The following is a 230686-nucleotide window of genomic DNA, read 5'->3' as shown; positions in this document are numbered from 1 at the left end:
AAAAACTTTAAAAAAGATTCAATTTTTGCTATTGGACTAAAAGAAATATTTAATAAATTCACAAGTGGTTATAAACCTAGCGATCATATTACAAAGTTATTTGAAGCGATATGTAATTGCAATGGTTTTAATCCGACTGAGATAAGTAGCTCATCAGAGGAATTAGTGCGTAAGGCAAAATCATTTACAAAAGAAGATCTAAATTCATTTTTATCACAACATAATAATGATAATAAAGGCTATGACTATTATAGTCGCATCAATGCTATTGGTATCTACAAATTAGTGAGTGAAATTCCATCATTAAAGGATGTAAAAGAAGAAGATATTAATAAAGAAGTAAATAATGTTTCCGAATTGCTCGGATACCAATATTCAAGAGTTGAGAAAGATATAAGTATGTATAAGTCAAATATCGAGAAGATGAAACAAGCGTTAGAAATTATCGCATTAAACGTAACTTCAAAATAAAGTCAGAATCATTTCTTTCTTCTTTTATCTTTCCAATCAACATAACTAATATACATCACTCCTATGGTGATAAATGACAGTAGTACAATTGAAAAAAAGGATAAAAAACTATAGAGGTTAAAGTCTATAGGCATAGTTTTGATTAGATATCAATAGAACCATCACCATTTCTACCCCAAACAACCATTGCAATTGAAAAAGTGAAAATAGCAGCTAAGGAAGCCCAACCTAAAGTGAAGATCATGACTAGAAATATTTTTTAAATTATAACTTATTAAAAAGGATTAATTAGTGGAATCATAGAGAAATTAAAAGCAATCATTAAATCAGAAATAAAAAACAACAACACATATCAGAATAATGGGAAGACTTGTTCAAAATCACAGCACTCATATAGAAGGCCTTATCAAATGGTTGAAAAAAATTTCAGCATTCGATGAGATTAAGACAGTTACCCCTGCCTCACTATCAAAGACGAATGGAAGAGGAGAGAATCTAGGCCTAAAGGTTACTGTCAAAACAAAAGAAGGTTATAAGCTCCTAGCAAGAAAAGGTAAACTTGTACAAGAGGTTTTTCTGGTTACAAGCTTGGATGAGAGTGAAATTATAGAAATAATTGAAAAAACTAATCCAAAGTCTTATCGGAAAAAGAAAGGTTGTTAAACGAGTTTTGCTGGTAGTATACGTTTTTATTTTGTTTAGTTACAGATTCAGAAAGTTCTCTTATTATATCTTCTTTAATCATGTTCATTGCGGAATCAATATCGTAGAGGTTATCAGCCATAAAAATAGAAATTATTTATTTAAAATAATTCATAAAAACAAAGAAGCACTATTAATTAATAAAGAAATCGGATTTATATAAAGCGACAAGAAAAATAGTTATAAATATTAAAAAATAAAATATTTCAGGGGCTGAAATACAAATCAAAACAATAAAAATCAATAGTGAAATTAATCTCTTTTTTTAGATTTATCTATCCAAGAGAAATCAAAGGATATAAAAGCTCAATAAACTAAAGCTCATATTCATTTTTGAATTTATCTAAATTCGTCAAATATAATTGATAGAGATTAGTAGTTTCATCATTGAAACCAACTTCCTTATACATTTGATCAAGAGACATATAGGCACTCATTACAGGTAAAAATGCAGTTTTATATTCCTCCTGTATGTCATCCTCATCAATATCGTGAATTATAGCTGTAATTAATTCAATTTGTTTCTTGGCTAATATAATGTTTTTTTCTAATTCAGGGTTAAGTTTACGTCTTTTTTTTGCCATCGAATACAATTCAACCACAAAAATAATACACCATTTTTAATAGAAAAATCAATCAGCAGAGTGAGGGAATTTGAAAACCAGAAGAATAAGAGTAAATACTCATAAATGAATTAGAAGAGTGTTCCATTTTTATAAAAATGAGATATATTTTACTTGGTACAATATTGATGTGATAATAGCCCAAAACTTTGTTATTAAAGGGCTAACAAATCTAACTATCACTATGAAAAGTAATTCAGATAAAAATCAAACAGAACTTCCATGGTGGGTTGAACTGTTATTTGTTCAAATCGGGTTACCAGATAAATGGCTTTCTAAGTATCTTAAAAAGAAAAAAGAAACAGTGCAGTTTATTAATGAAAATAAAAAATATATAGCCTATTCAACCATCCTAATTGCAGGAATACTATACTTATACCCCATTGTAAGATATACATCATCAAGTGCCTCATGCATAGATAAAACTACAAAGTATATAAAATCAAATAGTATAAATAAATCCCAAGAAGAAATGGACATCAATTCACTGGCAGTTGGATATTGTCATGGGGGTTCCTTACCGGAATAATCAACTATTCTTTATTTATATTTTTACCGTCCATATCATATGTTGGAGATTTCTCAGGAGACTTTCCTTCAAGTAAAGGAATAAATACAGAAACTAGCCTTCCCATAACAGGGACCCAAAATCTTGTGTAAGCATTTTTAAGTAATTTATTCATTTCCTTTGATAGAATTACTTTAATATTATTCACTTATATTCATTAATAAAAAGTGATTGTCAAACTTTTTAACAGGGATAAATAATTGCTTAAATTCTATTTTGTTAAAGGAAGAGCTATTAGAAACAATTACATACTTGTATTTACTAATAGCATCAAAATCATCTACGACCTTTGAGGAAGGTAGGTAATATGACAACAAAGTCTGCGTCTTACTTTCAACCCTAAATAAATAAATGGTATTGGAGTTTACAATTGAAGAAACAACATTATCATTCAAGAATTGTTTTATATTATAGTTGGGATTACCAAGTACACCAAAATTAAACAATAAGGATAAACAAATGTATTGAGGTATAATTATATTATAAAAGAAATTTTTTAAGTTAAATCTAAGATAAAAAATATCAAAAATAAATCTAAAGGATGTAAAATAAGATAACAAAAGGACCAAAATAAGAATATATACTATTGAGTGGTTCCCATGCAAATTATTAATTATGAAGTCTTTATAATTAATAATAGCAAATAAAAATACAATTGAAATGAATAAAATGATTATAAACAATAAATAACTAATAATATTTTTTGAATTGGAGTATCTAAATTCATATGATGATAAGTAAGAAGCAAATAGTATAGATAAAGATGGCAAAAGAAAAAGGTAATAGTGAGGATAAGTCGTAGACATACATAGCAACAAAGTTAAAGATATTAAGGGAAAGATATAAACTAGCAATGGATAATTGATCTTAATCTTACATCTAGTAAAAAAATTAAGAATAATAATAAGTATTCCAACCGGGAAAGTTAAATAGAAAAAATTCAATGGGGCTAATATTACATTGTTAAAACCAACATCGCCTATTGCCTGGTTCCTTGCAAAATCAAAAAGGATTGAAATTCCATTAATCCCAAACTTTTTAAATGAAAAATAAAAATTAATACACGTTGGTATAGAGCCAATAAATATTCCAGTACAAAAGAACATTTTAAAAATATATTCTTTTCTGAACAAATTAGAAAAAACAAAAGGAGAGAGTCCTAAAAGAGGAATAAAGGCCATATAACTTCTAATAAAAAAAGATATAGAAATAAACATTCCAGATAAAAATACATAAAAATAGCGGCTACTATTATCTGAAGAATCTAGAGATTTAAGAAAAAATAAAATACATAAAAGAATACACAATACAAATGGAATATCTGGACTAGCATATCTTGAATATTGAATCCATAATGGCATTGATGAAAGTGAGAATAAACTAATTAATGCAGATTTTTTATTTGAAACTTTTAATGCGATTAAGTATGAGATTATTAAGCAAAGGAAAGAAGAAAGAATACTTGGAAGCCTTACAGAAAGTTCACTATTTCCAAACAATCTGATAGATAATGCTATAAACCAATAACTACCTAATGTCTTATGGTGAGGTTCTGAAAATGGAGGGGAAAACCAATTCTCAGAGTACTCAATTATTCTTGCTCTTCTAGCGTAAAGTCCCTCATCATGAGCGACCAGACTTTGGCTAGAGAAGTCGATAATGAAATAAAGTGATGTAAAAAAAAGAACAAAAAGAAAAGGTAGAATAATTCTTTTATGTTTTGAGAAAAAATTTATAAATCCTACTTTAATCTTCTTATAGTTGATAACATTAGATGAAAGAATTTGCATAGTCAAATATGATTAGTAATTGAAAAGTTAAATTTTAATGAACTACACTTAAATCAAATTATATCCTTACTAAATTGATTTAGGAATATCATCACGTGTAAATTAATGACATCATGTATAATAATAGATATTTAAGACTTATAAAAGATGGCAACTGCTAAGGAAAAGAAGGAAGAAGTAAAAGCATCTCTAAAAATTTTAAGAGCTGAACTTAGAAAAATGCATTTAGGAGTAACAGAAGAGTTAGCACTTCCAGAGCCAGCTGAAGTCAAGAAATTAATGACTCAAATGGAGGAGCTATTGGTAGTAATTGAACCAAAGTCATCTAGAAAAGCAAAGAAGTAAAGGTCAACCCATTTGTCTTGTTAGAAATTTAAGTATACTAATAGTTAGTTATATATAATTATGTGGTTAGTGTCTAAGCTTCAAGATTTTTTCAACGACTTAAAAAGATATGGGGTTGAAATTAATATCGTAATAGCCAAAGGATGTTCAGAAATAGTATAAAAAAGAGTCGTAAATGTAAAAAAATCGATAAGAATTCTAATATCAATTCTTAAATCATATATTGAAAGTGTAATCAGCAGGATTGATAACCAATTGTATTTTATATAAATAAATAATCTAGATATAGAAATCAGGTCCATTTTCAAGAAATCACTCAATCATATTATTACTAGTTATTGATAACAATGAAGGTGCTAAAGCTATACTCGACCAAGAACCAGCTATCACACCGATTAGCAAAGCGAATGCAAACCAATACAATGTTGATCCGCCCCAAATCAATATACATATCAATGGGAGTAGTGTTGTAAGACTTGTATATAATGTCCTTGTTAAAGTTGCGCCAACAGCTTTATCAATTTGATATTTAAAACTTAATTCATTCTCTAGTAAACCTTTTTCTCTGATCCTATCAAAAACAACAACTGTGTTGTTTACTGAATAGCCTGCAATTGTTAAAAGAGAAACAGCAAATAAAGAGTCAACCTCTACATCAAACAAATATCCCAGCCATGCAAATACACCACAAACAATAATTATGTCATGCAAAAGAGCAAATAAAGCTAAGAATGAGTATCTTCTATCATATCTAAAATTAATATATAAAGCTATTCCAAGGAAGGCAAAGAATAAAGAAATCAAACTACTTTTAAGTAATTGCTTACCAAGACTTGGACCAATAATCTCAACTGAAATATTTTCATTTTTAAATGGTCCAAAAAATTTATTAACCTCGGAAACTACAGAATCAGATTGAGCAGCAGATAAAAATGGCAGTCTAATAGAAATTAGTTTTGAATTGTCGAGCAATTGTATTTGTGATCTAGTTAAATTAGGCGAAGTATTTGAACTAAAGTTTTTATCCTGATTTTTTAAAGCGATGATATTATTAGATATATCATTAGTATTTAAGAAAGTACAATCATCAGTACAACTCCTCTCTAAAGTTATTTGAGTTCCCCCGGTATAATCTAAACCAAGATTTAAAGGGGCTTTAATCGAATTACTTTTAAGCGAAATAAGCATTCCTATTATTGAAATTAAACATAAAGAGAATGAAACAAGCCAAACAATTTTTCTATTTTTATAGAGTTGAAAATTAAAATTAGTCTTCATGATTTAATAGAATTGAATTAATAACTATTGAAGGTTGATAGATGGTGATGGAATCTGATTAGGATTAATAAAGTTTGAAGTTTTTCTAAGACCTTGATAACTCATTAGGAACTTCAATATTGCTTTTGTACATGTTAAGGCAGTAAATAAGCTCAATACAACACCAATACCCAGTGTGGCTGCAAAACCTTTCACAAATCCAGTGCCCAAATAGAATAAAGTAATGCAGCTTATTAAAGTAGTTAAATGACCATCAATTATTGATGAAAATGCGTTTTTAAAACTTGCATCTATTGAACGAATCAGGGTATTTCCATTGCGTAATTCTTCTTTTAATCTTTCAAAAATAAGAACATTGGCATCAACAGCCATCCCTATGCTTAATATAAAACCTGCTATACCTGGAAGGGTGAGAGTTACTGGTAGCAGTGCATAAATAGAAAGAGTGAAAAGCGAATAAAAAGACAATGCTAGTACAGCAACAAATCCAGCTAGTTTATAGATGAAGATCATAAAAACACCTACAAAAAGCAAACCAGTTAGAGCTGCGAAAAGACTTAGACGAATATTTTGAGTCCCTAAAGAAGGGCCTATTGTTCTAATTTGGACAATATCAATAGGTAGAGGCAAAGCACCTCCCCTTAATTGAACTTCTAAGTTTCTAGCATCATCAGCAGTAAAATTTCCGCTTATTGTGGCTGCCCCGCCAGTTATCCCAGCAGTTTCAAATTGCTTCCCTACACTTGCCTCGCTATAGGAAATCCCATCAATAACAATACCTAGCAATCTAGATGTGCCAGCTATTGATTTTGAGAGATCTGCAAATAATTCTCCTCCCTCATTGTTGAAGCTCAAAGTAACTTCCCAATTGTTAGTGATTTGATCTTGTCGTCTTCCGGCATTTGTCAAATATTGGCCTGTTAATAATGTTGGTTCAAACAAACCTGCTATATCAGTATTTATTTTATTCTTTAGAAGATTAAATTGATCAATATCTAATATCTGGTCTGATTGAATATTATATTTTTCGAATAATTTGTTAATTTCATTGTTGATATTGATCTCCTTTCTTAATTGAGCTGAATTATTATCTTCTAATAATTTAATAATAGATTCAACGCTATTTCTTTGAGTTTGTAAATCTCTTAATTGAACCTCTGTACCATTTCTCTGGATTCGGAATTCTAATAGAGCAGTTTCTCCTAATACTTTTGCCGCTCCAGAGGGATCCTGCTCTCCAGGGAGTTCTAGTAACAATTGATTTGTTCCTATTGTTTGAAGTTGAGAATCAGAAACTCCTAAACCGTTTACCCTTCTATCAAGAACAGCTTTAACGCCTTCGATGTCATCAGGGGTTATTTTAGGTATATCATCGGTAGTTTGTACCTCTAAGGTTAATTGGCTACCCCCACGTAGATCCAACCCTAATTGAAAAGGTATATTAGTGCAAATAAAAATACTTAATACTGCAAAAAGGATTACAACAAGAAACCAATAATTTTTCCTACCCATTATTAATCTACTCCACCCTTATTAATAATTTTCTCAGCAGTATCTACAATTTGATGGGGTTGAATAATAGTTAAATTTTCTAAGTTTCCATTATATGGAGTAGGAATGTCCTGGCTGCTTAAACGCACAGGTGGGGAATCTAAATCATCGAAACAATTCTCTGTTATTAAAGACATCAATTCAGCTGCAATTCCACCTGTTTTCATACATTCTTCAACAATAATTACTCTATGTGTTTTTTTGATAGATTTTGATATTGTTTCCATATCAAAAGGCTTAAGACTTATTAAATCAATCAATTCAACATTAATTCCTTTACCTTCAAGAAGTTCAACCGCTTTTAAACAGTGGTGACGCATTCTTGAATAAGTAAGAATCGTAATATCATTTCCTTGCTTTACAAGATCTGCTTGATCTAGGGCACAGACATAATCACCCTCAGGCAGCTCTTCTGTGAGGTTATATAAAAGAACATGTTCAAAGAAAAGAACAGGATTATTGTCCCTAATAGCAGCTTTCATTAGACCTTTAGCATTCTTAGGAGTACTACAAGCCACGATTTTTATACCAGGAACAGCATGAAAGTAGGCCTCAAGTCTTTGACTATGTTCAGCTCCTAATTGTCTTCCAACACCACCAGGGCCTCTAACAACAGTTGGAATAGTAAAATTACCACCACTCGTGTATCTCAGCATTCCCATATTGTTGGAAATTTGATTAAAAGCAAGCAATAAAAAACCCATATTCATACCTTCCACAATTGGTCTTAAACCTGTCATGGCTGCACCAACAGCCATACCTGTAAAACTATTCTCAGCAATTGGTGTATCTAAGACTCTGAACTCTCCATATTTTTCATATAAATCTTTCGTAACTTTATAAGAACCGCCATATTGTCCAACATCCTCGCCCATTATGCAGACCAGGGGATCTCTGGCCATTTCTTCATCAATTGCTTCACGAAGAGCATTAAATAAAAGAGTCCCTTTCACAGCATTAACAGATCGTCCGGATTACCGGTTTGTTATTCCAAACTATCTCAAACAGTGCCTAATTACCCACCTGCTGCAAAAGTCGATAACAGCAATATGGAAAGCAGCATCCCAGGAGAGAGTAATAAAACCAGAAGTCCTAAATCATGAAGAGTCATAGAAAGATCTAAATATGACAATTTAATAGTTAAATACTAGTCCGTTTATTCTTTATTGCCTTCTATCAAACTACGAATAAATACTAAAAACAAACCCATACCAATAAAACCAAACGTAAATGTGGCAAGAAAGCTGATTCCAATAATTAGTGTTTTAAAGCCGGAAGCAATACTCTGTGCAACTGGTGAAGAATAATTAGGACTATGAATAGAAAAATATAAAACTATTTTTTTACTAATAAAAAGGCTTAAAAAACTAAAAGATAAACTTGTAATCGAACCTGAAAGGAAGCTTAATGGCCCTTTCTTTTGTTCAGGACTATCTGTATATAAAGGAGTTGACGAGTTACTAGCTACTTCATCTGATTCTTTTTTAAACCCATTTCTAGGTGAATTCATTTCTTAATAGAACTCCATTAGACATCATTGAGCATGCCCAAGCTGATAAACCAGCTCTTTCAAATTCTTTAACATGCTCATTTAGTACTTTATTTGCTTCGTTAAAATTTTGGAACAAAGCAAAACAACTTGGTCCAGAACCACTCATCGAAACGAGATGTGAACCAGGCAAACCAGACAATATTTTCAATGACTTTTCAACCTCTTTTGACATAGGGCGAACGGTTTTTTGTAAATCATTTTTTATCTCTTTACGATTATGCAATAGCGATTGATCAGACCAATCGCTTGATCTGATAATATTTCTCTTCATTTCGAAATCCCTCTCATCTACAAGATATTTATGACCATACTTTTCTTTATATTTTTTATATGCAACTGGTGTAGAAACTTGTATTGAAGGATCTTTAACTAAAATAAGACCCAAATCAAAGCGATCAAATTTTAATCTTTCTAAAATCTCGCCTCGACCAAAACATAACTGCCTACCTCCTAATACGCAAAAAGGTATATCTGATCCTATTTCTTTTGATAAGTTCTCTAATTCCTCAATCTCAAGATTTAAATTCCAGAGTTTATTTAATCCAACCAATGTTGCTGCGGCATCAGTAGATCCACCTGCCAATCCTGCTCCTATAGGAATATTTTTTTCAAGTTCAATATCAACACCTAATTGTGTATTTCCTACCTTATTTCTCAACAGATTTGCAGCTTTTATTATTAGATTATCCTCACCATTACTAATATCTTTATTATTAGATTTAAGAGTGATTTTATTATCTGCACTTTTTATCATTTTCAATTGATCACTTAAATTAATACTTTGCATGACCATTGCTAATTCATGAAATCCATCGCTCCTAATACCTAAAACTTCTAAATGTAGATTAATTTTTGCATGTGCTTCTGCGATAAGGAAATCTTCATTTGCTATGTAAGGGTCCATTTTCAATAACACAAGTTTCTTTTAAAGCTTTTGCCAAGGCAAACCAATTGGAAGGAGAAATTTCCTGTGGTCTTTGATCAAGACTAATACCTCTATAGGCAAAAAATTCCTTCATACGATCTTTGGAAGTAACAAAACTTCCAATCGTGTTCCGCAATTTTTTTCTTCTACCCGCAAAAGCATGTTTCAAAAGTCTCTCTAATAAATTCCCTATTTCATAAAAGTCTGGATCAATAGATACAAAAGGCTTAATCATAACCACTTTGGAATCCACCTTGGGTGCAGGTTGAAAACATTTAGAAGGAACATCACATACGTCCTGACATTTTGCTAATAGCTGAATCCTTACACTTAAAGCACTAAAATTACTAGTTCCAGGTTTTGCCACAAGTCTTTGTGCAACTTCTTTTTGCATAAGTAAAACCAAAGATTCAAAACTATTTTCAGGTGCTTTTTTTAATTCACCAATCAATCTTTTTAACAATGGACCTGTGATGTTGTAAGGGATATTAGCTACAACTTTGTTAATAGTAAGTCCATTTTCAGCCTCCAATGAAGCAGATAGAACATCGCCCTCTCTCAAACTAAATTTATTTTGATGACTAAAACGCTTTTTCAAACCAACAACTAAATCTCTATCTAGCTCAATTGCTTGGACTAATCTTGCTGGGGATTCAATTAGTTTTTCAGTCAAAGCACCTTTACCTGGACCAACTTCTAACACGCAATCTTCAGAATTCAATTCGGCAGCCTTAATTATTTGGTCCAAGACACCCTGATCTTTCAACCAATGTTGCCCAAAGCGTTTTCGAGGAATATGCCTATAAGCATTCACGGTCTTATCACCCATACGCACAATCTCCTAACCACATTAGAAACGATCACATATTTCACTCAAATAAAAATAAATTATTTAAAATATACTCATTAGAAGATCTTCAATCAATATACATTTTCTAAAATGACTTTTGATAGCCATAGCCTTGAACGCTTAAAAGAGCTAGGAAGAAAACTTCCTAAGGAGATATCAAAACCTCAATCAAATGAACTAAAAAATCAAAAAGAGGCAAAAAAACAAAATTTACACCCAATTGAAATTGAAACCAACCCTGAACAATTTTTTCGAGAGTTGATGGAAATCAGTCCAGATGGAAACATACCACCTCATTTATTAGAGAGACTAAAAAAACTTGAGTCAAATAATGTGAAAAATTCTTCTATTGCAGATCCAGATGTTAATGAAAATTCTAAAGATCTTTCGATTGAAGATTCACTAAACCTATATACCCAATTTCAACAATTTCTACTAGAAGATGATATAGATTAGCAATATCTTTTTTATGCTTAATATTTCACACTACAAAATCATTGCTATAGGAAAAATAAAAAAAAAGTGGATTAAAGAAGGTATAGAAATCTACTTAAAAAGATTACCTGGTTTAAAAATTATAGAAATAAAAGACAACAAAAAAACGAAAGAGGAACATGCGATCAAAGAAATAATTAGCAAAAATGAAGTTCTTGTAACCCTTAACGAAAATGGTCAATCTTTCACATCAAAGCAGCTAGCAACAAAACTTATAAACTTTCACAATAAAAATATTATTTTTGTTATTGGAGGTGCTTCGGGTCTGCCCCATTCCCTCAATACTTCCGCTTCTTTGCAATTAAGTCTTTCACCTTTAACTTTTCCGCATGAAATAGCACGTCTTTTACTAATAGAACAACTCTACCGAGCAAAAACCATTACCCAAGGAGGTCCTTACCACAAGGAATAAACGCACGAACAAGACAAGATAGTTCATTTGTACTATAATAGATTGACTGGTCTGGATCTATGGATTCAAATAGCTCTTACTCTTCCTTGAATGAAGGCTCTTCAAAACTATTAATTCCATTAGCAACAGAAACTATTTCTGCAGGTTTCCCTTCTCCTGCGGAAGACTACATAGAGCGCGGAATCGATTTAAATAAATACTTAATCAAAAATCCAATAAGTACATTCTTTCTACGTGTAAGCGGTAATTCAATGAATAACGCAGGAATTTATAATAATGATTTATTAATAATAGATCGCAGTATAAACCCAAAGCCTGGAAATATTGTAGTTGCTATCTTGGATGGAGAATTTACTTTAAAAAGACTTATAAAAAAGCAAGATGCTTATTATCTAAGAGCAGATAAAGAAAATTATCCAGCAATAAACTTATACGAATATATAGATATACAGATATGGGGAGTAGCAATTTATTCAATACATGTACTACAAAAATTAAAACTCTAATTATGTCCAAAGCAATACTTCAAATTGATGGGAATAATTTTTATGCCTCGTGTGAACAAATGATCGATCCTTCGATAAAAGGAAAAGCCGTAGTTATACTTTCTAATAATGATGGATGCATAATAGCTCGCAGTTCAGAGGCTAGAAAAATGGGAATTCCTATGGGAAAACCTTATTTTAAGTTAAAGAATAAGCTAACTCAATTAAATATAAAAGTGAGAAGTTCAAATTACGAGCTTTACGGTGATATAAGCAATCGATTAATGCTACTACTAAGAAAAAAATGTGAAGAACTGGAAATATACTCTATAGATGAAGCATTTGGAACTATAAAACGGCCAAAAGGAAAATGCTTATATCAATGGGGAAAAGATTTAAGAGCTTTAGTATATCAAGACATAGGAATTCCAATATCTATCGGGATTGGGGAGACAAAAGTTCTATCAAAGATTTCTAATCATCTAGCAAAGAAAATACAAAAAAATTCAGGTATATTTGATATAGGTATTATTCAAAATAAAGATCATTATCTTAACCAAATTAAAGTAGATAAAGTTTGGGGTATAGGCAAAAGAATGTCGATTTGGCTAAAAAACAAAGGGATAACTAATGCACGAGAACTTAGAGATATGTCAAGCGAGCAAATCAAAGTAAAGTATGGTGTAGTTGGTCTACGTATTCAAAATGAATTAAAAGGAAACCTGTGTATCCCTATAAAAGAGACCTCATCAGATCGAAAAGAAATCTGCGTAAGCAGGAGTTTTTCATATCCCATAGATAGCTTGGAAGATTTGAGCCAAGCAATCATTAAATATGTTTTAATAGCAAGTGCTAAGTTGCGAAAATACAATCAATTATCTTCAGCTATTACAGTTTTTACGAATACAAATACTCATTCAAAAGAATTTTTTAAAAATGAAGCAACAGAAAAAATAATTATTCCAACATCTAACTCAAAAATTATGATTGAAAAAAGTCTGTCGCTAACGAAAGAAATTTTTAAACCTTATAAAAAATTTATAAGGGCTGGTGTAATATTACATAAACTTCAAAGCAATAAATATAAACAAAACCTAATATTTGATAAACAGAATATTCAAGAAGAATTATATCTAGAGAGACTAGATAATCTCATAGATAATATTAATTCAAAAAATGGTATAGATACAATAAATTGGGGATCTTCAATGGTGGAGAAAGAATGGACACCGCGAAGAAAAAAACTATCTAGTATAAAGACAACAAATATAGAAAACATACCAACTATATATGCTAATTAAAAATTGGTATAATATTTAACAATAATGCTACATATTAGAATTTAAAAACAGTTGGATGTTAAATTTAAATGAATAATGAAAATAAAAATTAAAAAGATAATGGAGTTCATAGAATATTTAGATAAAACAGAAGTAGAAATAATAAAGATGGTTGAAAAGGCAGGATATAAAACAAGTGAAAATAAAAAACTATGTTTGATAAGTGAAAACTATGTGGGCTTTTTTAATAGAGTAGAAAAGGAAATTATCATATGTACAAGTAACGCAAAGAAGAGAGAAGGATATAACCTTAAAAGGAAGAAGAATAAGGACATTTTTTATAGAACAGCCTTGCATATAAAAAAAGCTTTAAGGCATGAAGCTGTTCATGTAGCTCAAGAATGCAACGATGGAAACTTATTAAAAATAGATAGAAGGTTTTTAATGAATCCATCAAAGATCAATGCTTTGAATGGGTCTATAAGTATATCCGGCGAGGAAGAAAAAGAAAGACAAGCATATATATTAGAAGATAAACCAAGATTAATAAAAAAAGGATTGAGAAAATATTGTCTATGATTATAAAGTAATTTTAATTGTCTCTAAGTAATTGAATAGCGTTTAATTTACTACTAAAAATCAAGACCATTCCTTGCTCCAAGCATGAGAGACCAATATAAGTCTTAACAGCTTGGCAATTCACCAGTGCAGTTCCACATGTTTCAAGAATAAGTAAGGGAAGAGTTAAATTAGTTCCCTGCATTCTTTGAAGATCGAGAGATTGTCTTACAGCTAAATTTGCTTTGATAAATCCTATTTTATTGATAAAGTCTGGCCATAGTTCATTAGATAAAGAACATTGATCCAAATTAAAAGTTGATGTATTTTTCATTAATTAAGTAAAAATATAAAAATTATTTATAACATCTCTGTTGATCTAAATTTAAAATATGTTTTCTCTCAGCATAGTAAAGTTGCTGAAAATTTATAGCATCATTATTTAAGTCTTCAAACATATTAAAAACTCTCTGTTCCATATCAGATGAATCATTAGGTTCCGATTTTTCTTGAACGATAAGAGATGCTATACAGTTCTCAAGAGTTTGTAACCTTTGAGTACTCCATGCATCAATTAGATGCCTACAACGTTTTAGTGATTTTTGCTTTTCAAGAGCAGCGAGAGCACCACGAATGAGAGCCTCGGGGTCACTAAGTGTTGCCAAACGAAGTTCATTAGCCTCTAGCAAAGGAGTAAGTTTAGAAAGATGTTCACTATCATTAGCGAGAAAGTTATCTAACAAGCTTTTAATTAAATCAATATCAGCTAAAATATTATTTGAATCATTGCAACGATTAATCTGCTCGACCACTTCAGAACCAAATTTATCTTCCTCAATGTTACTTATAGTAGACCATATTGCACGATGATGATTAATTGCAAAGTCATCTAAGTCCCTTAGACGAAGTTCATAACGAATAAAAGATCTATAAGTAGGACAGTGTATATAAGTAAAAAGTATATCTGCCTCACTTCTTTCTCTAAGACCAATCTCTTGAGGCTTATCTATTTTCTTAGAACGTCCATGCCATCTTTGACCATTAATTTGATTACGTAAATCTTCCTCTAGTTGCAGGGAAAATCTACCTTGACCTCCACTAAGACGCTGAGCAACCTTCTGTAGATAGTGGGTTCTTATCGCCGTTTGAGGTAACTTTCCAAGAAGACTTACTAAGTTGGTAACAGCTGCCTGAAATTGATCAGATTTACTTAAATCTAAATCCTTCAAAGATTGATCAATTTGCCAATCCATCCAAAGAGGTGATTTTGCCGCCAATGCTTCATATTCGGAAGAAGAATTATCCTTAAGGAACTCATCTGGATCTTTACCTGAAGGTAATTGAAGGACTCTTAAATCTATCTGACCTTGAATAGCAAGGTTTTCTACCTCACTAATAGCTCTAGTAGACGCTCGAATTCCAGCATTATCTGAGTCGAAATTTAAAAGGATCTTTTTACTATCTGTAGTACGAGAGAGAAGAGTTATTTGACTACGACTTAATGCTGTTCCCAAAGAGGCAACAACATTTGTAATACCAGAATCGTGTAGTGCCATCACATCAAAATATCCTTCTACTACAACCGCATAATCTTTTTTCCTAATAGAAAGGGTTGATTTATCTAAACCAAAAAGATTTTTACCCTTTTCAAAAATTTCAGTTTCAGGTGAATTCAAATACTTAGGTTCTGAACCATCAAGACTCCTTCCTCCGAAACCAATAACTCTTTTTTGCCTGTCGTGAATAGGAACAATTATACGATTGCGAAATCTGTCATAAAAACCGTTACCACCCTTTCGAGGAACAATTAATCCAGCCGATTCAAGGATTTCAACACTAACTTTTTCTATATCTACAAAATATTTGAGTAATGAGTCCCAATTATCTGGTGCAAATCCAAGCTCAAAATTAATTAAAGTACCATCACTTAAATGACGTTTATTCTTAAGATAATTAAGTGCATTTTCTCCACATGGAGAATTTAATTGATTTCTAAACCAACCAGTAGCGATTTTTAAGACCCGATAAAGGGTATCTCTACGAGAGAGCTGTTGCTTGAGTCTTTCTTGTTGAGGTCCTTCAACAGTATCAATTGGTACTTGATATTTCTTTGCAAGTTCAAGAACAACGTCACTAAAACTTTGTCTCTGAAACTCCATTAAAAATTTAATGGCATTTCCACCAGCTCCACATGAAAAACAATAATAAAATTGCTTGCCAGGAATTACTGACATTGAAGGTTTACTATCATCATGAAAAGGGCATATCCCAACATATTCTTTACCTTTTTTCTTTAAGACGACGTGTTCGCCAACTACATCAACAATATCTACACGCTCTTTGACAGACTCAATAGTCCTAGGATGTAGTCGTGCAGAAGCCATGTGATAATTTTAATTGATATTTAAATATTTAGTTAAGAGATTCAAAAATTGAGAGAAAAACTAATTACAGATGAATTTAATCTAGAAAAAAATTCAAAAGGGATCAGATTTTTACTAGTAAGCGGTTTGGCATTTAGCCTTATGAGTGTTTGTGTTAAAGCGATTGGGGGGAGAATACCTATTTCAGAACTTGTTTTAGCTAGGGCTACTATAAGTATAATAATAACAAGATTTTTCTTATATAAAAAGAAAATTAACCCTTGGGGATATCAGAAAAGATTATTAATCATAAGAGGATTGCTAGGAACCTTTGCACTATTTTGTATCTTCAAAGCCCTAACAATATTAGCCATAGCCACAGCGACAGTAATACAGTACATTTACCCAACTTTTACAGTTCTTTGTGCACATATAATTTTAAAGGAATTTATTTTAAGGAAAATAATATATTCAATCAGCATTGGTTGGATAGGAATTTTTTTAGTTAGCCAACCAGAGTTTATAACCAGCAGTAATATTCAAGAAACAATATTAGCAATAATCATAGCTATATTGGGCGCATTGATGACATCATTAGCTTATATATGTGTAAGAAAACTTTCTTCAAAAGAGCACCCTCTGGTTATTATATATTACTTTCCCTTGGTTTCTATCCCTTTATCTATTCCTTTTATTATTAATGATTTTGTATTACCAACAGGATCAGATTGGTTCTGGATATTAGGTATTGGGATTTTTACACAGATTGGTCAACTCTGCATTACGGAGGGTTTAAGACTTCTTCCAGCTAGCCAAGCAACTTCACTAAACTATTCCCAGGTTGTATTTGCAAGTATATGGGGAGTATTGATATTTCAAGAAACAATAACAAGTTCAATTTACTTAGGTGGTTTTTGCGTACTTATTTCCACTATTATTAGTATAAGTGCATCCAAAAGTCACAAGCAAAAATATGAATTGTAAATCTTTAATCTTTTCAATACTTATTATTTGCGCTGGATCACCATCGATTCTTGCAGATGAGTATCAGCGAGGTTATTCATCAAGTAGAACATGCACCAGAAATGAATATAGAGAAGAATATATTCCAGGGACAAGAAATGATCCTGGGTATGTCAAAAAATGGGAAGAAACGGTAGAAGTTCCTTGCCCAGGTCATGGATCAACAAACAAAAAAAATGAATTTGATAATAATGATTGCTCAGAAGGCAAAATTGCAGGGGGTATTTTAGGTGCTGGCTTCGCTACGGCAATATCAAGAGGTAAAGATCGTTGGTGGGCAATTCCTGCTGGTCTGGTAGGAGGTTCAATGGTTGGATGTGAGATTGATGGTGGTTAATTTCATTTGATATTCTCAGAAAATCAATCAAAATAAATAATGATTAGCTGGTTAAAAGGTGAAATAATTCATACCTGGAAAATATCCTTAAAGAAAGGAGTTGTTATAAATGTTGGTGGTGTTGGTTATGAAGTACAACTATTACCAACACAAATAGGTAAAGCAGAAGCTTCTAATAAGATTGAGTTATGGATTCACCAAATAGATAGAGAAGATGGCACAAGTTTATATGGTTTTATAGAGGTTAATCAAAGAGATTTATTTCGAGAAATAATTTCTGTAAATGGAATAGGCCCACAAATTGGTATGGCATTGTTAGAGGACTTTAAGGTTAATCAGTTTGTTAATGCAATAGAAAATAAAGAATCTAGTTTACTAACAAAAACTCAAGGTATAGGCAAGAGAATAGCAGAGAGATTAATCGTTGAGCTAAGAAATAAACTTCAAAAATTTATAGATAATAATGAAATAAATTATGAAAAAACAGAAATAGAGCCTAATAAATTTTCAAAATATATTGATGAAATATATTTAACGCTAAATTCGCTTGGATATGAAAAGAAGGAAATAGAAGATTCAATTAAAATAATAACAACAAACGAAAAAGAAAATTCTTTATTATTGAATTCCTTATCTGCACAAGAAAAAGCAGCGCTAATGGATAAACATCTCAAAGAGATTCTTATGAAATTGAGTGAAAATAGTACTTGATAGAAGGCTAGGGATTAAATTAGAATTGAAGAATAAGAAAAGCTAAACAAATGTCACTTGGCACAGAAGAGAAACAAAAGCTAATCAACACACATCAAGTACATCCAACTGATACGGGTTCAGTAGAAGTTCAAGTTGCGATGCTTACTACAAGGATCTCCAAGTTAAGCAAACACCTTCAGGGAAACATCCATGATTTTTCCTCTAGACAAGGATTGCTCAAAATGATTGGACAACGAAAAAGACTTTTAAGTTATGTACGCACTAAAAGTGAAAAAAGATATACAGAGCTCATAGAAAAATTAGCTATTAGAGGATAATGACTGGTAATAGATTGCTAGAAGCTAATGAAAGGTGCAAAAAAAAACAAAAAGGACCAACCTAATGAAATAACAATAGGATTTTCAAGCAATAACTCTGCCCCAAAAATAGTTTCAAAGAAATCTTCAAACAGAAGTAGCAAAAAATCAGGAATACCAAGCTATGTTGCAAATCGAATGGCAAGAAGAATAGCGTTTACGACTGGAATTCCAACTCTAAGTGGAATGGGAGTATTCATTGGGAGTTATTTTTTAATAAGCAAAGGTATTGCTGATATATCTCCAACAGTCACTCTAGTCAGTTCTGCGCTTTGTTTCCTTGTCGGCTTATTAGGATTAAGTTATGGAATACTCTCCGCGAGTTGGGATTTTAATACTGGAAGTTTTTTTGGTTTTGAAAACATAAAGCCAAATATCAATAGGATGAAAGATGCATTCAAAACAAGTCAAAAAGATATTTCTAGCTAAGAAAAATATTTAAATTACAAGACTTTTACTTGATCTTGCAATAAATGAATTCTTAGACAGTGAATCCAAAGCCAAGTCAGCGTCCTTTACGCAAAATTGATCGCCCAACCGAATATACCTAGTATTATTGTGGTCCTTGAGACATGCTACTACAGGGATTCGTACACCTAATTCATTTCTGGCAGGTCTGTTTTTAGAAAGGCATTCTCTTAATTTATGCTGAATATTGATATCTGTAGCTTGATCAGGACGAAGATCAATCAATAGAAATCGTAAATCATCAATTTCACGACAATCATCAATAAGCAATTGCACAGTTTCATCTCTCCTATCTACGCTGCCCCAGATCAATAATCTAGTTTCAACCATCAAATGATCAGACAGTCTTTCATAACTTTTTGGGAAGACAACTGCTTCACAAGACCCAGTTAAATCCTCTAATTGAATAATCGCCATCCTGTCACCCTTTCTAGTTGTGACTTCTCTCATCTCTGGAATCATTGCAATAACACTGACCTTTGACTTATCTTTCTGGTCTTCTAAAGAACAAAGGCTAATAGGAGCAATCAATTTTGCAGGTTCTGAAAGTTGCTTCAAAGGATGGTCCGATAGATAAAAGCCAACATGCTCTTTTTCTAATTTAAGTTTGTCTGAAGGAGGATAATCTTTGATTTGCTTCGCCTTTGGAGCGGAGGAAAATTCATCAATTGATGATTCATTATTTATAGAAGAAGAAAGATCAAAAAGATTCCCTTGGCCGCTATTTCTATCTTTTGCCCTAGAAGAAGCCCATTCAATAGTTAAATCCAAATCAGCCATAAGCTGAGCTCGATTTGCATTTTCTTCAAGACAATCAAGAGCTCCACAATGTATCAAAGCCTCCAGCCCTCTTCGGTTAACAGCACTAAGTGAAATCCGATCACAGAATTGAGCTAAAGAAGTAAATTCCCCATCTTCGTCTCTAGAAGTAATAATTTTTCTAATTGCTCCATCACCTAAGTTTTTGACCGCTGAAAAACCAAAAAGAATTGAATTATCTTTTGGAGTAAAATCAACACCAGAGGTATTTATATTTGGTGGCATTACGTTTATACCCATTGAATTACAGTTAGAAATATATCTTTGAATCTTGTCAGTCGAGCCAGCATTTACTGTGAGCAATGCCGCCATATAAGCGACAGGATAATGTGCTTTTAAATAAGCAGTCTGATAAGTAACCGCGCCATAAGCAGTCGAGTGACTTTTGTTAAAGCAATACTCAGCAAATAAAACCATTTGATCAAATAACTGTTCAGCAATGCTGGCTGATACGCTATTCTTAACAGCTCCATCTACAAATAGCGTTCTATGGCGCTGCATTTCTGAAACTTTTTTCTTACCCATTGCCCTTCTTAATAAATCTGCTTGACCAAGGGAATATCCCGCTAAATCCTGCGCAATCTTCATGATCTGCTCTTGATAAACCATAATTCCATAAGTCTCACTTAAAATAGGCTCAAGTGCCTGATGTTGAAAATCAATACTCTCCTTACCATGTTTTCTATTTATAAATTTAGGAATTAATCCAGCATCAAGAGGACCAGGACGATAAAGGGCAAGAATTGAAGAAATATCCTCTAGAGATGAGGGCTTTAGATCTTTGACTATTTGCCTCATTCCACTTGATTCAAGTTGGAAAATTCCCTCTAAATCACCTCTAGAAAGTAATTCAAATGTTTTTTCATCTGTAAAAGGCAAAGAATCAGGATCTAATCTCTTACCAAGAGATTTTTCAACTAAATTTATCGTCTTTTCGATCATTGTAAGATTCCTAAGTCCTAAAAAGTCCATCTTCAAAAGGCCAAGAGATTCAATATCTTCCATAAAATATTGGGTGATTATTTGACCATCATTGTTTCTTTGAAGAGGAACTAAATTATCAAGGGACTTAGCCGCTATAACAACACCCGCCGCGTGCACACCAAAAGTCTTATTTGTTCCTTCTATCCTCATAGCCATATCAACCCATTTCTTTACTTTTAAATCGTTGTTGTATTTTTCATAAAAGTCCTTATTAGGCGATTCCTTTGAAATCATAGATGATAATTTTGCTGGCTTACCCCTTACAACTGGAATTAATTTTGCCAGACGATCTGCATCTCCATATGGAATATCAAGTACGCGAGCAACATCTTTCAAAACAGCCTTAGATGTCATTCTGTTAAATGTAATTATCTGTGCAACTTTGTCTTCGCCATACTTTTTAGTAACATAATCTATAACTTCACCACGTCTTTCAATACAAAAGTCAGTATCAATATCAGGCATTGACTTCCTCTCAGGATTAAGAAATCGTTCAAATAATAATCCATTTTCAACTGGGTCAATATTAGTTATATGAAGAGAAAAAGCGACTAAGGAACCAGCGGCAGAACCTCTACCAGGACCTACAGGAATATTTTGTTCTCTTGCAAATCTTATGTAATCCCATACTACAAGAAAATATGTGGGAAAACCCATTTGTTCTATTACATTTAACTCATAATCAAGCCTTTCTTTATAAGCACTTGGAAATTTTTCAAATTGAGAAATATCTAATATCTCTTTCAAGCCATTGATAGTTATCTCTTTAAGATAATCAATTGGTTTATATCCATTAGGTATAGGAAAATTTGGCATCTTATAAGTACCTAATATCTTATATTGATCAACCTTGTTTGATAGTTTTACAGTATTTTCAATTGCATTATTTATTACATTGTTCTCTAAATGGTCAGTAAATAAACTTCTCATTTCCTCCTCTGATTTTATATATTCAGTCCCTGTATATCTCAACCTTTTGTGATCACTAATTAACTTGCCAGTCAATACACAAATCAATGCATCATGAGCTTCAATATCATTCTTTGATACATAATGTGCATCATTTGTAGCTATAATTTGAATATCAAGTTCTTCAGATATTTTGACTATTTCACTATTAACAATTCGATCCTCAATTGATCCATGGTCTTGAATTTCTAGATAAAAGTCATCTCCCAAAATCTCCTTATACCAAGAGGCTACTTCTCTAGCAACATCATTTCTTCCCTTCAATATAGCTTGTGGGATTTCACCTCCTAGGCATGCAGTTGAACAAATTAATCCCTCACTGTATTTTTGAAATAAAGATTTATCAATACATGGTCTTGAAAATATGCCTCTTCCCCTAACACCGTTTAAATGACTAAGTGTTGTTAGTTTTACGAGATTTTCATAGCCAATTTGGTTTTTCGCAATAACAACAAGGTGGTATCTTTTCTCTTTTTTGGGCTGAGGGTTATCAATTGAACCATTAATAACGTACATCTCATTGCCAATAATTGGCTTTATATTTGCTGCCTTACATAACTTCAATAATTCAATCGCGCCATACATAACACCATGATCAGTCAGGGCTAGAGCTGGCATCCCTAATTCCTTAGCCCTTTGAACCATTAAGGGGAGCTGACTAGCTCCATCGAGAAGGCTGTAATCACTATGATTATGAATTGGAACGAAACCCATTAATATTCTACGATGCCACACTGGATATAGTGTAGCGACAATTCTAGGCTCCACATAAAGTGGTTTATCCTTTATAACGTGAAATCTGTTTTAGGCCTATTTTTGCGAACATCAGCAGCTCTCTCAAAATGACTAGCCACTTGTAAAATCTTACCTTCTTCAAAAACATTACCTATTAGCTGTAACCCTATTGGCAATCCAGATTTATCAAAACCACATGGCAAACTGATAGCTGGTAATCCAGCTAAATTTGCTGGAATAGTTAACAAATCAGATAAGTACATAGACATAGGGTTGTCAATATTCTCTCCAGAACCGAAAGCAGTAGTAGGAGCTGTTGGAGCCAACAAAACATCAACTTTTTTGAAAGCATCATCAAAGTCTCTACGTATCAAAGTTCTAACTTGCTGGGCCTTCTTGTAGTAAGCATCGACATAACCCGCGGACAGGGCATAGGTTCCTATAAGAATTCTTCGTTTAACCTCACTTCCAAAACCAAGAGCCCGACTTTTGGAGGTCATTTCTATAAGAGTTTGTTCATCTTCAGAGCGAAATCCATATTTGACACCGTCGTATCTAGCTAAATTTGCTGAGGCTTCAGATGGAGCAATAACGTAATAAGTAGCAATTCCATCATTAAAGCGAGGGCAAGAAACATTGATAATCTCGGCCCCTAATTTTTCAAGCAACGAGGCAGATCCAAGAACAGACTCTTTAACATCAAGGGCTAAACCTTCATGTTCGAAGCAGTTATCAATTAAACCTATTTTCATCCCCTTGATTGACTTGGAAAGGATATCTAAATAATTGGGGACAGGAATATCCACAGTAGTTGAATCAAAATCATCTTTACCTGATATGACTTGCAAGATTTCAGCTGCATCAGAAACATTATTAGCAAATGGACCAACTTGATCTAAAGAGCTAGCAAAAGCTATTAATCCCCAACGACTTACACGACCATAAGTTGGTTTCATTCCAACAACGCCACAAAACGAAGCTGGTTGTCTTATTGAACCACCAGTATCAGAGCCTAGAGATCCGCAACATAATTCGGCAGCAACAGAGGCTGCGCTACCACCTGAACTTCCTCCAGGAACTTTGGATATGTTCCATGGATTTAAAGTTGGGCCAAATGCTGAGGTTTCAGTAGAACTCCCCATCGCAAATTCATCCATATTTGTCTTGCCAATCATTATTGCTCCAGCGTTCAAAAGCTTTTTGGTGACTGTTGACTCATATGGTGGAACAAAGTTACCCAAGATCTTGCTAGCGCAAGTTGTCCTAATTCCTTTTGTGCAAAGGTTATCTTTGATAGCCAATGGTATTCCTATCAATGAAGGAAGACTTTGGCCAGAAGCAATTTGTTTATCTATATTTTCGGCATTGGATAATGCCTGATCAGCGTTAACAGTTAAAAAAGAATTTAGAGTTGGATCTAATTCCTTTATTCGATTGATCTTTTCTTGAACTAGCTCTTTACAAGAGACTTCACCACTTTTCAATTTCTGGCGTAAGTCTGCAAAAGTCATCAATAAATTATAAAAAAATAATTATAAGCTTATGACGTAAGAGGCTCGTTACGACGGCACCTGATTAAACTATGGTTTATTTTCTGAGGTGACTCTTCAGAAAGATCCTCTACAAATCCATTTAATCTGACTTTCAAGCTACGACGAGTGAGAAATGGGCCAAACCAATATGTAACCTCAGGTTGAATTGTTTCAACCTTGGCCCACCAGGCCAAGCCAAAACTATTACCTAAGCTTCGAAGAGCCCTAAGGGGACCCATAAGTAAACTGCATTTAATTTATTATACTTTCTTAACCAAGTATTCATCAAATAAAAAAGAAAATTATGTTCACTTGATGATGAAACATATACTTGAAGGAACAAAATGTTGATTATAAAAGCCTGTGAGTGATGTAATTAGCAATCTAATTTTATTATGATGTTTTGAAAATCATAATAAAACTATAAAAGATATACGCTTCTTTATAAGATTAAATTTAAAGAGGTTAGTTATTATTTTCAGTTGAAATCTGAGGTTTCATTAATCTTGGAGATGGGTCTTGTCCAGAGATTGAGCGCATCCATTTAGATCTAGCTACTTCATATAAAAAAATCGAAGTAGCGACTGATGCATTAAGGCTTGTAGTGACACCCTTAAGAGGAATTCTGACTAACTGATCGCACAACCTTCTAGTTATCAGAGAAATCCCTTTATCTTCGGAACCCACAACTACGACTAAAGGACCTTGGAATTTAATTTCCGACAAAGTCGAAGGTCCTTCCTCAGCAAGACCAACAACGGTATACCCCTCATCCTTCAATTTCTCCAAAGACCTATTTAAATTAACAACTCTTGCTACAGGCAAATGTTCCAGAGCTCCAGCAGCAACTTTTGCTACGGATCCTGTTAAACCTGCACTGCGTCTTTGTGGAAGAATTAACCCTTGAGCACCTAGTGCTTCAGCAGATCGGATTATTGCTCCAAGATTCTGAGGATCAGTTAAACCATCTAAAGCTAGAAGCAATGATGACTCTCCAAAAGCTTTACAAGCATCAATTAAATTCTTCAAATCATGAGTCTTTGATGCGGCAATTTGTAAAACTATTCCTTGATGAACTGCTCCATTAGTGAGCTGGCCAAGCCTAGACCAAGAAACTTCTTCGACCAAGACCCCAGAAGATTTTGAATCTTTGAGAAGTTGAAAAAACTTTGGTGTACTTCTTAATTCAGAGGTACACCAAATCCTATGAATTGCCCTACCTCCTATAAGAGCTGCCTCAGTTGAATGACGACCCCAAATCAAATCATCACTTAAAGTTTTGGTAAAACTTTCCGAATATGAAAGAGGTTCATTAATTTCTGATTTTCTTAAATTGTTAGTTTCCTGAGGATTTTGATTTCTGTATGAAGGTCTAACTGATTTTCGTTCAAAGCGATTTGATCCTCTGTAATTGTCAGTTTGCTGTGAGTTTTGATTTCGATATGAAGAGTTAGCGGATTTCCTTGCAAATCGATTAGATCCTCTGTAGTTGTCTATTTCCTGTGAGTTTTCATTTCTGTATGAAGTGTTAGTCGATTTTCTTTCGAATCGATTTGATCCTCTGTAGTTTGAATTTGACTGGTTACTATTTCTTGATCGTCCGGAAGATTCTTTATCTAATGAATATTGATTTACTTGATCAGATGAATGACGATTGATTTTATTGTTGGTTCTTCTTCGATCATTAAAATTTGAATTTTTAGATTCATTATCTTGACGAAAAAAATTACTACTTCCTTTCTTAGATGAAGAGTTTTTTGAATTACTTGTGTCTTTATTGAAGCGATAACTCATTTTATAAGAACTATTTTCTAGTTAATGGGTCGATCAAGAAGATCGAATAAATCAGCAAGCCGATTGGGATTTTTCAAAAACAACCATCCAACAATAGTCTCAAATCCGGTAGCAATTGCATATGTGGCTGCATCTACATTTTTAGGACCTCTTCCAGATCTGTTTCTTCCTCTTCTAAGCAAATCCTTTTCAGTATCATTAAGAAAAGGTTCGATTTTTGTGATTGCTTTTGCTTGACTGGATGCGTTTACCTCCTTAACAACAGCATTATGCAGATCCTTGGAGCGCATTGGACTACTGCAATATCGCAACCTATGATGCATTTCCCATACAGCATCACCCAGCCAAGCTAATTGTAACGGCCCCAAGCCATCCGGAGAAATGGTTGATTTGTGAGAGCGAATCCAATCAGTCAAGCTGATAATTTACCAATTGCAGTATTCAGATCTGGCACTAGATGAAGAAATTCCTCTAATCGAACAAGTTTAATTGTTTGGATAACTCTAGGATTTCCTACAACATTAAATGTTCTTTTTGACTGAGTGCATTTTTTAGCTGCTTGAACCATTGCTCCTAAACCACACGAGTCAATGAAATCGATATTAGTTAAATCAATTACAACCGACAGTTGATTAGAAGCTAGAACTTCATTGATATATGTAGTGAATTGTTTCTCTGAATAAGCATCTAGTTGACCAGTGAAATTAATCACTAGACAACCATTTTGCTGGTTAAAACCACCTCTAAGAGAAACAGTAAGACGTTGTAATTCAGTTATGGAATTAGTCCTCTATGACTTCATGATGGAAGTGTAGTGATAGAAACCAAATTAATCCACGATTCTACGTCGTTCTTCTATTAAGGTTACGAAATGATTAAAATGATGATCAGCATCATGAGGCCCAGGACTAGCCTCGGGGTGATATTGAACACCAAAGAAAGGCCTATCAATTACAGAAATAGCGGCTACTGTTTGGTCATTTAAATTGAGTCTGGTGATTTGTATTTTCTCAGAATCTAAAGATTCTGAATTCAATGCAAAACCATGATTTTGACTTGTAATTTCAACTTTTCCATTCAATCCACATGGATGATTTAGTCCTCTGTGTCCATATGAAAGCTTAAAAGTTTTTCCACCAAGCGCTAAGCCAAGAATCTGATGACCTAAACAGATCCCAAAAATAGGTAGTTTGTTGTATTCAATTAAATCCTTAGCAAGGTTAATCCCACTATCAACTGCGGATGGATCACCAGGTCCATTAGAAAGAAAAACTCCTTCAGGGGATAAAGCTAAAACATCTGATATTGAAGTATTTGCAGGCAAGACGGTTACTTCACAACCATGGGCAACTAAACGATCCAATATAGATTGCTTTATACCAAAATCTATAGCAACAACGTTGTATGGGATTCTTTGAATATTTTTAATCCTCTTATCAAATGAAACCGGACAAGTTGAATTAACTTTAAAAGAGCTTTTCGTTGTTACTTGTTCAACAAGATTCAGACCATTCATTGAAGGAGATTTTTTTACAAGTGAAAATAATTCTTTTATGGAATAGTTTGAATCCGAAGAAATAATTCCATTCAAAGTACCAGATTCTCTTAAATGTCTAACAAGTGCTCTTGTATCTATTCCATGAATTCCAACAACATTTTCATCCTTTAACCATTTTTCAAAGGAAACTTCGTGTCTCCAGTTACTGGAAGTTTTTGATATTTGACGAGCTATCACACCTTTAACTGAAGGATGTGATGATTCATTATCCTCAGAATTGACTCCAGTATTTCCAATCTCTGGATAGCTAAAAGTAATAATCTGGCCATAGTAACTAGGATCCGTTATGACCTCCTGATAGCCTGTCATACCAGTATTAAATACGACTTCTCCAGAAATAGTCCCCTTGGCACCAAAAGATACTCCTTCAAAACAGGTCCCATCCTCTAATAACAATATTGCAGAACTATCAGTATCAAAAAACATAAGAAATACGATTTATCAGATTAAAAGAATTAAGAAGCTAAAAATTCTCTTAACTGCTTGAACAGGAGCCATGATTTATCTGTATTCAAACAATCTAATGATCGTTTGACACCTAAAAATAAATCATCCTCAGCTCCTGATACCCATAAAACAAGAGCCGTATTTAATGCTACGACTTCTTTATGATATTTATTTCCTTCTCCTTTAAGTAAAGACATTAGAATTTGAGAATTAGTTTTCAAATCATCACCTTTCAAACTTTCATTAGAGATTTCAGTAAGTCCAAGATCAATAGGGTTAAAAATTTCAGATCTAATAACATCCTTCTCCAAGAACCGAAATTGGTTAGAGCCAGCTAATGAAGCCTCATCTAGGCCACCTGCACCATGAACAACTACAGCTCTTTTAAGCCCCATTCCTTTTAAAGCTAGTGATATGGGATCAAGCAAATCAGCTTTGGCTACTCCTAATACTTGAGACTTTGGTCTAAGTGGGTTAACCAATGGTCCCAGCAAATTAAAAATGGTTCTAATTCCTAAGTTTTTTCTTAGAGGAGCAAGGTTTACCAGTGAAGGATGCCAAGAAGGAGCAAAAAGAAATGTAATTCCCAAATTCTTTAAAGCCTCAACAATTTTTTCGGAAGAAACATTTAAAGGTAATCCTAAATTTTCTAGCACGTCAGCTGATCCAACCTTGCCACTTGCACTTCGATTTCCATGTTTAGCGATTTTTACTCCTAAAGCAGCTGAGACAAAGGCAACTGCTGTAGAAATATTGAACGTGTTAGCTCCATCTCCACCAGTTCCACAAGTATCAACTAAATCAAAGGATGGTAGATCTGATGGTGTTATAGAAGCCTCTTGAAGGATTTTTGCCATTGCCGAAAGTTCATCACCAGAAACCCCCTTTGCTCTAAATGCCGCTAAGATCGCACCGGTTTGAACTGGTTCAATTTTATTTTCTAGCCATGAATTCATTAAATAATTAGATTGCTCCTCAGTTAAATCATTTGCTGAAAGTAGTGATTCAAGAATTACTGAAAAAGATATAGGATTTAATGGGTTCATTTATCAGAAAGTGCATGAATGCTTTGCATTCCAAGCAGAATATTTTTCATAACTTAATCATTAATATATCAACTATATAAGTTGTTTAAATAAAAAAATAATTTCCTAACATTAAGCTTGAGAGGAATCTGACGTATCAAATCCAGAACCAACGTTGTCAGGACTTGAATGACTTGCAGGACGAAATCCCTCTGACCAAAGTTTTCTTGTTATCGCCTCTAATTTGTCACGATTAATGTCCCATTTTTTTAATAATTTTTCCATGTCAGAATTAAGATCTTCAGCACCTTTAAAATCTTGATAACGAATTAGTAATCTAGCTAGTTCAACAAAATTGTTAGAAGTTGGAGAATCTATGGTGACTAAACGATCAAGATTTTCACGATCTGTTAAATACAGCGGATGATTTTGAGCCTCGTTCATAAATTAGTTAAATTGGATTTTGCTCACGTCCACGGGCTTATATTGCCTAGGTTAATGAGCATATTAATAAAAGAATGGCTGCATTAAGACTAGATCTAATAAAAAACTATTTGAGACCACACAAGAAGGAGCTGATACTAGGTGCTATCTGTCTGATTTTTGTAAACATTCTAAGTGTTGCTATTCCAATGGAAGTCAGAAATATCGTCGATGATCTAAAGGAAGGATTTACATTTTCATATGTCTTGAATAAGTCGACATGGTTAATACTCTTGGCAACAATCATGGGGGGAGCAAGGTTGATATCTCGGCAACTCGTATTTGGAGTTGGAAGACAAGTAGAAGTTTCATTAAGACAAAAATTATTTGATCGAATGCTGGAACAAGATCCAGGATGGGTTCAAACCATAGGTACAGGGGAGGTTATAACTAGAGCTACTAGTGATTTGGAAAACATAAGAAGATTGCTTGGATTTACGATACTAAGTCTGACAAACACATTTTTGGCATACACCTTCACGTTGCCAGCGATGTTGTCAATCGATCCACTCTTAACTGTCCTTGCTATTTCTGTATATCCAGTGTTACTGGGCACCGTTGGATTATTCGGTGGAAGAATGGTCAAACAAAGAAAGAGGCAACAAAAAGCATTATCAGAATTGAGTGAATTAATCCAGGAAGATCTATCTGGCATTAGCGCAATTAAAATTTATGGTCAAGAGAAAGCTGAACAAGAAGCTTTCGAGAAATTAAATATTAGATATAGAGATGCTGCTATTAATCTTGCAAGAACTGCGAGTACATTATTCCCATTACTTCAAGGGTTATCATCCATCTCTTTGCTTTTACTAATAGCAATTGGGAGTGGGCAATTAAATAGTGGAACTCTTACTGTTGGGGGCTTAGTAGCTTTAATTCTTTATGTGGAGAGACTTGTTTTTCCAACAGCCTTATTAGGATTTACGTTAAATACTTTTCAATTAGGTCAAGTAAGCTTAGAAAGAGTTGAAGAGATACTAAATCATGAACCTACAATCAAAGATAAAATTAATACGGTCGATATATCTAAGCCAATTCTAGGTAAATTAGAAGCAAAAAATTTATCAATAAAGTATGAAGATTCTACAAGGAAAATACTCGATGAAATTTCTTTTAGAATAAATCCTGGAGAAATAGTTGCCTTAGTGGGGCCTGTGGGTTGCGGTAAAACAACATTGGCAAGAGCTTTAGGAAGAATGATAAAAATTGATGAAGGAACATTATTTTTAGACGACAATGATGTGATGGACTTAAAGCTAAAACAGTTAAGAAGCAATATCGCTTTAGTGCCACAAGAAGGATATCTTTTTACAGAAACACTTTCAGAAAATATTAAATACGGAAATCCAGAGGCATCCATAGAAAAGGTACAAGAATCAGCATATGAAGCGCGAATGACAGATGATATAAAAGGTTTTCCAGATGGTCTAAAAACACTTGTCGGTGAAAGAGGTATAACTCTCAGTGGGGGACAAAGACAACGAACAGCGCTAAGTAGAGCATTATTAGTAGATTCAAAAATTATTGTTCTTGATGATGCCCTAGCAAGTGTGGACAATAAAACAGCCTCAGCAATATTTCAAACAATAAAAAATCAGTATAATAAGACGGTATTAATGATTAGTCATCAACTATCAGCCGCTGCTGCGTGTGATCGAATATTAGTAATGAATGATGGAAAAATTGTGCAAGAGGGAACACATCAATTTTTAATTAAGAAAGACGGTTTGTATAAAAGCATGTGGGAGAGAGAAAAAGCAAAGGAACAACTACAATCAAATGATTAATCATTGCTTATTAAAATTTTTTAATCAATTAGATATAAGCTTGAAAAACAATTATGTTCAATAAGATAATTATTTACTCATGAGCGCCTTAACAAAATATAAACTTGATTGCGACCTTGTATTTGGAGATATTTACATTCAGATCCTTGCATGGATGGGTGTAATCTTTGTAAGTCTTGCGGCAGGTCTTGCACTAATGGGCTCATCAAGACCAATATTTGCTCTTTTAGGTGTGGGATTAATACTTGTATTAAGCCTACCTTTCTTATTATTTGCATTTGTTACTACACTGATAAATCATATAAGAATAGAAACTATAAATTAAAGTTATGATTAAAAAGATAATTGAATATTTAAAGATTATTATTGATAAGCTCTATTCTGATAGAAGTACAGTAAAACATAAGAAGAAATTGCTACATACAATATTAAAAAATGATCTAACAGCAACACTAAAAGACAATGAGCAAGAAATACTTTTTGGATGCGGCTGCTTTTGGGGAGCAGAGAAAGGTTTCTGGAGGCTTCCAGGTGTTATATCAACTGCCGTGGGATATGCCGGGGGTGAAAAGGAAAACCCAAGCTATAAAGAAGTATGTTCTGGTCTAACAGGTCACACCGAAGTCGTAAGAGTTGTTTGGAATAATAATGAAATCGATCTAAGCGACTTACTAAAATTATTTTGGGAATGCCATGACCCAACACAAGGCAATCGTCAGGGTAACGATAGTGGAAGCCAATATAGATCTTCTATTTATACGACAAACCAACACCAACTAAGTAAAGCAATAGAAAGCAAAAATAGCTATCAAAAAGAACTAAAAAATAATGGCTTTGGGGAAATTACTACAGAAATCAAGAATGATATTAAGTTCTATTTTGCAGAAGATTACCATCAACAATACTTAGCTAAGCCTGGTAGCAGACCATATTGCTCTGCGATGCCAACAAAGGTAATATTTAAAGGCTTTAATGGAGCAAACTTTAAACTAAATGAAAAGATTTGGACTTACTATAATTGGGAAATAAGTCATTGTATTCTTAGAGGTGAGAATACACCTATTGAATCGAATTTGCAATGAATGATCAATTACCAGATAGAACTGTTTTGCTAATTATATTAGCTACATTGTTGTTAGTATTTTTTTTAGTGTTTAGTTTTAAATCTGAAAAAATTGAACAACAAAAAACAATTCAATGGATGGATAGTTCATTAGATACAGAATTGTCTTATCCAAGCTAATGAAGAATAAATTTTAACTTGAATTATATTTTTAAAACATATGAAAAATAATAAAATAGACAAAAATTTAGAAAAAGTCCGGATAAACATATACAATGTTCTTGCAATTTTAATAGTAATTATTCCAGAATACTTTGCAGAGTTAATATATTCAATTGAAGTATCCCAACATAAAACTATTTTACCAAATGAGGGAGATGCATGGGAAAACGATACTGAATTAAAACTCTCTAAGATGAATATCTACGAATTAAGATTAATGGCTAAAAGACTATCTATTCATGGATATTCTAATGAAAATAAAAATACACTCATTAGACGAATAAATAGAAAGTCTAAGAATAGAATTAAATGGAAATCATTAAAAATTGGAAATATCAGCAAGACCTTATGATAACTTGAAAAAACGGGACGTAGCGCAGCTTGGTAGCGCACCACTTTGGGGTAGTGGGGGTCGTGGGTTCAAATCCCGCCGTTCCGATAGAATCAAATGCATTACTAATCAGAGTCATTGACTAAAGATTGGATTAATTTCGTTGTACTAATTAAAACAGCTAAAAAAACGAATAGAGTTAAAAAAATAATTAACGCAAAGAGATATGGTGATATATCAATCTCCCCAAAAGAAACAACGAATAACTTAGGTAAAAACTTCATCAAAATCAAATCAGCATCATAAAGCAATACTAAACCAAAGAATATAGAAAACTTATATTTATAAAGCTGACAATATAAAAGCACCAAAAGCTAAACGATAATAAACAAAAACAAAAGTATTATTTTTAGCTAAGAACTTAAGAAAAAAGTCAATAGCAAACAATGAAGAAAAGAAGGATGAAATAATCCCAATAATTGTAGGTAAAATATCTATTACTGATAATGTATTAAATAATGTACACAATTCAACAAGTCCTGAAATAGAAATAGCTGGGATACCAATTAGAAAAGAAAGTCTTGCTGCGGTTTTTCTTTCAATTCCCGAAAACAATGCTGAGGTCAAAGTAATACCTGATCGAGAAACCCCAGGAAATAAAGCCAGAGATTGAGCAAAACCCAAGAAGATAACATCTATTAAATTAATGTCAGTAAATAGCTTTTTTCTATTACCATAAAATTCTGAAAGAGCTAACAATATTGCCATAAGAATAGAAGTAATAGCTATAAAATACAAACCTCTAAAATTCGAATCGGAGTAATTAGGCCAAAATAATTTAATAATAAAACCAAAAATACATATTGGGACATTGGAGATAAATATATAAGTAGCAAGTCTTGTATCTTCATCTTTGAAAAATTTATGATGAATAAAAGCCGACAAAAAGGAATTAATAATCAAACTAATTTGTTTTCGAAAATAATAAATAATTGCAGCTGCGCTTCCTAATTGTATAGAAGCGGAAAAGGAAGCACCAGGATCATTCCATCCCAAAAAATAAGGAACAACTTTTAAATGAGCTGTACTACTAATTGGAAAAAACTCAGTAAAACCTTGAATGATGCCTAAGAAAAATGATTTAAGGTAAATAAATACATATGGACTAATTTCTTCAGGCATATTTTGAAAAAAATAAAAAGCAAGCTCGCTAATTTTCTTGAATTTTCAACTATTATATATATGATTACAAAAATAAATCATGGGTAAAAAATTTATATTCTCATTAATTCTTGTTCTGACGTCCTTAGCAGGATTACAAGTAAAGGTTAAAGCAGATTACTGGCTAGTAATTGGCAGCTATAGACAAGGTCCTGGAGGGAAACCACAAGTAAGTGGCATCACAAGTCCATCATTATTCGCAATACCCTTTGGTTCCGAGAGGATGTGTATGGAAGCTGGAAAAAAAATTGAGAATGATATCTACAAACCTGTCTGGCAATTTGATAGCAGATGGACATGCATAAAAAATTCCAGTAATTAAAAGAGACTTGTAATGTTAGTTAAAGTTAAAGGTTGAACGGAAGAATAATCATCTCTGTACATCATGAGCGCATCCATCTCCTTCATAGTCATCGCTATTATAATATCCATTCTTAGTTCCAAAAAAAACTGCAGAGATAACAAAAGGTACCGCTACATAAATTAAAAAATTGGATAAATTCAAATTACTTTAATTAATCAAGATTTACATAATCTAACAAGAAAATCTATGTTTTGAAATTAAGAATCTATATAAATCATAAATCTATCAAAGAGAAAAGTACATATTAGCTAAACCTACTAATTATAGGATCTACAGCAAAATCTATAATTAGATAAGTTAGTGCAAACCAAGAAAGAACGAATAATATAAATAGAGTAGGGCCCTTGAGGAAAGGTTGAAAATAATTATCAGATCCATCACCCTCCAGAAGAGACCTACATTCTTTTACCTGTGAATTCGCAAGTCTATAATAATCTGAACCAGGCAATCTGTTATCAACATATGTTTTCCTAATATTTTTAATAAGAGGTTCAGGTTTTTCAGTAATTAAAAAAGCAACCAATTCACCAGGTCTTAAATCAATTCTTGTTCTTTCAAGGTTGTTAGTAAGACCAATATTGAATAAATCACCGTTTTGAATCAAATAGACATATGAAGCCATTTTATAGGCATGTGTAAAGTTTATATTTAATGATCATAGAGTGTAAATAGAGTAAAAGATAAAAGTTTAACAAAAGATAAATAGATAAGTCAAAATAGTAAAATAAAGAATATATATTAATTATAAGACTTTAATTATATTAGAAATTGTATTTAGATGTCTTTAGTTTTTCAATGCGACGATACTCATTGATTTGTACTGTCGTGTCTGAATTAATAAAAGATAAAGATTGTTGTGGAATAGCGGTTTGAACCATACGTATAAAATCTGATAAATGTTTACCTTTCAACCCTGAACCTTTTAATTTAATCATTTCATTTTCTTGTTGAGATTTCCACAGAATTGTATTATCAAAATTTGAAGATTTAAGATGCCAAAGTTTATGTAGTTTACTCCAAATCTTACGATAATCTAACAGTGATTCTTGAATCAAAATACGATAATCTTTTTCAGGCTGAGTCAATGACAAATTAAATTTATAGTCGTCTAAATCATTCATTTCAAATAAATTTGAAACTGGATCGCAGCCTACGAACCACCCTTCTAAAATTAAAACTTTAGGTTTCAATTCACACCAACCTGATCTATCTCCTTTTCCATCTCTTAAAGACTTATCAAAAGTAGGACTGGATAAGACACCCGTTTTCAAAAAAGTATCTAGTGATTGATGCAATAAACCTAAAGAATGACTACCAGGAAAACCTCTAGGAACATTCCATGGGTTACCTTTCATAGCTATATCCATTTCTTGGCCAGGCAAGTAAAAATCATCCAAAGATATAACTTTTATATCTAAAGATAGTTCCCTCGCTACACTATCTATCCAAAATCCTAAAGTAGATTTACCAGAGCCAGGAAGTCCAGAAAAGCCAATTATTATGGGATTATTAACAGAATTAATATAATTTTCTAAAAGGGAAAAAAATGGAAATGTTAAAGACCATTTCCAATCTAATTTAGTATTTTGTTTCCAATATTTATCAATAATAGTTTGAGTATTAACATCTGACCACTTATGAAAAAAATGCGAAGGCTCAATCGATAAACTCTCGAGGAATGAAAGATAAGTATCAACAGGGAAAAGGAGATTATCCCTTATATATTTAGGGAAAATATCATTAAAATCAGAATTAATACCTTTATCTATCATAAACACTTAAAGCTACTAATAACTTCTTGAACACTATTTGACCAACCCTCCGCATGAGGAGAATTAGCCAATATGAAAGAACCATTATCAATACCATTCTGTAAATACTTATTAGGACCATTTTTACCTGGAATAACAATAGAGATATCAGCATATTCAAGTAAAGGCAAATCATTTTGTGAATCACCAAGTGCTATAATCTTTACATTCTGGTTCTGTAAATAACCCTTTAATTGTTCAACAGCTTGACCTTTATGACTTTCTTTTGAAAGCAAATGACTCATGCGGTTTCCCTTGAAAACATGAACATTGTAAGAATCACAAATAATCTTTACTTTCTCAAAAATATCATCAGGAGGATTTAAGAATGGAACACTCCACTGCCTATCTAAAGCTCTGTTAATACCCTGTTCAGATAAACCAGTAAGTTCATATATTTGATTTTTACTTAAATCATTTAAAGGAATTAAATTGTATTTAACTTCTTTTGATATATTTTTTATTATAAATCTCAATTCCTTATAACTTTTACCTAAGATCAATTCCCACTCAGTAGTATTCTTTAAATAATTACCATAAATAGCTGCTCCATTCTCGACAATAAAAGGATCTGATAATCCATGTTCATTTCTAAAATATCTAACCTCAGAAGCTGTTTTACTTGTACAAGGTATGACAGGTATAGACATTTCTGACAACATATTTAACGTTTTCTTTGCTGGAGAAATATCGTAGTTCTCATCCATTAATGTTCCATCAAGATCTGTAACTATCCAATATTTAGAATTGTTCCTCATAAGACTAAGCAGCAATGGATAACCACATTACTTGATAAGGATTAAGTTTAAATGTATCAGTCTTAATATGAGTACCTGTAATATTATCAAGTAAACTTTTATTTGATAATAATTCAGATAGACCAAGTTCATTTAATAGAGAAATCTCTAAATCTTTATCAGACATATTACAAAAAACATAAACACTTTCATCATGCAAACCTCTTTGAATAATTACACAATTATCAATATTAGTAGAGATACATTTCATACTAGCCTCAGGATGAAAGGCCTTAAGCTTTGATCTAACTTTAACTATGTGAGTAAGATATGATATGTTTTTACTAGCAGGAGAATCAAAGTTCTTAAGTACCTCAAGTAATGAATTAGCTTCGAATTTCTCTCGATTTAAATCTCTTCTTTGCCCTGTTTTTCTAAATGAATCAAGATCATTAGGAGAAGCTAATATAGATGGAAGATAAAAAGCTGGAACTCCTTTTAAAGACAAAGTGAATAACTGACTGAGTAAAAAACGTTCAAATTGTAATAGCGAAATATCAGATCCATTGTTAGACATAGCACTCCACCAACTAATGTTTAATTCATATGGTTGATCTTGCCCATTTGAGAGACGACGATGACTAACTAATCCCCCTCGCTTTTCTGATTCGACCAAGAGATTATGGACTCTCTGATCGTCCATAATTCCTTCTAGTGCTCTCAAGCCAATACCATCGTGGGAAGAAGTAAAATTCAACAGAGATGTATACTCTGGCAAATCATTCCAATTGGATAACCAATTATTCAACAAATCTGTTTTAGAAGTATAAATAGCCTCTAATAATAAAGGAGGTAAAGTAAAGTTATAAGCAAGATTTGCCTCATTCCCTTCAATCAAATAAGAAAGATTCTCCTTCTCCGGTACATTAGTCTCGGTAATTAATACAGCCGAAGGTTTAATAATCTTCAAGCATTTATTTAAAAGTTTAACTATTAAGTGTACTGGGTCTAAATGTAAACAAGTCGTATATGGTTCTTTCCAAATAAATGCAATTGCGTCAAGTCGAATCCATTCAGCTCCATTATTTACATACCTAACCAATAATTTCAAAAACTCTAAAAAGATATGTGGATTCCTCCAATCAACGTCAATCTGATCTGGCCCAAAAGTTGTCCAAACATTCCTAAATCCTTGATCAGTATTTATATTAGTGAAGAGTGATGAATTTCTAGGTCTTATAACTTTCTCCCAAACATGAATCTCAGAAGGAGCAACAATGTACGCCATACCAGGCTCCTGTGATTTTATAAATTGATGAACCCATGGATGAGAAGAAGAGACATGATTTAAAACAAGATCTGCCATTATTTTGTGCTTACTTGATAAATCCTTTAAATCATTCCAATTCCCAAAGGTATCTTCAATCTTTTTATGATTAGAGACAGCGAATCCTCCATCACTTGTGGAAGGGAGAAATGGTAAAACGTGTATGACTGAAGAAAGACCACTTAATCTATTTTTTACGAATTCAGTTAATGTTTTTAAAGTTGATTCATCTTTCCTATAAATTGAATCTGGGTAAGTAATCAAAACAACACTTGAAGAATCCCAAATTGATTCGATCTCTAATTCATTGCTGTCGTGCCTAACACAAAATGGCTCGAGAATCTGCAACAATTGTGACCACACTGAATTGATTTCTTGTTCAGAGTGATCAGGATAAATTTCTCTGAGAGACAACCTCAGTTTATCTAATTCACTATCCAACTCAGACACTCTTTAAAGGAAAACAATCATCTCTACCTCATCGTAGCTCCCACCTTGAATCTGTAAAACTTTTTTCTTGAATGGACTTTCAGCAGGGTTTAATCACAACTATTCATGAGTACGGATTAGCAAAGGATCCAGTATCTCAATTAAATAAAGACCTATTAAAAAGGCCAACATCAATCCTTATTCCATGCCTATTCGATGAGTTCAGTAGGCCGGCATTAAAACTAATAAGAACCACTTTAAAAGAATTAAAGAATTTAAATCAATTAGTCATAGCATTATCTGCAAGTAATCGAGACGAAGTAGAGAAAGCAAGGCATTTCTTTAAAGAAATGCCATATCCAGTTCACGTTCAATGGACTAATAGTCCAGCTGTGATTGAATTGCTAAAAGACCAAGAGAAAAATGGTCTAGATCTATTAGGTGTTCCAGGAAAAGGTTGGGCAGTATGGCAAGGAGTTGGTGTGGCAACAAAAAGCTCAGAAGTTGTAGCGCTTTTTGATGCTGATATCAAAACATTCAACTCTAATTATCCAGCACGAATGTTGGGACCTTTACTGGAAAAATCAAATGGGATTTCTTATGTAAAAGCTTTTTACAGTCGTTTATCTCTTGAGACAAATGCACTTCAAGGCAGAGCTACAAGATTATTTGTAGGTCCACTTCTATCAAGTTTGGAACAATTGATGGGGAATGCCCCATTCCTCAAATATTTACAGTCTTTTAGATATCCACTGGCTGGAGAATTTGCTTTTACTACAGACCTAGCAATGAATTTAAGAATCCCATGTGACTGGGGCTTAGAGATAGGGCTTCTCTCAGAGGTTTATAAAAATGTAAGGATTTCAAGAATCGCCCAAGTAGATCTTGGGATTTTCGATCACAAGCACAAAGAAATAGGTTCCAAGGCTAATGAAGGCCTCCAAAAAATGTCTACAGAAATACTTTCCAGTGTTTTAAGAGGGTTGATGGAACATGAAGCAAGAACACTTACAAGTTCACAATTAGCAAACTTGGAAGTTTTATATCGAAGAGCAGGAGAAGACAGAGTTAAACAATTTAGTTTAGACTCCTCAGTTAATCAATTGCCCTACAGTCGACATAAAGAAGAACTAGCAGTTCATACTTTTGGAAAACTGTTAAGACCCGCAATAAATAAGTTCCTTGAATCACCTGTAAAGCAGCAATTGCCCTGCTGGGCAAGGGTTTTAGACTGTGAAAGTAAATTACAAGATGATTTAGAAAAGGCTGGATGCCTATAAAAGACTGATAACAAATTAATACTCATAAAAAGGCTTTAATTAGTAATGAAACTCCTACAGAAAAAGAAACTAATTCAAAAACAACTTTAATAAATTTGGACCCTTTAATTATTGAAAAATAAGCTCCAAAATATCCACCTAAAAGAGAACCTAAAATCAAGACAGGGATATAGCTCCAAATAATATTTCCCGACAATCCTAAAGAAAGTGCGCCAATACCATTCCAAAAAATTCCAACAAAAATCAAGGTATAAGCAACAGCCAAAGTAAAAGATAAATCAAATATTGTTATCATCCAAATCGTCACAAATAGTCCAGTACCAGAAGAAAGATAACCATTGAGGAAACCAATTATAAAAAGGCCTAATGAGCCAATTATTAACCTTAACTTATTAATTCGAATTATTTGATTTGAATTGCCAAGTTTTTTCTGCTTAATTGAGAAGAAGCTAAGAAACAAAGTCAAAAAACCTAATAAGGTAGTAGAAAAATTATTAGGTAAAATGGATGAAGTATAGGCCCCTAATAAGACACCAGGTATCCCCGAGATTAAAATAAGAAAAGCGTATTTTATTTGTAAGCTATTTTTCCGTAAGTGTGGGACTGAAGCCCCAAAACCTAGAGCAACACTAGCAACTTTATGCGTCGCCAATGCTTTTGAGAAAGGTAAGCCAAAAAACAAGAGAGCTGGAAGTTGTATCAAGCCTGCGCCTCCTCCAGATAACGCAGAAATGAAATTAGATAAAAATGATATAAAACCCAAAAAGATTTGAGCAACAATATCATTATTAAACATATAAATCTAAATGATAAATTTTATACAAAAATCATCTGTTATCTAATGATCTAAATATTCTTAATTATTTCTCTTCTTATTAGATCAATACAATTTGGATGCTCATGAATGTATCTATTAAATTCCATTGCAAGTAATCTCGCCTCATATGCATCACATGCATAAAAGCAATTCTCAAGACGTTGATTATCAAAGTTCCTATAATGAACTGTGTAAGGTCTTAAGCTTGAAAGTGGGATTTTAAATTGAGTTTGATTCATTTTCAATTTATATTCCTATTTCTGTTATGCATCCATTTGAATTTTTTTTCTACAGATGTCTTGTAACCAATATAAATTAAAATTTATTTAGAATTTGATTTTGAATTGAAATACGGTTTATAAAAGATTAAATAAATTAATAGAGATTATTTACATGCTCAAATTATCTGAAATAGATCTAGGATCAGCCCTTTTATCAACTTTTATCTTGTTTGGATTCATAGCCACGGCTTTTGTCGTTGTAAAACTAACAATAATTGGAATTAACTATGTAAAGGTTAATTATTTAAAAGAAGAAGGAGAAGAAAAGGTCAAAAAGAAAAACGAAGACGAAACCAAAGGTTTTCAAAGTCAGTGAATAAAGGAAAAACTGAAAATAGTCGTCCATATGCATGATTTTTTTGCCGATAGGTAGTTAATTCAACGATTCATAAAATATGTTATTTTAATGAGATCTAAAGTTGTTCATAATGGAATTAAATCAACTAATACCAATTGGTGCAAAGATAAAAGTAGATAAGTCAAAAATTGAAAATCTACTCCCCAACAAGTTATTGGATGATTTACCTCAAACGATAAATGGAGAGATCATAGATTATAAAATGACAGATGGTATGGGTATCGGATATGTATTAATGACTGAAAATAATCTAAAAATATGGATTTTCACCACTGAATTAAATGAACAAACAAAAAGAGAGTATAAAATAGATGATATAAATAAAGGCAGTAAACAAAAAAACAATAATCTTATACTAGGAAAATATAAAGTCAATTACGATATAAATGGAAACAGAAATATCAAAAAGATAATAAATCCAGTCAACGTAATTAACTGGTTAATATTTTCCTTAAAAGATGTTTTCTAAGCTATTAAACAACTTGTCTTTTCATTATAATAAATAACATTTTTCCAATATTAATTGTTTCTGAAAGTTCCCAATTTTCAACTCCCTTCTTGTTAAGAAATTTACTTAGTTGAAGTGCAGGATGCTCCGAATTTTCACTTACTAGATATTGCTCGGGGAATTGATCTTTAAGAAAATCTGGACTCATAGAGCCCTTAAGTCTCTCGCTTGCCGCCTCCACGTTACTTGCTTCTTCACTTTTAGCTGACGAATCATCTACGTTGAGATGGACTACATGATACTCCCACTTCATAAATATGGTTAAAATAATTATTATACATAATTCAACTATAAAGAATTTTGATATATTCAGATTTCAAAAAAGTTAAAAGAGAGGAATTCATACTAAAAAAATATTAATATAGATAAAACCTATTAAAAATCATCGTGGAAGGATTTAATCCAGCTATAAATTATGGTCCAAATGATGCTGGAGTATCAGCAGTAACACTAATTTTAGGAATTGTTGCTCTTATTGCTATTTCATGGCTATTTCAAAAAGTATATGAACAAGTTGCTAATTTTTTTGAAACTAATAATAAAAATAGTTCATAGATATAAATATATTAAATACATTTATATCTTTAGAATAAAAATATTTGAATCAAATTATTTTTGAATAAACTAATAATTCTATATAGTTGTGAATTATTGCGAACTAAAATAACAAAACTATATTAGATGTAGTATTTTGATAAAAATCTATTAATCGTTACTTATGTTAGCTTCATTGATGGTTCATGATTGGGCAACGCCATTAAATTTATCGGCTCCTATAGCTGGCATACTTACCATAGGTGGGTTTATGGGCTACTACAGTTTATCTAGGAAGTTTTAAACTTAATACTTTAAGAGTAAAGAAATCATATACATGAATAAATTAAACTGGGTTGAATTTGATGAATGCACATATTCAATATATAAAAAATGCAAAAACAAAAGATTTGAAGGTGTTTATGGATTCCCTAGGGGTGGTCTATGTCTTGCCGTTGCATTAAGTCATTTACTTGGACTGCCTTTATTAGACCAGCCCAGAAAGAATTCTCTAATAGTTGATGATATTTACGATACTGGACATACACTAGAGAAAATAAAAAATATAAAAGGTTCAGAGACTCATGTATGGATTAGCAAAAAACAACCTACATGGTGGAATTCATATAAATATATTAAAGACAATGAATGGATTGTTTTCCCTTGGGAAAGTTTAAATTCAGCCGATAAAGATAGAGATTTATATTACAAATCTAGATCTTAATCCATTGTCACCACATTAAATCATTATTAACTTTACCTTGTCTAAATGAGAAATAAGCTGGCCTGTAACTCATCAATTCTTCTAATTTAATTGCAAATTTATAAGTATCACCTTTTAATCCTATATTAATATAATTATTATTTGTTTTTATTTTTTTCCTAAGATTCAATAGTCCTATATATTTTTTCCATAGAATTTGATTGTTATAATTATATGCCCATAGATCAAAAATATCCTCAATAATGTTAATGGGAATCTCGGAAGAATAACCTGTATTATAACTATCCAATTTATATTGATCAAACCTCGAATCAAAAGAAAGAATATCTAATGTTGTATTAATTGCTTCCTTAACATCAATTGCTCCTTGGAGACCAAATAATTCCTTCCTATAGCACTCAAGCAATTTACCACCAGGAGAATTAAAAATATCCGCCTCCTCTGTAAAGTTAACCACCCAAAAACCAACCCCTTCACTTACACCTGATGCCAAATATAGATTAACAGATTTAGTCATTAATTAAATTCTATAGAAGCTAGGCAATAAATAGACTTTGAAATGCCAATTTAATAAAAATATATCTATTTATAAAATAATAAACTTTATGTACTTAAATTGAAAAAATTAATTTTATTGTAAAAATAAAAATAACTTATCAAATATATGGAAAAAGTAGTCTCAAGTAAATCCCTTGGTTATAGAAAAAGTCTTGGCCCTGGAATTCTTTTAGCAGCAGCATGCATAGGCGGATCTCACCTAATGTCATCTACTACAGCAGGAGCAAAATTTGGATTTTCTCTCATTGGCCTTATTTTATTAACAAATCTAGTTAAATATCCATTTTTACTTGTCGGAACCAGATTTACAGCAGTTACAGGACTATCACTTTTAGAGGGATTTCAAAAGCGTAATAAATTTTATTTACCCATATATTTGATAGTTGGATTAATTACAGGTACATTTACTATTTCAGCAGTAAGCTTTGTTACGGGTCTTCTATTAAAAAATATAGTAATTTTTTCTAGCTTTCCTGCATTAGATTTGGCTATAGGTATATTAATATTATGTTCATTAATATTATTTATTGGGCAATATAAAGCTCTTGATAGGATATCTAAAATTCTTGTATTTTTGCTTACATTATTAACATTTTTTGCTGTTATATCTTTACTAATAAAAGGCCCTGCTGGTGATATGAATATTTCATTTTTTAATAGCAATCCCTCTCCCTGGACTATCTCGAACTTAGGTTTTTTAATCCCACTAATGGGTTGGATGCCTGGTCCAGTAGAGCTTTGCATATGGCCATCACTATGGATGTTTTCCAGAGCAAAAGAAACAAAGCATACAGCCACATTGAAAGAAGCAGAATTTGATTTCAATCTTGGATATTTCATCACAGTTCTTACTGCTATTTTCTTTCTAATTCTTGGTGCATACACAATGTATGGCACTGGAAATGAAATGCTGAGCGGATCAGGTGTTAGTTTTGCTCAGAATTTAATCCGATTGTATACGGAATCCATTGGTGGATGGGCAAAGTGGATAATTGTTCCTGCAGCTTTTGCAGCAATGTTTAGCACAACGCTTACATGTCTAGATGCATATCCCAGGAGTATCTCATCAGCTCACGGTTTAATTGCTCGCAAAGATAAGGGAAACAGCTCTACTTTGACTGAAAAGAAACGTCTAAAGAAATGGATCATATTTCATGTTTTTGCATCACTTTGTGCACTTCTTATTGCCAAATCTGGTGGAATTGGAGTTAAAGACTATGTCTTCGGGGCGATGACCGGTAGTTTCCTAACAGCGCCTTTATTTGCCTGGATGGCTATGGATACTATGAATAGTTCATTAGTAAAAAGTCAATTTCGTTATGGAATTATTCTAAAAACAGTTTGCTGGTTTGGAATTTCATTCCTCTCAGTATTTAGTTTGTTATTCATATTCAATTCATTCTTTGGTATTGGCCAATAAACCCAAAAACCTGATAAACCTTTCCCACCACTGACTTTTCTGTTATGATATTGGGGAACAGATGAGCAACAACCCAGTGAGGTAGTGGGGGACAAAAAGAATGTTATTTTAGTGATTTAGTTAAAGACTTTAAGGAATTATATATTTCACTAATAGTTGCTATTACAGGACACAAGGTAAGGAAGACTGATATTAAACAACTAGATGGAGACAGGAAGGGAGATAAAATCAAACTACCCAAAAGACAGAATCTATTTTCTTTACTTGATACTAAAACTCCAATATTAGTTGGAGCAGTTCATAACTATGAAAGGGATGATATCAGAAGCAAAGGAAAAGAGTTAATTAAATTTGTTAAATATTTAACTTGAGGCAGAAGTATAATGTTTAAGAGCAAATTTCCAGAAGAGTCTGCTAAAAATAAAAAATAAACTACTTAATATTAGGCCAAAAAATAAAATATTAAATTTAAGTTCTCCAAGAATAGCCTCAGCAGGAAAAGTGGTTAAAAAAGCTACAGGTAAAACCAAAGTAAATATGAATCTCAAAACAACAGGATAAGCTGAAATAGGGTATCTACCTGCAGCCAACAAAGCCCTAAGAACTTCTGTAGCATTCCATGTCTTAACAAACCAAATACTTGATGCAGCAATCAAGAACCAAACGGAATAAAGGATTACAAAGCCGATGAATAAGGAAAAAATGAATACAAATAATGAGTAAAGTGAAAAAGTTGAACCTGATTGTATAGCCGCCCAAAAAACAATTGAAAGGCCTAAAATAATTTCAGGCAATCCTGCAAAAGAAAACTTTTTAATTGATAGCCAAAATTGACTATCAATTGGTTTTAATAAAACATAATCGAGTGTCCCCTCTCTAACGTAATTAACGATTTCGGTTAAATTTGGTCGTAAAAGAGCATTGGTTAAACCATCGAGAAATGTATAAACACCCTGAATAACCAATGCTGATTCCCAAGTCCAATCTCCTAATTGCCTTCCTCCAGTAAAAAAAAGGGATAATATAAATACACTTCCCAAAAGGGTTCCCAACATAGCGAGCAACTCAATCAAAAAATTTAATTGATATTCAAGTTGAGAAGCAAATGCTGTAGACCAAAATAATCTAATAGTTTTAAAGTATCGCTTCATATTAGGCACCCATTGCTGTATATCTTTTTACACCAAGTTTCCAAAGAATATTTACAGAAGGTATCAGTAATGAAATCCACAAAATCTGAGCTAAAAAGCCATTAAAAATATCAACTGACATCCCTGATAAAATCATTGCTGGAAAATTAATTAAATAGGGAAATGGTGTTAACATTGCTACTTTTAGAACGGTAGAAGGAAAGGCTGATAAAGGTACTAATAAACCAGAAAGAAAAAGATAAGGAACAAATATTAATCTCTCAAGAGCGCTAGATTTTTCAGTCCAAAAGCAAAGTGCAGCCACTAAACTTTGGAGAAGGAAAGCGATAGTAAAAGCAAAGTGAGTTGATAAGTACGCAAGAAATAGTTGAGGTAATGATGGAAGCCAAAAAGATGATGGATTAAATATAAAAAAAGTAATAGCTATAGCTATTGCGAAAGGAAGTCTTGTTGCCTGCTCTGCCAAGTGGGACGCTACATATCTAAATAGAGGATGCAAAGGCTGTAACAAATATGGTGATAATCGACCAGAAAGAGAATCTTCCTCAAATGAGAAGACAACCCAAACAACTGAAAATTGCCTAACTAGAAAAGCACTTAAAAAATATCTAGCCAAACCTATATCATTTACACCAAATGAATTACCAACATCATTTTGACTCCAAAGAGAAAACATAATAAATGGTAGAACTCCAGAAAGAGCCCACAAAGCTATTTCGATGCGATATTCCAACATGTATGCATATTGTGTTGTAAGTAAGGTCTTAATAACCTTGAAAGACAATCCAAATATTTTCAATTAACTTCACCTCTAATAAATAATTCTCCTATTAATTGATCAATAGGAGGATCACTAATCTCTAAATCGATAATATCGAAATCAGTTAATAGATTACTTACTACATCTGTCAATTTATCCCTTGAAACTAATAAACAGACAAAGCGATCATTTAAATCTTGAATCTCACCATATTTTTCAAAACGTTCACTTGCACATGGATTTTTCAATTCAACTTTTACTTCTCTAGAGGGTGATAAGGAATTAGCCAGTGAATCAAGGTCACCATCATAAAAAAGCTTTCCTTTATGAATACAAATAACTCTTGGACATAATGCTGTGATGTCAGCCATGTAATGACTAGTTAGCAAAATTGTCGCACCAGTTCTTTTGTTGTATTCAGATAAAAAGCTACGAACTCTAGCTTGAGCATTTACATCTAGACCAAGAGTAGGTTCATCTAGAAAAAGGACAGATGGTTTATGCAATAAGGCAGCAAGGATTTCAGATTTCATTCTTTGTCCTAACGACAACTTTCTTACAGGTCTTGTAAGTTCTTCTCCTAGTTCAAGCATTTCTGCTAATTCATTAATTCTTACTTTTGCTTCTTGGTCAGACAAACCATATATAGCTGCGTTTACATACAAAGAGTCCATGGGAGGAAGGTCCCAAATCAACTGCTGCTTTTGCCCCATAACCAAAGTTATCTCCTTTAGAAAAGCACTTTGCCTTCTTTGAGGAGAGAAGCCACCAACATCAACTAACCCTGTCGATGGATGAATAAGACCACACATCATTTTTAATAATGTGGTCTTACCAGCTCCATTAGCCCCAAGAAATCCGACTACCTCTCCCGTTGAAATTTTAAAACTGATATCAGTAACGGCAGGGACGTCATAAGTCTTTCGATCGAAAAAATGCTTAAGAGTACCCTTAAAGCCAGGCTGTTTGTTTGCAACTCGATAATATTTACTCAGCTGATCTACAACGATCAAGTCACTAGGATTATTGTGCAATTAATTTTAAAATGCTTCAACATTAAGATAAAACATTTTTGCCTAAATAGTCGATAAAATAAAAGTAGTGAAAAAACTATAGGTTGTTAAAACTAAATGGAAGAACAAAAATATGTAATAGCGATAGCTCTTGCAGAGCAAAATAATAAAAGATTAATGCCTCTTGGAGGAAAAACTTTTTCTAGAGTTGATACTTTAAGTCAATCGTCTAAAAAAGAAGTCGAAAAGATAATACTTGATTTATTACTAAGGATATTTCAAAGAACTAATGAAGGTAGTCTTAAAATATCAAACGATGAAACTGGATTATTACTAGCAGAAATTAGTTTTGAAAGTATGCATAATAATATTCCAGCAATTAAATCAAATTGGATTAATAGTGGAGATACAGATATTTTAATCGAAAAATTAAAATCAATATGTTCAAATCTTTGGAGTATTCAATTTAAAAAACATGAAGGAATATTATTCAACAACCTAAAAAATAAAAATTAGCCAGAAATTTTCATTTGAGTTTTTTCGGCTTTACGTATAATCTTCTGAGCTTCATCGCGAGAAAGACAAGACTCAGCTTTGCTTTGTAACTTTATTAATTTTGCATGCTGCTTTTCTAGCTTCATAGCTTAATCTAACAAATTTATTTAATTATTCTTAACTTATCATATAGATATCAATTTGTAAACAAATGAGTTACATAAAACTAATATTAGCAGTAATTCTAGCTTTCTTTTTTTGCTCCTGAGATGTATCTATGCAGTACAGAAATATCCAATTCACCTAAACCATCATGGATCAATCTTTGCTCAATTTCTTTAACTCTAGAAGCAATTGGCAAATCAATATTGATAGAGTTGGCCAGATCAATAGCTATAGATAAATCCTTATGATGCAACTCTAATTTAAATCCCAATGGATGTTCATCAATCAACATTGCTTTTGATCTATTTTCTAATGGCCATGAATTCGCTGCTCCAACTTTTAAAGCAGCAACCACATCATCCATGGGCAAATCAAGCAATTTTCCTAATTCCATTGCCTCAGCTACTGCTGCATACGTTCCTGCGACTAATATCTGATTAAGAGCTTTGACTTTTTGACCTTTACCTACGCCATTAAAATAATTAATTGATTTACCGAGGACTTCAAATATATGTTCAAAAGATAAACACTCTTTTTTGCTTGCACCAATAAACAAAGACAGTGAACCTTTATGAGCTCCCTCTGTCCCCCCTGAAACTGGACAGTCAACATAAAAGATATTTTTTTTAGCTAATCTTTTATGTATAGAAATAGATTTGTTAGGGCTTATTGTAGAGAAATCAATCACAAAAGAGTTGGACATTAGTGAGTCTGAAACTCCATTATCACCAAATAGAACAGATTCAACCGCATTATCATCAGTAACGCAAATCAAGAGGCCATCGCAGTCAGTAACAGCATCAATAGGGTCAGCAAAATATTTTTTATTGTCGACCTTTTTTTGTTTATTTCTATGATATAAATTCAATTCATAGCCACTATCAATGAGACGCTCAGACATGGGCTTACCAATTGCGCCAAGACCAATAAAAGCTAGTTTCATTAAAATCGGATTTTCATTCAAAACGAACTAAGAGTAATAAGTACAAGAAAGGTTTGAACTATTACTATAAAAAATTAATATGCTGCCAAAAGAAGAAAATATGATGCGATAATTAATTCATTGAATACTTAAGAAATTGACTAATTTTACAGATTCCAAGAATGCAACCCATCATTGGTATCCATTCTTGAAGTATCAAGAGGAATGCGAAGCCGCTGGAAAGGAAGCTAGTGTTAACGATTGGATGAGAGCTTCAGGCCAACTACAAAACAGAATTGATTTTGAAGAAGCTAAGAAAGCAGCAGAAGCTGAGGCTCTTAAAGCAAAGGCTGAGGCACCCAAAAAAGAGGCTTAAATAATTAATTATCAATTAAAAAAAGCTTATCTATATAGACCCTTTAAATAATTAGGAACATTACTTACAGATAATCTAGAAAATCTTGTGAAGATCTATCAAACTATTTCCGTCATTGTAATTCCTTTTATTAAAGTTATCGGATTAAGGTCCTAGGAAATATCACGCCTAAGATCAAGACCATTTTTGATTCTTAAATAATGTCGGAGACCAAAACCCTAAATGTTCTTCTAGCCCCAAAAGGTCAATTACAGGGTAATGGACAATTAAGAGAATCCTTTCATGAGAGAAGGAGTCGTAAAGGTGCGGACTATCCTATGTGGTTCTTAAATTCTTCATTAGTTAACAAATTCAAAATCACTGAAGAAGAAGGTTATGAGGCAGTTATAGCGGAAGATTCAACAACTATTGCTTGGTTAAAACTTAGATTTGGTGGAGAAAGGTTAACTAAAACATTAGATGTTGAAGAGCTTTGGCAACATGCAAGTCAGCCACCTGAACCTCCAGAAAGAAGAGATATAACACCGCCAAAATAGATATTCAATGAAACCAATTCACCAGATAACTATTCATCATAAACAGGAGGGAAAAACATATACCTTTGATGTCCCTGAAGGTGAGTATATATTGAGAAATTTTGAATCAAAAGATGAAAACGGACAAATTATTGGAGACACATTGCCATTCTCTTGCAGAAATGGATGTTGTTCTGAGTGCGCAGTTAAGATAATTTCAGGACAAATGGATCAACAAGCTTGTATTGGTCTATCTAAAGAGATGAGGGATAAAGGATACGGGTTGTTATGCGTTTCAAAAGCTATTGGACCATTGGAATGCGAGACTCAAGATGAGGACGAAGTTTATAACGCTCAATTTGGAAAATATTTCAAAGGATTGGACACACAAGCTGGAAATCCATTTGATATTTAATTTATCTAAGTAGTCTTATTTAGTCTTATTTATCTATCCAGAAATTCAAAATGTCCTGACCTGTAAAATTCACATTTTTATCATATCTAAGTGCATTTGTCTTCTCCATTGGGAGTGCAAATTGCTTAAATATCAAAGTAGCGAATTTAACAAATTTAACTGGTTTTGTTAAACCTTTAGCACCTACAAAAGCTCTGAAAGATTCGATAATTTTGTTTCTCAAATCCCAAAACTGATTGTCCTCAAGATTAAAAACCCAAGGGAAAGCATTTTTAGATGTGTGGTTTGTTCTTTTTATCACTTCCTCATCAAATTCCTTTGGATCAATACCAAGCAATTCATAAAACTCACCCCTTTCGCAAACTGTCAAGGTGTGAGTGAGGAAAACACTCCACAAGAAGAAACGGCTTAATAGCTTACCTCTAAATCCTTTAGTAATGCCTGGCCAACATCTCATCATTACTGTAAAACAATCACCATGCCTGTTCTCGTCTTGACACCATGGTTCAAAGAAATCAAAAAGAGGAGCAAAAGCCTGATCTGGATTAGCCTTAAGGTGCCTATCCATCAATATGTATCTCCAATAACCAATTTTTTCTGAAAGATACACAGAATAAATAACCCAACTAATTGGGAACCAAGTAGCTGCTCTTTTTCCGCCTAGATGAGGGAGATCCACTTCAATTCCCTCTGCAACTAACGCTCTACTAAGAAAACCTGCATGTCTAGCTTCATCTCTAGCTAAAAACTGAAATAGTTTGCCAAGATCCCTATTTCCCTCTTTCTTTAAACGATTTGAGATCTCCTTGAAAAGTAGGAATCCAGAAAACTCTGAGATAACTGATCTAACTAAATAACTCTCATAAGTCTCTTTAGCCTTCTGAGGTAATTCTTGTAATCTATCTAGACTTGCCTTCCTATCAAAATGCGTACAGTTATAATCCGCTTTCATTTCTGAGAGCATTGCTTCAAACTCTTCCCGTGCATCAGTTAATTCTGTCTTAGCTGCTTTTTTAAATTCAGTTACGTAAAAGCGAGGGGTTAAAAGGTTTTCATCTAAATGTGGCGGTAACTCATTTGTTCCACGTGTATCAACTCTAAGTTTTGGAGAAGAAGCTGTTGCGGTCATCCCTAATTATCAAGCAAGAAATCAATTGTATGTCTTTATTTGAAAAAAAGGTGAATTTTTAATCAGGTAGTAATAGAGCTTTGCTTAAAACTATTAAAAAAGAGATAAAAAATGATTTTTCAAATTTAAATTTAAGAATTTAGAGAAATCAATATTACAAAATTAATATTAATTTTAATTGAAATTTAAAATACATTGAATTAGATAATCAGCAAAAAGATGTTTAGGAATGAATATCTTGTAAAGCTGAAACAGATAGAATTTGATTCTGCAATGCCTCTATACCTTTTACAGCAGCACTAGCACCCTTTAAGGTTGTCAAAGTTGGTACAGAATAGTCAAGAGCTGCTTTTCTAAGATATTTATCATCATAAATTGCTTGACGTCCAATTGGAGTATTTATTACCAACTGAACCTTTCCAGATCGAATCATATCCTCAATATTTGGTCTTCCTTCGTGAACCTTGAGAACCTTTTCTACATTTAAATCAAATTTCTCTAGATACTTGGAAGTGCCTGATGTTGCCAGAACTGAAAAGCCTAATTCAATTAATTTCTTTGCTACTGGAATTAATGCAGGTTTATCTCGATCATGCGTAGATAAGAAAACAAAACCGGAAGTGGGCAATCCCTCTCCGGCTGCAAGTTCGGATTTTGCATAGGCCATTCCAAAAGTTTTTGCAGATCCCATCACCTCACCAGTTGAACGCATTTCTGGTCCTAAAACACTATCTGAGCCAGGGAAACGTCTAAAAGGCATAACGGCCTCTTTTATAGCTTGAAGTGGTGGAATTGGTTCATTGTTTAATCCAATATCTTTTAATGTTTTACGTAAAAGTAACTGTGTTGCAATTTTCGCTAGAGGGACTCCAGTGGCTTTAGAAACGAAAGGAACTGTTCTTGAAGCCCTTGGATTTGCCTCAATAATATAGACAATCTCATTGCCCTCATCATCTCTCTTGACAGCAAATTGAAGATTGATTAGACCAACCACATTTAGTTTAGTAGCTAAAGATTTTGTCCAATGCTTAATTGTTTTAATTGATTCTGCAGATAGCGTTATAGAAGGAAGGCAACAGGCGGAATCTCCAGAATGAATACCAGCTGGCTCTATATGCTCCATCAATCCACCAATTACAACATTTTTGCTTACATCACATAAAGCATCAACATCAACCTCAATTGCATTCTCTAAATATTGATCTATAAGGATTGGATGATCTGGCTCAACTTTTACAGCTTCCTTAATATATCTTTCCAATTCATCTTGCTCGTAAACAATTTCCATAGCTCTACCACCGAGTACATATGAAGGCCTAACAACCAATGGATAGCCAACTTTATTAGCGACAGCCAATGACTCATCAAAAGTTCTAGCAAGACCATTTTTAGGTTGCCTTATATCCAATTCCCTCAAAACTTTGTCAAATTGCTCTCTGTCTTCAGCCAAATCAATTGAGATAGGTGATGTACCTAAAACTTTTGTTTGTAACTTTGAGTTTTCCAATTTCTCTAACCAATTGACTATTGGTAAAGAGAGTTTTAAAGGAGTTTGCCCTCCAAATTGAACTACTATTCCATAAGGTTCCTCAAATTCAATAACATTTAGAACATCTTCTAGAGTTAGAGGTTCAAAGTAAAGTATATCGCTAGTGTCATAATCAGTAGAAACCGTTTCGGGGTTACTATTTATCATTATTGTTGTAAAATCTTCCTCTTGAGCTTGATAAGAAGCATGACAACAACAATAATCAAATTCGATACCTTGTCCAATACGATTTGGACCTCCACCCAAAATTAAAATTTTATTTTTATTATCATTTTTAATTTCATTAAGATTAATATTCTTGATTAAATTTCCATCATTATCAATCTTGTAAGCTTGTCTTTCATATGTAGAATAATGATATGGAGTATTGGAGGAGAATTCAGAAGCACATGTATCAACCGTTTTAAAAACAGGTAATATTTTTAGGGATGTTCTTCTAGATCTAATTGTTAATTCATCAGTATTTAGTGCAAAGGCAATTTGATGATCAGAGAATCCAAGTTGTTTTAGTTTGAAGAAAAAATCCGGCTCTAATTGAGTAATGTTTTGACACTTACGTAATTTGTTCTCTGCATTTACTATATTCCTAAGTTTTGATAAGAACCAAGGATCTATTTTAGAAAAAGAGAAAATTTCATTATCACTACGTCCATTCTTCATTGCTAATCGAACATGCATTATTCTCTCTGGAGAAGGCGTCCTTAATAGTCTTTCTAATTCAATAGATGATACATTCTGATCAACTCGATCACAGCCCCAACCACTGAGTCCTGTCTCTAAAGATCGTATTGCCTTTTGAAAAGATTCTTCAAAACATCTTCCTATTGCCATAGCCTCCCCAACTGACTTCATTGAAGTAGTTAGAATTGAAGAACTCCCAGAGAATTTTTCAAATGCAAAACGGGGTATTTTAGTAACAACGTAATCAATTGAAGGTTCAAAACACGCGGGAGTCTTACCAGTAATATCGTTAATAATCTCATCTAGTCTATAACCAACAGCCAAAAGAGCGGCAATTTTGGCAATGGGAAAACCTGTAGCTTTACTTGCTAAAGCTGATGATCTACTAACACGAGGATTCATCTCAATTACTATAATTTCACCATTATTGGGATTAATTGCAAATTGTATATTGCTTCCACCAGTTGCTACTCCAATTTCTCTAATTATTGAAATTGAATAGTCTCTTAAACGTTGATATTCTCTGTCGGTTAGAGTTTGCGCAGGAGCTACTGTAATAGAATCTCCAGTGTGAACTCCCATAGGGTCAACATTTTCAATACTGCATATAATTACAACATTATCTGATAAATCCCTCATAACTTCTAACTCAAATTCTTTCCAACCTAAAAGAGATTTTTCAATAAGTATTTGAGAAACAGGGCTAGCGTCTAAGCCTGTTTTACATAATTCTAAAAATTCATCCTGGTTATAAGCTATACCGCCTCCACTTCCTCCTAATGTGAAAGCAGGACGTATAATTTTTGGGAATGAAGAAATTTCATTTCCAACTATTTCAGCTTCTTGAAGATTGGAAGCTATACCAGATGGACATACATCAACGCCAATATTTTTCATCGCTATTTTAAATAAATTTCTATCCTCTGCTTTTTTAATTGCATTGAGATCGGCACCAATTAATTCAATATTATATTTTTCTAAAATTCCAGATTCTGCCAATTCCACTGAAATATTCAAAGCAGTTTGCCCACCCATTGTTGGCAAAAGAGCATCAGGTCTTTCTATTTCTATAATTTGTTCAACAACTGGAGCCGTTAATGGTTCAACATAAGTCCTGTTTGCCGTTTCAGGATCCGTCATTATTGAAGCTGGATTAGAGTTAACTAAAATGACTTCAAAACCCTCTTTTCTAAGCGCTTTACATGCCTGGGTACCGGAATAATCGAATTCGCAGGCCTGTCCAATGACAATTGGTCCAGACCCTAGTATCAAAATTCGACGTATATCTTTACGCCGTGGCATTTGAATTTCTTGTAAACTTCATTTATGTCACGCATTCTAGGTATCTGTTTATCATCTACTGTCTAGATCGGCAAACTACCATTAAAGTTTAACTAACTTTCCGAATAAGAAACAAAGAGTATGAGCGAACTACAGCGCCTTAAAGGGCTGCTGCCACCAGAAAACCAAAGCTGGGTATTCATTGAAGCCGCAGCAGCAATAGATCCTCCTCTTATCACGCTTGAAGAAATAGGGCGAGATGAAGTGGAGATTCAAGTTGACCTTGAGCAATGGGACTATTTAGCTCAAGATCATAGAAATCTATTGTTTTGGCATGAGGTGGGACGCATTCAAAATGACACCATACCAAGAGATGGCTGGGAAATGGCAGCACTTGCAATAGGTTTAGGTGGTGCTATTGGAGAATTATGGGTTCAAGATGGTTTGCTACTTTTAATGGCTCTTGGTTTATCAGGTTTTGCAGGTTATCGGCTTTACTTAAAAAATAATTCAGAGAAACGATTACAAGATGCGATATCCGCTGATGAGAGAGCTATAGATTTAGCATGTAGATTTGGATATAGCGTTCCAAATGCTTATAAGAGCCTTGGCGGTGCATTAAAGGATTTAGTTGAAAAATCTAGAAAGAAAAAAAAGCGAACATTCTATGAAGATAGATTAGAAGCACTAAGAAAGAGTGCTGAAAAAGCTCGCGCAGAAATGGCATCTCAAGAGGGATCCCAAAAATCAGTTACGAGTGAAAATGTTTATGGATAGTAGTAGGTTAGTTGAACTAGCTGCAATTGCTTGCGATGATATAAAAGCTGGTGATATAAAACTTTTAAAAGTTGATGAAGTGTCAAGCATAGCTGATTGGATATTAATTACTGAAGGACTTTCAGATGTTCAAGTAAGGGCAATAGTTAATAATGTAGAAAAGACAATGAAACAGGAAGCAGATCTACTTCCTCTTCGAAAGGAAGGAATAAATGAGGCGAAATGGGCATTATTAGATTATGGAGATCTAATAATTAATGTTTTTCAACCAAACGAAAGAAAATTCTACGATTTAGAATCATTCTGGAGCAATGGTATTATTCATAATTTTATAAATAATAAATTAATAGCATTAATTGATGAATAACCAAATATGCCCTGTGCCTCTAAACCAGAGGCCATTAAATGAATTTAATAACATTAGGAATTCTTGGATAATCTCCTGGCCTTTTTTAGAAAGAAATATTTTCTACAGAAAGTTAACATTTAGCTGGGTATTGATTACACCATTAAGTTTAACAATATGTTATGGAAGTGATTACCTCAAAAACAATATTTTTGAACTTTTAATTACAAGCCTTACTTCATCTATTGCTTTTCCTATATTATTACTAATTAGGCAATGGTTAAGCTGGCAATATATCTATAAACGCCTTAATTCTGAAAACATTGAATACGAAGAATCTGGTTGGTATGATGGACAGACTTGGGAAAAGCCAATTGATTGGAGAGCAAAAGATTTACTTATAGCTCAACACCAAATCAAACCAATTTTAAATCATTTACAAGTAATGATAATAGCATTGATTTTAGTTATTATATCTTCATTTTTATTTATACTTTCAGGGATGAATTAATACATGAATCTACAAAACAATTTTTCAAATCAAGGCAAGAATTATTTAAAGGTTCTAGTAAAAAGAGGTTCAAGTGTTGAATCCATTCATAGAGCCCATGCTTCAATATGTGATACAAAAGGAAGGAAATTAATGCAAGCAGGATCATCTGAATATGAAACATTCATACGATCAGCATTAAAACCATTCCAAGCATTGCCTTTCCTTACAAGTGGTGCTGCGGAAAAATATAATTTAGACAATAAGACATTAGCCCTGGCATGTGGTTCACATAGTGGATCATCAATTCAAGCGAGAACAGCATTCAAGCTCCTTTGGAATGCAGATATAGATATAAAGGAGCTCAAATGCCCAACCCCTAAAAATAGAGAAAGCAAACTCCAACATAATTGCTCAGGAAAGCATTCAGCATTTCTAGCAACCTGCAAAAAAATGAACTGGGATCTTGATAGCTATTTAATGGGACATCATCCACTGCAGAAAGAAATTTTCAGGAGAGTTTCCGAGCTACTTAAAATACCAGCCGAGGAATTAATCGCCGAAAGAGATGACTGTGGTGCTCCAACATTGCTTTTGCGTTTATCTCAAATGGCGGTTTTATATGCTCATTTATCTAGATCTGACCAACCTGAATTTGAAAAAATAACTCGTGCCATGACAAATCATCCAAACCTTGTTGCTGGAGAAGGATATTTTGATTCAGAATTAATAAAAAGAGGTCACAATCAAATTATCAGCAAAGGTGGAAGTGAAGGTATCCAATGTATTGGGCTTCTGGGGGAAGGTATTGGACTATCAATAAAGGTTGAAGATGGATCAAAAAGAGCAAAGCACGCAGTGGCAATACATCTTCTTCGACAACTCGAATGGATAACTCCATCAGCAATTGAGGAACTAGATGAAATTATTCTTCAGAAAAAGCCAGGTATCTACATAGAAATTGAGGGAGAATTAAAGATCCCCTAACCCAAACAAAGCATTATTTTCTGTCACATAAAGATGTATGCTCTTAATACCTCGCGGGGTAGAGCAGTCTGGTAGCTCGTCGGGCTCATAACCCGAAGGTCGGAAGTTCAAATCTTCCCCCCGCCACCAATTAAACCAAGCCCTCAGGGGCTTTTTTAATGCATTTTATTATATTTAAGGAAGTAATTAAACAAAGAGAAGAAGAATAGAGATCCTAGTTATAGCTTGATCCAATTTTGCAAGAAAACCCGTTTTACCCCCATAAAATTGTTTAGGAGGTCTGAAATATAGACAGGCAAAGGGATTTCATTTCTAAACTTTCGGGCTAGTGACCCGGAGTTCATCAAAAATATATAAATCTATCACCATCGCTAAAAACAGGCATATAAACAAGCTAGATTAACTAGATACATAATATTAAATTAAATTTTTTACATACACTGAGTAAATGAGTGAGATATATAACAACAATTATTATCTAGTAGTAAGTGGACCAACATGGAATGATGCTGAATCAAATGCCATTAACTTAGGGGGGCATTTAGTTTCCATAAACAGTCAATCAGAAAATGATTTTATAATTGAAAAATTTAAAGATAATTCAGGTCTAACAGTAGTTAGGAATGATGGTCTGCCTAATTTTCACTTTACATATATCGGACTATATGATGATGCAAATGGTAATTTCTTTTGGACTGATGGTTCTACTGTTAATTGGACAAATTGGGCACCCACTAATCCCTACGACAATGGCACTGGTCAGGGAAGTTGGGCTTCTCAAATAACAGGTATAGAATTAGATAATTATTGGGCTCCATCTTATGCAGGAAAATGGATAAATGGTGGTGCTAATAATCATAGTGGTATAGCAGAAATACCACTTTCTTATTTCTCTATTTCTGATTTAACGATTACAGAGGGCAATAGTGGAAATATCACAATTAGTCGTACCGGTGGAACTAATAGCGCACAGAACATAACGCTAACATCAACAAACGGAACAGCATCCGCTGGTTCTGATTACACCGCCATTAATACAAGTATTTCCTTTGCTGCGGGAGAAACATCTAAAACATTCTCAGTATCAACAACTAATGATAGTTCTAGTGAATCCAATGAAACTTTTACTCTTACAATAACTGCCTCAAATTCAGATACAGTTCCCGCACAAATCACAGATGGGAACGCAACCATAACGATTGATGAGGCTGCACGAGTCACCGGTCCTTCTGGTAGTGCAGGTGATTCATCCAGCACAAAATCCATCAATGAAAATACAACTGCTGTTCATACCTTTTCTGCCAATGAAAACGTTACCTGGTCTCTTAATGGTGGCGCCGATGCTTCTAAATTCTCAATCAACAGTTCCACCGGAGCTTTAACTTTTAGTTCTGCTCCTAACTATGAATCTCCCACTGATAGTGATTCAGGCAACAACTATGTCGTTGTCGTAAGAGCAACAGATTCAGCCAGCAATACTTCTGATCAAACAGTCACGATCTCAGTGGCCGATGTTGATGAAATAGATCCTAATATCACTGGTCCCTCTGGTAGTGCAGGTGATTCATCCAGCACAAAATCCATCAATGAAAATACAACTGCTGTTCATACCTTTTCTGCCAATGAAACCGTTACCTGGTCTCTTAATGGTGGCGCCGATGCTTCTAAATTCTCAATCAACAGTTCCACCGGAGCTTTAACTTTTAGTTCTGCTCCTAACTATGAATCTCCCACTGATAGTGATTCAGGCAACAACTATGTCGTCGTCGTTCGAGCAGCAGATTCAGCTAGTAATACCTCTGATCAAACAGTCACGATCTCAGTGGCCGATGTTGATGAAATAGATCCTAATATCACTGGTCCCTCTGGTAGTGCAGGTGATTCATCCAGCACAAAATCCATCAATGAAAATACAACTGCTGTTCATACCTTTTCTGCCAATGAAAACGTTACCTGGTCTCTTAATGGTGGCGCCGATGCTTCTAAATTCTCAATCAACAGTTCCACCGGAGCTTTAACTTTTAGTTCTGCTCCTAACTATGAATCTCCCACTGATAGTGATTCAGGCAACAACTATGTCGTTGTCGTAAGAGCAACAGATTCAGCCAGCAATACTTCTGATCAAACAGTCACGATCTCAGTGGCCGATGTTGATGAAATAGATCCTAATATCACTGGTCCCTCTGGTAGTGCAGGTGATTCATCCAGCACAAAATCCATCAATGAAAATACAACTGCTGTTCATACCTTTTCTGCCAATGAAACCGTTACCTGGTCTCTTAATGGTGGCGCCGATGCTTCTAAATTCTCAATCAACAGTTCCACCGGAGCTTTAACTTTTAGTTCTGCTCCTAACTATGAATCTCCCACTGATAGTGATTCAGGCAACAACTATGTCGTCGTCGTTCGAGCAGCAGATTCAGCTAGTAATACCTCTGATCAAACAGTCACGATCTCAGTGGCCGATGTTGATGAATCCATTCCTGATGTTATAGATCCAAATATTAGTGGGCCATCTGGTAGTGCAGGTGATTCATCCAGCACAAAATCCATCAATGAAAATACAACTGCTGTTCATACCTTTTCTGCCAATGAAACCGTTACCTGGTCTCTTAATGGTGGCGCCGATGCTTCTAAATTCTCAATCAACAGTTCCACCGGAGCTTTAACTTTTAGTTCTGCTCCTAACTATGAATCTCCCACTGATAGTGATTCAGGCAACAACTATGTCGTCGTCGTTCGAGCAGCAGATTCAGCTAGTAATACCTCTGATCAAACAGTCACGATCTCAGTGGTCGATGTTGATGAAATAGATCCTAATATCACTGGTCCTTCAGGTATTGCAGGCGATTCAACTAGCACAAAATCCATCAATGAAAATACAACTGCTGTTCATACCTTTTCTGCCAATGAAAACGTTACCTGGTCTATTAATGGTGGTGCCGATGCTTCTAAATTCTCAATCAACAGTTCCACCGGAGCTTTAACTTTTAGTTCTGCTCCTAACTATGAATCTCCCACTGATAGTGATTCAGGCAACAACTATGTCGTCGTTGTAAGAGCAACAGATTCAGCCAGCAATACTTCTGATCAAACAGTCACGATCTCAGTGGCCGATGTTGATGAAATAGAGGGAATCATTTCAGGAACATCTGGTAATGACAGCTTGCAAAGTACGACCAGTGATGATTCTATCGACGGTGGCAGCGGCACAGATACAGTTATCTTCTCGGGCAGCTTCTCCGACTACTCTGTCTCTCGTAGCACGGACACACTACAAATAGAAGATCAAAGAACAACTGGAATAACTGATGGCACCGATACTCTCAAAAATATCGAATACATTAAGTTCTCTGATCAAACTGTAGAAGAATCAAAAGTAGACGTAGTAAAGACATATAGCGGTAATTTCAGTGATTACAAGTTCTACAACAAAGGTAATGGTAAATATGAAATCAAAACTGATTCAGGTTATGACGACATAACAGGACTTCCATTATTGACATTTACAGGAGAAGCATCAACAAGTTCCTTTCGTGAAAATAGCGCCATCCTTGATATCAAAGGAACCTTTGATCAAGTCACTGGTTTAAATACAGATGATGCAAAAATGTTTCGCCTTTATAACGCTGCCTTTAAGCGTTTGCCTGATGCTGATGGATTGAAGTATTGGATTGGGAAATACACTTCGGGAGAGAATGATGATAGGGCTGTAGCACAATCATTCCTTGTCTCTGATGAATTTAAAGAACGGTATGGAGCGAACGTCTCTAATGCTAAATATGTTGAGACTTTATATGTCAATGTCCTCGGTAGAGACTATGACCAAGATGGTTACAACTATTGGCTAGGAAATTTAAATGCAGAAATCGAAACTCGATATGAACTTCTTCTAGGTTTCGCAGAATCAGCCGAAAATAAAACACTCTTTACTGAAATGACTGGGTTTGGTTGAAAAGTGTTTACCATCAAATAAGAATATCTTTTAGAGTAAAAGAATAATGACCTTATAAAGAAAAATGTAAATATTTTGCAAGATATATCTTGCAAGTTGAATATTAAATAGTATACATAGTTTATATATTAATTTAATATTTTATACCTTGTTAATTAATTATTTTAATGCACTTTAAAAGCAATGAATACTACAAAGGTTGTTGAATGGTCGTCAGAACTTTAGAACCGTGGATTTCAAAAAACGAGCTTTGCGAATATTTGAAGATCAACCGAAGAATTCTTGAGCAACTATATCCTTTGTTCACTGAGGGAGCTCATTACAGGAGAAAGAATCCGCTTAAAGAGAACAGTATCAAGGTTTGGAAAGCAACGAAGGTGGATCAATTGCTATGTGAATCCAACTCAATCCTAACGAGGAGAATAAAGAAAATAAAATTTAAAAATCAACTCGAATGATCGAAGCGACCCGAAAGATTTTGGGAATTCAAAGAAAGAAAAAATCCTTCTCTCCCCCCAGAAATCTCCCCATCTATTTTTTCAAGTCAGTCATATCAATGGATTTACTGATATTATGCTCGGCTCATAACCCGAAGGTCGGAAGTTCAAATCTTCCCCCCGCCACCAAATAAAAAGCCCTAATGGGCTTTTTTAATGCGTTGAAGAAATCCAAGAAGATAGAGCTCACCAAATTCACTTAAAAGCTGATGTACTTAGGCTATTTATTCACACTTGTCCAGTTTTCAAGAATTCAAGAAGAAAGTTGATCAATTAAAAATCATAGAGAGAGAATAAGCTATCCATAACCATTAGGATTTTTAATTTGCCAATTCCATCCATCTAAACAAATCTGCTCTAATGATCTTTTTGGAGTCCAAGATAATAATTTCTTGGCTTTTGAAATATCCGCATAAGATTTAGCGACATCACCATCTCTTCTACTTTGAATTGCAAAAGGAATCTTACAACCTATAGACAACTCGAATTGTCTAATAATCTGAAAGACAGAATATCCTTTACCAGAACCCAAATTAACAAATTCTAAACATGATTCTTTAGAATTTAAATAATCGATTGATGCTAAATGACCTTCAGCTAAATCAATAATATGAATGTAATCACGAATACCAGAGCCATCACTCGTATCCCAATCATCACCATAAATATTTAAAAGTTTCTGTCGTCCTATTGCGACCTGAGTTAAGAAAGGAAATAGATTATTTGGAATACCAATAGGATCTTCACCAATAAAACCAGAAGGATGAGCTCCTACAGGATTAAAATAACGTAAAGAACATATTTTCCATAAATTAATATTAGAATTGTATAAATCATAAAATATATTTTCAATAGCTACTTTAGTTTTTCCATAGGGATTTATTGGTGCAATTTTATGATCTTCTGCCATAGGAACAGAGTCACTCAAGCCATAAATAGTTGCACTACTGCTAAAAACCAAGGAGTAACATTTATATTCATTCATAGTAAGTAAAAGATTTAGTGTGCCAAGTACATTCACATCCCAATAATGAAGAGGATTAGTCAATGATTCAGATACTGATTTCAAGCCTGCCAAATGAACTACAGTATCTATAGGTTTATTCTCTTTAATAGAATCAAGAAAAATATTATCTAGTAGTTGTTTATCTCTAATATCACCATTAATAGTTTCTAATTTATATTTTAATTTTTTATTATCTAAATATTTTTTAATACGAAGAATGACATTAGATGAGCTATTTACAAACGAGTCTAATATTAAAACATCAAATCCTCTTTCTAACAACAACAAAGCTATATGAGAACCTATAAATCCTGAACCGCCAGTCAAAAGAACCCTCATAATATTCTATGGTTATACTTTAGAAAAAAAATAAATCATTCGAAGTCAGCTTAAAAATGGAAAGGAAATTTTCTTATTAATTATAATTGACAGATTAGCATCTAATTCAAACCGATTTGATTTAGATGCTAACTTTTTTATAAAATTGCTAATTAGATGTTTTTATGTATTGTGAAAACCTAATTGTAGATTAATAATTGTTAGACCCATTATTGTAATATCACTACAAATTAAAATAGGATATTTAATTGATTTGGAGAAAGCTATTAAATTCTGTATTTAATAAACCGAATAAAAAGAGTAAAAATATAAAACAAAGAAGATACTCAATATAATGAGAAGGATCATTTTAATCAAAACAATAAATGAAGAAAGACAACCTCAAGAGAATTATCAAACAATTTGAAACTTTGATTGAAGAGTTGAAAAGTGAGGTCTACTCTGATAAAGATTCATATGTTCATCCTTGGGATGAACATATGAAAAACACACCTAGAATAATTAATACAGAAGACGATGATGGATATGCAGATTAACTCGCCAGGTCGACCGAAGGAAGATAAAATAAACATAAAGAATTCAATTTCCTTGTTTTTTTAGTAAATTTACCTATTGCTATAAAACGATATTAAATGCAAATTATGAAAAAAGAATTTGTTAATGGCTCCTTTACCTCAACTAGTGAAAGCTACCGCACAAGGAGGTACTATTCATAAATATCAACTTTCAGGTGGTAAAACCTCTTTCATGAGATACCTAGGTTGCTACCTAGGTACATGTAAATTCTGCAATGATATTGAAGAAGCATCTGAGTTCGTATCAAGTATTGAGGTTTCTCCAAAAACCCTTTGAAGAAGCAAAAGCTTAAATTCAATAACAACTTAATAAAGCTGCCTTTAACGGCGAACAAACTTCGAAGTTTTTTTATGTAAATATAATCGGTACTAGAAGGCTTTAGGTGCTATTTTTTTTGAGTATTAAGCATAGAAGGAGAACACTCTTTTGATGAGAAACCTTTATCTCACTGAAAGATCTGCTTGGTTATGAACGAAGAAAAAGGAAAAGATAATAAACCATTTGAATATGAGACTAATAATCTCATTAGATCTAATTTTAATGAGAGTGAAACTGTAAAAGACATTGAGAATATTGCTCCCAAGCCTTCCAATCAATTAACTAATGGACTTTTAGGTTGGTATTCAGTCTCTAGCAGCGAGTCAATAAAGGAGGGAAAACTAAATCACTTTACGATTTATAACGAGCCACTTGTTTTGTATCGCGATAGAGAAGGTATTGTTCGATGTGTAAAAGATGTATGTCCTCATAGAGGAGCATCATTTTTAGGTGGTGAAATAATCAATGGTCAACTTGTTTGCCCTTATCACGGTGCTAGGTTCTCATCACAAGGTAGCTGCACAAATTTAGACAGAATAACTTGTCAACATATCATTGATTCTAATTATGATAACTATGCAAAAAGCATAAAACTCTTTCAATATCCATGTGTAGAGAAAGAAGGTTATATATACATTTACTATACTGGAACTCCTCTTGCAAACATTGAAGACTTTGAAATAAAATCATCAATAAACAGCCTACTTCCTGACTCATACGGATTTCCATCTTTAGAATATGAATATGAAGAAGTTTATGTAGATTTCAAGGCAGATTGGGCAAGAATTATTGAAAATCATCTAGATATATTACATGTATTCTGGATGCATGGAGGCACAATTCCAGACAAAAACGTAAACAGAGAAACTATAACTAGTTTCAATCAAAAAATAAAAAGGGATAATAGACAAATAGAAAGTATATATTCTTATAAAACAAATGGGCAAGATGAGTTTATCAGAATAAAATTTGTACCTCCCGGCAGAATATTTATATATAAAGGCTCACCTGAAAGTACAAGATATATTCAAGTTCTTGATCATATTCCACTAGGAAATAATAAAGCAAGAGTCATTGTAAGGCATTATAGAAAATTCCTTAAAAATAAACTATTCACAACTCTAGTTTTATTTAGTCATTTACAAAGAAGGACATTTTATAAGATTTTTACTGAAGATTATTTAGTCTTAAAAACCCAAACTTTTAATGATCAGATGGGTTACATACAAAAAGATAATGTAAAACTATTAGGTGAAGATAAAATGGTTCAATATTATTGGGATTGGCTTCAAAATGCATTAAATAAAGAAAAGCCATGGGACTTACATCCAACTAATTCATTGACTAACTCAGTCCATGAGGATAGAGGAATGCAATATCCTCCAGAAAATCCCAATATGGCTATAAAGAACAATAGAAAGATAATTATCAAACTTTTAACTAGATTATTGTTCCCAATAAGTTTTATTCTGCTATTAATATAATCAAAATAGATTATAAATTTAGTGGTTACATAAATGAGAGATAAAACTCGAAAAGATGAAATAAACTGGGCAAGCTTAAAAAATATAAATGTATATATTGATCAAAATAAAATCTTATCGGATATAAACATAAATCTTCGTTATGGAGAAAATATACTCATATTAGGACCAAATGGATCTGGTAAATCTACTTTTCTAAAGTTATTAAACAGATCAATATATCCAATCAATTCAAATAATAGTTCATTTAAAATGTTTAACAAAGAAAATATAAATATTTGGGATTTAAGAAAAAAGATAGGATTTCTATTTAAAGAAATGGAGCAAAGGGTAAATAATGGAGTGAAGCTGTACGATGTAATCAGCTCAGGATTCTCAGGGGTTTTTAATTCTAGATATTCAAACTTACTTTCAGAAAGAGAGAAAATTAAAATTGAAAATCTAACAAATGAATGGGAACTAAGTAATATTATTTCTAACGAATTCCAATCACTTTCTGATGGTCAGAAAAGAAGAGCATTAATTGCAAGAGCTCTTGTTTATGAACCTAATATACTAGTACTAGATGAGCCATTTTGTAATTTAGATATAAAATCAAATTTCATCTTGAATCTAAACCTAAACAAATTAATTAACCAGTCAGTAAATGTAGTTTATGTAACACATAATCTAGAATCTATTTTACCTAAAACCAATAGAGTTATCCTAATAAAAGAAGGTAAAATATTAAATGATGGAAGCCCTAATGAATTAATAAATACAAAAATACTTAGTGATCTTTTTAACATATCAATTAAAGTAATAGAACAAGAAGGATATTGGAGAATGCTCCCATTAAGTAGCTAAATAACAACAAGAATAAAGGCAAGTATTAATATACAAATAAAAAGAGAGTATTTATTATTAAATGAAAACTTATTGTAAATACCTTTTCTATTAATTACTCTTCTACCAACTCCGAAAGGGGTTCCACATGAATTGCATACTAATCTTCCAGATAATGCACGATCAGCTCTTAGATTAGAACTTCCACAAACCAAGCATTTATTCCCAATCATAAGAGTTTATTTAATTAATTCAAAATATCATCTAAAAATGATAATGGTGCACTCATTTTGCTTGCATAGCCTAAAAGACTTTCAGAAATAAATTCATATAAAACCTCATCATTTTCATTTAATAGTATTGTTGCTCCTCTTTGAGTTAGGAATGCAGAATCAGGAACATAAGTATTCCAATTCAAAAGAATTTCAATCATATTCATAAGTCTCCTTGTTGCAAGCTCAAAAGGGCGTAAATTTTGTTTTTTTGAAAAAATATCAAACATATTTCCTTTCATCAAACAGAAAGGTCCTAAATTTATATCTTCGTCAAAAGCGAATAAACTCTTTGCATTTGCGTCACCTAAATACCCCCTTAAAACTTCCTTGATTGTACCGCTAGAACTTATTCCCATGCACATAATCAATAAATTAATAATTGCTGGCATTTCCGAGACAAACCCAGGATTAAGATTAAGTTTTTTGTGGAGTTCAGCATCCGGTACAGCAAAAACATTTTTTATATCAATTTTATTGAACTTACAAAAAGATTCTTTAGAGTTTTCGCTCCCAATGCCTATCAATATCAAATCAACTGAATTATTGGCCAACCTAGTTGATTGAGCTGATAATTGCTGAGAGTATTCAAAACTATCAAAATCAGCAAAAGAACCAAGCAAAACTATTAGGGTTTTTCTCTGATCGAGAAAAATTCTCTCTTTTCCAAAAAACTCTTTAATGACATTTTTATAATTCATTAATTCATTTGGTTTGTTTTCAAAATAACAAAGTCAGGCAGTGGATCTTGAGTTTTGACTATATGTGAAAGTAAATACCGTAGTGATTATAAGGACTTTAAGGATTAAATCTTCCCTTAACACGAAGATCATATTTAGTAGCAGATGTTCGTGAAATATGTACAAAACCTACAATTTCAATAAGCAATGTGAAGGGATATGGAACTTACAGACCTATAAATATATCCTCTTACTGTTCTTTGTTTATTTCTCGTGCAGACCTACGGGAATCCTAGCGTTACCTATGACTGGTACGCGGGTAATTCAGGGACGGCCAATCGCTCCGGAAAATTCATCGCTGCGCATGCTGCCCATGCTGGTTTGATGATGTTCTGGGCAGGTGCGTTCACTTTATTTGAGCTAGCTCGTTATGACTCATCCGTTGCGATGGGTAATCAAAACTTGATCTGCTTGCCTCACCTTGCACAACTTGGAATAGGTGGAATCGAAAACGGAGTTATAACTGAGCCTTATGGTTGCACAGTTATTGCTGTACTTCACCTAATTTTCTCTGGTGTTCTTGGTGCTGGTGGAATTCTTCACTCCACAAGATATGACGGTGATTTAGGAAACTATCCTGAAGGAAGTCGTCCTAAAAAGTTTGACTTCGAGTGGGACGATCCAGACAAACTTACATTTATTCTTGGTCACCACCTTATTTTCCTAGGTTTGGCAAACATTCAATTCGTTGAATGGGCTCAATATCATGGTATTTGGGATACTGCTTTAGGAGCTACTCGTACAGTTTCTTACAACCTAGATTTAGGAATGATTTGGAATCACCAAGCTGATTTCCTTCAAATCACAAGTTTGGAAGATGTTATGGGCGGTCACGCATTCTTAGCATTTTTCCAAATAATTGGTGGTGCATTCCACATCATTACTAAGCAATTCGGTGAGTACACAGAATTCAAAGGTAAAGGACTTCTTTCAGCAGAAGCTGTTCTTTCATACTCACTAGCTGGTGTTGGTTACTGTGCACTTGTTGCAGCTTTCTGGAGTTCAACAAACACAACTGTTTACTCAACAGAATTCTTTGGAGATGTACTTCAACTCAAGTTTGATTTCGCTCCTTATTTTGTTGATACCGACGCATCACTTGCAACTGGTGCTCATACTGCTAGAGCTTGGTTAGCGAATGTTCACTTCTATCTTGGTTTCTTCTTCATTCAGGGACATCTCTGGCATGCATTAAGAGCTATGGGATTTGACTTCAGACGCGTAGGTAAAGCGTTCGACAATATGGAAAACGCAAAAATCACTAACGGTTAATTATTAACTAATTTATTAATTTCATTAGTGAACAAAAAGGCCCCTTGCGGGCCTTTTTTAATGCGAATATTTAGTAGAAAAAAATACATACCTGCTCACATTAATGTCACAATTAACTAACTCAAAAGATAAAAATGAAATAAAAATAGCCAGCTGGTGTGACTTTTTATACGTAGAGCAGGAAAAAATCTCAAGAGCTTGTTGCTATTGAGAATCGGTTGCAAAAAGCTCAGAGTTTTGTGTAAATTAGAAATCCATCAAGCTCCTTCAAGTTTTAATGAGCTTTAGAACCTACGCAGAAACTCCCTCATCAGCTGTTCGAATGGCAACGGGGCAATCGGTGCTCATAGATCCTTCCTCCAGAAGAGGAGATAGCTGCTTGGAAGTTTTAAATGGTGTTGCTCGTGTTTATTGCCCTTGCGAAGAAACAGAAGGGATGACATTGGCTTTCTTGCAGTCTGGCGATCAATTAAGAACAGACCGTCTGTGCAGTGAAGGTGTATGCGTAGAAGCTTTAACCCCTCTTTGCTTTGTAAGCGATGCTGAAACATCAGTTGAGGCAGTAGGTTATGACGCTGTCAACGAATGGACACTTCAGCTACTTAGGATTAGACATTTAGGTAATGCTGAACAAAGACTACAGGCTTTATTCGCTTTATTAGTTAACCGACTTGGGAGAAGATGCGGTGATTGGTGCCAATTACCATTCAGACTGACTCATGAAAGAATTGGAGAGTTAATTGGATCTACAAGGGTTACTTCTACTCGTTTGATTTCAAGGCTGAGAACAGCGGATTTACTTAAAGCACCATCAGGTGATCCAACTCTCAGTCTTGCACCGGAGTTCATTGAGTCATCACCATTAACGATGTAAAAAATAATGAATCAAAATCTAATTTCCTATTCCGAATCTATTGTATTTTCACTCTGCAAAGAGATAGAATTTATAAAGACAAGATCCAAAAACATCAATAGCTCTCTAGAGACTTGTCATAACAAGTCTCTATCAAAAAGATTAAAGCTAGAGCTAGATAAGCTAAATGAACATAGACTAAAAATATTAACCATATCTGAAAGCATGTTCAATAGAAATTCTCAGGATTTATCTTTAGAGTTTTTATTAGAATTAACTAAAAGATCTAATTCTTTTAAACAAATATAATTTTAACAAAAGATAAAATTAATTTATATTTAATTCATTATCAATAATGAATAATGCGGAGGGATCATTATTAGCAAATTTAACTTTACCGAGTAAGTAAGCCATTTCATCTTCAGATTTAATTTGTTCGTCTATAACAGGGTCAAGGAATACCGTAGTACGAGTATCATTTGATCTTTCTGCCAATGAATAGAGCTGCTGAACAGAGGTTGTTACGTCAGCCTCCATTTGAAAAGATAAAGTAACTAATTCCAGGACCGTCTTCCATTCTTGTATTGGCTTAGTTACTTCTTCGAGTTCAACAGTTTGACCTCGAGCAATCATATATTTAGCGAAGTTAAATCCATGCTCTTGTTCAGATAAAGACTCTTTCTTGAAAAACGAGGAAAATCCTCTTAGTTCTCTTTCTAGGAACCAAAGGGACATAGCTAAATATTGTGCGCTTGAAACCCTTTCAAGAGAAGTATGTTGATAAAGAGCGTCAAGAAGATCAACATCCATGGGCTGTGCAATTGCACGGCCTGAAGGACCCACGTTAAGACCTATTGAATTGGATGTAGTTGATTGCATAACAAAAAAGCTAGGCCAAAGAACGCAAAAACTAATTTTTGTTCAATCAAATGATAACTCCTCTCGTATCATATTGTTGTTATTAACTTAAATTTTTAAATTTATTTATTTGATAATGAATCTCATTTGCGCCTAAAAGTATAATTTTAATATAATGATTCCTTTAAAGTATTTAGAAAGTAGATTTGATATTTTCTGGTAGAACAAAAAAGTTTTTTTCATTAATTGTTTCAACCTTACATGTATCTCCAATAGATAAATGTGTATCCAAGCTCATCTCCGATCTTAACTTTACCCCATCACTTATTACAGTATAAACATAATGATCAATGCGATATTCTTTTGAAATGACTGTAAAGAGATCATTTGCACAAGCTTTAATACGAATAGCATTTTTGTCAAACATACAAACAGATTTTGATGATATAAATGTATCGCTAGGAAAATTTAATTTACCAATACATGTTGAATAAGAATCTTTAATGTATCTAATAGGCAAAATATTTTTTTGAAGCACAAATTGACCTACAAAATCATTGGATGGGCTTGAAACCATATCAAAAGGAGTTGCGTATTGCTGAATTTCCCCCTTTCTTAATACAGCCACTCGATCACAAATAGCTAATGCTTCATGAGGATCATGAGTTACCAAAATTGCAGATGCCGAACAGGATTTTAAAACAGAAGATAGTTCAGACCTTAATCTAGATCTAACTTCAACATCTAAAGAACAAAAGGGTTCATCCAACAAAACCAAGGATGTACCAGGTGCCAGGGCACGAGCTAATGCCACTCTTTGACTCTGTCCCCCAGAAAGTTCGTGAGGAAATCTATTTTTAAACTCATAAATATCCAATAAATTTAATAGCCAGTTTGCTCTTTTTATAGATTCTTCTTTGTGATTTATACCAAAACAAACATTGTCCCAAACATTTAAATGAGGGAAAAGAGCATAGTCTTGAAAAACCATCCCTATTTTTCTTCTCTCAGGAGAGAGAAGATGATGATTATTTGAGATTATTTGCCCGTTTTTTTTTATTAATCCGCGTTTAGGCTTTTCAAAACCTGCTATCAATCTTAGAAGAGTAGTTTTCCCACAACCCGAAGGACCTAACAACCCAACTAATTCTCCGGGTCTTAGAGAGAAATTAATATCTTTTAAAACCCAATTATTATTTTTACTAGGTTTAAACTCATGCCATAAATTTTGAATTTCTAGTTCAGTATTCACCAAAACTATTTTTGTTTATTCTATTCACTAGAAATCAATAAAAAAACAAACTAACCACAAAAACCAAAAAACCATGAGCAAAAATCACAGGCTCTCGTATAAAATGATACCAATACTTTCTCATGTAAGTCTCTAGCTTCAAGCCAAAGGATTTTATTAGGTAACTTTAGAAAAAATGATATTCATACTGAAATGAAAAAAGATGAAAGGGTAAAAATAATAATTAAGAGGCTTGAAGAAATATATCCTGAGACACCGATACCATTAGATCATCAAAATGGTTTCACGTTGCTCGTAGCAGTTGTACTAAGTGCACAATCTACGGATAAGAAAGTTAATGAATTAACTAAAGAACTTTTCAAGGTTGCTCCCTCAGCTGAAAAAATGTATAAATTAGGTGAGCAAAAAATATATAATTACATAAAACAACTTGGACTTGCAAAAACAAAAGCAAAAAATACTTATAAATTATCAAAGATTATTCATGAGAAATTCAATAACATAGTTCCAAATTCATTTAAGGAACTTGAATCACTTCCTGGCGTTGGTCATAAGACAGCAAGTGTTGTTATGTCTCAAGTCTTTGGTGTTCCATCATTTCCTGTCGATACCCATATACATAGATTAGCTCAGAGATGGAGATTAACTTCAGGCAAGAATGTAATCCAAACGGAAAAAGATCTAAAAAGATTATTTCCAAAAAATCTTTGGAATAAGTTACATCTACAAATTATTTTTTACGGAAGAGAATATTGCTCAGCGAGAGGATGTAACGGTACAATCTGTAACTTATGTAAGGAACTTTACCCTAATCGAAAGAAACCAATTATTTGTATAAAGGCTTAATAATTATCTATTAATTTTACTATCTCAACAAAAAGGACTATTTCTTGCTAGAAACATATCAAAGGAATTTAATTCGAATGAAATTAGCCATAACAGGAGCTTCTGGGAAAACAGGCTTTCGAGTAGCAGAGGAAGCAAAATCAGCTGGATACGAGGTGAGATTGATAGTTAGATCACAGTCTGAAATTCCTGACTCTATAAAATGTTGTGAAAGGTATGTTTTGTCAGACACTAATGGAACCACACTTGATTATGCATTACAAGGTTGTGAGAGCCTAGTTATAGCGACAGGTGCGAGGCCATCTATCGATTTAACAGGTCCAGCAAAAGTGGATTATTTAAATATAAAAAAACAAATTGAAAGCTGTAAGAGACAAAAGTTAAATAGGGTTGTTCTTGTTAGTTCACTTTGTGCTGGGAAATTGATACACCCTCTAAATTTATTTGGTCTTATACTTATGTGGAAAAGATTAGGTGAGAGATCTCTGCAAAAAAGTGGTCTAGATTGGACTGTCATACGTCCTGGAGGTTTGAATGAGAATGAGACTAATTTAAAAAATCAGAACATTTTGTATTCTGGTGAAAAAACGCAAGAAGAAGGCTCGATCCCCAGAAGACTGGTTGCAAAAGCCTGCATAGAAGCTTTAAAAACAAAAGATTCGATCGAAAAAATCATCGAGATTACTAGTAGCGAAGAGAATCCGAAAACAAATCTGAGTAAGGCAATAAATACGTTTAGTATTTGACTGTATAAACTTAAATTGACTATGAATACCAACGCTAAAATTGACGCGTTGCAGCTAATGCTTACTGATTTAAGAACAAGAAACGAATCAATAAGACATAAAGCTGCATTTAGAGGATGCCAACCAGAATTCCAATCATTAGTTACGACACTTATTGATCAATTAGAAACTAAATTGAATGAAGAAAAACAAATTCATAGAGGAAAATTAAATTCCAATGCATGAAAAAGAAAGTCTTAACCCAATTCCAAGCAAGCCAACCCATATACATCATTCATAGAAACCGGAGGTTGTGAACCTCTATACATCCTGAAAGTTTCAGATTCTGATGTGAAACCTAATTTTTTAAAAACTACAGAAGCTGACTTATTAAGGCCAGGAGCGTCGATAATTATCAATCCAGGATGGCACTCAATTAATTTCTTCAATAAAATTTTTAAAAGCTTTGGTGTGTCAGCCATTAAAGGGCCAATTCTCCATCCATCTCCGTTTTGTAAAAGACATGGTCTTATTCGCCCAAAGCCATGACATCGGTTTTCTTTATCAATAATTGCTATTACCTTTCCAGCTGGATGAGTCAGCCAATCCGATAAAAAATGAGGTCTAGGTGTTGTTTCTCTCTTTTCGTCAAATCTTTCTACTGCATCTTGAGGAATTGAGGAGCCTTCAACAAAGCTGAAATCATCTAAATAATCATTCAAAGAGTTTTCCTCAAGCAATTTTCCATCGCCCATCCATTGCCATCTAGTTGTTTTCGAAGAAATAGTAAATCCCCACTTTGAGTAATCGTTAATTCTCTCTGGAGCTGCCTCTAGACCAATACAAGGTAAATCACATAAATGACTTAAAGCCTTTTTCCAAAGCTGAAGGCCAAACCCTCTACCTCTATACTTCTCAATTACTAAAAACAATCCAAGAAATCCGTAATATTGATTATATCGAACACCTGCTATGCATCCAATAGGAATATCATTCAACCAACCGACCCAAAGTCCTTGTTTGTCTGTATTTTGATATATAACCAAATCACCAACTCCTGGAGCAAAACCTTCTTTTCTTGAAATTTCAGTAACAAAATCGATATCTTCATCACGTAAAGGTTTAATAGATAAAAGATCATCCATAAATTATATTTTTCAATAAATAATAAATCTAATAAAAATAATTAATAAATCTATAAATATGAGCAAAAAAACATCTAACTATTAATAGATATAATATATATTAATAGTTAGAAATTTAATTGATATTTTATTCAAATATCGAAAAGGGAGAATTTTTTTATTTACATACTAATAAAGAATATCAATGCAAATTATTTCGAAATATATAATTAATAAATAAGCTTAATCAAATCACCATTAACAGATAAATTTGAAAGTTCAGAATAACCACCTATAAAACGATTGTTTATAAAAATTTGTGGAAAAGTAGATATAGAAGATTTATTACTGATTTTTTTAAATTCTTCATCATTAGTAATTAGATAAGAATTATATTTTATATTAAAAGATTCAAGAAGTTTAAGAGCTCTTTTTGACCAAGGGCAATCAGGAAGAATATATATATCAACGTTTGCAGGATTAGGTTTAGAACTAACAAATGATGTCTTTTTAATATTAGGAATAACCCCAATCAATATATCCAATGATTTTAGAACCATTGTTCCAGAATGAAGATGACCTCCAAATACACTGCAATTTTCATCTGATACACTTATGTGAAGATGAGATTCGGTTGACATTATATAACCACTTAAAGTTATTATCTCTAATTTCTTTTCTAAAATTACCGGTTTATCATTTAAAGGGCATTTTAATGATACTTTTGAAAGATCACCTACAGCACTTATTAAAAATGCTGTAGAATTATGTTGCTTGTGCAACTCATTTAATGAATTGTAAACATCTACTCCTGTAGAAAAATTATAAAAAAAATGTTCCATAATATTAATATTATTAGTAGTTGAAATTTTAAGTTATTCTTGATCTAATTTCCTTATGATAAATGCCATTGCCACCAATGATAAGAAAAACATGAGAATGAGAAATGAAGTCATGGTTTTACTCTACTAATTCTTAGTGTAATATAATAGGTTATATATCGACTATACTTAAGGATTTTAAAAAAAATTTACCACATAAAATGAACAAGAAAATTATCAATTCAAAAAAATTTATTATTTGGCCTAAGATTATAAATGGACTTACAATTTCAAGGATATTGCTTGGATTACCAATAATTATTTCGCTGAGGAATGGTAATAATGATATTTTTATTTTTCTAATCTTGATAGCGGCTCTTACTGATTTTCTTGATGGTTATTTTGCACGTAAATATGATCATAAGTCTGTTTTTGGTGCAAAGTTAGATCCTCTAGCAGATAAGATACTTCTTATTGGTCCAATGATTTGGCTTGTCTATGAAAATCTAGTACCCTTATGGGCTATCTGGTTAATAATATCGAGAGAACTCTTGATAACAAGTTGGCGATCTGATAAAACATCAGGCGGTCCTGCCTCGATTCAGGGTAAATATAAAACTACATTTCAATTTGCCAGTATAATTCTCTTATTATGGCCAACAAATTGGGGTACAATTTATACCATTTATATTGTTAATAAAATAGGCTATATATTATTTTGGATAGCATTATTTCTCACCTTAAGTTCTGCAATAAAATATCTATTCAATCAAAAAGAAGATCATCGGAACTAAAATCAACTTGTTCATGATTAGCTAAAAGATAATCATTCTTATAGCTATCAATTAAACCATTTAACAAATCGAATTTGGGTTTCCAAGATAAATCCTTTTCTATTTTCGAAGTGTCAGTATAGAAATTAGTTAACCTTAAAGGGAAAAGTTTTCTTGCCTTAGGATCAAGTTTTGAAGGATCAAAAGAACGTAAATTAAAATCAGTCAGTTTATTTCCAGTAGCTAAAATTGCTGTTTCAATTAAACCTTTAAAAGTGACTGCTTTACTTCCTGAACAATTATAAATTTGATTAATCGCTTTATCATTTTCAAGAGATTTTGAAATGGCCTGGGCCAAATCAGAGACATGTCCTAATTGCGTGATGGTTTGACCATCAAAAGGTACAGGGATAGATCTGCCATTAGTTATACGGTCAAAAAACCATTTTTCAATAGGATTGTAGTTGCCTGGGCCATAAATATATGTTGGACGAAAACTTGTAAAAGGAATACCTTCAGCCTTGAGCCATGACTCTGTTTTTGCTTTACCTATATGACGACTTTCAAGATCTATTGGACTCTCTTCACTAACAGGAAATAATTGTGTGTTTTCATATATGCCTGCAGAACTGATATAGATAAATCTAAAACCAGGAAGACCTGAGAATTTAAGAAGTCTTTGGGTATCTTCCAACTTGCGTCCAGAGCTATCAACAATAAGATCAAATGAATGCTTAGATAGTTTTTTTAGATCATCATCATTTAACCTGTCTCCCTTTAGGTGAGTTATATTTTTTGGTACTGGTAATTTTCCACGTGTAAAAACAAATATCTCATGTCCTTTTGATAGCAAGCTCGAGACAAGAGCTTTTCCTACAAACCTTGTTCCGCCGTAAAAAAGAACTTTCAAGATACTTTATTAAAAAAATTATATTAAAGCCTATAGATAATCTCCTAGAGCCACATAAATGATGTTAGATGAATAGTAATAATTTTTTTTTTGATGGAAGTCATACCTGCAATAGATCTACTGAATGGAAAATGTGTTCGATTAAATCAAGGAAATTACAATAAAGTTACTAAGTTCAATAGTGATCCTGTAAAACAAGCTCAGATTTGGGAAAGCCAGGGAGCAAAAAGACTACATCTTGTAGATCTTGATGGGGCTAAGACTGGTGAACCCATAAATGATCTAACAATAAAAGAAATAAAAAAATCCATTACAATACCCATTCAACTTGGTGGTGGAATTAGGAGCATTGATCGTGCAAAAGAATTATTCGATATTGGAATAGACAGAATTATTTTAGGGACAATTGCGATAGAGAAACCGGAATTAGTTAAAGATCTATCTAAAGAATATCCCCAAAGAGTTGCAGTAGGTATTGATGCCAAAGAAGGAATGGTAGCTACTCGAGGTTGGTTAAAACAAAGCAAAATATCATCTCTGGATTTAGCTAAACAACTTAACGATCTCGAATTGGCCGCAATTATATCAACTGACATTGCAACTGATGGCACACTGAAAGGACCTAATGTTCAAGCCTTGAGAGAGATAGCCGAGATAAGTATTAATCCAGTAATTGCTTCAGGAGGGATCGGCTCAATAGCTGATTTAATTTCCCTAGCTGATTTGGAGAATGAAGGTATTAAAGGAATAATCGTAGGCAGAGCACTATATGACGGCTCAATAGATTTAAAAGAAGCGATATTAACTCTAAAAAATCTTCTTATTCAAGATTCATTTAATGATAAAGATACATTTCTTGCCTAACATTTATAAAATATTATTGGTCCTTTTGAATTTATGGGATAGGGCTGGAAGTATTTTTAAATCAAGTTATCTTAAATAGGATAGGTTCTAGAATTCAACTTGATAGAAGAAAGAACAAAACAAATTTTAATGATAGCGCCTTCACTATTGGGCGAGTCATTGGCTTTGCAGCTAACATCACAGGATAATAATCTAGAAATAATCCTAAACAAAAAAGATATAAATGGGTTACCCAAACTTATTCTATTTTGCCTTGAAGAAGTAGAACTCTCAAACCCAATAAAACTAGAAATTCTTAAGCTTAAAGAAAGATGGGATCAAGCTCCTATTTTAATTGTAATACCAAAGAGCATTAAATTATCCTCTGCCGATTTGATGACCTTTGGCAGTGAAGGAGTTATTCAAGATCCTACTGTTGAACTTTTAAGAGATACAATAAATATTTTGCTTGGGGGCGGCAGAGTATTTAAAATTAATAATGAAACAAATTACAATACCAGCTCAATTCATAATTCATATGGATTAGGACATTGGTTACTAACTAGTGGTTTATCACAAATAAATAAAGATCTACATAAGATAGATCACATGATAGGTAAGAAATCAATAAATACATTTTATCTTTTTATATTACTAGGTAGGAGAAGAGAACTATTAACAGCAAAGAGATTAATTATCTGGTTATGGGGGCCGCTAGAGGTATTAATAGAGTCACCAATTAAAGATACTCGCAATATAAATCTAATCAACAAATATAGTACTGACATAACAATAAGGAATACTTCAACTAATGAATTGTGGAATGTGATTTATAAAAGAGTAAAGGATAGAATTCAATATGACATATTAAATTCTACTGATGAATTAGCAGCTCTTTATTCATTAAATAAAAACAAACGAATTAATCTCTTGAAAACTCTTCTGCAAGAATTTTCAATTATTATCAACAAACTTGATTCAAGTAATAATCAAGAAAAAGAGTTTGATAATATTTTACAATCAATTACTACTGAATTACGCGCTAATACATTACGCAACTTCATAGATTCATATGATAGTTTGCAAAAGAATGGTATTGACGTTTTTATTTCAGAGTTTTTAGTACATAATGCAGAGCTTGGAACACTTGATGATGAACTACCTTCAATTTCCTTAATAATAGATCCAATATTAAATAACAAGCCGATTCTCATCGATGGAGAATATTTATCAATAGAAGATCCTAGATCTGTTATTCAATTAGAAACATTTATTCTAAATTGGATATTCAGGACTGCTGAAATAGTTAGTGAAGAGATTATATCTTCATGTTCTGAATGGCCAGAATTACGTAAATACTTTCTAAACAAAGAATTATTTTCAACAAGGGAACTAGAACGAAAAAGAAATCACATAAATACAAGTAGTCAACTTCAAAATCTATTCAAAAAGCCAGTTAGATTGTACGAAAGTAAAAGGTTATATTATACAGTAAAAAACAATAAAATTGAAAAGATTATCATCCTTGAGCCTAGAGATGATGAATTAAAGAAATTAGACTGGGCTCAAAGACAAATAGCATTTGTCATAGAGTTAAGAGATGCTTTGGCTCCACAAGTACAGGCAATAATTCAATACTTAGGTGATTTAATAGTACTAATTCTCACAAAAGTTGTTGGAAGATCTATAGGATTAATTGGCAGAGGTATCGCTCAAGGTATGGGGAGAAACCTATCAAAGGGATAATTTATTAATAAATATAGCGAGATCAGCTTTAAGACTTTATAATTTAAAAAATTAGTACTTTACATTTATTTTGTTAAAAATATTCTCCTCACTACTTATACTTACTTTTCTATTTGTTAAACCAGTATATTCGGCAAGAGATACTGATAGTTATGATGGAAATATATACCCAATCTATGCCGGCAACGGATCATTAGTTCCACCACAAAGCACATTATCAGAGTCATTAAAGAACGAAAGAACAAGTGTTTTAGTTTTCTATCTAGATGATAGTTCTACTAGTAAACAATATGCACCTGTAGTTTCAGGTATTAAGTTATTGTGGAGCTCATCTGTTGATTTAATTCCTCTATCAATTGATGAATTAGATAATGATGACACGAAAACTTTTAAGGACCCAGGCTATTACTGGCATGGAAAGATACCACAGACAGTGATTATTGACGGAAAAGGTAATGTTCTCCTAGATGAAGAAGGGCAAGTATCATTCGATGATATTAATGATGCAATAACCAAAGGGACAGGTCTCAAGAAACCTGATTTCGATCTAACAGTCAAAAGCTTTAACGAATACAATAGTGAGCCATCTAAAGATGGTTATACTAAACCTAGAGGCAGCTAAAAATGTAATAAAGTCACTCTATATTTTTAATTAAATTATCAAATATTTTCTTTAAAAAATGTTATTAAGTTCTTTTCTTCTCATAATATCTATATTTTTTTTGATTGAAATAAGTCATTATTTTAATCAAAATTCGCCATTAATTCTTAAACCCAAAGAATTTAAAAAAATCAGACTAGATTCTAATCATAAATATATTACTTTGGTTGAAATTAAAAATTCAAAGAAGAGAATGGAAGTTATGATTCCTTCTTTTACTGTTAATCCTCAGTTAATTGGTATATCTACAAACGAGATAATAAAGATTAATACAAAAATCAAACCACTTCATCCAGATGAAGAAGAACAAAAAAATGATTATTGGTCTGCATACATCTTAAAGGCAAAAAAGTCGACATTTGTCGAAATTGAAATTGAATATGAGATTAAAAATACAGCTATAGATAAGATTAAATGTTTGTGGCTAGATATAGAATGGGGTAATTACGGACCATTCGGTTCTTACAAAAGGTACGATGGGTTTGTATTACCTTATTTTTTAGATTTACCTAAAGATGATTCCTATAATAATAAATTAATAGAACCAATTAAAACCCATATTCTTGGAACCTTAGATGATCCAATTGATATATTAAAAACTTATATGCCACTAAATTGTAGGCCTACAGATATTCTTACAATTGGAGAGTCTCCTTTAGCAATAATGCAAGGAAGATATATAGATTATAGAAACATTAATGCAAGTCTAATTTCAAGATTAATTTGCAAAGGATTTCATCCAACTAGTAGTTTAGCCACTGCTCCCGGAATGCAAACCCTAATAAATATTTCTGGTCCAACACGTGTAATAATTTCATGGTTAATAGGAGGAATATTTAAATTATTTGGAGTAAAAGGTATATTTTACCGCTTAGCAGGTGAACAAGCAAGATTGATTGACGATATTACTGGTACTACGCCACCCTATGATAAAAGTATAGTTTTAGGGCCTAAAGATACTCAAACTTTTTGTATTGAAGTCGCTAAAAAACTAAACATTGATGTAGCTGTTGTAGATGTAAATGATCTAGGGAGAGTTAAAGTTCTATCAACAAGTAATGTTAATAATGCTGAAATAATAAAAAGAGCTTTAACATCAAATCCAGCAGGTAATGCAAACCAACAAACACCATTAGTACTCATAAGATCAGATGAACTAAGTTAAAAGTCGCATGAAAGTTAAAAATATAATAAAATGATAAAATGATAAATAATGAGGCATTACCTTCAGATTTAATAATTGAGCCACTAAAGCTCAAACATTTGTCGATGCTGAGAGCTGAAAATAATTCTAAATACCTTGGTATATTTCAAATTTTATTATGCAAAAAATGGTTTTCTTCATTAGAGTCAAGTTTTACTAATTTGATTCCTACTCGAAACTCAACATGTTTAGTAGCAGTAGAAAGAGATAATATAATTGCATATATTTTAGCTACTCCAGTAAACCGTAGAGGAACTTGCTGGTCAATATCAGAACCAATCTTTATAGGAGAATCAATATCCTTTAGTCGTTATAATTTGTTGGAGAGTTTATTAAGAAAAGTTCTTTATGAAAGTAATATTAATACCAAAAGTTTTTTAATTTCTATAAATACAAATGATAATCAAAACTTATCAGTAATAAGACAATCTGGTTTTCAACCGCTTAGAATAATAAAGTATTGGAAAAGAAAAGAGGGTATTAAATTTAGACAGAAAGAATATAAAGATAATTTTATCTGGGAAAAATTAAATGAAGAAAATAGCCAGCAGATTTGGAGACTTGAGCAAGCAAGGGAGTCAATTAACTTTAGGTCAATTTTTGATAGGCAATGGCATGATATCTATGAAAAAAGAAATACACTAACTGGTGTTATTAAATCAAAAGAAAATAGTATTATCGCAGGTTTAATTCCATCTGTTTGCCCCCAATATAATTTTACACTCGAGCTAATAAGAGGATTAGCATGGGATGAACGACTAAATAATTATATTCCACAAACAATTAATAATATCAAAGCTGGTAAAAAGAATTGTTATATAGAAACGACAAGTGAGGATAACAAGTTGAATGAATTTTTAAATAAAAGTAACTGGGAAATAATAGAAGAGAGAGTTCTTCTAGGAAGAAGTGTTTGGAAAAGGAACAATGGATATAAATTAAAATCCATCGAAACTGAACTATTAACTAATATTGTAGGAAATTTACAGCAACAACCGGAACTACCTTCAACTATTCAAATTGGAAAAAACAAATGATTCAGCCAAAACCCTGTTCAGTTTTAAGTCTTGATATTGGAGAAAAGAGAATTGGTATTGCAGGTTGTGATCCTCTAGGAATATCCATAACTCATCTCCCTGCAATTTTTAGAAATAGTTTTGAGAAAGATTTAAAAGAATTTGGGAAAATATGTTTTAAACGAAAAGTTGAAGGACTCATCATAGGAAATCCTCTTGACATGTATGGCAAGGAGACTAATCAATCTACTCGATGTAAAAGATATGGATTTAAATTAGCGAAATGTTTAAAACTTCCTTTGGCTTTTATCAATGAACATTGCTCAACAATCGAGGCTAAAGAGAAATTCTCTTTAAAAAATGACAAGACTGGAAAAATAGATAGTGCAGCCGCCGCTATACTTTTACAACAATGGCTTATTGAGGGACCTGATCTGGATGACTCAAATTAAATTATGCATATGATGTGAAAACATAATCAAATAAAACCAAAGACTGACTAATAAAAGCTTAACTATGTCATCAACAAATAAAAACGACGAAGTACCTACTCTTTTAGTTAAAGATTCTCAAGGGTCAGACCTACTATGTTTTCTTGAACAAGTAGTACCTTTCGAAGGTAATGAATATGCCCTTTTAACACCAGTAGATACGCCTGTATCTCTGTTTCAATTAATTGAAGATCAAGATCCAAAGCTAATAGAGACAATTGAAAAGAATGAGCCAATACTTGAAGTAGCTGATGTAGTCCTTCAAGAACATGATCTTAGACTTGTTCGCTCAGCCATCACCCTTACAGTTTCAGGTGAATTAGATGAACCCGAACCAGAAGAAATTGAAGAAGAAGACATTGATGACGAGTCAGAGACTTACGAACTTCTTGTAAATTTTAGAGTTGATAATAATGATTATGGTCTATACATTCCGCTTGACCCTTTCTTCATAGTCGGAAAAATAGAAGCTGGTGAAGTAAAGCTTGTTGAAGGTGATGAGTTTGACAAGATACAATCAGGAATTGAAGCTGAACTTGAGGGAAGGGGATTATCAGAATAAACATAAAAGAATTACTTATTCCACGTTGGAAGGTAAACGATAAAATTTCAAAGATCTCGATAAATGATTTATTATCGAAAAATCTTAAAGCATTAATAATTGATGTAGACGGAACATTAACTTCTGGGAACAAGCCAGTACTATCAAATGATATAAAAAATTGGATTGTTAATTCAAAAAAATACTTTTATACCTACTTATTCAGCAACAATCCATCTAAAAGAAGAATAAAATTGATTGCTGATGAATTAGATTTAGAATTTACATACTCTGGTGGCAAACCAAGTAAAAGGAAGTTAAAGAAGATCCTAGATAAAATTCCTTATTCCGCGCATGAAGTAGCAATAATTGGAGATAGAGTTTTTACTGATATTCTTGTGGGCAATAGATTAGGAATGTATACAATATTGGTAGATTCAGTAGATTATTATGGAGAAAAAATTGAAAGAAATAAATTTCAATCCATAGAAAGATACATTGCAAGACTTATAACTGGAGACTTTTTATGACAACTTTTGTAATCAAGATTGGTACAAGCATTTTAAGAGGAACAGATAAATACACAACTTTTGATATCATTAATAATTATTGTTCATACATCTCAAAAGCCCAAAGAAATGGCGATAAAATTATATTAGTATCTAGTGGAGCAGTAGGCCTTGGATGTCATAAAATGGGCTTCAAGACAAGACCGAAAGAAATAATATCTCTTCAAGCCTCTGCCTCAATAGGCCAACTTCATTTAATGGCTTTGTATGAAAAAGCCATGATCAGTTTTGGATATAAAGTTGCACAAATATTATTAACTAGGTCAGAATTGGGCTCAAGAAATAGTTATAACTCAGCTTCGCAAACATTAAAAAGATTGATCGAATGGGATGTTATACCAATAGTCAATGAAAATGATATAACCTCAGATGAAGAGTTAAAGTATGGTGATAATGATACTTTATCTGCATTAGTTGCAACAGCTATATCTGCTGATCAACTAATATTATTAACTGATATCGACCATCTATATTCTTCTGATCCCAAAACTAACATTAAAGCTAAGCCAATTAAAGATATTAATAATTCAAAAGAATTAAATAAATTAGAACTAGCAAATGAACAAACTTCTTGGGGGACTGGAGGAATAAAAACAAAACTAACTGCCGCAAAGATAGCCACTGAAAGTGGTATAAAAGTTCAATTAGCCGATGGTAGAGCTCCTAAAACATTAGGAGATTTACTTGATGGAAAAAAGATAGGAACTGTTTTCCACCCTCATCCCAAGCCCATAGGGAATAGAAAAAGTTGGTTGGCTCATGCAATTAAACCAGTTGGAGAAATACAGTTAGATGATGGTGCCAGTGAAGCTATCAAAAACAAAGGTGCTTCACTATTGTTAGTTGGCGTGAAGAAAGTTAGTGGTAATTTTATAGCTAATCAACCTATAAAAGTTATTAACACCGAAGGAGAACAAATTGCTAAAGGAATTTGCTCAATGAGCAGTGATGCTATAAAGATAGGAATTAATTCAAGATCCGACACAACAGGATCTCCCCTAGTTATTCATCGCGATGTTCTTGTTCTAACAAGTGAATAACTCAGACAACATATTAATTTTCACTTCCCCAATCAACTCAAATCATGCAATTCAATGAAATTGTCGAAAAACTGAAGCTAGGTCAATCTAGTGTCATTGACTATAAGATAGCAAACAATCCAGTTATCATGTCTGCAGCTTCTTTAGAAAAAGCCAAGGGAAATGACATAAGTTTTCTAGATAATAATAGTCCATTAAATCTTAGGAATCTCATCAAAAAATCGAAAGCATCTGCTTTATTATTACCAGCAAATGATAATTATATTGTTGAAATAGCAAAGAAGATTTCAGTTGATTGGATACTACTTAAAGAGCCAAAGATTGCTTTTGCTGAAACACTAGAGTTTCTTTATCCTTCTGAAATAGAAAGAGAAGGTATCCATAAAAGTGCTGTCATCGGAGAAAATGTAAGAATTGGCTCCAGCGTTTCAATTGGAGCTAATGCTTATGTTGGAGATAATACAGAAATTGGAGCTGGGACAGTTATTCATGCCGGCGTTGTTATCTATAAAAATGTAATAATTGGTGCTAAAAATTTAATTCACGCAAATAGTGTTATTCATTCTGGATCAACACTTGGAGACGAATGTGTAATTAATGCGAATGCCGTTATTGGTGGTGAAGGTTTTGGATTCGTGCCCACATCACATGGATGGAAGAAAATGCCTCAAGTAGGAATAGTTATTTTAAAAAACAAAGTTGAAGTTGGCAGTGGCTCTACCATTGATAGGCCATCTGTAGGGGAGACAATAATTGGTGAAGATACAAAAATTGATAACCTAGTTCAAATTGGTCATGGGGTTACTACCGGTAAAGGATGCGCTATGGCTGCTCAAGTAGGTATAGCTGGAGGAGCACAAATTGGAAACGCAGTTATTCTTGCTGGACAAGTAGGCGTAAGCAATAAAGTCAAAGTTGGAGATGGAGTTATAGCCAGTTCAAAGACAGGAATAGTATCTAATATTGAGGCAGGAAGGGTTGTTAGCGGCTTCCCTGCTATTCAAAATAAACTTTGGTTGAGATGCTCTGCTAATTTCAAAAAACTACCTGAGATAGCAAAAGCTATTCGTCAATTAGATCGCAGAAACTCCAGGTAAATTTTTCCCTTGATTAATAAGAACAAATGAATTCTTACAAAATAACATTATTGCCAGGTGATGGAATTGGTCCAGAGATAACAAACGTCACACATAAAATCCTTGAACTCGTCTCAAGGAAATTTGGCTTTGAACTCAAATTCAAAGAAATGCCTTTTGGTGGATCAGCCATAGATTCCGATGGTATCCCTTTCCCAGATAGAACTTTTCAAGAATGTAAGAATTCTGATGCTGTTTTGTTAGCGGCCATAGGAGACCCAAAGTATGACGAATTGCCAAGAGAGAAAAGACCTGAGACAGGTTTACTTAATCTCAGATCTTCATTAGATCTTTTCGCAAATATCAGACCAGTAAAAATCATCCCATCCTTAACCAAAGCAAGTAGCTTGAAAGAAGAATTTGTTAAAGAGGTTGATTTAGTAGTCGTTAGAGAACTTACTAGCGGTATTTACTTTGGAGAGCCTAAAGGAAGGATAAAAACAGAAAACGGAGAAAGGGCTTTTAATACGATGACATACACTTCCGAGCAGGTTAATCGAATAGCAGAAATTGCTTTTAAATTGGCCAAACAAAGAAATCAAAAAGTTTGCTCAGTTGATAAGGCTAATGTTTTAGATGTAAGTCAATTATGGAGAGAAGAAACAATATTGGTTTCTAAAAATTACAAAGATATAGAGCTAACTCATCAATATGTAGATAATGCCGCAATGCAACTTGTTAGAAATCCAAGTCAATTTGATGTGATTCTTACAAGTAATTTATTTGGAGATATTCTGAGCGACATTGCAGCCATGCTTACAGGATCAATTGGCATGCTTCCTTCTGCTTCATTAACTATTGATGGTCCCGGAGTCTTTGAACCTGTGCATGGTTCAGCTCCTGACATAGCAGGTAAAGATATAGCTAATCCAATAGCGATGCTTTTATCTGCGGCAATGATGCTAAAAGTTGCCTTTAATGAGACAAAAGCGGGAAATTACATAGAAAATGCAATTAATGAAATTCTTACTGACGGTTATAGAACTTCGGATTTAAATAGCAATGAGATGACAAAACAGGTTGGTTGCTCTCAAATGGGCGAACTATTGGCAGAAAAATTAAAGTAATTAGTTCACAAATTAAAAAACTCTTTGAATAGTTTCCCTTTGAGGGTCAGTCGACCTGTAAAAATGAAAGTCAATACATAAGCGTCGATGTCAAAGCTTCACCCAGTAGTAGCTGTAACTGGTTCATCCGGAGCAGGAACAAGCACTGTTAAAAGAGCATTTGAGCATATATTTGCTCGTGAAAAGATTGTACCTGCGGTTGTTGAAGGAGATAGTTATCACCGTTTTGAAAGAATGCCTATGAAAAAGGCAATGTCTGAGGCACTATCAAGAGGTGAAAACTTTTCTCATTTTGGGCCAGAGGCAAATTTATTCGACAAATTAGAAAACCTATTTAGTCAATATGGAAAAACTGGCGGTGGTCAGAAAAGATATTATTTACATAGCCCAGAAGAAGCAGAAGAACACAACACCCGTCTAGGGACAAAATTAGATCCAGGTCAATTCACTCCCTGGGAAGATATTCCAACTGGAACAGACCTTTTGTTTTATGAGGGACTACACGGTGGCGTAGTAGGAAAAGATTATGACGTCGCTTCATTTGCTGATTTACTTGTTGGTGTAGTACCAATCACCAATCTCGAATGGATCCAAAAAATACATCGAGATAATGCAGAAAGAGGATACTCAGCCGAAACGATTGTTGATACGATTCTAAGAAGAATGCCTGATTACATTAATCACATATGTCCCCAATTTAGTCGTACAGATATTAACTTCCAGAGAGTTCCGACCATTGATACTTCAAATCCATTTATTTGCAGAAATATTCCAACACCCGACGAAAGTTTTGTAATTATCCATTTCAGAAAAGGTTCAAGAGAAAAATGGGGGATTGACTTCCAATACTTATTAGGAATGATACACGATTCATTCATGTCAAGTCCTACAAGTATTGTTGTTAATGGTGGAAAAATGGGATTTGCTATGGAACTTATTCTTACACCAATTATTCATAAAATGATAGAAGAGAAAAAAGCTGCAGGATAATAAAATCTATCTATCTATATAGATAGATACAAACCAATTAAATATATTTTTAATAGAAAAAATTAATAAATCATGTCTATTAATATATGCTTTACTTTTATACTTTTATATTTCATATCTTCCATTTCGATAGAAGATATACACACCATGATAATAAGTGAAAAGAAATTAATATTATTTGCCATCTCTGGTGTCCTTTATTTGTTATGCATAGGATTATTAAATGAGAAAAAAGATATCATAGATTTAATAATCAATAATTCCTTTTCAATGGTTATTATCTTTACACTAATGTATTCTATAAGTTATATAAGTTATAAGATTTTTGGAATAAATTCATTAGGAATGGGTGATATAAAACTCTCTTCGTTTAGTACTATATGGCTTGGAATTGAATTGAGTCTTATATCATTATGCATTTCATTTTTACTTTCAGCCATATATAGTTTGCATGGAATACTTACTAAAAAATTTATACCATTACAACAATATCCATTTGCACCATTCCTATCGATTGGGATATTTTGTTCTTGGATTATAGATAAGATTTAAGCGTTCTAATCCCTTTAAAGGGACTCAAGGTATTAAATTAAATTCAATCACAAAAAATCTGTGTCATTATTCGACTGGTTTGCTGATAGAAGGAAAGGCCAGTTTGTTGGCAAAGTCACTCAGGAATCTGAAGAAAGTGATGGACTATGGGAAAAATGTCCAGAATGTGGGCAAGTAGTTTATAGAAAAGATTTAATAGACAATTGCAGTGTTTGTAGTAATTGTGGGCATCACAATCGAATAGATAGCGAAGAGAGAATAAGAATAATTACTGATCCAAATACATTCAAATCAATCAATAATCATTTAACTCCAGTTGACCCTCTGGGTTTTAAAGATCGACGAGCTTACGCAGATAGGCTCAGAGAAAGCCAAGCTAGCACTGGTCTAAAAGATGGAGTTTTAACAGGGACATGCGAAGTTAATTCTATTCCTATGGCATTAGCCGTGATGGATTTCAGATTCATGGGTGGCTCAATGGGATCTGTTGTAGGAGAGAAGATCACAAGACTTATCGAACACTCAACCAAAGAGAAATTGCCATTGCTAATTGTTTGCGCATCGGGTGGTGCTCGAATGCAAGAAGGAATGTTAAGCCTTATGCAAATGGCAAAAATTTCAGGAGCGCTTGAGCGACATAGAGATGCTCAGTTACTTTATATGCCTTTACTTACACATCCCACCACTGGAGGCGTTACAGCTAGTTTTGCCATGCTTGGAGATTTAATACTTGCAGAACCCAAAGCACTTATTGGATTTGCAGGAAGAAGAGTAATTGAACAAACACTTAGAGAAAAACTTCCTGATAATTTCCAAACAGCTGAATATCTTCAAGATCATGGTTTCGTAGATACCATTGTCCCTAGGACAGAACTTAAAGAAACTTTGGCAAAGATACTTCGATTACATAAGACACAAGAAGTAAAGTTACAAACTAATGCATAAAACGAATCGAAGGTTAAAAATAAACTTGATTATCTTGTGAATATCTTAGTCCTAATATTAATTATTTTATTTAATAGGACAAACATAATATATGCGGCCAATATTAATTGGATTGAAGTTAGTAAAACGCCATCAGGAATTCAATATTTAAATAAAGATAGTATTGATATTAAAGAAAAAAACATAATAGAAATAACAACGAAATACATAAAAATCGACTCAAGTACTTCAAATGAAATAGAGGAGAATATTTACATAATGAAAATCAATTGTTTGACTAATAAATTCAAAGATATTTCAGTTAATGGTAAAAATAATTTAACCGCAAAATGGGAAGACCCAAATGGGGATAAACTATTAGATGATGTGATTTCAGATAGCTGCGAAAATGATTAAACTCATCAATTATTTAAAAGAATGATCAATACAGTTCAACCATTACGTATAGCAATTGCAGGACTAGGTTTCGGTGAAAGTGTTCATATCCCTGCAACATTATCTAATAAGAATATTGAGCTTGTGGGGTTGTGGCATCCTCGAACAGAAAGGCTCAAAGAAGCCTGCAATAAGTACAATCTTCATGCCTACGAGACCTGGGAGGATTTAGTCACTGATTCCAAAATAGATGGAATAATTATAGCTACTCCACCAGCTCCAAGATACGAGCTTGCACTAGAAGCAATAAAAGAAGGAAAACATCTTTTACTAGAAAAGCCAACTTGCCTAAACTCTGAAGAGGTAAAAGAGCTTCAAAGAAATGCCCTAAAAAGAAATTTAAAAATAGCTGTCGATTACGAATATCGAGCTGTTCCTCTGTTCATGCAAGCAAAGCGAATAATTAACGAGAAGAAACTAGATGAACCTTATTTTGTAAAACTAGATTGGCTAATGAGCAGCAGAGCTAATCCAGATAGACCATGGAATTGGTATTCAGACGAAGATTCTGGTGGAGGGGTATTGGGCGCGTTAGGTACCCATGCTTTTGACATGATTCATTGGCTAATTGGTCCAACTCATTCATTAAGCGCAATAAATTCAACTTCAATCAAACAAAGATTTTGCACCCAATCAAAAACCATTAAAAAAGTTACCAGTGAAGATGTAAGCATTTCTCAACTACAAATTAAAAGCTTTAATAACAATTTGATTCCAGTCCAAGTAAATCTCTCTGCAGTAACAAAACAAAGCAGGGGTTTTAGTCTAGAAATCTATGGGCGCAATGGAACTCTTATTCTTAGCAGTGACAATCAGAACGATTATGTACACGGATTTGGGCTGTGGTTCTCAACTAAGGAAGAAGTTCTTAAAAGTATTCAACCAGATTCAGATCTTTCTTTTTCAAAAATTTGGACAGATGGACGAATTGCCCCAGTAGCAAGAATACAAGACTGGTGGGCTCAAAGCATAAAAGACGGTACCCCAGTTATTCCAGGCTTAGCTGAGGGATTAGCAAGCCAAATTGTTTGTGACAAGGTTAAAGAATCAAACTCGATTGGAATGAAGCTTGAAATAAATTAGAGAAATGCACAGAAAAGATATAAATTTTCTTTTTTAGGTGTAATAAGCCACAAAAAGGGCCTTTGATATGGAATAATCTTAATGAAATTTTTGTTGCATAAATGGCACTCTCGTACTACGCAGAAGAACTAAAGAAAACAGCAAGTGCCATAGCCCAGCCAGGCAAAGGGATTCTTGCTGTTGACGAATCAACTAAAACAGTAGGTAAAAGGCTTGCTTCAATAGGTGTTGAGAACACTGAGGACAACAGAAAAGCATATAGAGGTATGCTTTTCACCACAGAAGGTCTTGGAAACTTCATAAGCGGAGCGATTCTTTTTGAAGAAACTCTTTTCCAGAACCATCCAGATGGTGAGCCAATGGTTAAAAAGCTTGAGAAGCTAGGAATAATTCCAGGAATCAAGGTTGATAAAGGTCTAAGACCATTAGCTGGTGGACACGATGTAGAAACTTTTTGTTCAGGTTTAGACGGTCTTGTTGAAAGAGCTGCTGATTATTACGAGCAAGGTGCAAGATTTGCTAAGTGGAGAGCAGTGCTTCAAATAACAGACGATGGTTGTCCTTCTAAACTTTCTATTAGAGAAAATGCTTGGGGTTTAGCAAGATACGCTAGATCAGTTCAAGAATCTGGTCTGGTTCCAATTATTGAACCAGAAATCTTAATGGATGGTTCACATTCAATTGAAAAGACAGCAGCAGTTCAAGAAGAAGTAATCAAAGAAGTTTACTTAGCTTGCCAAGTAAACGGAGTACTTCTAGAGGGAACTCTTCTAAAGCCATCAATGACGGTTCAAGGTGCTGACAGCTCAACAAAAGCTGATCCTCAGCAAGTAGCTGAAATGACAATCCGTACAATGGAACGCTGTGTACCTGCAAGTGTCCCTGGTATTACTTTCCTTTCAGGTGGCTTGAGCGAGGAAGCTGCATCAGTTTATTTAAATCTGATGAATAAGATCGACAGAAAGGCTAAGTGGAATGTTTCATTCTCATATGGTCGTGCTTTACAACATTCATGTCTAAAAGCATGGAAAGGCTCGAACACTGCTGATGGACAAAAAGCACTCATAGCTAGAGCTCAAGCAAACTCTGAGGCATCAAAAGGATTGTATGTTGCTGGTTCTCAGCCTTCTTCTGATGAACAACTATTTGTAGCTGGATATAAGTACTAAGCTAAAAAAGCTAATAAAAAGCTGCTATCTCTCATTTTGATAGCAGCTTTTTTAATGCCTTGATTTATAAATTCAAGAAAGAAGTGTACTAAGAATTGACTTGCCATCAATATTACCTAAAGCATCATCACAAGCTCTTTCAGGATGTGGCATCATCCCCAAAACATTTCCTTTTTTATTTGTAATTCCAGCAATATCATTGATTGATCCATTAGGGTTATGAGCGTATTTTAGAGCAATCGAATCATCATCCTGCAATTTTTTCAAGACGTCATTAGTACATTGATATCTCCCTTCTCCATGAGCAATAGGTAGTGAAATAGAATCATGTTTTTTATAATTTTTCATCCAAGATGATTTTGTACTTTCAATAGATAAATTTGCTTTATCACAAATAAAATGTAGATTCTTATTTCTTGTCAAAGCTCCATGCAAGAGACCAAGTTCAGTAAGTATTTGAAACCCATTACAAATACCAAGAACTTTTCCACCTTTATCAACAAAAGAGATTAAAGAATTTAAAACAGGTGCGAATCTTGCTATAGCTCCACAACGTAAATAATCTCCATAACTAAAACCCCCTGGAATGACAATTGCGTCATAACCACTTAAATCAGTAGTTTCATGCCATAGAAAACTTGTAGGAATTCCCAGGCATCCTTCAGTAGCCCACCTGACGTCCCTATCGCAGTTCGATCCAGGAAAAACAATAATTCCGATATTCATTTATTTAGTTTGTAAGAGTTTTCTGTTCGTCCTTAAATTCCAAAGACCAGTCCTCAATAACAGGGTTTGCGAGCAATCGATCACTCATTAACTCAATCTTCGATCGAGCTTCCTCCTTATTTGCCGCTTCGATCTCAAGTTCAATAGATTTACCAATTCTTAGTTGAGTAACTCCTTCTATTCCTAATCTCTTAGTAGCTGACCTAGTAGCCTCTCCGGCCGGATCCAAAACAGAAGGTCTTAAATGAACAAAAACTCTTGCTTTAAATAAAGACACTTTTAAAAATCAATGGGATTTCCTACTGCCTTCCCTTAGTTAACCCAAGAAAGAAGGTTACAAAGTTATTGTAGATAATATTTGATAAATTTCTAATTGATACTTTCTCATTGTTCACTTATTAATCCTTTACCTAGGCATGTCAGACAAGTGTGATAACAATTTGGGCTAGATTTCATATAACCATTACCGCCACATTTACTGCAGGTCTTCAGATTCAAAGCATTGGCAACACTCTGAACTTCATTTTTCTCGGTAGTGGAAACTGCTTGACTCACAACAAAAAGTCCGGTTAGAAACTATTAAAAAATTGGTTTAAGAGAATTATCTCCTAACTCACAAAGAATCGCGGATAAAAATAAAAATACAACCTATTTTTAATATAAATATAATAATTTGAACCGATTAATTAAAAAGAAGATTCAAAAGCTTTTTTAACTCCGCCTTTCAGGCTCAAAGAGACTAAATCAATCCCAGTCTTAGAAGGTTTCCAAGAATCATCATTCGCGCTCTCAAACCATGAATTAAATCTAGATCCAACCATTTGGATCTGAAGGGGCAAAGCCTTACCCTCTATCCAGCATCTCCCTTTTATTCGAAGAATTTGATATTCCGGAACAAGTTTTAAAAGTATTTCTTTCAATGAATTTTGATTAATTGGGAATTCAAATCTTAAATGCTCACTTATTACATCAACATGGTCATGGTCATGGTCATGGTCATGGTCATGGTCATGGTCATGGTGATGGTCATGGTCATGGTCATGGTCATGGTCATGGTCATTTTGATCTGATCGAGAAATATTGTTTTGTTCTTTGCAAAGGCCGAGAATTACTGAAGGTTCAATTTTTCCATTAGATATTGGCAGAATATTAGTAATGGAATTCCCTTGCTTTTTCACCTCATCCCTAACAAATGAAAAGCTTTTTGCAGAAAGCAAATCAGACCTACTAATCAAAACGAGATCAGCAGAAATCAATTGATCTCTAAAAAGATCATTTATTGGAGTTAAATGATCAATACTATTATCATTTGTTATTTGTTCATTAATACTTTTTAAATCGCCCACTGGACTTCCGTTTGAAAGAGCATATCCATCAACCAAAGTTACGACACCATTAATGAAAACCTTACTTCTTATTGCAGGCCAATTAAGAGCTTGCAGTAAAGGCTTTGGCAAAGCAAGACCACTGGTTTCAATAATGATTCCATCAAGCTGATTTGCTCTAAGTAGCAAGGCTTCCATTGCAGGTAAGAAGTCCTCTTGAACAGTGCAACATAAACAGCCATTATTCAATTCAACTATTCTTTCATCTACTTCATCATCAGAGCAAAAGCCACAGGTTTTAAGAAGGTCTCCATCTAAGCCTACTGTTCCAAATTCATTAACTACTACAGCTAGACGTTGATGAGATTCACTCAAAAGATATCTCAAGAGTGTTGTTTTGCCAGAGCCCAAAAACCCAGTAACCACAGTAACTGGTAGACGACTATCACTCATCTTTATTTTTGTTCAACAAGTCAGCAACCAAGACTATAGCTTGTATCCTCCTCGGTTTTTGAATTTGTTCCAGAAGCCATAGAACATAGTTCTTTTTGTTGTATTCGACTTATCACCGCATCTGTAAAGTCAGCTCCTTCAATAAGAGCATCTGTGAAGGTACTTTCCATCAATAATGCACCATTGAAGTCGACATCCCTTAAATCGGCTCCTTCGAAATCAGTTGCATATGCCAAAGCGTCATTTAGCTGCGCACCATGCAAATCTGCTCCATTCAATTTACTATTATTAAACACTGCTCCTGTCAGATTTGATTCACTTAAATTTATGCCCTTCAGATCTAGTTTTACGAAATCATTTCCACTTAAATCCTGGCTAGACATATCCTGGGAAATATTGAGTTCTTCTTGATTGCGAATCTCAGCAGGCGTTCTAGCAAAAACACTTTGACCAGGAAAAATCAAAACAAAAATAAGTAATGCAGCAAAAACAATTGCTTTAAAATCAGAGATGAAAGAAGTTTTTTTGTTCATTGGAGCTTAAAAGGACTTTTAACAGGTAATTTAATTATTCACGTTATGGCAAATAGGGCCAAGAATGAATCATGTCAATGAGCTTAAGAGTAATAGTTCCTCCTCACCCACTCATATCACATTGGTTAACTATTTTAAGGAACCCTACTACCCCAGAAATCCTCTATGCAACAGGCCTAGAACAACTTGGCACCTGGCTCACTTATGAAGCTCTAAGAGATTGGATCCCAAGTAAAAAAGAACAGATCACTACTTCAGCAGGAACAACTGAATGTTCAATTATTGATCCAAATATTCCTATTTTGGCAATTCCTTATTTGCCTGCAGGGCTTGAGCTCTTTAGAGGTGCTAGAAATTTAATTCCTAATTCAAATTTGTGTATTGGCGGGCTACCTAAAGAAATTGAGGAAAATGCAGGAATTATTTTTTACATAGATCAAATAACAACCGGTAAACAACTTTTAAAAGATTTAAATCATCTTAAAGATAAAAAAATTGATACAAGAAGGATAAGAGTGATTACAGCATTAGCTGCTAATCAAGGACTTAAAGAAATCGGTGAAAATATTCAAGATTTGAATATTTATTGTGCTTGTATAGATCCTGAATTAATATCAGAAAGTGAACTATCACCCGGAATTGGTGATCCATCATTACGTATCAAAACCAGAGTCACCTCATCGGACTAGCATTTAAGGAAGTTTTTCAAACCATGAGCCAATATCGAGATTCAAATTCAGGAAGTTTGGCATCATTAATTAGTGGTGCCGTACTTGGAGCTGCAGGCTTAGCTTGGTGGTTACTTTCTGAAGCCGAGAAAAGGCAAGAAACCAGAAAGCAAAAGGCAATGCTTTACGCACCAAGAATTCAAGATGGTTCTGAGGCAACTGAATTAGAATCAAATACTCTAGGGAATCAAACCAACGAACACCTTGAGCAACGTGTTGAACAGCTTAATTCGGCAATAGCAGACGTACGGAAACAATTAGAAGACCTGGGATCTTCTAATTAATTCTAATTTTTAAACAATTAAATAGAAATCAAATGCTTAGATCAAATGCGATAACACAGGGTATTCAGCGGTCACCGAACAGAGCAATGCTTAGAGCTGTTGGCTTTGATGATAATGATTTTAATAAACCAATCATTGGAATCGCTAATGGTCACAGCACAATAACCCCATGCAATATGGGATTAATGGATCTGGCTAATAGAGCAGAGGCCGCTTTAAAAGAGGCTGGTGCAATGCCTCAAACATTCGGGACCATAACTGTTAGTGACGGCATCTCTATGGGAACAGAAGGGATGAAATATTCATTAGTTTCAAGAGAAGTTATTGCTGACGCAATTGAGACAGCTTGCAACGCTCAAAGCATGGATGGTGTATTGGCAATAGGTGGGTGTGACAAAAACATGCCCGGCGCAATGTTATCAATGGCAAGAATGAATATACCTTCAATCTTTGTTTACGGAGGAACAATTAAGCCCGGGAAATTAGACGGTTGCGACCTAACCGTAGTTAGTTCTTTTGAAGCTGTCGGTCAATTAACAAGTGGGAAAATAGACGAAGAACGTTTAATAGCAGTAGAAAAAAATGCTATCCCTGGTCCTGGTAGTTGTGGTGGCATGTTCACTGCAAACACCATGTCTGCGGCAATTGAAACGATGGGTTTTAGTTTGCCATTTAGTTCAACAATGGCAGCTGTAGATGATGAAAAAGCAGAGAGCGCTGCCAAGAGTTCTCAGGTGCTTGTCAATGCAGTTAAGAACAACATCAGACCATTAGATTTACTCACAAAAAAAGCCTTTGAGAATGCGATCAGTGTCATCATGGCTGTTGGTGGCTCAACAAATTCTGTTCTTCACCTACTTGCAATAGCGAGGACTGCAGGAGTTGATTTAACAATCGATGACTTTGAACGTATAAGACAAACTGTTCCTGTAATTTGCGACCTCAAGCCAAGCGGTAAATACGTAACGGTAGACTTACATCAAGCCGGGGGGATTCCTCAAGTGATGAAATTACTCCTCGATGCAGGAATGCTTCATGGAGAATGCAAAACTATTGAAGGTAAAACAATTAAAGAAGTTCTTAGAGATATCCCCTCAAAGCCCAAAGAAAATCAAGATGTTATCAGAGCAATATCAAATCCTATTTATAAGAAAGGACATCTAGCTATTCTCAAAGGAAATTTAGCTAGTGAAGGAAGTGTCGCAAAAATCAGTGGGGTCAAAACTCCTGTTTTAACTGGGCCTGCAAGGGTTTTTGAGAGTGAAGAAGAATGCTTAGCTGCAATTCTAGACAATAAAGTCAAAGCTGGAGATGTAGTAGTCGTTAGATATGAAGGGCCTGTAGGAGGACCCGGGATGAGAGAAATGCTATCTCCAACTTCAGCAATTGTAGGTCAAGGGTTGGGAGAGAAAGTTGCTCTAATTACAGACGGGCGATTTAGTGGGGGATCATATGGATTAGTGGTCGGCCACGTTGCTCCAGAAGCAGCCGTTGGAGGAACAATTGGGTTAGTAGAGGAAGGAGACAGTATTACTGTTGATGCTAATAAATTATTAATTCAGTTAAATGTGGAAGACCGAGAACTAGCTATAAGGAAAGAGAAATGGAAGAAGCCAAAGCCTAGATATAAGACAGGCATTCTTGGAAAGTATTCCAGACTAGTAAGTTCATCAAGCCAAGGAGCTACAACCGATCAAATATAGTTCAGTTTAACGAAGCCTTAAAAACTGTCCTGAGTTTTCTCGCAAGGGACTCAAAAAGTTTTCCATATGAAGGCGTTTCGCATTGGACACCAGATGAGCTATCCATCCAAACAGCATGCTTCCCTTGCCATAATATCGGCCTATCAATTAATGATTTCCAAGATATAGTCATATTTACATCATTCCCACTTTTATACACTTCAAGTTCAATATCCATAGATTCTTCTCTTTCGCCGTCTATATTTCTAGATTGAATTTTAAAAATCAAGTCATCAGGCTCATTATCATCATCTAATTGATTTTCTAAAAAAACAGAATGAACATATGGCTTCATACAAAGGTCTGCCGCTTTGGCAACTTCAGCTATCAAGCTATCTTTCGAATCAGGAGTATGCACTAATTGACTTAATTAAGACTTTGATAGGACCAGCAAAAAACCCTGAGTTCATTTTGCCTGGCTGACCAAATTTTGAATGGAGTACTTGAAATCTATTGATACAAGTGGGATCAAAACTAAGCGGTAGCCGAACAGGCTTTGCTCGACGAGCCGGTTCCAAATCTTTAAAGGGTATTTTTATACTACTAACTCCGTTTTTCTTTGTGGGTATTGATGCCACCCAACGAATATCACCTTTTAGAAGATTGGATAGTGATAAAGGTTTCTTTTCACAAGCAATTGCAAATTTCAATGTTCTCCCTTCTCCTTCAACTTCAAGAATTAATCCAGAATATTTGGAAAGATTAAAAGGCTTATCAAAAATTGGAGAGCGGCAACTAACAAAGCCACCGCCTTCTTCTACTAAGTTACCCTCAAGAAATAAGCCTTTCTCTGAAGAACGGCACTTTGCAAGACTTGATCCGCCCATAATTGTGTCATTCAGAGATTTCCAATCTGAAAATTCTGCCCCCTGTATGAGAGGAGTTATTGAAATTTCAGTCGGGGGTGAATCAGGAATCAATTAAGAAGTATGCTCTACTCATACAATAATCTAATTAGGAAGATGGGTAAGCATCTTTATCAGCTAAGACAATAATTTCAGAGTTTGGTGAAACTAATTTTGCAGGTGTTCGCTCCCATGATTCTGATTGATCAAGTAGACGTTTAAGAGCCGTTTGTTTAGCAGATCCACTGATTAGGAAGACCACATTGTCTGCTGAACTGAGTAGTTTACTTGTAAAGGTAATTCTTTTATGACCTTTACCTTCACCAACAGTTATTAGGCTATCTTTTTCAAATAATGCATCCGAGCCAGGAAAGAGGGAGGCTGTATGCCCATCATCTCCCAAGCCCAATAAAATTAAATCAAATTTTGGTGGATCCCCATCCAAATTATTTTTCAAAATTTTTTCATAATCTTTAGCACTTTCCTCTGGCGATGCTAATTCAACGGTTGAAACACTAAAAAATGATGCTTGTAGGGAAGGGTTACCTTCTTTAAATAATGAATTATTCAATAGAAAGCAATTGCTATCTTGAGATTCATTGTCAACCCATCTTTCATCTCCAAGGAACAAATCGACGTTCATCCAATCAATATTTTTTTTACCCAATAAAGAATAAGCAGCCTTAGGAGTCGAACCACCACAAAGGGCAATTTTTGCTTTATTTTTAATTTTTAAAGTTGACTCAACAATCTGAGCAATCAAATCAGAGGCAGCTTGAGCGAGAGAGTTTTTGTCTTCTGAAACTTGAATTTCATATTTAGTCATTAGTATCAATCAATCCATTCAGTGTGAAATGATCCGGCTTTGTCTACGCGCTCATAAGTATGAGAGCCAAAACAATCTCTCATTGCCTGAACCAAATTTTGGGGAAGTCTAGAGGTTCTAAAGCTATTTAAATAATCAAGAGTGCTACTTAAACACGGAACTGGAATTCCAGCATTAGCAGCAGCAGAAACAACCTGAGTCAGACCAGAAAGACGATTATTTACCTGTTCAGTAAACCAACTATCTAGAATAAGATTGCTTAACTTCGGATCTTTTTTAAATGCATCCTGTATACGACTCAAAAGAGTAGACCTTATTATACAACCACCTTTCCATATTTGAGCTATCGAGGGCATGTCAAGATCGTAATTATATTCATCAGAAGCAAGTCGTAAAATGTCCATACCTTGGGCATAGCTAGCTATTGTAGCCAAAACGACTGCATCCATAAGCAAAGGCATTCCATCAGAAGGCTTTCCAAAATCAACAAACGAAGGCTTATTGCCGTTCAAAATTGTTTCTGCATAATTTCTTTGATCTTTCATCGAACTCATAACCCTTCCATTCAAAGATGCATAGATAGTTGGGACAGAAGCACCAAGTTCAAGCGCGCTTACGACTGTCCATAAGCCAGTACCTTTCTGGCCCGCCTTGTCCATTATCTTTTCAACAAGATCGGAACTATCATCAGGATCCTTAACTCGTAAACATGCCTCTGTGATTTCAACAAGATAGGAGGAAAGCTCCTCGGTTTTATTCCAATAGCCCATAACAGATGCCATCTCATCACCGCTCATTCCACAAACTCTCTTCATCAAGTCATAGGCCTCAGCCAATATTTGCTCGATCCCATATTCAATACCATTGTGAACGGTCTTAACAAAATGTCCTGATCCTCCTGGGCCGATGTAAGTCACACAGGGGCCGTCTTCTACCTGAGCAGCCATTTTGTTCAACAAACTCTCTATGGCGTCATAAGAAGTCTTTGTGCCACCAGGCATCATGCTTGGTCCTTCCAAAGCCCCCTTCGCTCCTCCTGATACACCCATTCCGATGTAACCAAAACTCTTACTCTCAAGTTCTTTTACTCTTCTTTCAGTATCCATAAATTGGGCATTTCCACCATCAATGAGTAAGTCCCCTTCCTCGAGGAAAGGCGAAATTTGATTAATTACAGCATCAGTAGCTGATCCAGCCTTAACCATCATTAATACTCTTCTTGGACGTTCCAGCTTTGATACAAATTCTTGAAGATCCTTCGCTCCTTGAATTGATTTATTTAAACCTCTACCTTGAAGGAAATCTTCAGTTTTTTGATAAGTACGGTTATAGACCACACTAGAAAAACCATTTCTCTCTGCATTAAGGACAAGGTTCTCACCCATTACTCCAAGACCGACTAATCCAAAATGTGCCTTGGTCATTAAGTTAATAAATTTCTACTTGAGTTAGTGTGACGACTGTGGAATCATTTCGCTGCATTAATGGGCTCAATGTCAGGGATGAAGGATTCTTTAAAAAATATTTAATAATAGAATCTTGAAAAATTAGGCTTACTAAATTTCTAATGCATTAAATAAAAATCAAATAATGGTTCCATCTGGAATTGTGGCATTTTTGACGATAACAACAATTCCATTACGAATATAAAAACCTTGATCTGCACGATCAGCTTCTTCCACGTTGTCTTTATTGACTATCGTCACATTGTCTCCGATTCGAGCGTTTTTATCGAGAATTGCTCTTTTAACAGTTGTTCCTTGTCCAACACCTAATGGTATACCCCCACCATTTCTTAGAGCTATTCTCTCTTCATAAGACTCATAAAAATCAGATCCCATTACCAGGGTTTCATTCAGAACAACGTCACTTTCAATTCGACTCCTTACTCCCAATACACAATGGTGAATGCTACATGATTTAAGTATTGACCCCTCGGAAACTATTGAGTCAGTTATTTGGGTATCTACAATTTTTGAAGGAGGCAAATATCTAGGCCTAGTGTAAATAGGGAACTTTTCATCATAAAAACTAAAAGGAGGAGTCGGTTGCTGAGTTAAGGCTAAATTCGATTCAAAAAATGCACCAATAGTTCCTATATCCTCCCAGTAATCATTAAACACATAACTCTTGAGTTTATCTCCTCTTCCCAAAGCTTCAGGAATAATTTCTTTTCCAAAATCTGTATAGGAGGGAAATTTATTTAACAAGTCAAAAAGAGTAGAACGACTAAAAACATAAATTCCCATTGAAGCCAAATAAGGTTTCTCTTTAGCCTCACTTGCTTCCAAGCCAAACCTTGAAGTATCCACAGCCATTGCTTTCAAAGAATCACCAGTTGGTTTTTCACGAAATTCCTTAATATTGCCAGATTCATCAGTGCGCATCAAACCGAATGCTTCAGCTTGAGCTGAATCAACTGGCAAAGCTGCAACTGTTAAATCTGCTCCTGTTTTTCTATGCTGTTCAACAAATAAGCTGTAATCCATACGATAAAGCTGATCTCCAGAGAGAATCAAATATTCATCAACATCCCACTCCTGAAAAAGCCATTGATATTTTCGTACAGCATCAGCAGTTCCCTCAAACCAAGATGGTGTTTCTGGTGTCTGCTGAGCAGCCAAAACCTCAACAAAACCTTGTCCAAAAGGTCCGCTGAGATTATAAGTTTGCGCAATATGCCTGTTTAGTGAAGCGCTATTGAATTGAGTAAGAACATACATTTTACTGATGTCCGAATTTATGCAATTACTTATGGGAATATCTATTAGTCGATATTTACCGGCTAATGGAACAGCGGGTTTTGCTCTCATTTTGGTTAATGGATATAGGCGTGATCCTTTTCCACCGCCAAGTATGATGGCAAGTACTCTCTTCATGAAGGCACTATTAATCGGCTATTTGGAGCAAACCTACTGGATAGAGTGCTCATTAATCCAGAAAAAAGTGATATGTAGTAAGAAATTCAAAAGTAAATAACAATATCAGTTGTTTTTGGGCTTGTTTAAAGAACTAGAAACATCGAGATTAAAAAGTTTTTCAATCACATCAAGAGCATCTCTACGCTCATTCCTTGATTGAGGTGCTCTTAATTTCGTCACTGGGGTATGAAGTATTTTGTTAATGATGCCCTTGCTTAATGCCTCAACAACTTTTCGTTCTCTAGCAGAGAAATCAGGTCCCATTCTGCTTAATGCCTTCTGAAGTTCTTCTTTCCTTATTGACTCCAAACCAGATCTAAGACAATTAATAGTAGGAACTGCCGCTAAACTATCCCACCATTCCAGAAAAATACGACACTCCTCATCTATCAAACCTTCCGCTTCTAAGGCAAGTTTTTGCCTTGCTTCTTGATTTCTCGATACGACTTCTTGAAGATCATCAACATCATGAGATTCAATCCCAGAAACTGATTTTGCATCAGAAGAAATATTCCTCGGGACTCCAATATCAATAAGTCTTAGCAAAGGTTTTCTATCGATTTTATTCAATTTTGCAGCATCAATTATTGGCTCATTGGCAGCTGTACTAGTAAAGACAAGAGTACTAAGTGAGAGACAGCTATCAAGCTCATCTATTAATTGACAATCAATTTGAATATCGGGAAATGCTGCTGAAAGGTCCTCAGCCCTTTTCTTCGTTCTATTTAAAAGAGTAAGTGAGCAACATCCTTTTGATTGAAGATGCTGAAGCAATAAACGACTCATTCTTCCAGCCCCAACAACTGCAACCTTTTCAGTTTCTAAGCTCATTAATTGGTCTCTTCCGTGTGCTTGACCAAGTTTTAATTGAGCTAGTTCTACAGCCGCAGAACTTATAGAAACTGCACCAGTTCCAAGATTTGTCTCGCTTCTTACGCGTTTACCAGTACTAACTGCCTGTGTTAATAGTCTATTTAGGATAGGGCCGAGACTTTGATGATCTTGGCCAAGACGTACCATTTTTTTTACTTGAGAAAGGATTTGTCCCTCTCCTAAAACCAAACTATCCAAACCAGCTGAAACTCTCATCACATGAGAAACTGCTTTCTCTTGGACAAAGTTAAATAAATGTGGGGACAAAGTCTCATCTTCAAGGCCTGAAAATTCAAGAAGAAAAGATTTAATTGCTTCTATTCCTAATTGAGGGTCCTTAACTAAGCTATAAATTTCAAGCCTGTTACATGTACTCAATATTGAAACTTCTAATATTTGATCAATTTTCTTTAAATTATTAAACGATTTTTCAACGCTTTCTTCCGGGATACTTAGCTTTTCTCGCACTTCGACTGGGGCCGTGCGATGGCTAAGACCGACGACAGCAATATGCATAAGCAGCCCCTTACTTTATTTACTTAAATCTCACTTCAAAGAGATGCTTTGAGCACCATCTTTGATGTGAACGGTATTAGTAAATCTTGCTGTTTGATCAAGCGTACTAATCACAAGGCTACTCGTTCTGGTGAAATCTTTTTCAAATTTAACTCCATCAAAAAGCAATCCATCTGTGATCCCACTACCAGCAAAAGCAACATTTTCTCCTGAAGCAAGTTCATTTGCTTCGTAGATCTTGTCAATATCAGTTATGCCCATTTCATTCAATCTTTTTATATTTCCCTCTTTTGTATAGTCAGCCCATTCTGATGTTTGAGCTATTGCGGGATCATAAACAAGTTGTCCTTGAAAATGTCCTCCAAGTGCCCTCATGGCAGCTGCTGAAATAACTCCTTCAGGAGCAGCACCAATACCCATTAGGCAATGCGTACCAGTCCCCTCAAAGCCGCATGCTATTGCCGCCTGGACATCTCCATCTGAGATAGGCTGAATTCTGGCACCAGTAGCTCTGATTTCAGAAACCAAATTTTTATGTCTAGCTCTATCCATAACAACAATGGTTAAATCACTTATTGCTATACCTAGACAGTCACTCAAGATTTTTATATTTTCTGTAGGAGTTTTTCTGATATCAACTTTGCCTTTAGCGGCTGGTGGAGCAGCTAATTTATTCATATAAAAATCTGGAGCATTGAATAATCCACCCCTATCTGAAGCTGCTAATACAGCCATCGAACCACGCTGGCTGTTGGCACATAAATTTGTCCCTTCACAAGGATCTACCGCAAAATCAACTCCAGGACCTGTTCCTGATCCAACTTCTTCTCCGATATAAAGCATTGGAGCTTCATCTCTTTCTCCTTCTCCAATAACGATCCTTCCTTGCATCTGAATCGTTCCCATTCTTTTTCGCATTGCCTCCACGGCAGCGGCATCAGCCTCATCTTTTTGACCCAAACCAGTCAATTGAGCCGAAGCAATTGCAGCTTGCTCAACTACTTCAAGAATTTCTTGGACGAGAGTACGATCCACTTTTTGCAGCTAGGTAAAGAAATTTACGCCTTAAGGCAGACAATATTGTAAGTAATTGAGGGCATTGAAAAATGCTCAGAAAAAAGTACTCACAAAAAACTTATTATCTGTTGATAAGCAATAATTACTGTATCAGTGCATGGTCACACTAGAACTTGTGACCATGAATTAATAGACTCTCTGCCACAAGACAAAAAACAATGAACCAATCAATTTCCTCAGCAATTTTTTCTGAACACCGTCCAGTCCAAATAATCCCTTCAGTCTTGCCAGCAGACTGGGCAAACATGGGGCAATGCGTAAAAGAGCTTGAATTGGCGGGTGTAGACAGAATTCAATTTGATGTAATGGATGGGAACTTCGTTCCAAATCTCACATTCGGTCCTGAAATGATTTCCGCATGCCGAAAGTATTGCAAAGTTCCATTTGAGACTCAGTTAATGGTTAGTCAATACAATTGTGAAACCATGCTTGAGGGATATGTAGAAGCAAGTAAGGGTTCAAACGGAGAGCCAGGAGTTGTAATTGCTCATGCTGAAGCTAATGTTCACCTTCATCGAATTCTTGGCAGGATTCGTCAACTAGGAGGGTCTCCCTCCGTAGCCATTAATCCTCATACTCCAATGGAAATGGTCAAGGATGTGCTTGATATGGTTGATCACGTTCTAGTAATGACTGTTAACCCTGGATTTGGCGGGCAAGCTTATATTCCAACAATGCTCAGCAAAATCACTAAATTAAGAAAACTAATTATAGAAAATGGATACAATGTTGATATAGAAGTTGATGGAGGAATAAAAGCAGATTGGTCATTATCTCAATGCTGCGCTGCAGGGGCAAATTGTTTCATAGCAGGAAGCGGTATGTTTGCTTATCCAACACTTAAAGAAGGTTGTGAGGCACTAAGGAAAGTAGCTAATGATGCACAGAATGGAATAATTATAGAAAAATAGCTAGTTAAATATTAATTACTATGTACCAAAAAACCAACCATAACTGTGCAAACCAACTCCAAGAAGGTTAACTCCAATATAGCAAACAATAATAACAAAAAAGCCTGCTATAGCAAGCAATGCAGGCTTTTTCCCCTGCCATCCCTTTGTTAGCCTAGTATGCAAATAAGCCGCATAAACCAACCAACATATCAAAGCCCAGGTTTCTTTAGGGTCCCAACTCCACCAACTACCCCAAGCTTCATTAGCCCAAACAGCACCGCTAATAAGACCTACTGTAAGCAACAAAAAACCAGCCGTTATTGATCTATAACTTAAAGAGTCAAGTTGCTCAGCATTTGTAAATTCAACCGGATCTATTGAATTTAGGTTCCCATTTCTGTCATCAAGATATAGCTCAGAAATTCGCCTAAACGAACCAGACCCAAATGAGCTATTACGGATATTCAATTGCTTTGTTCCATCAACAAGAAAGACACCAAAAGACAAAATCGAACCTATTAGTAATGCAGCGTAAGAACACATAATTACACTCACATGCATTACCAACCAACTAGACCTAAGTGCTGGAACTAAAGGAGCAGAAGTTTGCAAATTCTCAGGTAAAACAAAACTAGCAAAACCTATTGAAAGTAATGAGATAGGAGTCGCCACCGCAGAAACTATTGGGGAGCGCCATGATCTTTCAACGAAAAGTTGAGTCAAGGTACAACCCCAAGTCAAAAAACAAAGAGACTCATAGAGATTACTAATTGGGAAATGTCCCGATTGCCACCATCTCAGAATCAATTGACTAGTTAGAAAAAGGTTGGAAATTGCGACTAAAAATCTAGCTTTTGAGGAATCACGGCTACCAGCAACTGACCAAAACGAGATAGGCAATGCAATTAATAAGGAAAGAAAGGCTACAAACCCAAGAGAAACAACGGGGTCAAAAGGAAAATTATTTGACTGAAAATCAAGCATTGATAAAAGCAACTAGAGATTATTTAGAAAGATCAGGTCATTTGCTTGCCTGTTTTAACAAGAAACTTCCTCCTAACATAGACAAAAAGACAGGAGACCAAGCAGCAAAGAAAGGATTTATTATTCCTTTGACTCCAAGAGAACTAAAACTAAAACTCAAAATGTAATAGATAAGTATCAAAATAATACTTAACCCGAAACTTTGACTTCGGCCCCCTCCTTTTTTTTGCATTACACCAAAACTACAACCAATCAAAGCAAAAACTGAACAAGCTATTGGTAAAGTAAATTTTTCTTGAATTCTTACTTTCATTCTTCTTGCTTCTTTAATATTGCCACTACTTCGATATAACTCCAAAGCCGTATTCGCTTCTCCTAAATTCATATCATTAGCATCTTTTGGCAGTTGAGCAATATTTGTAAGTTCAGTACCTAATGGATATAAAAAACTCAAGAATTTTGTTCTTGTATTACTTCCGTCAGGACTAAGTGTCAAAATATCTCCTTCAAAAAACTCCCAATTATTTTTATCACTATTCCAAATTCCTTTTTTTGCCTTGAGCATTTGAGTGAAGCCCAATTTTGAAAAATCAATTACTGTGACATCCAACATTTGCCCATCAATAAATTTCCAAGCATAAAAAAGGTGAGTAACTCCTCTTTTTTTATAGCTTGAATATGGATCTAAAATTTCTCCTTTCTTTGAAAAGATAATATCTTCTCCCTGTTCATTTGTAAAAGATTTACCTAAGGAATTTGCTAACATGATTTCAGCATTTTTATTTGTACTTGGAACAATATTATTATTAAAAATGAAGGTCAAATATGACATAAATATCGATAAGATTAAGCCAGGTAAAATCAGTCTATATATTGATATACCAATACTTTTCAATGCCTTTATTTCACTATTATCATTTAGACTTCCATAAGCTAATAAGGTTGAAAGTAACATTGCCATAGGGAAAGAAATAACAATAAAACTAGGTAATTTTAGCAATAGAATCTGAACAGCAACAGAGAAAGGTAGACCAATCTCAACTATTTTTCTAATCAAATCAAAAATAACTCCTACCGAAAGAGATACGACGGTAAAAGCGGCTATTGAAAACAATAAAGGAGGTAGTAATTCAAAAAGTATCCATCTATCTAACAACGGAATTATTTTGCATTTCCTTTCTAGTAAATTTTGAACTCTAGATAATAAAAATATGTTATTAAACATAGCTTAATCGAATGAATTACCAAGATAACTCTGTTTAACAACCTCATTCCTTGTTAGTTGATCTGAAGATCCGTCTGCAAGAATTTCACCTTGATTAAGGATATAAGATCTTTCGGTTATAGCCAATGTTGCTCTAACATTGTGATCAGTAATTAATATACCTATATTCTTATTTTTTAACTTCTTAATTAAATTCTGTAGATCATTAATAGCTATAGGATCAATTCCTGCAAAAGGCTCGTCTAAAAGTAAAAATTTCGGCCCCAAACGTCCTACAGCTAACGCTCTTGCTACTTCACATCTGCGTCTTTCTCCACCGGAAAGTTGATGTCCCAAGCGATCAAGGAAAGAGACCAAATTAAATTCCTCAATCAATTCTTCACGTTTTTTCCTAAAAAGAGAAATTGATAACTTAGCTTGAGAAAGCGCAATATCCAAATTCTCAATAACTGTAAGATTTCTAAAAACACTTGGTTCTTGAGGTAAATAACCTATTCCTAATTGAACTCTTTTTGTCATCGAAAAATTTTCAATACTATTTCCATCCAAGTAGATATTGCCTTTATTTGGCTTAATCAGACCCACGATCATATTAAAAGTACTAGTTTTACCCGCACCGTTTGGCCCCAAAAGTCCAACGACCTCCCCAGGGTTAACATTTAAATTAACGTTTTTTACAATATTTTTATTGGATAAAGTTAAGTACAAACTCTCAATAAGTAGAGTCATTTCAATAGAACCTATCAGGTAGAAGCTTATACATAAGAATTATTCGATAATAAACTATAGATCTCATATATGAGGTTAATCAACAATTCTCTCAACCCAATATAAGTAGAACATCTCTGAATCATGAAAGGAGTTCTCAAATTTTGAATCAGCAATTACACTAAATTTTTCAAAGTAAAGAGGGACATCACCTGGCTCCAAATTCTTAATAGATGATCGATTACTTAAAAGTAGTAATAATTTATTTACATTAGGAAATTTATCTAAATATAATTGAACTTCATCAAATGTTTTTGTATTACTCCTGTCTAATATAAGTCGATTAGCCCACTGAGCATAACTTCCATATCCATTCAATTCAGGCAAGTAGAATTCTCTATCAAGATATCCCGAAACTGTAGCCACTTCAACATCTCTAGTTGCAAATATTGGAAAATCCTCCCATCCTTTATTCTGAATATATTGAGCAGTTTCCTTTCCACTAGAATACGGTACCCGAAAGTCATTGATAACCATATGAATCCCAACAACAAAATGTATAGTTAAACAAATGGTAAGTAATCTAGGGAAATGAAATAAATTACCTTTAGTGAATAAATTTTGGTGATTAGAAAATATAAATTGCTGATCTTGATTAGCTAGTGCCAACCATACTGAAGTAATAATCAATAGAAAATAATATCCATAATGTCTTGATCCATCACCCAAAAATAAAAAATAGTTGAAAAGAAACAAAAATATAATACCGCTAAAAAAATAAATTAATGCTGGACGATAAGATTTAATAAAGGTGACTGTACTAATAAGCAAAATCAAAGTAATTAAAGCACATAAAACTAAATCAAACGATCTACTTGAATTAGGAATAATAAGCATATAACCTCCAAAAACCTGTCCTATCACTCTAAGAAAATGACGTAAATCAATAAAAGAAGAAAGTAACTTAACTGAATCTCTTACTTGAAGAAGACTAAAAGCTCCAAAACACAATAGCGCAGAAGAGATAGTGATACTAGAAGTTAAATCTATAATCCAATTTTTGTTGCTTTTATAATTTTTTCGTTGATTAGGATTTAAGAACCAATCTAAAACTAGAGTCATTCCAATAGCAAATGCTAATGACCAGGACAAAGCTTGAGTATTAGCCAAAAGGCCAATACACAAAGAGAATGGTATGTAAGTTTTCTCTTTTAAATGATAAATAGAACAAAAAATAAATATTATTAATTCTGCTATAACATAATGACGACACACAATAAAATATTCCCAAAAAGGAAAATATCCAAAAGTAAATATGGCTTTAGTAGTTAGATCAAAAGGACTAAATCTCCAAAAAATTATAATTGCTAAACTACCTAAAAACCAATGCATCAGTTGCATGCTTATGGGTGTACTAGTAATATTTTTCGAAAAATAAATTAATAATGACCAGAGGATAGGATGTCCGGATGGTGCGTTATTTTTCCATAAATCTATTAAATTATCACTTTGCCAAGCCACTAGCCATCCTTGCATCTCATCCCTCCAAAGAGCATGATTAAATGCACCAAATAGACCTATGATTATAAATAAAACAGGTAAAAATATCTCATAAAAGTGCTGATCAGGTAATTTTATTTTATTGATTCTTTTAAATTCCATTTTTGATTTATGCAGAATGTCTATCTTTATAATTTGGATTGATGAAATTGAACCTAAGCAAAAAAGGATAACTAGAAAAATAATATGAAATCATCGCACTTTAAATTGCAAAACTGTAAGAGACTTAACAAAATTTTCAAAGGAAACTGAGAACGGGCACGCTGCAACCAGAAAGGTCTTTACCAATTTGTAGAAATTTCAATCTCATTGAAACGCATTTAGAAAGCCCTTCAATATCTAATCCAAAATTACCTAAATGAAATCTTTTTAATCTACCCAATGCTTCTCCGTAAAGTATCGTCGCTCCATTTAGATTGCTATTTTCTAGATGAACTTGCGCAACAGCTACTTGCAATATTCCCTGTATCAACTGCCTTTCAACCCCACCAGTCTCATGCCATATCTCTTCAAAAACATCGTGAGATTTGTACCACTGGCAAGAATTAAATAATTTCATTCCTATTTCAAAACGATAATCATTTATAAATAAATCATCTTGTTTATCTACAAAAGTCATTATTTTTTCAAATTTTTCTTTGCATTAATTTTTCTCAGTCTTATAGATTCAGGAGTAACTTCCAACATCTCCCCTGGTCCAATGTATTCAAGAGCTCTTTCTAATGTCATTTCAATTGGGGATTGCAATTGATCTAACTCATCTGCACCAGCTGATCTCATGTTGGTAAGTTGTTTAGCTTTGCAAATATTTAATTCAAGATCTTGTGGGCGATTATTCTCTCCAATAATCATTCCTTTATAAACTTTAGCTCCAGGAGTAATAAAAAATTGTCCACGGTCTTCTGCATTTTTTAAGGAATAGAAAGTAGCTACACCCTCTTCAAATGAAATAAGGACTCCATTTCTCCTTTGTTCAAAATCTCCTACAGATGGCCTGTATTCAAAAAAAGAATGACTCATAATGCCTTCACCTCTTGTTGAACGAATAAACTCACCCCTAAATCCAATTAGGCCTCTTGATGGGATAACAAATTCAAGTTGAGTTCGATGATCAGTGCCCGTTTCCATATTTTGCATTTCACCTTTTCTAACCCCAAGGCTTTCAATACAAGCGCCAATAGAAGCCTCAGGAACATCAAGGACTAGGGTCTCAACCGGTTCGCATTTAATTTCATCAATTGTTCTAAAAATGACTTGTGGTTGAGAAACTTGAAATTCATACCCCTCTCTTCGCATTGTCTCTATAAGAATTCCTAGATGTAACTCTCCTCTCCCACTAACAGAAAAACGATCAGGTGAATCTGTATCCTCGACTCTTAATGCAACATTCGTAAGAAGCTCTTTTTTTAAACGATCCTTCAACTGACGACTGGTTACAAACTTTCCCTCTTTCCCAGCAAATGGAGAATCGTTTACAACAAAAGTCATCTGCAATGTTGGCTCATCTACCTTTATTAGAGGTAAAGGTTTCGGTTCATCAGGACAGGCTACGGTTTCTCCAATAGAAACATCTTCAAATCCAGCTAAGGCGACAATATCTCCAGCATTTGCTTCATCAATTTCAATTCTTTTTAATCCCTTAAATCCTAATAGTTTATTAATCCTTCCTTTTTTCATACTCCCATCTTCTTTTATCAAACAAGTCCTTTGGCCATTTTTAATAACACCATTATGTACTCTTCCAATAATTATCGTTCCTAAAAAATCTGAGTAATCAAGTGTGGTGACTTGTAATTGTAAGGGCTTATTCTGATCACCTACAGGGGGAGGAACTTGCCTAATAATTGCTTCAAATAAAGGTTTCATATTATCACTTTCACTTTTGACTTCATTCTTTGCGAAACCACCTAATCCACTCCCAAATAAATAAGGAAAATCACATTGATCATCATCAGCTCCTAATTCCAAAAACAGATCTAAAACTTTGTCTACCGCGGTTTCGGGTTCTACTCTTGCACGATCAATTTTATTTACAAAAACAATAGGTCTTAAGCCCTGCTCTAAAGCTTTTTTTAGAACGAATCGAGTTTGGGGCATTGGTCCCTCGTTGGCATCAACAACAAGAAGACAGCCGTCTACCATACCCAAAACCCTCTCGACTTCACCTCCAAAATCAGCGTGACCTGGAGTATCAACAATATTTATACGGGTTTCGTTATATGTAACAGCTGTGTTTTTCGAAAGAATTGTTATGCCTCTTTCACGTTCCAAATCATTTGAATCCATCGCACAAGTTGGGACTTCCTCGTTATCTCTAAAAGTCCCAGATTGATTTAAAAGTGCATCAACCAAAGTTGTCTTACCATGATCAACATGAGCAATTATTGCGATATTCCTTATGGCCTGTATATCAAAACTCATAATTTAAAAAAATTAAAATTTCTTTGGTTAATAGAAATTTAAAGAATATCTCACCATGACTTCATTTAGCTGTTTTAAATGCCAATTAAAATATCGAATAAAAAATTAGAAGTAAAAAAAATTAGGTCAAAATTATTTGAATTTTGTAATTTTATTGGCAGCTTCAAATTTTCTCAAAGCATTAACAGTCCCTTCAAATCTCCAATGCCAAGGCTCATAACTTACTCCTTGTTTGTTATTGGGTGGGAAAGAAAGAACAAAATGATATTTAGGGGCAAACCTCTTCATCCATTTAAAAGCAGGCGTTTGTTCAAATTCAACCTCAAAATGAGTATCTGGATAATTCCCATCACCAACATCGATTGCATATCCTGTGCTGTGTTCAGAATAGCCAGGAGGAGCTGAAACCATAGAACGCTCTACAGCAGTTTGATTTCTAATAGATTTATTTTCGTAAAAAATATCTCTTTGCAAATCAATTGATCTATAACCACTTAATAGTTGTAAAGAAACGCCTCTTTGGGCCGCCATTAATTGCATTTCCTTAAAATTTTCATAAATTTCCTTATGAACGTAAATACCTGGAGAGAAAAGAATTAACTCATTTTTCAAAGCCTCAGGGTAAGGCAGATGGCCCAACAAACTTTTATTTTTATTTGTCTCGGTGGAGTTAATGGAATCATCTAAAGATTTTGTTTGGCGTAAAAATGATTTATCAGCTAAAAACGTTAACGATATACAAAATCCAACTAATAGAAGTCCTAAAGGCAAAAAAGACTTGTTAGTAAAGGTTTTAATGGATCTAATCCTTTTTGCCAGCGGGATGTCATCTTGGTAATTCATACGATCTGCTTATGGTCAAAACAATTGGAATTCACAAAAATGATGTTTCGATAGTAACGAGTATCTCCAATCTTTATACTTTCTATGAGATAAGGATGTAAGTTTTATATATAGAGAACTAAATTTTTCATCCAAAGATGTTAAGAGTTGCTGTTATTGGTGGTGGTCCCAGTGGATCATGCGCTGCAGAAATTTTGGCTAAAGCGGGAATTAAAACTTGGATTTTCGAGAGAAAGCTTGATAATGCAAAACCATGTGGAGGAGCGATTCCATTGTGTATGGTTTCTGAATTTGATCTTCCTGAATCAATTATTGATAGGAAAGTGAGGAACATGAAAATGATATCTCCATCAAATAGAGAAGTAGATATTATTTTGGATGATATTTATCCAGGAAGCGACAAAGAATATATAGGCATGTTGAGGCGAGAAGTTATGGATTCTTTTATGAGAAATCGCGCCGCAGAACTTGGTGCAACTTTAGTAAATGGATTGGTATCAAAAATAGAAACTGGTACTAATAAGCAAGGTCCATATACACTGCATTACACCGAAATACTGAATGACCAATCTGAAGAGAAAGGCAAGCAACTTGAGGTGGATTTAATTGTTGGGGCAGATGGTGCAACTAGCAGAGTTGCAAAAGCAATGGATGCTGGTGATTACAACTATGCAGTAGCAATTCAAGAAAGGATAAAACTTCCTAAAGAGGAAATGAAATATTACGAAGACAGAGCCGAAATGTATGTAGGTACAGATGTATCACCTGATTTCTATGGCTGGGTCTTTCCAAAATACGACCATGTAGCTGCGGGAACAGGGACAATGAAACAAAATGGTGGTTTGATAAAAAGTCTCCAGATTGGTGTTAGAGAGAGAGCAAAGAAGAGGCTCGTAAATGGAGAAGTCATTAAAGTAGAAGCTCATCCAATTCCTGAGCATCCAAGGCCAAGAAGAGTTGTCGGAAGAATGGCTCTAGTTGGAGATGCCGCTGGTTATGTAACCAAAAGTTCAGGAGAAGGAATTTATTTTGCTGCCAAAAGTGGAAGGATGTGTGCCGAGCAAATTGTCGAATCAAGTCAAAATGGAAAAATAATACCCACAGAGAATGACCTCAAAAAATATTTAAAAAAATGGGATAAAAAGTATGGGACCACATATACAGTTTTAGATATCCTCCAAAGAATTTTTTATACCAGTGATGGAGCAAGAGAAGCTTTTGTAGAGATGTGCGGAGACATGGATGTTCAAAGACTTACATTTGATAGCTATCTCTATAAAACTGTGGTCGCCATGAAGCCGCTTCAACAACTAAAACTTACCCTATTAACAATTGGTTCGGTTTTAAGAGGAAAAGCACTAGCACCAAGCACATACAAGCCAGTACCAAGTGCAGTGAGAGATGATAAAGAAGTTAATAAAATGTTAGCGGTAAGTTCGATTAAAGGTGGTATAAAAACCAGTAAAAAATAATACCAATATTAACTAAAATAATTAACTAAGCTTGCTGAAATCAGCAAGCTTCAATGACTGATTCTTAAGTATTGTCAATAGTTTTAGTCTGTTATTTCTTATATTAATATCATCTGTCATAACCATTACACTTCCTTCTCCATCAAAAAAGTTGGCTAGAGTTTCAGCACTTGAAACTAGACCATCAGCTAACAATTTATATTTAACACGATCACTATTGACCGCTAGAGGTTTTAATTTCTCCAAAACATTAAACATTTCGATTTCACAAACCTTCTCAAATAGTGATTTATCTACAAAACCTGAAGGATCTATCACATCTTTGGGGAGAGAACTTTTAGACACCAACTTAGAGGCTCTAGTCACAACAGCTTGCAACAAATTAAGTGTATTATTTTTCCTCATTTCCATTAATAATGTAGTGCGAAAATAAACGTCAGTTGGATCATCTAACAAATTTGATGTTGGAGTTGTATCTCCTGCAATTGCCTGAATAATATCAAGGTCGATATCTTTCTCCTCTAATAAACTAATGATCCTTTGACGAAAGAATTCCTTTAAATCGTTGGAAAGACTATTTATTTCAAAAGGAAGAGAAGGAAAAAGTTGCTGCCAAAAAATTAGTGCATCATTTTGTATTTCATTGATATTTAATTGCCAATCTTTATTCCATAAAATCAACAAAATTCCATTAGCAGCCCTTCGCAAAGCATATGGATCAGATGAGCCAGAAGGTCTTTCTCCCTTGGCATAGATACTGAAAAGTAATTCAAAACGTTCAGCTAATGAAACCGCATTGCCAAGATTGTTTGAGGGGAGAGCGTCTGCAGATCCTTTGGGTTTGTAATGTTCCAAAACACCAAGGCATACATCTCTTGATTCACCCTCATGAAGTAAATATTTAGATCCAATTATTCCTTGTAATTCTGGAAACTCACCAACCATGTTACTAACTAAATCATGTTTAGAAAAATGTGCAACTTTCACAGACTTCTCAATATCCTCTTGATCAAATTTAAGTTTTGATGTCAATAATTTAACAAGCCATTCAATTCGGGTTACACGCTCATATAAAGAACCTAATCCTTCAGAAAAAGTCACATCATTTAATTTATTAATACGTGCAGAACTATCAATTAATAAATCTGACTTTATAAAAAATGAAGCATCAGAAAACCTTGCCTTTAATACTTTTTCATTACCTAAAATAATATTTTCTTTTGCTGAAGATAAGCCATTACTAATGCACAAAAAACTAGGAAGTAAAATATTTCTTGAGTCAAGCGATAATGGATCAAAGTCAACATTTTCTTTATATAAAGGTATGTACCTTTGATGAACCTTCATCACTGTGGACAAAACCTCAGGGGGTAATTCGAGAAAAGATTCATCAAAACTCCCATTCACAAGTAAAGGAGACTCAACTAAATCAGTAAGTTCATTTAAAAGGGGTTCAGTCAGATCAGGCTTAACTTTTTTATTTGTTTCATGATTAAGAACTAAATCTTTGATATTTGCAAGGCGTCTATTTCTGTCAACTGTTACTCCGACATCCTGCAACTGATTAAAATAAGTTTTTGCATTTTTTATTTCTAATGTTGAGCCATGCAATCTATGTGGTCTAGAAATTTTACCAATTTGAATTTCTGGATCGCACCCTGGAATTCTAAAAGGTAAAACTTCTGAATCAATCAAAGAAACAATCCAACGGATTGGTCTCGAAAAGCGAAAATCACCTTTTCCCCATCTCATAAACCTTCTTCCTTGAAGCTTGCTGATCCATCCAGGTAAATAATCAGCCAATAAAGTCTTAACGGGCTTGCCTTTCTCAATTAATTTCGCAAAAACAAATACTCCCTTTGGAGTTTCTCTAATTTCTAATTTTTCAGGAGAAAGATCATATCTTCTAGCAAAACCAATTGCAGCTTTTGTAGGTTTGCCATCATGAAAAGCTTGAGAGACAGGGGGACCTTTGCGTTCTGAAATATTATCTTCAGAATATAGAGAAATCCCTTCAATCGTTAATGCAATTCTTCTAGGAGTAGTAGTAACTCTTATTTCACTAAATTTTATTTGAGAAGAATTCAAGTCGTTAGTTACATTTAAATCAAGCTGGGCAATAACAGATTCAGCCAAATCAGCTGGTAGTTCCTCAGTGCCGATTTCTAAGAGGTAAGTAGACAAAAAAATTTCCTTATGTTCGTAACAAGATTAGATCTAAATTTGAATTACTTCTACATTCTGTGTCCTAGAAAATATTTAATATTCAATTAATAGATCTTTTTTTACGCATGGTTTTATTTGAACAAATAGGCACTAACCAACACGAAAAATGATACAGTGTAGGTACCGTTGTAGGTACCATTGCCTAAGATTATACAAATACCAGGAAGATCAGGTTTTTACCTCAGGGTTGCAGTACCGAGGGGTAAATTAAGGGATGCTTTTGGAACGTGTGATGTAGTAAAAAAAATAGGTAACACTAAAGAAGAAGCAGAAGAGAATATAAGCTCGGCAGAAATAGCTATTCAACAAAAATTCAATGAAAAGCTCAGGGAAGAAGAAGCCAAGCAAATCAACAAATCCTTACCTAAGGGAATAAAACTGGAGTCTATAAAAAATAATAATTCGAAAGAATCACCAAAAAACATAAAAAAAGACTTAAAAGATGCTGGATTCAGTAATGCAGCTATTGAAGCTCTGATGAATTTCGAGGACAATGTAAGTACAAGTGCTGAAGATATAGAAAAGACTGTCCCTTCGCCATGCATAGCTAATAATTCCCCTAGAGCGAAATTTGAACAATTTAAAGCTGATAGTAATTACTTAAATGAACCCTTACAAAGCGAATTAATAAACGACAGCGATCACTTTACGAACGACGCAGTACAGCTTTTAAAATTCCATGGTAGCTATCAACAAGATGATCGGGAACATAGAAAAAGAGGCGGCACAGGTAAAGATTGGCAAATGATGCTGAGGCTAAGAAATCCAGCTGGTTTGGTTCCTGGGCCCCTATTTGTAGCATTAGATGATCTCTCTGATCGACTAGGGAATAAAACACTTAGAGCAACTACTCGTCAATGCTTCCAAATGCATGGAATAAAAAAAGGAAATATAAAAGAAGTAATAGGAACAATTGTGAGGTCAATGGGATCGACTCTTGCGGCTTGTGGAGACGTCAACAGGAATGTAATGGCTCCAGCGGCACCTTACGAAAAAGGATCTTATCCTGCTGCGAGAAAATTAGCTAATGATATTGCCGATGCTTTATCGCCCCAGAAAGCTGAGAAAACCTACATTGATTTATGGGTTGATGGCGAAATAAAATATGCCATCAAGCCAACCTCTGAAGTCAAAAGGACCAGAAAGCTTCAACAAAATCCAGGTGTTTTTAGTGGGGACAAAAATGAACCTTTATATGGTGCAACCTACTTACCAAGAAAATTCAAATGTGCAACTACAGTACCAGGTGATAATTCTGTTGATATTCTTACTCATGACATAGGACTAGTGACGTTCACTAATGCAAAAGGAACTATAGAAGGGTGTAATGTCTACGTAGGAGGAGGTATGGGTAGAACGCACAACTTAGATACGACATTCGCGAGGATAGCAGATCCCATTGGTTTTGTAGAAGGAAAATACATATTAGAGCTTGTTCAATCTATTCTCGCTCTTCAAAGAGATTATGGAGATAGAAAAACCAGAAGGCACTCAAGACTTAAATATGTTTTGCATGACATGGGTGTTGATTGGTTTAAGAAACAGCTAACAACGAAATATTTTAGGAAACGAATTGGGACCTTAAGAAACGAAGGGGATGCAATACTTGAAGATTATTTAGGCTGGCATCAACAGTCAGAGAAACTGTGGTTTGTTGGGATACCACTATTATCTGGTAGGCTTACTGGTAATGTAAAGAAAGGGCTAAGAAATATAGTTGAAAAATTCGCATTGGATATACGTTTAACTCCCAACCAAGATTTACTTTTGTGTAATATTGGTAATTATCAAAAAACCAGCGTAAAGAATGCTCTAGATGACATAGGTTTTTCAGACCCAGAGAGTCCAGAACCATTAGCCAGACATGCTATGGCTTGCCCAGCTCTTCCATTATGTGGACTTGCAATGACAGAAGCAGAGAGATTTTTGCCAGAGCTATTGGAACGAATAAACAATCAGTTAAAATCCCTAGATATTAATAAATCAATATTAGTCAGAGTTACAGGATGTCCAAACGGATGTGCTCGCCCATATATGGCAGAGTTAGCTCTTGTTGGTAGTGGTCTAAATCAATACCAACTATGGCTGGGTGGTAGCACTAATTTACAAAGATTGGCAACTCCATATCTACAAAAGATGCCTATCAATGAATTAGAGAAGACATTAGAACCTTTATTCCTTAGCTGGAAAGATACTGGAACATCATCTAGTCTTGGAGATCATGTGACTAAACTTGGCTCTGAAAGTGTAATGTCTTTACTCACCTCAAATGCACCCCCATAAATAGCATTACCTTTCTTCGTTAACCAAGACCATAATTGATCTCCATAGCTAAAATGCCACCATTCGTTTGGGTGTTGAACAAAACCAGCCTGTTCCATAACTGAAAACAATAGAGATCTTCTATCCTGAAAAACGTGATATTTTGAATCAGGCATCATAAAAGAGTCTTTCTTATAAAAGTCAGGACTAGATTCAGGTCCAATAAAATCTATTTCCCCACCAAGATCTAATGCCTTACCAGTTATATCAGCAAGTGTCAAATCAATAGCTGCACCAGTACTGTGCGGAGGCGGCATAAGAGGATCAGAAGATGGTTTTGCCCAGAAACGGCCAACCTCCTCAATTACATCATTGATACCTCCATTGACTGAAAGATCATTAATATCAACTCCCTTCGACTTACAAGTTTCTTGAATAGTGTAATTAAACATAAATTTTTGGACAGAGATAGGTCTCCAAGCATCAAACAAAGCCAATTGCAATTTGGGATTAATTTCGGAAAGTTTTTTTTGAGCACGTATTAATCGTTTTAAAACACCTCTACGTAAAACCCATGGATCAGCTCCAGTTAAATATGGAGCACCTAACGACATATAAGGATGAGGTGTTAAACGAAATATAGATTGTGGAATAGAAATTAAAGGCTCATTACAGTCATTTATTTTGATATTATTCCAAGGCCTCAACTTTATCATTTGTAAGAATATAAGTATTAAAAGTTTTTCGCTTAAAAAATTTTTTTAATTCTACCCAAAAAACAAAAGTGTTCAATAGCAGAAACTTTTCAAAAAGTTAATTTAATTTATTACCAATCTTCAGTTTTTCCCACTGTTCTTTTATAAGCGAACGAAGCATAAAGTTATTTGTAAGACTAGGATCTGAATCTAAAATATTTCGAGCCTCATTCCGCGCAAGTTCAAGAACATCAGCATCATTAGCTAATGATGCTAACGCGAAATCAGGCAACCCTGATTGTTTGGTACCTAAGACTTGTCCTGGTCCACGAAACCGCAAGTCAATTTCAGAAATTTCAAATCCATCATTGGAATTAACCAAAACTTCCAATCTTTGCCGAGATGATTTGTTTTTATTTTGATGGCTCAAGAGACAGTATGACTTCGATGCTCCCCTCCCAACACGTCCCCTTAATTGATGCAATTGAGCAAGTCCAAAACGATCAGAATCTTCTATTAGCATTACACTGGCATTGGGAACATCAACACCTACTTCTATAACCGTCGTGGAAACTAAAATGTCACTTTTTTTGTTAAGAAAATTACGAATGACCTCTTGCTTTTCCACACTTTTCATTTTCCCATGTAGTAATTCAACAGTAAAATCTGAAAAAACATCAGTAGACAATTGATGATGTACGTCAACAGCTGAGCTGAGTTCAAGTTTTTCGGACTCTTCGATTAAAGGTAGAACAACATAAATTTGATGTCCTTTATTGATTTCACTCCTTATTAAATCATAGGCAAACTCTTTTTCTTTAGGTGATATCAGCTGAGTATTGATAGGAGTTCGACCAGGGGGAAGTTCATCTAATTGACTAACATCGAGATCACCATGCAGAGTAAGTGCCAAGGTTCTAGGAATGGGTGTAGCAGTCATTGTCAGCAAATGAGGTTGCAAGCCTTTGTTCAAAAGCTTATTCCTCTGCTTAACGCCAAAGCGATGTTGTTCATCTACAACAACAAGACCAAGTCGATCAAATACAACTGGGTCTTCAAATAATGCATGAGTTCCTACAAGAATTTTTGTAGATCCATTGACTAAATCAGTAAGAATTTCTTTACGACGAGACTTAGGGGTAGAACCAGTTAATAGATCAGTATTTATTCCAAGTTCAGGTATCCATTTACTTAATGTTTGATAGTGTTGTGAAGCAAGTACCTCAGTTGGTGCCATAAAAGCAGCCTGCCATCCTGATTGTACTGCAGTCAGAAGTGCTGAAATAGCGATAACAGTTTTTCCACTCCCAACATCCCCTTGCAAGAGTCGAGACATTGGTTCAGATTTAACTATATCTGCTTCAATTTCCTTTAAAACCCTTTTTTGAGCATCGGTGAGAGAGAAAGGAAGAATACTCAAAAATTTCTTAACTAGGCTATTACTACTTAGCTCAATACTTAATTGAGGAGAATTACATTTCTTATGTAATTCTCGTCTTAAAAGAAGACTAACCTGCAACAATAAAAACTCTTCGAACACAATTCTTCTTTTTGCTTTAGCTAAAGTCCTAGAATTTTCAGGATTATGAATATAAAAAAAAGCTTCTTTCTTCGTAGGTAAGTCTAGTCTTTTTAATGTATCTTTAGGGAGTGGCTCCTTTATTTCAGATGTCAAAAAAAGAATGGATTGTACTAGATCCCTGAATTTATCAGCAGTAATTCCTTCAGTTAGAGAATAAACAGGAAATATCTGACCAATTAATTTAGATTTCAAATAACCATTATGACTATCTATGATTTCTATTAAAGGATCATTTAATGACTTACCATATCTACTTTCCTTAACTAGCCCGCTTACCGCAACAGTCGCGCCAACAGCGTACAAATTTTGCTGAGATTTTACATAAGCAATACTACTATTACGACGACCAGCAAAAAATTTAGTAACTTTCATTCCTCCCGTCTTATCTTTTATAAACAACTCAAGAATTGAAAGATTTGGGTTTTTAGGACTTTTAAATGAACTACAACGTCTAACTTTTGCGACGATAGTTACATTCTGGCCAACTTGACTTTTATTAATGGTTTTCAGTGAAGTGTAATCAACATAATCACGAGGAAAATAATTTATGAGATCCCGAATTAAGATTAGACCCAATGAAGACAATCTCTCAGCTTGTTTTGCTCCTACCCCTTTAATAGCCGAAATAGAGCTTCCTAAACTTAATGAATTTATCGATGAACCTCTCCTATAAGCAGATGAGTCATGCGACGTTTTTATCTTAATTTTATTTACTTCTATATGCTTTGCACCTTCTTGCTCTTTATATAGATTATGAAGAGTCTGTCTTGTCTGAACAACTATTCTACGCCTATCATCTGTAGACATAGTTGAATATCTTTCATAATCTGAAGCTAATTCCTTTAATTTAGAAAGATGACTTTGATTAACAGCTGTGGAAGGGCAGCTTAATAAATATCCACTTACAAAATAAGAAAATTTGTTTGTTCTTCCTTGAATATTAATAAACCCACGATCAACTTCAACTGTTAAAGCTTGTTGTAAAGATCGAATCCAAGATACTAGTTCACTCGATTTGCTATCAGGAGTAGATGTAAACTCAGTGCTGCTTATATTTTGGTTGTATCCTTCCACCATTCTTTATTAACCTCATCTGCTACGGAGCGACCTTGCCAGTAACGTTGTTGTTTAATCATACCTAAGAGTACATTTTGATAATGTTTAATATTAGTTCTATTTTTTCTAAGTCTTGGATTATCAAATTCCATATCCGAAGGTGTAATTAACAAGCAATCAATGTCTAATCCTCCAGAAGCTAATGGATTATTCGTTGGTAATTTAAAAGTAAGAATATTGGATATGGATTTAGAAGAAATTAATTGGCCTGACAATGCAGCATCTAAAACATTAATTGGTACAAGCGTATTTAACAAGCCAGATTTTAAAAGCTCAGTATTGATGGAATGTGAAAGGTCACGCAATCTTCGAACCAAAGCTGTATCTATAGAAATCATCCATTCATATAATCCAATAGGTGATTGTGGTAAAAAGCGATTGCTTTTCACATCTCCAGTAGAGTTAGGATCATAAGATGAATCATCTGTTTTTGAATCTATTTGACTTGTATTAGATTCATCAGTCAAGGCAAATATTGACTGTAAAATTTCAATATCTTTACTTCTCAAATTTAAAGTATCGGAATTATTAATATCATCTTTTAATGAATGATATTCATTATTTGAATTTTTAATTAAATCGTCTTTTTCTGATATTTTACTGTTTAGATAAGGTTCTTTGTCATCTAATGAATATGGAGCTTTTAATTCTCCATTCCATCCTTCAGTAATTGATAAGTTATCTAATGGAGGAATGGAACTAATATTAATAGAGTTAGCACTGCTAAAAGATTCTGATTTATCAGAATCTTTTTTCTTATTTAGTGTATGCAACATTCCATCTTTAGCATTATTTAAATGACGAATATTCTCTTCATCAATTTTATTAGCCAATTCATTTAAATGTTCAATTGTTATTAATGACATATTATCTGAAACTAATTTATCAATTTTCAACTGGAATATTTTTCTTGAGCTATATGTTGAGAAGCCAAAATCATCTCCAAGTCTATCTGTAATGAGAGAGAATAATGAAGTTTTTATAGTTTGAGGAAGTAAGTTTCTTAGTTCCTCTAGATAAAAAGAATTTACCCTATATAACATAGGAGATATATTATTACATTTGTCCTTAAGTAAATTTATTTGATCTAAAGGATCAAAATTAGAGTCAAATAAATGCTTTTTTTTAGACAAGGTCAACCTGAAGTCATAGATGCGACCTCTTCTGCAAAGTCAGGTCCTTTAACCTCAATGCCTTCACCAAGTATATATCTAGTAAATCGTCGAACTCTTATATTTTCTCCAGTTTTTCCAGCAACTTGTTTTACCAACTCTTCAACATTTATTGAACTATCTTTTATAAAAGGCTGTTCTAGGAGAGCCATTTCTTTTAATCTCTTTCCTATTCTTCCTTCAACGATTTTAGCTTTTATTTGATCAGGCTTACCAGAAAGGTCATCTCTTCCCATCTCTATTTCTTTCTCTTTGTTGGCAATTGATTCTGGAATTTGATCAACACTTACATATTCAACACCTGGACAAGCGGCTACTTGCATAGATAAGTCTCTCAAAAGGCCTTGAAATAAATCACCTCTAGCAACAAAATCAGTCTCGCAGTTCAACTCTAGAAGAACACCTACACGAGAACCTGTATGAATGTAACTACCTACAGCGCCCTCAGCGGCAACTCTACCTGATTTCTTTTCAGCACTTGCAATGCCTTTTTGTCTTAACCACTCAATAGACTTATCCATATCACCCTTATTTTCGATAAGGGCTTTTTTACAATCCATCATTCCTGCGGATGTTTTATCTCGCAGTTCTTTAACGAGTTTAGCTGTTACGTCCACCATTTTATTTAAGGGTAGTGAGAAAAAGGTAAGTAAGAATTTATTAAATAAATATGCTAACTACTCATTGGGGCCATGTCTTCCCTCATTAATAGCATCAGCTAATCTCCCCAAAACTAGTTGAACAGACCGAACAGCATCATCATTACATGGTATTGGAATCTCGCAAAGATCTGGGTCACAATTAGTATCAAGCATTGAAACCAATGGGATATCAAGTTTCCTGGCCTCTAAAACAGCATTTGTTTCTCGCCTTTGATCAACTAAAACAACAACATCAGGCAGACGTCTCATTCCTTTAAGTCCACCTAGATATTTTTGCAATCGTTCTAATTCTCTACGTAATACGGCTCCTTCCTTTTTGGGGCGCATTGCGATAGCACCACTCGATTCCATTCTTTCAAGATCTTTTAGCCTATCAATTCTTGCTTTCATAGTTGTCCAATTTGTAAGCATACCTCCTAACCATCTTTGATTGACATAAGAAGCTCCGCACCTAATAGCTTCTTGAGCAACCACTTCTGAAGCTTGTTTTTTAGTCCCTACAAAAAGGAATCTTTTACCGCTTCTTGCAGCTCCTCTTGTCCACTTATAGGCGCTGTTCATGCAAACAGCCGTTTTTACCAGATCAATAATATGAACACCATTACGAGCAGAATAGATGTAACGGGACATCTTGGGATTCCATCTTCTTGTCTGATGCCCAAAGTGAGCACCAGCTTCCATCATCTCTGAGAGAGAAACTACAGCCATGTTTTTTGTGGGTTCCGGGTTCGCCTCCACCCAACAGGGATAACTTAAATAATGATTAAACAATCATTATTTATTTATCACCCGAAACAGTCAGGTGTGCGGTTTTAAATTGCGATACTAATTTAACAAACCATGGCGCATCAGAGTCCAATTAATGATGCTTCTCTAAAAATTTGCCTCACTCCAATCAAATTAAGAGGAAGTCTTAACAATTCCATAGCCAAGCCAGATTGACCATTCTTAATTAGAAAAGCCAAAAGAGGTCTTAGAGTCTTCGTATTAATAAGTCCACCAAAAGTTAAAAATTCCCAAAGACAACGATGAAATAAAGTGTATTGAATTATAAATTTAACCCTCAAGCTTGGGTGCTTACGATAAAAGACTAATCCCATCTTTGCTCTCTCTTTTTCAGTTCGAATTAACTGAGGAATTTGATCAAGAGCTAAAGCAGGATGCCAATGGTATCCAATAGCTTTTGGACATTTGATAAGTTTAACTCCCATATTTCTTAGTCTTTCTCCTAATTCCAAATCTTCCCAACCATATAGCCGAAAAGATGTGTCAAAAAGGCCTGATATTTCTAAAACCTTTTTATCAATAGCAACATTTCCAGTGGCGAAGTAAGCCCAAGACAAGTCTTGAAGTTTAAAATGTTCAGAATTTGGATTATTAAAATTAGAAGTATTTATGACTGATCCATAGGTAAAACATTTTCTATTACCAAGTTTTTCCCAGGCTCTGAACAAGGTATTAATATGGTTCATAAGGAAATATCTGTCAACAACTAGATCACTATCTATAAAAACAATTAATTCACCTTCCGACTTTTCCACACCAAGATTTCTTCCAAGAGCAGGGCCTCCATGGGATTGTTCAAAAAGCCTTAAATGAGGAAAAGTCTCAATATTATTTCTTAGCCACTCAACTGTCCCATCTGTTGAACCGTCATCGACTAATACAATTTCAAAATTATGAATTTCAACATTCAAAATTTGATTTTCTAATGCATATAGACACTTTCTTAGTATCGAAAGTCTGTTGTAAGTCGGTATAACAACGCTAATTAACATCCTATATCAAAAAAAAAATCAAATTCTTTTCTTCAAAAACTTTAAATTAAAGATTTTAAAAAAAATATTTTTCAAATTGAAAATCGATTTATTAATCTGCAGCTCCACCATTGTTTGCAGTTCCTGTAACTCCATTGCCTGCACCTTCTCCTCTACCATCATTGCGAAGCTTACGTTTCTTAAATTTCCTGGCATAAGCTCGGTTTCTCTCTTGCTTCTCTTTCTTAAGATTTCGTCTTTTGGACATACTAAGTTCCTTCGAATTTATATATAACTAATTTACTAAACAGAGGGCAATATTTGACCATCTTCCATTCGCAAGAGACGATCTGCTACATCCAATATTCTCGGATCATGAGTAACCATCAACACTGAAGAGGATTGTTCTAAAGCTAGTTTTTTTAACAAATCAACAATTTCTCTACCAGTTGAACTATCTAATGCAGATGTTGGTTCATCCGCTAATAGTAATTTTGGTCTAGCGGCAAGAGCTCTAGCAATGGCAACTCTCTGTTTTTGCCCACCTGATAAATCATGCGGAAGCTTAGATAAGTGGTCTTCTAATCCAACAGCTCTAAGCCATTCTCTAGACTGAGCCCTTCTAGCCTTGTATGAAAATCCATTTAAAAGGTCAGCACCCATTTGGACATTTTGTTCAGCGGTAAGACATCTCAAAAGATTATGCCCCTGAAAAATCATTCCAATATTTTTTCTAAGATTCTGTCTAGTTTTTCGGCTGGCTCCAAAAAGTTGTTTACCAAATACTTCAAGGTCACCATCTTGAACTTTACGAAGAGCTCCAATCAAAGTTAAAAGAGTGGTTTTTCCACATCCTGATGGTCCCGTCAATACAACAACCTCGCCTGGAGATATTTCCATTGAGATAGACTGGAGAACATGCCTTCTCATTTCTCCCTGCCCATACCAATGATTCAAAGATGCAATATTTAAAATATTACTGTTTATATTTTTCATAAATTATTTAAATTTAAAACATTAAATTCATTCATTAAAATATCTCAGCAGGATCCGCATCTGCCAATTTTTTCATGGCTGCTAATGCAGATCCCATACACATAAAAAGTATCAAGCAAAATATAATAGATGCTCTACTAAAACTCATTTCAACAGGTAATTTAGTTGATAATCTAACCAAAGCATACAAAGCTTGTCCAGAAATATATGCAGGAATATATCCCATTATTGATAAAATAAATCCTTCTCTAGCTACTACTCCTAAAAGGCTTCTTAAGTTATATCCCATAGCCATTAAGGTTGCATATTCAGGCAAATGATCACTAACATCACTATAGAGAATTTGATAAACAATTACACAACCAACAATAAATCCCATTGCAGCACCCAATGTAAAAATAAATCCAATCGATGTACTACTTTTCCAATAATTCTTTTCAAAATCTATAAATGATTTCAAAGACATAACCTTAACATCACTAGGCAAACTTATATTCAAAGAGCGAACAACTTTTTCAATATCAGATCCCTTATCTAACCTTACCAAACCAATTTCAATACTTCCTTGGGGATTACCCGGAGATAATTCTAAGTATGTCTCTCTGCTAGTTATTAAATTCCCATCTGCACCAAAGGAAGGACCTAAACTGACTATTCCAGAAACCCTAACTCTTTTACCTGCGACTTCAGTTTCAACTAAACGTCCTGATTTAAACCATGAAGATATAGGTCCAAATTCATCTCTGGAAAGATCATCAAATAAAACCCTTCCTTTGTTTTTTAAAGTTTTAGCCTTTCTCTCAAAATCAGAATCAATCAACAATGGCTTATTTGGCTCAAAACCTAAAGCAAGAATAGATCTTGTTGATAAATTTTCAGGGTTTCGCCAAAGCAGAAAATTCCAATTAACCGCAGTTATTCCAGTAACATCCTTATGTGCCATTGCTTGAACTAATCTTCTTCGAGGGAACCCACTCATACTTATTGAACTTTTTGAGCGGGGACTAATTAATACTAAATCTGCGTCAAATAACTTATGAACAGTAACACTTGCATCAAACAAACCATCTCTAAAACCTAATTGCATAAACATCAAGATTCCAGCAAATGATATTCCTGCAATAGCTACCAATATTCGTAAAGGTTGTCTTGTCAGCAAAAGCCAAGCAAGAGGTATTTTTCTTTTGTTTAAAAAATTATTTAATTCCACTACGGCTGAAAACGAGCAATGACTTTCATTCCAGTTAGGTGAGAAACCTTTTTCGCTGATGAATTATCAAGCTTAACTCTAACCTCAACAACCCTTGAATCAGCATCGCCAGTTGGATCGGTTGAAAGCACTCTTCTTTGCCTGACTTGTGGGCTGATCAAACTCACTTGACCACTTAAAGACCCATCAAATCCTCCATTTTCACTAATTAAATTAACAGCTTGACCCACTTGAACTCTATCTATATCGGATTCATATACTTCAATAAGCGCTTCCATTAATTGGTTGGCGCCAACATTAATTACACCAGACGAATTAGGTCTCTCTCCCTCACGAACTAAGATTTGCAGAACAATCCCATCAATTGGACTTTTTAATTGTGTTTGTTTTAAATCAACGTTAATTGCATCAATAGCTGATTTAAGCTTTAAAATTTTGGTCTCAGAAATAAACAAATCGTCTTTCATCTTGTCTAACACAATTTCTGCTACTGCTCCTTTATCAACAAGAGTTTGATATCTATTGATTTCCCTTTTTTTTATCCTAATTTCACTCATTAATATATCCAAATTAGCTTTCGCAGATTTCAAATTAGCTTCAAGTTTAGGACGATTATCAAAAACAGCTAAGATTTGGTCCTTAAGAATAGAGTCACCTTCTTGAATTAATAATTTAGACAATCTTGGTGTACCACCCTTTCCACTAGTTGGAGCAGCTAATTTTCTTACTTCGCCAAGAGGATTTAATTGGCCCAAAGCAGCCACGCCTTCGAGCCTATCAACGACTTCAATCTCCTTGAGGGGTTGATTTAATTTTAAATCTTTATTATTACATCCACTAATTAAGAAAGCGCATAAAGGTGAGATACCTAAAAGAAATAAAAATTTTAATGATGAATATTTAAACATAACTAACATTCAAAAAGGATTTTATTTATGTATTCATCTGCCCAAGATGAACCAAAAAATTTAGTTAAAATACCTCTGGTTTTATCATTACGTTTTTGATTGAGGCAATATCGTTTTTGATACTTAAGTCTATCCATTGTATCCAACGAATTAATTTCGTCTTCTCCTACCTTAACTAATAACGACAATAGTAGTGACAAATATTGATCAATTAATTCTAAAAATAGTTTTTCTTCAAGAAAATCAACTGGACGAATAAAGCATACATACGGAGAAAAGATAAATCCCCATTCTGGCAGCTTGCCCGGTTCACTGAATTTGGGCACTTTTAATGATCTCATTTGAGAAATCAGGAAATCAGGCAGATGTTTCCCAACAGGTGACAAATCAACAATGGCGGCGGAAATATTATTTGAATTAACAACCAAATCCGCACCAAATATGGGAAGTTCATAGCAAGGGTCAGGGAAAAAGACACAATGGAGAATTTGCAATGACTTTCCAAGCTTTGCAACTTCCAAATGAATTTTTCTAAATCCTTTTGATTGATAAAACTCGTTGATAATAAATAATTCCTCATTATTTAGGTTGCTGTAAATCTTGCTCAACCTAGGGTCAATGTATAAAGGTTCTAAATCAGTCAACGAATTGATTCTATTCTTGATAAGTTCGAACGCCTCAAGCAAAAGAGGATTCAATTTACTTTGAGTGCAAAAAACTGACTCCAAAACAAAGAACTCAAGCTAAAAGGGTTTGACATAGATTCATAGAAACTGTTTATTTATAGATATGTTTAGACAATATTATATAATTATTAAGGCTCAAAAGAACTAAATAACAAATTTTTTATTTAAATACAAGTGAATATGAGCAAAGGGTTCAAAGGATGAATTTAGAAAAACGATAAGATATCACGAATAAATCTACTAAATAAGGATAATTTAAATATGAAATAATAAATATATATAAAAATCATATAAATATAAAATCAATTTTTTACAATTTAGAAAATTAAAACCAAATTATTTTAATTTTCTAAATCTTATTAGCATATATTAATATAGGATAATGATTTAAGGTGCTTTAAGATATTTAGAATGAACGTAAATCATTGGTCCTTGCCTAATGGTGCTACATGTGTTGTAGCGGATATAGAACAATCAACGCTGACTTGTATTGACTTTTGGTGCAAGGGAGGAAGTCTTTATGAAATGAAAGATGAAGAAGGGATGGCACATTTCTTAGAGCATATGATATTTAAAGGTAGTAAGAACCTAAAAGAAGGTGAATTCGATTTAAAAGTTGAATCTCTCGGTGGAAGTAGTAATGCAGCAACTGGGCTAGACGATGTTCACTATCACGTTCTAGTACCCCCAGAAAAAACAGAAGAAGGACTAAAGTTAATATTAGAATTATTATTATTTCCTAGAATTGAAAAAGATGCCTTTGAAATGGAGAAAGAAGTAGTTTTAGAGGAAATTGCACAAAATATTGAGCAGCCAGATGAAATTATTTATATGAAATTGTTAAAGGAATGTTTAACACCTCATAGATACTCGAAACCAATACTTGGTGACAAAAATACTGTTAAAAGTATAAATCCTAAACAAATGAAACTATTCCACAAAAATCATTATGTAGGTAAAAATTGTACACTATGTGTAGCAGGAGATTTGCCTAGCGAAATTTATTCAATAATCAACAATAGTAAACTTAAGGAATTAAAAACAATATCAAAAGAGACAGCTATAAGATACAAAGCTAACTTTAAAAAAGGGTATAAAAAAGAAACTATTCCAAGACTTGAAGGAGTAAGAATATTGAAAGCCTGGGAACTTCCACCTGCAGAAGAGCAGATCTTAATTTTAGGAGCAGAAATAGCTGCCACAATCTTATGCGAAGGTAAAAGTAGTATTATTGTTAAAGAATTAAGAGAAAAAAAACGTATTATTGAATCAATAGATATAGATTTACAAATCCTTGAAAAGGGTGGATTAATTCTTTTAGATGTAAGTTGTTCCGAAGAAAATCTTAAAATTGCAGAAATTGAAATTAATAACATTCTCAAAGAATTAAGTAAAGATTTAGTTACTAATAAGGATTTGGAACGTGCAAAAAAATTAGTTATAAATAATATTTACTTTAGTCTAGAGTTGAGTACTCAAATTGCCTCAACATTAGGGAATCAGGCTCTATGGGGTCGACACCAAGCGATATTAAAATCAATAGATGACATTTCTTACTGGACAACATCACGTCTAAATGAATTAATTTTTCCTTTATTTAATCCAGAAAATGCATTTACATTAATTGCCGAACCTGAGAAATTAATATGAACATAATCCTAGACAAACTTAATAGCAAAAATATAATGTCCGCTAAACTTTGGATAGAAGAAGGTAGCAGAAATGATCCAAAAGATAGAAAAGGAATCCATCAACTTTTAAGCGCAACAATGCTTAGAGGTTGTGGTCCATACAATAATAGACAAATTGCTGAAATTGTAGAAAGTTCTGGCGCAAATTTAAACTGTGATACATACGAAGATGGTCTTCTAATAAGTCTTAAATGTGTCGAAAGTGATGCTTATAAACTTCTTCCTTTAATTGGTTGGATGATTACAAAACCTGTACTTCAAATAGATCAAATTGAATTAGAAAAAGATCTAACGATAAAAGCCATTAAAAGACAAAAAGAGAGTACATATCAAATCGCTTTTGATGGATGGAGAAAGATGGTATACGGTGATGGTCCATATGGACATGATCCACTGGGATCAATAGATGATATAAATAAAATCAAGAAAGAGCATATAATGCCATTTGCAAGTTCATTAATTTATAGAAAGAAGAACTTAGTAATTTCAGGAAAGTTTCCAATTAATATAGAAAGTTATATAGAAAATTCAATTGCATTTAAGGGTATTAGTAAAATTCTTAATAATCAAAATAAATCGTATAATAAAATCGAACTAAAATATAAACAGAAAACTAATATTTGCATACGTTCATTAAATACCAAACAAGTCATTTTGCTACTTGGTAAATCAACAATTAGATATGATAGTAAATCTGATATTTTGCTTAGATTATTATCATGTTACTTAGGTTATGGAATGTCAAGTTTATTATTTAAGATTCTCAGAGAAAAGTATGGAGTGGTTTATGAAGCAGGAGTTTATCATCCTATCAGAGAAAATCAAACACCATTTATTATGCACGCTTCTACGACTGAAGAGAAAGCAATACTTACTCTTCAATTACTAAAAGAATGCTGGGAAAAAATTATTAATATTGAAATCTCTCCTGAAGAATTAGATCTTGTAAAGATAAAATTTCGTGGTCAAATGGCACATTCTTTACAGAGTATTAGTCAAAGAGCGGAGCACAAAGCTCACATTCTAGGAATTGGTCTAACAAAGGATCACGATAAGGAAATTCTTCTAAGACTCGGAGGTATAACCAGTAAAGAAATCAAGGATGCTGCTAATAAATATTTAAAGAACCCATTGCTAAGCGTTTGTAGTAACAAAGAAGTTATTAGGAAAATCATTAAAAACTGGAAAAGCTAATTCAAGTATCATTTAATTGTCAGCTATCTTTACCCAAAATCTTAAGTCTTTCAGAAGGAATCAAGAAATTACCTCTTCTAAATTTCACTTCTAATAAATCATTTGGTCTTATTCCAATTATTATGCCAACCTCATCGAGAGAGACTAGATCCGGCGGTCTCAGTATTGATACAGAATCTGATGTCTTCAAATAAGGCAAAGGAACCTGCAAGGCTACTTTTTCTCCAACCTGAAATTTCATTTTGACTAAATAACTATGAATGATCTTATTGACATATCAATCAATTTGTAAATAATAATATATAAGATATGCTAATTAAATTCATTGCACAAATTTAGTAGCGGATTAAAAGCAATAACAGGCGTAATGTTAATCATAATATGCGCAATGATACCATCATCAATAATTTTTCCTCAAGAAGACCTATCCCTCTCAAACATCTCACTTCAAAGCAACTGGCAAATCCAAGGGCTGCTTTTGACTTCATTGCTTTGTGGACCCGAAATAGGAACAATTTCTGCAATTTCGTATTTGATTATAGGGTTATTCTATTTACCTATTTTTCATGGAGGAGGAAGTGTTGGTTATATCTTAACTAATGAATTTGGGTACTTATTGGGATTTATTCCTGCTGCTTGGACATGTGGTTTTTTATCAAAAAAGGCTTCGAAAGCTAATTTAATCAATTATTCATTTTATACAGTTATATCATTATGCATTGTGCATATTACAGGTATTATTTATCTAATTTTTGGTAAAATATTTGGAAACTGGTCGAATTCATTATCCGATCTTATTTTGATAAATACTTTAATACCTTTTCCAAATCAATTATTACTATGCATATCAATAAGTCTATTTTCAATATTATTAAAACGTATATTAATAGTAAAATGATTTCTTGCAAGAGTAGAAAAATGAAAATACTAATTTACTCTCTTTTTATTGTTTTATCAGATCAAGTTAGTAAGTACTTAGTATTAAGTACATTAGGCTTTGAAAGAACAAAAAATATTATACCTAATTTATTAAATTTCACCCTAGTACAAAACAAAGGAGCTGCATTTAGTCTTTTTAGCAACTCAACTAACTTTCTTACAATTACAAGTGTTGTCGCCTCATTATTATTAATTACAATTATTTTAAGGTCACCACCAAAATCCTATTGGAATTTTATTGGACTTGCATATCTTTTAGGCGGGACTGTAGGCAATGGTATTGATAGATTATTTAAAGGTTATGTACTTGACTTTCTAGAGCTAGTTCCAATTAATTTTCCTATTTTCAATTTAGCAGATGTATCAATAAATATTGCTGTAATATGTTTTATAATTGATATAATTAAACACAAATCAAAAATATATTATTAAACAAATAGTAATTATTACATGAAAACTTATAATTCAAAAAAAATAATCTTATATATGTTTATAACTTTAATTAGTTTGATATTTGTAGGCTTAGTTGGAGCAATAATTAGATTAATCAATATTCCTGCCGTATTAATTACATTTTTATTAATAGCCGGTTTATATTATTCAAAGAAAATAGATTGGTTAAAAAATAGTCTGCAATCGATATTTCAGATTAAGAGTGATAAGAATTCAATTGATTTTTCATTAATTAACAAAAAGCAAGCTGCAGGTAAATCATTAAAAAGTATTGATCAGTTAATCAGATTAATTAATGATAAAGTCAAAGCAAAAGCCCTAAAGGATGAAAAGGATAGAGTTTCATTAGAGTTAGATAGAGGAGATATTTTTTTAGTAGTTTTTGGAATTGGCTCTAGTGGTAAAACCTCACTAATAAGAGCTCTTTTACAAAGAATAGTAGGTAAAGTTAGTCCTGAGATGGGAACCACAATAGGAAAAGAGACCTTCCGTTTAAAACTCAAAGGGCTGTCAAGAGGGATAAGAATTATTGATACACCTGGAATATTAGAAGCGGGTAAAGGAGGCAGAGAAAGGGAAAAGAGTGCATTATTAGAAGCAAGAAAAGCTGATTTAATATTAGTAGTAATAGAAGGAGATTTACGTTCTGAAGAAACAAGAATAATCAGGAGTTTATCTAAATCAGGCAAAAGACTCTTACTTGTTCTCAATAAAATAGATTTAAGAGGAGAAAATGAAGAAAAAAGATTAATAGAAATTCTAAATTCCAGATGTAGTGATTTTATTGAGACAAAAGATATTATTTGTACATCCGCATCTCCTCAGACAATTGCAATCCCTGGCAAAAAGCCATATCAACCAGAACCTGAAATCGATATTTTAATTAGAAGATTAGCAAATATACTTCATGAAGAAGGTGAAGAGCTAATCGCAGATAATATATTGATTCAATGCAGCAATCTTGGGAAAGAAGGTAAAAAATTATTAGTTAAGCAAAGGAGTCAATCAGCCAAAAAGTGTGTTGACAAGTATGGTTGGCTCAGCAGCGGAGCATTAATACTGACACCATTACCCGTTGTCGATATGATCGCCGCAGCGGCTGTTAATGCTCAAATGGTTATTGAGATAGCAAAAATCTATGGTGTTGAAATTACAAAAGAAAGAGCAAAGAATTTAGCAATTTCGGTAGGAAAAACTCTTGCAACTATGGGTTTAGTTCAAGGTGGAGTTTCACTAATAAGCTCAACATTAAGTCTGTCACTCCCAACATTAATTGTTAGCAAAGTAATTCAAGGTGTAAGTGTATCCTGGCTTACTAGAATTGCAGGAGCAAGTTTTATAACTTATTTCCAACAAGACCAAAATTGGGGAGATGGTGGAATCCAAGAAGTTGTTGAATTTCATTACAACTTAAATAAAAGAGATGAGTATTTCAAAAGTTTTATACGAAGAGCTTATGAGAGGGTTATTGATCCTTTAGTGGAAAATAAATTTAAAAAACTACCGCCGAGATCAAAGCCTCGGAAGGTGGAGGGCTCATCGGACCTCTAAAATCCAAAACAAAAACCAATGCCAAATAAATTAGGCCAATAGTAATTGATATTAAAGCCGTTGCTAAAGCAAGTATATTTTTTTTGTTAAAAAAATCATTATTCATTTTAAAATCAAATAATTGATTGATTAATAAGATTAGCTAAAATTTTTATATCATCAAATTTAGTATTGGGATTTCCCATAACAGCTTTTAAATAATATCGATTTCCATACATTGGCCTTGAGAGCATAAAATTATTGTCCAACAATGAGCTTCTTGTTTTTATAGACCAATCCGCCGCTTGAGAAGAAGTATAATTGATTGGCGTTATAGCCAAAAGATGAAGTGGTCCAGATATTATTTTAAATTTTGATGAATCAATTATTGATTCTAAATAACATCTTCGTCTAATAGAATCCAAAAGTATTTTTTCAATACCCTCTTCACCTAATTGTCTTAAGCCAACCCACAATTTCAAGGCCTCGGCGGATCTAGTTCCCTGAATTCCAAGTTCTCCTCCATGAAAGTCATTCCCTGTAATTGGTTCTGCATAAGGTAGTCCAGTTGAAAAAGTAGAAGAAAGGTGATTTTTATTAGCTACAAGTAGCAAAGAAGAAGTTTTTGCTATACCCAACAATTTCTGTGGATTAACAGTTATTGAGTCGGCAGAGCCCAAACCTTGAACAATACCTGAAGTCTTTGTGGATAGGCCATAAATCCCACCAATTGCACCATCGACATGAAGCCAGACTTTTTCCTTTTGGCAAAATTCAGCGATTTCAGAGAGTGGGTCAATAGCTCCTCTGACAGTAGTTCCTGCTGTCGCGACAACAGCGAAGCATTTCTTACCCTCAGATTTAATTTTATTTAAACTTAAATATAAATTAGAAATTATTAATTTACCATTTTCATCAGTAGGAACTCTTTGAAGAGATTCCTGTTTCAAACCCATTATCCGCAGATTTTTTGAGAATGAGACATGGCAATCATCACTAGCAAAAAAGACAGCACTCGGATCACTCTCTAGTCCAGCAATATTTCTTGCAATTACTAAAGCCATTAAATTACTTAAACTCCCCCCACTTGCTGCTACACCTCCAGAAATATCACCAAGACACAACTTCTGACAAAACCATTTACATAGGTCTCTTTCCAAGTATGACAAGCTAGGTGATAATTCTTCGGCTAAAAGATTATTATTTAAACCTGCACAAATCAGCTCTCCAACAATTGAAGCTGATAGAGGAGGTGGATCTAAATGAGCAAGGGAACCTGGATGAGCTGGTCGATAGGAACCATTCATTAATACTTGAAGTTCGCTCAATAAAACTTTATTGGAAACGCCTTGTTTTGCCGGGAAGAACTCTGGCAAGTCAAATGAATCAGGTATTGGACCTTGACTACCTGATTCGGAAAACCAATCACAAAGATTACTTGAAGCTTGAACAAGTAAAGAATATAGTTCTTTATCTAAATTGTGAGGTGATGCAAAAGGGTCCAAAGAAAATAAGTCTCTATTTGTAGTATTGGATGATCCAGTTCAAACCAAAAAAATGATTAATCTCTAGATAACCATTTTATTTGATAATTATCCAAACACCTAAAAAATTGTCAAAACCAATCGAACTAAGTCAGAAAGAAAAAACAAAGTGGATGGCAAGATTGCTAACCAAAGCAAAGCTTGTGGGAGAAGGAGGGGAAGTTCCAATCGCCGCAGTTATTCTCGACAAAAGAGGAAGATGTATAGGATATGGAGGAAATAGAAGGGAGGCACTGAAAGATCCTTTAGGTCATGCTGAATTAGTAGCTCTCAGACAAGCTTCTTGGATAAATAATGATTGGAGATTTAATGACTGTACATTGATAGTAAATCTGGAGCCATGTCCGATGTGTGCAGGCGCTCTAATACAAGCAAGGATGGGAAGGATTATCTATGGATCTGAAGACCCAAAAAGAGGCGCACTAGGTGGAACTATCAATCTTGCGGAACATAAAAGTGCTCATCACAACATGTTGATTGAAAGAGGAATAATGGAAGAAGAATCTAGAAAGATAATTGTAGATTGGTTTAAAGACAAAAGAGTTTTATCTAGAGATAAAATTTTATCTAAACTTAGGTAATTCAGTTTCAAAAATATTTATTATTTTCTCTACATTAGTAGAGGTCGAGTTATATCCCATTAAACCAATTCTCCATACTTTTCCAGCAAGATCACCAAGGCCACCTCCTATCTCAACCCCAAAGTTATTTAGTAAATGCTTGGTAAAAGCTTTACCATCAACTCCCTCAGGTATTTTCACTGTCGTTAAAGTAGGCAAGCGCAATTCTTCCTTTACATGTAATTCCAAATCAATATTTTCTAAGGCATTCCAAAGAGATTTGGCATTTTTTGTATGTCTATCCCATGAAACTTCCAATCCTTCTTCAGCCAACAATCTAAGAGCTTCTCGAATGCCAAAATTCATGTTTACAGGAGCCGTATGATGATATACACGATCACTGCCCCAATATTTATTTAGCAAAGAGACATCTAAATACCAGTTTGGAACTTTATCTTTTCTATTAGTCATTTTATTTTCAGCTCTCTGATTCATTGAAAAAGGACCTAGTCCTGGAGGGCAACTTAACCCTTTTTGACTGCAGCTGTAAGCCAAATCAATTTTCCACTCATCCAAATAAAGAGGAACTCCTCCCAAAGAAGTAACAGTATCGACAAGAAGTAAACAATTATATTTTCTGCATAAATCACCAATTCCATCCATAGGTTGACAAACACCAGTTGATGTTTCGGCATGAACAATTGCCAAAACAGTTGGGTTATATTTTTTTAATGCATCTTCTATTTCCTCAAGTGAGAATGCTTTACCCCAATCCTTCTGAATAGTTTCTACATTTGCCTTATATCTACCTGCCATATCCGCAAGTCGATGTCCAAAATATCCTTTGATAGCAACTAAAACCGTATCTTCTGGCTCAACAACATTTGCTAGAGTTGCCTCCATTGCGGCACTTCCTGTACCACTCATTGGAAGTGTTAACCGATTGCTAGTTTGCCAAGCATATCTAAGCAACTCTTGAACCTCACTCATCAAATCCACATAGAAAGGGTCCAAATGACCAATGGGAGGCTGAGAGAGAGCTTTCAGAACAGCAGGATCTGCATTTGATGGGCCAGGCCCAAGCAATAACCTTTCAGGAGAGACAGTTGGACCAAAATCTTTACGATGTTGATTATCAACAGAAGGAAGAATTTGAGTGGCCAAGAAAACAGATCGCTTTTTATATCTATAAGAGCCTAAAAGGCGATAGGCAAAGTCGGGGTGTTTTTTTTAGGTATTGCAATAGGAATTTGCTAGAATTGTCCTACTAGACAAAAAACAATCAAAGTTTTCTGTTAAAAATCTAAAAAAAGTGCTTCTTAATACAAAAAGAGATGCAATCGGTTATTACGTTCATAATTAAGTATATCTGTTGCAAATTAAATTCATCATGAGCAAGACCTCTCAAGATGTTCTACGTCAAATCAAGGATGAGGGCATCGAGCTAATAGATTTAAAATTCGCTGACTTACACGGTAAATGGCAACATTTAACCGTAGCTTCAGATCTCATTGAAGAAAGCTCTTTTACAGAAGGACTTGCATTTGATGGCTCTTCCATTCGCGGTTGGAAAGCTATAAACGAATCTGATATGGCGATGGTTCCAGATCCTTCCACAAGCTGGATAGACCCTTTTTATCACCATAAAACTCTCAGCCTTATTTGCTCAATTCAAGAGCCAAGAAGTGGAGAGCCCTATGCCAGATGTCCAAGAGCATTGGCACAAAAAGCATTGGATTATTTAGGAAGCACGAGTGTTGCAGATGCAGCCTTCTTCGGCCCTGAACCAGAATTCTTTATTTTCGATGATGTCAGATATAACTCAGGTGAAGGTGGAAGTTTTTACAGCGTAGATACCATAGAAGCCCCATGGAATACAGGGAGGGTAGAGGAAGGAGGAAATCTTGGATATAAAATTCAACTAAAAGAAGGATATTTCCCAGTCTCCCCTAACGATACAGCTCAAGACATGAGGTCTGAGATGCTTCTGCTGATGGGTGAATTGGGAATACCAATTGAGAAACATCACCATGAAGTAGCCGGAGCTGGCCAACATGAATTGGGAATGAAATTTGCTCCTCTAATAAACGCAGCAGACAATGTAATGATTTACAAATACATAGTAAGAAATGTAGCCAAAAAATATGGAAAGACTGCAACTTTTATGCCTAAACCAGTCTTCAATGACAATGGAACAGGAATGCATGTTCACCAAAGCTTATGGAAAGGCGGTCAACCTTTATTTTACGGAGAGGGCACCTACGCCAATTTATCTCAAACGGCTAAATGGTATATAGGAGGAATACTTAAGCATGCTCCTTCTTTTCTAGCATTCACAAATCCAACCACCAATAGCTACAAAAGATTAGTTCCAGGTTTCGAAGCTCCAGTAAATTTAGTTTATTCACAAGGCAATAGATCAGCTGCAGTAAGAATTCCTTTAACCGGACCAAGTCCTAAAGCAAAGAGACTTGAATTCCGTTCTGGTGATGCCTTAGCTAACCCTTACATTGCTTTTTCAGCAATGATGATGGCAGGTATTGATGGAATCAAGAATCAAATTGACCCGGGAGATGGAGTCGATGTTGACCTCTTTGAACTCCCATCAGATGAATTAGCAAAAATAGACACTGTTCCCTCCTCATTAAACGATGCTCTAGAGGCATTAAAAAGTGACAACAGTTATTTGACTGAAGGTGGCGTATTTACAGATGATTTCATTAATAACTGGATAGAACTTAAATACGAAGAAGTTCAGCAACTAAGACAAAGGCCTCATCCTCATGAATTCACTATGTACTACGACGCCTAAAATCTATCTCTTTTTTATTTTTTAGATTACACAATTAAGGTCTATGTAGAAATATGCATAGACCTTAATTTTTTTTTATTTAACTCGTCACCAATCAATTAAATCTGTTAGATAATACAGAAATTAATAACTGGTTCATGGCAGCGCCAAGCCTTAAAAAATTTGCATATCACACTCTCCAACAAGGAAAAACTCTTGCTGGGTTAGCGCATAAAGAGTTGAGTACAAAGTTAATGGAAGTGTTTGCACCTGAAGCAGTTCCAGGGGAATTCCCAATCAATCAAGAACTAATAAAAGAAGTTAGAAGATCAATGGAAAATCTTGAAATTATTGATTGGAAAGAGGCAGAGGCAGGAATTTACCCAAAATCCCAGCTGTTCGAAGCTCCATGGTTGGAATGGGCAAAGAAATATCCCTTGGTTTGGCTAGATATGCCCCAAACTTGGAAGAGGCGTAAAAAAAATAAAACTAGAGAAATCCCCAGAAATATAAATGAGGAAGATTACCCTGACTACTATTTACAAAATTTTCATCACCAAACAGATGGTTACCTAAGTGAACACTCTGCTGAAATTTATGATTTACAAGTTGAAATTCTTTTCAATGGAACGGCCGACTCTATGAGACGAAGAGTCTTATCTCCTTTGAAAACCGGACTAAGAAAATATTTAACTGAAAAATCAAAGAAAGTAAAAGTTTTAGATATAGCTACAGGAACTGGAAGAACACTCCAGCAAATACAAAGTGCATTACCTCAAGTTGAACTTTATGGTCTTGATTTGTCAGGTTCATATCTAAAGCAAGCAAGTAAATATCTAAGTTCCAGAAGTGGTGATCTTGTTCAACTGACAAAAGGAAATGCAGAAAAAATGCCCTATAAATCGGAGAGTTTTCAAGCATTAACTTGTGTTTTTCTATTTCACGAACTCCCTAGAGATGCGCGCCAAAATGTTTTGAACGAATGCTTTAGATTGTTAGAACCTGGCGGAACACTTGTTCTTGCAGACTCGATTCAAATAGAAGATTCTCCAAAATTCACTCCAATCATGGAAAACTTTCATAAAATATTCCATGAACCATATTATAGAGATTACATAGTTGATAACATAAACCTAAGATTAGAAGAAAGTGGGTTTTCCTCAATAACTTCTGAATCCCATTTCATGACTAAAGTATGGAAGGCAAACAAACAAGTTTGATTTTTAATCAAAAAAAAATAATATAAAAAAATCACAAGTAATTTAGTATTATGGTAAAAAAATACAACTACATTTGGCCAGAAAAAGTTAAGTTACTTGTTAGGGAGCTCCATGATGAAATCAGTCTTAATAATTACAACTGGCATGAATTTAGGGGAAACAAAAAAAGAAGAAGTGCTGAATTAATTATTTCCGCAATTTCACAATTAATTAATGATGGTGAGGACGAAGAAATAGAAGACTTACTTAATCAAGCCTTATTATGGATAAGAGAAGAAATAAAAGATACAGGATGTAAAAGTCATTAAAGACTTATTTCTTTAGTGATAATTGAAGTCTATTACCTTTACTACTCCATCTGACATCATCAAAACACTTATGAATTAAATAAATTCCTCGTCCACTATTAACATCAATTTCCAAAGGTAAAGAACTCAACCTTTTATTTTTTACTATGCCTAATCCTTCATCTTGAATTTGCCAAACGAACCAGTTAGGAGTAAGAATTCTTCTAACACGAATAATTTTTTTAGGATTAGACAAGTTTCCGTGAACCACAGCATTTACAAGAGCCTCATGCAATCCCAATTCAATCTTTTTTGCTGTTTCTCTACATTTTACAGGTTCTAAAAGAGTTTCAACAAATGATGCTAGTTTTAAAGTAGAGGGATGAATAAATACAGCCCAATTTTTATAATGATTCACAATTAATTTAAATATTCCTTGTAGATTAATCTTATTTTCAAAGAATTAGCCTTGAAGCTAAATACATTTTTCAACTTAAGTCATAAATAGTATTCTATGAGAAAAAATTAAGCATTAATAATTAAATGGTCAACTTTTAGCTTTAAATCCTTGATGGTTTAGCAAGGCATCCATCAATCGAACACCTCTCAGTTGATTAACCAAAGGCATATGACCATTTGGTGCTTCAATTGACCAATCAAACGCTTTAGGATATCTAGTCCATATTCCATCTTTTTTCCAACCAATTCGAGGCCAAAGCTTGTCATATCTTCCACCTAATGAATCTAATATTTTTGCTTGAACAGTAAAGCCAAATTTCCCTCTGGAATAAACAATCCATAGCTTATCCAAAGTTAATAAATCAATAGAAGGTATTGATTCAACCTCGGAAAAATAAACATATCCTCTTTTTACCGCCTTTTCGCCTGCAAGTTCTCTAAGTTTTGAACTTGTAAAGCGGTCAGCATCCTCATAGCATTCATTTAATAAATAGCCCTGAAGAGGTGAATAATCGATACCAACTTCTGATGGGGCCTCAAACCAAGAAAAATCATCGCAATTAAGAGTATTTTTTATGAAATTTTCATCAGTTTTATGAATGAGTTGCAAAATGAAGCCAGGAGTCCAGTCACAAATACCAGGATCAAATCCAGACATCAAACTTGCTCCAAGGCTAGTAAGCTCTTCAGCCCTTTCTTCTAAACCACTTAAAGACGCAAGTCGTTTTCTTTCTGAAGCCATCTTAAAAGACTTCAATAAATCCTCTATGCTCTCCTTACTTGGATGTGCTTTTTCTTCAGTCATTGATTCTACTGCAGCCCTAAAATGACCTAGGAACTAATACTATGTCAGAGAAACCTACCAACAAGAGCTACCCCTTAACGGATTTTCGAAATTTAAGCAGTCCAATTGTTGATGTAAGAAGTCCTAGCGAATTTTGTCAAGGTCATTGGCCTGGCGCTATTAACATCCCCTTATTTTCTGATATCGAAAGAGAAATAATTGGTAAAAGCTATAAAAAAGAGAATCGCTTAAAAGCAATATTTAATGGATTAAAAGTAACTCTTCCTAACATTAAAAAACTATTAAATAGAGTCCTTCAATTGACAACAAAAGAAGAAGGGGGAAATACATCATTAAGATTATATTGCTGGAGAGGTGGCATGAGATCTAGTGCCTTTGCCTGGCTTGCACGAACAATTGGTATTAATACATATTTATTAGAGGGTGGATACAAAAGCTATAGAAAATGGGCTTTAAATCAATTTGAGGCTGATTTACCCATAAGACTTATCGGAGGTAAAACAGGCACAAGAAAGACAGATCTACTAAATTACATCAACAAAGAAAATATACATGTAATTGATCTAGAGGGAATTGCCAATCATAGAGGAAGTAGTTTTGGTTCATTAGGGATGAAGGAACAACCTACAACACAACAATTTGAAAATATTCTCGCAGAATCTCTTGATGAGTTTCACAAAACCAAGGCTGTTGAGATATGGATTGAAGCTGAAAGTTCTAATCTAGGAAAATGTCGCATACCAAATAATTTGTATACAAAAATGAAAAAAGCACCAATCATTGAAATAATAAAGACTAAAAATGAACGTGTGGAAAATTTAGTCAATCTTTATAGTCAAAATTCTCAAACTGAATTAAAAGATGCTGTAAATAGAATAAAAAAAAGATTAGGGCCACAAAGAACAAAAGAGGCATTAATTGCTATTGAGAAAAAAGAATGGTCAAAAGCCTGTGAAGCTATGCTTGATTATTATGATAAGTGTTATGAATATGAACTAAAAAAAACAAACAATATAAATTCAATTAATCTTAGTGGACTAAACATAAAATCATCTTTAAATAAAATCTTAAATGAGAACCTTAATCCCTTATAGTTTTTTAAAGGATAAGTATATTAATTAAATCCAACGAAAAATGACTGAAAGCAATGAGAATGTAGCGATTCAATTTATAAAAGGTAAGAGCGAGAAAAATCATCCTGAAATACGTTTGTATAGGAATCAAGATGGCAAAAGAGGTAAAGCAGTATATAAATTTGTTAAACCTACAACAATTACACTAAAGAATTACAAATTAGTACAGAAAATGTATTTAATAGATTCCGAAGGTGAGCTCACAACTAAAAAAATAGATTTATCTATTTCAGAAGATCATGTAAAGGAACTAAAGTCTACTTATAATTGGAATACAGAAAAAGAATTCAAGAGATTTTTGCGTTTCGCCTCCAGGCATGCAAATTCTCTCTCTAATAATTAATTAATCAAATTGAAAACGACTAGCTTTCTATCTATTACAGCTTTAATTATTTCTGTATTAATTTTATGGGGTTTAAGAGAAATAATCATATTATTTTTTGCTGCAATAATCATAGCCATGGCTCTTTGTACTATTACTGGCAAAATACGAGTTTTTCTTAAAATTCCTAGGTGGGTATCTTTAGTATTAACAATAATTTCCATATTACTAATTTCAAGTATTTCAATAGTAATAATAATCCCGCAATTCACAAGCGAATTTCAAGAATTAATCAATCAAATACCATCAGCGGTAAGCAAACTATGGGAACTTTCAATAAATACCTTTTTCAATTTTGCTGAGATTATATATAAAGATAATATTCCTAATTTATCCGATAGAACAATCTTGACAAATAAGATTAGCATGATTCCAGATGGTGCAACTCTTGCTAGTGGTGTAACAGATAGCATCACAAAATTGGTTGGTTTGGTAAGTAATGTTGGGATAGGAATTCTACAATTGTTCTTTATAATCTCAGTCAGCTTAATGATAACTTTACAGCCTAACTCATACAGAGAGGTTGCTATATTACTAGTGCCATCATTTTATAGAAGAAGAGCAAGAACTATTTTATTAAGATGTGGTAATGCTTTAAGTAGTTGGATGGCTGGAGTTCTAATAAGCTCAATATTTGTAGTAATAATTACTTCTGTTGGACTTTATTTACTAGGAATAAAACTTGTAATAGCAAATGCTTTAATAGCTGGTGTATTAAATGTTATACCAAATGTAGGCCCAACAATAAGTACTATTTTCCCTCTTTCTGTTGCATTGCTAGATACTCCATGGAAAGCAGTTGCTGTTCTTGGCTTATATATAGTAATTCAAAATATAGAGAGCTATGTAATAACTCCCTCAATAATGCACAAGCAAGTCAAGTTACTACCAGGGTTAACAATCACTGCACAATTTATATTCACTATTCTTTTTGGACCACTTGGACTGTTGTTAGCAATTCCAATGGCTGTAGTTATTCAGGTATTTGTTAAAGAAATAATTATTAATGACATATTAGAAAAAAATTATTTTTCAACAAGAATGTAAATAATAGAGATAATAATATCAGCCTTTCCAAGGATCATTCAAAGAAGAAATGTCATTTACAGATAATTCAGACACATTTATTTTTTTCAAATCCAACCATTCACACCACATTGAATTCAAGAGCCAAGCCTGAGATTGACTTTTAGGCACACCATCAATCAATTTAATTTCATATGGTTTTAATTTTTTCCATTTCTTATACTGGATTTTCCAAGTTTCATCATTTATTAGTTCACTTGTTTTTCTTAAGTATATTTTGTTAGTAGTTTATTTTTTTGCAAGCACCATTGAAAAATGCATAGTAGAAAACATTAAAATAAAAAATTTATCCAATCTATTTTAAATTTTTATTCAAATAGTAATTAATGATTTCAATCGTCAAACTCGGGCTTAGGTTTCTTTTTAACTTTACCTGAAAGTAATTGATGAAGAGCATCTAAAGAGTTATAGACCTCTTTCAGCTCAGACAACTCAGGCAATAAGCCATACTGGCCAAGCATTTGATCCAAGTCCCGAAGTTCTTGCCTGATATAACGCAAATGCGAACTAACTTCTTCTCTCTTACTTGTGGACATTATAAAATAGCTAATTGCAACTAGGAGTTAGCCTTAGCCTAATATTAGTATATAAAGCATCTACAAATTTACAAAATTTATAAACCCACAAGTTATCTCCAAACTTTCAAGCAATTTAATTACATAAAACATATAAAACTATTATTTACAAGAAAATCAGAGAGATATTGAATTTTAAAGATTGAGAGTAAAAATTGTAGAGCCAATGCCGAAAAGGCTTACTGCTTTGTAAAAAAATAACAAATATACTTTGCCATATCTTAGATATGGTTAAAAATATATATATGGATCAACAAAAAAGAAAAGACCTCAACCTGAGGCTGGGCAATTTAATACTCGCAATATCCCTTGCAACAGTCCCAACAGCCATAACTTATGGCACTCTTAGTATACATGGGCTAAATATTTGTAGAAATTTAAGCAGTAAAGTAATCCCTTCTAGCAAAATTAAAGAAAAATGTGATGAAGCAGCTTGGAATACTACAAGAAGCTATATCATACTAATTGGTTTTTTTATTACATTACCCACTTGGATGTGGTTCTACTTATCAACAAAAAAGAAAGAAGTTAGTAAAAAATAATTATCCATCATCAAGATAAAAAGCTAGAAAAGGGAAATTCAAATGATTTCTTTTGTTTTATAGATTTATTTAATTCACTATTTGAAGGCAATAGTAATTTGTTTGATGGATCATTATTAAAAATTGAAGTAATAAAATGAAGCCTAGTTTTAAGTATTTCCTTGATTAGATAATCAGCAGAGAACATACCTGGTCCCAACAAAATTATCGAGAAAGCAGACGCAAAGTAAAGCGCTAAAAGTTCTAACAAATAAATATTAAAACCTGAAGTAACGATTGCATGGTAGATAGCTACACTCATGGTCCCAAGTATTGCAGCAGCTCCTAATCTTGTACCAAGGCCGAGTATCAACAACCAGCTTCCACCGATTTCAGACCCCGCAGCCACGTAGGAAAGTGTAATAGGAAAGGGTAGGTGCAGAGGGCGTACAAAAGCATCAGCAAAATTGTTAATATCATTTAGCTTTTCAAATCCATGATGTATTAAAAGTGATCCAGTAAAAACTCTTAAAACAAGAAAAGCAAAATTTTTGAATACTGATTTATAGAAGATTGAATTGAGCAATTTAACCCATAACTAATGCAATGGACTTTAGAGATGTAAGCGCATAAAGCGTGGAAGCAAAGCACCTAGACCTTTACGATAAGTATTAATACTCATCGTAAAGGTCTAGGTGCTTTTGATCTTAAGTGCTTCAGGAATTAGTATAAGAATTAATTTAGAGCTTATTTATTAAATTTTTAGCCCTTTGAATTAACTATTTTGATCAATGATAAGGGAGCGTAGAAAGTTCTAATAAATAGTATTAATCTTTACAAGAGCAATAAAATCTATTATGTATAATTACTTTAAAAGCAAATAAGCTGTGAGCACATCATTACTTACTGCGACAGCTGCTGTTGGTCTAATAGCAGTTGCAATACCGGCACTAATTGCCTCACTTGGGTAAATATAAATTTATCTATATTAATAGTATTTCGAAGGTATAGAACTTAAACACACATAGGGAGTAAATCTATTTATGAAAAATTCAAACAAATGAATTTCCTGCCACCCATCCACTTGTCCAGCAATGCTGGAAATTAAAACCGCCAGTAACACCATCAATATCTAGGACTTCTCCTGCAAAGAATAGCCCTTTGCATAATTTACTTTCCATAGTTTTAAAATTAATTTCCTTAAGTGATACTCCACCAGCAGTTACAAATTCCTCACCAAAAGGACCACGACTATTTATTAAGTATTTTTTCATTATTAAAGATTTCACCAAAGACTCTTTTTCAAATTTAGAAATATCCGACCATTTTAATTTGGTATCAATATTTAAGCTTGATAGAAGAGCTTTCCATAAGCTTCTAGGTATCTTAGGAAAAGGTTTATTATTAAATACTAATTTCTTACCATTCTCTAATTTATATAAATCAATTTTTAATCTAGCTTCATCCTCATTAATACAAAGCCAATTTATTCTTAATTCACCATTGTATTTATTTGCGTTTAGATTTCTTGCACCAAATGCAGAGAGCCTTAAAATCACTGGGCCACTAAAGCCTTTGTGAGTAATCAAAACAGGACCTGTTTCGGTAAATCTTTTTTTGTTAACGGTAAGTTTAATTTGAACATTCAAAGTTATACCTGAACAAGTTCTTAATGAGTTTTCAGAAGAAGAAAACGAAAAAAGAGATGGCACAGGTTTAACAATTGAGTGTCCAAGACTTTTAGCCAATCTGCGACCACTAGGATGCCCCCCAGTACAAATCAAAACATTTTTTGTTTCATACGAATTCTTTCCTTTAACTAATAAATTGAAGCCCTCATTTATCTTGCTAATTTGCTTTACATGAGAATTAGTGAATATCTTTACACCAGATCTTTTAGCAACAGACGTCAAACATTTTACAACTTCTTCTGAAGAATCAGAACTGGGGAATACTCGGCCATCTTTCTCTATTTTAAGACTTAGTCCTTTTTTTTCAAACCAATCAAAAGCTTGAGTTGTAGAAAATCTATTAAATAAACCTATTAGTTGCTTTTCTCCTCTCGGATAATTATTTACTAAATTTGAGATCTCGCAACATGAGTTAGTTAAATTACATCTACCACCACCACTAATTCTAACTTTTTCAAGTACTTTTGAGGTACCTTCTAGTATTACTACAGATCGAAGTCCACTATTAATAGCTGTGATTGCCCCCATAAAACCAGAGGCTCCACCACCAATAATGACAAGATCTGAAATCATCAAAAAATAAACTTACAATAATTTATATATTAATAATATAATATATAAATTATTTATTTATTACTTTTATTTATTGAGTCAAAGATAAATTAAAAAATTAAGTAAGATTATAATTTAAACCAAAAGTGATATTAAATAAAGAAACATTGTCTTGATTCGCAGTTGAAATATTAATTCAGTTCTTTTTTGTTGTATCTTTTCAAAAAATTTAAAAAAATATGGCTGGCCCAAAAAGAGATGAAGCAAAATCAATTCTCTCCTATGTCAGACAAGAGCTTAGATATATGGATGAAGACCTCAGGAATGATGGTTTACTGCCAGAGTTATCATCACTCAGATCAGTATATGAACAACTTTCAACTTTACTAGAGCTTTCAGACGGCAGGAGAAAGAAGAAAGAGAAACCAGAATTTCCAGAAGACAAAAAGAACTAGATACTTTATCAAAGTAAAATATTTGAGAAATCAACTATTTGTAGTACTAAATCCCTATAGAATTTATTTCAGTATTTTTTTTGGATTTTATAGAACGGTGAGTCAATAGTCTATTCTGGAATTGAATATGAATATTTAATTCAAATTTAGAAATAAATCCTTATATAGAGACTAATGCCTAAAAAAAATACAAAATCTGGTATTGATTCTAATCTTTTAAGCCCTATAAATCACATTCGTTTTTGGGATAAAGGAGAAATGGCTTATTCAGCACTAAAAAAAATAAATGAGCTTAAGGCTAATAATGAATTTGAGAAAGCAAAAATAATGTTGGCTGATTGGATATTTTAAAAAATATTAGGTCAAGGAATAAAAAAATATTTAGAATCAAACCAAAAGCCAAAGTAAATTAAAGTTAATCTAAATCTCTATATATGCCCTCCATAAGAAAAAGGATTGGCTATCTTCCATCAATTAAGGCTCAAGAGACAATAACCAAAATTGCAAATAAAGAAAAACTAAGCCAGTCAAAGGTAGTAGGTATATTAGTCGAAGAGGCGTTGAAAGCTAGATTGGGACTTGATATTCAAAGTAATAATGATCTATTTAGAAAGAAACTTTATGGCAAGGAAAATAATAATGATAATTCATACTCCAGAAATAATGATCTTGATGAATTAATCTCAGATAATGGTATAACTTACAACATAAAACCGTACAACAACAATTCAGAGGTTAATGTATCCAAATCCAGAGAAAAGTTTAACGAAGAGTTATTTGAACAGTTTAAACAATTTATTATATTTCAAGAAATGGAAAAAAATAAATAATATGAATATTTTAAAATGATTTTATTAAATCAAAATCTATCTAAAACTAGTAAATAATTAAAAGGCTGGGCCATTATAAAGAATGCAGAGATCAACAAAAATGACGCATAAAACAATCCAATGAGTTAGAAAGTGAATGCATTGTTCTTTTAAGGATCACTAAAAAGTTCTTTTTATAAGAAATCTTAAAAATAAGCATGACATCAACAGCAACTCGACCAAAATCAAATTCATCAAATCTTCTTGAAGAAGCGTTAAATCAGCCTCCGATTGGAGAAACAGCTAATTTCGCATGGAATGCGACTCCATTAGGAATAGCAGCAATTTTCAAAGGAAATTCTCACTCAAAACCTCCTTATGAACAAGCTATAAAAGAAGGAGAGGAATTAGCAATGGACTTAAGTAGAGAAGAGAAAGAATTTTATTTAACTCAAAAAGGTCTTGCACTTATTTTCTACTCATAGAAATAAGTAAAAAAGAAATTTATAAATTCAAATTTAAAAGAATACTAAAATAATTACTATTTATCCTCTACAGAAGAGTCTATTACCCACTCATCACATAGCCCAAGGAGTACAAGAGCCTTATCCTCCCAATCCGTATCAATCGACCAATCATAAGGCACCTCAAAAGATAAGAAGAGCTCATTTTTATTCTTTTTATAAGTTTTACTTATTGGGAGGTTTTTATTAGAAATATTATTATCTATTAGATACATATCATCAGAGTTAACGTATTCGACATAACCAAGCTTCTTGATCTCTTCCTCAAATTTGAGTTCCAGTCTTACATTAAAACAATGTGATTCGTCCCAATCAGAGTAATGTGCGAAATATTCATCCCAAGAATTTGACATTTAATTATTGCGATTACTTAACCTTAGAGTAATAAGTGCGAATTTTTAATTGATAGCTTATAAAGATAAGGATTTACTAATTAAGTGTCAAAATAGCATGAAAGATTGAAACCTTCATTTTTTAAAAAAGTTAACTTGCTTGATCAGTTTGTAAAAGTAAGAAAATTAAAATCATTAAGGACCCAAGTTCCTAAAGTTAGCAAGCCAAAACCAGCAACAAACATCATCAAGGAAGCGACCTTATACCTGGTAGCTTCAGATCCTCTCCTAAGCAAAAAGGTATCAGCAGCAAAAGAATTTGACTGAGAAACGCTCTTTTTAGGTGTTTTTTTTCTTGATGAAAACATTTTTTAAGTTGTTCCTTTAAACTAAATTAATGGAATTTTCGATCGACTGCGAAGAATAGGTCGACTTCAACCAAACAAAAAACTATAACAAGATTCAAAGGAGTAATACTAAATCCAACTAAAAAGAATCAGAGAAGATTTAAAAGGTAAAAGGATAAATTATTATCGCGAAAAATTATTAACTCAAAAAGGAAAAAGGTTTTCATAACACAAAAGATAACTTTCTTTCATGGAAAAGAGAAGAGATGAACAAGCTAGCAAAGTAATGCAATACGTATTGATATAGAAAAATCCACACAAGCGTTACTCCTGTAAAATAGTTTTTTTTGATTTGTACCAGCATTCAATGAGGTAGATTTTCTAGACATATAAAATCACAGCTTAGTAATCAATCGATTTTCAAATAAACAAAGATTTCTCAATTTATAAAATTAAGACTAGAACTTTAATTAATAAAATAAACATATCAAATCATACCTTTAGATAAATAAATTTGATGTGTTTATAATTTAAGAGTCATTTTTAATTTATATAAATCATGTTCTGTAGAAGTATTAGTTTCAATTATTGGGAAAATTTCATACTGTCTATATGTTGTTGATAATTGTGTAACTAGTTCATTAGCCGAGTCTAGTGATTCTAAAAACTCACTAGAACAATAAACACCTTTCCATGGTCTAAATTTAAATCTCGCTAGAAATTGTCTTGATGGAATTAAAATACTTCCAAATATCATAATTTTTGAAATTTTAGATTTATTATTAATAGTCTTTGAAATCAGAGTTGATAGTATTTCGATCCTACTTGTTAGAAGTTTATAATCAGTACCAAATTGAAGCCAGATAGAACTTACCAAGCCTGATTTAAGTTTTTTTTCTAATCTTGCAATCTCTTCATCAAACAAAAAACCTGGTAGATAAGGATTAAATGCCACGCCAAAAGAAATCTCTTCATTAAAAAATAAAGGGTTATCCTTTAGCATAGATAGAGCAGAAACAGAATCTAATGTAGACCTTTTTTTAGAACCAGAGATAAGAAGTACCTGCTTACAACCAAAATATTTTATGGACTGAATAAAGCTAATTAAAGAATTTTGAGTGTTAATCCTATTCCTCTTGAATTCATGCAGAATACTAAAATGAGGAATAATATCTATATTTGGAAACTCTACTTTTGCAATTTTAATCGACTCTAATAGAAAATCTTTATTTAACGTATCCTTGCAAGGTATATTAATTTTATAAAGGTTATTTCTCTGATAAAAAGAAAGAATCTTACGAAGTTCATTAAAAGATTTAAACGATATCTCTATCCTTACATTATTCATGTTAAATAGAATATCATGCATTTACCATATACTATAAATTGAATTTCATGGTAAATCCTATCATATATAAATAGGACAGTACTTAATTTGGTTCCTATAAAACTATGAAAATTATATCCATTAAATCTCTTCTCTTAACCATTTATAAATCGCCTTACTTTTACAATCAATTTCATCTAAAGAAGAATAATAGTAATTATTCCATGAATCAGAGGGTATCGCCAGGAAAATCATTAGGTTAAGCGGGTATTCATCAGAGTCAGTACATTTACGAAAGTCGTCTCTAAAAAGAAATGTAGGTTTTCCTAATGCTATAGCGACCCCAAGCTCAACCATTACCCCTTCATCAGGAGGCGTCCCATTAACTATTGCAAATAAACCATCAGCTTGCCTCAAATCATTTAAATTTGAAGAAGCAACTTTATTAGGCCAACCAGGAGTTGAAATATCAATATTAATATTTCTAGCAAAGGGTTCCCAAACACATGCCCCCATAGACTCAAGTTTAGTAATAAATTCAGGTAAAAGCTTCAGCCTCCAATGATCAGAGAAACCATATGGAGAAGCAAGATAAAGTGTTTTATTTGACAATTTTATTAATCTTCTAATTAATCATTTACGAATTAATAATAGTCGTTTATCTTAAATATAATGTAAAAATATTATTTATTAATCTGGTTTTGAATTTTTTAATTGAATTATGCTTTGATTATTTTCAGAAAAACGCTCATTGGCATCTTTTACCAATAAAAGTGAAAGCTCCTGAACATTAACAATGAAATTCTTTTGATTCAAATACATTTTAGTTATTAAGGCCTTAATCTCTAAATTAAATGTTGAATTTGATAATAAAACGATTGAAGTCCATCCAGTAATTAAAGTTGAGAATATAAACGCTAATTTAAGAAGTTTTTGGAAAGTATTTTGCAATTTTTAAATTATAAATAAGTATTTATCATAACCAATAAAAAAGATAATGCACATAAATTAAAAAGCTTTTTAAATAGTCTTATCTCGATCAAAATCAAATTCAACCCAATTTGATGAAAGCAATTGATTCCAAGTCTTAAGTGAATCTTCCTTTGTGACCTTTCTTCTGCTTTTAAATGTCATAGGTTTACCACTTTGAACAACTCCCCACATATCAATCGTAAAATCAGCAGAGATATTTTCATTAGTAAGTTCCTTAAAGTCAAAATGAATAGCCCATTTATTTTGAGGATCTATGAGCCAACCAATAGGGGCCTCTAAGTTTTCTACTTTTTTCATCAAAAAATCAATTCTTAATTTTGTTTTTAATTAAAAAAGCAGGCTTCGTCAAGCCTAAAATCTAAAGTGAAGTTAAAGAAATAAAAATTTAAAAAAATTGAAAGAAAATTAATCATTTAAAATAAAAGATATAATAAAAAGAAGCAACAACTAAAACAAAGATGTCCTCCGAAGCGGGTAGCACGCAATGTCGAGCTTTAATAGAAGCTAAAGAAAGCCTTTTAAAAGCAATGAATTCGCTAGGTGCTATAGAGAATTCAGATCAAATACAGACAATATTACGTGACATATATAACGAATTAGAACAATTGCATGAATCCAGGAGAATAGAAGAATCTAACAATCTCAACTGAAAGAGATTAAATGCAATCCATGATTAGATTTAAAAGATTTTCAGAAAGATCTCCTAATAAATATTATTTGTTTATTAGATAATTTTTTGAATGTTGCTTTAGTAAATATTTTATAGATTTTTAGTTTTCAATCTATTTCAAAAGCAAAGATAAATACCTAAAAGAAAATTAATACTAGAAAAAAACTAATATTGCTGATAAAATAAGTAATTATGATTTAAATGTCTAAAACAAACGTCGATATCTACACATTAGAAGACCTTGATAAATTGAGATCTGCTCCAAAATTAGATAAAAAACAATCAAAAATACTATTTAATGAACTTAGTCTTATTATTCAGAAATCAGATTGGATAACGATAGGAGTGATGTCACCTTCATTAAAAAAAGGACTTAATGCAGTCAGAAGAATAGAAAAAAAATTTAAACTCAATGAAATGAAATGCATAAAATTACCAAGTATTGACGGTCCAATATTCTTAAAAGCTAATCAAAAATCAGGGGAAATTCACGCAAGAATTGAATTTGGTCTGGGAGAAGGTATTTTAATTGGTTGTCAGAATTATGACAATTCATTGCCATCAAGAACTATTGGCCCCTTTCCATTAGATTTCTTTGATGAAAAATGATATTTAATAACTCAAACTATAATATTAATAATCCAAACAAATAATAAATCTAAAAACAATCAAAAGAACAGAAAGATATGAAAATGATTGCTATCCTAATACGTATATAATAAAATCAAATAAATTACTAAAATCAAATTTAGTCATAAACAAATCGAATCAAATGTATTACCACTGTAAACCTGAGATAGAAGATTTAATACGTTCTCCACTTAATATAAATGGATAAAGAAAGAGGCAAGTTTTATCAGTCTGGTGATGGCTCCTATTTTTACTCAGCCGATGATGCATCCAAGTGGGATCTTCTAGATAGAATTGGCCAGCTTAATCTTCTTCACGTTCTAAAAAAAGAATGGGAGCCAGAAGAATCAAGCCAAAGTAAGTTAAGAAAAGTTCTTCAAGAAATAAATATTGATGAGTTTGAAGATTTCATGGCAGATATCCTTGGAATAGGTGAATCATTCGAGGAAATGGTTTATGAATTTGAAGGTAATATCAACTTAAGTCCTGAATACTTAGAGAGGGTTTATCCAGAAGAAAAAGAGAGTTTAGAAAAATTAAAAAAACAAATAAAAGAGCATAAAGAATGGAAGGAAAAACACCAAGCATCATATTCTTTTCTGGCTAGAAAGCATTTAGAAAAGAACGAATCAGATAATAACGAAAGTAATATATAATTTTGATTTAATAGATAGGCTTTCTTCGTAAGTATAAAAAAACTTTTCTACTTTAAAAGTAATTTTACGTACCAGGCTCTTGCTTGTTATAGCCAATCATCTTTAGCTGAGCTCTAATCTTAGCTGATTTATTCTTATCACCAATAGTCTGAGAAATCGCCAAAGCGAACTCAAGCTTTTCCAAGTGATGGTCTATATCTATTGGTGAAAGATTTTTCATACTTTATTATTACATTATTCTCAATCAACTGTGGAAGCAGACTCCCTTTTATGGCGGCAACGATTAATTGAATGACTAATTAACAACCAAACTATTAAATAAAAGACAAAATTTATTTACTACATGGGCTTGGCATGGATTAACTTTGATAAAAAAAATGCACCCTGTTCTTTTTAAATAAATCAAATTTCAAAACTTCCCATATTTAACTTAGTATTCAATTGATTGGAGCAAAAAGCAAATAAAGTGATTTTACCTACACAACTTCTACAAAAATCCTTTATAGTCTTAACAATTATTTACATATGAATTCATTGCCCGCTTTTTAGCCACCCTTTGCTGTTTCTATTAAGCATAGCTAAAAAGATAGGCCGAAATTGCTTCCTTAAGCTAATTCTTTCTCAAAAGTAAATTGGTTAAGCAGCGATTTACAAACAAACTCAAAGCATCAAATTTACATAAACCCATGACTTCTACCAATCCACAACCTACAAATTTAATAAATAGAGAAGACGTAAATGAAATGATTGAAAATGCAATAAGAAGGCATAATAGAAGATCGACTATAATTTCAGCTATTCTCGGTTGGATACTTATAGGTGGGTATTCATTTGGTTTGTTTCATGTGGTTCAGAGTATATAGAAATTAATAAGGTCTATATTAAAAACTATATATTAAAAAAAATAATTAAATTAACTGAGTTAAATCTGAATTCTACCTTTGGAATATTTATTGATATTATTAGATCGTTTAGATATATTAATAATATTTTTTAAAAAGTTTATCTTCTAATTTCAAAAAATCACGAAAAGATTAGTGAACTTTTTAATCTATCAACTTGTACTACTCCATTTATCTTGATAGGGGAGTTGATAATCTTCTTTATTCATTGGTATCCAACTCCAATCCAAGCATATAGAGAACTGATAACCAATCACATAAAGAGCCAGCAATGCATTGAAAAAATTTATATGCATAATAGGAGTATCCATAATTTGTGTAAAAATTTAATAAATTCTAGCTAATTTGAAAACCGAAAAGCACTTCCAATCAATAAAGTGACCATTAAAATAAATAAAGAATACTATAGAAATTTTGGAGACTGAAATTATCTATATTTTGTATATAGTTTCAGGGCTAAATATTTTAAGTTTAGGATTTTTAAATGTAAAAATTTAATGATTATTAGTTAATGGAACTTTAGGGTGGTCAGAAGGATCATCATTTAGAATAGGTGCGCATACTTGGCGACAAGATTTGCCCTGTTCATCTTCAATACAAACTTCTAAACATTCAAAATATCTATCTTGAGCGGTTTTCATATTAGTAAATTTAGTAGTAACTAAATTTACTATTGAAAAATATATATTTCTAGATTAATTAACAAAACTTTTTTAGGTAAATGCACTTACCAACGCTCATAAAAATTAAATAGTATTTCTAACGATTTTATATTTGAATCACATGTTAATACACGTTATCTTAACTCCTTTTTACCGAGAAGTTCAGTAATGATAGCTATGTCAATAGAAGATGGATCTCGGCCTGAAATCCATTTGAGGGTTGTTTTGCTCAGAATCGTTTTATTCACACATCCAAAAAATTAAGAATAGAAATAGCATTCTTTTATATTTTTGTAGGATTATTTAGATTATTTTAATTCTTGCATTAAAACAAAGTATAAATTACATATGACTAACTGTGATTTTAATAGAATAACATTCTCTATAATTCTTTAGAGTGCAAATAAAAAAATACATCTGATTTATCAAAAAACCTGAACGTTAAAATTTATTGTATAAAGAGTTACTAGGCAATTTTTATTGTCAAAATAATCATACAATAAAAAATTAATTAGATGATGAGGAATTGAATTTATCAGCTCTATATTTCTCGTTTATATATTCAGGTTTTTCTGTTTTTAAGTCTTTTAGAAAAAACTTTGCAAATTGCTGAGTCTTAAGCTTTTGCATTGGAAGAAATTAGCTTTTAATTATTTAGAGTAATATCTAATAAAAACAAGATAGCGCAAAGAGAAAGTAAACGTGAGTGGAGACCGAACAGGCATTTATTTAGATTTGAAATTTATGAAATATTTTAACGTTTTAAAATTACTTATGAATAAATAGTTAGATAAATAGAGAAACATTATAAATAGGTAAATAATTTTTATGAAATTAATATCTTATTTCTTTACCATTTTAATTAGTTGATCTAGTCCAACTCTTTGAAGTCTTTGATTTCTTCTCGCCTTTTAATATAAATAGCATCAGCAACGGAGCGATTCCCATTAATGGAACCAGAAGGTTAAAAGCATAGTTATGGGTTTCTTCCATTAAAAAAAAAATAACAAACTTTATTCTAATTAGATTTTACTGTGAGTTAATGCGTAAAAACCCTCATTAAAAACAAATAAGTCTTTTAAGTTGAAAGTAAAAATTTACATTTGCAAAAGACCAAGCCATGCCAACATTTTCTATTTATTAAAGATAATATAAAGTAATAGTCTTTGTATGTAATAAAAATGAGAGATATTTCTTTTAACGTTGACTACTTATCCCCTACAGGATTAATCGGGTTTTGGGTGCTATTCATAGGATTGATTTTTACAGGTGTTATGTTCTACTTTGTCTTTTTTAGGCTTAATGAAGGTGACGATTCATACAAGGATCGGAAAAGAAAGAACCTAGAGCAAGAAAATCAAAAGCAGAAAATAGCTAGACTTTATCCAAAGGGGAAATACTATTAATAATTTTTTTTAGATGGCTTTTTAATAACCTAAAAATTTAGATTTCTTTGAAATCTGAAAAAATACTAAATACAAGGGAAATAAGCACTTCAAGCAAAAGCTGCATCTCTCTATTACATCTCGTTTTTCTTCAGAAGCTTTTAATTTTTTTGGCAGATAAAAGTGGATAATAGAAGAGTGAAGAAAATGGCTACTAAATTAATCCAAGCCAATTTTAATTAAAACTATGGCTTCTAATCAAGCAAACAATGGAATTAGTCTTAATAAGCAACCCTCTTTTTCAGCTTCCGGCAAACAAGTTCCTGCAGCTTTGTCAATGATGGTCGACTCAATGACAAGCATGATCGAAAGAGCAAAAATTGATTTAGAGAATGTTGATCAACGAGCTAGAGCGGATCTCGAGAACATCGACCAACGGGCACGAAAAGATGTTGCGCTACTGGACCAAAGAGCAAGAGAAGATATTCAAAAAGTTGATAAAAAAGCCAGAAGAGACATAGCCATTCTTGATAAAAGAGCAAGAGAAGATCATGAACTACTGCGAAAGGTCCGCAAATCTAGAGAAATAACCTCTTGAAATTTATTGTTTGCTCATTCCAAAAAGCAGGGAGCTAATAACCAACAAAAATTCAAGCCTAAATTATTTAAATCCTCAAAACTTATATAATTTAAATCGACTTTTTTAGTAAGTACCACTTTGCCGTAAGGCCCAAGAAGCATCGACCTGGAAAAACCAGAGGGGGATTCAAAGTGAAGCTTCGTTTCCAGATAAAACTGGTGTACGTTACTTTCACGACAGCCTCCCCATATCGAAAGAGAGTCAGATCAGAGCACTTGAAAAGGCCAATACCAACAAAGCAGTACTAGAACAATCTAAACAAAATAACATCATGAGGTAGGCCAAATTGACCTTATCGTTTTTAAAACAGCCAATGCTTCTTTTTTTCTAGACAAAGCATCTTTATTATTCAAGAGATAAGTAACATGACCAAGCTTCCTACCTTTCTTTTCTTCTTCTTTTTCATACCAATGAACATTTAAGCCAGGCATAGCCCTTAAATCATCCAGCCTCTGATTAAGTGTTATTGGATAGTTAGTTGGTAAACCAAGCAGGTTTGCCATTAAAGCTCCATTAACAAGCATTACAGGCATTGGGGCTTTAATCCCAGATGAGATACATATTTGTTGATCAAACTGACTACTATTGCAGGCATCTATGGAAAAATGACCTGAGTTGTGAGTCCTTGGAGCTATTTCGTTTACAAGTAATCCTTCAGATCCGTAGAAAAATTCAATAGCAATAACTCCAACGTAATCCAACTCTGCAAGCAAAGAAGATACGACATTTCTAACCATAAGTTCAACGTCATGATTAATATCAGCTGGAGCAAGAACCCAGTCGCAAACCTGCTTGGATTGGTAGGTTTCTACGATTGGCAGACTACGAACAACCCCTTTTGAATCCCTACTAGAAACAATGGATAATTCCTTATCAAAAGAGACCCATTTCTCTAACATCCATTGCTCTTCTTTTTCAACTACTAAAAATTCTTGAAGATGTTTTGAATTTTTAATAATTTTAGTTCCTTTACCGTCATATCCACCTTTGGCAGCTTTTGCCATCAAAGGGAATCCCCAATCAGCAGGAATGTCGATTTCTGATGATTTTTTTAAAGGTATCGGCAACCAATCAGGACAGGGAATATCAAGGCTGTTTAATAGCTCTCTTTGAGTTATTTTATTAATTAAAGGTCTTATTGACTGAAGTTTAGGGATAAAAGTAACTCCCTTTTTTTCAAGCAGAAGTAAACTAGGGATATCAACCCATTCATTCTCAAAAGTAATCAAGCGAGACTTTTCGGCAAGAAGTTTTGTACCCACAGGATTAGTAGGATCATGCAAAATAACTTGATTTGTCTTTTTAGCAGCAGGATCAGTTTTGGCTGTCGTCTGAACAACGACATCAACATCTCTTTTCTTTCCAGCCTCAACTAGAAGCATTGCCAGCTGTCCTCCACCCACGACCCCAATCATTTAGTTAAGGACCTCATCATTAGAGCTTTGCTCACTTGTAGACAAACAACAAAATCGCGAACAAACAGAAATACTGTTTAAATTATGATTTTAATAAAAACATTCTTAATTCACAACCCAAATAATATTCCACTATGTGATTATTTTGATCCCGGAATAAATACTGATCGTATACGAATACATATCATTTGATTATTAAATGTGTTAGTCAAACATATAATTACTTCTATAATTTGATGATTTAACTTAATAAACCATCAAAATCTTATATCCTAACAACTGTGAATAAAGACAACCACCATATAAAAGTCTCTTTAACTAGCAGCCCATACGAAATAGTTATTGGAAAAAATAGTCTTGAGTGCATAGGAGATGAACTATGTAATATTGGTTTTAGGAAAGGACTAAAAGTATTAGTCGTATCTAATAAAGAAGTCTCTGATCAATATGGTGATTACATCATTAAAAGTTTGATTGAAAGGGAATACAATCCAAGACTTTTAATAATAAAAGCAGGAGAAGACCAAAAGAATCAATCTTCTATAGATTTAATACACGATGCAGCATATGAAGCGAGATTAGAAAGAGGATCATTAATGATTGCCCTTGGAGGTGGGGTAATTGGAGACATGACTGGGTTTGCAGCTGCTACTTGGTTGCGTGGTATTCATGTAGTCCAAATCCCTACGACACTACTTGCCATGGTTGATGCCTCCATTGGTGGTAAAACTGGCATAAATCATTCAAAAGGTAAAAATCTTATAGGTGCTTTTCATCAACCTAAATTGGTGTTAATAGACCCTAAAACATTATTTACGCTCCCATCACGAGAGTTTAAAGCAGGTATGGCTGAAATAATAAAGTATGGAGTTATTTCAGACTTAGAACTATTCGAACTTCTAGAGAAGCAAGATAATATTTCTGATCTTTCAAAAATGAATGAGAAACTACTACTAGAAATAATCAAGCGTTCTGCAAAATCTAAAGCAGATATTGTTGTAAAAGATGAAAAGGAAAGTGGAGTTAGAGCATTCTTAAATTATGGACACACATTTGGTCACGTAATAGAAAATCTTTGTGGTTATGGGAAATGGCTTCATGGTGAGGCAGTCGCAATGGGTATGGTTGCAGTAGGTCAGTTAGCCGTTCAGAGGGGATTGTGGAAAGATATTGATGCAAAAAGGCAGAAACACTTAATAGAAAAAGCAGGTTTACCCACCAAGTGGCCAAAGCTTGAAATAGAGAGTGTTCTAAGCTCACTTCAAGGAGACAAGAAAGTTAAAAATGGCAAAGTGAGTTTCGTTATGCCATTAAAAATTGGTGATGTACAATTATTAAATAATATCTCTAATAAAGAGATTCATGAATGCTTGCAAAAACTTAGCTAATTGGCTCTTCAAGAAAACGATTTCTTAAAGTCAGACCGCAACTACTATCCTTCTGAAAAGCTAACCACCTAAAGTCCCCTAGTCCAATTGGATCAACTAGCCTCAATAATGACTCTCTTCGATTTAATGCGGCTGATAGATCATTACTACTTGTATTTTGAAGAGAATAAAGAAAATTTGAAAGTCCTAACGCCAAGAGAGCTTGCCCCTGCCTAGTCTCACCCATAAACTTCCATCCATTAGTCAGAGCATAATTGATGGTTGATTCAATACATAAATGTGCTGTCAAATCACATAAGCCAGCATCTTTTAAAACATTAGGATTTGCCTCTTGATTTCTATAGGCAATAAGAGTACCGTCATTTCTCATTTTGTTGTAATAGCGCTTCGATTCCATCGCATAGTCGACAACTAATAAAGAGCCATTAATTAAAACCTTAGACAATTTTCTAAACCAACTCGGTACATCACAATGCCATTCGGTAACCCATCTATTACAAATATCCTTTGGTGGAAACTCAATCTTTAAAAGACTATTAGATTCTTTTAAAAATTTAATAATCCCAAAAGTAGGCTTAAGGTCAGCAAATTCCAAAAAAAATTCATCATTTATTTTTTTTAAAGAAACTCCCTGCCTAAAAACTTTATTGTCACTAAAAACCAATCGCTCTACAGGAAATGCATCCAAAACTTCATTAGCAATAACTACACCAGTTACTGGACTTAAGATTAGATCTTCGATGCTGCTCCAGCGACAATTTATCCCCTCCAAATCAAGAAGTAATTTTTCTTGCCGCCTTCTCATCCCTAAATTCAATTCAACTAAAACAAGCTCTATTTTACAAATCAAAGCAGGTGCGATTTCAGCAATAGCTACTATCAAATCTCTTGATAAAGTTCCTTCTCCTGGTCCAATCTCAATAAGTGAAAACAATTCGGAATCAATTCCTGATTTTTCTAGATCAAGAAGCCAATCAACTACTTGAATAGCTAATAAACGTGCAAAATCATTACTCAAAGATGGCGAAGTACAAAAGTCTCCATTCTTACCAATATTTAATTTCCCAGTTGAATAAAATCCATTTTCTGGATCATTTAAAACTAAATCCATATATCGATAGAAACTAATTGAACCGCCACTATCATTAATGCGATCAATTAACCATTGAGGACATCTCGCGGTCGGGTCAATCATGATGGAGAATAACTTCAGAGAAACTCAAGCAAATGCTGAAGAAATCATTTAAAAGAGCCATAATTTTTTGTCTGGGACTAGTAATTATGTTTTCAATGGGCGGGAGAGCATTTGCTTACAATAATCCTGAACTATTACCAAAAGAACAAACACCCATAATTGATCTCGCAAAAACTCTTAGTGAGAAACAAAGATTAGACTTGGAGAACTCACTAAATTCTTATGAACAAGAAACTGGGTGGAAAATAAGGGTTTTGTCTCAATATGAGAAAACTCCTGGTTTAGCCGTCAAAGACTTTTGGAATCTTGATGAGACAAGTTTACTTATAATTGCTGACCCAAGAGGAGGGAATTTACTTAGTTTTAATGTTGGAGATGCATATTTTGCTCTAATGCCCAGAATATTTTGGGTGGAATTACAAACTAGGTTTGGTAACCAATTTTATGTAAGAGATAATGGAGAAGACGGTGCAATCTTAGCTTCAATACAAGCTGTTGAGACCTGCTTAGACCGTGGTGGTTGTGAAGTTGTACCTGGCTTGCCCCAGGAACAATGGCAATGGACTTTGTTGACTTCTTTGTTGGGAGGAGTCATTGCAGGTTTCGCAGCCTCTCCAAGAAAAGAAAATGAATCATTTTCAATAGGATGGCTTTTGCTCCTTTCCCCACTTTGGATAATGCTATTTGGAATATTTGGAATTGCTCCTGTGGTAACAAGAACTAATGACATTTTGCCTTTAATGAGAAACATTTTAGGATTTATAGGCTCTGCAATTGGTGCATATTTGATTGCAGAAAGAAAATTTAAAGATTCTGATTTAAATAATCAAAGTTAAAATCCATTGATTATGAAAACAATAAAACCTATTGAATATTAAATTTTTTGGTTTAATAAAATCTCTTTATATGCAATTGATGCATCATTCCTAAACCATCTGTGCGATGCATGGACCAGCTTGCCATTAGAGAACTCAACCCATGAAAAATGACACAAATTCTCACCTGCAGAATCAATACCTCTTCTTGGAACACACGCAGCATTTAAATATGAAGTCCCCCATAGATCTTGAGCAAAAGTTTTTCTAGTACGATTCCCCCCTATTCTTAATTGATGATGAGTGTGGCCAAAAACGACTAATTCTGGAACCCTAAATTTACGAATTTGATCAATTGCGATACCAAGATCTTTATCGCCCCAATCCATTGATGGTAATTTCCAATCTCTGCCACAAAGACTAGAAGATTCTGATCCCAGGCCCACTGGTCCTGAATGAGCAAGTATTAATAAAGGAAAATCTAATGGTGCAGATTTGGCAGCAGAAACAATCCTTGAGACAGATTCATCAAGGCTTACTTCCCCGAATACAGACTTAACTTCTGGTGTTAAGAAAAAACCACCACCACCACTGCAAGGTCTAGCTCCAACGACAGAAAGTTGATTTAGTCCCCATTTTGATAAATTCCATGAACAATTCTTTTCACCTAACAAATCCAATTGGGTTCTTAAAACATCTCCAGATCCGTCTCTACCTCTATCATGATTTCCAAGTATTACTGAAGTAGGAATAGAAATTTTATTTATTGCTCGAATAATTCTTAAATCGCCATCAGATAAATCACCAACAAATAAAACACCATCAGGATTTAGTTCCAAAAGCAAATCCAGATCATCCTGACTCCATGACCCATGTAAATCCCCAGCGATAGCAATTCGGATATCTGTCAGATCTTTTTTTGGAAATTACCCTCTATACTGCCCCAACACATTGAGTTGGAAACTAATTACTACTGTTTCCTATTACAAGACTGATAAATCAGTCTCAAATAAAACCAAAAATCTCACTGATGAGATAAATTTTTTGCGTGAAAAAAGGAATGCAATAATTCTTGCTCATTACTATCAAGAACCTGAAATACAAGATATTGCAGATTTTATTGGGGACTCACTTGAATTATCTAGAAAAGCCTCTGAGACAAATGCAGATGTAATAGTTTTTTGTGGCGTCCATTTTATGGCTGAGACAGCGAAGATCTTGTGCCCAAACAAGACTGTTCTTCTCCCTGATTTTGATGCTGGATGTACACTTGCAGATGATTGCCAACCCGATGACTTTCAAAAATTCTTAGACAAGCATCCTGATCATTTTGCGATCAGCTATATAAATTGCAGTGCAGCGGTAAAAGCAAAAAGTGACCTGATTTGTACAAGTAGTAACGCAGTGGATCTTGTAAACAAATTACCCAAAGATCTACCAATTTTATTTTCACCCGATAGGAATCTTGGTAGATGGGTTGAACGTCAAAGTGGTAGAAAATTAACCTTGTGGCCAGGAAGATGCCTTGTCCATGAGACTTTTAATGAAGAATCACTTATAAAGTTAAAAATCAAAAATCCAAACGCTGAAGTACTCGCTCACCCTGAGTGCCAAGAAAGTCTATTAGATTTGGCAGACTTCATAGGTTCAACAAGCAAATTGCTTAATTACTCGCAAAATAGTGCGAGTAATAAATTTATTGTTCTTACTGAACCAGGAATAATTCATCAAATGAAATTAACAGCACCTTTAAAGACCTATATCGAAGTACCTGGATTAGATGGATGCAGTTGCAATGAATGTCCATACATGAGAATGAATACCTTAGAAAAAGTATATAAATGTTTAAAAGAAATGAACCCAGAATTAAAAATGGACGACAAAATTAGAGAAATGGCCTATAAGCCAATGAAAAAAATGCTGGATATGAGTAATTGAATCAATCTTATGGATTTATCCCTTTTTATTGTTGTATTAGGTGGAAGAAGTTTAAAAAGCAATATAGAATTACACGATGTAAGATGGGTTTTAGGTGAAAAGATAGAGGATACATTCGCTGAGCTTAGGAAACAATGGTTAGGAAAGAAAAGTGGACTACATATTGATAGTTATAAGTGTATTAAATATGTTGATGGATATAAAATAGTCATATCTAAATCCAATAAAGATAGTTTAATTAGCCCACAAATAGAAGATTTTTCACTTTGGTTTGTTAATTTAGGCGGGTACAATCCAAAAAAGATGTACGAAGAACACGAATTCAATCTAATTGTCGCGAAGAAACCTATTGATGCAAAGAGAAAAGCCAAAAAGAATTGGGAATCAAATTTAGAGAATAAGCATAATGATGACTATTCAGGTATAAATTATTTGGATCAAGTTGACGATTTACATCCTATAAAAATAGAGAATTGGGAAATAAATTTAATCCCAGATCCAGAAAAAAGAAGTGAAAAACTTATTCCTGACTGGTATGGATATAGAAGAATTGATAAGTGTTAACTATTTTTTCAGGGCAAAGCCTAAATTAGATTTTAAAGGGTTATAAGAATTTCTATCATCTTCAAACTTAAACTTTTTAAGTAATATATCTTCAGCCGCAAGATATTGATTATCTTTTATAGTTCCTAGATCTGAATTTGTTAATCTATTTTTATCATTTAACAAAAGGTCTACTCTAAAATCAGGTTCTATTCCATTTTTATTTATATCTTTACCACTTGGTGTTAAATATTTAGCGACTGTAACTGTTAGGCCTGAGCCATCAGATAGAGATCTTACAGACTGAACGAGTCCCTTACCAAAAGTCTTGTTCCCAACCAATACTCCTCTTTTATTATCTTTAATTGCTCCAGAGAGAATCTCGCTAGCACTCGCAGACCCTTCATCGATTAAAACTACAACTGGTCTTTTAGTTAAGGCTCTACTTTTTGCTTTTCTAATATCAGTAATACCATCTTTTGTTTTAGTACTAACAATAATTCCTGTATTTATCCATTGTCTAGCTATCTCAATGCTTGCCTCAAGCAAACCACCAGGGTTACTTCTAAGATCTAATACATAACCAAAAGGTTTTTGTTTTTCTAATTCATTAATAGATAAACTCATTTCTTTTGGAGATTTTGCATTAAATTGTTTCAACCTTAGATAACCAATTTTTGCACCTATAACTGTATTATTTATTCGACTTTCAACCACATTGATTTCAATTCTATCTCTTATTAATGAGACATTTAACAACTCTTCGTCTCTAATAATACCAAGTTCAACTTTCGTTCCTTTTTTACCTCGAATAAGTTTAACGGTACTATCTATACTCAGACCTTCGATAGGCTTACCATCTATAGATACAATTATATCCTTAGGTTTTATTCCTGCGAAAAAAGCAGGAGTGCCTTCTATTGGTGAAACGACAACAATTTGATTAGTAACTTCATCTAGAGAAATTTGAATACCTACTCCCATCAATTCACCAGTTGTATCTATTCTCATTTCATTGAATTCTTTAGGATCTAAAAATCTTGTATAAGGATCATCTAATCCCCTCAACATATCTTTTATGGCAATATATGCAGCGTCATTATCAAAATATTTAGTTAATAGTATTTCCTTTCTTAATTTAATCCAATCTTCTGCCTTATATTTTCCTGAATAGTCCAAAAAGTCGCGATATATAATTTGCCATACCTGATCAATAATCTCCTTTGGATTATTAGTAATCAAAGTAGAAGAATTGGCCTGGAAGGAAAAAGATGGCGAAGGGGAAATAAATAATAACAAACATATTTTCAAAAAACTCTTTAACATGACTATCAAATAATTTTTCTAATAATAAAATAATTAAATTGTATATTCTGTTTTTAAGGGTCTACCCATTTACCATCTTCTTTAATTAAATCAACCAATGCCTGAACACCTTCATCCTCAGGTACCCTCTTGATTTCATCTCTATTTCTATAAAGCGCAATAGTTCCGACACCTTTACCTACATAACCATAGTCAGCATCTGCCATTTCTCCAGGTCCATTAACGATGCAACCCATTACAGCGATATCCAAACCCGTTAAATGTTGAGTAGCGTCCCTAACTCTTGCTACAACTTCTTCTAAATTAAATAATGTTCTACCACAACTGGGACAACTAATATATTCAACCATAGTTTTTCTCAAACCAACCGCTTGTAAAATTGAATATGCAACTGGTATTTCTTTTTCAGGCGCCTCTGTTAAAGAAACTCTAATTGTATCTCCAATGCCTTCGGATAACAATGTACCTATCCCTACCGTACTTTTTATTCTTCCATAATCCCCATCTCCAGCTTCAGTTACACCCAAATGCAAAGGATAATTAAATCCCTCTTTGTCCATTGTGTCAGCCATCATTCTATAAGCAGCGAGCATCACTGGTGCTCGAGAAGCTTTCATCGAAATTACAATATTATGAAAATCTAATGAATGACATATTCGAATAAATTCCATAGCTGATTCAACCATTCCAAAGGGCGTATCTCCATAAGCAAATAACATTCTTTCAGACAAAGAGCCATGATTAACTCCTATTCTTAGGGCCTTATTTTGCTCTTTTAGAGTATTAACAATTGGTTCGAATTTTTGTATGATCTTCTCTTTTATTACGTCAATTTCCTCTTGAGTAAATTCAGTTCTATTGGGATCTGGTTTTTCAAAAACGAATAATCCAGGGTTGATACGAACTTTATCTACATGCTTAGCTACTTCTAAAGCTATTTTCATTCCATTGTGGTGAACATCCGCTACTAAAGGAACAGGTTGATAAGTGCTAGCTAGAAGTTTCTTTATTTCTCCCACAGCTTTTGCACTTGCAAGAGTTGGAACTGTTAATCTGACAATCTCACATCCAACTTCATGTAATCTCCTTATTGCGGCCGTTGAACCCTCTATATCCATCGTATCTTCATTAATCATTGATTGAACACGCACCGGATTATCTCCACCGATGCCAATATCACCAACCATCACTGGTCTAGTATCTCTACGAATAATTCTGGTGCTATATCGCTGTGAGAGATTATTTTCTTCCATATTCTTTTCCAGGGTCGCAATCATGGGTTAACAATTGAGCCTCTTTAATAAATAAGGATGACATATTCAAGGGCTATTATAAAAAATCAATTTTTTCCTTAATTTTTAAAAAATCTGATTTAGTCAGACTCATGGGTTTTCCATCCTGATTAGATGGATTCCTAAGTAAATAAGATGGATGAAAAACTGGCATTACAAGTTTGCCCTCCCAATCAATCCATTTCCCCCTGAAGATACTAATACGAGACTTAATTTTCAAAATCGCTTCTAATGCTGTTGCTCCAACAAGGACTATTAATCTGGGGTTTACAAGTTTTATTTGTTGATACAACCAGGGAAGATTTTCTTGAATTTCAATCTTTGTTGGACGTCTATTTTGGGGCGGTCTACATTTGACCACGTTGCAAAAATAAACATCCTGGTTGATATCAATCCCAGCATTATGAAGTAATTTATCAAGTAATTTTCCAGACCTTCCTACAAAAGGCTTACCTACCTCCTCCTCTTTTGCTCCCGGAGCTTCTCCAATAATCATTAACTTGGCGAGAGGGTTACCCCTTGATACAACGATTTTATTTATGGAATTGCTTAAATCAGAGACTTCAGAAACGCCTTTATCAGAGGAGATGTTTTGAGTCACATTAAAGCTTCCTTATTTGATCCTTTTAAAAGATAGGGCACCAAAATTAAAAATTGATTACCTTCTGGGTCAAGCATCCATTGCTCAGATCCAAAATTTGCCAATTTTGGAATTCCCATGGCACTACCTCCTATTTTCAATATCTCAGATATCCAGCCCTCTAAGATTTTTGATGGATCCGCACAAGGTTCACGTTGAAAACACAATGCGGTTGAGTTTCCTTTCCTTTGCCATTCGTGATTTTTATTAGGTCTATAAAAATGTATTTTGGATCGATTACTTAATGAAATAAAATAATGAGTTGCATTAAAACCTTTATTCACCTTGTCAGAGTTGATCTTGGCATAAAATCCTGACAATTCTTTAGGGTTTTCAGAAGCAATTACAAAGTTTATGTTCATCAAAGGCATGCAAGTATCAGATTAAGTAGTAAGTTTGTAATTAGATGAATTCACTTTAAAAGTGAATCTAATAAAAACATTTTGAAGTTATGCTTCGAAGATGACTGACAAATCACAGATATCTATAAGAGCTCTCTCCATAAAACCTTCTCTAACTCTTGAGATCAGCGCAAAAGCTAAAGCTTTGAAAGCCGAGGGGAAAAATATTTGTAGTTTAAGTGCAGGGGAACCAGATTTCGATACCCCTGAATTTATTATAGATGCAACTCTAAAAGCATTAAAAGATGGGAAAACTCGTTATGGGCCTGCAGCTGGAGATCCTGAATTAAGAGAAGCCATTGCGCAAAAACAATCAGATATAAATAAAGTTCCAACAAAAACAGACAATGTTTTAGTAACTAATGGAGGCAAACAAGCAATATACAATTTATTTCAAGTAGTTTTGAATCCTGGAGATGAAGTACTCATACCTGCACCTTATTGGCTTAGTTATCCAGAGATAACACTTTTAGCTGGTGCCAAGCCAATTAAAATTAAATCTTCAACTAAAGATAATTTCAAAATAGATATCAATTCTCTAGAAGAAAACGTATCTGAAAAAACAAGGTTATTAATTATCAACTCTCCAAGTAATCCAACAGGGTGCGTTTTAACCGAGCAAGAAATGAATACTATTTCTGATTTTTTAAGAAGACATCCAAGAATTTTTTTAATGAGTGATGAAATTTATGAATTTCTTATTTCTCCAAATCAAGTTCATCACAGTTTTGCAAAAATAGCACCAGATTTAAAAAATAGAATTTTCACAGTCAACGGTTTTGCCAAGGCTTGGGCAATGACTGGCTGGAGGATTGGATACCTAACAGGAAATACAGAGGTAATAAAGAAAGCCATTGCTTTACAAAGTCAAAGTACAAGCAATGTATGCAGTTTTGCTCAAAAAGGAGCTATTGCCGCACTTCAGGGCTCAAAAGATTGCGTTCATGAAATGGCAGAAATTTATAACAAAAGGAGGTTATTGATAACAGAACGACTAAAAAAAATAAAAAATATTTCGTTTGTCCCTCCTACTGGAGCTTTCTATGTTTTCCCAGAAATTAATCTAGAGGATATCGATTCAATAAGTTTCTGTAAGTTGGCACTAGAAAAGGTTGGCCTAGCAATAGTTCCAGGGATTGCTTTCGGAGATGACAAATGCATAAGAATATCATATGCATCATCTAATAAAATGATCAATGATGGAGTAGATAGATTAGAAAGATTATTAAATGATTTTTAAATGATTTTTAAATAAAAAAATGAATCAAGCTCCAAGATTAATCAAATCAACTAAAATAACTATTTCTCTTTTATCAATATTTAATTTATCTAATATTACTTCATTAAAAGCAGAGGAAATACTTCGCATTGGGGCGATACCAGATCAAAACCCAGAGCACCTGAATCGTCTATATAAAGTATTATCCTCTGAATTAAGCGAGCAGCTCAATGTTCAAGTCCGTTATAAACCAGTTACTAATTATGCTGCAGCTGTAACAGCTTTTAGGACCGGGAATTTAGATTTAGTATGGTTCGGTGCTTTAACGGGTGTACAATCAAGACTTCAAAGCAAAGGATCCAAGGTAATAGCACAAAGAGATATTGATAAAAAATTCCATAGTATTTTCATTGCAAACAAGAAAAGTTCAATCCAAAAAATAAATAACATAAATGACTTAAAAACACTAAAAGGCAAGCGTTTTACTTTTGGCTCTGAAAGTTCAACATCAGGAAGATTGATGCCACAATATTTTTTAAACAAAGCAGGTGTTCAACTTAAAGATTTCAAAGGTGCAAGCCCAGGCTTTAGTGGTAGCCACGATTCAACATTAATGCTTGTGCAAAGTGGTTCATATGAGGCAGGTGCTCTTAGCGAAGAAGTATGGAAGAGAAATATTGAGAGAGGACGAGTGGACCAATCAAAAGTCTTTGTGATTTGGAAGACTCCTTCTTATCATAATTATCATTGGCTCGCTCAAGGAAACCTAGATAAAAAGTTCAAAAAAGGCTTTACGAAAGAACTTACAAATGTATTTTTACGTTTCAATGAAAAGTCAAAAAAACAAAAACAAATTCTCGAATTATTTGGCGCAAAGAAATTTATAATATCAAAAAACGAGAATTATAATAAAATAGAAAAGGTAGGTAGAAAAATTGGAAAGATCAAGTGACTAAGTTACTAGAATTAAAAAATATAAGCCATAGCAGTAAAGAAAGTATTAGAGTAAAAGATATTAACTTAACAATAAATCAAGGTGAGAAGATAGCGCTTATTGGCAAGAGTGGCTCTGGCAAAAGTACATTAATCTCGATCGCGAATGGATCACTAATCCCAAAAGAAGGGGATGTAATATGGAAAGGTTCTCGCATTAACAATATTTCAAATATTGAGTCGTCAAAAATAGGAACTATATGGCAGGATTTATCTTTGATAGAGGAGCTAAATGTCGCTCAGAATATAAACTGCGGTGCACTAGGTAAACACAATTTCATATGGGCTTTAAAAAATCTCCTCGGAGTCTTAGATAAAGGTTTATGCCAAGAATGCCTAGAAGCAGTCTCTCTGCCTAAAAAAACTATTTATTCCTATATAAATAAACTTTCTGGTGGGCAAAAAAAAAGAATAGCAATTGCACGTCTTTTAAGACAAGAACCAGAGATTCTTCTTGGAGACGAACCTTTCTCAAATTTAGACCCTCTATTATCAAAAAATATCTTAAATTTATTTATTAATCAAAAAAATTATCTTAGAATTAAAATCCCTGAGACCATACTTATAAGTCTTCACCAAATTAATTTAATAAATAATTTCAATAGAGTTATTGGGTTAAAAGATGGAGAGATTGTAATAGATAGAGAAATTAATAATATTAATAAATCAGAGCTTGATTGGCTATTTTAATTCATAATGAAATTAATAAAACCAGTATCAACTTTATTAACATTAATCCCATCAATAGCCTACATTCCCATTCTAATAGAAATTATCAAAGGATTTCATATTGGGGGCCTAAATATCATATTTCTATTCATAAGCTCAGCGATAAAACCTTCGCTCAATCAAGAAGTAGTTAAAAGTGCATGGGAAGGACTTCAAATAACAATTGCTACTGCTTTAACTAGCTGGGTTATAAGCATGCTTATTGGAATTCTTTTAGGTGTACTATCTACAGATTTATTTTGGAAAAGTATTCCTAAATTTTCTTATTTAGGTAAATTGATAAAATACTTATTAGCAATTCCAAGATCAATACATGAAGTAGTCTGGGGCCTGCTTTTTATACAAATTTTAGGTTTGAATATTTGGGTGGCAATTATATCTATAGTCATTCCCTATTCAGCCTTAACAGCAAGAGTAATTTCAGAACAACTAGATAGTTTTGACATACAACCTCTAATAGCAATTAAGAAAACCGGATCTAATGCTATGAGCTCATTTATAACTATTCTACTACCAAAGTTAATACCTATCGTATCTACATATGGAAGTTATAGATTTGAATGTGCAATTAGAGGTGTAACATTACTTGGAATATTTGGATTAGGAGGTATAGGAACAGAACTATATTTAACTTTAAAATCATTTGAGTTCAATGAAATGTGGACTTGTTTGTGGATGCTTTGGTTAGTTATGATTTTATTAGAGAAATTTATAAGATATTTAAGAAGTTATATATCTGAAAATATTAGTTTGAAAAATTCTTTCTTAATTTCAATCTCAATATTTTCACTATCTCTATCCTTAGGTATTAGTTGGCTTTATAATCTAAATTTTGAGATATTTACTCCATTAAGCTTTTCGTATTTAAATTTACCTTCATTAGTAGAGATAAGAAATGGATTTAATACCTTACCTCTTTTTAAACTAATCATTACAACAATTTTAATAACTTTTTTCGCGTCTGGGATTGCGATAGGGACACCTCCACTTTTACTAGTATTATTCCCAGGTAAATTCCTTCTAAAAGTTCAAAATCTTATTTGGATCTTCTTTAGATTAATACCTCCTCCATTGACCACTATACTTATTCTTCTTTTTACTAATCCTAATATATCTGTAGCCGCATTATCACTAGGAATTACACATATGGGTGTCATGGGAAGATTACTTACAGATAACATACTAAATCAAGAAAAAAGTATTTATCGCGCAATTAAAAGCAATGGTTCAAGCAAGAAATCAGCAACACTTTATGGAATATTAGCCCCCCAAAGTAATAGTTACTTAGCTTATGGAGCATATAGAAGTGACGTAATCCTAAAGGAAACAGCAATTATAGGTGCAGTCGGAGGAGTAGGATTAGGGTGGCAATTACAGGAATCACTAAGCTCATTCGATTGGGCCCAAGTCATGATAATAACTGTTACTTTCTCTTTATTAACAATATCAGGAGAATTCTTATTTAACACTTCTCAAAATTATTGGTTAAAGAATTCAACCAACAATTTCATTAGTTAGTTATTTTCTTCAACATATCGACTTATGAATAAATATCAGAAAAAATTAATCATAATTGGAGATAGTGGGGTTTACGGATGGGGAGATCTAGAGGGAGGGGGATGGTCTGAGAGATTAAGACAAAACTGGTTAAATTTAAATGGTGCACCTATTATTTATTCTCTTGGAGTAAGAGGAGATGGATTAGAGAAAGTTGCTATAAGATATAAGAATGAGTGGGCAACAAGGGGAGAGTTGAGGAGAAAAGTTCCTGAAGGTATTTTGCTATCAATTGGATTAAATGATACAGCTAGAATTGGCAGAAAAGATGGCAGGCCCCAACTTTCCGAAGATGCTTTTAAATTTGGCTTAAAACAATTAGTAAACGAAATTAAGAATGAAGTACATATAATGGTTCTTGGATTAACACCTGTTAATGAAGACTCAATGCCTTTTGCAGAATGTCTTTGGTATTCAAATCAAGCTTGTTCTAAATATGAAAATAAAATAGAAGAAACTTGCTTAGAATTAAATGTCCCGTTTTTATCTATCCATGAAAAAATGCTCAACTTATTATCATTTAAAGAATTACTCTCATCAGATGGAATACATCTGAATACTAAGGGTCATAAATGGATTTATGAACAAATTAGTGAATGGCCAGCATTAAAGAATTGGGCTGATTTAAAATAAATATTTCAAACAAAATACAAATATAAAAAGATAGCAATAATAGCGGCTATAGATGTCTGGATAGAGTTAACTAATTCATTAGTCATCCAATCAATCTTATTTTGCACCACTGCTCCAATATAACTTTCCAAAAAAGTTGCTAAATAGCCTGATAAGAAGACTATAAAAGCAACAGATAGTCCAGAAATAATCGATAGATTAAGCATAAAAACAGTCATGATAAAGCTTCCTAATAAACCAGCAACCGAACCTTCGATGCTTATTGCTCCCTCTGTTCCTGGTGAAACTGTCTTTAAAGTCGTAATTAGAAAAGTTCTTTTACCAAATCTTTTGCCAATTTCACTTGAAAAAGTATCGGAAAGTTTTGCGCTGAAACTAGAAGCGAAACCTACCATGAATAAATTTAAAAAATTCGGCCAAAAACAACTTAATAAGGCGAGTGAGCAACCTGTTGCTGCAGAACCCCATACATTTTCAGGGCCACGTTGACCACCTCTGGCTTCAGCAATCCCTCGGGAAGCCTTATTTTTGTATCCAATTTTTGTAACTAAAGTTCCCAACAAGAGATATACACAAACTGATATCCAACCATTCCAACCAATAGATCCTAATAAAAGTGTTCCAAGTATTCCAGCATGAATCCAACCTTTCTTAGTTAAAAATGGAAGCCTGTGTCCCAAAAATATCAACAAGAAATTTATCAAAAAAGCATTAATCCAAATACCGCTAATAAAAGAGAAGTTAGCCATCGTTCCTAATCAGCATGCCTGTTTTCTAAACAATAGACGGTTTTATGATCACAATATTCAACCTTAAAGGGATGATTTAAGTCTTCTCCATGAAATCATTAGCTGACAGGCGCTTACTGCAGCTGTTGCTGTCCTCAAGATAGTGTCTCCCATAGAAACCCCAGATAAGCCAGAGTCAAAAGCCAATGTCTCTTCATCTTTATTCCAGCCTCCCTCTGGGCCAACTACTAGCCAAACTTGATTAACTTTATGTGGTGTTTCTTTTAACCAATTCACACAATCTTGCAATTCTTCAATGCGAGTTGTGGCAAATCCTATTTGAGCTTCGGAAGGCAAATCATTTATCCAATTAGGAAATGTCAATGTCTGCATTAGTTCTGGACTCCAGAGTCTTTCAGATTGCTCAACGGCTTCATGAATAATTTTTTGATATCTAATAATTTTTTCGTTATTGCATTCTTTAACTACTGATCGTTTGGAAATCAATGGTTGAATAATGTCAACTCCTATCTCACAACTCATTTGCAAAAAGTTTTCAAATCCCTTTTTAGGAAGAACTACAGCAATGCCTATTAATGGTCTCTCTCTTGAAACGAATTGAAGAGGTTTATCAAAACCATTGGTAAGTTTTATAGTTTTCTTTTCAACAATTTTTGCGTTCCAAAGATGACCTTTTCCATCAATAACCTCTAAAAGGTCTTCAGATCTCATCCTCATAACCCTGGATAAATAATGTGATTCATTAGAGGTCAAAATCAACTCTCCCTTTGAATCGATTTCATCACTTAATCGATTTGGGTTTATAAATAATCTTCTTTTCTCAGCCATAGAAAATTAATCTGTTGAAGAAAAAATTGCATCAGGATGTTCTTCTACTGGCCAATCTTGATTTACTCCTCCGATAATTAGTTCCTCTATTTTCACGACATCAACATCCATTTGTTTTAGTACATTTATCAAAATATCAATTGCGATGAGGTCAGAAGTACCTAAATCGACCCAACATCTAGCCCAGCACTCATTAAATTCAAATTCTCCAAGATTATGCATTAATGAGGGAAGACTAGAGGAGTTATCGTCATTTTCATAGCTCATCCAACTAACATCAGAACCCATTTCGTGCGTTTGCAAATTTTCAGAATTAAATCCCCCAAGTCTGCCTAGCACATACCAAGAATCAAAAATACCATCTACGTATTCTTTTTCTCCTTTGCTTGGGACATCTGAATATCTAAGCCAAATCCAACAATTAAAAGGATCAACTTCACGAAATCGAACTTCCATAAACAACAGATCTTAAAAAAGAAAAACTAAAAGATATCAAACATAATCTAATGTAAATTGATTAAAGAAAATTGAAAAATCTTTATTTAATTGATCAAAGCCTCATTAACAAAGAATGCTTAGTTTAAAAAATATTTATTACCATCCCTCAACAGCAGAGAAGACAATCCTTAGAGATTTGTGTTTAAAATCAAATACTGGAAAAATCACCATAATTAGAGGACCCAGCGGAAGTGGAAAAACTACATTAGTAGAAATCATTAGCGGTCTTTCGGGACATCAAAAAGGAGAGATAACATGGTTCAACAAACCTCTAAATGCACGTCAACGCAGGTGGTTATGTGGATTGGTTTTTCAATTTCCAGAAAGATATTTTCTTGGATTATCAGTAGCTCAAGAATTACGTCTTGGACATAAGAGGTTAACGACTGAAGAACAAATTTCAGCTCTCACAAAAGTGGGGTTAATCAACTTAGATTTAAAGAAGCCGCCAGAATCTCTTAGTGGAGGGCAACAACGACGACTAGCTATTGCTGTTCAACTATTGAGGAATCCAAAAGTACTTTTATTGGACGAGCCAACAGCAGGTTTAGATTGGTCAGTGAGAGACGGAATTATAGAATTACTCGCAAAGCTTAAAAACAAGCAAACTATTCTAATAGTTACTCATGAACCCGATCTGTTTAAAAATTTGAATACCAAAAATTATGAGTTGCACAATGGTCAACTTATCCCTGAGTAATCAATTCAACTAATCAATGACAGATTTACTAGTTAGAGCTACTGCAGCGAAAGGAGGGATCAGGCTAGTCGCCGTATCAACAACTGAATCAACAAAAGAAGCAAAAGAAAGACATTCTCTTTCCTATTTAACTTCTGCAATTGTAGGTAGGGCCATGAGTGCAAGCCTCTTGCTTGCAAGCTCAATGAAGGTAAATCATGGAAGGGTGACTTTAAGGGTAAGCTCAAATGGACCACTAAAAGGATTAACCATTGATGCGGGTAGAGATGGAAGTGTGAGAGGTTACGTTGGTGATCCAAGTCTTGAATTAGACCTAATTAAAAATAAAAGCAATCAATATACATTTGATTTTAAAAAAGCTACAGGTATTGGCTATCTTCACGTTATTAGAGATGATGGGAAAGGTGAGCCACACAACAGCACAGTTGAATTAATTAATGGAGGGATTGGTGAAGACATAGCTTCCTATTTATTACATTCTGAACAAACTCCATCAGCTGTGTTTGTTGGAGAAAAAATTAATCAGGATGGAATAGTTTGTAGCGGAGGACTATTAGCACAAATACTACCTAAAGCTGAACGAGACTATTCATTGATAGCCCTACTTGAAGATCGATGTAAAGAAATTAACTCTTTTAGTGAGTTATTAAACAAAAAAGGGCCTAACCTTATTTCGCTAATTGAAGAAATTTTTCCTGACCTTGATCAATCACATTCAGATATTATTAGCACATCTCAAGAAGTCCGTTTTAAATGTAGATGCTCAAGAGAAAGAAGCCTATCAGCATTAAAAATATTGGGAAAAAAAGAACTTCAGGAAATGATAAAGGAGGATGGGAAAGCAGAACTTACATGTCAATTCTGCAAGAATGTTTATCTTGTTAAAGAGGACGAATTGATATCTTTAATCGATTAGAGGATTAATCAAGGAAAATCACTCCTAACCAAAGTAAAAATACTGCAGGTATCGCTTCAAATTTGTCCGAAGACAATGATCCAGTGTTATCAATAAATGATTGAGCCCCACCCAAAAGTAATGCACCAGATAGAAGTCCAATACTAAGAAGAAGAATGCACCAGAGAACAGAGGAAAAGAAAGGCCTACCTCTACGAGACTGACTAATGAATAAGCCTATTGTCGAGAATGAAAGTATTAATTCAACACTTTCAGAAGGCACAATTAAAACAAGTAAAAAAGCCAATATTCCAAGAGAAATCCTTATATTTAATTCTTGCCCAGAGGGCAACTCAAAGCTTGGTAAGAAATTAGATTTTGATGCCTCGTATTTAGGAAGATTTAAATTTTTCAACCTAGTTAGAAGAGAACCAGGTCCTATATCACCAACTTTCTTTGCTTCATTTTCTTTCTTTGATGCAGTTATTGCCTCATTACTTGCATTACCAAGTTGTCTTGACTTAAGGCTTACCATTAACAACGAATCATAAGCAGCTTCTACTTTTGCTTTAGTGATTTGGTCATCTCCAGCCTCAATTAACTTGTTATCCCTTGCTTCTTGAATAGCATCAAAACTTGCACCCTCATTTATTCCAAGTATCAAATATGGATCTTGTGAGTTTGAATTTGATTGTGAATTAGTACCAGGGTCCATAGATTTTTCAAAAAAGATTTATGAACTATCTTTATTAATTAGATATTAATCTACTTTAAAGAGAAACAGGATCAACACCACTGACAACCGGAGCAACTGAGTTTAATTCCATTTCAGGATGATCTTCCTTTAACTGATTTAGATTCCATTCATTTTTAAAAAGCAGTACCGGTCTAAGCCAAGCATCCTGAACCGTTTTACAATTAAAAATTCTTCCAACCTCCTCTAAAGCCGGCCACCCCCCTTTTACCCATCTAGCGACTTGATAACCCATTGGTTCAAGCCTAGTTTCCACTCCATATTCGCTAGCAAGTCGATGTTGTACTACCTCAAGCTGAAGCTGACCAACTGCAGCCAAAATTGGATCTCTTTTACTTTGATCTTTATCGTAAAGGATTTGAACTGCTCCCTCCTCTCTTAATTCATTGACCCCTTTCCTAAAGTTCTTAAAAGCTGAAGGGTTTGGATTTCTTAACCAACTAAATATCTCGGGGCTAAAACATGGAATCCCCTCGAACTCAACTCTCGGTCCAATAAACAATGTATCTCCAATCGAAAACATTCCTGGATTATTTAAACCAATAACATCACCAGGGTAAGCATCATCAACGACGGCCCTATCTTGACCAAAAATCTTTTGGGGCCTTGAGAGTCTGATTTGTTTACCCGTCCTCGCGTGTTGAACTGTCATATCTTTTCTAAACCTGCCACTACATACACGCACAAAAGCAACCCTATCTCTATGTTTTGGATCCATATTTGCTTGTAATTTAAATACAAATCCACTAAATGATTCTCTTGTAGGAACGATTGGGCCATCAAAGCTATTTCGAGCAACTGGTCCCTGAGATAGCTCAAGAAAATTATCTAAAAATGGCCTAACCCCGAAGTTGGTCATTGCAGATCCAAAGAACACAGGCGTTAATTCGCCAGATATGATTAATTCTTGATTTAATTCACAACCAGCCTCATCCAGAATCTCAATCTCTTCAAGTGCTTTTAGTAACAGTTCTTCTTCTACTAAATTTTTAAGTTCCGGATCATTAATTTTTAATCGTTTTTCACTAGATTGCTTCCCTCGTTCAGCTTTCGAAAATAAAACAACTTCTTTGGTTGCCCGCTCAACGACACCTCTAAAAAGCTCACCACTTCCTATTGGCCAATTAACTGCAAAGGTTGATAATCCTAATTCAGACTCAATCTCATCTAATAATTCAAGCGGTTCTTGACCTGGCCTATCCATCTTGTTGATGAATGTGAAAATTGGTATTTGTCGCATTCTGCAAACCTCAAAAAGCTTTCTTGTTTGAGGTTCAAGTCCTTTCGCTGCATCCTCAAGCATTACAGCATTATCAGCAGCGGCAAGTGTCCTATACGTATCTTCCGAAAAGTCTTGGTGACCAGGAGTATCTAATAAATTAATCGTCTTATCTTTATAGGCAAATTGTAAAACAGTTGATGTAATTGATATGCCTCTTTGTTTTTCAAGCTCCATCCAGTCAGAAGTAACTTTTCTCTGTTCTCCTCTTGCTTTTACTGCTCCTGCTTGTTGAATAGCTCCGCCATAAAGCAAAAGTTTTTCTGTCAAAGTAGTTTTACCTGCATCAGGGTGGGAAATAATCGCAAAATTTCTTCTTTTTCCAACCTCATTAGTTAAAGATACAGTTAATTCTTCTTCTAAATTTGTATCTAGATTAGTCTTTTCTTCTGGAGTTGATTTCATTATTGTTTTTGGTTGTTCAATTGTTCAGGGAAAAGATTAAATACACCCAATAATCTCAAAATAAAGCTCATCAAGTTGAAAAACCTCTAATTGAGATAACCCTGCATCAACTAACTGTTGAGATACTTCCTCAACTGTAAATGATGCCTTGAGAGATGCATGAAAATCCTTTTTTAGAATTCCTGGAGAATCTGAAAGATGTTTTTCTTTTACCTCAAATGCTTTTTCTTCAGAAGTAGGCCTTATTAAATCACGATGAATATGAATACACTTTGTTTTACCAATTTTTTTTAATGCACCCCAAAAACTATGAGGATCATGAAAATGATGCAAGGCACTATTACTGACTATGATATCAGCTTTAAAAGGAAAATATATTTCACCTGTGGTGATCGAATTAATATCAATCAATTGATAAGAGAGATTCTTCTTAAAATTTTCGGAAAGTTTATTTTCTGCTTCATTCAACATTTCCTTTGAGCCATCAATGCCTACAACATTTACAAAGGGCCAATTTTTGGCAATTCTCTCTGCAATATTTCCTGGCCCACATGCCATATCAAAAATTAAATCACTTTTATTAAGGGTTCTTCCTATTTTTTTTAAATATTTTTCAAGCGATTTAACAACCATAGAATCACTCCTAGAGAAATCCGCTTCGGCATAAGCCCTTACCTGCGAAGGGATTTGCATGAGCTCTGGTTCCGGTGTTCTCTTCATTACTAAAAAAAAAATTTGTTATTTTCTTCGGAGCCCTGTAGATGGTGTTAAAAAAACTTGCTAACGCTATACATGGCGTTACCGTAGTACTTACCAAAGGGATACAAAGATTTTGACAATCGCAACAAGCCAGCCCGAAACCAATAATTCAGCATCGGGCAAAAAGAATGTTACAACTGATTTTCCAATAACTGCACCTGCAGCTAATCCTGTCTTTTACAGAACATATAGTAGAAAACTTCCAGCAGGTCGTGAAAGCTGGGAACAAGTAAATACAAGGAACCTTGATGGTCTAAAGAAGCTTGGGGGATTAACCGAATCAGAAATAAATTTAATGCAAAGAATGCAACAAGAGAAAAAAGCTCTTCCATCAGGTCGATGGCTTTGGATAGGCGGAACAGAATGGATTGAAAAAGAGAAGAATTTTTCTGGAGCCTACAATTGCACCTCAACAAATCTTGTTGATTGGCAAGCCTTTGGACTTATGATGGATTTAGCCATGATGGGTTGCGGAACGGGTGCAATAATTGAGCCTCACTTGATTGATCAACTTCCAGAGGTTACAAATACAATTAATATTGAAAATGTTTCAGATATTGGATTAACTCCTTCTGAAGAAAGGAATGAAAAGACTAGCTTCCATATTCAAGACAATAATGTACTGATAAAAGTTGGCGATAGTAGACGTGGATGGGTTGATAGCTATCAAAAAATCCTTGAATTAAGCAGTGATAATAGTTTCAATTCTAACGTTATTAATGTTTCTATTGATTTAAAAGATGTAAGGCCAGCAGGTGAATCACTTAAAGGTTTTGGAGGCATGGCGAACCCTGTAAAACTCAAAGATTTATATCCCCGGATAGCAAATCTTTTAAACAAAGCAGTAGGAAGAAAACTAACTTCAATTGAATGTTGTCTACTAATCGACGAAGCAGCCGTCACAATCGTAGCTGGCAATATAAGAAGAAGTGCAGGTATGCGACAATTTTCTTCGCAAGATTTAGAAGCTGCTGGTGCTAAAGAAAATTTATGGAAGCAAGACTCATATGGTAATTGGAGTATTGACCCAGAGAAGGATGCCTTAAGAATGGCCAACCATACTCGTGTTTACCATACCAAACCTGAATTAGAAGTTCTTGTCGATGCAGTGACTAAACAATTTCATTCAGGTGAGGGGGCTATCCAATTTGCACCTGAAGCAATTGCTCGCTCAAATGCTGACATACTTTCAACGGTAGAACTCAGGAATGAATTTATAGAGATCTATTGCGACCAAGGGAAAGAGGAAGCATCCCAATGGATTCAATCAAATTATGGTCCATTTGATGATAAAGAACTTTTTCATAGACTCAGTAGATATGGTCTTAATCCTTGCGGAGAGATTCTAGGTTCAGATTTTCACTGCAATCTTGCAGAAATACATCTTAATCAAATTGATCCATTAGACATAAATCAACAAGAAGATGCTTTCAAAGCAGCAGCTTTGTCAGTCGCTTGCCTCCTTAATCATCGATTCGAAGTAGAGCGGTACAGAAAAAGTCGAGAATGGGATCCTATTGTTGGGGTCAGTTTCACAGGACTTTTTGACTTTTTTGTTCATGCCTTTGGGACGCCGTGGTTAAAATGGTGGGAAGCCGGGCGACCAGAGACAGAAGAAGGAAAGGATTTTAAACTCAAAGAAGCTACTTTTTTGAGTCGATGGCGAAAGATCGTCAACGACACAGTATTTGATTATTGTGATAGACATAGTATTCGTCGTCCAAGTCGTTGTACAACAGTCCAGCCTGCTGGTACGAAAAGTCTTCTGACAGGGGCTTCTCCAGGTTGGCATCCCCCAAAAGCTCAGCGTTTTATTAGAAGAATTACTTTCAGGAAGAATGATCCAGTCGCATTAGCTTGTATGGATTATGGATACACAATCGTCCCTTCTCAGTCAGATAAAGATGAAAATGGAAAACTACTAGATAATCCATTCGATCAAAAATGTACCGAGTGGTTAGTTGAAATCCCTACCGAGGTAAGTTGGGCAAACATACCTGGTGCGGATCAAATAGATATCAATAGCTTCTCAGCTCTTGCACAATTTGATTTTTATATGCAAGTTCAAACAAATTACACAGACCATAACACCTCTGCAACAATTGAATTCAGAGAAAATGAGATAGAAGGTTTAGCAAAAGCTCTGCATATCTCAATTGATCAAAATAAAGGTTACATTTCAGCTGCCTTACTAGCAAGGTTTGATGCAAATGCAACCTTCCCCAGACTTCCTTTTGAACCTATTGATGAAGAATGCTACACAAAATTGCAATCAGAGGTCGTAAAAAGAAGAGATAATTGTGATTTCTTTGATGCCCTTAGTCGATATGATCAAGGGGAGCTTACTGAGGCAGGCCCAGCAGGTTGCGATTCTGATAAATGCTTACTCCCACTCGCTAAACCATCTTAAGAGCAGTCATTCAAGCTTTATTGCGGGAATTTTAATGGCAGCCTAAATAAGTTCCTGAACTAAATACATAAGTTTAGTTTTTCGAAGAAGTTTTAAATATAATTGTCCAAATTAGAAAATATGGCTAACTATTAAGTAGGTATTGTGTACTTAAAATTTAAATGACTACGACAAATAAACCATTAAAGATAAGTGGCACAAGTACTAATGATGCACTTATTGATCAACTGAGAGCTTGTAAAAACCCAGATGAAATTCTGAAATTCGAGAAATGGTTCAATTCCAATATCGAATCAGACAAACTTTATAAAAGAATTTGTGAACTAATAAAAAACAGAAGCATTTCTAGAGCTTTAGGATCTAAGTGGCTCTTAACACTCATTGAAGATAGAGAAAATACTATAAGTAAGTTGTCGGTTCAATAATTTATTATTTAGATCTACTAATCAAAAATCAATTGTATTTCCCTCTAATTTTAGAAAGGGAATGGTCCTGTTGCCCCACTTGAAGCATTAAAGCCTGAAAGAGCCCAGATTCCAAACGAGAAGAGTGCACATCCAATAAAAAACATCAAGTGAGCTACATAGCGATATTTCTCTTTTTGACTGATTCCACCCTCCATAGGAAGGTCTCCAAGGAAACGTGATTGTGGGCTCTTGTTGCTTGCCATGAATGAGATTTACCAATGTTTTAAATTATTGCACAAATAATCTCATTGATATTTATGCATACAAATAATCTATAGGTTCTGAAATTTTTAAAGCTCTAGATGGATCCTCTTTAGAACGGACTTGATATAAAACCGGATGAAATTCTTGTTTGAGCTATTTTTTTTAGATTTCAGAAGCTAATACGGTAAAATTCCGGATGGAGAGCTGGGCGAGTGGCTTATAGCTTTAGTCTTGAAAACTAGCATTTATTCTTGCAAAACCAACAATATATCCGCTAAAATCACATGCTATAATTAGCTTTTATATATCTTTGTTGATTGCATAATATTCTTTCATTATTAATACTCTAAAGACGACTATCTCTGTTTTTTTATAACAAAGTAGTCAACTTTCGGTCTTTTCCAAACAAGTGTTCAATCACGGTCATGAAGGCTAGCAACGCAAAAAAGGCCGACCAAAGTCAGCCCTTCTCTTTCCGATAGCAATCGGTTGTCAACCATCTCTACTTTAAGTGCTTTAAAAGAAAACTCTTGGGTAGGGAGTTTGACCGTTCATTAATGATGAGTTTATTGGTTTACAGATATTCATTAATGCGTTCAGACCAAATCCAGGACCTGTCGGGCCATCAATGAATTCCTGAAATTCTTCTATCGTAATGTTCTCCTTAGTTTCCCAAATACAGTACAAAGGGCCATCAGAAGTCACAGCATTAGCAGAGTGGTTGTAAAAACCTTTTTCTCTATTTGCTGCTACAGCCTCATCCCATCCACCGCCAGGTGCCATTGCTGCATAAGCAGTTTCCCACCACTTAGATGAAGTACCAGCTCTAAATTCGTGATGAACGATATAAAAATTAGAGGCCATCAATCATATACAAGAACCAAAAGCATTACATATTATTGGAACTTTTATGTTTTAAAAGACCATTGCATCGTGTACTTCTGACAATAATTGAACCTTGGGCCTATGGCTTAGTAACGAGCGAAAAATCAAACAAAATCTCACCAATAAATTTCACCAAGTCCAAACAATGATTTCTTCTTTGATTTGGCTGAAGTAGATGTAGTCACATGCACTGGCGCAGTCTATTTGCAAGGATTGTCGAAAAGCCAATGAACAATCCAGCGGGAATAGCCAAGCTTGCAATAATTGTAGCTTCGTTAATTCCGTACATGGTTAAAGGATTACTCATGAAGCAAGGTCCAATGAACCTGATGCAAGAATTAGTGCAGGTATCCAAAAAAGAGCTAGAAACTTAGCTGCTCAGGAATTTTTGATTGAAGTCATGGTAGATAGAGGCAGATGGTTTTCGATGAAACAGAGTTTGATCATTCCGACCACTGATGCAATAAACATAAAAAAGATTTTTCCTTTACTAATATTCGGTTTAGTTAGGGCTAATCAGTTCGGGTGGTTCGGGACAGTTTTATTGATGACTTTCTAAGAAACCGTACTTGAATTTCATTTCAGTTGTTCTGGTTAGTTTGTTAACTTAGCAAGACGTTCGCTCCATCTTTGTGGGGTGCATTCAATGGAAGTAGGGAACGGGATTTCCAGTAATTAAGAAAGGTCATGAACAACCTAGTACTAACAAAAAAAAGAGTCTTAAAAGCAGAAAGACTACACAGAGCTCAACTTGCAACATTCAAGAAAGGAGTATTTACTTCCTACAAACCTTCAATTTTTGAACATAGACAAAAGATAGCTAGTGAACAAGTTGTAGCAATTGATTCTTAATTGAGAATTTAATTGACTGCTGATTTCTATCGAAAGTATTTGGGCTGACTTAGGTCAGCCCTTTTTATGTTTCCTATCGATTAACTAGTAAGTAGTACTTGAGTAAAAGCCGAGGTGTTTAAATCAAATGGAATCAATTAGAACATATTCATCCGAATAAGAGGTTTATGAAGCTAAGAACTCCATTTTTCATAAAAAATGCCTTAAGTGATATTCGAGTAATGCATGATTTCAATTATGAAGTTCCGCCTGAGACAAGAGAAGAGTTTTGGAAAGAAGAATGTGAAATCCACCCAACTTCGTCAACATGCAAAGTTTATGACGACTAATAAAACAAAGATTCAATGGATCCGTTAGATCCTGCCCTTCAAAGTACAGCCGTAACAGGAGTTAAGCCTTTATTAACTCTGGCAATTTTTGCTGGGGTAGGCTCTTTTTTCCTTGGAGCACTTGTTACTGCTATTAAAAGAGGAATAAAAGAAGACGGTTGGTTCAAATTTAACCACCAAGAAGAGAAACAAGAATAAGCAATTGCTTTTTCAAGTCATTAATCTAAACAAGACAATTTGGAGTCGATAAAGATACAAATGGAGTTCTTTAATGAGTTCGAAATAATAGGTGGGATTATTCCTAACTTGATTGGATTGGCATTTCTTTGTGGGGTGATTATTTATTTCGATCAAACCAGAAAAGAAAGAGTCAGACGAGGAGAAAAAGTACATCCTCATCAATAAAAATGATATGTTTGCTAAAGCTCAAATAATTGGTGGAATAGTTAACGACCTGATTGCTTTATGACTATTTTTTGGCGCGATTGGCTATTTTGCTCTAACTGGAAAAATGGCTGAGATGTTCGGCTGAAAAAAAGAATTAACAGGTTTGGAAATTTTGGCTGGGCCTGGTGCAAGATTCCAAAAATCTATGGGGTTAGCCTTATTACAGTTAGTCGGTGGTCCATAGCATAGAAAGTTTATGGATAGCCTTATCAGACTTTTTTAAAATTTTTAGAGCCTCTTTTCTTGAAGTACAAGCGTCAGCTTTAGCTTGAAGTTTTAAAAGTTTGGCGTGTTGTTTATCTAAGTTCATCCATATTGGATAAAAACGAAGAAAGTAAACTAGCAGCTTTAGCCCCTGACCGAGGGAAGCTGACTTGTAAGGTTCTCTAATTTGTATATTTTGAGCTTTGCAATAGAAAACCCCCTTTTTCAAGAGGAGGCTAACTAACTTCAATAGTTACTTAAAGCTCCTAATTGGACTCTCGAAGTAAATGGTTAAGCCCGGTATGCAGTAGGAAATGCAGAGCTTAGATTTATTTATCAAGGAAAGCGGAGGACTACCTTTAATAAATTTGCGAGCAAAGTGACAGGATTTCACCGACTGTCCCCTTCTCTGAATAGAGCTTGAACGCCACTATCTTTAGTAGAAGTTATCGTTCTTTTATACAAAATAAATCTAAAAAAAGTTCTCTAAAATGATGTTCGATTGAGGTAGGGCTTTCCTACGCCCTTCTCACAAAGAGGAGGGGTAGACCAAAGATGAAGAAAGGAGGCCTTATGAAACTCTTTACACCTTTCACAGTTCATCAAAAATATAACAGCGCTCTTTACAGGATTAAAACTAATAAAAGAAAAGCAAATGAAAATCCATTCTTAGATCAATTATTTAAAACTCTCTATAGGTATAGATTTGATTTCGTTTTCGACTGAGTGGGTTTGATTCATTTGTTTATTCATCAGATAAGGAAGACATCGCCACCTCCGCCTCGAAAATACTTAAAAAGAGGAACCAAACTATATTTATCAAATATCCAAAACTAGCCAACCCTCTAAGGCATGTAATTTTTCCATAAACAATGGCATTGACTAGATTTTCTACTTATAGATTTTTTCTTTTTTCAAAATTTAATTAAAAAAATCCTAAGCCAATGATGTAAAATTCGAAGTGGAGAGTTGGTCGAGTGGTTTATGGCTCTAGTCTTGAAAACTAGCATGGGGGCAACTCCATCGGGGGTTCGAATCCCCCACTCTCCGTTCTCTTATGGAGAGGCTAGGGGTATTTAATTATATTTTTAATCTCATTTTTATCATCTATAATCCAAAGGCTGACAGAAAAAGGAAAAATTTAGTTAAAAATAGAAGCTTCCCTACGAAAGTTTAGAATCCATTGAGGGCAACACTCGATCTTCACAAGTCAGGATACAGCTGAGATCAATTAATACGAACAAAAAAGTCGCTGGTCTTAAAAACTAGCACGGGTGAAACTCCATCGAGGATTCGAAACCCCTCCATCCCTACCGCGTAGGGAAGATTAGATCTATTTGATTATATTCTTTTAACTACAATATGAGAAACAAGCCCAAATATTAAGTAAATTAATCAAAAAATCTTAAAAATGATTTATTTTTGAGCCTATTAAGAGAAGTAAATCAAATATTTAATGCATACAAGAATGGCATAATTCTCATGATTCTTTTATTTTTTCGTTAAGGTATTTAAAAATTAGGTTTTAAAATTTTTAAGAAAGTGATCTGATATCAATCGAACCAACCTAGTAAATCTTAAAGATTTACTAGGTTGGTTTTCTTAAAAGCTCAGAAAACCACACCTTACATAATTAAATCAAAATGAAAGAAGAGCGTTACTTAAAAGACAGAGAAGCAATTGTAAGAGCTGATATTTGGAAAGAGATTACCTCCTCATGCAAAGGGCTTAGGACTGAGCTTGGGTATACAAATATCCAAATAGTTGAATTTCTAAAAGAAATAACAAAAACATTCGAAAGAGATCAACTTTGAACAATCCAAGTCAAAATTCAAATTTTGTCTTGTGATTTTATTTTTCTATTGGTCTTAAAGCTTCATCAATACTTTTTATCGCATTCGGAACACTATTTAAAGCAGACGTAAAGCGCCAAAAGGATCCTCGAAACAGTGCACTCATATCACCCAAACCTTTTAGAAAGTAATTTGGATTTCTTTTATGCGCTCTATCTGCTATCAAAGATGCTTTCCAAGGATTCCAAGAGGCTAAGTTAACGATAGTTCTATAAGCACTTGGCCAGGGATTATTTGGCAGCAAGATTTCTAAATTTCTGAAATAAACATCTGCGTCATAAGGTCTATTCGATAATATCTTAAGGAGAGCTAAGGACCATAAAGATTCAACATTTTTGGGGTCTGAACTTATTTTAGATAGCGCCTTATCTCTAACTATACTTTTATATTTAAAATGTCCATCAAGCATATGTTGTATTTCTATTTGATCAAAAATCAATTTAATACCTAATGGACCTTGCTCCATTCCCTTAGCTAATTCAACAAATCTATTATGAAATGCATCTTCCTTAGGTGAACTTGTACTACGCTTCCATAAAGAATAGCTTCCTTTTATCTCTCTAGGAAATTCTCGAACTTTTATAAAAAGAGAACTATCTCTAATCGATTTATCTAGAGCTAATGAATTAGTTGAAACTGAGCCTTGATCTCCCTCAGCCAAAATAATCCAATTAGAATATTTAAGAACAGGTTCTATATGTAAAAGGGATTGACCAAGTTGTCTGCCTAAAATATTTCCACTTTGCATTCTACCAAAATAACTTACATTATGCTGATTAATTTCAGGCGTACTGGGAACAACAATAATAGTTTCTTTTGCATCGATAGTATTAGCCGATTTGACAATCGATATAATTTCTTTAATAGGATAATATTTACTTGAAATATTTTCTAAAGTGTTAAACTTGTTAATAGAATTAGAAAACAAAAAACTTACAGGAGGAATCAATAATAAACCAAAAGATTTGAATCTAAAATAATTATCTAGCCATTCATTCCACTTAGAAAAGCCAAGGGCTAACAATAAAATAATTAACGGTATTGTACATGCAATATATCTTTCATCCTTGTTAGGTATGAAAGTTGTAAAAGTCCAGCATGTTATTAGATTAAAATAAATCCATGTCCATTTATAGTTATTCTTATTAAAAATATCCACTAATATTCCTTGAGTTGTAAAAGATTTTATATAGCTTAAAAAGGAAAATATTATTCCTGATAAACCTGAAAAGAAAATAATACTTCCAAACTGATTCTCTACATACGGAAAATACCAGAAAATACTTTTAAAACCAAAAACAGAGGGATCACCTTCTATTGCTGCGGATTCAAAAACAGCTCTATAAGTTCCACTCAAAATCATTATCCAATTATGATAAAACCAAGGTAAAATCGCTAAAAGATTGAAAAGGAATAAGCATAAAAGTTGCAATCTAAATTTCTTATCTCTTTTAAAAGAAAGAATAAGAATAAAAAACAAAGATGGTATTATAACTAATAAAGAACTCTGCTTAATCAATAAAGAAAAAGAGCATGCGAAAGTAGCCATTATTAACTGAATCCATTTACCTCCGGTTGATTTATCACTCCACCTTCCTAGATGAAACAAATAAAATGTAATAGCGGAGATTAGAGGTAACTCCAATACATAATCAGTTCTTAGATGAAATAAGAAAGGAGAAAATGCACTAATAAGAACACAAAAAAGGGCAAATTTATTTCCTCTCAAATAAACTCCCCATGAAGCAATATTAAAGATAAAGAATCCATTCCAAAAACTTAAGGACCATGCAGCTTTGTGAGGGGCATCACCAGCAAATGAAATTATGGCGCCATTGATTATTGAGGCCAAAGGAGGAATCTTTGGAGATTTATCTAGTAAAAAGCGAAAGTCTGAAGCTCCATCACCACCCAAAAAAGATAGTGCACGGGCATGATCAAGGGCACTATTGAGATAATCAGCCTGATCCCATGAAGGAATATTGCTATATAAATTCCACCAAATCCGATCAGTTATTGTGGAGAAAATCCAAATAAATAAAACTGAAACCCAAAAAATATATTTAGAGTGATTAATATTTTTCTTAACAATCATACTGTTTACTAACAATCCAATGAGTCACTTGTTTTTTTGTTGGTAACACTGTTTATCCCATCTGCGATAATACATAACTTATTTTTTACATCGTTCGCTATCAATACATCAGTAAAATCAGCACCTTCAATAATAACGTTTTCAAATTTGGCGTTATAAGCAAAAGCTCCTTCTAATACGCTATTTGAAAGGTTTGCACCATTAAGTATAGCGGCATCCATTGTTACATCTCTCATGTTTGTATTACTTAGATTAGCGTTTTCAAGCTTTGCATCAAAAAAACTAGCTCCTTGAAGATCACTACCCGAAAAATCAGCATCTTGGAGATCGCTTAAATAGAAAGTCGCACCTTTCAAATCAATGTTAGAGAAATCAGCACCTATCAATGTTTGCTTACCATAGTCCAAAGCTGAGTAAGCTGGCAGAGAACAAAAGAAAAATAAAACCGAGCTTACAAAAAGAAGAAGACGTTTAAACATAACTTTCTAATAGCTACTGATGAATATATTTTAATTCAAAAAGGGTCTAAAAGTTAAATATTGGATTTATAATATATTATAATATATTATAAATAAAAGACTAATAGTAAAACCACTCTTAAATCATAAAAACGAATCAAAAAAATTATTTATTTACTCGCGAATTATTAAGATCAATATATTGATCTTAATAATTAAATAAAAAGATTTAAAAACCCTCTAATAAAAAATATTCTATGCTAATGCTTTATTAGAGAAAGTAAAGACGATATAAATTAATCAATTTTTCCAACCTCCTCTAAACTAACACTATAATTTAATATATATTTTATTTATCAAAAAAATAATTTCCTAAATCCACCAAATTTAAAATACACAAGATCTATCAAATGATTGACAAGCCATATGAAGCCATAATTATCGGTTCAGGGGCAACAGGTGGGATGGCAGCCTTAACAATGGCCAAGGCTGGCGTAAGAGTATTAGTAATTGAAAGAGGTCCTGAACTTGAAATTAAGCAGGCAAACGGAACAGAGCCTTGCAACATGATTCGGAGACTTATCGGGGTAACAACTGGAAACTATCAAAATCAACCTCAGCATCCGGGTTTCTGGAAATCAAATCCCTTACTCTACGCAAACAAAAAAACAAATCCGTACACCAACCCACCAAAAGCCCCATTCATCTGGACGCAAGGCAATCAAGTTGGAGGAAGGAGCCTTACTTGGGGAGGAATAACCTTAAGATTAGCCAACGAAGATTTTGAAGCCTCAAAAGATAAAGAATACAATCTTAAATGGCCTATTAGTTATAAAGATCTTGAGTCACATTATTCAGAAATAGAGAATTTTCTAAAAATATATGGAAACAAAGATGATCTCAGTCAAATACCTAATGGTGAATATATTGGCAAACTTCCATTCACAGGAAGCGAAGAAAGATTTGCCTCTAATGTAAAAGAAAAATTAAATCTTCCCTTTATACATTCCAGAGGCTTTGGAGCAAATAAAGATAAAACAAAATGGCCAAGATATAGCAGCTTAGGCAGCACGTTAAAAGAAGCTATTAGGCTAGGTAAAGTAGAAATACTTTCAAATCATATTGTAGATAAATTAGTATTAAATAAAGATAGAAAGTCTGCGAAAAGTGTTATTTTAGTTAATCAAAGAAACGGAGAGAGAAGTGAATTAGAAAGTAAATTAATAATATTATGTTCATCAACAATCCAAACAATTAGAATTCTATTAAGTTCTGAAGAAAGTAATAATCCAAATGGTCTAATTGACCCCTCCCATTCATTAGGAAATAATTTAATGGATCATATCTCAACCTGTAGGTTTTTTACTGTTCCAATCGAAAAGCATTTTACTGATTCTTCAAATAAAAATAATAATAATCTTTTAACAGGAGCTGGTAGCTTTTTTATCCCTATCGGTAGAAATCGATCAACTAAAAAGAACTTTGTTGGAGGATATGGAATCTGGGGAGGAATCGATAGGTTTGAACCTCCCAATGTTTTAAAAAGATATAAAAATACAAAAACTGGATTCCTTATTGGCCATGGAGAAGTACTCCCAAACCACAAAAACACTGTTTCTCTTTCTAAGAGCAAAGATCAATATGATATTTCGATACCACACATATCTATAGTTTGGCGTAAAAATGAAAAACGAATGGTCACGGAAATGAACAGAATGATTGAGCTTATTATCAATTCTGGAAATGGAAATATTATTCCAGCAAATGAGATCCTAAATATTCCATTTACCAAACAAATTCTAAGAAAATCTGTTGCTATTAAAAATGATGCTCCACCCCCTGGTTATTACATACATGAGGTAGGAGGAGCACCAATGGGAAATGAAATGGAAAATAGCGTTTTAGACAATTGGAATCGTCTATGGGAATGCAGCAATGTATTGGTAGTTGATGGAGCTTGCTGGCCTACTTCATCTTGGCAAAGCCCTACCTTAACAATGATGGCAATAACGAAAAGAGCTTGCGAAAAGGCAATTATCGACTTTAAAGGTTAAAAATATCATTTAAGTATTTCTCAATAACAGCCCTATCCTCAGAACCATTTTGAAAAAGAAAATTTGCAATAGCTGAGCTAATAAGCTTGGATTGATCCCAATTCTCATTTCCACTTATAAAATCCTTCATGCCTATATAAAGAGCTTCAGGGACCTCAGCCTCAAGACTTATAGACATAAGTTCCAAGTCATTTTCAAGACCTATAACCTCATCAGTTTTTATCTCATCAATACGAGTTTCAATTTGATTAAACTCCATTTCTTTTTTAAAAGCTCGAAATCTATGAGATAAGGATCTTAAATTTTCCATAAAACGTCAAAGATAAAGAAAAGCTAAACCGAAAAACCGAGACAGCGCTAGACTCATTTCATAGCAATGCCTCTCAAAGAAGCATCTAAAGCGAAATAGCTCCATCCGTCTAAGGTTGCTAAGTGTAAATTACTATTAAAATATCTATTGAATCCCACAAGTCCTTCACTAAAACTAGCGTTTTAGTTTTTCACAGTGGAAAACTGCTCACTAGTTGTGGAAATCACTTGGGGAAAAGAGCTGAAACTAAACATTAAAAAAATGTATAAATAACGAGTCGCTTGCGACGCATGCAAGAAAGAGACTAATGATTCTTTAATTTAAACCTATTTTTTTTAGATTTGGCTCTTGTTTAAAGAGCGAAGCGTGACAGGTCCTAAAGGATGCTCAGCATGTGGATAAGGAAAATGATCGTGAGAGTGTTCATGAGCTTTGTTTCCTTGGCAAATTTCCTCTAGAGAACCTTCAACATGATCATGGTGACTGATCTGTTCATATCCGACCTCACTTTCAAAACCTAGTAAATTTGAGCGATATTTACATAAAGCACAATTCATAAAATTCTCTCCATTTAAAACTTCTTGAATTCTTTCCATAAAAGTATCAATAACTAAATCTTGGTCAGATAAATAACTTGCGTATAAAAATTTTACATCTGGATTATCATTTGCAACTTTCAGAGAATGATCTCTAACACGACTTACCAAAACTCCAGAGAAAAGAAAATAAGGCAATATAATTACTCTTTTAAAACCTAATTTAAGAGCATGCCTCAGGCCAGGCTCAACCAGGGGGAATGTTACTCCTGAAAAAACGGTTTCGCCCCATCCAAAACCAAATCCCTCTACAAGCATCCTTGTAATCTTACAAACATTTGAATTAGCATCTGGGTCTGATGAACCCCTCCCTGCTACAACAAGTAATGTTTCATAAATTGGAAATATTGTATTACTCTCAATTATTTCTTTAATTCTTGCTCCTGCTGCTCCAATCATCAAGGAATTCAGGCCAAGCTCTCTGCCATATTGAATGGGAAGTCCATTTTCATCAGAGTATTTATTCAAAACAGCAGGAATATCATTTTTAGTATGTCCGGCAGCAAACAACATAGCCGGTAGAGCAATTACTCTCTCTACTCCCATATTTCTAAGTTGATCTAATGCCTCACTGATTATTGGTCTGTTAAATTCTAGGAATCCAAATGCAACTGGAATATTAGGTATTCTAGATTTTATTTTATTTACTACATTAATAAACTCATCTACGGCTAGGGGATCTCTACTCCCATGACCGCAAATAACAATTCCAATATTAGATGGATATTTATTTTTGATTGATGTCGAGGAAATCAAAACGCTATTAGCCAATAATCTACCTTAATTGAATATAGTTTTATAAAATATCAACTTAAGAAATTCATTATAGAAAAAGGAGCATATTATTAAAAATTCAATATCACTACCAAATCAAAATTCCAATGATAGCAATGTCCTTGGAGTTTTTGAAGCTGTCAACTCAGAATTATTCGACTCACTGAAAGCATCCCATCAAACTTCCAGACCATTTTTAGTTTCAAGTGGAGGAACTACAAGTAGAGCCGCTGCAGATAAACATTGGATTTTAGACCTAAGAAAAAATTACCAAAACATATCTTTGGATTTAGAAAAAAATTATGTAGAAATTGAGGCTGGGGTAACGATGGGAGAGTTATCCTCTTTTTTAAAAAAGCATAAAAGAAGTTTTCCAATTGGTTTATCTGGAAAGACAGGAATGGGATATATCTTGACCGGTGGAATAAGTCCACTTAGTAGAAGCAGAGGATTAGCCATTGATCAAATCATCGAGATTAAAGGTTTTTGGGGAGATGGAAAAGAATTTCATTTTTTTCGCCCAAATACAAAAAATGAATCAACTTTGGAATGGAAAGCCCTTTGCGGAGCCGCTATATTCCTTGGCATAATTACAAAACTAAAGTTAAAGACTCAGCCATTAAGACCACTATTAAGTTGGACAGCGAATCTTTCATCATCTCAGCTATCTGAATGTATTAACCAAGCCGAAAGTTGGCCTAAATCACTAAGCTTCCAATGGATATATGGAGATGATATTTTTGCTCATGCAATTGGTGAAGTTAAAAATACTTATGATGAGTCCATCTTAATTAATTTATTAGAAAGATTACCATTCTCGCGAAACAGAGTTATTAATAAATTCAACGATATGAACTCTTTGGCAAACTTAAGCTTAGGAAATAATAATAATAATAATAATAATAATAATAATAATAATAATAATAATAATAATAATAATAATAATTCAAACCATACAGAAGTTCTTGGTTTGCTGGGGCCTGCCTGGCAACAGCGTAATCCACAAGTATTAAAAATCCTTAAAGATTTAATCAAAAAAAGACCTAACAAAAGTTGCTATATAGCTTCTCAGCAATTAGGAGGTTTAACACATTTTAATGATGTAGATACTTCATTTATTCATCGTGATGCGATCTGGAAACCTTGGATTAATGGTTCATGGGAAGCCCACGATCAATTAAAGAGACAAAAAACCCTTAAATGGATGAAGGAGTGTTGGAATAATCTAGAATTTATCTGCCCTGGTGTGCATCTTGCACAGATACACCCTCATCTAGAATGGCATGAAAAAGAATTATCATCAGCATTCAAAGATTGGCTTCCAAAATTACAAGAAATTAAGGCCATTCGTGATCCAAGAAATTTAATGCCACCTTTAAAATAGTTAATTATTTTATAGGCAGAAAATATAAGTCCTAATGAATAAATAAAGTTAAATACTTAGACTTACACGTTGATAACAGAACCACAACCATTGTTGAAATAATAAGTTTCTATGAGATCGCCATGAAGTATTTGATTTCGTCAAATCAAAATTTTCAGGAGGAGGAACATCGCCTCTTTTCTTATCTCTTTCCATCTCAGATTTCAATCGATCAACATTATATTCTGGATGTCCTAAATGCATTAATTGCCTTTGGTCAGGTGTTTCAAAAATTGTGTATCCTACTTTTTTCCCATGGGCTAACAATCTTAGCTTGCCTTTTTTTTCAGCTTTTTCCATTTCAATATCAGGTAATCCAGCATGCCTACTTTGGGGGCAGAAGAACTCATCGTCTTGTGTTCCCATTAGAGAATGACCAGGGACAAGACTCCTCATTGGATATACCCCAAAAAGCTTTTTTTTAAAATTACTTTTCTCAACACCAGCCATATATGCCATTGCGAAACCAGCCCAACACAATCCTAGGGTACTTGCACATTTTAATTTTGCTTCCTCAATTAGATTCACTAATTCTTTCCAATAATTTACTTCATCAAACGGGAGATGCTCTACAGGTGCTCCAGTAATAATCAACCCATCTAGAGGAGTTGGAGACATTGCCAGCTCCCAATCAACATATAAGTTATTTAGATGCTCTAGATCCCAAGTTTTATATGAATGGGATTTTAATCTTATCCATATAGGTTCTATTTGGAGAGGAGAAAGTCCTAACGGGTGCAATAAATTAAATTCATATTGTTTTCCTAAAGGCATAATATTTAATATACCAATTCTAAGAGGTCTAATATCCTGTCTTTCTGCTAATTCAGGCTCAATCCATGAGATATGATTTTTTTCAATTGATGAAATTTTATGATAACTACGAGGAAGTATTAAGGCCATATCTATCTACCTTTTGGAAAATTAAATTAAATTTAGGGCCTGCTCAAAATCCTCTAAAATATCTTCAATATGCTCTATGCCAACAGACACTCTTACCATAGTTGGAGTAACGCCTGCGGACAATTGTTCTTCTGGAGATAACTGTTGATGAGTTGTTGAGGCAGGGTGAATTACTAATGTTTTTGCATCGCCTACATTCGCTAGATGACTAGAAAGTTTTAAAGAGTTTATAAACTTTACAGCATCATCAAAGCCACCTTTTAGAGAGAAAATCAACATCGAACCTTTTCCTCTATTGGTCATATAAGAAGAGGCTCTTGAATGGTATTTATCCGATGGTAATCCTGGATAACTAACATTATCAACTTTTGAATGATCGTCTAACCACTTAGCTAATGAAAGAGCATTAGAGCAATGCCTTTCTATTCTTAAGCTTAAAGTTTCTAAGCCTTGAAGTAATAAAAATGAATTAAATGGACTAATTGCAGGTCCCCAATCTCGTAACCCCTCTAGCCTAGCTCGTAAAGCAAAAGCAATATTTCGATCTGCAGGGACTCCAAGCATTCCACAAATATCACTCCCAAATCCAAAAGCATCCCAATGAACTAAGCCATGATAAGCCGCACTGGGTTGACTCATCAAAGGATATTTTCCATTTCCCCAATCAAAAGTTCCTGCATCAACAATCACCCCTCCAAGACTAGTGCCATGACCTCCTATCCATTTCGTAGCACTTTGAACAACTACATCTGCTCCATGTTCAATAGGACGAATTAAAGCTCCAGCAGCTCCAAGAGTGTTATCAACAATTAAAGGAATATTTTTGGATTTAGCTAATTTTGCTATCCCCTCAAAATCAGGGATATTAAACCTAGGATTCCCCATTGACTCAACATAAATTGCTTTTGTAGATGAATCAATTTGTTTTTCAAAGCTTTCTGCATCATCACCATCAGCAAACTTTACTTTGATTCCTAAGCGTGGAAATTGAACTTTAAATTGGTTATAACTGCCACCATACAAAAACGATGTTGAGACAAAGCTATCTCCTGCCGTAAGGAAGTTTGTAATAGCAATGAATTGTGCAGACTGTCCTGATGCTGTAGCTAAAGCACCTACTCCACCTTCAAGTGCTGCAATTCTTTTTTCAAAAACATCCGTAGTAGGATTCATCAATCGTGTATAAATATTTCCAAATTCCTTCAAACCAAATAAGTTAGCTCCATGATCTACATCGTTAAAAACATATGAGCTTGTTTGATAAATAGGAACCGCCCTTGAATTGGTAGCGGGGTCTGGTACTTGACCTGCATGCAATTGAAGAGTTTCAAAACGTTGGGAAGTCAAAGAATTAATTATCTCTATTTTCTTTTTAGCCACATAAGTTAAGAATTGGCTACTTAATTTATCCAATCATTAGGAGGTAAAGATTTATCTGACTCAGCTAGAGATGGTAAATTTTCTTTTATAAATGATAAAAGCTTCTCATTGACTTTTTTACGGAATTCCAGAACATTTGCCTTATCAATAATTTGATAATCTTGATTGATTTCTTGATCACCATCTCTAAGAGATCGCCAACTGGTGTTTTGGCCACTTGATTTGGCATTAGCCAAAGCACCTTGGAAATCAAATTGTTTGGTAACAATTGAATCTTTATAGATTTCCAAAGCTGTTTTGACTAAATCCTCTCTAATTGGGCCAATTAACTTAGCTTTAATCGTATCCGGTAAGCCTAGGACTGGTTCAAAATAATCAATTACCCGAAGTTCCTCCTCTAGGAAAATAGGCCAAACCCCTCTCATTCCATCGCCTAGATTTTCATTTACCTCAAAATCATTCATTTCATTCAGAAAAAACTGAATCCAGCAATAATATGACTTTTCCTTGAGAGGTTTTCTAACTGAAACTTTGTTTTTAGAAATTTCAGGTAATAGAGATTCTGCTTTTCTTAGAAACAATCTATCTTCTCTCTCTAAATTTATAGAGCCCCACCTTTGCCTATAATCCCATAATTCAATATATTTGTACAAATCTTCCTGATTCCAACCTAATTGTTTAAGCTCATCAGCCCTATGGGTTAATTCCTTTGCCACAAGAAAAAATAAATATCAATTTTACTTTACTGACAAGTTGCATTATGTGAAACCCTAAACAATTTTTTGTAGATCTGACACAAAAGTTGGGTTTGAAGAAATACCTATTTCATCAAGTGAATTTAACAAAATAGGTATTTGAGTAACAAAACTAGAAAGTAATCGGTATTGAACCTCTGCTCTATATAGATTGTGAGTCTGATATTTTATTTTGAAGTAAATATTTGATTGCAAAAAATCATTCAGGAATCTTATAGTTAATTCAACTATTATCAAATAAATATATTCTGGAAGGAGTCCAAAACAGTAATCACCCTTTTGATTAGGTATTGAGAAATAGCCTGTGAGAAAGCTCTTACAAAAGTTAATATCAAAGTATACATTCTCTATATCATCTGGATCCTCACCGGCAATATTACAAATGGAACGTATACAATCGGCCAAATCAGTAAGTAAATAGCCAGAAGATACAGTATCTAGATCTATCATAGAAACAACATATTTAAACTTATTATCAAAAAGAAAATTACTTAACTTAGGATCGCCATGTATGACTCTAAGGTCTAATGATTTATCCCTCAAATGTCCCAATATATATTCAACATATAAAATATGATTAGATATGTTATAAACTAATTTTTGAACTCTTTTATTTAAGTGAGCGTCTAGCTTGCTAAATTTAGAGTCTTGAATTATCTTATTAAAATTGTCTATGTAGTGCTTCGTATTATGAAAATCTGTAATAGTATTTTCTAATTTTTTAAGGTCAATATCTGAGCATGTTACATGAAACTTAGCAAGACCAAGACCTGTTTGATAAGCCATTTTATTATCTTCTAAAATATCAAAGCTAAGAGTATCATCTATATATTCCATCGCTCGCCAATATTCTGATCGAAAAGGAAGCAAAAAAAGGTTATTAGAATTACACTTAATTAAACTTGGAACCTCCCATCTTTGATTATCAGATTTAATATATTTTTCTTTTATTTTATTTGTAATATGATCAGTTATTAATTTATGGTTCATGTTAACCATATCATAAGATTCAAATATATCACTAAGACTCTGTAAAACAAATTTAGACTTTTTTCCATTTTTTAAATGTTCAATTATATACGTTTTATTTATAAGACCAGAATCAATAAATTCTATATTTAAAACTTTACTATTATAAAAAAATTTATTTGCAATCAAATTAATTTTCTCGAAATCCATAGAAAATATTTTACGAATTAGATTATATTAAATATTTTTCTATATAATCTATAACCTTATTATAAATTGGTTTACCTTCTGATTCTAATTTATTATCAAAGTCAATCTCATTTGCTTCAAAAAATAATCGATCTTGATCAGTTAATGACTTTGTCAGGAAATCAATAGAAGTATTTAAATGAAAATTATTTAGCGCATAAGATATTTTTTTGCTTTGGCATGACTTAACAGATTCTTGACAATAGTTAGCCATTTCACGACTAATTGTCATAACATTATAAATATCTTTTTTGATTTCATCAGGAGCCATTATACACATATATAAAAGATTTATCATTGATGCATTATTAATGGGTATAGAATATTTCCTCAAGATATATGGCCAATATTTTAAAGAATTTATTCCTTCTAAAGCTCCACGTTTAAGTCCAGATCTTTCGCACCATTCTATAAACTCATTCACCCCTTTTGGGCATCGTTTATGCTGAATCATCTTCTCAGCGAGTACTTCACCAGCTTGAAAATTTCTGGTTGGTTTACCACTTACAGGCAACATCATGCTCCCTCTCACATCAGCAACCATCGCTGTCAATTGACTAAAAGTATGATCTCTTACCTGAACCAAATCACCATCCTTTAGGTAGGACGCCTCTATACTTTGTACGCTATAGCCTAATTCAGTAATAGGAAAAGGTTGTTTTGTATATAAATCCTCTCTATCTGATCGACTCATTGAAACATAGGCAGCCTGATCTAGACATTGATCTAATAATAAAGTCAATAAATTTGGTAATAATCCAGGATTATTTTTATGAAAAGTATGGCCAAACCCCGCTAAAATCGAAGAAATATTTTTGGCAGCTTTTATGTATTGACCTTCAACGTTATGTATACCTGCGGAAACTTGAATATTTGGTGAAATTTTATTTAATAATTTTGCACCTAATATTGCATTCATAGCATCTGGATGACAAAAATTAGCAGTAAAGCTATCTAATGGATTTCGAAGTGCTCCATGTCGATGAAAACCTGAAAAGAAAGCTAGTTTATTGAATTTTTCGCACAACACGAAAGATTCATTTAAATTGTAGTCATGGCAAAACGAACCAACCAAGCACGCAATTAAAACATTTTCTCGATTAAGTTCCTGTCTAAGTCTAAATGCTAAATTAACGTCATTTATTATATGTTTGCTATTTGCACTCAAAATAACTAATTCACAGTTAAGTATTAAATCCTGAAGAGTATTATATCTTTCTGATTTATTAGGATTTGAAATTGCCATAGATTCAATTTTATTTTTTATACCTTTATCCATTTCAGAGAGATCAGTATCAGAAAAAGCCCCAAAAATTTGTCTACCGTCTCTAGGGGCTAAAAGGATATTTAAGCCTCCATTATGCAGCGCACAGTTATAGGCAAGAGAGGCAGGATATAAGCCAACACTATAAAATCCTATTTTCCCATTCAAAACCTCTCTGATTCTTATTTCTAATTTCTCACTTGAATAAGGCTCAGCAAAGAAGCTATTACTTAAGATCTTTTCAAGCACAGTTTATTTGCATTCAAATGCATTATATACAATGAGAAGAAACTTTTTAAAAGACTTTTTCTAATACTGAATATAAATCTATATACTTATTTAAGAATAAGAACTATCAAGAAAATATTAATTCATTTGAACTAGAGTAAAGTAATATTTAAAGGCTTCTTTTATGAAAATGTTTAGGACGAAAGAAGAAGTTATTGACACAATAATAAATGAACAAAATATTCTAATAGTTCAGGATCTAGATGGGGTATGTATTCCACTAGTCCAAGACCCACTCAAAAGAGCGCTCAACAAAGACTATGTGAAGGACGTTTCAAGATTAGAAGAGAAGTTCGCAGTCTTAACCTGCGGGGAACACGAAGGCAGAAGAGGTGTTAATCGGTTAGTTGAAAATGCGCTTAATTCAAAAACAATCGCAAGAGAAAATGGCTATTACTTACCTGGTCTTGCTGCATGTGGAGTTGAATTACAAGATAGATTTAGTAATTCATCTCATCCAGGGCTTAAAGATGAAGAGATTAACTTTTTAGCGGAAGTTCCAAAAATGATGCGTTCAATGTTAACTAATGAATTAAAAAAATTCTTACCAAACATTTCAAATGAATTCAGAAATAAATTAATTGATGTAGCTGTATGTGATACGCGATTTACTCCCACTCTAAACTTTAATGAAATTTTTAACTACGTTAAAAACGATTTTCAAAAAGTAAAAAATCTGCAATTGATTATGGAAAAAATAATGAATAATTTGCTAAAAAATTCTAAAGATCATGGCTTAGATAACTCTTTTTATTTGCATTTGATGCCAAATCTGGGAATAAGAGATGGCAAAGAAATAATGAAATATTCAACTCAAAAAGAATTCGGTACAACAGATATTCAGTTCATTATCAATGGTGCAATAAAAGAAGCAGGTCTTTTATTACTATTAAATAAATACATAGCAAACAAAACTGGCGTTTATCCTTTCGGTGAAAACTTCAATGTCAGAAATGCTCCTAAGACACATAATAAATTAGTAGAGCTATGCAAAGATAAAATTCCTAGTGATCAAATGCCACTGCTAATAGGCGTTGGCGATACAGTAACCTCAGTTAAAGAGAAAAAAAATAATTCTTGGTTAAGAGGTGGGAGTGACAGAGGTTTCTTAACATTGATCCAAAAGTTGGGAGAAGCATATAAACAAGATAATCAAGTTATATTTGTTAACAGCTGCAACGATCAGGTATCAAGACCAAGAATTAATGGTACTGATATGACAGGCATTAGTGATCCTAATGATGATTTAAAATTCAATATGATTATTAATGATGGTCCAAAAGAATATATTGAATGGTTTAAACAATTAGCTAGTAACTTTTAGCTTATTAGTAGAAAAATTTATAAAGTATTAGCAATTAAATAAATATTTTAACTATAATTGTAAATAATGTTAGCTATATTTTAATCTCTATGGAGATAACTAAACCAAAATTCCCAAAAGTCAAGAGAGGCTATCTTGATACTTTGCAAATAAATATAGGCTACAAATGTAATCAAGCTTGCAGTCATTGTCACGTTAATTCTAGTCCAAGCAGAACAGAAATGATGAGCGATGATATTATAAAACTTATACCTAAAGTTATAAAGGCCAACAATATTAATCTACTAGATATTACCGGAGGAGCTCCAGAACTTCATCCTAAATTCAAACAATTAGTAAAAGAAGTACGTAGTCTTAATGTTGAAGTCATGGACAGATGTAATTTAACCATTCTAACAGAGCCAGGTTATGAAAATCTAGCAAGTTTCTTGGCATCAAATAAAGTGCAAATTACAGCATCACTTCCTTGTTATCTCGAGGAAAATGTAGATAAACAACGTGGAAAAGGTGTTTTTGAAAAAAGTATATTGGCTCTTAAAAAGCTTAACAATTTTGGTTACGGAATAGAAGATAAAGGTCTAATTTTGAATCTAGTCTATAATCCAAGTGGTCCACAACTTCCACCATCCCAAAAAGAATTAGAAGATACTTATAGACGAGAACTAAAAGAAAGGTATGGTATTTTTTTCTCGAATTTATTTGTTTTAGCAAATATGCCAATTAATAGATATGAAAACTATTTAAAGATAATTGGCAAACTAGAAGAGTATAATAAATTGCTTAAAGATAATCATAATCCAGAAAATCTTAACTCAGTAATGTGTAGAACAACTCTGAGTGTTGATTGGAAAGGTTATCTATATGATTGTGATTTTAACCAACAACTTGGAATCAAGAGAGATGGCAAAGTTAAGCATTTGGATGATCTTTTGATTCCACTTGCCTCTTTAAAGAATAATCCTATTTCAGTAGGGAATCATTGTTTTGGCTGTACTGCTGGAGCTGGTTCAAGTTGTGGTGGAGAATTAACTTAAAAAACAAGGATTATTTGTTAAGACACATAGGACATAATGCTCTTACGTTTAACGATGACTCCAATAATTTAAATCCGAATTTTTTAGCGGCTGATGTACCAGCATTAATAACATCTTTATTTTCAAACTCTTCTGTTCTACCACAGCGAATACAAATCAAATGATGATGATCTGGATGATCATGACTAAGCAATTCGAACCTATTCCCTCCCTCACTTAAATCAAGTTCATTAAGGAATGTCATCTTGACCAAGAGTCTTAAGGTTCTGTAAATAGTCGCAAGAGAAACCTTCTCCCCAGAAATTGTCAATTTGGAATGCACCTCCTCCGCGCTGAGATGGATTCCAGAGCCAATCTCTTCAAACAAAGAAAGAACCTTTTTCCTTTGAGGGGTCATTCTTTTTCCATCTGAACGGAGACCAGACTCAAGAGGAGAAGGATGGGTACGATAGGAGGAAGGAGAAATCAATATCAGCTTTATTTTCTCAATAGTCTAGCGTAATGAGAACAGCCTGCAACAAAGGGAAGGGGCTTCAGAGTGCTTTCTATAGGAATGATGTCTAAGTTTATTAGATGATTTATATTTAAACAAACAAAAAGAAGCTCTAAAATGGATTCATTTTTTAAAAAAAGTCTCACCCCAATAAATGTATATAATAATATATTAGTAGAGAATGAAACATTACTACTTATAGTAGATGTTCAACAAAAGCTTATAAACAATATTAAAGATAATCAACTTTTAATATTTAACATAAAAAAGCTTATTGATACATGTAAATTGCTTAATGTTCGTATCGCTATATCGGAACAAAATCCATTGAAACTTGGGAAGACACTAAAATCAATTACAGACAATAATGAATATGCTAAATTTGAAAAAATGGAATTTAGTTGTAGTAAGAATAAGAACTTTATAAATTATATAAATGAATATAATTTTAAAAATATAATAGTTTGTGGAATTGAGAGTCATATATGTATTCTTCAGACATCGATTGATCTTTTACAAAAAGGGTTTAACATACTAATCCCAAAAGATGCTATTGGAAGTAGAAATGAAATAGATAATGATACTGCTTTTTTAAGGCTTATATTATCTGGTGCAGTTGCATCCACGACTGAAAGTCTAATATGTGAATTATGTAAGACCGCTAATAGAGAAGAATTTAGGGAGCTTAGTAAAATTTTAAAAAATTCATTTTCAAATTAAATAATTAGAAAATATATAGACAAATGATTTTTTTCAGGCAGTCTGAAGAAAAGTAATCTGACATCATGGATGATTTTTTTAAAAACATAATTATTTCATTACTTACTTTTAGCATAGGTTGCATTATTTCCTTGGTGAGTCCAAAAATCTTAAAAAAGGTTTTAAGGAAAATAACCTTTGCGACACAAAGCAAAACTGATGACTATATAGCTACTCTTTTAATTGAAACTATTAAACCTTTAGGGTTTATCTTAAGTTTCATAGTTGCATGGAAAGTCTTACTAATTGGTGGAATAGTAGATAAGACATTTATTGGTATTAGTAAGTTTTTATGCCTTATTTATATTGTAAGATTTGTAAATAGAGTATTTTTGAAAATAATACAAAGATGGGCAAGCAAAATCAATGATCAATCTATTAGTGAGATGATTCGTTCACTTAGTCCAATGGTTGGAGCATCTGTTTGGAGCCTGGGAGTTATTTTTTACCTTCAAAATATGGGTGTCCAAATGGCAGCCATTTGGGCTCTTTTAAGTGCAGGAGGTATAGGAGCTGGACTTGCCTTAAAGGAACCAGTTCAAGAGTTCTTCGAATACATAACGATCCTCTTAGACAAACCATTTCAAAGTGGACAATTCATTCATATTGATGGTATCTGGGCAAAGGTTGAGAGCGTAGGCGTCAGATCCACACGCCTAAGAAGTATTAACGGTGAAGCAATAGTGATGAGCAATAGCAGACTCACAAATGGAGTAATCTCAAATTATGCTGAGATGAAGAAAAGAAGACTGGTTCATAAATTAGGGGTGGTCTATGAAACCACATATGAACAAACAAAAAGCATACCTATGATGATAAAAAACATCGTTGATAAAACTGAAAATGCGATCTTCGACCGATGTCATTTTATCGAATTCGCAAATAGTAGTCTTGATTTTGAACTTGTCTATTACATTCCTACAAGTGATTATCTTCAGGCAATGTCAGCGCAACAGGAAATTAATCTAGAAATAATGAAGAAGTTCCAAAAGGAAAATATTAACTTCGCATATCCAACTCAAACAATTCATGTCAATAAATAAGAGAACTTTATCTATGTATCTTATCTATTAGAGATTGAGATAGATCCCATAAATTATCTGCTAAATCTCCTCTTTGGGCATCATTACTGATATCAGTCTTTTCAAAAATAAATTTTCCTAATGAAATAATTTTATTACTATAGTAATTGAATCCAGGTATTCTATATATACATAAGCAAGCTAGATTGCTTAGAAGTAAACCTGCATTTTTATTTGATGTGGTTATTCTTAAAATATCTCTAGCTAAAAAAGCAAATAATATTTGTCCTAATTCATTGTATTTTCTGCTGTATCTAAAAAATCCTTGGTTATCTCGAGAGATAACCAAGCCTGGAGCCCATGCAATAACTGGTATTGATAATTTCTTGCTCACCAAAATATCACTTAACTTTCTTGCAAAAAGAATATTACATAATTTACTATCTTTATATGCTTTATCAGCATTAAATTTATTTCCATCAATCATTTCAAAACCTGCACCAAATTCTAATCCTTTTAAATTTCCCAAGCTTGCCTTTGCTCCTACTTTACCTCCACCACTATTAGGATTATGAACTTCTGATGAAGTAATAATTATTTTCGGATCATTTTTCTTATCTATTAAAGGTAAAATCTTTTGTGTAAGATAGAAATGTGATAAATGATTGACTGCAAAAGTTAATTCAATCCCCTGCATTGACATTCTAGGTTTTTTTGAGCCTGTATATTGCAGACCAGCATTCAAAATTAAAACATCGATATTCACACATTTAATTTTAAGTTCAGCACATAGAGAATCAATGCTTTTCAAATCAGAAAGATCCATTATAGGAGTATAAACCTCACCTTTATTAGATAATTTAACTGGAGATTGGTTAAATATATTAGACAATACTTCATTCGCTCTAGAAATATTTTTACAAGGTAAAATTATATTATGACCAAGAGAAATTAATTTTAAAACTGCTTCATAACCTATACCTGACGTACCACCTGTTATAAAAATAGTCAGAGGTTTTTCTTTTATTAAAGTATTTGCTTTTTCATTCATAAATGTTTAATTTAAATATTAAATGATTTTGGAATTTAATAAAATTGTTTATTATTTGAATTTTCAATCAAAAACTCTTCATACATTTTAAAAATGAAATAAAATCATTAAGTTGATAAAAAACATTAATACAATTCATTGTTAATGCCATCACGAGCTATTGTTGATTCTATAGGCATGGGTGTTTAAAGTGGTACTCCAAGGAGAAAGTCAAATAACTAATTTTTATTTTAAGAAATCAAATCCCAATTTTCGACTCCAAGTAAAAGGAAATAGCGATTTTTCTAAAGGGGAGCCATGAGCACTAGTGCATTAAAAGATGCTCTAGTACTAGGCTCAGGCCCAGGCGCTTTATCAATAGCGGCAGCATTAGCGATTGAAAACTTAAATGTTGAAATCTTGTCGGAGCAATCGCCAGATGAACCTTGGCCCTTCACTTATGGGATTTGGGGGGAAGAGGTTGACGAGCTTGGTCTAAGTCATTTGCTTGAACATAGATGGGTAAACACCATTAGTTATTTTGGTGAGGGAGACAAAGATCCAACTTCTAAAAAGAATGAAGTGACAAAACATAATAGAGATTATGGGCTTTTTGATAAAAACAAATTACAAGCTTATTGGTTAGAGCAATGCAATAAGGCTGAAATAGAGTGGCACAAAGGATCAGCAATCAATTTAGAAACAAATCAATTAATAAGCACAGTTAAAACATCTAACGGAAAGGAACTTAATGCTCGCGTGGTAATTGACGCAACTGGCTACAAACCTGTTTTTATTAAGTCCCAGAACCAAGGGCCTGTAGCCGTTCAAACTTGTTATGGGATCGTGGGTGAGTTCAACGCACCCCCTGTCGAGAAAGATCAATTTGTTTTAATGGATTATCGTTGCGACCACTTGAATCCAGAGGAGAGAAAAGAAGCTCCAACATTTTTATACGCTATGGACATGGGAAATGGAAAGTTTTTCTTAGAAGAAACATCATTAGGGCTATTTCCTCCAGTCTCTCTTGATGAGTTAAAAAGAAGACTGGAAAAAAGATTGGAGACTCGGGGTTTAGAAATAAAAAGTCTTGAACATGAAGAGCATGGTTCATATCTGCCAATGAACATGCCTATCCCTGACCTAACGCAACCAGTGCTTGGATTTGGCGGTTCTGCTGGGATGGTTCATCCCGCATCGGGATACATGGTTGGCAGCCTTTTAAGAAGAGCTCCTAAAGTTGCCAAAGCCCTTGCATTGGCAATGAAAGACCCCAAAGCATCCTCAGCTTTATTAGCAAAGCAAGGTTGGCAAACCTTATGGCCATCAGAACTTAGAAGAAAACAAGCTATTTATAAATTTGGTTTAGAAAAATTGATGCGGTTTGAAGAGAAGTTGCTAAGAGGATTTTTTATAGAATTCTTTAGTTTACCTAACAAACAATGGTATGGATTCCTTACAAATACCCTTAGCCTTAAAGAACTAATATCTGCAATGTGGAAGATGTTTAGAAAATCACCCTGGACTATCAAACAAGGCTTAATGAATATGCATGGTAGAGAATTAAATTTATTATTTAAAGCATTAATAGTTAGTAATAAATGAGAAAAATCCTTATAAGTGGAGCAAGTAGAGGGATAGGAAAAGCGATCGCATTAAAATTACTGAAAGAAGGACATTCGTTAAGCCTAGGAGTAAGAAAAAAAGAAGATTTAATCAATACAGCCTTAGATCCAAAATTAAACAATTCAGATACTTTTTTGGTACACACTTATGATGCCACTGATCAAAATTCATCAAAGGAATGGGTAGAGAAAACAGTCAAATCTTTTAAAAATATTGATACTATTATTCATTGTGCTGGGATATTCAAAAGAACAAATTTATTATTTAATGATAATGAAATGAAAGATATTGAAGATATTTGGAAAGTCAATGTGATGGGGCCATGGATATTAACAAAATATTCTTGGAAGTATTTATCCCTAAGTAATTCAGCACGAATTATTGTATTGGTATCAATGAGTGGGAAACGATCAAAAGGTAACTTAGCAAGCTATTCAATGAGTAAGTTCGCTTTAATGAGCTTATGTCAAACCATGAGAAATGAAGGATGGGAAAATGGTATTAGAGTGACAGCTATTTGCCCAGGCTGGGTAAATACAGACATGGCAAAAGAAATAAATAATTTTCCCAAAAAAGATATGATACAGACAAATGATATTGCAAGTATTTGTACAAATTTACTTGATTTACCAAACAGTTCAGTTCCTTTTGAAATTACACTCAATTGTCAACTCGAAACAACCATTTAGAAGAAAAGGAATTATTTATTAAATAGGATTAGTAGTTTTCTTAAATGTATTCAATACTCCCAGAATTGCCTTACGGAGATATTTGTGAAAATAATTTCTATAAAAACTTCCTATAGCTTTACCCACTGAATACGTTCTTTGTATGAGACCAACAATAAAGTTAAAAAGCCACAAACAAACCAAAACCGTAAGAGCCAAAGAAGCTATTGAATAAACCTTATCAAGCTGTTCTTGTATTGGTTCTAAGAATTGAAGATACTCAGAAATGTTCATACTTGCCAAAGGTTATTACCTATTAAATATACTTATAGCTATAATTTGATAATCAAGCAAGAAGTTATAAATTATATGTATAGAAATAAAAAATAATTGTATAGATTAAAAGGGAATAGAAAGGCGAGAAAAAGTATATAGAACATATGAAACCGAAATCATAGAAATGCCAATAGAAAGGCCTTTTAATCTGTTAGAAACTGTCGAAAAAAGTGCAAGATCATCAGTGTCATAACCTCCAAAACTACCAATTATTGCAAGTGTCCACATAGGTAGAGAGGAAAAAAATATTGAAAGGGATAAACTAAGTATTAGCATCTTATTAATAAAGAATGAAATCAAAAAAGTTATAGCCGCAAAAAGCAAAGATCCATTCAGTCCTATTCTTAACTCATCGTTTAAGCTTTTTGGGAAATTACTTTTGCCCTCTAAATGTTTTTTACAATTATTAACTTCTGATTCAGATAAACGAAAGTAATTCGTATCTGGGATTCTTTTTTTCTTATAAAGCCTTAGCAATCTTACCTCAAAAGATTTGGGGTCATTGGTTTTGAAAGAAGAAATTATTTCCCCTGGTTTCATTTTACTAGCCTCACTTTTCAAATTAGTGGTACATCCGAGTTTATATAAATCACCATTTTTCATTAAATAAACAAATCCTGACATAATTTAATTTTCTTGAGAAATAAAGAGTTTGGAATATAAAAATAATGGATTATATTTTTATAGTAAAATATAATTTCCAAAGAAAATCATAAAGGATATACTTGTGAAGCATATTCTATTTACGATTTATAAGATTGACTAATCATATCAAGGCATAGGACGCATGATGATTTTAACAGTAAAATTATGAAGCACAATATTTTATATAGCTTTAGACGATGTCCTTACGCAATCAGAGCTAGATGGGCTTTATTAAATACGAATCAGGTAGTGGAATTGAGAGAGGTCGAACTAAAGAACAAGCCTATTGAACTAATTCAAATTTCTAAAAAAGCAACTGTACCTGTATTAAAGACTAGTTTAAATAAAGTAATTGATGAGAGCTTAGAAATAATGATATGGAGTATTAAAAAATCAAATAGGGATGAATTATTTGGTAATATTAATAATAATAATGAGAATTCAAAAGAAATATTTAGCCTTATAGAAACAAATGATACAGTATTCAAATATCATTTGGATCGGTTTAAATATGCATCTAGATTCAATTTTGAAGAGTCAGCAACTCATCATGATGCCTGCATGAAAATACTTTTATCTTTAAATAACAGATTAAAAGAATTTTCAAACAAAGGTAAACCTCTATTTCTTGTTGATGCAAAAGAAACGTTAGCTGATTGGGCTGTCTGGCCATTTGTCAGGCAATTTAGAATAGCGGACATAAAAAAGTTTGATCAAAACAATGAAATAAAATATTTACGAAGTTGGTTAAATTATTTTTTTACTCATAAAAAGTATCCAATAGTTATGAAAAAGTTTGAACCCTGGAGCAAGCTAAATGAGCCTATATTTTTCGGAAAGACAGGAAGTGAATCATTCTGAAGCCCTTCTTTTGTCAATTATTCTTGATAACTCTAAAAAATAACCAGCCGTACAAAATTTACCTAGATTTCTATCTCTATTTCCTATATCGCTCCTAAACTCTGCAGTCTCTGCCATGACTAAATCCAACTGATCCTGTGGCAACTCATAGAGCTCTCTTAATTCAATCTCTTTTCCAAGTAGATGACTTTTAAACCATTTTTCTTTTAATTCTTGAGGAGGTATATCTTTGTAAATTTGTCGGTTCATATAAAGAAGGTAAATAATTTATTAAAACTAATATTTATACAAATTATAACTTTAGTTGAGTATATTAATTGTCATGCTGATGCTTTTGTATATTTTGACTGCAAAGATATTGCGATTACGCATAAAGACAATGAAATTAATCCACAAAATTCTGTCCACCCTTTAAGCCCAAAATTACTAATAAACAAAGGAGCTATTACAGTAATTAGGCCTCCAGAAAGAAGTGGTTGAAGAAATAATTGCTTTATAGAAAACACAGGTAGGGTATTAGTAGAATTTCTAGGATCAGCCAATCTCAAAAGTAATAGTCCACTAGCTGCAACTCCAGTTGAATTTCCAAACTCTGCTATTGCTCTTTCAAACCACTCTTCTCTAAAAAATATCCTAGAAAAAATCAACATCCCAGCAAGATTCCAAATCAATCCACCAATGGCTAAAATAGTAATAGGGATCCAATAGTTAATCAATAACGGTAAATTTAATCCTGCCATGGCGGTAATGATAAGTAAATCTGTTGAAAGTATGCCAATTTCACGCTGAAAAAGTGATGAGACTAATTTTGTATTTCCAGTTTTTTCTAAGAAAAATCTTATAAAAAATGATCCCATTAAAGCCAAAGGAAATACCGGGAAAGCTAATATCACTTGCTTACTTATTTCTCCCAAATATGTAGAAGATAGCCTTAAAAAATATAGTAAAAAGATGCCAACCAACACTGCTAGTCCTGCTAAAGCAAAATTATATAAAAGCAATTTAAGTTGTTCAATTGGTTTAAATTCCAACTCAATGTCATTTAAATCATCATCAATGTCTTGTTCAGCAGGTACTAGCCATCCAAAAAATCTACCCATAACAACTAGTCCACTCCCTAACAAAGTAGACGCAAGTAGCCCTACAGTTGCCATTGCAAATCCGAGGTCTAATCCTTCAGGAAAGCCTAACTTCCTAAAACTTTCTCCCATTATTGCTGCAGCTCCATGTCCTCCTTCAAAGCCAACTTCAATAATGCATCCCATTAGTGGGTCTACTCCTAGATAAGGAAGTAGAAATGACAACACAATTATACCTCCGACAACATATTGACCAAAGCCAAGTAAAAGTCCCAACAATGCCTGTGAGGCTACTGGTTTCCATAAAACACTAACTCTTGGAATAGGTCTTCCAAGCATTAAGGTTGCAAAGACTAAAGTAAGCAATGGAGTTGGTAATTGCATCCAGGTATCCAGAACCCTTTCTGGTAATAATGAAAAAGGTCCATAAGGACCAATTAAAAAACCTAATGCTCCTACTAAAAGGGCTATTGGAATACCAAATCTTTCCAACTTCATCGCAGAATCCAATCTTCTACCAAGGGTTAAAAGAATCCCTATAATTCCAAGCAAACCCAATGAGAGGACTAATGTTGGGATTGCATTGGTTTTATATAGGTCTTCTAAACCTAAAAAAGGCAGACTCATCTATTAACAAGATTACGGAAGTAAATGAAAATCCCTAAAAAAATAATATCCCATATGAATATTCAACATCGAATGTAAATTTGATTCTTATTATATCTCAATCAAATCATTTTCTTAGATTTAATTATTAGTAAAAATAAGATAAGTTTAGTATTAGAAATCGATTAAATAACTTTTTAAGAAATATCAAACTAATAATAAAGCTAATTTATTTTAAATTCTTAAATAATGAACAATTAATAAATACAATCTCAATAAAAAAGCCCCAAACAAGTGGGGCTTTTTTTTAAGTTAAATTTATTTAACTATTTTAATGATACTGAAGCAGTATCAAGATTACTTAAGGCACCAGTTACTCGTTTAAAATCAAATCCCATTGCTCTTAGAGCATGCCATAAATGACCTTGAATAAAGAAAAATCCAAAGTAGTAATGAACATTAGCTAGCCAAGCACGAGAAGTATGAGCTCCATTTGGAAGATCAACAGTGTCGATCCAATAAGGAGAAATTCCAAATTTAAGTGCTAATGGTTCTCCAAACCATTCAACAGGGTAAACAGTGGTATTTGTTGCACTCCAGAATGCTGCGACCACTGCCATCCAGCCAATACCAGCTAGTGACCAAGAAAGAATAGCTTCTGCAGAAAGAAGCCCAGCTCCTTTGAACTTCGTATATTCTCCAACTTGCTTAGTAGCGATATGGAAAGCACCACCAGTAATTTCTAAGAAAGCCAAGAAAGCATGACCTCCCATAACATCTTCCAAACTATCGATAGTTAAGAAGTCAAACTGATGATCCCAGATATGACTCAAGTTAAGGTCGTATTCAACCGGACGAATAGCACCAATAGCAGGATCGTAGATCCCATGAATTCGCGCCCATTCAACAAACCAAATACAAGCTACACCGAAGAAAATCAAATGATGTCCAAGGATGAAAGTCTGGTTATCTGGGTTGTCCCATTCAAGCTTGAATTTTCTGGCCTGTGGCACAGAAGATTCCTGCATGTCACTCGAAAAAAGAAGAGAATGCATCAATCCACCTGCCCCATAAGCCATGGATCCAACTAGATGACACACAGCGACTGCAACAACCGCACTTCCACCAACAAAGGCTCCAGTTTCATCGAAACCAATACCCAAAGCTGCTAAATGAGGAAGCGCAATTAAAGGCTGATGACCCATTGGTACGGAAGGGTCAAATCTAGCCAATTCAAATAACGTGAAGGCACCAGCCCAGAAAGCAATCAAACCGGTATGAGCGGCATGAGCAGCAATAAATTTGCCTGAACGGTTGGTGACCCCTGAGTTACCAGCCCACCACCCGTAGGTGACTGCTGAATTTCCATAGGTCTGCATTAGAAGTGCTATTTTTCAAAACCGAACAGAGAATACTGCAATTTCATCGAATACTCATGCAACAGAAAGAATCTGTAAATTTTTTTTATTATTCAAATCCTATACAGATAAAAAAATATCAAAAAGAGCAGGTTTTAAACAATAAAAAAATAGACAGCCAACGAGAGGTAAAAACAAAATCAAGTGAATTACCGAACTAAGACTTTTTAATTAAAGAATTAATTGATACATAAAAAGAATTTATATCAGGCATTCGAGACCAATCCATTCTTATAATCAATATAAATTCATCCAAATATGTAATTAATATAAAAGATTAAATTGGTCTCATTATTTATAACTATTAAATAGTTAAATCCTTTTGGATAACAAATCATGAACTTCAATCCATTTAATAGTCTAGAAATGGAGACAGAAGACCACTATAGAAAGAAAGCGAATGTTTATAGAACATCGCCTGAATACGGAAAAATGATTTCTCTTTATCCAATTCTGGAGACGTCGATAAAAGATTGTAAAGGTGAAAATTTAGTAGCTTAAAAAGCTAATTCTTAAATATCGAATTTACAAAAACTCTAATTTATTTCTTTAGGCTGCTCTTTGAGCACAGGATTCATCATTGTTCTGCCAATATTCAATAACTTCTTTACATCCCCTTATAAAATAAAATACTTTTGGCTTCCATGGTAATTGATTAGGATCATTTGAACTTCGCCAGTGAAATCCTGGCTTTAAATAACCCCTTTCTCTCATAACCTCCAAAGATTTTTCATCTACTCTTAAAACCTCACTAGCTTCTTTCTCTGACAACCACATTGATGCTTCTATCATTCTTGAGCAAACGAGTATCTTTCTTTTAACGTAAAAAGCCAGACGAAGAAAGCTCAAGATGTCACATTAAAAAGCAATAAATAACAAAATTATACTTCAATTGCATAGAAATCTTAGATAAAATATTAATCAAACCTGCTTAAACCAAGGCCTAATAATATTTTCACTTATAGGTATTGTCAAACCAGAATCAAAAGATGGATTGAAAAAGTCATTAGTTTTCACAAAACTTTTATTATTAACTAATTTAGAAGGTTCTCTATGATTTATTTCATCCCATCCAGGTTCCCAATTAGATAAATCAACCAATTGAGACCACGGGACTTTCACAACCACAGTCGAGTCAAGTACAGACATCAAAATAACCCATCTGCTTGGCAATTCTCCACCATAATTTATTGCAACAAAATGGACTTGTCCATCAATGTAAGCCTTACTCGTCCATGCTTTTACTGGAGGCCAAATCATAAAATTAAATAATTAATAGTAATTAATCTAAAAATAATTTTTTTAGCATTTCTTATATACATTTTAACACTTATATATTATTATTTTCCTTTTTTATTTTTATATATTCTTCTCTGATTGATTTTAGTAATGCCTTCTTCTTTCTCATTATTTTATTCTTTTCATTAAAGTCTATTTCAAGTCTCTCTTGCTTTGTTAAATTCATCCAATTATTCATTTCAAATTTTTCATTTGATTGTTCTCGTAGTTTTTTTTTCTTCTTTTTGAAAAGAAATTTAAAGAGCATTATTTTTCCTAAAATTAAATTAATTAATGGCATCAATTCAGTTTGATTTATTTAAGCATTAATCATAGGCATATTATTTTTCTATGAAGATATTTTAGTTCCCCTCACCAAGCTTCCACAGATTTATGCCTGTATTCTCAATTTCTTGTCGATTTACAACCGATCTTGTATCAAAAACCCAAGCTGGTGATCTCATCAAAGTAGCTAAATAATTCCAATCAAGGCCAAAGAATTCATCCCATGCAGTAAGAATTAAAACCGCGTCAACATTTTCCAATGCTTCTGGAATGGAATTGGCCATTTTCCAAATTCCTTGATTATTAAATGAAAATTTTTCAAAATCTTCCTCTATTCTCTCAACTGAAACCTTAGGGTCATAAATTGATAAAAACGCTCCTTCTTCGATTAGGTCACTGGAAATTCTTATCGCAGGAGATTCTCTTGTATCATTGGTGTTTGCTTTAAAAGAGAAACCGAGTATTGCTATATTTTTTCCATTAACAGTACCAAAAAGCTTCTCTAGGACAATTTTATAAATCCTATCTTGCTGCCAAGTATTAAGCATCACAACTTGATTCCAGTAATTAGCAACCTCTGGCAAACCAAAATATCCACTTAAATAAACTAAATTCAAAATATCCTTTTTAAAGCAGCTTCCACCAAAACCAGGTCCTGCACTAAGAAATTGATTACCTATCCTTTTATCTGTTCCTATTGCTTTTGCAACTTCCTGAATATCAGCTCCAGTAGCTTCACAGAAGGCTGAAATAGAATTTATAGAACTAATTCGCTGGGCTAGGAATGCATTAGCAGCTAATTTTGAAAGCTCGCTGCTCCATAAATTAGTACAAATTATTTGTTCAGAAGGAACCCAATTCAAATAAATTTTAGCCAATGCATCTACAGCGTCATAGTTCTCTCCACCAATTAAAACCCTATCAGGTTTTTCTAAGTCATTAATTGCAGTGCCTTCAGACAAAAATTCAGGGTTCGATAAAACAGAAAAAGTTTTTGAAATTTCATTCTTTTGACTATCTTTATTTGTCGTCTTTAGTATCTCTTTTATTGCTTGTGCCGTACGAACTGGAAGAGTACTTTTTTCAATTACTATAGTGTGTCCTTTTGCATATTTAGCTACTTGCCTCGCACTAGCTTCAACCCAACTAAGATCACTCGCTTGTCCTGCTCCAAGACCTTTTGTTTTTGTTGGAGTATTAACTGATATAAAAATCATATCAGCATCAGATATAGCCTTTTCCATTTCTGTACTAAAGAAAAGGTTTCGTCCTCTTGTTCTTGAAATTATCCGATCTAATCCAGGTTCAAATATTGGCAATTTATTGAGATCTGAATCATTCCATGCATCAATTCGTTCTTTATTAATATCAACAACCCTAACTTCTATATCGGGACATTTATCTGCAATAACAGACATTGTTGGACCACCCACATAACCAGCGCCAATACAACATATTTTTTGGATTCTAATAGAGCTCATTTAAAAAAAATAATCATTTTTTAAGTAATCAACTTTTTAATTAACTGATCAAGGTCCTCTTTTGAGAAAATATATTCCCTACTCTCCTCATCCTTTTGTTTATCCCTTAATTTCTTCATCAATAACTGACCTTTAGATGCCTCATCCTCACCTATAACTAAAGCCCATTTGGCCCTACTTTTATCTGCTCGCTTAAATTGTTTTGAGAAAGATGAACCTGAGTAGTCCAATTCAATCATTAAGTTGGATGCCCTTAACTGACAAGTAATTTCCAAAGCAAGGTGGTCAGCTTTTTCACCTTTATGAATCACATAAACATCCGGAGATTTTGATTGGGAAATTTTATCTCCAGCAAGAATTATCAGCCTTTCCATTCCAATAGCCCAACCAATTGAGGGGGTTTCAGGCCCCCCCAATTCACTTATCAAGCTATCGTAACGCCCTCCGCCACAAACAGTTGCCTGAGAACCCAAGTTATCACTAGTTATTTCGAAAGCCGTATGAGAATAATAATCAAGGCCCCTAACCAACTTATTGTTAATTTCATATGGGATCTTTAAATTATCGAGTAACTCCTGTAAATAATCAAATCTAGTTTTACTACTATTAGATAAAAATTTATTTAAAGACGGAGCTTCAAGTAAAAGTTCTTTTGTTGAAGTATTTTTACTATCTAATATTCTCAAGGGATTCACATTGATTCTTTTCTGGGAATCTTGATCTAACAAATCAAATCTCTGATTAAGCCAATCTTTCAACTCTTCTTTGAAAACATTTCGATCTTCATTACTACCAAGACTATTAATTTGTAAAGTCAAATCACTCAGACCAACATCCTTTAAAAAGTCCCAAGCTATTGAAATAACCTCAGCGTCACTCATAACAGAAGCCAATCCAACAAATTCAACTCCAATTTGATGAAACTGCCTTTGCCTCCCTGCTTGAGGGCGTTCGTATCTAAACATTGGTCCTTTATACCAGAGCCTTTGGGGCCCATTATTTAATAATCCATGCTGAACAATTGATCTTGCAACAGAAGCTGTTCCTTCAGGTCTCAAAGTGCATGAACGACCTCCCCTATCGTCGAAGTTGTACATTTCTTTACCCACAACATCTGTATTCTCGCCAATACCCCTTGAAAACAAATCAGTTCGTTCAATAATCGGTGTTCTAATTTCTTGAAGTCCAGCTCGAGTAAAATGCTTGAGTGCAATTGATTCAACCTTTTGCCAGCTCTGACTTTGAGCAGGTAAAAGATCTACCATTCCTCTTAAATTCTTGAGATTGGTCAAAGTAGCTTCAGTAAAATTATTTGTTGTTTGTTTAATAGTAATTGTTTACGTAAACTGTAAAATAATAATCAATGAGTCATTCCTACTAAAGCAAATTAGTGAGACTCAATTTAGAAAGCATATTTAGCTTAATCATCTAATCGAGTAGCGCCTGAATATTTAACTAACCAAAAATTAACTCTTCTTCTCACATTAAAAGGCATTTCATTTTGAAGTTGAATTAATTCCATAGCTCCGAGCCTCTTTAGTTCTCTTGATTCAAGACTCCACATCTTTTCCGCTTCACAAATTAAACGAGCCCAACTTCTTGAATGCTGCCATTGTCTTAGACGCTTTTTCAATTCGTTACCATCAGTCTTACTTTTAACAAAGGAAAACCGACCAACTATATTTTTTTTTGTGAAATTTTTTCTCATAAATCAATCATGGAGAACACTCTAAAAAAACTCATTACTCAATACATTAAACACATAGCAAATATTTGAAATGAGTACTTTATGAAAAATCAACTTCAATCATCACAATCAACCTCATGTACTGGGAATTCTAATTTTTCAATATCCCGACGACTCATTTTTCTAGACCAAGCACCCTTAATTGAGTCATTCCACCTGAAGCCAGCGTTTTTCGCTAAATATCTTTCCTCGTAAGAGATCTCAGCGCGAATTAATACTTTTGGTTCTAACGCTCTAATCAATAGTTTTTCAAGTTCACTACATCTTTTAAAAACCTCTGCCAAATATATGCAATCTGTCAAAGCTCTATGTGCGTTCCAAACCGGGACACCATAAGCCAATGCAAGATCTCTTACAGAAGGTCGAGTCTTTAATTGTCTATCAGCGGGCCAAGTTATATCGTCCATAGAACAAATCCATTGTTTTTCAATCTGAGGCAATTTATTAAAACCGAACCATTTCATATCAAATTCTGCATTGTGAGCAACTATCACATCTGATACTCGAACCAAAGATTCAAAATATTTAATTGCTTCAGTTAGAGGTTGAGGCAATCTAGTTATTTCAGCAGGAATATTATTTATTTTTTCTGCGTTGTTATTTTCAACTGGTAAAAGAAAAGATTGCTGCGCTAACACCGATCTACTTTTGACATTAAAAAGAATCGAACCTACTTCAAGACAATCATCATTTTTATTGTCAAGACCTGTGGTTTCCGTATCCAAAATCAAGATATTCTCAGGTGAATTTTCAATACTTAAAATCTCAACACGTTCTACGTTTGATTTAAAAGAAGATCTTACTCCTAGATCTTTCTCTTTTTTACTGGGAGTATCTTTAGTTGTTCTATTTAGAAAGTCAAGCTGCTCACTCGCTTTCTGATAATTTTGCTCTTCTTTCACATCAAAATTAATTAGTCATGCTTCTATTATCATCAAAAAACCAGAGTTTAATACAAACTTAGTAGAACATTAGAAAGAAAAGATACTTATATTTAACTTATAATCTTTTTCTATTTCTCTATATAGGGTGATTCATCATTAATGAGCACTTTAAGACGTATAAGTGATGTTTTTTGCCAATGGCCATCAAGACCAGTTGGGCTGGTAGAAATAATTGGAGGTAGCTATATTTCAATAAAACCAGAAGTTACATACAAAAGACTTATTTCTGGTCTGTTACAAAAAAATTTTGCAGTTCATTCATGGAGCTATATACCTAACTTTGATCATCAACTTCAATCAAATCATGCGTGGAAACAATTCCGTCAATCTCGAAAAATTCTTGAAAAAAGAGTTGGCTGCATACCAAAATCAATAAGGCTGGGTCATAGTCTTGGATGTAAATTACATTTACTAGCACCTGATGCAGGAAGAAATTGCAATGGTTTAGTAGCTATAAGCTTCAATAATTTCAAGGCAGATAAATCTATCCCTTTTCTCAGAAAAATGTCTCAAAAGCTTGACTTTCAAAGTGAATTTAGTCCAAGCCCTGCAGAAACATTAAATCTTGTGAGAGAACACTATGAGCAAATAAATAATCTATTAATAAAATTTAAAAATGATAATCTTGATCAAAATGATTTATTACTTAAATCATTAAATGCAAGACCTTCGGATAATTCTAAGATTATGCAACTTGATGGTAATCATCTAACCCCAGTAAGCATAGGCCTAAGAGAAAAAATACTAAAGTCTAATTTGCAAAGCTATTTAAAATATAAAAAAATTGAATTAATAGTCGATCAAATAACTCACTGGAAAATTTAATATTACCCTCTTAATTTATCTAAAACTGATCTATCTTCAAGAGTACTTGTATCTCCGCTTATTTCATCACCCGAAGCTAGTGCTCTCAAGATCCTGCGCATAATTTTTCCACTTCTTGTTTTGGGAAGAGAATCAGTAAATCTAATTTCATCAGGTTTAGCAATAGGTCCTATTTCATTCACGACATGTTTTTTAAATTGTGCCTCTATATGTTCGTTCTCTACTGCACCAGTTTTCAAAGTGACAAAGGCTACTATTGATTCCCCTTTCAAAGCATCAGGTCTACCTACGACTGCAGCTTCTGAGATGAGCTCATGACTAACTAAAGCTGATTCTATCTCCATTGTTCCAAGCCTATGACCAGATACATTTATAACATCATCAACTCTTCCCATAACCCAAAAATAACCTTCTTCATCTCTTCGAGCCCCATCTCCAGCAAAATATATATAGCTTTTATCTGAAGGTTTTAAATACTCCCAGTAACTCTCTCTAAATCTTTTTTCATCTCCATAAACATTTCTCATCATTCCAGGCCATGGTCTTTTAACCACCAAATATCCACCCTCATTATTAGCTACAGAATCGCCATCTGAATTAACGACATCGGCTTCAATCCCAGGCAAAGGAAAAGTTGCTGATCCAGGTTTGGTTGGAGTCGCTCCAGGTAGAGGGCTAATCATCACTCCGCCAGTTTCTGTTTGCCACCATGTATCAACTATTGGGCATCTCCCTCCTCCAATAACATCTCTATACCAGATCCAAGCCTCTGGATTAATTGGTTCTCCAACAGTTCCTAAAAGTCTCAAACTAGATAAATCGTATTGCTGAGGAAGCTTTTCTCCAGCTTTCATAAAGGCTCTTATTGCGGTTGGAGCAGTGTAAAATATCGAAACTTTATGCTTTTGAATTACATCCCAAAATGCTCCTGGATTTGAAGGCCTAGGAACTCCTTCATACATAACAGTAGTTGCTCCATTAGATAATGGGCCATAAACGATATAACTATGTCCAGTTATCCAACCCACATCAGCTGTGCACCAATAAACATCATTTTCACGAATATCAAAAATCCATTTAAAAGTTAAATGAGACCAAAGGTTATATCCAGCAGTTGAATGAACTACTCCTTTTGGTTTACCTGTAGAGCCAGAGGTATACAAAACAAATAAGCAATCCTCACTATCCATTTTTTCTGGCAAACATTCTTCTGTTTGACTATCTACGATTTCATGCCACCAATAATCTCTACCATCATCCATAGCAATATTCTTTTTTGTCCTTTGAACAACTAAAACTGACTCGACCTTTGGACAAGCACCACCTTCCAATGCGGAGTCAACAGCGTCTTTTAGAGGGATTACTTTGTCTTTTCTAAAACCTCCATCAGCTGTAATTATTGCTTTCGCTTCTCCATTGATTAATCGGTCCCTAAGCGCCTCAGAGGAAAAGCCTCCAAATACGACAGAATGTGGTGCTCCAATCCTCGCACAAGCAAGCATTGCGATTGCAGCCTCAGGCACCATAGGCATATACAAAGCCACAAGATCTCCTTTACCAATACCTATAGACTTGAGTGCATTAGCTGCTTTGCAAACTTCTTTGTATAACTGTTTGTAGGTATATTTTTTTTGATCACCTGGTTCGCCTTCCCAAATCAAGGCGATTTTGTTAGCTATTGAACTATTTAAGTGACGATCTAAACAGTTATAGGAAATATTTATTTTTCCACCATCAAACCATTTAGCGAATGGTGGTTTAGACCAATCAAGGACTTTGTCAAAAGATTCAAACCAATGTAATTCTTCTCTAGCTGCATCACCCCAAAACTTATCTGGATCTGATCTAGCCATCTCAGACATTTCCAAATACTTAGAAAAAGATGAGATCCTACTTTTATTTGAAAAGTCATCAGAGGGGGGGAAAACTCTCTGCTCCTGAAGAACAGACTCAATAGAGTTAGAATTGTCTGAATTCATGAAAGATAAAAACAACTATTCATTTATTGCATTCAAGCTATTTCTGACCAAAACGCTTGAATAGTGAAACTCTTATTTAAAACAAATTCATAATGAAGAGAAATATTGATTTTCCTAAAGCATTTTTATTTGATCTTGATGGAGTTCTAATTGACTCAGAACCCTTACATGGACAAGCATGGAAAGAAACCGCCGCGCTTTTTGATCTAAATCTAACTTACACCCAACTAAAACTCTTGAGAGGCAGAAGAAGAATAGATTGCGCGAATGAACTGATTAAATTGATTCCTAATGGAGTAAAGGCGAAAGACTTACTAAAAATACATAAACCCATATCAAGACAACTCATCCTAACTGCAAAAGCAATGCAAGGTGGCGAGAGTTTGGTCAAAAGGTGTCATGAAAACAATATCCCAATGGCGTTAGTAACCAGTAGCAGCTCTGAATCTTTCAAAATAAAAAGTGCTCCTCATAAATGGATGAATCTATTTTCTGTAATAGTTCTTGGTGATGACAAATTATTAGCCAATGGAAAACCAGCTCCAGATCCATATCTTTTGGCCTCAAAAAAGTTAAATATTTCTCCTCAAGAATGCTGGGCTGTTGAAGATTCAATTTCTGGAGTATCTTCTGCCTTAGAGGCAGGATGTTTTGTTTTCTTTTTAAAAGAAAAACGTTATGAACTTCCAAAAAAAGAAATTTTTGATAAACACATCAATTTAAAACAAATCACCCATTTAAATGAAATTGAACAAATATTGAATGAGTATTAAATCAATAAAGTCTGCTAATAACAAATTCAGGCAATTCAAGTAATGCTTTCTTTGATGGTGAGTCTGGCAACCAAGAAATTGAATCTTTTGATTCAGAAGCAAATTTTTCGGCTAGTTCTCTTGATTTTTTGATCGCACCTGAATCTCTCACAAGAGATAAAGCCTTTTCAAGATCATCTTTTTTGGAGAATTTACCATTAATTAGTTCGCTCAGATTTGGATTCTCTTCCAAAGCGTAGAAAACAGGTGCAGTGAGATAACCACTTTGAAGATCACTCGCTGCAGGTTTGCCTAGTTGTTCATCATTTCCAGTAAAATCGAGAATGTCATCAACCACCTGAAAAGCTAAACCTAACTGTCTTCCAAAAAAATAAAGTGAATCCAAGCTCTCTTGATCTACATGAGATAAAACACCAATAGCCTTGGAGCTATTAGCAATTAGTGATGCTGTTTTACAATAACTTTTTTCTAAATAACTATCAAAGGATTGACTTGAATCAAATCTATTAAGGCCCTGCTTTATCTCTCCTTCAGCCAGATCCATAATCACCCTACTTAACAATTTAACAACATCTAAATTCTCAAGATTTGCCAAGTGCCAACTTGCTTGTGCAAATAGAAAATCTCCCGCCAGGACAGCAATCCTGGGATCAAATCGACTATGAACAGTTTCAACACCTCTGCGGGTATCAGCTTCATCAACGACATCATCATGAACAAGAGAAGCGGTGTGAATCATCTCAGTAATTTGGGCCAATTTTCGATGCTTCAAAGGAAGATCCTTTTCAGACGTCAAAGCTCTTGAAATCAATAAAACAATTCCAGGTCTTAAACGTTTACCCCCTGCACTAAAAAGATGTTCTGCAGCTGCCTGCAAGATAGGGTGTCCAGCACCTATGAGGCTGCGAAGATCCATAAGCAAAGCTTCTAGATCAAGTTCTACAGGTTGAAGAATTTCCGTGGCTGTGGTCATAAAACCGCTCTACTTTTTGATATTAAGAGACCCAACCCTTCTTCTGCAGTGAAACAAGATTAACTTCAGGAAAAACGTTTAACCAATGCTTAGCTTTATTGGGAAAGTTTTTAAGATTGGAGGTTACGTAAAACTTTAAATCAACTAAATTTTTTTTCTTTGAATACTTTCTTTCTTCTGAATCTATGAACAACTTTAATTTCAAAGAAAGAGCATCAGCAGGGTCAATCAATTTAACACTAGAGGGTAATAACTCAGTTAAAAAAGGACTTATGAGAGGGTAGTGACTACAGCCAAGAATTAAAGAATTAATTTTTTGTTTTAAAAGAGGTTGTAAATATATACCTGCGACATCAATAATCTCATCAGAATTAATATTATCCATTTCAATCATGGGAACTAATTCAGGGCATGGTTGCTCAATTACAAAGGTTTTTGGCTTGACTTCCATGATGGCATTCGTATAAGCCTTTGTTTTAACCGTAGATGGGGTTGCAAGAACACCTACCCTCGATTCCTGGATAGTTGAAGCCGCAGAGCCAATCAAGTCAAAAACAGGGACATCCAAATTTTTTTTTATTACATCCAAGGCAATTGCATTTGTTGTATTGCAGGCGACCAAAAAAGCATCAATATTTTGATAACTAAACCAAGATGATATTTCTTCAGCAATTTTCATGATTTCATGAGTTGTCTTTACTCCATAGGGAAGTCTTGCTGTATCAGCCAAATATATGAATGAATTATTGGGACATAATTCAATAACCTTTTTCAAAACAGTGAAGCCTCCAACACCGCTATCAAACAATCCAAGGCGCATATCTAATTTGAAACTATTAGATAATTCAGTATTCCTTTAGCGATAGCAAAAGAAATTTTATCCCTGTAAGCTTTTTGCCTTAATAAATCTGCATCATACATTCCAGTAACAAATCCAATCTCTACAAGAGCTGCAGGCATAGATGTTTTTCTAATTACATAAAAGCGAGATCTACGAACCCCCCTATCAGGGCTTTGGGGAGAAAAAATTAAAATTTGTTTTTGAATATTTTTTGCTAAAGAATGCCCTTTATAACCAGAGTAATAATATGTCTCTAAACCATTAACATCTTTTCGCTTTCCTCTTGTAGCATTTGCATGAATACTTACAAAAGCATCTGCTTTTGAATTATTAGCCTTGGTAACTCTTGGTTGTAGGTCTAATGTTCGCTCATAAGTTCGAGTTAAAATAGTTTTAACACCTTTATTTGTTAACAATTCTGAAACACTCTTTGAAACTTCTAAAACAATATCAGTCTCTCTTAATCCATTTATTCCAACGGCACCTGGGTCTGAACCACCATGGCCAGGATCCAGTACAACTTTATACTTTCCATATGGGATATTAGGTAAAGAGGAAACATCTAATTTTTGAATCTTTATTCTTTCATAAGTCCTTTTTATTGAGTTTCTTATAATATTACCTTCTTCAATGGAACTAAAGGAATTACTTTCTAAGCCAATAAATTTCAACTCCCATATGTTTGGTGAAATACCAATTAATTGTAATTTAGAGGCTTCTAATTCAACTGATGGAAGAAACTCAATAACAAGCCTTGTTTTACCCTTAAAGGGTTTACCTAGTCTGATTTCCTTAACTGATCCATTTCCTTTAATAGTTCTAGGGCGGGTTAATTCTCCTGGGAAATCAACCCAAACCCTTTCACCTTTATCAGTGGTTGAGGATTGAAAAAAAGCATCTAATTTAGCCCCAGAAGAAGTTCTTAATTTAAGGCTGCCGTTACTAGTTAAGGCCCAAGCGGCAAGAGCACTAGCAGCTCTAAGCGGTAAAGGAATAAAGAGACTCAAACAAAAAACAAATCCCGCAAAAAGTGCTAGTTTTGACTTTAAAGATTGATCTTTAAACATCAAACAAAAAGTTCTGCTTTTCGATGTTTTAAGCTTGGCATCTGCCCTCTAATTCTCTCAACTCTTTTTTTATCAGCAGGAGCTATTGCGGCTCCTTGAACAACTCCTGCGTCTGCGAGAACTGTACCCCATGGATCAATAACCATCGCATGTCCATGGCTTTGTCTTCTACCGTAGTGTCGACCAGTTTGTGCTGGTGCAACAACATAAGCAGTATTCTCAATAGCTCTTGCTTGAAGCAAGACTTGCC

The 230686-nt window shown here is 33.6% G+C and carries 257 protein-coding genes, 3 tRNA genes and 1 other RNA gene (2 of these 261 only partly in view); 123 read left to right on the top strand and 138 right to left on the bottom strand.

Features of this window, described 5'->3' with window-relative positions:
- Positions 1–471, top strand: the 3' portion of a protein-coding gene (gene psb29 / locus O5637_RS01565) for a photosystem II biogenesis protein Psp29 (RefSeq protein ID WP_269606873.1). The gene continues 129 nt to the left of window position 1, outside the view; the window shows 471 of its 600 coding nt (coding positions 130–600); the start codon falls outside the window, past its left edge; its stop codon occupies positions 469–471.
- Between the two features lie 142 nt (positions 472–613).
- Here psb29 and petN read toward each other — a convergent pair whose 3' ends face one another.
- A complete protein-coding gene (gene petN / locus O5637_RS01560; protein ID WP_071841048.1) occupies positions 614–715 on the bottom strand; it encodes a cytochrome b6-f complex subunit PetN in 102 nt (33 codons plus the stop codon).
- A gap of 116 nt (positions 716–831) precedes the next feature.
- Here petN and O5637_RS01555 point away from each other — a divergent pair, with 116 nt between their 5' ends.
- Positions 832–1134 carry a DUF2103 domain-containing protein gene (locus tag O5637_RS01555; RefSeq protein ID WP_269605513.1) on the top strand — a complete coding sequence of 101 codons (303 nt, stop codon included), beginning with the start codon at positions 832–834 and terminating at the stop codon, positions 1132–1134.
- 353 nt (positions 1135–1487) lie between these two features.
- Here O5637_RS01555 and O5637_RS01550 read toward each other — a convergent pair whose 3' ends face one another.
- Positions 1488–1757: a hypothetical protein gene (locus O5637_RS01550; protein ID WP_269605511.1), complete on the bottom strand. Its 270-nt coding sequence runs from the start codon at positions 1755–1757 to the stop codon at positions 1488–1490.
- 223 nt (positions 1758–1980) lie between these two features.
- On the opposite strand from O5637_RS01550, the gene O5637_RS01545 reads away from it, so the two are divergent.
- Positions 1981–2325: a hypothetical protein gene (locus O5637_RS01545; RefSeq protein ID WP_269605510.1), complete on the top strand. Its 345-nt coding sequence runs from the start codon at positions 1981–1983 to the stop codon at positions 2323–2325.
- Positions 2326–2329: 4 nt separating this feature from the next.
- Here O5637_RS01545 and O5637_RS01540 read toward each other — a convergent pair whose 3' ends face one another.
- Together O5637_RS01540 and O5637_RS01535 are read right to left on the bottom strand one after the other, a co-directional pair.
- Positions 2330–2479 (bottom strand): hypothetical protein, encoded by a 150-nt coding sequence (locus tag O5637_RS01540; protein ID WP_269605508.1) that lies wholly within the window; start codon positions 2477–2479, stop codon positions 2330–2332.
- Positions 2480–2504: 25 nt separating this feature from the next.
- The gene (locus O5637_RS01535; RefSeq protein WP_269605506.1) at positions 2505–4154 is read right to left on the bottom strand and encodes an ArnT family glycosyltransferase; all 1650 of its coding nucleotides are present in this window, start codon (positions 4152–4154) and stop codon (positions 2505–2507) included.
- Between the two features lie 147 nt (positions 4155–4301).
- Between O5637_RS01535 and O5637_RS01530 the strand changes: the two genes are divergently transcribed.
- Positions 4302–4499 carry a hypothetical protein gene (locus O5637_RS01530; protein ID WP_269605504.1) on the top strand — a complete coding sequence of 66 codons (198 nt, stop codon included), beginning with the start codon at positions 4302–4304 and terminating at the stop codon, positions 4497–4499.
- Positions 4500–4811: 312 nt separating this feature from the next.
- Here O5637_RS01530 and secF read toward each other — a convergent pair whose 3' ends face one another.
- The 6 genes from secF to rsmA form a co-directional block, all read right to left on the bottom strand.
- A complete protein-coding gene (gene secF / locus O5637_RS01525) occupies positions 4812–5777 on the bottom strand; it encodes a protein translocase subunit SecF (RefSeq protein WP_269605502.1) in 966 nt (321 codons plus the stop codon).
- Positions 5778–5801: 24 nt separating this feature from the next.
- Complete coding sequence (secD, locus tag O5637_RS01520; RefSeq protein WP_269605500.1) at positions 5802–7289, bottom strand: protein translocase subunit SecD; 1488 nt, start codon at positions 7287–7289, stop codon at positions 5802–5804.
- 2 nt (positions 7290–7291) lie between these two features.
- Complete coding sequence (locus O5637_RS01515) at positions 7292–8281, bottom strand: pyruvate dehydrogenase complex E1 component subunit beta (RefSeq protein ID WP_269605498.1); 990 nt, start codon at positions 8279–8281, stop codon at positions 7292–7294.
- A gap of 203 nt (positions 8282–8484) precedes the next feature.
- Positions 8485–8838: a DUF3082 domain-containing protein gene (locus O5637_RS01510; RefSeq protein ID WP_269605496.1), complete on the bottom strand. Its 354-nt coding sequence runs from the start codon at positions 8836–8838 to the stop codon at positions 8485–8487.
- A complete protein-coding gene (ispE, locus tag O5637_RS01505; protein ID WP_269605494.1) occupies positions 8825–9784 on the bottom strand; it encodes a 4-(cytidine 5'-diphospho)-2-C-methyl-D-erythritol kinase in 960 nt (319 codons plus the stop codon). Before ispE ends, O5637_RS01510 begins: the two co-directional genes overlap by 14 nt.
- Entirely contained in the window at positions 9762–10634 is an 873-nt protein-coding gene (rsmA, locus tag O5637_RS01500) for a 16S rRNA (adenine(1518)-N(6)/adenine(1519)-N(6))-dimethyltransferase RsmA (RefSeq protein ID WP_269605492.1), read from the bottom strand. Before rsmA ends, ispE begins: the two co-directional genes overlap by 23 nt.
- 111 nt (positions 10635–10745) lie before the next feature.
- Here rsmA and O5637_RS01495 point away from each other — a divergent pair, with 111 nt between their 5' ends.
- The 5 genes from O5637_RS01495 to O5637_RS01475 all read left to right on the top strand — a co-directional run bounded on the left by O5637_RS01495 (position 10746) and on the right by O5637_RS01475 (position 13906).
- A complete protein-coding gene (locus tag O5637_RS01495) occupies positions 10746–11111 on the top strand; it encodes a hypothetical protein (protein WP_269605489.1) in 366 nt (121 codons plus the stop codon).
- 13 nt (positions 11112–11124) lie between these two features.
- Positions 11125–11562, top strand: coding sequence for a 23S rRNA (pseudouridine(1915)-N(3))-methyltransferase RlmH (locus tag O5637_RS01490; RefSeq protein WP_269605488.1), 438 nt, complete (start codon positions 11125–11127; stop codon positions 11560–11562).
- 59 nt (positions 11563–11621) lie between these two features.
- Positions 11622–12068, top strand: coding sequence for a LexA family protein (locus O5637_RS01485; RefSeq protein WP_269605486.1), 447 nt, complete (start codon positions 11622–11624; stop codon positions 12066–12068).
- Positions 12017–13348 carry a Y-family DNA polymerase gene (locus O5637_RS01480; protein WP_332299751.1) on the top strand — a complete coding sequence of 444 codons (1332 nt, stop codon included), beginning with the start codon at positions 12017–12019 and terminating at the stop codon, positions 13346–13348. Before O5637_RS01485 ends, O5637_RS01480 begins: the two co-directional genes overlap by 52 nt.
- Positions 13349–13423: 75 nt before the next feature.
- Positions 13424–13906: a serine hydroxymethyltransferase gene (locus O5637_RS01475; protein ID WP_269605482.1), complete on the top strand. Its 483-nt coding sequence runs from the start codon at positions 13424–13426 to the stop codon at positions 13904–13906.
- A 13-nt stretch (positions 13907–13919) separates the two neighbouring features.
- Here the strand turns inward: O5637_RS01475 and O5637_RS01470 are convergent, their stop codons facing one another.
- Together O5637_RS01470 and dnaG are read right to left on the bottom strand one after the other, a co-directional pair.
- Entirely contained in the window at positions 13920–14219 is a 300-nt protein-coding gene (locus O5637_RS01470; RefSeq protein ID WP_269605480.1) for a hypothetical protein, read from the bottom strand.
- A 22-nt stretch (positions 14220–14241) separates the two neighbouring features.
- A complete protein-coding gene (dnaG, locus tag O5637_RS01465; protein ID WP_269605478.1) occupies positions 14242–16269 on the bottom strand; it encodes a DNA primase in 2028 nt (675 codons plus the stop codon).
- A 48-nt stretch (positions 16270–16317) separates the two neighbouring features.
- Here dnaG and O5637_RS01460 point away from each other — a divergent pair, with 48 nt between their 5' ends.
- Genes O5637_RS01460 through O5637_RS01440 form a run of 5 tightly spaced genes read left to right on the top strand, consistent with a single transcriptional unit; the run spans position 16318 to position 19107 of the window.
- A complete protein-coding gene (locus tag O5637_RS01460; RefSeq protein ID WP_269605477.1) occupies positions 16318–17232 on the top strand; it encodes a DMT family transporter in 915 nt (304 codons plus the stop codon).
- Positions 17222–17608 carry a cAMP phosphodiesterase gene (locus tag O5637_RS01455; protein ID WP_269605475.1) on the top strand — a complete coding sequence of 129 codons (387 nt, stop codon included), beginning with the start codon at positions 17222–17224 and terminating at the stop codon, positions 17606–17608. The genes O5637_RS01460 and O5637_RS01455 overlap by 11 nt, the downstream gene beginning before the upstream one ends.
- A gap of 39 nt (positions 17609–17647) precedes the next feature.
- Positions 17648–18319: a Holliday junction branch migration protein RuvA gene (gene ruvA, locus O5637_RS01450; RefSeq protein ID WP_269605473.1), complete on the top strand. Its 672-nt coding sequence runs from the start codon at positions 17648–17650 to the stop codon at positions 18317–18319.
- 50 nt (positions 18320–18369) lie between these two features.
- Entirely contained in the window at positions 18370–18639 is a 270-nt protein-coding gene (gene rpsO / locus O5637_RS01445; RefSeq protein WP_269605471.1) for a 30S ribosomal protein S15, read from the top strand.
- Positions 18640–18666: 27 nt separating this feature from the next.
- Positions 18667–19107 carry a PAM68 family protein gene (locus O5637_RS01440; RefSeq protein WP_269605469.1) on the top strand — a complete coding sequence of 147 codons (441 nt, stop codon included), beginning with the start codon at positions 18667–18669 and terminating at the stop codon, positions 19105–19107.
- A gap of 9 nt (positions 19108–19116) precedes the next feature.
- Here the strand turns inward: O5637_RS01440 and O5637_RS01435 are convergent, their stop codons facing one another.
- The 9 genes from O5637_RS01435 to O5637_RS01395 all read right to left on the bottom strand — a co-directional run bounded on the left by O5637_RS01435 (position 19117) and on the right by O5637_RS01395 (position 29453).
- Complete coding sequence (locus O5637_RS01435; RefSeq protein WP_269606871.1) at positions 19117–22632, bottom strand: DNA polymerase III subunit alpha; 3516 nt, start codon at positions 22630–22632, stop codon at positions 19117–19119.
- A 71-nt stretch (positions 22633–22703) separates the two neighbouring features.
- Positions 22704–24164 (bottom strand): Asp-tRNA(Asn)/Glu-tRNA(Gln) amidotransferase subunit GatA, encoded by a 1461-nt coding sequence (gatA, locus tag O5637_RS01430; RefSeq protein ID WP_269605468.1) that lies wholly within the window; start codon positions 24162–24164, stop codon positions 22704–22706.
- A gap of 29 nt (positions 24165–24193) precedes the next feature.
- Positions 24194–24424 (bottom strand): DUF1816 domain-containing protein, encoded by a 231-nt coding sequence (locus O5637_RS01425; RefSeq protein WP_269605466.1) that lies wholly within the window; start codon positions 24422–24424, stop codon positions 24194–24196.
- A 226-nt stretch (positions 24425–24650) separates the two neighbouring features.
- On the bottom strand, positions 24651–25979 hold the full coding sequence (gene rlmB, locus O5637_RS01420) for a 23S rRNA (guanosine(2251)-2'-O)-methyltransferase RlmB (RefSeq protein ID WP_269605464.1): 1329 nt from the start codon (positions 25977–25979) through the stop codon (positions 24651–24653).
- Positions 25980–25996: 17 nt separating this feature from the next.
- Positions 25997–26395, bottom strand: coding sequence for a ribonuclease III domain-containing protein (locus O5637_RS01415; RefSeq protein ID WP_269605462.1), 399 nt, complete (start codon positions 26393–26395; stop codon positions 25997–25999).
- Positions 26392–26757 (bottom strand): STAS domain-containing protein, encoded by a 366-nt coding sequence (locus O5637_RS01410; protein ID WP_269606869.1) that lies wholly within the window; start codon positions 26755–26757, stop codon positions 26392–26394. Before O5637_RS01410 ends, O5637_RS01415 begins: the two co-directional genes overlap by 4 nt.
- A gap of 51 nt (positions 26758–26808) precedes the next feature.
- Positions 26809–27963: a glutamine-hydrolyzing carbamoyl-phosphate synthase small subunit gene (gene carA / locus O5637_RS01405; RefSeq protein ID WP_269605461.1), complete on the bottom strand. Its 1155-nt coding sequence runs from the start codon at positions 27961–27963 to the stop codon at positions 26809–26811.
- 29 nt (positions 27964–27992) lie between these two features.
- Positions 27993–29030: an anthranilate phosphoribosyltransferase gene (gene trpD / locus O5637_RS01400; RefSeq protein WP_269605459.1), complete on the bottom strand. Its 1038-nt coding sequence runs from the start codon at positions 29028–29030 to the stop codon at positions 27993–27995.
- Between the two features lie 111 nt (positions 29031–29141).
- Entirely contained in the window at positions 29142–29453 is a 312-nt protein-coding gene (locus O5637_RS01395; RefSeq protein WP_269605458.1) for a DUF3288 family protein, read from the bottom strand.
- Positions 29454–29527: 74 nt separating this feature from the next.
- Between O5637_RS01395 and O5637_RS01390 the strand changes: the two genes are divergently transcribed.
- From O5637_RS01390 to O5637_RS01365, 6 genes are all read left to right on the top strand, one after another.
- A complete protein-coding gene (locus tag O5637_RS01390) occupies positions 29528–31279 on the top strand; it encodes an ABC transporter ATP-binding protein (RefSeq protein WP_269605456.1) in 1752 nt (583 codons plus the stop codon).
- A 79-nt stretch (positions 31280–31358) separates the two neighbouring features.
- Positions 31359–31604, top strand: a complete 246-nt coding sequence (locus O5637_RS01385) for a hypothetical protein (RefSeq protein ID WP_269605454.1) — start codon at positions 31359–31361, stop codon at positions 31602–31604.
- Between the two features lie 4 nt (positions 31605–31608).
- Complete coding sequence (gene msrA, locus O5637_RS01380; RefSeq protein ID WP_269605452.1) at positions 31609–32361, top strand: peptide-methionine (S)-S-oxide reductase MsrA; 753 nt, start codon at positions 31609–31611, stop codon at positions 32359–32361.
- Positions 32358–32522 carry a hypothetical protein gene (locus O5637_RS01375; protein ID WP_269605450.1) on the top strand — a complete coding sequence of 55 codons (165 nt, stop codon included), beginning with the start codon at positions 32358–32360 and terminating at the stop codon, positions 32520–32522. Before msrA ends, O5637_RS01375 begins: the two co-directional genes overlap by 4 nt.
- A gap of 40 nt (positions 32523–32562) precedes the next feature.
- Positions 32563–32916, top strand: coding sequence for a hypothetical protein (locus O5637_RS01370; RefSeq protein ID WP_269605449.1), 354 nt, complete (start codon positions 32563–32565; stop codon positions 32914–32916).
- Between the two features lie 13 nt (positions 32917–32929).
- Positions 32930–33003 (top strand) — tRNA-Pro (locus tag O5637_RS01365).
- A gap of 234 nt (positions 33004–33237) precedes the next feature.
- On the opposite strand, the gene O5637_RS01360 is transcribed toward O5637_RS01365, so the two are convergent.
- Positions 33238–34077 (bottom strand): undecaprenyl-diphosphate phosphatase, encoded by an 840-nt coding sequence (locus O5637_RS01360; protein WP_269605447.1) that lies wholly within the window; start codon positions 34075–34077, stop codon positions 33238–33240.
- A 79-nt stretch (positions 34078–34156) separates the two neighbouring features.
- Here O5637_RS01360 and O5637_RS01355 point away from each other — a divergent pair, with 79 nt between their 5' ends.
- Entirely contained in the window at positions 34157–34438 is a 282-nt protein-coding gene (locus O5637_RS01355; RefSeq protein ID WP_269605445.1) for a hypothetical protein, read from the top strand.
- A gap of 286 nt (positions 34439–34724) precedes the next feature.
- Here the strand turns inward: O5637_RS01355 and O5637_RS01350 are convergent, their stop codons facing one another.
- The 4 genes from O5637_RS01350 to O5637_RS01335 all read right to left on the bottom strand — a co-directional run bounded on the left by O5637_RS01350 (position 34725) and on the right by O5637_RS01335 (position 38805).
- On the bottom strand, positions 34725–35102 hold the full coding sequence (locus tag O5637_RS01350; protein WP_269605443.1) for a GIY-YIG nuclease family protein: 378 nt from the start codon (positions 35100–35102) through the stop codon (positions 34725–34727).
- 139 nt (positions 35103–35241) lie between these two features.
- Positions 35242–36252, bottom strand: coding sequence for a uridine kinase (locus tag O5637_RS01345; RefSeq protein ID WP_269605442.1), 1011 nt, complete (start codon positions 36250–36252; stop codon positions 35242–35244).
- Complete coding sequence (gene yedP, locus O5637_RS01340; RefSeq protein WP_269605441.1) at positions 36249–37049, bottom strand: mannosyl-3-phosphoglycerate phosphatase-related protein YedP; 801 nt, start codon at positions 37047–37049, stop codon at positions 36249–36251. Before yedP ends, O5637_RS01345 begins: the two co-directional genes overlap by 4 nt.
- Positions 37050–37053: 4 nt before the next feature.
- The gene (locus tag O5637_RS01335; RefSeq protein WP_269605440.1) at positions 37054–38805 is read right to left on the bottom strand and encodes a sugar phosphorylase; all 1752 of its coding nucleotides are present in this window, start codon (positions 38803–38805) and stop codon (positions 37054–37056) included.
- 71 nt (positions 38806–38876) lie between these two features.
- Between O5637_RS01335 and O5637_RS01330 the strand changes: the two genes are divergently transcribed.
- A complete protein-coding gene (locus tag O5637_RS01330) occupies positions 38877–40064 on the top strand; it encodes a glycosyl transferase (RefSeq protein ID WP_269605439.1) in 1188 nt (395 codons plus the stop codon).
- Positions 40065–40086: 22 nt separating this feature from the next.
- On the opposite strand, the gene O5637_RS01325 is transcribed toward O5637_RS01330, so the two are convergent.
- A complete protein-coding gene (locus tag O5637_RS01325) occupies positions 40087–40860 on the bottom strand; it encodes a sulfite exporter TauE/SafE family protein (RefSeq protein WP_269605438.1) in 774 nt (257 codons plus the stop codon).
- 50 nt (positions 40861–40910) lie between these two features.
- Positions 40911–41120 (bottom strand): hypothetical protein, encoded by a 210-nt coding sequence (locus O5637_RS01320; RefSeq protein WP_269605437.1) that lies wholly within the window; start codon positions 41118–41120, stop codon positions 40911–40913.
- A 154-nt stretch (positions 41121–41274) separates the two neighbouring features.
- Here O5637_RS01320 and O5637_RS01315 point away from each other — a divergent pair, with 154 nt between their 5' ends.
- Together O5637_RS01315 and O5637_RS01310 are read left to right on the top strand one after the other, a co-directional pair.
- A complete protein-coding gene (locus tag O5637_RS01315; protein WP_269605436.1) occupies positions 41275–41478 on the top strand; it encodes a hypothetical protein in 204 nt (67 codons plus the stop codon).
- Between the two features lie 112 nt (positions 41479–41590).
- The gene (locus O5637_RS01310) at positions 41591–41989 is read left to right on the top strand and encodes a DUF2862 domain-containing protein (RefSeq protein WP_269605435.1); all 399 of its coding nucleotides are present in this window, start codon (positions 41591–41593) and stop codon (positions 41987–41989) included.
- Positions 41990–41993: 4 nt separating this feature from the next.
- On the opposite strand, the gene O5637_RS01305 is transcribed toward O5637_RS01310, so the two are convergent.
- Positions 41994–42281, bottom strand: a complete 288-nt coding sequence (locus O5637_RS01305) for a hypothetical protein (protein ID WP_269605433.1) — start codon at positions 42279–42281, stop codon at positions 41994–41996.
- 134 nt (positions 42282–42415) lie between these two features.
- On the opposite strand from O5637_RS01305, the gene O5637_RS01300 reads away from it, so the two are divergent.
- Together O5637_RS01300 and O5637_RS01295 are read left to right on the top strand one after the other, a co-directional pair.
- On the top strand, positions 42416–42583 hold the full coding sequence (locus O5637_RS01300; RefSeq protein WP_269605432.1) for a hypothetical protein: 168 nt from the start codon (positions 42416–42418) through the stop codon (positions 42581–42583).
- A gap of 316 nt (positions 42584–42899) precedes the next feature.
- Entirely contained in the window at positions 42900–43286 is a 387-nt protein-coding gene (locus tag O5637_RS01295; protein WP_269605430.1) for a phosphoribosyltransferase, read from the top strand.
- A 7-nt stretch (positions 43287–43293) separates the two neighbouring features.
- Here O5637_RS01295 and O5637_RS01290 read toward each other — a convergent pair whose 3' ends face one another.
- On the bottom strand, positions 43294–43803 hold the full coding sequence (locus O5637_RS01290) for a josephin (protein ID WP_269605428.1): 510 nt from the start codon (positions 43801–43803) through the stop codon (positions 43294–43296).
- A 147-nt stretch (positions 43804–43950) separates the two neighbouring features.
- Between O5637_RS01290 and O5637_RS01285 the strand changes: the two genes are divergently transcribed.
- Positions 43951–45264 (top strand): NRAMP family divalent metal transporter, encoded by a 1314-nt coding sequence (locus tag O5637_RS01285; protein WP_269605426.1) that lies wholly within the window; start codon positions 43951–43953, stop codon positions 45262–45264.
- 362 nt (positions 45265–45626) lie between these two features.
- Here O5637_RS01285 and O5637_RS01280 read toward each other — a convergent pair whose 3' ends face one another.
- The 3 genes from O5637_RS01280 to O5637_RS01270 are packed head-to-tail and all read right to left on the bottom strand — an operon-like array spanning position 45627 to position 48209.
- Positions 45627–46415 (bottom strand): ABC transporter permease, encoded by a 789-nt coding sequence (locus tag O5637_RS01280; protein WP_269605424.1) that lies wholly within the window; start codon positions 46413–46415, stop codon positions 45627–45629.
- A 1-nt stretch (position 46416) separates the two neighbouring features.
- Positions 46417–47214 carry an ABC transporter permease gene (locus O5637_RS01275; protein ID WP_269605422.1) on the bottom strand — a complete coding sequence of 266 codons (798 nt, stop codon included), beginning with the start codon at positions 47212–47214 and terminating at the stop codon, positions 46417–46419.
- Entirely contained in the window at positions 47211–48209 is a 999-nt protein-coding gene (locus O5637_RS01270) for an ABC transporter ATP-binding protein (RefSeq protein ID WP_269605420.1), read from the bottom strand. The genes O5637_RS01275 and O5637_RS01270 overlap by 4 nt, the downstream gene beginning before the upstream one ends.
- Before the next feature lie 96 nt (positions 48210–48305).
- Here O5637_RS01270 and O5637_RS01265 point away from each other — a divergent pair, with 96 nt between their 5' ends.
- On the top strand, positions 48306–48704 hold the full coding sequence (locus tag O5637_RS01265) for a hypothetical protein (RefSeq protein WP_269605418.1): 399 nt from the start codon (positions 48306–48308) through the stop codon (positions 48702–48704).
- 223 nt (positions 48705–48927) lie between these two features.
- On the opposite strand, the gene O5637_RS01260 is transcribed toward O5637_RS01265, so the two are convergent.
- On the bottom strand, positions 48928–49791 hold the full coding sequence (locus tag O5637_RS01260; protein ID WP_269605416.1) for an NAD(P)-dependent oxidoreductase: 864 nt from the start codon (positions 49789–49791) through the stop codon (positions 48928–48930).
- Positions 49792–49927: 136 nt separating this feature from the next.
- Here O5637_RS01260 and O5637_RS01255 point away from each other — a divergent pair, with 136 nt between their 5' ends.
- From O5637_RS01255 to O5637_RS01245, 3 genes are all read left to right on the top strand, one after another.
- Positions 49928–50146, top strand: coding sequence for a hypothetical protein (locus O5637_RS01255; RefSeq protein WP_036907367.1), 219 nt, complete (start codon positions 49928–49930; stop codon positions 50144–50146).
- 200 nt (positions 50147–50346) lie between these two features.
- Positions 50347–50682: a hypothetical protein gene (locus tag O5637_RS01250; RefSeq protein WP_269605414.1), complete on the top strand. Its 336-nt coding sequence runs from the start codon at positions 50347–50349 to the stop codon at positions 50680–50682.
- 7 nt (positions 50683–50689) lie between these two features.
- Positions 50690–51076, top strand: a complete 387-nt coding sequence (locus tag O5637_RS01245) for a 2Fe-2S iron-sulfur cluster-binding protein (RefSeq protein ID WP_011293762.1) — start codon at positions 50690–50692, stop codon at positions 51074–51076.
- Between the two features lie 25 nt (positions 51077–51101).
- On the opposite strand, the gene acsF is transcribed toward O5637_RS01245, so the two are convergent.
- Positions 51102–52205 (bottom strand): magnesium-protoporphyrin IX monomethyl ester (oxidative) cyclase, encoded by a 1104-nt coding sequence (acsF, locus tag O5637_RS01240; protein ID WP_269605411.1) that lies wholly within the window; start codon positions 52203–52205, stop codon positions 51102–51104.
- A gap of 223 nt (positions 52206–52428) precedes the next feature.
- The gene (gene carB / locus O5637_RS01235; RefSeq protein WP_269605409.1) at positions 52429–55737 is read right to left on the bottom strand and encodes a carbamoyl-phosphate synthase large subunit; all 3309 of its coding nucleotides are present in this window, start codon (positions 55735–55737) and stop codon (positions 52429–52431) included.
- Between the two features lie 120 nt (positions 55738–55857).
- On the opposite strand from carB, the gene O5637_RS01230 reads away from it, so the two are divergent.
- The 6 genes from O5637_RS01230 (at position 55858) to O5637_RS01205 (ending at position 62271) form a co-directional block, all read left to right on the top strand.
- Positions 55858–56493, top strand: a complete 636-nt coding sequence (locus O5637_RS01230; protein ID WP_269605407.1) for a DUF3318 domain-containing protein — start codon at positions 55858–55860, stop codon at positions 56491–56493.
- A complete protein-coding gene (gene rsfS, locus O5637_RS01225; protein ID WP_269605405.1) occupies positions 56486–56860 on the top strand; it encodes a ribosome silencing factor in 375 nt (124 codons plus the stop codon). The genes O5637_RS01230 and rsfS overlap by 8 nt, the downstream gene beginning before the upstream one ends.
- A complete protein-coding gene (locus tag O5637_RS01220; protein ID WP_269605404.1) occupies positions 56853–57350 on the top strand; it encodes a CGLD27 family protein in 498 nt (165 codons plus the stop codon). Before rsfS ends, O5637_RS01220 begins: the two co-directional genes overlap by 8 nt.
- Positions 57351–57353: 3 nt before the next feature.
- Positions 57354–58316 carry an asparaginase gene (locus tag O5637_RS01215; protein ID WP_269605402.1) on the top strand — a complete coding sequence of 321 codons (963 nt, stop codon included), beginning with the start codon at positions 57354–57356 and terminating at the stop codon, positions 58314–58316.
- Between the two features lie 52 nt (positions 58317–58368).
- Positions 58369–58445: transfer RNA gene (locus O5637_RS01210), tRNA-Met, on the top strand.
- Positions 58446–58764: 319 nt separating this feature from the next.
- Positions 58765–62271, top strand: coding sequence for a DUF4214 domain-containing protein (locus O5637_RS01205; RefSeq protein WP_269605400.1), 3507 nt, complete (start codon positions 58765–58767; stop codon positions 62269–62271).
- Positions 62272–63066: 795 nt separating this feature from the next.
- On the opposite strand, the gene galE is transcribed toward O5637_RS01205, so the two are convergent.
- Positions 63067–64113: a UDP-glucose 4-epimerase GalE gene (gene galE, locus O5637_RS01200; RefSeq protein WP_269605398.1), complete on the bottom strand. Its 1047-nt coding sequence runs from the start codon at positions 64111–64113 to the stop codon at positions 63067–63069.
- A 365-nt stretch (positions 64114–64478) separates the two neighbouring features.
- Between galE and O5637_RS01195 the strand changes: the two genes are divergently transcribed.
- The 4 genes from O5637_RS01195 (at position 64479) to O5637_RS01180 (ending at position 67337) form a co-directional block, all read left to right on the top strand.
- Positions 64479–64649 (top strand): hypothetical protein, encoded by a 171-nt coding sequence (locus O5637_RS01195; protein ID WP_269605396.1) that lies wholly within the window; start codon positions 64479–64481, stop codon positions 64647–64649.
- Between the two features lie 124 nt (positions 64650–64773).
- Entirely contained in the window at positions 64774–64965 is a 192-nt protein-coding gene (locus O5637_RS01190; protein WP_269605394.1) for a hypothetical protein, read from the top strand.
- Positions 64966–65156: 191 nt separating this feature from the next.
- A complete protein-coding gene (locus O5637_RS01185; protein ID WP_269605392.1) occupies positions 65157–66491 on the top strand; it encodes a Rieske 2Fe-2S domain-containing protein in 1335 nt (444 codons plus the stop codon).
- A 33-nt stretch (positions 66492–66524) separates the two neighbouring features.
- Positions 66525–67337: an ATP-binding cassette domain-containing protein gene (locus tag O5637_RS01180; protein ID WP_269605390.1), complete on the top strand. Its 813-nt coding sequence runs from the start codon at positions 66525–66527 to the stop codon at positions 67335–67337.
- Here the strand turns inward: O5637_RS01180 and O5637_RS01175 are convergent.
- Positions 67334–67549, bottom strand: a complete 216-nt coding sequence (locus O5637_RS01175; protein WP_269605388.1) for a transcriptional regulator — start codon at positions 67547–67549, stop codon at positions 67334–67336. The two genes, O5637_RS01180 and O5637_RS01175, sit on opposite strands and share 4 nt — an antisense overlap.
- Before the next feature lie 14 nt (positions 67550–67563).
- The gene (locus O5637_RS01170; RefSeq protein WP_269605386.1) at positions 67564–68289 is read right to left on the bottom strand and encodes an AhpC/TSA family protein; all 726 of its coding nucleotides are present in this window, start codon (positions 68287–68289) and stop codon (positions 67564–67566) included.
- A gap of 252 nt (positions 68290–68541) precedes the next feature.
- Between O5637_RS01170 and O5637_RS01165 the strand changes: the two genes are divergently transcribed.
- Both O5637_RS01165 and O5637_RS01160 read left to right on the top strand, forming a co-directional pair.
- The gene (locus tag O5637_RS01165; protein ID WP_269605384.1) at positions 68542–69600 is read left to right on the top strand and encodes a chlorophyll a/b binding light-harvesting protein; all 1059 of its coding nucleotides are present in this window, start codon (positions 68542–68544) and stop codon (positions 69598–69600) included.
- Positions 69601–69877: 277 nt separating this feature from the next.
- Positions 69878–70474, top strand: coding sequence for a Crp/Fnr family transcriptional regulator (locus O5637_RS01160; RefSeq protein ID WP_269605382.1), 597 nt, complete (start codon positions 69878–69880; stop codon positions 70472–70474).
- A 306-nt stretch (positions 70475–70780) separates the two neighbouring features.
- Here O5637_RS01160 and O5637_RS01155 read toward each other — a convergent pair whose 3' ends face one another.
- Both O5637_RS01155 and O5637_RS01150 read right to left on the bottom strand, forming a co-directional pair.
- On the bottom strand, positions 70781–71332 hold the full coding sequence (locus O5637_RS01155) for a ferritin (RefSeq protein ID WP_269605380.1): 552 nt from the start codon (positions 71330–71332) through the stop codon (positions 70781–70783).
- Positions 71333–71504: 172 nt separating this feature from the next.
- Positions 71505–72563 (bottom strand): ABC transporter ATP-binding protein, encoded by a 1059-nt coding sequence (locus O5637_RS01150; protein ID WP_269605379.1) that lies wholly within the window; start codon positions 72561–72563, stop codon positions 71505–71507.
- A 192-nt stretch (positions 72564–72755) separates the two neighbouring features.
- Here O5637_RS01150 and nth point away from each other — a divergent pair, with 192 nt between their 5' ends.
- The 3 genes from nth (at position 72756) to O5637_RS01135 (ending at position 74380) form a co-directional block, all read left to right on the top strand.
- The gene (gene nth / locus O5637_RS01145; protein WP_269605378.1) at positions 72756–73409 is read left to right on the top strand and encodes an endonuclease III; all 654 of its coding nucleotides are present in this window, start codon (positions 72756–72758) and stop codon (positions 73407–73409) included.
- Positions 73410–73486: 77 nt separating this feature from the next.
- Positions 73487–74155, top strand: coding sequence for an SDR family oxidoreductase (locus tag O5637_RS01140; RefSeq protein ID WP_269605377.1), 669 nt, complete (start codon positions 73487–73489; stop codon positions 74153–74155).
- Positions 74156–74176: 21 nt separating this feature from the next.
- The gene (locus tag O5637_RS01135) at positions 74177–74380 is read left to right on the top strand and encodes a hypothetical protein (protein WP_269605375.1); all 204 of its coding nucleotides are present in this window, start codon (positions 74177–74179) and stop codon (positions 74378–74380) included.
- A gap of 11 nt (positions 74381–74391) precedes the next feature.
- Here O5637_RS01135 and O5637_RS01130 read toward each other — a convergent pair whose 3' ends face one another.
- Both O5637_RS01130 and O5637_RS01125 read right to left on the bottom strand, forming a co-directional pair.
- On the bottom strand, positions 74392–75279 hold the full coding sequence (locus tag O5637_RS01130) for a GNAT family N-acetyltransferase (RefSeq protein WP_269605374.1): 888 nt from the start codon (positions 75277–75279) through the stop codon (positions 74392–74394).
- Positions 75280–75488: 209 nt separating this feature from the next.
- Positions 75489–76100 carry a PCC domain-containing protein gene (locus tag O5637_RS01125; RefSeq protein WP_269605372.1) on the bottom strand — a complete coding sequence of 204 codons (612 nt, stop codon included), beginning with the start codon at positions 76098–76100 and terminating at the stop codon, positions 75489–75491.
- A gap of 200 nt (positions 76101–76300) precedes the next feature.
- Between O5637_RS01125 and pgsA the strand changes: the two genes are divergently transcribed.
- Positions 76301–76873 (top strand): CDP-diacylglycerol--glycerol-3-phosphate 3-phosphatidyltransferase, encoded by a 573-nt coding sequence (pgsA, locus tag O5637_RS01120; RefSeq protein WP_269605370.1) that lies wholly within the window; start codon positions 76301–76303, stop codon positions 76871–76873.
- Here pgsA and O5637_RS01115 read toward each other — a convergent pair.
- Positions 76845–77762: an NAD-dependent epimerase/dehydratase family protein gene (locus tag O5637_RS01115; RefSeq protein WP_269605368.1), complete on the bottom strand. Its 918-nt coding sequence runs from the start codon at positions 77760–77762 to the stop codon at positions 76845–76847. The two genes, pgsA and O5637_RS01115, sit on opposite strands and share 29 nt — an antisense overlap.
- Positions 77763–77855: 93 nt before the next feature.
- Here O5637_RS01115 and hisA point away from each other — a divergent pair, with 93 nt between their 5' ends.
- The 17 genes from hisA to O5637_RS01030 all read left to right on the top strand — a co-directional run bounded on the left by hisA (position 77856) and on the right by O5637_RS01030 (position 93250).
- Positions 77856–78626, top strand: a complete 771-nt coding sequence (hisA, locus tag O5637_RS01110; protein WP_269605367.1) for a 1-(5-phosphoribosyl)-5-[(5-phosphoribosylamino)methylideneamino]imidazole-4-carboxamide isomerase — start codon at positions 77856–77858, stop codon at positions 78624–78626.
- A 129-nt stretch (positions 78627–78755) separates the two neighbouring features.
- Positions 78756–80351, top strand: coding sequence for a DUF3685 domain-containing protein (locus O5637_RS01105; protein WP_269605366.1), 1596 nt, complete (start codon positions 78756–78758; stop codon positions 80349–80351).
- Between the two features lie 67 nt (positions 80352–80418).
- Positions 80419–80973, top strand: coding sequence for a thylakoid membrane photosystem I accumulation factor (locus tag O5637_RS01100; protein ID WP_269606867.1), 555 nt, complete (start codon positions 80419–80421; stop codon positions 80971–80973).
- A gap of 241 nt (positions 80974–81214) precedes the next feature.
- Complete coding sequence (locus O5637_RS01095; protein WP_269605365.1) at positions 81215–82177, top strand: hypothetical protein; 963 nt, start codon at positions 81215–81217, stop codon at positions 82175–82177.
- Positions 82178–82215: 38 nt separating this feature from the next.
- Complete coding sequence (locus tag O5637_RS01090) at positions 82216–83253, top strand: hypothetical protein (protein ID WP_269605363.1); 1038 nt, start codon at positions 82216–82218, stop codon at positions 83251–83253.
- A complete protein-coding gene (ruvX, locus tag O5637_RS01085; protein ID WP_269605361.1) occupies positions 83250–83684 on the top strand; it encodes a Holliday junction resolvase RuvX in 435 nt (144 codons plus the stop codon). Before O5637_RS01090 ends, ruvX begins: the two co-directional genes overlap by 4 nt.
- A gap of 64 nt (positions 83685–83748) precedes the next feature.
- Positions 83749–84285: a DUF3727 domain-containing protein gene (locus O5637_RS01080; RefSeq protein ID WP_269605360.1), complete on the top strand. Its 537-nt coding sequence runs from the start codon at positions 83749–83751 to the stop codon at positions 84283–84285.
- The gene (locus O5637_RS01075; RefSeq protein WP_332299760.1) at positions 84273–84794 is read left to right on the top strand and encodes a YqeG family HAD IIIA-type phosphatase; all 522 of its coding nucleotides are present in this window, start codon (positions 84273–84275) and stop codon (positions 84792–84794) included. The genes O5637_RS01080 and O5637_RS01075 overlap by 13 nt, the downstream gene beginning before the upstream one ends.
- Entirely contained in the window at positions 84791–85873 is a 1083-nt protein-coding gene (gene proB / locus O5637_RS01070) for a glutamate 5-kinase (RefSeq protein ID WP_269605357.1), read from the top strand. The genes O5637_RS01075 and proB overlap by 4 nt, the downstream gene beginning before the upstream one ends.
- 44 nt (positions 85874–85917) lie before the next feature.
- Positions 85918–86970 carry a UDP-3-O-(3-hydroxymyristoyl)glucosamine N-acyltransferase gene (gene lpxD / locus O5637_RS01065; protein ID WP_269605356.1) on the top strand — a complete coding sequence of 351 codons (1053 nt, stop codon included), beginning with the start codon at positions 85918–85920 and terminating at the stop codon, positions 86968–86970.
- Positions 86971–86996: 26 nt separating this feature from the next.
- A complete protein-coding gene (gene leuB, locus O5637_RS01060) occupies positions 86997–88076 on the top strand; it encodes a 3-isopropylmalate dehydrogenase (protein ID WP_269605354.1) in 1080 nt (359 codons plus the stop codon).
- 87 nt (positions 88077–88163) lie between these two features.
- Complete coding sequence (locus O5637_RS01055) at positions 88164–89066, top strand: phosphoribulokinase (RefSeq protein WP_269605352.1); 903 nt, start codon at positions 88164–88166, stop codon at positions 89064–89066.
- A gap of 72 nt (positions 89067–89138) precedes the next feature.
- Positions 89139–89618: a prepilin peptidase gene (locus O5637_RS01050; RefSeq protein ID WP_269605350.1), complete on the top strand. Its 480-nt coding sequence runs from the start codon at positions 89139–89141 to the stop codon at positions 89616–89618.
- A gap of 60 nt (positions 89619–89678) precedes the next feature.
- A complete protein-coding gene (gene accD / locus O5637_RS01045; protein WP_269605348.1) occupies positions 89679–90563 on the top strand; it encodes an acetyl-CoA carboxylase, carboxyltransferase subunit beta in 885 nt (294 codons plus the stop codon).
- A gap of 36 nt (positions 90564–90599) precedes the next feature.
- Positions 90600–90959, top strand: coding sequence for a hypothetical protein (locus tag O5637_RS01040; RefSeq protein WP_269605347.1), 360 nt, complete (start codon positions 90600–90602; stop codon positions 90957–90959).
- A gap of 21 nt (positions 90960–90980) precedes the next feature.
- Positions 90981–92081, top strand: coding sequence for a Gfo/Idh/MocA family protein (locus tag O5637_RS01035; RefSeq protein ID WP_269605345.1), 1101 nt, complete (start codon positions 90981–90983; stop codon positions 92079–92081).
- Positions 92082–92182: 101 nt separating this feature from the next.
- On the top strand, positions 92183–93250 hold the full coding sequence (locus O5637_RS01030) for a class I fructose-bisphosphate aldolase (protein WP_158466423.1): 1068 nt from the start codon (positions 92183–92185) through the stop codon (positions 93248–93250).
- Positions 93251–93322: 72 nt separating this feature from the next.
- Here the strand turns inward: O5637_RS01030 and purQ are convergent, their stop codons facing one another.
- From purQ to O5637_RS01005, 5 genes are all read right to left on the bottom strand, one after another.
- Positions 93323–93976, bottom strand: coding sequence for a phosphoribosylformylglycinamidine synthase subunit PurQ (purQ, locus tag O5637_RS01025; protein ID WP_269605343.1), 654 nt, complete (start codon positions 93974–93976; stop codon positions 93323–93325).
- A 4-nt stretch (positions 93977–93980) separates the two neighbouring features.
- A complete protein-coding gene (gene purS / locus O5637_RS01020; RefSeq protein ID WP_269605342.1) occupies positions 93981–94253 on the bottom strand; it encodes a phosphoribosylformylglycinamidine synthase subunit PurS in 273 nt (90 codons plus the stop codon).
- A gap of 107 nt (positions 94254–94360) precedes the next feature.
- Positions 94361–94531, bottom strand: coding sequence for a hypothetical protein (locus O5637_RS01015; RefSeq protein ID WP_269605341.1), 171 nt, complete (start codon positions 94529–94531; stop codon positions 94361–94363).
- A gap of 131 nt (positions 94532–94662) precedes the next feature.
- On the bottom strand, positions 94663–95754 hold the full coding sequence (locus O5637_RS01010) for a GTP-binding protein (RefSeq protein WP_269605340.1): 1092 nt from the start codon (positions 95752–95754) through the stop codon (positions 94663–94665).
- Positions 95755–95774: 20 nt separating this feature from the next.
- Positions 95775–96287 carry a pentapeptide repeat-containing protein gene (locus O5637_RS01005; RefSeq protein ID WP_269605339.1) on the bottom strand — a complete coding sequence of 171 codons (513 nt, stop codon included), beginning with the start codon at positions 96285–96287 and terminating at the stop codon, positions 95775–95777.
- A 71-nt stretch (positions 96288–96358) separates the two neighbouring features.
- On the opposite strand from O5637_RS01005, the gene O5637_RS01000 reads away from it, so the two are divergent.
- From O5637_RS01000 to ilvD, 3 genes are read left to right on the top strand one after another with little or no spacing between them, the layout of a single operon-like run.
- Positions 96359–96976 carry a uracil phosphoribosyltransferase gene (locus tag O5637_RS01000; protein ID WP_269605338.1) on the top strand — a complete coding sequence of 206 codons (618 nt, stop codon included), beginning with the start codon at positions 96359–96361 and terminating at the stop codon, positions 96974–96976.
- Positions 96977–96999: 23 nt separating this feature from the next.
- Positions 97000–97299 carry a hypothetical protein gene (locus O5637_RS00995; RefSeq protein ID WP_269605336.1) on the top strand — a complete coding sequence of 100 codons (300 nt, stop codon included), beginning with the start codon at positions 97000–97002 and terminating at the stop codon, positions 97297–97299.
- A gap of 32 nt (positions 97300–97331) precedes the next feature.
- Complete coding sequence (ilvD, locus tag O5637_RS00990; protein ID WP_269605334.1) at positions 97332–99002, top strand: dihydroxy-acid dehydratase; 1671 nt, start codon at positions 97332–97334, stop codon at positions 99000–99002.
- Between the two features lies 1 nt (position 99003).
- Here ilvD and O5637_RS00985 read toward each other — a convergent pair whose 3' ends face one another.
- The 7 genes from O5637_RS00985 to glpX all read right to left on the bottom strand — a co-directional run bounded on the left by O5637_RS00985 (position 99004) and on the right by glpX (position 106057).
- A complete protein-coding gene (locus tag O5637_RS00985) occupies positions 99004–99399 on the bottom strand; it encodes a coat protein (RefSeq protein ID WP_269605332.1) in 396 nt (131 codons plus the stop codon).
- Positions 99386–99961, bottom strand: a complete 576-nt coding sequence (locus tag O5637_RS00980) for a CIA30 family protein (protein WP_269605330.1) — start codon at positions 99959–99961, stop codon at positions 99386–99388. Before O5637_RS00980 ends, O5637_RS00985 begins: the two co-directional genes overlap by 14 nt.
- A gap of 34 nt (positions 99962–99995) precedes the next feature.
- Entirely contained in the window at positions 99996–100712 is a 717-nt protein-coding gene (gene pgl, locus O5637_RS00975) for a 6-phosphogluconolactonase (protein ID WP_269605328.1), read from the bottom strand.
- A 5-nt stretch (positions 100713–100717) separates the two neighbouring features.
- Positions 100718–102136, bottom strand: coding sequence for an NADP-dependent phosphogluconate dehydrogenase (gene gndA / locus O5637_RS00970; protein ID WP_269605326.1), 1419 nt, complete (start codon positions 102134–102136; stop codon positions 100718–100720).
- Positions 102137–102295: 159 nt separating this feature from the next.
- Positions 102296–103591, bottom strand: coding sequence for a glucose-1-phosphate adenylyltransferase (locus O5637_RS00965; protein ID WP_269605325.1), 1296 nt, complete (start codon positions 103589–103591; stop codon positions 102296–102298).
- Positions 103592–103696: 105 nt separating this feature from the next.
- Positions 103697–105022 (bottom strand): glutamyl-tRNA reductase, encoded by a 1326-nt coding sequence (locus O5637_RS00960; RefSeq protein WP_269605324.1) that lies wholly within the window; start codon positions 105020–105022, stop codon positions 103697–103699.
- Between the two features lie 30 nt (positions 105023–105052).
- Positions 105053–106057, bottom strand: coding sequence for a class II fructose-bisphosphatase (glpX, locus tag O5637_RS00955; RefSeq protein ID WP_269605322.1), 1005 nt, complete (start codon positions 106055–106057; stop codon positions 105053–105055).
- A 200-nt stretch (positions 106058–106257) separates the two neighbouring features.
- Here glpX and rpe point away from each other — a divergent pair, with 200 nt between their 5' ends.
- The gene (rpe, locus tag O5637_RS00950; RefSeq protein WP_269605320.1) at positions 106258–107010 is read left to right on the top strand and encodes a ribulose-phosphate 3-epimerase; all 753 of its coding nucleotides are present in this window, start codon (positions 106258–106260) and stop codon (positions 107008–107010) included.
- A gap of 18 nt (positions 107011–107028) precedes the next feature.
- Here rpe and ccsB read toward each other — a convergent pair whose 3' ends face one another.
- The 7 genes from ccsB to O5637_RS00915 form a co-directional block, all read right to left on the bottom strand.
- Positions 107029–107976, bottom strand: coding sequence for a c-type cytochrome biogenesis protein CcsB (gene ccsB, locus O5637_RS00945; protein WP_269605318.1), 948 nt, complete (start codon positions 107974–107976; stop codon positions 107029–107031).
- Positions 107977–108013: 37 nt separating this feature from the next.
- Entirely contained in the window at positions 108014–109201 is a 1188-nt protein-coding gene (locus O5637_RS00940; protein WP_269605317.1) for an LptF/LptG family permease, read from the bottom strand.
- Positions 109202–109204: 3 nt separating this feature from the next.
- Positions 109205–109930 carry an LPS export ABC transporter ATP-binding protein gene (gene lptB, locus O5637_RS00935; protein WP_269605315.1) on the bottom strand — a complete coding sequence of 242 codons (726 nt, stop codon included), beginning with the start codon at positions 109928–109930 and terminating at the stop codon, positions 109205–109207.
- 75 nt (positions 109931–110005) lie between these two features.
- Complete coding sequence (locus O5637_RS00930; protein ID WP_269605313.1) at positions 110006–111571, bottom strand: hypothetical protein; 1566 nt, start codon at positions 111569–111571, stop codon at positions 110006–110008.
- A 136-nt stretch (positions 111572–111707) separates the two neighbouring features.
- Positions 111708–112088, bottom strand: a complete 381-nt coding sequence (locus O5637_RS00925) for a DUF309 domain-containing protein (RefSeq protein ID WP_269605311.1) — start codon at positions 112086–112088, stop codon at positions 111708–111710.
- A complete protein-coding gene (typA, locus tag O5637_RS00920; protein ID WP_269605310.1) occupies positions 112088–113890 on the bottom strand; it encodes a translational GTPase TypA in 1803 nt (600 codons plus the stop codon). The genes O5637_RS00925 and typA overlap by 1 nt, the downstream gene beginning before the upstream one ends.
- Before the next feature lie 132 nt (positions 113891–114022).
- The gene (locus O5637_RS00915; RefSeq protein ID WP_269605309.1) at positions 114023–114733 is read right to left on the bottom strand and encodes a M15 family metallopeptidase; all 711 of its coding nucleotides are present in this window, start codon (positions 114731–114733) and stop codon (positions 114023–114025) included.
- 137 nt (positions 114734–114870) lie between these two features.
- On the opposite strand from O5637_RS00915, the gene chlP reads away from it, so the two are divergent.
- Entirely contained in the window at positions 114871–116205 is a 1335-nt protein-coding gene (gene chlP, locus O5637_RS00910; protein WP_269605307.1) for a geranylgeranyl reductase, read from the top strand.
- 21 nt (positions 116206–116226) lie between these two features.
- On the opposite strand, the gene glyS is transcribed toward chlP, so the two are convergent.
- Positions 116227–118389: a glycine--tRNA ligase subunit beta gene (gene glyS, locus O5637_RS00905; RefSeq protein WP_269605306.1), complete on the bottom strand. Its 2163-nt coding sequence runs from the start codon at positions 118387–118389 to the stop codon at positions 116227–116229.
- A gap of 519 nt (positions 118390–118908) precedes the next feature.
- Here glyS and O5637_RS00900 point away from each other — a divergent pair.
- Entirely contained in the window at positions 118909–120714 is a 1806-nt protein-coding gene (locus tag O5637_RS00900) for an NADPH-dependent assimilatory sulfite reductase hemoprotein subunit (protein ID WP_269606864.1), read from the top strand.
- On the opposite strand, the gene O5637_RS00895 is transcribed toward O5637_RS00900, so the two are convergent.
- From O5637_RS00895 to O5637_RS00845, 11 genes are all read right to left on the bottom strand, one after another.
- Positions 120651–121406 carry a M15 family metallopeptidase gene (locus O5637_RS00895; protein WP_269606862.1) on the bottom strand — a complete coding sequence of 252 codons (756 nt, stop codon included), beginning with the start codon at positions 121404–121406 and terminating at the stop codon, positions 120651–120653. The genes O5637_RS00900 and O5637_RS00895 overlap by 64 nt on opposite strands.
- A gap of 100 nt (positions 121407–121506) precedes the next feature.
- Positions 121507–124047 carry an ATP-dependent DNA helicase RecG gene (gene recG / locus O5637_RS00890; protein WP_269605305.1) on the bottom strand — a complete coding sequence of 847 codons (2541 nt, stop codon included), beginning with the start codon at positions 124045–124047 and terminating at the stop codon, positions 121507–121509.
- A complete protein-coding gene (locus O5637_RS00885) occupies positions 124020–125219 on the bottom strand; it encodes an adenylate cyclase (RefSeq protein ID WP_269605303.1) in 1200 nt (399 codons plus the stop codon). The genes recG and O5637_RS00885 overlap by 28 nt, the downstream gene beginning before the upstream one ends.
- Before the next feature lie 2 nt (positions 125220–125221).
- On the bottom strand, positions 125222–125878 hold the full coding sequence (tsf, locus tag O5637_RS00880) for a translation elongation factor Ts (RefSeq protein ID WP_269605302.1): 657 nt from the start codon (positions 125876–125878) through the stop codon (positions 125222–125224).
- 57 nt (positions 125879–125935) lie between these two features.
- Complete coding sequence (gene rpsB / locus O5637_RS00875; RefSeq protein WP_011293691.1) at positions 125936–126628, bottom strand: 30S ribosomal protein S2; 693 nt, start codon at positions 126626–126628, stop codon at positions 125936–125938.
- A 140-nt stretch (positions 126629–126768) separates the two neighbouring features.
- A complete protein-coding gene (locus tag O5637_RS00870; protein WP_269605300.1) occupies positions 126769–127698 on the bottom strand; it encodes a glycosyltransferase family 2 protein in 930 nt (309 codons plus the stop codon).
- A gap of 91 nt (positions 127699–127789) precedes the next feature.
- Positions 127790–127945, bottom strand: a complete 156-nt coding sequence (locus O5637_RS00865) for a hypothetical protein (protein ID WP_011293689.1) — start codon at positions 127943–127945, stop codon at positions 127790–127792.
- 35 nt (positions 127946–127980) lie between these two features.
- Positions 127981–128673 carry a DevA family ABC transporter ATP-binding protein gene (locus tag O5637_RS00860; protein ID WP_269605292.1) on the bottom strand — a complete coding sequence of 231 codons (693 nt, stop codon included), beginning with the start codon at positions 128671–128673 and terminating at the stop codon, positions 127981–127983.
- A 34-nt stretch (positions 128674–128707) separates the two neighbouring features.
- Entirely contained in the window at positions 128708–129883 is a 1176-nt protein-coding gene (gene devC / locus O5637_RS00855; protein ID WP_269605290.1) for an ABC transporter permease DevC, read from the bottom strand.
- Positions 129883–130791 carry an efflux RND transporter periplasmic adaptor subunit gene (locus tag O5637_RS00850; RefSeq protein WP_269605288.1) on the bottom strand — a complete coding sequence of 303 codons (909 nt, stop codon included), beginning with the start codon at positions 130789–130791 and terminating at the stop codon, positions 129883–129885. Before O5637_RS00850 ends, devC begins: the two co-directional genes overlap by 1 nt.
- Before the next feature lie 2 nt (positions 130792–130793).
- Positions 130794–131477 carry a phycocyanobilin:ferredoxin oxidoreductase gene (locus O5637_RS00845; protein ID WP_269606859.1) on the bottom strand — a complete coding sequence of 228 codons (684 nt, stop codon included), beginning with the start codon at positions 131475–131477 and terminating at the stop codon, positions 130794–130796.
- Positions 131478–131888: 411 nt separating this feature from the next.
- Between O5637_RS00845 and O5637_RS00840 the strand changes: the two genes are divergently transcribed.
- Together O5637_RS00840 and O5637_RS00835 are read left to right on the top strand one after the other, a co-directional pair.
- A complete protein-coding gene (locus O5637_RS00840) occupies positions 131889–133127 on the top strand; it encodes a M16 family metallopeptidase (RefSeq protein WP_269605287.1) in 1239 nt (412 codons plus the stop codon).
- Positions 133124–134362, top strand: coding sequence for a M16 family metallopeptidase (locus O5637_RS00835; RefSeq protein ID WP_269605285.1), 1239 nt, complete (start codon positions 133124–133126; stop codon positions 134360–134362). The genes O5637_RS00840 and O5637_RS00835 overlap by 4 nt, the downstream gene beginning before the upstream one ends.
- 19 nt (positions 134363–134381) lie before the next feature.
- Here O5637_RS00835 and O5637_RS00830 read toward each other — a convergent pair whose 3' ends face one another.
- Positions 134382–134603 (bottom strand): NAD(P)H dehydrogenase assembly family protein, encoded by a 222-nt coding sequence (locus O5637_RS00830; RefSeq protein WP_269605284.1) that lies wholly within the window; start codon positions 134601–134603, stop codon positions 134382–134384.
- A 126-nt stretch (positions 134604–134729) separates the two neighbouring features.
- Here O5637_RS00830 and O5637_RS00825 point away from each other — a divergent pair, with 126 nt between their 5' ends.
- From O5637_RS00825 to O5637_RS00815, 3 genes are read left to right on the top strand one after another with little or no spacing between them, the layout of a single operon-like run.
- Positions 134730–135260, top strand: a complete 531-nt coding sequence (locus O5637_RS00825) for a biotin transporter BioY (protein ID WP_420063719.1) — start codon at positions 134730–134732, stop codon at positions 135258–135260.
- A 20-nt stretch (positions 135261–135280) separates the two neighbouring features.
- Complete coding sequence (gene lspA / locus O5637_RS00820) at positions 135281–135733, top strand: signal peptidase II (protein WP_269605280.1); 453 nt, start codon at positions 135281–135283, stop codon at positions 135731–135733.
- A gap of 18 nt (positions 135734–135751) precedes the next feature.
- Positions 135752–137305, top strand: coding sequence for a DUF697 domain-containing protein (locus tag O5637_RS00815; protein WP_420063718.1), 1554 nt, complete (start codon positions 135752–135754; stop codon positions 137303–137305).
- A gap of 113 nt (positions 137306–137418) precedes the next feature.
- On the opposite strand, the gene O5637_RS00810 is transcribed toward O5637_RS00815, so the two are convergent.
- Positions 137419–138789: a pyridoxal phosphate-dependent decarboxylase family protein gene (locus O5637_RS00810; RefSeq protein ID WP_269605276.1), complete on the bottom strand. Its 1371-nt coding sequence runs from the start codon at positions 138787–138789 to the stop codon at positions 137419–137421.
- Positions 138790–138896: 107 nt separating this feature from the next.
- Between O5637_RS00810 and O5637_RS00805 the strand changes: the two genes are divergently transcribed.
- The gene (locus O5637_RS00805) at positions 138897–139409 is read left to right on the top strand and encodes a nucleoside deaminase (RefSeq protein WP_269605274.1); all 513 of its coding nucleotides are present in this window, start codon (positions 138897–138899) and stop codon (positions 139407–139409) included.
- Here the strand turns inward: O5637_RS00805 and O5637_RS00800 are convergent.
- Positions 139392–140552: a pyridoxal-phosphate-dependent aminotransferase family protein gene (locus O5637_RS00800; protein ID WP_269605272.1), complete on the bottom strand. Its 1161-nt coding sequence runs from the start codon at positions 140550–140552 to the stop codon at positions 139392–139394. The genes O5637_RS00805 and O5637_RS00800 overlap by 18 nt on opposite strands.
- A gap of 226 nt (positions 140553–140778) precedes the next feature.
- Here O5637_RS00800 and glnA point away from each other — a divergent pair, with 226 nt between their 5' ends.
- From glnA to O5637_RS00785, 3 genes are all read left to right on the top strand, one after another.
- Positions 140779–142200 carry a type I glutamate--ammonia ligase gene (glnA, locus tag O5637_RS00795; protein ID WP_269605270.1) on the top strand — a complete coding sequence of 474 codons (1422 nt, stop codon included), beginning with the start codon at positions 140779–140781 and terminating at the stop codon, positions 142198–142200.
- Between the two features lie 137 nt (positions 142201–142337).
- Positions 142338–143399 carry a class I SAM-dependent methyltransferase gene (locus O5637_RS00790; RefSeq protein WP_269605268.1) on the top strand — a complete coding sequence of 354 codons (1062 nt, stop codon included), beginning with the start codon at positions 142338–142340 and terminating at the stop codon, positions 143397–143399.
- A 50-nt stretch (positions 143400–143449) separates the two neighbouring features.
- Positions 143450–143707 carry a DUF6439 family protein gene (locus O5637_RS00785; RefSeq protein WP_269605266.1) on the top strand — a complete coding sequence of 86 codons (258 nt, stop codon included), beginning with the start codon at positions 143450–143452 and terminating at the stop codon, positions 143705–143707.
- A 4-nt stretch (positions 143708–143711) separates the two neighbouring features.
- Here the strand turns inward: O5637_RS00785 and O5637_RS00780 are convergent, their stop codons facing one another.
- The gene (locus O5637_RS00780; protein WP_269605264.1) at positions 143712–144104 is read right to left on the bottom strand and encodes an ATP-binding protein; all 393 of its coding nucleotides are present in this window, start codon (positions 144102–144104) and stop codon (positions 143712–143714) included.
- 129 nt (positions 144105–144233) lie between these two features.
- Positions 144234–144950, bottom strand: a complete 717-nt coding sequence (locus tag O5637_RS00775) for a GUN4 domain-containing protein (protein WP_269605262.1) — start codon at positions 144948–144950, stop codon at positions 144234–144236.
- Positions 144951–144991: 41 nt separating this feature from the next.
- On the opposite strand from O5637_RS00775, the gene mnmH reads away from it, so the two are divergent.
- From mnmH to O5637_RS00760, 3 genes are read left to right on the top strand one after another with little or no spacing between them, the layout of a single operon-like run.
- Positions 144992–146044 carry a tRNA 2-selenouridine(34) synthase MnmH gene (gene mnmH / locus O5637_RS00770; protein ID WP_269605260.1) on the top strand — a complete coding sequence of 351 codons (1053 nt, stop codon included), beginning with the start codon at positions 144992–144994 and terminating at the stop codon, positions 146042–146044.
- Positions 146045–146084: 40 nt separating this feature from the next.
- Positions 146085–146426 (top strand): photosystem II reaction center protein Psb28, encoded by a 342-nt coding sequence (psb28, locus tag O5637_RS00765; RefSeq protein WP_269605259.1) that lies wholly within the window; start codon positions 146085–146087, stop codon positions 146424–146426.
- 9 nt (positions 146427–146435) lie between these two features.
- Positions 146436–147512, top strand: a complete 1077-nt coding sequence (locus tag O5637_RS00760; protein ID WP_269605258.1) for an AI-2E family transporter — start codon at positions 146436–146438, stop codon at positions 147510–147512.
- 18 nt (positions 147513–147530) lie between these two features.
- On the opposite strand, the gene O5637_RS00755 is transcribed toward O5637_RS00760, so the two are convergent.
- Complete coding sequence (locus O5637_RS00755; protein ID WP_269605256.1) at positions 147531–147662, bottom strand: hypothetical protein; 132 nt, start codon at positions 147660–147662, stop codon at positions 147531–147533.
- Between the two features lie 221 nt (positions 147663–147883).
- Entirely contained in the window at positions 147884–148087 is a 204-nt protein-coding gene (locus O5637_RS00750; RefSeq protein ID WP_011293667.1) for a hypothetical protein, read from the bottom strand.
- 284 nt (positions 148088–148371) lie between these two features.
- Here O5637_RS00750 and O5637_RS00745 point away from each other — a divergent pair, with 284 nt between their 5' ends.
- A complete protein-coding gene (locus tag O5637_RS00745) occupies positions 148372–148668 on the top strand; it encodes a hypothetical protein (protein WP_269605253.1) in 297 nt (98 codons plus the stop codon).
- 10 nt (positions 148669–148678) lie between these two features.
- On the opposite strand, the gene O5637_RS00740 is transcribed toward O5637_RS00745, so the two are convergent.
- Together O5637_RS00740 and O5637_RS00735 are read right to left on the bottom strand one after the other, a co-directional pair.
- Positions 148679–149233: a DoxX family protein gene (locus O5637_RS00740; RefSeq protein WP_269605251.1), complete on the bottom strand. Its 555-nt coding sequence runs from the start codon at positions 149231–149233 to the stop codon at positions 148679–148681.
- Between the two features lie 466 nt (positions 149234–149699).
- Positions 149700–150911, bottom strand: coding sequence for an NAD(P)/FAD-dependent oxidoreductase (locus O5637_RS00735; protein ID WP_269605249.1), 1212 nt, complete (start codon positions 150909–150911; stop codon positions 149700–149702).
- A gap of 218 nt (positions 150912–151129) precedes the next feature.
- On the opposite strand from O5637_RS00735, the gene O5637_RS00730 reads away from it, so the two are divergent.
- The 4 genes from O5637_RS00730 (at position 151130) to O5637_RS00715 (ending at position 152639) form a co-directional block, all read left to right on the top strand.
- Positions 151130–151345 (top strand): hypothetical protein, encoded by a 216-nt coding sequence (locus O5637_RS00730; RefSeq protein WP_269605247.1) that lies wholly within the window; start codon positions 151130–151132, stop codon positions 151343–151345.
- A gap of 174 nt (positions 151346–151519) precedes the next feature.
- Positions 151520–151696, top strand: a complete 177-nt coding sequence (locus tag O5637_RS00725) for a hypothetical protein (protein WP_269605245.1) — start codon at positions 151520–151522, stop codon at positions 151694–151696.
- A gap of 83 nt (positions 151697–151779) precedes the next feature.
- Positions 151780–152175 carry a hypothetical protein gene (locus O5637_RS00720; RefSeq protein WP_269605243.1) on the top strand — a complete coding sequence of 132 codons (396 nt, stop codon included), beginning with the start codon at positions 151780–151782 and terminating at the stop codon, positions 152173–152175.
- Positions 152176–152372: 197 nt separating this feature from the next.
- The gene (locus tag O5637_RS00715; RefSeq protein WP_269605241.1) at positions 152373–152639 is read left to right on the top strand and encodes a hypothetical protein; all 267 of its coding nucleotides are present in this window, start codon (positions 152373–152375) and stop codon (positions 152637–152639) included.
- 56 nt (positions 152640–152695) lie between these two features.
- Here the strand turns inward: O5637_RS00715 and O5637_RS00710 are convergent, their stop codons facing one another.
- The 6 genes from O5637_RS00710 to O5637_RS00685 all read right to left on the bottom strand — a co-directional run bounded on the left by O5637_RS00710 (position 152696) and on the right by O5637_RS00685 (position 155974).
- Positions 152696–153031 carry a hypothetical protein gene (locus O5637_RS00710; RefSeq protein WP_269605239.1) on the bottom strand — a complete coding sequence of 112 codons (336 nt, stop codon included), beginning with the start codon at positions 153029–153031 and terminating at the stop codon, positions 152696–152698.
- A 143-nt stretch (positions 153032–153174) separates the two neighbouring features.
- Positions 153175–153378, bottom strand: coding sequence for a hypothetical protein (locus O5637_RS00705; protein ID WP_269605237.1), 204 nt, complete (start codon positions 153376–153378; stop codon positions 153175–153177).
- A gap of 502 nt (positions 153379–153880) precedes the next feature.
- A complete protein-coding gene (locus tag O5637_RS00700) occupies positions 153881–154360 on the bottom strand; it encodes a hypothetical protein (protein WP_269605235.1) in 480 nt (159 codons plus the stop codon).
- A gap of 465 nt (positions 154361–154825) precedes the next feature.
- A complete protein-coding gene (locus tag O5637_RS00695; protein ID WP_269605233.1) occupies positions 154826–155296 on the bottom strand; it encodes a nucleoside 2-deoxyribosyltransferase in 471 nt (156 codons plus the stop codon).
- 78 nt (positions 155297–155374) lie between these two features.
- On the bottom strand, positions 155375–155635 hold the full coding sequence (locus tag O5637_RS00690) for a hypothetical protein (RefSeq protein WP_269605231.1): 261 nt from the start codon (positions 155633–155635) through the stop codon (positions 155375–155377).
- A 69-nt stretch (positions 155636–155704) separates the two neighbouring features.
- Positions 155705–155974 carry a DUF1651 domain-containing protein gene (locus O5637_RS00685; RefSeq protein WP_269605229.1) on the bottom strand — a complete coding sequence of 90 codons (270 nt, stop codon included), beginning with the start codon at positions 155972–155974 and terminating at the stop codon, positions 155705–155707.
- Between the two features lie 161 nt (positions 155975–156135).
- On the opposite strand from O5637_RS00685, the gene O5637_RS00680 reads away from it, so the two are divergent.
- The 3 genes from O5637_RS00680 to O5637_RS00670 all read left to right on the top strand — a co-directional run bounded on the left by O5637_RS00680 (position 156136) and on the right by O5637_RS00670 (position 157633).
- Entirely contained in the window at positions 156136–156327 is a 192-nt protein-coding gene (locus O5637_RS00680) for a hypothetical protein (protein WP_269605228.1), read from the top strand.
- Positions 156328–156548: 221 nt separating this feature from the next.
- The gene (locus tag O5637_RS00675; RefSeq protein WP_269605226.1) at positions 156549–156956 is read left to right on the top strand and encodes a DUF1824 family protein; all 408 of its coding nucleotides are present in this window, start codon (positions 156549–156551) and stop codon (positions 156954–156956) included.
- Between the two features lie 221 nt (positions 156957–157177).
- Complete coding sequence (locus tag O5637_RS00670; protein ID WP_269605224.1) at positions 157178–157633, top strand: hypothetical protein; 456 nt, start codon at positions 157178–157180, stop codon at positions 157631–157633.
- A 64-nt stretch (positions 157634–157697) separates the two neighbouring features.
- Here the strand turns inward: O5637_RS00670 and O5637_RS00665 are convergent, their stop codons facing one another.
- Positions 157698–157853 (bottom strand): hypothetical protein, encoded by a 156-nt coding sequence (locus O5637_RS00665; protein WP_269605222.1) that lies wholly within the window; start codon positions 157851–157853, stop codon positions 157698–157700.
- A 466-nt stretch (positions 157854–158319) separates the two neighbouring features.
- Here O5637_RS00665 and O5637_RS00660 point away from each other — a divergent pair, with 466 nt between their 5' ends.
- Positions 158320–158496 (top strand): hypothetical protein, encoded by a 177-nt coding sequence (locus tag O5637_RS00660; RefSeq protein ID WP_269605220.1) that lies wholly within the window; start codon positions 158320–158322, stop codon positions 158494–158496.
- A gap of 191 nt (positions 158497–158687) precedes the next feature.
- On the opposite strand, the gene O5637_RS00655 is transcribed toward O5637_RS00660, so the two are convergent.
- Together O5637_RS00655 and O5637_RS00650 are read right to left on the bottom strand one after the other, a co-directional pair.
- Positions 158688–158846 (bottom strand): hypothetical protein, encoded by a 159-nt coding sequence (locus tag O5637_RS00655; RefSeq protein WP_269605218.1) that lies wholly within the window; start codon positions 158844–158846, stop codon positions 158688–158690.
- A 183-nt stretch (positions 158847–159029) separates the two neighbouring features.
- Positions 159030–159176, bottom strand: a complete 147-nt coding sequence (locus O5637_RS00650; RefSeq protein ID WP_269605217.1) for a hypothetical protein — start codon at positions 159174–159176, stop codon at positions 159030–159032.
- A gap of 1653 nt (positions 159177–160829) precedes the next feature.
- Between O5637_RS00650 and O5637_RS00645 the strand changes: the two genes are divergently transcribed.
- Positions 160830–161180: a hypothetical protein gene (locus O5637_RS00645; RefSeq protein ID WP_269605215.1), complete on the top strand. Its 351-nt coding sequence runs from the start codon at positions 160830–160832 to the stop codon at positions 161178–161180.
- 108 nt (positions 161181–161288) lie between these two features.
- Here O5637_RS00645 and ssrS read toward each other — a convergent pair.
- A non-coding RNA gene (ssrS, locus tag O5637_RS00640) (6S RNA) lies at positions 161289–161470 on the bottom strand.
- Between the two features lie 21 nt (positions 161471–161491).
- Complete coding sequence (locus O5637_RS00635; RefSeq protein ID WP_269605213.1) at positions 161492–162637, bottom strand: 5-(carboxyamino)imidazole ribonucleotide synthase; 1146 nt, start codon at positions 162635–162637, stop codon at positions 161492–161494.
- 281 nt (positions 162638–162918) lie between these two features.
- Between O5637_RS00635 and aroB the strand changes: the two genes are divergently transcribed.
- Positions 162919–164025 (top strand): 3-dehydroquinate synthase, encoded by a 1107-nt coding sequence (gene aroB, locus O5637_RS00630; protein ID WP_269605212.1) that lies wholly within the window; start codon positions 162919–162921, stop codon positions 164023–164025.
- On the opposite strand, the gene O5637_RS00625 is transcribed toward aroB, so the two are convergent.
- Complete coding sequence (locus O5637_RS00625) at positions 164018–165220, bottom strand: class I SAM-dependent methyltransferase (RefSeq protein WP_269605210.1); 1203 nt, start codon at positions 165218–165220, stop codon at positions 164018–164020. The genes aroB and O5637_RS00625 overlap by 8 nt on opposite strands.
- A gap of 86 nt (positions 165221–165306) precedes the next feature.
- On the opposite strand from O5637_RS00625, the gene O5637_RS00620 reads away from it, so the two are divergent.
- A complete protein-coding gene (locus O5637_RS00620) occupies positions 165307–166056 on the top strand; it encodes a TPM domain-containing protein (RefSeq protein ID WP_269605208.1) in 750 nt (249 codons plus the stop codon).
- A gap of 38 nt (positions 166057–166094) precedes the next feature.
- Here O5637_RS00620 and O5637_RS00615 read toward each other — a convergent pair whose 3' ends face one another.
- Positions 166095–166880: a TIGR04168 family protein gene (locus tag O5637_RS00615; protein ID WP_269605206.1), complete on the bottom strand. Its 786-nt coding sequence runs from the start codon at positions 166878–166880 to the stop codon at positions 166095–166097.
- Between the two features lie 106 nt (positions 166881–166986).
- On the opposite strand from O5637_RS00615, the gene nadA reads away from it, so the two are divergent.
- Both nadA and O5637_RS00605 read left to right on the top strand, forming a co-directional pair.
- A complete protein-coding gene (gene nadA, locus O5637_RS00610; RefSeq protein ID WP_269605204.1) occupies positions 166987–167973 on the top strand; it encodes a quinolinate synthase NadA in 987 nt (328 codons plus the stop codon).
- A gap of 9 nt (positions 167974–167982) precedes the next feature.
- Positions 167983–168537, top strand: coding sequence for a DUF1543 domain-containing protein (locus O5637_RS00605; protein WP_269605202.1), 555 nt, complete (start codon positions 167983–167985; stop codon positions 168535–168537).
- On the opposite strand, the gene O5637_RS00600 is transcribed toward O5637_RS00605, so the two are convergent.
- From O5637_RS00600 to O5637_RS00585, 4 genes are all read right to left on the bottom strand, one after another.
- Positions 168538–169842 carry a S41 family peptidase gene (locus tag O5637_RS00600; RefSeq protein WP_269605201.1) on the bottom strand — a complete coding sequence of 435 codons (1305 nt, stop codon included), beginning with the start codon at positions 169840–169842 and terminating at the stop codon, positions 168538–168540. It abuts the gene before it with no gap.
- A gap of 53 nt (positions 169843–169895) precedes the next feature.
- A complete protein-coding gene (gene ispG, locus O5637_RS00595) occupies positions 169896–171095 on the bottom strand; it encodes a (E)-4-hydroxy-3-methylbut-2-enyl-diphosphate synthase (protein WP_420063737.1) in 1200 nt (399 codons plus the stop codon).
- Positions 171096–171171: 76 nt separating this feature from the next.
- A complete protein-coding gene (locus O5637_RS00590) occupies positions 171172–171735 on the bottom strand; it encodes a uracil-DNA glycosylase (RefSeq protein ID WP_269605197.1) in 564 nt (187 codons plus the stop codon).
- Complete coding sequence (locus tag O5637_RS00585) at positions 171732–172136, bottom strand: lactoylglutathione lyase (protein ID WP_269605195.1); 405 nt, start codon at positions 172134–172136, stop codon at positions 171732–171734. The genes O5637_RS00590 and O5637_RS00585 overlap by 4 nt, the downstream gene beginning before the upstream one ends.
- Before the next feature lie 100 nt (positions 172137–172236).
- Between O5637_RS00585 and O5637_RS00580 the strand changes: the two genes are divergently transcribed.
- From O5637_RS00580 to O5637_RS00560, 5 genes are read left to right on the top strand one after another with little or no spacing between them, the layout of a single operon-like run.
- Positions 172237–173415 carry a pyridoxal phosphate-dependent aminotransferase gene (locus tag O5637_RS00580; RefSeq protein WP_269605193.1) on the top strand — a complete coding sequence of 393 codons (1179 nt, stop codon included), beginning with the start codon at positions 172237–172239 and terminating at the stop codon, positions 173413–173415.
- Positions 173416–173434: 19 nt separating this feature from the next.
- Entirely contained in the window at positions 173435–174346 is a 912-nt protein-coding gene (locus tag O5637_RS00575; protein WP_269605191.1) for a putative selenate ABC transporter substrate-binding protein, read from the top strand.
- Positions 174343–175077 (top strand): ATP-binding cassette domain-containing protein, encoded by a 735-nt coding sequence (locus O5637_RS00570; RefSeq protein ID WP_269605189.1) that lies wholly within the window; start codon positions 174343–174345, stop codon positions 175075–175077. The genes O5637_RS00575 and O5637_RS00570 overlap by 4 nt, the downstream gene beginning before the upstream one ends.
- 6 nt (positions 175078–175083) lie before the next feature.
- On the top strand, positions 175084–176634 hold the full coding sequence (locus O5637_RS00565) for a PhnE/PtxC family ABC transporter permease (protein WP_269605188.1): 1551 nt from the start codon (positions 175084–175086) through the stop codon (positions 176632–176634).
- A 24-nt stretch (positions 176635–176658) separates the two neighbouring features.
- On the top strand, positions 176659–177306 hold the full coding sequence (locus O5637_RS00560) for a GDSL-type esterase/lipase family protein (RefSeq protein ID WP_269605186.1): 648 nt from the start codon (positions 176659–176661) through the stop codon (positions 177304–177306).
- Positions 177307–177311: 5 nt separating this feature from the next.
- Here the strand turns inward: O5637_RS00560 and O5637_RS00555 are convergent, their stop codons facing one another.
- The 3 genes from O5637_RS00555 to O5637_RS00545 form a co-directional block, all read right to left on the bottom strand.
- The gene (locus tag O5637_RS00555; RefSeq protein ID WP_269605184.1) at positions 177312–178055 is read right to left on the bottom strand and encodes a TIGR00297 family protein; all 744 of its coding nucleotides are present in this window, start codon (positions 178053–178055) and stop codon (positions 177312–177314) included.
- Between the two features lie 63 nt (positions 178056–178118).
- Positions 178119–178883, bottom strand: a complete 765-nt coding sequence (locus tag O5637_RS00550) for a 16S rRNA (uracil(1498)-N(3))-methyltransferase (protein WP_269605182.1) — start codon at positions 178881–178883, stop codon at positions 178119–178121.
- 6 nt (positions 178884–178889) lie between these two features.
- Positions 178890–179339, bottom strand: a complete 450-nt coding sequence (locus O5637_RS00545; RefSeq protein ID WP_269605181.1) for a DUF3531 family protein — start codon at positions 179337–179339, stop codon at positions 178890–178892.
- Positions 179340–179454: 115 nt separating this feature from the next.
- Between O5637_RS00545 and O5637_RS00540 the strand changes: the two genes are divergently transcribed.
- A complete protein-coding gene (locus O5637_RS00540; RefSeq protein ID WP_269605179.1) occupies positions 179455–180081 on the top strand; it encodes an ABC transporter ATP-binding protein in 627 nt (208 codons plus the stop codon).
- Positions 180082–180097: 16 nt separating this feature from the next.
- The gene (gene hslO / locus O5637_RS00535) at positions 180098–180997 is read left to right on the top strand and encodes an Hsp33 family molecular chaperone HslO (protein WP_269605177.1); all 900 of its coding nucleotides are present in this window, start codon (positions 180098–180100) and stop codon (positions 180995–180997) included.
- A 4-nt stretch (positions 180998–181001) separates the two neighbouring features.
- On the opposite strand, the gene O5637_RS00530 is transcribed toward hslO, so the two are convergent.
- Genes O5637_RS00530 through O5637_RS00520 form a run of 3 tightly spaced genes read right to left on the bottom strand, consistent with a single transcriptional unit; the run spans position 181002 to position 184134 of the window.
- Complete coding sequence (locus O5637_RS00530) at positions 181002–181691, bottom strand: CPP1-like family protein (RefSeq protein ID WP_269605175.1); 690 nt, start codon at positions 181689–181691, stop codon at positions 181002–181004.
- A 55-nt stretch (positions 181692–181746) separates the two neighbouring features.
- Positions 181747–183414: a peptide chain release factor 3 gene (locus O5637_RS00525; protein WP_269605174.1), complete on the bottom strand. Its 1668-nt coding sequence runs from the start codon at positions 183412–183414 to the stop codon at positions 181747–181749.
- A gap of 36 nt (positions 183415–183450) precedes the next feature.
- Positions 183451–184134 (bottom strand): class I SAM-dependent methyltransferase, encoded by a 684-nt coding sequence (locus tag O5637_RS00520; protein WP_269605173.1) that lies wholly within the window; start codon positions 184132–184134, stop codon positions 183451–183453.
- Between the two features lie 112 nt (positions 184135–184246).
- Here O5637_RS00520 and nrdJ point away from each other — a divergent pair, with 112 nt between their 5' ends.
- The gene (nrdJ, locus tag O5637_RS00515; protein WP_269605171.1) at positions 184247–186583 is read left to right on the top strand and encodes a ribonucleoside-triphosphate reductase, adenosylcobalamin-dependent; all 2337 of its coding nucleotides are present in this window, start codon (positions 184247–184249) and stop codon (positions 186581–186583) included.
- Positions 186584–186744: 161 nt separating this feature from the next.
- A complete protein-coding gene (locus tag O5637_RS00510; protein ID WP_269605169.1) occupies positions 186745–187008 on the top strand; it encodes an RNA recognition motif-containing protein in 264 nt (87 codons plus the stop codon).
- A gap of 50 nt (positions 187009–187058) precedes the next feature.
- Here the strand turns inward: O5637_RS00510 and O5637_RS00505 are convergent, their stop codons facing one another.
- Both O5637_RS00505 and O5637_RS00500 read right to left on the bottom strand, forming a co-directional pair.
- Positions 187059–187253, bottom strand: coding sequence for a hypothetical protein (locus O5637_RS00505; protein ID WP_269605167.1), 195 nt, complete (start codon positions 187251–187253; stop codon positions 187059–187061).
- Between the two features lie 517 nt (positions 187254–187770).
- Complete coding sequence (locus O5637_RS00500; RefSeq protein ID WP_269605165.1) at positions 187771–188118, bottom strand: hypothetical protein; 348 nt, start codon at positions 188116–188118, stop codon at positions 187771–187773.
- Positions 188119–188324: 206 nt separating this feature from the next.
- Between O5637_RS00500 and O5637_RS00495 the strand changes: the two genes are divergently transcribed.
- The 5 genes from O5637_RS00495 to O5637_RS00475 all read left to right on the top strand — a co-directional run bounded on the left by O5637_RS00495 (position 188325) and on the right by O5637_RS00475 (position 189725).
- Positions 188325–188513: a hypothetical protein gene (locus O5637_RS00495; RefSeq protein WP_269605164.1), complete on the top strand. Its 189-nt coding sequence runs from the start codon at positions 188325–188327 to the stop codon at positions 188511–188513.
- Positions 188514–188826: 313 nt separating this feature from the next.
- Positions 188827–188991, top strand: a complete 165-nt coding sequence (locus tag O5637_RS00490; protein WP_269605162.1) for a hypothetical protein — start codon at positions 188827–188829, stop codon at positions 188989–188991.
- Between the two features lie 167 nt (positions 188992–189158).
- Positions 189159–189320 carry a hypothetical protein gene (locus tag O5637_RS00485; protein ID WP_269605160.1) on the top strand — a complete coding sequence of 54 codons (162 nt, stop codon included), beginning with the start codon at positions 189159–189161 and terminating at the stop codon, positions 189318–189320.
- A 15-nt stretch (positions 189321–189335) separates the two neighbouring features.
- Complete coding sequence (locus O5637_RS00480) at positions 189336–189518, top strand: hypothetical protein (protein WP_269605159.1); 183 nt, start codon at positions 189336–189338, stop codon at positions 189516–189518.
- A gap of 60 nt (positions 189519–189578) precedes the next feature.
- The gene (locus O5637_RS00475) at positions 189579–189725 is read left to right on the top strand and encodes a hypothetical protein (protein WP_269605157.1); all 147 of its coding nucleotides are present in this window, start codon (positions 189579–189581) and stop codon (positions 189723–189725) included.
- A gap of 208 nt (positions 189726–189933) precedes the next feature.
- Here the strand turns inward: O5637_RS00475 and O5637_RS00470 are convergent, their stop codons facing one another.
- Positions 189934–190200 (bottom strand): hypothetical protein, encoded by a 267-nt coding sequence (locus O5637_RS00470; RefSeq protein ID WP_269605155.1) that lies wholly within the window; start codon positions 190198–190200, stop codon positions 189934–189936.
- Positions 190201–190934: 734 nt separating this feature from the next.
- Between O5637_RS00470 and O5637_RS00465 the strand changes: the two genes are divergently transcribed.
- Together O5637_RS00465 and O5637_RS00460 are read left to right on the top strand one after the other, a co-directional pair.
- A tRNA-Ser gene (locus tag O5637_RS00465) sits at positions 190935–191021 on the top strand.
- A gap of 593 nt (positions 191022–191614) precedes the next feature.
- Positions 191615–191785 (top strand): hypothetical protein, encoded by a 171-nt coding sequence (locus O5637_RS00460; protein WP_011295219.1) that lies wholly within the window; start codon positions 191615–191617, stop codon positions 191783–191785.
- 37 nt (positions 191786–191822) lie between these two features.
- On the opposite strand, the gene O5637_RS00455 is transcribed toward O5637_RS00460, so the two are convergent.
- Together O5637_RS00455 and O5637_RS00450 are read right to left on the bottom strand one after the other, a co-directional pair.
- Positions 191823–193919, bottom strand: a complete 2097-nt coding sequence (locus O5637_RS00455) for an ArnT family glycosyltransferase (protein ID WP_269605152.1) — start codon at positions 193917–193919, stop codon at positions 191823–191825.
- 8 nt (positions 193920–193927) lie between these two features.
- The gene (locus O5637_RS00450; protein ID WP_269605150.1) at positions 193928–194398 is read right to left on the bottom strand and encodes a pentapeptide repeat-containing protein; all 471 of its coding nucleotides are present in this window, start codon (positions 194396–194398) and stop codon (positions 193928–193930) included.
- Between the two features lie 389 nt (positions 194399–194787).
- Between O5637_RS00450 and O5637_RS00445 the strand changes: the two genes are divergently transcribed.
- A complete protein-coding gene (locus tag O5637_RS00445; protein ID WP_269605148.1) occupies positions 194788–196431 on the top strand; it encodes a GMC oxidoreductase in 1644 nt (547 codons plus the stop codon).
- On the opposite strand, the gene O5637_RS00440 is transcribed toward O5637_RS00445, so the two are convergent.
- Complete coding sequence (locus O5637_RS00440; RefSeq protein WP_269606992.1) at positions 196421–196690, bottom strand: DUF2811 domain-containing protein; 270 nt, start codon at positions 196688–196690, stop codon at positions 196421–196423. The two genes, O5637_RS00445 and O5637_RS00440, sit on opposite strands and share 11 nt — an antisense overlap.
- A 386-nt stretch (positions 196691–197076) precedes the next feature.
- Positions 197077–198108, bottom strand: coding sequence for a sirohydrochlorin chelatase (locus tag O5637_RS00435; RefSeq protein ID WP_420063717.1), 1032 nt, complete (start codon positions 198106–198108; stop codon positions 197077–197079).
- 70 nt (positions 198109–198178) lie between these two features.
- Between O5637_RS00435 and O5637_RS00430 the strand changes: the two genes are divergently transcribed.
- Positions 198179–199495, top strand: a complete 1317-nt coding sequence (locus tag O5637_RS00430; RefSeq protein ID WP_332299763.1) for an FAD-binding protein — start codon at positions 198179–198181, stop codon at positions 199493–199495.
- A gap of 48 nt (positions 199496–199543) precedes the next feature.
- Here O5637_RS00430 and O5637_RS00425 read toward each other — a convergent pair whose 3' ends face one another.
- The 5 genes from O5637_RS00425 to O5637_RS00405 are packed head-to-tail and all read right to left on the bottom strand — an operon-like array spanning position 199544 to position 205303.
- Positions 199544–200437 carry a homoserine O-succinyltransferase gene (locus tag O5637_RS00425; protein ID WP_269605146.1) on the bottom strand — a complete coding sequence of 298 codons (894 nt, stop codon included), beginning with the start codon at positions 200435–200437 and terminating at the stop codon, positions 199544–199546.
- Between the two features lie 21 nt (positions 200438–200458).
- Positions 200459–201784, bottom strand: coding sequence for an O-acetylhomoserine aminocarboxypropyltransferase/cysteine synthase family protein (locus tag O5637_RS00420; RefSeq protein ID WP_269606988.1), 1326 nt, complete (start codon positions 201782–201784; stop codon positions 200459–200461).
- Positions 201785–201837: 53 nt separating this feature from the next.
- Positions 201838–202533, bottom strand: a complete 696-nt coding sequence (locus tag O5637_RS00415) for a hypothetical protein (protein ID WP_269605145.1) — start codon at positions 202531–202533, stop codon at positions 201838–201840.
- 54 nt (positions 202534–202587) lie between these two features.
- Complete coding sequence (locus O5637_RS00410) at positions 202588–203751, bottom strand: aminoglycoside phosphotransferase family protein (RefSeq protein WP_269605143.1); 1164 nt, start codon at positions 203749–203751, stop codon at positions 202588–202590.
- Positions 203752–203773: 22 nt separating this feature from the next.
- Entirely contained in the window at positions 203774–205303 is a 1530-nt protein-coding gene (locus O5637_RS00405) for a hypothetical protein (protein WP_269605141.1), read from the bottom strand.
- A gap of 169 nt (positions 205304–205472) precedes the next feature.
- Between O5637_RS00405 and stpA the strand changes: the two genes are divergently transcribed.
- Together stpA and arsS are read left to right on the top strand one after the other, a co-directional pair.
- Positions 205473–206666: a glucosylglycerol 3-phosphatase gene (gene stpA, locus O5637_RS00400; protein WP_269605139.1), complete on the top strand. Its 1194-nt coding sequence runs from the start codon at positions 205473–205475 to the stop codon at positions 206664–206666.
- Positions 206667–206755: 89 nt separating this feature from the next.
- Positions 206756–207700 carry an arsenosugar biosynthesis radical SAM (seleno)protein ArsS gene (gene arsS, locus O5637_RS00395; RefSeq protein WP_269605137.1) on the top strand — a complete coding sequence of 315 codons (945 nt, stop codon included), beginning with the start codon at positions 206756–206758 and terminating at the stop codon, positions 207698–207700.
- A gap of 10 nt (positions 207701–207710) precedes the next feature.
- Here arsS and O5637_RS00390 read toward each other — a convergent pair whose 3' ends face one another.
- Entirely contained in the window at positions 207711–208175 is a 465-nt protein-coding gene (locus tag O5637_RS00390; protein ID WP_269606987.1) for a Fur family transcriptional regulator, read from the bottom strand.
- Positions 208176–208310: 135 nt separating this feature from the next.
- Here O5637_RS00390 and O5637_RS00385 point away from each other — a divergent pair, with 135 nt between their 5' ends.
- A complete protein-coding gene (locus tag O5637_RS00385; protein ID WP_269605135.1) occupies positions 208311–208913 on the top strand; it encodes an isochorismatase family protein in 603 nt (200 codons plus the stop codon).
- A gap of 65 nt (positions 208914–208978) precedes the next feature.
- Entirely contained in the window at positions 208979–209995 is a 1017-nt protein-coding gene (locus O5637_RS00380; protein ID WP_269605133.1) for a mechanosensitive ion channel family protein, read from the top strand.
- A 7-nt stretch (positions 209996–210002) separates the two neighbouring features.
- Here the strand turns inward: O5637_RS00380 and O5637_RS00375 are convergent, their stop codons facing one another.
- Positions 210003–211025 (bottom strand): SDR family NAD(P)-dependent oxidoreductase, encoded by a 1023-nt coding sequence (locus tag O5637_RS00375; protein WP_269605131.1) that lies wholly within the window; start codon positions 211023–211025, stop codon positions 210003–210005.
- A gap of 297 nt (positions 211026–211322) precedes the next feature.
- On the opposite strand from O5637_RS00375, the gene crtL reads away from it, so the two are divergent.
- Both crtL and O5637_RS00365 read left to right on the top strand, forming a co-directional pair.
- Positions 211323–212609, top strand: coding sequence for a lycopene beta cyclase (gene crtL, locus O5637_RS00370; RefSeq protein ID WP_269605129.1), 1287 nt, complete (start codon positions 211323–211325; stop codon positions 212607–212609).
- The gene (locus tag O5637_RS00365) at positions 212606–213319 is read left to right on the top strand and encodes an SDR family NAD(P)-dependent oxidoreductase (protein WP_269605127.1); all 714 of its coding nucleotides are present in this window, start codon (positions 212606–212608) and stop codon (positions 213317–213319) included. Before crtL ends, O5637_RS00365 begins: the two co-directional genes overlap by 4 nt.
- Before the next feature lie 18 nt (positions 213320–213337).
- Here the strand turns inward: O5637_RS00365 and O5637_RS00360 are convergent, their stop codons facing one another.
- Both O5637_RS00360 and O5637_RS00355 read right to left on the bottom strand, forming a co-directional pair.
- On the bottom strand, positions 213338–213592 hold the full coding sequence (locus O5637_RS00360) for a hypothetical protein (protein ID WP_269605126.1): 255 nt from the start codon (positions 213590–213592) through the stop codon (positions 213338–213340).
- A 105-nt stretch (positions 213593–213697) separates the two neighbouring features.
- Positions 213698–214258, bottom strand: coding sequence for a GIY-YIG nuclease family protein (locus O5637_RS00355; RefSeq protein ID WP_269605124.1), 561 nt, complete (start codon positions 214256–214258; stop codon positions 213698–213700).
- A gap of 186 nt (positions 214259–214444) precedes the next feature.
- Here O5637_RS00355 and O5637_RS00350 point away from each other — a divergent pair, with 186 nt between their 5' ends.
- Positions 214445–215140 carry a glutathione S-transferase N-terminal domain-containing protein gene (locus O5637_RS00350; protein ID WP_269605123.1) on the top strand — a complete coding sequence of 232 codons (696 nt, stop codon included), beginning with the start codon at positions 214445–214447 and terminating at the stop codon, positions 215138–215140.
- Here O5637_RS00350 and O5637_RS00345 read toward each other — a convergent pair.
- The 10 genes from O5637_RS00345 to O5637_RS00300 all read right to left on the bottom strand — a co-directional run bounded on the left by O5637_RS00345 (position 215132) and on the right by O5637_RS00300 (position 223936).
- On the bottom strand, positions 215132–215389 hold the full coding sequence (locus O5637_RS00345) for a hypothetical protein (protein WP_269605122.1): 258 nt from the start codon (positions 215387–215389) through the stop codon (positions 215132–215134). The genes O5637_RS00350 and O5637_RS00345 overlap by 9 nt on opposite strands.
- A gap of 71 nt (positions 215390–215460) precedes the next feature.
- Positions 215461–216846, bottom strand: coding sequence for a sodium/glutamate symporter (locus tag O5637_RS00340; protein ID WP_269605120.1), 1386 nt, complete (start codon positions 216844–216846; stop codon positions 215461–215463).
- 305 nt (positions 216847–217151) lie between these two features.
- Entirely contained in the window at positions 217152–218204 is a 1053-nt protein-coding gene (locus O5637_RS00335) for a chlorophyll a/b binding light-harvesting protein (RefSeq protein WP_269605118.1), read from the bottom strand.
- 588 nt (positions 218205–218792) lie between these two features.
- Positions 218793–219035 (bottom strand): hypothetical protein, encoded by a 243-nt coding sequence (locus O5637_RS00330; protein WP_269605116.1) that lies wholly within the window; start codon positions 219033–219035, stop codon positions 218793–218795.
- A 129-nt stretch (positions 219036–219164) separates the two neighbouring features.
- The gene (locus O5637_RS00325; protein ID WP_269605114.1) at positions 219165–219503 is read right to left on the bottom strand and encodes a TIGR02450 family Trp-rich protein; all 339 of its coding nucleotides are present in this window, start codon (positions 219501–219503) and stop codon (positions 219165–219167) included.
- Positions 219504–219573: 70 nt separating this feature from the next.
- Positions 219574–219822, bottom strand: a complete 249-nt coding sequence (locus tag O5637_RS00320) for a hypothetical protein (RefSeq protein ID WP_269605112.1) — start codon at positions 219820–219822, stop codon at positions 219574–219576.
- Between the two features lie 61 nt (positions 219823–219883).
- Positions 219884–221287, bottom strand: a complete 1404-nt coding sequence (locus O5637_RS00315) for a nucleotide sugar dehydrogenase (RefSeq protein ID WP_269605110.1) — start codon at positions 221285–221287, stop codon at positions 219884–219886.
- 20 nt (positions 221288–221307) lie between these two features.
- Entirely contained in the window at positions 221308–222579 is a 1272-nt protein-coding gene (gene hisS / locus O5637_RS00310) for a histidine--tRNA ligase (protein ID WP_269605108.1), read from the bottom strand.
- A gap of 128 nt (positions 222580–222707) precedes the next feature.
- Entirely contained in the window at positions 222708–222995 is a 288-nt protein-coding gene (locus O5637_RS00305) for a hypothetical protein (protein WP_269605106.1), read from the bottom strand.
- A 95-nt stretch (positions 222996–223090) separates the two neighbouring features.
- Positions 223091–223936 carry a 3'-5' exonuclease gene (locus O5637_RS00300; RefSeq protein WP_420063716.1) on the bottom strand — a complete coding sequence of 282 codons (846 nt, stop codon included), beginning with the start codon at positions 223934–223936 and terminating at the stop codon, positions 223091–223093.
- A 141-nt stretch (positions 223937–224077) separates the two neighbouring features.
- Here O5637_RS00300 and O5637_RS00295 point away from each other — a divergent pair, with 141 nt between their 5' ends.
- On the top strand, positions 224078–224803 hold the full coding sequence (locus tag O5637_RS00295) for a DUF1350 family protein (RefSeq protein ID WP_269605105.1): 726 nt from the start codon (positions 224078–224080) through the stop codon (positions 224801–224803).
- Positions 224804–224805: 2 nt separating this feature from the next.
- On the opposite strand, the gene acs is transcribed toward O5637_RS00295, so the two are convergent.
- Positions 224806–226782, bottom strand: a complete 1977-nt coding sequence (gene acs, locus O5637_RS00290) for an acetate--CoA ligase (protein WP_269605103.1) — start codon at positions 226780–226782, stop codon at positions 224806–224808.
- 92 nt (positions 226783–226874) lie between these two features.
- Here acs and O5637_RS00285 point away from each other — a divergent pair, with 92 nt between their 5' ends.
- Positions 226875–227555: an HAD family hydrolase gene (locus O5637_RS00285; RefSeq protein WP_269605101.1), complete on the top strand. Its 681-nt coding sequence runs from the start codon at positions 226875–226877 to the stop codon at positions 227553–227555.
- A 1-nt stretch (position 227556) separates the two neighbouring features.
- Here the strand turns inward: O5637_RS00285 and sds are convergent, their stop codons facing one another.
- The 4 genes in view from sds to O5637_RS00265 are tightly spaced (at most 22 nt apart) and all read right to left on the bottom strand, a layout consistent with a single transcriptional unit that may run on beyond the window.
- Positions 227557–228528: a solanesyl diphosphate synthase gene (gene sds / locus O5637_RS00280; RefSeq protein ID WP_269605099.1), complete on the bottom strand. Its 972-nt coding sequence runs from the start codon at positions 228526–228528 to the stop codon at positions 227557–227559.
- A 22-nt stretch (positions 228529–228550) separates the two neighbouring features.
- Positions 228551–229348 (bottom strand): glutamate racemase, encoded by a 798-nt coding sequence (gene murI, locus O5637_RS00275; protein WP_269605097.1) that lies wholly within the window; start codon positions 229346–229348, stop codon positions 228551–228553.
- Between the two features lie 2 nt (positions 229349–229350).
- Complete coding sequence (locus O5637_RS00270; RefSeq protein ID WP_269605095.1) at positions 229351–230436, bottom strand: N-acetylmuramoyl-L-alanine amidase; 1086 nt, start codon at positions 230434–230436, stop codon at positions 229351–229353.
- Positions 230436–230686, bottom strand: partial view of a carbon-nitrogen hydrolase family protein gene (locus O5637_RS00265; RefSeq protein WP_269605094.1) — the 3' end only. It continues 574 nt past the right edge of the window; 251 of the gene's 825 nt are visible here — the last part of the coding sequence; its start codon lies beyond the right edge, outside the window; its stop codon occupies positions 230436–230438. Before O5637_RS00265 ends, O5637_RS00270 begins: the two co-directional genes overlap by 1 nt.

This window comes from Prochlorococcus marinus str. MIT 0917 (genome assembly GCF_027359575.1).
Taxonomy (GTDB): Bacteria; Cyanobacteriota; Cyanobacteriia; order PCC-6307; family Cyanobiaceae; genus Prochlorococcus_B; species Prochlorococcus_B marinus_D.
Note: the sequence above shows the minus strand (reverse complement) of the source record. Positions and strands in the feature narration are given on the sequence as shown.

Bases quoted from the DNA above. Each gene is read 5' to 3' on its own strand.
- petN (WP_071841048.1), bottom strand. From the start codon at position 715: ATGATCTTCACTTTAGGTTGGGCTTCCTTAGCTGCTATTTTCACTTTT.
- O5637_RS01555 (WP_269605513.1), top strand. From the start codon at position 832: ATGGGAAGACTTGTTCAAAATCACAGCACTCATATAGAAGGCCTTATC.
- O5637_RS01550 (WP_269605511.1), bottom strand. From the start codon at position 1,757: ATGGCAAAAAAAAGACGTAAACTTAACCCTGAATTAGAAAAAAACATT.
- O5637_RS01545 (WP_269605510.1), top strand. From the start codon at position 1,981: ATGAAAAGTAATTCAGATAAAAATCAAACAGAACTTCCATGGTGGGTT.
- O5637_RS01540 (WP_269605508.1), bottom strand. From the start codon at position 2,479: ATGAATAAATTACTTAAAAATGCTTACACAAGATTTTGGGTCCCTGTT.
- O5637_RS01535 (WP_269605506.1), bottom strand. From the start codon at position 4,154: ATGCAAATTCTTTCATCTAATGTTATCAACTATAAGAAGATTAAAGTA.
- O5637_RS01530 (WP_269605504.1), top strand. From the start codon at position 4,302: ATGGCAACTGCTAAGGAAAAGAAGGAAGAAGTAAAAGCATCTCTAAAA.
- secF (WP_269605502.1), bottom strand. From the start codon at position 5,777: ATGAAGACTAATTTTAATTTTCAACTCTATAAAAATAGAAAAATTGTT.
- secD (WP_269605500.1), bottom strand. From the start codon at position 7,289: ATGGGTAGGAAAAATTATTGGTTTCTTGTTGTAATCCTTTTTGCAGTA.
- O5637_RS01510 (WP_269605496.1), bottom strand. From the start codon at position 8,838: ATGAATTCACCTAGAAATGGGTTTAAAAAAGAATCAGATGAAGTAGCT.
- ispE (WP_269605494.1), bottom strand. From the start codon at position 9,784: ATGGACCCTTACATAGCAAATGAAGATTTCCTTATCGCAGAAGCACAT.
- rsmA (WP_269605492.1), bottom strand. From the start codon at position 10,634: ATGGGTGATAAGACCGTGAATGCTTATAGGCATATTCCTCGAAAACGC.
- O5637_RS01495 (WP_269605489.1), top strand. From the start codon at position 10,746: ATGACTTTTGATAGCCATAGCCTTGAACGCTTAAAAGAGCTAGGAAGA.
- O5637_RS01490 (WP_269605488.1), top strand. From the start codon at position 11,125: ATGCTTAATATTTCACACTACAAAATCATTGCTATAGGAAAAATAAAA.
- O5637_RS01485 (WP_269605486.1), top strand. From the start codon at position 11,622: ATGGATTCAAATAGCTCTTACTCTTCCTTGAATGAAGGCTCTTCAAAA.
- O5637_RS01480 (WP_332299751.1), top strand. From the start codon at position 12,017: ATGGGGAGTAGCAATTTATTCAATACATGTACTACAAAAATTAAAACT.
- O5637_RS01475 (WP_269605482.1), top strand. From the start codon at position 13,424: ATGAAAATAAAAATTAAAAAGATAATGGAGTTCATAGAATATTTAGAT.
- O5637_RS01470 (WP_269605480.1), bottom strand. From the start codon at position 14,219: ATGAAAAATACATCAACTTTTAATTTGGATCAATGTTCTTTATCTAAT.
- dnaG (WP_269605478.1), bottom strand. From the start codon at position 16,269: ATGGCTTCTGCACGACTACATCCTAGGACTATTGAGTCTGTCAAAGAG.
- O5637_RS01455 (WP_269605475.1), top strand. From the start codon at position 17,222: ATGAATTGTAAATCTTTAATCTTTTCAATACTTATTATTTGCGCTGGA.
- ruvA (WP_269605473.1), top strand. From the start codon at position 17,648: ATGATTAGCTGGTTAAAAGGTGAAATAATTCATACCTGGAAAATATCC.
- rpsO (WP_269605471.1), top strand. From the start codon at position 18,370: ATGTCACTTGGCACAGAAGAGAAACAAAAGCTAATCAACACACATCAA.
- O5637_RS01440 (WP_269605469.1), top strand. From the start codon at position 18,667: ATGAAAGGTGCAAAAAAAAACAAAAAGGACCAACCTAATGAAATAACA.
- O5637_RS01435 (WP_269606871.1), bottom strand. From the start codon at position 22,632: ATGGGTTTCGTTCCAATTCATAATCATAGTGATTACAGCCTTCTCGAT.
- gatA (WP_269605468.1), bottom strand. From the start codon at position 24,164: ATGACTTTTGCAGACTTACGCCAGAAATTGAAAAGTGGTGAAGTCTCT.
- O5637_RS01425 (WP_269605466.1), bottom strand. From the start codon at position 24,424: ATGGGTCCCCTTAGGGCTCTTCGAAGCTTAGGTAATAGTTTTGGCTTG.
- rlmB (WP_269605464.1), bottom strand. From the start codon at position 25,979: ATGAGTTATCGCTTCAATAAAGACACAAGTAATTCAAAAAACTCTTCA.
- carA (WP_269605461.1), bottom strand. From the start codon at position 27,963: ATGTTTTTTGATACTGATAGTTCTGCAATATTGTTATTAGAGGATGGG.
- trpD (WP_269605459.1), bottom strand. From the start codon at position 29,030: ATGAACCCATTAAATCCTATATCTTTTTCAGTAATTCTTGAATCACTA.
- O5637_RS01395 (WP_269605458.1), bottom strand. From the start codon at position 29,453: ATGAACGAGGCTCAAAATCATCCGCTGTATTTAACAGATCGTGAAAAT.
- O5637_RS01390 (WP_269605456.1), top strand. From the start codon at position 29,528: ATGGCTGCATTAAGACTAGATCTAATAAAAAACTATTTGAGACCACAC.
- O5637_RS01385 (WP_269605454.1), top strand. From the start codon at position 31,359: ATGAGCGCCTTAACAAAATATAAACTTGATTGCGACCTTGTATTTGGA.
- msrA (WP_269605452.1), top strand. From the start codon at position 31,609: ATGATTAAAAAGATAATTGAATATTTAAAGATTATTATTGATAAGCTC.
- O5637_RS01375 (WP_269605450.1), top strand. From the start codon at position 32,358: ATGAATGATCAATTACCAGATAGAACTGTTTTGCTAATTATATTAGCT.
- O5637_RS01370 (WP_269605449.1), top strand. From the start codon at position 32,563: ATGAAAAATAATAAAATAGACAAAAATTTAGAAAAAGTCCGGATAAAC.
- O5637_RS01360 (WP_269605447.1), bottom strand. From the start codon at position 34,077: ATGCCTGAAGAAATTAGTCCATATGTATTTATTTACCTTAAATCATTT.
- O5637_RS01355 (WP_269605445.1), top strand. From the start codon at position 34,157: ATGGGTAAAAAATTTATATTCTCATTAATTCTTGTTCTGACGTCCTTA.
- O5637_RS01350 (WP_269605443.1), bottom strand. From the start codon at position 35,102: ATGGCTTCATATGTCTATTTGATTCAAAACGGTGATTTATTCAATATT.
- O5637_RS01345 (WP_269605442.1), bottom strand. From the start codon at position 36,252: ATGATAGATAAAGGTATTAATTCTGATTTTAATGATATTTTCCCTAAA.
- yedP (WP_269605441.1), bottom strand. From the start codon at position 37,049: ATGAGGAACAATTCTAAATATTGGATAGTTACAGATCTTGATGGAACA.
- O5637_RS01330 (WP_269605439.1), top strand. From the start codon at position 38,877: ATGGACTTTCAGCAGGGTTTAATCACAACTATTCATGAGTACGGATTA.
- O5637_RS01325 (WP_269605438.1), bottom strand. From the start codon at position 40,860: ATGTTTAATAATGATATTGTTGCTCAAATCTTTTTGGGTTTTATATCA.
- O5637_RS01320 (WP_269605437.1), bottom strand. From the start codon at position 41,120: ATGAATCAAACTCAATTTAAAATCCCACTTTCAAGCTTAAGACCTTAC.
- O5637_RS01315 (WP_269605436.1), top strand. From the start codon at position 41,275: ATGCTCAAATTATCTGAAATAGATCTAGGATCAGCCCTTTTATCAACT.
- O5637_RS01310 (WP_269605435.1), top strand. From the start codon at position 41,591: ATGGAATTAAATCAACTAATACCAATTGGTGCAAAGATAAAAGTAGAT.
- O5637_RS01305 (WP_269605433.1), bottom strand. From the start codon at position 42,281: ATGAAGTGGGAGTATCATGTAGTCCATCTCAACGTAGATGATTCGTCA.
- O5637_RS01295 (WP_269605430.1), top strand. From the start codon at position 42,900: ATGAATAAATTAAACTGGGTTGAATTTGATGAATGCACATATTCAATA.
- O5637_RS01290 (WP_269605428.1), bottom strand. From the start codon at position 43,803: ATGACTAAATCTGTTAATCTATATTTGGCATCAGGTGTAAGTGAAGGG.
- O5637_RS01285 (WP_269605426.1), top strand. From the start codon at position 43,951: ATGGAAAAAGTAGTCTCAAGTAAATCCCTTGGTTATAGAAAAAGTCTT.
- O5637_RS01280 (WP_269605424.1), bottom strand. From the start codon at position 46,415: ATGAAGCGATACTTTAAAACTATTAGATTATTTTGGTCTACAGCATTT.
- O5637_RS01265 (WP_269605418.1), top strand. From the start codon at position 48,306: ATGGAAGAACAAAAATATGTAATAGCGATAGCTCTTGCAGAGCAAAAT.
- O5637_RS01260 (WP_269605416.1), bottom strand. From the start codon at position 49,791: ATGAAACTAGCTTTTATTGGTCTTGGCGCAATTGGTAAGCCCATGTCT.
- O5637_RS01250 (WP_269605414.1), top strand. From the start codon at position 50,347: ATGTCGGAGACCAAAACCCTAAATGTTCTTCTAGCCCCAAAAGGTCAA.
- O5637_RS01245 (WP_011293762.1), top strand. From the start codon at position 50,690: ATGAAACCAATTCACCAGATAACTATTCATCATAAACAGGAGGGAAAA.
- acsF (WP_269605411.1), bottom strand. From the start codon at position 52,205: ATGACCGCAACAGCTTCTTCTCCAAAACTTAGAGTTGATACACGTGGA.
- carB (WP_269605409.1), bottom strand. From the start codon at position 55,737: ATGCCACGGCGTAAAGATATACGTCGAATTTTGATACTAGGGTCTGGA.
- O5637_RS01230 (WP_269605407.1), top strand. From the start codon at position 55,858: ATGAGCGAACTACAGCGCCTTAAAGGGCTGCTGCCACCAGAAAACCAA.
- rsfS (WP_269605405.1), top strand. From the start codon at position 56,486: ATGGATAGTAGTAGGTTAGTTGAACTAGCTGCAATTGCTTGCGATGAT.
- O5637_RS01220 (WP_269605404.1), top strand. From the start codon at position 56,853: ATGAATAACCAAATATGCCCTGTGCCTCTAAACCAGAGGCCATTAAAT.
- O5637_RS01215 (WP_269605402.1), top strand. From the start codon at position 57,354: ATGAATCTACAAAACAATTTTTCAAATCAAGGCAAGAATTATTTAAAG.
- O5637_RS01205 (WP_269605400.1), top strand. From the start codon at position 58,765: ATGAGTGAGATATATAACAACAATTATTATCTAGTAGTAAGTGGACCA.
- galE (WP_269605398.1), bottom strand. From the start codon at position 64,113: ATGAGGGTTCTTTTGACTGGCGGTTCAGGATTTATAGGTTCTCATATA.
- O5637_RS01195 (WP_269605396.1), top strand. From the start codon at position 64,479: ATGAAGAAAGACAACCTCAAGAGAATTATCAAACAATTTGAAACTTTG.
- O5637_RS01190 (WP_269605394.1), top strand. From the start codon at position 64,774: ATGGCTCCTTTACCTCAACTAGTGAAAGCTACCGCACAAGGAGGTACT.
- O5637_RS01185 (WP_269605392.1), top strand. From the start codon at position 65,157: ATGAACGAAGAAAAAGGAAAAGATAATAAACCATTTGAATATGAGACT.
- O5637_RS01180 (WP_269605390.1), top strand. From the start codon at position 66,525: ATGAGAGATAAAACTCGAAAAGATGAAATAAACTGGGCAAGCTTAAAA.
- O5637_RS01175 (WP_269605388.1), bottom strand. From the start codon at position 67,549: ATGATTGGGAATAAATGCTTGGTTTGTGGAAGTTCTAATCTAAGAGCT.
- O5637_RS01170 (WP_269605386.1), bottom strand. From the start codon at position 68,289: ATGAATTATAAAAATGTCATTAAAGAGTTTTTTGGAAAAGAGAGAATT.
- O5637_RS01160 (WP_269605382.1), top strand. From the start codon at position 69,878: ATGAGCTTTAGAACCTACGCAGAAACTCCCTCATCAGCTGTTCGAATG.
- O5637_RS01155 (WP_269605380.1), bottom strand. From the start codon at position 71,332: ATGCAATCAACTACATCCAATTCAATAGGTCTTAACGTGGGTCCTTCA.
- nth (WP_269605378.1), top strand. From the start codon at position 72,756: ATGAAAAAAGATGAAAGGGTAAAAATAATAATTAAGAGGCTTGAAGAA.
- O5637_RS01140 (WP_269605377.1), top strand. From the start codon at position 73,487: ATGAAATTAGCCATAACAGGAGCTTCTGGGAAAACAGGCTTTCGAGTA.
- O5637_RS01135 (WP_269605375.1), top strand. From the start codon at position 74,177: ATGAATACCAACGCTAAAATTGACGCGTTGCAGCTAATGCTTACTGAT.
- O5637_RS01130 (WP_269605374.1), bottom strand. From the start codon at position 75,279: ATGGATGATCTTTTATCTATTAAACCTTTACGTGATGAAGATATCGAT.
- O5637_RS01125 (WP_269605372.1), bottom strand. From the start codon at position 76,100: ATGGAACATTTTTTTTATAATTTTTCTACAGGAGTAGATGTTTACAAT.
- pgsA (WP_269605370.1), top strand. From the start codon at position 76,301: ATGAACAAGAAAATTATCAATTCAAAAAAATTTATTATTTGGCCTAAG.
- hisA (WP_269605367.1), top strand. From the start codon at position 77,856: ATGGAAGTCATACCTGCAATAGATCTACTGAATGGAAAATGTGTTCGA.
- O5637_RS01105 (WP_269605366.1), top strand. From the start codon at position 78,756: ATGATAGCGCCTTCACTATTGGGCGAGTCATTGGCTTTGCAGCTAACA.
- O5637_RS01095 (WP_269605365.1), top strand. From the start codon at position 81,215: ATGATTCCTTCTTTTACTGTTAATCCTCAGTTAATTGGTATATCTACA.
- O5637_RS01090 (WP_269605363.1), top strand. From the start codon at position 82,216: ATGATAAATAATGAGGCATTACCTTCAGATTTAATAATTGAGCCACTA.
- ruvX (WP_269605361.1), top strand. From the start codon at position 83,250: ATGATTCAGCCAAAACCCTGTTCAGTTTTAAGTCTTGATATTGGAGAA.
- O5637_RS01080 (WP_269605360.1), top strand. From the start codon at position 83,749: ATGTCATCAACAAATAAAAACGACGAAGTACCTACTCTTTTAGTTAAA.
- proB (WP_269605357.1), top strand. From the start codon at position 84,791: ATGACAACTTTTGTAATCAAGATTGGTACAAGCATTTTAAGAGGAACA.
- lpxD (WP_269605356.1), top strand. From the start codon at position 85,918: ATGCAATTCAATGAAATTGTCGAAAAACTGAAGCTAGGTCAATCTAGT.
- leuB (WP_269605354.1), top strand. From the start codon at position 86,997: ATGAATTCTTACAAAATAACATTATTGCCAGGTGATGGAATTGGTCCA.
- O5637_RS01055 (WP_269605352.1), top strand. From the start codon at position 88,164: ATGTCAAAGCTTCACCCAGTAGTAGCTGTAACTGGTTCATCCGGAGCA.
- O5637_RS01050 (WP_269605350.1), top strand. From the start codon at position 89,139: ATGTCTATTAATATATGCTTTACTTTTATACTTTTATATTTCATATCT.
- O5637_RS01035 (WP_269605345.1), top strand. From the start codon at position 90,981: ATGATCAATACAGTTCAACCATTACGTATAGCAATTGCAGGACTAGGT.
- O5637_RS01030 (WP_158466423.1), top strand. From the start codon at position 92,183: ATGGCACTCTCGTACTACGCAGAAGAACTAAAGAAAACAGCAAGTGCC.
- purQ (WP_269605343.1), bottom strand. From the start codon at position 93,976: ATGAATATCGGAATTATTGTTTTTCCTGGATCGAACTGCGATAGGGAC.
- O5637_RS01010 (WP_269605340.1), bottom strand. From the start codon at position 95,754: ATGAGTGATAGTCGTCTACCAGTTACTGTGGTTACTGGGTTTTTGGGC.
- O5637_RS01005 (WP_269605339.1), bottom strand. From the start codon at position 96,287: ATGAACAAAAAAACTTCTTTCATCTCTGATTTTAAAGCAATTGTTTTT.
- O5637_RS01000 (WP_269605338.1), top strand. From the start codon at position 96,359: ATGTCAATGAGCTTAAGAGTAATAGTTCCTCCTCACCCACTCATATCA.
- O5637_RS00995 (WP_269605336.1), top strand. From the start codon at position 97,000: ATGAGCCAATATCGAGATTCAAATTCAGGAAGTTTGGCATCATTAATT.
- ilvD (WP_269605334.1), top strand. From the start codon at position 97,332: ATGCTTAGATCAAATGCGATAACACAGGGTATTCAGCGGTCACCGAAC.
- pgl (WP_269605328.1), bottom strand. From the start codon at position 100,712: ATGACTAAATATGAAATTCAAGTTTCAGAAGACAAAAACTCTCTCGCT.
- gndA (WP_269605326.1), bottom strand. From the start codon at position 102,136: ATGACCAAGGCACATTTTGGATTAGTCGGTCTTGGAGTAATGGGTGAG.
- O5637_RS00965 (WP_269605325.1), bottom strand. From the start codon at position 103,591: ATGAAGAGAGTACTTGCCATCATACTTGGCGGTGGAAAAGGATCACGC.
- O5637_RS00960 (WP_269605324.1), bottom strand. From the start codon at position 105,022: ATGCATATTGCTGTCGTCGGTCTTAGCCATCGCACGGCCCCAGTCGAA.
- rpe (WP_269605320.1), top strand. From the start codon at position 106,258: ATGAACCAATCAATTTCCTCAGCAATTTTTTCTGAACACCGTCCAGTC.
- ccsB (WP_269605318.1), bottom strand. From the start codon at position 107,976: ATGCTTGATTTTCAGTCAAATAATTTTCCTTTTGACCCCGTTGTTTCT.
- O5637_RS00940 (WP_269605317.1), bottom strand. From the start codon at position 109,201: ATGTTTAATAACATATTTTTATTATCTAGAGTTCAAAATTTACTAGAA.
- lptB (WP_269605315.1), bottom strand. From the start codon at position 109,930: ATGACTCTACTTATTGAGAGTTTGTACTTAACTTTATCCAATAAAAAT.
- O5637_RS00930 (WP_269605313.1), bottom strand. From the start codon at position 111,571: ATGGAATTTAAAAGAATCAATAAAATAAAATTACCTGATCAGCACTTT.
- O5637_RS00925 (WP_269605311.1), bottom strand. From the start codon at position 112,088: ATGACTTTTGTAGATAAACAAGATGATTTATTTATAAATGATTATCGT.
- typA (WP_269605310.1), bottom strand. From the start codon at position 113,890: ATGAGTTTTGATATACAGGCCATAAGGAATATCGCAATAATTGCTCAT.
- O5637_RS00915 (WP_269605309.1), bottom strand. From the start codon at position 114,733: ATGAATTACCAAGATGACATCCCGCTGGCAAAAAGGATTAGATCCATT.
- chlP (WP_269605307.1), top strand. From the start codon at position 114,871: ATGTTAAGAGTTGCTGTTATTGGTGGTGGTCCCAGTGGATCATGCGCT.
- O5637_RS00900 (WP_269606864.1), top strand. From the start codon at position 118,909: ATGAATTTCGAGGACAATGTAAGTACAAGTGCTGAAGATATAGAAAAG.
- recG (WP_269605305.1), bottom strand. From the start codon at position 124,047: ATGGTGGAAGGATACAACCAAAATATAAGCAGCACTGAGTTTACATCT.
- tsf (WP_269605302.1), bottom strand. From the start codon at position 125,878: ATGGTGGACGTAACAGCTAAACTCGTTAAAGAACTGCGAGATAAAACA.
- rpsB (WP_011293691.1), bottom strand. From the start codon at position 126,628: ATGGCTGTAGTTTCTCTCTCAGAGATGATGGAAGCTGGTGCTCACTTT.
- O5637_RS00870 (WP_269605300.1), bottom strand. From the start codon at position 127,698: ATGTTAATTAGCGTTGTTATACCGACTTACAACAGACTTTCGATACTA.
- O5637_RS00865 (WP_011293689.1), bottom strand. From the start codon at position 127,945: ATGTCCAAAAGACGAAATCTTAAGAAAGAGAAGCAAGAGAGAAACCGA.
- O5637_RS00860 (WP_269605292.1), bottom strand. From the start codon at position 128,673: ATGAAAAATATAAACAGTAATATTTTAAATATTGCATCTTTGAATCAT.
- O5637_RS00850 (WP_269605288.1), bottom strand. From the start codon at position 130,791: ATGTTTAAATATTCATCATTAAAATTTTTATTTCTTTTAGGTATCTCA.
- O5637_RS00840 (WP_269605287.1), top strand. From the start codon at position 131,889: ATGAACGTAAATCATTGGTCCTTGCCTAATGGTGCTACATGTGTTGTA.
- O5637_RS00835 (WP_269605285.1), top strand. From the start codon at position 133,124: ATGAACATAATCCTAGACAAACTTAATAGCAAAAATATAATGTCCGCT.
- O5637_RS00830 (WP_269605284.1), bottom strand. From the start codon at position 134,603: ATGAAATTTCAGGTTGGAGAAAAAGTAGCCTTGCAGGTTCCTTTGCCT.
- O5637_RS00825 (WP_420063719.1), top strand. From the start codon at position 134,730: ATGTTAATCATAATATGCGCAATGATACCATCATCAATAATTTTTCCT.
- lspA (WP_269605280.1), top strand. From the start codon at position 135,281: ATGAAAATACTAATTTACTCTCTTTTTATTGTTTTATCAGATCAAGTT.
- O5637_RS00815 (WP_420063718.1), top strand. From the start codon at position 135,752: ATGAAAACTTATAATTCAAAAAAAATAATCTTATATATGTTTATAACT.
- glnA (WP_269605270.1), top strand. From the start codon at position 140,779: ATGAGCAAGACCTCTCAAGATGTTCTACGTCAAATCAAGGATGAGGGC.
- O5637_RS00790 (WP_269605268.1), top strand. From the start codon at position 142,338: ATGGCAGCGCCAAGCCTTAAAAAATTTGCATATCACACTCTCCAACAA.
- O5637_RS00785 (WP_269605266.1), top strand. From the start codon at position 143,450: ATGGTAAAAAAATACAACTACATTTGGCCAGAAAAAGTTAAGTTACTT.
- O5637_RS00775 (WP_269605262.1), bottom strand. From the start codon at position 144,950: ATGACTGAAGAAAAAGCACATCCAAGTAAGGAGAGCATAGAGGATTTA.
- mnmH (WP_269605260.1), top strand. From the start codon at position 144,992: ATGTCAGAGAAACCTACCAACAAGAGCTACCCCTTAACGGATTTTCGA.
- psb28 (WP_269605259.1), top strand. From the start codon at position 146,085: ATGACTGAAAGCAATGAGAATGTAGCGATTCAATTTATAAAAGGTAAG.
- O5637_RS00750 (WP_011293667.1), bottom strand. From the start codon at position 148,087: ATGTCCACAAGTAAGAGAGAAGAAGTTAGTTCGCATTTGCGTTATATC.
- O5637_RS00745 (WP_269605253.1), top strand. From the start codon at position 148,372: ATGGATCAACAAAAAAGAAAAGACCTCAACCTGAGGCTGGGCAATTTA.
- O5637_RS00735 (WP_269605249.1), bottom strand. From the start codon at position 150,911: ATGATTTCAGATCTTGTCATTATTGGTGGTGGAGCCTCTGGTTTTATG.
- O5637_RS00730 (WP_269605247.1), top strand. From the start codon at position 151,130: ATGGCTGGCCCAAAAAGAGATGAAGCAAAATCAATTCTCTCCTATGTC.
- O5637_RS00725 (WP_269605245.1), top strand. From the start codon at position 151,520: ATGCCTAAAAAAAATACAAAATCTGGTATTGATTCTAATCTTTTAAGC.
- O5637_RS00720 (WP_269605243.1), top strand. From the start codon at position 151,780: ATGCCCTCCATAAGAAAAAGGATTGGCTATCTTCCATCAATTAAGGCT.
- O5637_RS00715 (WP_269605241.1), top strand. From the start codon at position 152,373: ATGACATCAACAGCAACTCGACCAAAATCAAATTCATCAAATCTTCTT.
- O5637_RS00710 (WP_269605239.1), bottom strand. From the start codon at position 153,031: ATGTCAAATTCTTGGGATGAATATTTCGCACATTACTCTGATTGGGAC.
- O5637_RS00705 (WP_269605237.1), bottom strand. From the start codon at position 153,378: ATGTTTTCATCAAGAAAAAAAACACCTAAAAAGAGCGTTTCTCAGTCA.
- O5637_RS00700 (WP_269605235.1), bottom strand. From the start codon at position 154,360: ATGCTAAAGGATAACCCTTTATTTTTTAATGAAGAGATTTCTTTTGGC.
- O5637_RS00685 (WP_269605229.1), bottom strand. From the start codon at position 155,974: ATGAAAAAAGTAGAAAACTTAGAGGCCCCTATTGGTTGGCTCATAGAT.
- O5637_RS00680 (WP_269605228.1), top strand. From the start codon at position 156,136: ATGTCCTCCGAAGCGGGTAGCACGCAATGTCGAGCTTTAATAGAAGCT.
- O5637_RS00675 (WP_269605226.1), top strand. From the start codon at position 156,549: ATGTCTAAAACAAACGTCGATATCTACACATTAGAAGACCTTGATAAA.
- O5637_RS00670 (WP_269605224.1), top strand. From the start codon at position 157,178: ATGGATAAAGAAAGAGGCAAGTTTTATCAGTCTGGTGATGGCTCCTAT.
- O5637_RS00665 (WP_269605222.1), bottom strand. From the start codon at position 157,853: ATGAAAAATCTTTCACCAATAGATATAGACCATCACTTGGAAAAGCTT.
- O5637_RS00660 (WP_269605220.1), top strand. From the start codon at position 158,320: ATGACTTCTACCAATCCACAACCTACAAATTTAATAAATAGAGAAGAC.
- O5637_RS00655 (WP_269605218.1), bottom strand. From the start codon at position 158,846: ATGGATACTCCTATTATGCATATAAATTTTTTCAATGCATTGCTGGCT.
- O5637_RS00650 (WP_269605217.1), bottom strand. From the start codon at position 159,176: ATGAAAACCGCTCAAGATAGATATTTTGAATGTTTAGAAGTTTGTATT.
- O5637_RS00645 (WP_269605215.1), top strand. From the start codon at position 160,830: ATGGCTTCTAATCAAGCAAACAATGGAATTAGTCTTAATAAGCAACCC.
- O5637_RS00635 (WP_269605213.1), bottom strand. From the start codon at position 162,637: ATGATTGGGGTCGTGGGTGGAGGACAGCTGGCAATGCTTCTAGTTGAG.
- O5637_RS00625 (WP_269605210.1), bottom strand. From the start codon at position 165,220: ATGATTGACCCGACCGCGAGATGTCCTCAATGGTTAATTGATCGCATT.
- O5637_RS00620 (WP_269605208.1), top strand. From the start codon at position 165,307: ATGTTTTCAATGGGCGGGAGAGCATTTGCTTACAATAATCCTGAACTA.
- O5637_RS00605 (WP_269605202.1), top strand. From the start codon at position 167,983: ATGGATTTATCCCTTTTTATTGTTGTATTAGGTGGAAGAAGTTTAAAA.
- O5637_RS00600 (WP_269605201.1), bottom strand. From the start codon at position 169,842: ATGTTAAAGAGTTTTTTGAAAATATGTTTGTTATTATTTATTTCCCCT.
- ispG (WP_420063737.1), bottom strand. From the start codon at position 171,095: ATGGAAGAAAATAATCTCTCACAGCGATATAGCACCAGAATTATTCGT.
- O5637_RS00585 (WP_269605195.1), bottom strand. From the start codon at position 172,136: ATGAACATAAACTTTGTAATTGCTTCTGAAAACCCTAAAGAATTGTCA.
- O5637_RS00580 (WP_269605193.1), top strand. From the start codon at position 172,237: ATGACTGACAAATCACAGATATCTATAAGAGCTCTCTCCATAAAACCT.
- O5637_RS00575 (WP_269605191.1), top strand. From the start codon at position 173,435: ATGAATCAAGCTCCAAGATTAATCAAATCAACTAAAATAACTATTTCT.
- O5637_RS00565 (WP_269605188.1), top strand. From the start codon at position 175,084: ATGAAATTAATAAAACCAGTATCAACTTTATTAACATTAATCCCATCA.
- O5637_RS00560 (WP_269605186.1), top strand. From the start codon at position 176,659: ATGAATAAATATCAGAAAAAATTAATCATAATTGGAGATAGTGGGGTT.
- O5637_RS00555 (WP_269605184.1), bottom strand. From the start codon at position 178,055: ATGGCTAACTTCTCTTTTATTAGCGGTATTTGGATTAATGCTTTTTTG.
- O5637_RS00550 (WP_269605182.1), bottom strand. From the start codon at position 178,883: ATGGCTGAGAAAAGAAGATTATTTATAAACCCAAATCGATTAAGTGAT.
- O5637_RS00545 (WP_269605181.1), bottom strand. From the start codon at position 179,339: ATGGAAGTTCGATTTCGTGAAGTTGATCCTTTTAATTGTTGGATTTGG.
- O5637_RS00540 (WP_269605179.1), top strand. From the start codon at position 179,455: ATGCTTAGTTTAAAAAATATTTATTACCATCCCTCAACAGCAGAGAAG.
- hslO (WP_269605177.1), top strand. From the start codon at position 180,098: ATGACAGATTTACTAGTTAGAGCTACTGCAGCGAAAGGAGGGATCAGG.
- O5637_RS00530 (WP_269605175.1), bottom strand. From the start codon at position 181,691: ATGGACCCTGGTACTAATTCACAATCAAATTCAAACTCACAAGATCCA.
- O5637_RS00525 (WP_269605174.1), bottom strand. From the start codon at position 183,414: ATGAAATCAACTCCAGAAGAAAAGACTAATCTAGATACAAATTTAGAA.
- O5637_RS00520 (WP_269605173.1), bottom strand. From the start codon at position 184,134: ATGAAGAGAACACCGGAACCAGAGCTCATGCAAATCCCTTCGCAGGTA.
- O5637_RS00510 (WP_269605169.1), top strand. From the start codon at position 186,745: ATGACTACGACAAATAAACCATTAAAGATAAGTGGCACAAGTACTAAT.
- O5637_RS00505 (WP_269605167.1), bottom strand. From the start codon at position 187,253: ATGGCAAGCAACAAGAGCCCACAATCACGTTTCCTTGGAGACCTTCCT.
- O5637_RS00500 (WP_269605165.1), bottom strand. From the start codon at position 188,118: ATGGCCTCTAATTTTTATATCGTTCATCACGAATTTAGAGCTGGTACT.
- O5637_RS00495 (WP_269605164.1), top strand. From the start codon at position 188,325: ATGCACTGGCGCAGTCTATTTGCAAGGATTGTCGAAAAGCCAATGAAC.
- O5637_RS00490 (WP_269605162.1), top strand. From the start codon at position 188,827: ATGAACAACCTAGTACTAACAAAAAAAAGAGTCTTAAAAGCAGAAAGA.
- O5637_RS00485 (WP_269605160.1), top strand. From the start codon at position 189,159: ATGAAGCTAAGAACTCCATTTTTCATAAAAAATGCCTTAAGTGATATT.
- O5637_RS00480 (WP_269605159.1), top strand. From the start codon at position 189,336: ATGGATCCGTTAGATCCTGCCCTTCAAAGTACAGCCGTAACAGGAGTT.
- O5637_RS00475 (WP_269605157.1), top strand. From the start codon at position 189,579: ATGGAGTTCTTTAATGAGTTCGAAATAATAGGTGGGATTATTCCTAAC.
- O5637_RS00460 (WP_011295219.1), top strand. From the start codon at position 191,615: ATGAAAGAAGAGCGTTACTTAAAAGACAGAGAAGCAATTGTAAGAGCT.
- O5637_RS00455 (WP_269605152.1), bottom strand. From the start codon at position 193,919: ATGATTGTTAAGAAAAATATTAATCACTCTAAATATATTTTTTGGGTT.
- O5637_RS00450 (WP_269605150.1), bottom strand. From the start codon at position 194,398: ATGTTTAAACGTCTTCTTCTTTTTGTAAGCTCGGTTTTATTTTTCTTT.
- O5637_RS00445 (WP_269605148.1), top strand. From the start codon at position 194,788: ATGATTGACAAGCCATATGAAGCCATAATTATCGGTTCAGGGGCAACA.
- O5637_RS00440 (WP_269606992.1), bottom strand. From the start codon at position 196,690: ATGGAGTTTAATCAAATTGAAACTCGTATTGATGAGATAAAAACTGAT.
- O5637_RS00425 (WP_269605146.1), bottom strand. From the start codon at position 200,437: ATGGCCTTAATACTTCCTCGTAGTTATCATAAAATTTCATCAATTGAA.
- O5637_RS00410 (WP_269605143.1), bottom strand. From the start codon at position 203,751: ATGGATTTCGAGAAAATTAATTTGATTGCAAATAAATTTTTTTATAAT.
- stpA (WP_269605139.1), top strand. From the start codon at position 205,473: ATGTTTAGGACGAAAGAAGAAGTTATTGACACAATAATAAATGAACAA.
- arsS (WP_269605137.1), top strand. From the start codon at position 206,756: ATGGAGATAACTAAACCAAAATTCCCAAAAGTCAAGAGAGGCTATCTT.
- O5637_RS00385 (WP_269605135.1), top strand. From the start codon at position 208,311: ATGGATTCATTTTTTAAAAAAAGTCTCACCCCAATAAATGTATATAAT.
- O5637_RS00380 (WP_269605133.1), top strand. From the start codon at position 208,979: ATGGATGATTTTTTTAAAAACATAATTATTTCATTACTTACTTTTAGC.
- O5637_RS00375 (WP_269605131.1), bottom strand. From the start codon at position 211,025: ATGAATGAAAAAGCAAATACTTTAATAAAAGAAAAACCTCTGACTATT.
- crtL (WP_269605129.1), top strand. From the start codon at position 211,323: ATGAGCACTAGTGCATTAAAAGATGCTCTAGTACTAGGCTCAGGCCCA.
- O5637_RS00365 (WP_269605127.1), top strand. From the start codon at position 212,606: ATGAGAAAAATCCTTATAAGTGGAGCAAGTAGAGGGATAGGAAAAGCG.
- O5637_RS00360 (WP_269605126.1), bottom strand. From the start codon at position 213,592: ATGAACATTTCTGAGTATCTTCAATTCTTAGAACCAATACAAGAACAG.
- O5637_RS00355 (WP_269605124.1), bottom strand. From the start codon at position 214,258: ATGTCAGGATTTGTTTATTTAATGAAAAATGGTGATTTATATAAACTC.
- O5637_RS00350 (WP_269605123.1), top strand. From the start codon at position 214,445: ATGAAGCACAATATTTTATATAGCTTTAGACGATGTCCTTACGCAATC.
- O5637_RS00345 (WP_269605122.1), bottom strand. From the start codon at position 215,389: ATGAACCGACAAATTTACAAAGATATACCTCCTCAAGAATTAAAAGAA.
- O5637_RS00340 (WP_269605120.1), bottom strand. From the start codon at position 216,846: ATGAGTCTGCCTTTTTTAGGTTTAGAAGACCTATATAAAACCAATGCA.
- O5637_RS00335 (WP_269605118.1), bottom strand. From the start codon at position 218,204: ATGCAGACCTATGGAAATTCAGCAGTCACCTACGGGTGGTGGGCTGGT.
- O5637_RS00330 (WP_269605116.1), bottom strand. From the start codon at position 219,035: ATGATAGAAGCATCAATGTGGTTGTCAGAGAAAGAAGCTAGTGAGGTT.
- O5637_RS00325 (WP_269605114.1), bottom strand. From the start codon at position 219,503: ATGATTTGGCCTCCAGTAAAAGCATGGACGAGTAAGGCTTACATTGAT.
- O5637_RS00320 (WP_269605112.1), bottom strand. From the start codon at position 219,822: ATGCCATTAATTAATTTAATTTTAGGAAAAATAATGCTCTTTAAATTT.
- O5637_RS00315 (WP_269605110.1), bottom strand. From the start codon at position 221,287: ATGAGCTCTATTAGAATCCAAAAAATATGTTGTATTGGCGCTGGTTAT.
- O5637_RS00305 (WP_269605106.1), bottom strand. From the start codon at position 222,995: ATGAGAAAAAATTTCACAAAAAAAAATATAGTTGGTCGGTTTTCCTTT.
- O5637_RS00295 (WP_269605105.1), top strand. From the start codon at position 224,078: ATGAGCACTTTAAGACGTATAAGTGATGTTTTTTGCCAATGGCCATCA.
- acs (WP_269605103.1), bottom strand. From the start codon at position 226,782: ATGAATTCAGACAATTCTAACTCTATTGAGTCTGTTCTTCAGGAGCAG.
- O5637_RS00285 (WP_269605101.1), top strand. From the start codon at position 226,875: ATGAAGAGAAATATTGATTTTCCTAAAGCATTTTTATTTGATCTTGAT.
- sds (WP_269605099.1), bottom strand. From the start codon at position 228,528: ATGACCACAGCCACGGAAATTCTTCAACCTGTAGAACTTGATCTAGAA.
- murI (WP_269605097.1), bottom strand. From the start codon at position 229,348: ATGCGCCTTGGATTGTTTGATAGCGGTGTTGGAGGCTTCACTGTTTTG.
- O5637_RS00270 (WP_269605095.1), bottom strand. From the start codon at position 230,436: ATGTTTAAAGATCAATCTTTAAAGTCAAAACTAGCACTTTTTGCGGGA.